Genomic DNA, 190,529 nt, shown 5'->3' with positions numbered 1-190,529 from the left:
TTTTCTCGGAGCCGTGCAGCTCATCGCTGCGGTCATTTCACTCAACTGACGACACGCCCTAGTCCGTCCTCCTCATAACGCAATCTAGTCGATGATATACATATGAGTGCACGGAGTTCCATTCCATTCTGCACCGCCCTCCATAATGCTGTGCCTCCAGCGCTGAAGCCGATTCCTATGTCTCCACGCGAGCTCAGATCCCGTAAGACTGTTGTTACATGTGTTATTGCGTTATCTCTAAAAAGGCGCTTATGCAGTTCTTCACCGGCAGCTTCTGGAACACCGCATAGGTGGCCCAGAGTCAGACTCAAATGAGCAGATTGGCCTAGTTGGGAGTTTACGAATGCTTCGCCAGGAAAACCGTATATATCGCTGACTACAAGTAGGCGTGTGCTGACTGACAATTTGTATAAGCTTCATTGCTCGAGTGAATTGTTCTACGAGAGCGTCGGCGTGGTTACCGTCCGTCGATCACTCCAGACTTTATACTCTCCGCGCTTCAAGCGGAAGCTGGAAGCTTCGATCGATCAATAGTGAAATGGCTTCCGAATGACCCGAGCACGATCTCCTACTCCCGCAAAGATTAGACGCAGTGTTGCGTCTATTACTGGGTCGTACATGAACGCATATCGATATCGTTGAACCTTTTTCGAATCCAACTCTTACAAGTAAAGAGTTTAGAGCTCTGATCTGAGCCAATCAAATCAGAGCTCTAAACTCATGCGGGGACACGAACCGTGGCCCGCAGTCCACCCATTGGACTATCGGACAAGCGCACATTGCCGCCATGGCTGTGGGCAATGTCGCGGGCGATGGCAAGGCCAAGCCCGGTGCCGGAGGCATCGAGATTGCGCGCATCATCCAGCCGGAAAAACGGTTTGAACACATCCTCCCGATAAGCTTCGGCAATACCCGGACCATCATCGTCAACAGTAATCGTCAGCCATTTCGCACTGTGGCGGGCATCCACATGCACCGTTTTGGCATATCGACAGGCATTGGACACGAGGTTGGAAACCAACCGCGTAAAGGCATTGGGGCGTACACGAATGAGGTCTTCACCTTCCATCTGGCTGGTCAGCGTATGCCCGCGCAGATCGGCCTCGGCTGTCAACCGATGCATCAGATCGGTCAGGCGCAGTTCGCCCACGTCTTCCTCACCCTCGCCACGGGCAAAGGCCATGTAGCCCTCCAGCATGCTCTGCATATCATCGACATCCTGATTGAGATTGTCGACATCCGGGCCATCGCCCACCAGAGCCAGTTGCAAACGAAAGCGCGTCAGAATGGTCCGCAAATCATGGCTGACCCCGGTCAGCATAGCCGTTCGTTGCTCCATCTGCCGCTCGATGCGCTCGCGCATCTGAATGAAGGCAAGGCCCGCACGCCGCACTTCATCGGCCCCACGCGGTGAAAAATCCTCCGGCAGTTTCTGGCCCTTGCCAAAGCTTTCGGCTGCTCGCGCCAGCGCCATGATGGGCCGGATCTGGCCGCGCAGAAACAGGATGGAAATGGTAATCAGCACCAGCGAGGTTCCCACCATCCACAACAGGAAGATGTGCGTGTTGGACGCATAGGCCTGATTGCGCTTGGCATAGACCCGCAGAATCTGGTTCTCCAGTTGAATGCGAATCTCAACGATCTTGGAATTGCCAACCGTATCGATCCAGAACGGCCTGCGGATCTGGCTGGTGATTTCATCGCTCAAAATCTCATCCAGGATTGAGAAGAACGGTTTTGGCCGGGGCGGGGGCAACTGCCCGGTCGGCTCAATCGCGATGTTGAGGTCCAGACGTTCGCGTGCGATGCGGGCAATCTGGTCATAGTCCCCATCCGGGTCGGGATAAGTCTGAATCATGTCGATGATGGCGGAGATATCAGCTGTTACCGCAGCCGAAAGCCGTTGCGTCACCGTTTGCCAGTGCCGCTCCATGAACACCAAAGTCACCACGGATTGCAGAATGACCATGGGCAGGACAATGATCAGCAACGTGCGACCGTATAATCCCATGGGTAGGTGACGGCGCAGCCAGCGGGTAAATTGACGCCACGGCGTGTTGATGTACCGCTCCAGATCGGGCCGCAGGAAATCGGTTACTGCCATGGCGATCTCGCTCTAACTTTTGTCTTTAGGCATAATCTTGTCGATCCTCGTTTCACTCCGGTCAGATTATGCTCTCAGTCGACACTCAGCCGGTAGCCAATGCCACGTACCGTTTGCAACCAGATGGGATTGGAGGGGTCGTCCTCGATCTTGCGGCGCAATCGGTTGATTTGCACATCGATGGTGCGTTCGCCCACATCCGCCTCGTCGCCGATCAGTTCATGACGGGGCACCGTTTCACCGGCGCGCTGGGAAAACAGCATCATCATTTCCTGCTCGCGGTCCGTCAGGCGAATGTGATCGGCACCGCGCCGCAATTCCTTGCGAACGACGGAAAAGGTAAACGGGCCGAAGATGACCTGTTCGATTTTTGGCGCCTGTGTTGGTGCATTGCGGCGGAGGATATTGTTGATGCGCAGGACAAGCTCCCGCGGATCGAAGGGTTTGGCCAGATAATCGTCCGCGCCCGCTTCCAGCCCGGCAATGCGGGCCGTGGATTCCGCCAGCGCCGTCAGCATGATGATTGGCACGGTCTTAATCGTGCGCAAGCTTGCGGTGAGCGAAATACCGGTTTCGCCCGGCATCATGACATCCACGATCAGCAGATCGAAATCCATGCCTGCCAACTTCCGCCGTGCTTCAGGCGCATCGGCGGCCACGGTCACGCGGAATCCCTGTTCCATCAGATACCGGTTCAGCAGATCGCGAATCCGCCGGTCGTCGTCCACGACCAACAGGTGGGGCGCGTCATCGGTCAGCACTGCTTTCATTCTTTCCTCCCGCCATTGGCCATGCCGGCCAGAAACTCTATCACATGGGCGCGAGCTTGGGGCGCGGTTTGTGCCAATGCACGGGCGATGCGGCGGGACTGTGGCTCGGCCAGCGCCAGCGCCAGCGCACGGCCCGCTTGCGTGGGGTATAGCCGCCGCTGGCGACGGTCCTGCTCGCCAGCCAATTGTTCGATATAGCCGGAGTCAATCAACTCTTTCAGCACACGGGCAAGGCTCTGCTTGGTGATTTGCAGCGTATCCAAGAGGGCCGCGACCGTCATGCCGGGATCGCGATTGATAAAGTACACAACACGGTGATGGGCCCGTCCAAAACCGCTTTCAGACAGGATCGCATCAGGGTCGGAGATGAAGTCACGATAGGCGAAAAACATAAGTTCAATAATCTCATGTTCGCTGACATCGCGGCCGGTCATCGCCTCGGTCATCAAGGGCGCGCTGACAGGGGTCTCTTTGTCTGCCTTCAAGCGTCTATTCCTTTCTTCTCCGGTCGCGAGACCTAAAAACAATGTCAGTCATGTTGACATGTTTTTTAGCCATTGCTAGCGTTTAACGCAAATATGGTGCGCGTTTCGCGCCGCTTCATACCGCAGATGCGCCTATGCGCAAGGAGGAGACAGCATGGCATCGGTCCCATTCGATCAAATGGACGGACAAATCTGGTTCAATGGCGAGTTCGTGGCGTGGGCAGACGCAAAAATCCATGTGCTGACGCATGGTCTCCACTATGCCAGTGCTGTGTTTGAAGGCGAACGCGCCTATGGTGGTCGCATTTTCAAGCTGCGCGATCACACCGAGCGCCTGCACCAGTCGGCCCAGATTTTGGGCTTTACCATCCCCTATTCAGTGGAAGAACTGGATGCTGCGTCAGTTGAACTGCTGAAGCGTCAGGGATTTTCCGAGGCTTATGTGCGCCCGATTGCGTGGCGGGGCAGCGAGATGATGGGTGTGTCCGCGCAGAACAACCGCATCAATGTCGCGATCGCCATCTGGCAGTGGGGCAGCTATTTCAATCCGGCTGAAAAGCTGAAGGGCATCCGTCTCGATCTGGCCGAATATCGCCGCCCCGACCCGCGTACGGCACCGTCGAAATCCAAGGCCGCGGGTTTGTATATGATCTGCACAATTTCCAAACACGCAGCGGAAGCAAAGGGCTATGCGGATGCGCTGATGCTGGACTATCGCGGGCTGGTGGCCGAGGCGACCGGTGCGAATGTGTTCTTCGTCAAGGACGGCGTGATCCATACGCCGACGCCTGATTGCTTCCTGGATGGGATCACGCGCCGCACCGTGATTGAGCTTGCCAAACGCCGGGGTTTTGAAGTGGTTGAACGCGCCATTCAGCCGGAAGAAATGGCTGATTTCTCCGAATGCTTCCTGACCGGATCGGCAGCGGAGGTCACGCCGGTGTCCGAGGTCGGGCCGTACACGTTCGTGCCCGGCACAATCAGCGAAACGCTGATGAACGATTATATGAAAGAAGTCTATCCTGTGGCGGAAGCTGCCGAGTAAGGTAAAGACCATGTTACAGGCGGGTATTATCCCGGTTACGCCGTTTCAACAGAACTGCACAGTGCTGTATGACGCGGATACCAAAGAGGGCGTGGTCGTTGATCCCGGTGGCGATGTGGATCTCATCCTCGAGACCATTCGCGAGCATGGGCTGACGATCACAGCCATTTGGCTTACCCATGGGCATCTGGACCACGCAGGTGGCGCTAAAGAGCTGAAGGAAAAGCTGAGCGTCGATATTATTGGCCCGCATGAGGATGACCTGCCGCTGTTGCAGCGCATCGAAACACAGGCTCAGGCCTATAATATGCCGGGCCTTATGCAAAATGTGATGCCGGACCGGTGGCTGAACGATGGTGATACTGTCTCGCTCGGCACCCATGTCTTCGAGGTCTACCATTGCCCGGGCCATGCGCCCGGCCATGTGATCTACTTTCATCGGGCGCAAAAGTTTGCGCATCTCGGCGACGTGTTGTTCAGAGGCTCCATCGGTCGAACGGACCTGCCGGGTGGCAATCATCAGCAACTGCTGGATTCAATCCGCGACAAGGTTCTGCCGCTGGGTGATGATGTGGGCTTTATATGCGGCCACGGACCCGGCAGCAAGATTGGTGATGAGCGCCGGACCAATCCGTATCTACGTGGACTTTAAACAAAAAACGCGGGCCTGAGACCCGCGTTTTCGTAATGATCAGCCTGCTGTGCAGAAGTAGGAACGTCCATCATAGCCAACGAATGTACCTGAGCCGGGATCGAACGACCGGTAACGCTGCGAGCAATAGCGGTACCACGGGCCCGTCCACGGCTCCAGCGAGCCCTGATAGACCCGGCGGATTGGCGGCGGTGGCGGGCGACGGTAAACGCGGCGCTCTTCGTAATATCCATCATCATAGGGTGGGTCGATATAGACGCGACCGCGCGGCTGGTTGTTGGCAATAGCACCGCCGACGATCAAGCCGGTGGCAAGACCGAGCGCACCCAATGCTGCGGCATCGCCGCCTCTGTGACGATCGTGGCGATAGTAGCCTCTACGGCCCCAGTCGTCCGCTTGGGCGGTGGAAAGTGTAGGCAGAACGCTGGCGGCTGCCGCGACCGTCAGAACAGCTGCTTTAATGAACTTGTTCATGGCTTATATCCTGTGCATGGTCCGGATCACATCCGTCCTTCATGATGACACCACCATAATGCGGCGAAACTGAATACAGCCTGAATAAAAAACCCCGTTATCCCAGATTTGGGGGGTAACGGGGTTTTTCAGATTCAAAACGTATCGAGCAGTTTCAGCTCTGGTTGTCGCGCATTGTGCCGGTCCACCCGCTGCACATTTGATGCGACGAGCTCAGTTCAACCGGCAATTTGCAGGTTTACAGCCTTCGGGCCCTTGCCGCGACGGTCTGGCTCTGTCTCGAAGCTGACTTTCTGGTTTTCGGCCAGTTCGTTCAGTCCGGATGCCTGCACGGCTGAAATATGAACAAAGATATCAGCCCCGCCATTGTCCGGCTTAATAAAGCCGAAGCCCTTGTCGGAGTTGAAGAATTTTACAATGCCAGTCTCGGCCATGCGTCAGGTCCTTTTAATTCCGTCCACCATCTCCTTGGACGGCAAGTTCAGTTTGCCCCCTCGCAGGAGCGTGTTGGGCGCAGGCATGTCTTTATTCGGTGGGACGCCCATCCCGCCGCTGCCAATCTGTTGCCTGACCCACCTCAGTCGCTTCACATTGGCTATCCAGAGCCTCGCGCCTCCGAATTGCAGAAAGTTCTAGGTTTCCCCGAGTTCGCACGTTGCCCGAGCAAGTTAAGATTGTAGGCTTTAGCCTGTCTTGGCAAGAAAAACTTTTCCTGCTGTTACGCTCTTACTGAACCTGTTTTTCATAAGGCTTGAAACCCGTCGCACGCTTCTACGTCTTTTGACGTAGGCATTGGGTTGCAGCCAGGCACCCCTTAGTTTTCAGGCATTCTATAAGTATAACTATTCCAGTACGGTCCTACGTTTTCCGCGCAGCAGTTCCGGCCCCAGCTCAACCAGCAGCATGGCGGCAAACAGGATGGCGCAGCCGAGATAGCCGATCGGCGATATCGTTTCGCCCAGCAGGATGATGCCGAAAAGTGCGGCAAACAAAGCTTCGCTGGAAAGGAAAATGGCTGCTTGCGGCGCGGTTGTATAGCGCTGACCGACCACCTGACAAATGAATGCGACACCGCTGGAAAACACGCCCGCGTAAAGAAGCTCCGGGATTGTCTCGCTGATGGCTTGCCAACTGATCGGTTCATAAAAGAGCGCCACCAGAAGACCGGCGAGCGAACAAACGGCAAACTGCACGGTAGACAGCATCATGGGCCGCCCGGTATCGCCCACAAACAGGCCGACCATCATGACCTGCAAAGCCCAGAAAACCGCACACACAATTGTCAACGCGTCACCCACGACCAGCGTGGAAACCTGCCCGCCGCTCAACAGAAAAATGCCGAGGGCAGACAGACAGGCTGCGGGCCAGATAATCCAGTGGGGCTTGCGGCGCAACAAAACCACGGTCAGCACAGGGACAAACACGACATACAAGCCGGTCAAAAAGCCGGAATTGGTGACTGTGGTCGTCAAAAGGCCGATTTGTTGCGTTACGGACCCCATGAACAAGGCGAGACCAATCAAAATAAAGTTTCGATAGTCCTTAGGTTGAATGATCGTCGTGGCACGTCTGGCTTCAAAAAGTGCCAGGGGAAGGGCAACAAGGGTGGCGATGCCAAACCGGATTGCGATAAACCAGAGCGGTCCCATCGATTCCATGGCGGTCGATTGTGCAACGAAGCCCGCACCCCAGATCGCTCCCGTCATCAGCAGAAAAAGATTGGCCTGAATGCGTGTCATAAACTTACCTTTGCCGGAGAAGCTTGAAATCGGGAACTGTTGGGATAAGGATATCGCAAGAGGATGAGTGATGACGGCCTTGTCTGTAAATGCGCCCGTGAGTTGCTAGCAATGAAATCTATTTTAGGCAAGGCTTCGGGATGCCCGACGGTCGCCGCTTGCGTGGCGGGTGTCGTGGCGGCCATGGGTGCAGCCCCGGCATCGGCCTCCGTTTATCAGCAGTTCCGCGATTGGGTGGTATCCTGCAGCAATGGATTAACCTGTGAAGCCTTTCATGCCGAATGGGAAAGTCCGAGCTTTCGCTCGGTGCTGCTGCGGCGGGGCATTGAACCCTTGGCTCCGGTCACGCTGGAGCTGGTCGCAACACCCAATCTGTTGGCTATGGCGGGCGCGGACGCGACTGTCGCATTCCTGATTGATGATGCCGAAGTGCTTTCCGTTCCGGTCAAGGATTTACGACTGGAGCCGGAACACCAGATGTTCGTCTATGGCGATGTGTCCGGCATGACGCGACTGTTGAGCAGCATGCAGGACGGCAAGACCATGAAAGTGCTGATGCGGGGCAAGGGCGGTTCAGCCGCCTATGAACTCCCGCTGTCGGGTTTCACGGCCAGCCTTTTGCGCGTGGACGATGTGCAGGGACGAACGGGGCGGGACGACGCGTTGCGCGCCAAGGGCAGCAACCCACCGCCTGCCTCTGCACCCGTTCGCGATATTACGTCGCTTGATCAACTCCCTCAATCCATCCGGGTGGATTTTGACGGTGCAAACGCAGTCTGCCGTACGGGCGAAGCGGGCCAACCAACGGTTTTGAGTGGATTTGACTTTCGCTTCGAGAACGATAACCGATTGATCGGCATGCCCTGCGGCACCGCCGGAGCGTATAACCAGCCGTTTGCGCTTTATGGCGGCAAGGGCGATACCCTGAAACGCTTGTCGATCCCCTCGATGCTTGCCGGGGGGCCGAGTGTCATTTCCACGGTCTATAATGTCGGGCTCGATATTCGCGGGCGTGAACTCACCGCCTTTTTTAAAGGCCGGGGCTTGGGCGACTGTGGCATCATGCAGGTGTGGACACTGAACGAAGGCAATACCGATACCCAGGGTCCTGGAACCGTATTGACGCTGAAAGAGCAGCGCGAAAAACCTGAATGCGATGGGCTGGGGGAGGACGGTACGCGCGATTGGCCGATGAAGTGGCCGATCAAACCATCCTAGAGAGCTTACGAATTTTCGGGGAAACGCTGCGCACGTTTACCGGAAATCTCTAGTCGCTCGCCGCACGAGAAACGCGCAACAGCTTCCCATCCTCGCCATCCGTCAACAGAAGCACCGAGCCGTCCGGCGCTACGGTCACATCGCGCAAACGTCCGAATTCGCCTTCCAACATGCGCTCTTCGCCAAGGATCTTTCCACTCTCATCCCGTTCAAGACGCGATAGCAGCTGAAATTTCAGCGCGGCAACAAGAATGTCACCATCCCACTCGGGAAACATCGCGCCGCGATAGACCGCGAGCGCCCCCGGCGCAATGGATGGATCCCAGTAATAGGCGGGCTGCTCATAGCCTTGGGCAGATGTACCGCGACCGATATCGGCACCGGAATAGTCCTTGCCATAGGTGATAACAGGCCAGCCGTAATTCTTGTCGGGCTGAGGCTGGTTGACTTCATCACCCCCGCGCGCGCCGTGTTCCACCGTCCACAAGGTCTGGTCAGCCGGATCGAAGGTGATACCCTGCGCGTTGCGGTGGCCGAAGGACCAGATTTCCGGCAGGGCGGTCTTGCTGTCGCGATGGGGGTTCGATTGTGGGATCGTTCCATCTGCGTTGATGTGCAGCACGGAGCCCGCATGGTCTTTCGGATCCTGCGCGCGGTCGCGCTCGCCGCGATCACCGATTGCAAAGAACAGGCTACCATCTTTTGCAACGGCTATGCGTGATCCGAAATGCTGTCCCTTCGTGGTGAACCGGTTCATGCGAAACAGTTCCTTCACATCTGCCAGGCTCTTTTCATCGGCGCTGAGTTCGCCGCGAACAACAGCGGTGCCATAGCCGCCTTCGCCAGCGACAGACATGGTAAGAAAAATGGTGCGGTTGGCCGCAAAATCCTGCGCGAGCGCCACGTCCAGAAGGCCGCCTTGACCTTGCACCGCGACGGTTGGAAGCCCTCTGACAGGTTCAGATGTTTTACCATCGCGGACGATACGCAACTGGCCGGTGCGCTCAGTCACAATCATGCCGCCGTCGGGCAGGGCCTCCACAGCCCATGGCGAGTCCAGACCGTCTGCGAGTGTTTCGACCTCGATCTGGACTTTTTTTGTTGGAAAAGTCTCTGCGGTGACGCCTGCCACTGGCATGAGGGAAAACAGGAAAAGACCGGTTGCCGCTGTCGTACTGTTCATTCCTGTTCTCCCTTAAAACTGCTTAACTATAGCCTGTGCCGATCAGGACAAGACCAGCGCTGCCGACCAGTACAAGTGCTGCCAGCACGATTTTCTCCATTGTATGAAGACGGGCCAGGAAATGAAGGGGGCGGGCTTTGTGACTATCGGTTCTCATGGACATGGTTCAGTTCTGCTGGGCTTTGGAGTGCAAGGTGAATGGAAGGCTGGGCGGGTGGTGCCGGTGCTTTCGAAAGGACAAGGCCGAAGACCATGCCAATGCAGGCCGTCAGCGCAACGAGCGTCCAGCGGGCGTTGTCGGTGTGGGAGCGGGCAGCACAGCCCGGGCGATCATCCTCAAACAGCATCTGGTCCCTCCTTGCTCGTTCAGTGGTGCTAATAGACCGGCGCAAGGCGGTGCCATCGGGGCGCAATTGCGGCAACGCGCGACAATTGTGATGGCAAAATTTGGGCGCGTTAACTGTTTTTCCTTGAAACCACGGGGTTCTTTAGACATACACCTAAACGCTACGGAGCCCGTTAACGGGCCGCCGCCGCGATATGCTGTTTCAAACCTGACAGGACAATCGTATTATGGCCTTCCTTGCCGACGCTCTCTCCCGTGTTAAGCCATCCGCAACCATCGCCGTTTCGCAGAAAGCGCGTGAGCTGAAAGCGAAAGGCCGTGACGTTATTGGCCTGGGTGCCGGTGAGCCGGATTTCGACACGCCTGACAACATCAAGCAGGCGGCAATCGAGGCGATCAATCGCGGCGAAACGAAATACACGCCTGTTGCAGGCATTCCCGAACTGCGCGAAGCGATTGTCAAGAAGTTCAAGCGCGAGAACAATCTCGACTACACGGCCGCGCAGACCATTGTCGGCACCGGCGGAAAGCAGATTCTTTTCAACGCGTTCATGGCGACCATGAATGCAGGTGATGAAGTCGTTATTCCGACCCCATACTGGGTATCCTACCCGGAAATGGTGTCATTGTGCGGCGGTACGCCCGTGTTCGTGGCAACCACGCAAGAGAACAATTTCAAGCTGACCCCGGACGATCTGGACAAGGCCATCACGCCGAAAACCAAATGGTTTATCTTCAACTCGCCATCCAACCCTTCGGGCGCAGCCTATAGCCATGACGAGTTGAAGGCGTTGACGGACGTGCTGATGAAGCACGACCATGTCTGGGTGTTGACCGATGACATGTATGAGCATCTGACCTATGGCGACTTCAAGTTTGCCACGCCTGTGGAGGTGGAGCCAGGCCTCTACAACCGTACGCTGACGATGAATGGTGTCTCCAAAGCCTACGCCATGACGGGCTGGCGCATTGGCTACGCAGCCGGACCGCTGGAACTGATCAAAGCGATGGACATGATTCAGGGGCAGCAGACCTCCGGCGCATGCTCCATTGCGCAATGGGCCGCGGTTGAGGCGCTGAACGGCACACAGGATTTCATCCCGGAAAACAAGCGTATTTTCGAAGGCCGCCGCGATCTCGTCGTATCCATGCTCAATCAGGCAACAGGTATCGAGTGCCCATCTCCGGAAGGTGCGTTCTACGTCTACCCGTCCTGCAAAGGCTTGATCGGCAAGACGGCGCCATCCGGCAAGGTTCTGGAATCGGACGAGGATTTCGTAACCGAGCTGTTGGAAACCGAAGGGGTGGCCGTGGTGCATGGTTCGGCATTCGGGCTGGGCCCGAATTTCCGCATCTCCTACGCAACGTCGGAAGCCCTGCTGGAAGAGGCCTGCAAGCGTATCCAGCGTTTTGCTGCTGCCTGCAAGTAATTGCACTTGTGAGACATGGAGCGACCGGTATCAGCCGGTCGATCCATCCGTAAACTTTAAATTAGAAATTCTTATGGTATAATTTTGGGGTGCGTGATGGTCGGTCAGCGCCCCGTTTGGATGTGCCCGTCAAGCGCTGGACCATGAGGAGAGCGTTTGTCTGATGAAGTTTAGCCTCGATCTCGCAACGGTCTTGCTGCTGTTCAATACATCCCTCGTGGTCGGTGCCATCAGTTGTCTGCATGCGCTGTTTTATTCCCCTGGCAATCGTGGGCTCGGTATCCTCGCCGCTTCTTTCCTAAGCCTGTCCTGCGGATCAGCAATCGCCGGGTTGGGGGAAACGGGACTGCTGCCGTTGCATTTGTGGGCCTACAGCAATGTTTTTTTGGGGTTTTTTGGCTATGCCTTCATGTGGCTTGGGATTCGCATTCTGAGCGGACGGACGTCGGATCGTGCGATTGTGTTCGCGCTTTTTATTCCCGCTATGTGGATCGTCGTTGCTCTGATCACGGACTTTCCGGTCGATAATATGATGCGGGCCACGGCATTTCACGTCACGGCCATCGGGTATCTTGCTTTCAGTGTTGCGGACGTTTTGCTAGACCACCGGCGCGAGCCGCTTCCGTCGCGTCTGTTGCTGGCTGCATTTTTGCTGGGCAGTTGCCTTGGATTCGTGTGGAGCCTTGCCGGAATTCTGGCGCCGGGGTCCTACGGTCCCAGCATTTCCACAGCGTTCTTTCTTCAGATACTCGTTAATTTCGGGATCGCCATGTCGTCAATCACCCTTGGCAAGGAGCGGGTGGAAACCCAACTGCGCCATGCAGCCTTGACGGACACCCTGACCAATGTCGGAAATCGTCGGTGGTTCTTTTCGCAGCTTCCCGCGCAGCCGATGCCGGGGAGCGCAATCATTGCCATGGATATCGATCTCTTCAAGTTGATTAACGACAATTACGGGCACGAATGCGGAGACGCCGTGCTGCATGGCTTTGGTCAGCGCATCAAAGGGGATTTGCGGGGGGATGACGTTTTTGCGCGCATGGGGGGAGAGGAGTTCTGCCTGTATCTGCCGGAAACCTCTGCCGATGCAGCGATGGTGCTTGCTGACCGTCTTCGTACAACGGTGTCCAGGACGCCCTTTCCGGCCTGCGATCGTGAACTGAGCGTGACCATCAGCCTTGGTATTGCTATCACCTGCTCCAGTGACCGGACGTGGTCCGATGTTCTTCGCCGTGCCGATAACGCGCTCTACAACGCCAAATATTGCGGCCGCAATTGCGTGCGGATGGAAACGCTTCCGGCCGCACGTGTGGAAATGGCCCAATCACAAGCCAGCCCATTCCCACGCCAGTTTGACGGGCTTGCAGAAACGCTATCCCCCCGAAACGCCTGATGTTACCTTATCGACACCGGCCTTCCCTTGCGTTATCAGCCGCGCGCTTCGCTGCCCCTTGGTGTGAATCCATAACCAGCTGATGGCAACGGCCAGCCGGTTTCGCATGCCGATCAGGAAGTAGATATGGGCAATGCCCCACAGCCACCAGGCCACCGCACCGCGAAGCTTGATCCAGCCGAAGTCGATCACCGCAAGACGCCTCCCGATTGTGGCCAGACTTCCGCCGTGCTTGTACCGGAAGGGCGAAACGCTTTCGCTCTTGCCAGCGTGTTCGGCCATAAGCAACTCGGCAACGTAGCGGCCTTGCTGCTTGGCAGCCGGCGCGATACCTGGAACCGGCTTGCCTTCGGTATCCATGACCGATGCCGTATCGCCAATGACATAGATATCCTTGCGACCGGGAAGCCGCAGCTGTGGGTCCACCACTACCCGGCCGGCCCGGTCCGCTTCTGCTTCCAGCCAGCGCGCGGCATTGGACGCCTTGACCCCGGCTGCCCACAGAATGGTACGTGCCGCAAGTCGCTCGCCGCCATAGACAACACCATCGGCATCACACACGGAAACGGCATTGCCCAAATGCACTTCCACACCCAGGTTCTCCAAAGCTTTTTTGGAGTACTCCGACAAATCTTCAGGGAATGCCGACAGTACCCGCTGTCCGGCCTCGATCAAGACGATGCGGGTACGGGTGGGGTCGTAGCGGCGAAACTCTCCTTTCAGGGTGTTATGAGCCAGTTCGGCGATCGTGCCAGCCAGTTCAACCCCGGTTGGCCCGCCACCGATGACGACGAAGGTCAACAAGGCCGCTTGTTCCGCCGGGTCCGTTTCGCGTTCTGCGTCCTCGAAAGCGGTTAGCATCCTGCGGCGGATTGTCGTTGCGTCCTCCAGCGTTTTCAGCCCAGGCGCAAACTCTTCCCACTCGTCATGGCCGAAATAGGCGTGGCTTGCGCCGGTCGCAATGATCAGCCGATCAAACCGCACCTTGCTGCCATCGTCCAGTAGAACCAGATTGTTGGCCCGGTCTACCGCTGTTACCGTTGCCAGAAGGGTGGTCACGTTCTTGTTATCGCGGAAGAAGTGCCGGACGGGCCACGCGATTTCCGATGTCGCCAGCGACGACGTTGCAACCTGATAGAGCAGCGGCTGGAAAAGATGGTGGTTGCGCTGGTCGATAATGGTGACATCAGCGTCCATATCGCGCAGACGATAGGCCGCCTCCAATCCACCAAAACCCGCACCGATGATAACGATGTGATGACGCTGCTCGACTGTCATGGAAGACTCCATCTGCGTGAATGAGATCCACGCCTTTTAGACATTGCTTGCGCTAAATCCTACCTAAAATTATCATGTTTTTGCTAAAAATCAAAAATGGAGTTCATGAAAACGCCGCCAGTTTAATCGGCGGCGTAGTCCATTCATATCTATGGTCTCGCTAAAAGCTTCAGCTTGCCTGATCCAGCGTGGGATAATCCGTGTAACCCTTGGCGCCACCGCCGTAGAAGGTCGCCTGATCCTGAGGATTGAGGGGCGCGTTTTCGCGGAAGCGACGAACGAGATCCGGGTTGGCGATGAAAGGCTTGCCATAGGCAACGAGATCGGCTTCACCCGACTCCACGGCCTTTTCCCCCATATCCCGGTCATAGGCGTTGTTAACCATCCACGCACCGGTGCCGCCATTGCTGGTATAGGCTAAGCGCAAAGCATCGTAATCAAAGCTTTCGTCGCCTTGCTTGTGATCACGCGGACCACCGGTGGCACCTTCGATCACGTGAATGTAAGCCAGCTTGTAGGGGCCGATGGCCTTGGCAACATAATCAAACAACGGCTGCGGCTCTGAATCAAACACGTCATTGGCCGGGGTGACCGGTGACAACCGAATGCCCGTGCGTCCACCGCCAATTTCCTTGGTCACGGCATCGACCACTTCCAGCAGAAGCCGCGCGCGGTTTTCTATCGAACCGCCATAGGAGTCGGTGCGGGTGTTGGCACTGGACCGCAGGAACTGATCCAGAAGATAACCATTGGCCGCGTGTATTTCCACGCCATCAAAACCGGCGTCGATAGCGGCGCGAGCAGCGCGACGATAATCTTCAACGATGCCCGGCAACTCATCGAGCTCCAGCGCCCTGGGTTCCGAGGTTTCCGCAAAATGGCCGGAGCCATCAGGATTGACCAGATAGGTCTTCGCCTTTGCTGCAATTGCGGATGGAGCGACCGGCTTGCCACCATTTGGCTGAAGATCGACATGTGAAATACGGCCCACATGCCACATCTGCACAACAATCTTGCCGCCGGCTGCGTGCACCGCATCGGTGACTTTTTTCCAACCGGCAAGCGCCTCCTGCGAATACAGGCCCGGCACATCGGCATAGCCCTGACCCTGATGCGTAATGGCGGTCGCTTCGGTGATGAGCAGGCCAGCCGTGGCGCGCTGCTCGTAATAAGTTACGTTCAGCGTGTTGGGGACTGCGCCGGGAGAGCGGTTGCGGGTCAACGGCGCCATGACGATGCGGTTTGCGAGATCGATGTCGCCAACGCGAATGGGGTCGAAAAGAGTAGCCATGAAGAGTCCTTTACAGGGGTTCGGCCGCAGACAACATCGTGTTGAGCTGCGTTAGAAAAGCTAAAATCGTGTCCTCGTTACGCCGGTAGAAAATCCACTGGCCAACACGCTGACCGATAATAAGATCGGCCTGCTGAAGGACGGAAAGATGGGAGGACACAGTGGATTGGGATAGTCCGCACCGTTCGAACTGTCCGGCACACACGCCCATGTCGAGAGGGAGATGTTGACCGCTGAAATGGACCGCCGGGTCCTTCAGCCAGTTCAAAATCTCCATCCTTGCAGGGTTGGCAAGTGCTTTCAAAATCCTGTCGATGTCCATGTCGTCTATGTGGAGATCGTATCGAGAATATTCAATATATGTATCGAAAATATTCGAAGCGCGACGCCGCGACATGTCAACCAACGGGATGTTTGGCCACCATGAAGACAAAAAAAGAGGGCCTCAAGACGAAGCTTGGGCCCTTATAGTTATGAAGGTCATAGAACCTCCAGAGGGGAACAGCTGCTGCGGTGGCACTGGGAGGAAAAAGAAAGCCACCAAAATGCATCAGCTATGTGCGATATGATCATTTCCTAGGCATTCTTCAAGGGGGTCGTGTGCATGTCTGCTATGCATTTGACGCAATGCCATGCAAGACGTGGACCTAAAAATTCCAGTTACGCGCTTTTGCGACCACGAAATCCCGGAAAACCTTGAGTTTTGCCGAGTTCTTCATTTCATCCGGATAGCAGAAATACGTATCGAAACTGGGAATGTCCGCATGGATGGACAGTTGCAACAGGCCCGGATCGCGCCCCACGATGTAATCCGGCAGCATGGCGATGCCGATTCCCAAAAGCGCAGCGCGTTTGATGGACGTCATACTGTTGATTTGCAGGTGCGCCAACCGGCGATTATCCGATTCCCGCCCAGCGACTTCCAGCCAGTTGAGATCGAGCAGGTAGTTGGGCGCAGGCTCGCCGAAACTGATGATCCGGTGATTGTCGAGGTCATCGATATTTTGCGGCTCGCCATGCTTGTTGATGTAGGAGGGGGCCGCATAGACATGCATATGAACGGTAAACAGCTTGCGCTGGATCAGATCCGATTGCAGCGGCTGGCGCAAACGAATGGCACAATCGGCGTGGCGCATGTTTACGTCCAGCTCTTCATTGTCCAGAATAAGCTGCACCTGCATGTCCGGATACATGGACATGAACTCCTGCACCTTGTCCGTCAGCCAGCCCTGACCCAGACCAACGGTGGTGGTGACGCGCAACTTGCCGCTGGGCTTGTCGTTGTTTTCCGTCAGCTGGACTTTAACGCTTTCCAGCTTCATCAGCACTTCGTGCGCCGTCCGATACAGAATTTCGCCCTGTTCCGTCAGAATCAGTCCGCGCGCATGGCGATGGAACAGTTTCAGCCCGACATCCTGTTCCAATGAACTGACCTGCCGGCTGATGGCCGATTGGGACAGATGTAATTTGTCCGCAGCGTGGGTAAACGAACCCGCCTCTGCTGCCGCATGAAAAATGCGCAGCTTGTCCCAGTCCAAAGGCATCATGTGTTCCCTCCTATCTGTCCGGCGGGCTTCGTATCGTCCCGCCAGCCAAGCCTTGTCGTTCCCGTATCACAACGTAAAGATTACGTTTTCTGACGTGCGGCTTCTTCTCGTCCGCAATTGCGACAGTCCTATGGCTGGACTGTGTCTGTTTCAGCTAATCTACATGAACCTAATGTGCAATGGTGCCTTTTCAGGATGCAACACGCAGATCAGCCTGTTCCTCGCGGTGCGCCTGTTCAACCGCAGGTGCTGTTTCAAGGGCTGTGATGTAGCGCTCCGCCTCCAGCGCTGCCATGCAGCCCATGCCCGCTGCCGTGATGGCCTGACGATAGATATCGTCGGTTACGTCGCCTGCGGCGTAAATGCCGGGCATGTTGGTTGCCGTGCTATCAGCCGCCGTCCAGAGATAGCCGTTCGGCTTCATCTGCAGCTTGTCCTTGAACAATTCAACCGCCGGGGCATGGCCAATAGCCACGAAGACACCGTCTGTCTGGCGCTGGCTGATCTCGCCGGTTTTGGTGTTGCGCAGTTTCACCCCGGTCAGCGAGGCTGGCATGGGCGGCTTTGCCGGATTGCCAAGATATTCGATAACCTCGTGATCCCACAGAACACTGACATTCTCCTTGGCGAACAGCCGTTCGCGCAGAATTTTTTCCGAGCGGAAGCTATCGCGCCTGTGCACCACCGTCACACTTTTGGCAATGTTGGAAAGATACAGCGCTTCCTCCACGGCTGAATTGCCGCCACCAACAACGATGACATCGCGGTTGCGATAGAAAAAGCCGTCGCAGGTTGCGCAGGCGGACACGCCGAAACCCATGAAGGTCGGTTCGCTTTCCAATCCCAGCCACTTGGCCTTGGCGCCGGTGGCGATAATCAGGGTATCGGCCGTCCATTCAGCACCCGAGTCGGTGGTAAGGCGGAAGGGTTTAACGTCCATGTCCACATGCGTCACCAGATCATTGACGATCTCTGCGCCAACATGCACGGCCTGCTTGAGCATCTGTTCCATCAGAAACGGGCCTTGAACCGGATCGGCATAACCCGGATAATTTTCCACATCTGTGGTGATCATCAACTGGCCACCCTGTTCCATACCGGCAATCAACACGGGTTCCAGCATGGCGCGGGCCGCATAGATGGCGGCGGTGTAACCAGCGGGGCCGGAACCGATAATCAAGACTTTGGTGTGGCTGGCTGACATGGTGTTATCCTGATACATGAGCGGTTTTTACCTGCCGCTCTGCATGCAGAGACGACTGCCTTCATTTACGGTTGGACACAGGCACTATTCAAGCCCGATTCATCCAAGCAGACGGCAGTACAGCGAAAGAACGCTTTGTTTTAAACAATTTTACGCGCGATGTTGAAATTTTCTTGCGCCGGTGTAGAGACAAGGCTCTGCGCATGCCTGCGCTGTTGCTGATTCAATGCCCGATGATCCGGCGGACCGTTTGCTTGGTGGATCTCAATCTGAAAAGGGAATTTTTGTGTTTCGAGCCGACCTCGATGCCATAGACATCAAGATCTTGCGTGAACTGCAACGCGATGGACGCATGACGAATGTGGACCTGTCCGCGCGCGTCGGTATTTCCGCGCCACCCTGTCTGCGCCGCGTTCGCCGGTTGGAAGAGGCAGGCATTATCGAGGGCTACACAGCCCTGTTAAACGGCGGTTCCTTGGGCATGGACATTGTTGCCTTCTGTCTCGTCGGACTGAAACATCAGTCCGAATCCGAGTTGCGGGCATTCGAGGCCTCGACCGGCGGCTGGCCGCTGGTGCGTCAGGCGTGGATGGTTTCCGGCGACAGTGACTTTCTGCTGCAATGTGTGGCGAAAAATCTGAGCGTGTTCCAGACATTCGTGATTGATGTGCTGGCCGCGCATGAGCAGGTCGATACCGTGCGCACCATGCTGACGATCCGGCAGGTCAAAAAGGTAGGGCTGATCGAGTTGTGATCACCCGAAGGGCACCTTCTGCAAGAGCTTGTTCTCACGCTTGAGCGCCACCGCTTGCATGCCCTTCATCAAAGGCCTCAACAGTTCGCGGGTCACCTTGTGCCAGCCTTGGAACTGCTTGATCTGAACACGCGGTTCCTGAATGTCGATAACACTGTCGATGTGCAGACGTCGGGGATCGCTGCGGTCGAGAATCTGGTCCTGAATACAGATTGCAGGCGTTAGCTGATACACGGTCAAAGACTGAAAAACGGGATACTGCGTATCGTACATGACGAGATCAACGGGTGCCTGCATCGAGTGGCTCGCGGCCAACAACCGTTCCGCACCTTTGCGGGTTACGATGTAGCCGCCGGTGCCGTTATGGCTGCTGTGCAGCCGGTGGGTGGCATAACCCGGAACGATGTCGACACGTTCCCGTCCCAGAATCAGGCGTGTGCTCACCGTTTCCAGCTTGATAAGATCAGCATCGCGCGCAAACCGGTCTGAATTGGATAACACTGATTTGGTGGCAGGACTGAGGTGGATATCATCCTCGAAGACAGCCACGGCTGCTTCGGACGAAGCAAGAAGGGTTTTCCACGCGCTGATATGGCTGAGGTAGCACGCGACTTCCGACTTGCTGAGGCGGGGTTTGCCGTTGGACTGTGGCGCATAGTGCTGATACTCCGCATCGCTCATGGCCTTTCCGTCTATGGCGCAAATGCGCTCATAGGTCAGGCCAACCTCGGCGAACACTCGGTCCATGCGCGTCAAGCGATCCGGGCAACGATCCAGATTGATCAGAAGATTTTTCATCGAATTCTCAGGCGTTGATGCTGGCAAACGGTCGTCAGCATTTCGTCGGCAACTGTAGCCCAGCGCCGTAAGCTTTTTTGCCCATCGGCAATCCGCTCTTTCCATTCGCCATAGACTGTTTCGTCGCTAAATGTCGCCAAGACTCTTGCCAGATTCTTCGGGTCATCGGGATCGACATACACAGCCAGATCGCCGCCGACTTCGGGCAGGGACGACAACCGTGTGGTGATAACGGGCGTTCCGTGCCACAGGGATTCACCCACCGGTAAGCCCCATCCCTCCAGACGGCTGGGCACAACCGTCGCCCGCGCGTTCCTATACAAATGAACGAGGTCGCTCTGGGAAGGACTGTCGATGAGAACCATATGCTCGGCGGCGGTTGGGTAATTGCCGGCTGAAAGCCCCTTCAACATGCTTTTGCGCACGGCACCGGCGACGATCAGCACAGGCGGCACTTGTCCCGCATCCACCATGAGCTTTTGTGCGTTCAGCACCAACTCCAGATTTTTGCGACCCAAAGTGAGGCCGACACCCAGAACGTAGGGCCGTTCGGGCAGCGCAATCGTGCAGGCATGTGTGGCGTCACGGCACTCATGCGCCAGCCGCGTGATAGAGCTTTGTGGCAGCGGTGGCAGTAAGCCTGTTTGTGCCATGCGCTGGAGGTCCAGCAATGTAAACCGGGAATTGGCAAAGATATGGAAGGACCGGTGCAACACCTTGGCCGTATCGTCCCGGAAATCGCGCTTCACCCGGCTGGGGTTTTCACCATAATCGTGCAGCGGGATCGCATCGTGCAGCAGGGTATACAGACGTGTGCCTTCGGGCAGGACCGGCAGCATTTCTGCGATCAGTTTCGGTCTGGCGGCACTGATGAAGACGCCATTGCGCAAATCGACCGGGCTCGTTCCACAAGGGCGAAAGAGCGCCTTGACCCGATTCAGTCCGCGCAGCGGCATATTCAAAAGTCTGGCACCGGCCCGAAGACCAAGGCTTTTATACGGGCTGACGCTTTGAAGCCGGTAGGGAACAGCGCTGCCTGGAAGGTTCAGGGAAACGAGGCCCAATTGGGCATCAAAAACCGGAGTTACGCGGAGAAAACACCGGCTGGTTTGATCGTGAATGACAAACACGACGTCCGGGTATCCTTGCGCGATTGCTGTGGCAAGCTCGGCCACCACATTGGCAATGCCGTAGAATTTCAACCGTCCGCGAGAGAGAAGATAAAGCTCTGAAAGGTCAAAAAATATCCGTGTGTTTGTCAGGGCTTGGTCGAGCAAAAGAGGACCTTTACGCGGGATTGAAAGCATGTGGAAATTGACTGAAACCGCGCACGCGCTGCCTCACCGAAAGCGCGCTTGCTTTGAACATTCATGTCGATGGCAAGCTGGATCTTGCGCTCCAGCACGTCCATATCCACATAGAAACTTGTGCCAAGCCGACGCGGCTCTGTTCTGTTATAGGGCACCAGCAATGCGCACTCATGGGTGAGATGCTCGTTCATCGGGGGAGCGTCGGTGGCGATGATCAGCGATGCCGTTGACATCGCCTCCACCAGATGGTGCCCCCAGCCTTCGGCCCGTGACGGGCACAAATGCATGCCGTGCCGGTTCTGAATAACCCTGAGCGTATCGTCGCTCATGTAGCCGGACAGGAGGTTGACGTTATCTGGCAGGATTTTAGCTACGTTTTTCTCTTTCTGTACCAGCGTCAATCGTGGCCATTCGGGATGCTTTCCCCATAGGGAAATCAGGTCCTCCGTGCCTTTGAGTGTACTGCCGCCGGCCAGATGGAAGAAACTGTCCCAGTGCTTTTCAATTGTGGGGTCATACCGATCTTCAGAGGTGTAGCCAAGATATTCCGCCCGCGCGCCGAGCTTGTGAAAAATCTCCACTGCGTGACGGCTTTTGCCGAGCACGAGGTCAACTTTTTTCAGGCGACGCAAATGTCGTTGCGGAAAACGCTCCTGATTGGGGATCAGCCAGTGCGTGTCCGCCGAGCCGCACCAATGGGGAAAGAACCGCTCCATATGGACGGCACGCTCTGCTTCCCTCTTTTGAAAGAAGCGATTGAACAGGTTTCTATCCCGTATATTGGCCGTGCGCACTTCCAGATTCGAGGCATTCGACATGGCCCGCATCAGCAAATTGTTGTCGCGGGTCAGCCCGTACTGATTGTCTTTGCTGATGATAAGCGTGTTGGTCACATCGAGCCCCCGAATACAGGCTCAATAATACCTTCTTTTCTACTTTAGCAAGTGATATATGACTGTTATTGCTGGAGCGAATGTGTGTAGCGGTCATTTTTATTGCCGCGTGCAGCCATCGATTCAATCAGCGAATTATCGGGATTTCCGATTTCGCCTTTGAGTAGAAATATAGAATTGACGTAGCGCAGGAATTGATCGCGCAAAGTCGCATCCGGCACCCAGCCCGGCAATTGCATTACACGCTGGTGGAGTTCCTCTTCGCTGTTGGCTTGCAGTGTGAGGCCCTCCAGAGCGTAATGCGCAAGCCCCAGCGTGATGACCTTCTTTTCCAGCAGCACCGCCTCCAATCCGACCGTTGAATTGATGGTAATCACCACATCCGCGTGTTGGGAGAGGTACTCGGTGTCGACGGTATTGGCGAACAGGATTTTTGGATTGGCTCTCACCCGGCCTTGGACCGATAGAGGAAAGCTGGGATGCTCCTTGATGACGAAGCGAAGTCCCGGGTGCCGGTTGGAGAGGCGATCCAGAACGCCATAAAAATCGACCATGTCCGCTATCCACGGCGACAGTTTCAAAATCTGCATGTCGCTCGGCACCTGAAACGGAACGAAGATATAATGCTCCGGCAGCGCAACCTGCGATGTGCCCCGGTGTTTTGGGGTGCGTTTCGGGGTGCGCTTTTGTAACGCCGTTGGCAGTTCTGCGCCGCTCAGGTCCACAGTCCGGTAGAATGCGGGGTCGCGTGGCAGGCCGGAATCATGATTGATGCCTTGCGGATCACACTGCACGGTGCCGGGAAAAAAGCCGCCTTCCAGATACAAAGCAGGGTGGCCAAGATTTTTCGCTGCGCGCTCCAGTATGGAGTTCGGTGTCAGGAAACCGTTGAACACGAGCGCAGTAAGGGCAGGGTTGTCCTGCAGGTAATCGTCAAAACTCTGGGCAAGAACCTTGGCCGGTATTGCGTTCAGCCGCACATAAAGTTTCTGAAACCACGATGTCTTGAAGAGACCACCAATCCGGATCTGCTTGCGTTTCAGGTTTCGGGCGACAAGGGCGGTGAGGTCTGGTGGACAGCGCGTGTCTGTGATCAGGCGCCAATAAGACGCGAAACCGTGGCGTGCGATGACATCACCACTTGCACCGAGGAATGTGGTGGGGATGACCAGACAGGCATCGCCTGCCTTGGCAATGAATGGCAGCATGTTGCCGCTAACGCAGGTGATGAAACGAAGTCGCCCCTTCGCTGCGTCGGGTTTGGTTGGCTTGATTTTGGCAGGTTCGGTCATCCACGGGTTCCCGTGTGATACTTCGTCAGCGCATCATCATAGTTGCGTGAGAATTCAAAGTCCGCAAGATTGACGTCGACCGCTTGCAGTGTGGCCCTGCGGCAGGTTGCTATGCGCCGTAGCAGGATGCGAATTTGGCCCCATATCCGCCGAGCCTTGTAGGTAACAGCCAGCGACCGGGCAATATTGTAGTCCGGCTTACCCCCATCTCCTATCGAGGACGCTGTTTCCAGCTGTGCGTGGAGACCGTAATACTCGCACATATCCAGTTGCATGGCATAGGCGGGGTCTGTCTGGTACGCATGCAGGTAATAGGCCGAAGACAGAAGAGCATCAGCCAACCCGGCGTGTTTTTCCGTAGCAGCCAGCAACTTTCTTGCGCCAGATGGCCACACTATATAGGCCGCCGATCCGCGACGACCGTGATACAGACGGCGCAGTTCCGGCATTTCAGGCAGGGTCGTGCGAGACATCAGCTTGCGTTTTCCGCGCACTTCCAGATTGACGAAATCCATGTCTGTCCGCCCCTCGAGAGACTGAAGCAGAGCGGGCACCTTGTTGGACAAAAGCGCATCATCCTCAATAATCAGCATGGGTTTACCCTGTGCCACGACCCGTATCCACGCGTTCACATGGCTCAACATGCAGGCTTTTTCGTTGTCGCGGAGAGGGCGTTCCCACGTATTCCAGTAGGCTGGGTCACGCATTGCAGAGGCTTGCGCTGACGAAACAGCGTCAAGCCGTTCAAAAGCCAGCCCCAGGCGTTGCATCTGGCCGATCTGATAGGCCATGCGGTCTTTCGCGGACGAAAGGTTGATGATCAAAATGCTTATCACGAAAATGACTTTCGGTGCAGTTTTTGCGGCAACTCAAGAATGCGCCAGTAGCATGTCATAGGTTTTTTGAAGCGCTTTGGCTTCACGTTCAAGTGCAAAATTTTGCTGGACATGGGAAAGGGCGCTGCGGCCCATCTGCTCTGCCGCATCGGGCGCCGCCAGAAGCGGGGCTATGGCGTCTCTCAATTGATCAAAATTTCCGGCTTCGACCACCTGGCCGGTTACATCGCGAACAATCATTTCCGCGTAGGCACCCGCCGTCGAGGCAATAACAGCGGTCTGTGACGCCATTGCCTCCAGCGGGGTCAATCCAAATCCTTCATTGCGCGAGGGCGCAACGTAGAGTGTCAGACGGCGATACCAGATTTTGATATCGGAAACCTCACCCAGAAACTGGATACGATCAGACAAACCGGCTTTGGCAATAGCCTGTTTCAGGCTGTCTGCGAACTCGGAATGTTCGGCAGTGACCCGCCCGGAAATCACGGCCGTCCACTCCGGGTAACGTGGAAGAAGCTCGATCATGGCGCGCACGAACAGATCCGTGCCCTTCTGAAGCCGCACACGGCCAAAACAGCCGATCAGGTAGCGGCCCGGCAGGCCCGTGGCTGCGATGGTATCATCCTGCGTCCGTGGCGGATGAAACAGGTCCAGATCGACGCCATGGCGGATGATCGTGTGGGGAACCTGCAGGAAGGCAGCGGAACCAGCGCTCGTTGCCACCACTGCATCCATGTGCCGGATCATCCAGCGCGTAAAGGGCTTGTGGTGGCGCTGTGCTGCCGATGTGAACAACAGTTTCAGCTTCATCCGGAACACGGACTTGAAGATGATGCCCGTTAGCATTTCGTTGTTGCGGCGTGCGTGCCATATGCGGTGTTTGTATCCCGATGGCGCCGACCACAGCGATAACAGGTCGCGCCAGCGCATCGAAGCGATGTGGCCGGGAAGGCCGGGGCCAAGTGTTACGATCCCCAAACCCAAGGCACGCTGTTTGGGAATCAACTGGATGACCGTCGATGTGACACCGGACAGGCGCCGCTTGAAGTGCGGCGCAATCACGGTGACGGTTTTCATGTCGGCCATGTCTTGCAGCTTAACCCCAGACGATGCCGAGAATCTCATAGGCCTTGGAGCCGCCCGGCGCGTTGACCTCGATGGAGTCGCCCACTTCCTTGCCAATCAGCGCACGCGCGATGGGCGAAGAGATTGAAATGCGGCCCTGCTTTACGTCCGCTTCCTGATCGCCGACGATCTGGTAGCGCTTTTCCTCTTCCGTGTCCTCGTCGATCAACTTGACCGTTGCGCCGAATTTAACGGTCGTGCCGGACATTTTCGAGAGGTCGATGACTTCCGCGCGCGCGATGAAATCCTCAACTTCGCCGATGCGGCCCTCATTGTGGCTTTGGGCTTCCTTGGCGGCGTGATACTCGGCGTTTTCAGACAAGTCGCCATGGGCGCGTGCTTCGGCAATCGCCTCGATAATGCGCGGCCGCTCTTCCTGCTGGCGCCAGCGCAGCTCCTCCTGAAGCTTGAGGAATCCGCCCGTTGTCATCGGAACTTTTTCTACCATTTTCATGTCCTCAACCGTGCAAGACGACCGTCAGCACAAAAGAAAACGGCTTCCGGAGCGTTTGATAGACCCGGAACCCGCCAATATTTGAACGAAGCTTATAGCAGATATGGAAATAAGAAAGCCAGATTTTTAAACCATCCGCCCCTTTGCCCAACTATTGGAGTCCGACAAAGGCGCGAACGCGCTTAGAAATAACTTTGCAGAGTCCGCACTTCGAGGTTTCCGGCTTTCAGCGCTTTGATGGCCTGTGCTGCTGCCAGCGCACCGGCCATGGTGGTGTAGTAGGGCACTTTCTGCATCAGCGTTGCACGACGAAGGGACTTGGAATCCGAGATTGCCTTGTTGCTGTCTGTCGTGTTGATGACAAGCTGAACCTGACGGTTGCGGATCGAGTCTTCGATATGCGGACGCCCCTCCAGCACCTTGTTGACCTTGGTGGCGGTGATGCCGTGCTCGGCCAGAAAGCGCGCCGTGCCGGTGGTTGCGATGACCTTGAAACCTATTTCCGTCAAGGTGCGGATGGCAGGCAGAACGCGTTCCTTATCACTGTCGCGCACGGATACGAACACCGAGCCTTCGCGTGGAAGATCGACACCGGCGCCCAGTTGCGACTTGGCGAAGGCGAGGGCGAAATCCGTATCGAGGCCGATGACTTCACCCGTGGAGCGCATTTCCGGTCCCAGCAGAATATCGACGCCGGGGAAGCGAGCAAACGGGAACACGGCTTCTTTCACCGCGATGTGCTTGAGGTTGCGTGGGTCCGGCTTCTCCCCGTAGGCAGCGATGGCCACGTCAAGGCTTTCCCCGGCCATGACGCGGGCGGCGATCTTGGCAATAGGCGCGCCGATGGTCTTGGCGACGAACGGCACGGTGCGTGATGCGCGCGGGTTGACTTCCAGCACATAGACCGTGCCGTCCTTGATGGCGAACTGTACGTTCATCAGGCCACCAACGTTCAGCGCCATCGCCATGGCTTTGGTCTGGCGCTCCAGTTCGTCCACCATGTCGCTGGACAGCGAATAGACCGGAAGCGAGCAGGCGCTGTCGCCGGAATGAATACCGGCTTCTTCGATATGCTCCATGATGCCTGCGACGAACACGTCTTTCCCGTCGCAGAGCGCATCCACGTCCACTTCGATGGCATTGGTCAAATAGCTGTCGAACAGAAGCGGGTTTTTGCCAAGCAGGGTGTTGATCTGGCCCGTCTTGTCATTGGGGTAGCGCTGCTTGATGTCTTCCGGCACGAGGCCGGGGACGGTGTCGAGCAGGTAGGTCTGCAACATGCTTTCCGAATGGATGATCTGCATTGCACGGCCACCCAGAACGTAGGATGGACGCACCACCAGCGGGAAGCCGATTTCGGAGGCCACCAGCCGCGACTGCTCGACGGAGTAGGCGATGCCGTTGTTCGGCTGGTTGAGGTCCAGCTTGGTCAGAAGCTTCTGGAAGCGGTCGCGGTCTTCGGCCAGATCGATCATGTCCGGGGCGGTGCCGAGGATCGGGATGCCGTTGCGTTCCAGCGCTTCGGCCAGTTTCAGCGGAGTCTGGCCGCCAAACTGGACGATAACCCCGTGAAGCTCGCCATTTTCCTGCTCGGCGCGCAGGATTTCGATCACGTCTTCCGCCGTCAGCGGCTCGAAATACAGCCGGTCCGAGGTATCGTAATCGGTCGATACCGTTTCCGGGTTGCAGTTGATCATGATCGCTTCATAGCCTGCGTCCTTCAAAGCGAAGGCAGCATGGCAGCAGCAATAATCGAACTCGATGCCCTGGCCGATCCGGTTCGGACCACCGCCCAGAATCACGACCTTCTTGCGGTCTGAAATCTGTGCTTCAGAGCGTGTCGAGCCAGCGAAAGGCGTCTCATAGGTCGAGTACATATAGGCGGTCGGGGATGCGAACTCGGCGGCGCAGGTGTCGATGCGCTTGAACACCGGACGCACATCCAGCCTGTTGCGCAACTCGGCAACCACCTTCGGGCGGCTGTTGGTCAGGGTTGCGAGGCGCGCGTCAGAAAAGCCCATGGCCTTCAACATACGCAGGTTTTCCGCGTCTTCGGGCAGCCCATGCTCGCGAATGCGGGCTTCCATGTCCACGATTTCTTTGAGCTGCGCGATGAACCAGGGGTCGATCTTGCAGCCGTCATGCACTTCCGTCTCGCTCATGCCAAGGCGAAGGGCCTGTGCGACCATGCGCAGGCGGTCCGGCGTCGGTGTGCCGATTGCGGCACGGATGGCATTGTGATCATCCCTGTGATCGCCACTGGCGCCCAAGCCGGGAATTTCAATTTCATCGAGACCCGTCAGGCCGGTTTCCAAGCCCCGTAGTGCCTTTTGCAGCGATTCGGCAAAGGTGCGGCCAATCGCCATGACTTCGCCGACGGACTTCATCGCGGTCGTCAGAACATTGTCGGCGCCCGGGAATTTCTCGAACGCGAAACGGGGAATTTTCGTGACGACGTAATCGATGGACGGTTCGAACGAAGCCGGTGTCGCGCCGCCGGTAATGTCGTTTTCCAGCTCATCCAACGTGTAGCCGATGGCAAGCTTTGCAGCAATTTTGGCAATCGGGAAACCGGTGGCCTTGGAGGCCAAGGCCGACGAGCGCGAGACGCGTGGGTTCATTTCAATGACGACCAGACGGCCATTTTCCGGGTTTACGGCGAACTGAACGTTCGAGCCGCCGGTCTCCACCCCGATCTCACGCAACACCGCAATCGATGCGTTGCGCATGATCTGGTATTCCTTGTCCGTCAGCGTCAGCGCGGGCGCAACGGTGATGCTGTCTCCGGTGTGCACGCCCATCGGATCAATGTTTTCGATGGAGCAGATAATGATGCAGTTATCCGCCGTGTCGCGGACCACTTCCATCTCATACTCTTTCCAGCCCAGAACCGATTCTTCGATCAGAACTTCTGTCGTGGGCGAGGCGTCGAGGCCGCGCTCGATAATATCGAAAAACTCGGAGCGGTTATAGGCGATGCCCCCGCCCGTGCCGCCCAGCGTGAAGGAGGGGCGGATGATGGCAGGCAGGCCGATTTCGTCAATCGCCTTGGCACCCAGCGCCAAAGCATGGCTCATATAGCGCTGCTTGCGGTCGGTTTCGCCGAGATTCCACTGATTTTCCAAAGCATCCAGCGCCTTGTCGAGGTCCGCGCCGGAGAGTTCGGCTTTCAGCCTGTCGCGGGCCGCTTCATGGGACTTGCGATCCTGATCCTTGATCTCGGTGGCGTTTGCCAGCAGCGAGCGCGGGGTTTCAAGGCCGATGCGGGCCATGGCTTCGCGAAACAAAGCGCGGTCTTCGGCCATGTCGATGGCAGCTGGCTTCGCGCCGATCATTTCCACATTGTAGCGGTCCAGCACACCCATGCGCTTGAGAGACAACGCTGTGTTCAGCGCAGTCTGGCCGCCCATGGTGGGCAGCAGCGCGTCAGGCCGTTCCTTGGCGATGATCTTGGCGACAACTTCCGGGGTGATCGGTTCTACGTAGGTGGCGTCTGCCAGACCCGGATCGGTCATGATCGTCGCGGGATTGGAATTGACGAGGATGACGCGGTAGCCTTCCTCCTTCAGCGCCTTGCAGGCCTGTGTTCCCGAATAATCGAACTCACATGCCTGCCCGATGACAATCGGCCCTGCGCCGATGATGAGGACCGATTTGATATCCTGGCGTTTTGGCATGGTTCTATCCATTTCTGCCGCGTACACAAAAACCAGCCAGGGGTTACTCACCGGCTGTTGCGCGCGTCATTCTCATTGAAAGGCTAGAAGGGGCTTATAGGGAAATCCGATCTCAAGTGGAACCCTCTAATTTGTGAAATCGACAGGAATCTACGGGTTGACATTAAGGCCCGCACAACTCCTAATAGACGCATTCACCAGGGGGGTCCCGACAAGGGGCTGAGATACTGCTGGCATTCATGCAAGCGCAGTGACCCGTTGAACCTGATCCAGCTCATACTGGCGTAGGGACGGTGCAAGCGCTTGTGGTATGGTCGTGTCCCTTTGCGGGCGGAGCTGTGCCTGCTTCCTGTCATGCTGCAGTTTGTGCTGGGTCCCCAATTGGAGGACGACATGAAGCCAGCGCTGCAAACGGCAACACCAGAGGTCACAACCGGGCCGCTGCCTGCCTCAATCAAGATTTTCAAGCATGGAACATTGCATCCGCACATTCGCGTGCCGATGCGGGAGATCTCGGTTCATCCAACAGCGGGCGAGCCGAATGTAACGGTCTATGATTCGTCAGGCGCGTATACCGATCCCGCTAAAGTGATAAATATCGAAGCGGGACTTGCCCGTACCCGCACAGCGTGGGCGTTGGCGCGCGGCGATGTGGAAGCCTATGATGGCCGCCACGTGCGCCCGGAAGATAATGGCTTTGCCAAGGGAGAAAAGCTGACGCCGGAGTTCGGCGTTCGTCACCAGCCGCTGCGGGCGACACGGGGACGGGCCGTCACGCAGCTGGCCTATGCCCGCGCAGGCATCATCACCCCGGAAATGGAATATATTGCGATTCGCGAAAATCTCGGACGAGAGGCAATTCGCGTTGCTGCCATTCGCGATGGTGAGAGTTTTGGCGCATCGGTGCCCGATTATGTCACGCCGGAATTCGTGCGTGACGAGGTGGCTCGGGGACGGGCGGTCATCCCCGCCAATATCAACCACCCCGAACTGGAACCGATGATCATCGGGCGGAATTTTCTGGTGAAGATCAACGCCAATATCGGCAACTCCGCCGTCACCTCATCCATGGCGGAAGAGGTGGAAAAGATGGTGTGGTCCATCCGCTGGGGTGCCGATACGGTCATGGACCTGTCCACCGGGCGCAACATCCACAATATCCGCGACTGGATCATCCGCAATGCGCCTATCCCCATCGGCACCGTGCCGCTGTATCAGGCGCTGGAGAAAGTGGAGGGTATTGCCGAGAATCTGACGTGGGAGGTCTATCGCGATACGTTGATCGAGCAGGCAGAGCAGGGGGTCGATTATTTCACCATCCATGCCGGGGTGCGGTTGCACTACATTCCGCTGACCGTGAACCGCGTTACGGGCATCGTGTCGCGCGGCGGCTCGATCATGGCGAAGTGGTGCCTTCACCACCACCGCGAGAGCTTTCTCTATGAGCACTTCGATGAGATATGCGATATCTGCCGTGCCTATGACATTACCTTTTCGCTGGGCGATGGGCTGCGCCCCGGCTCCATTGCCGATGCCAATGACGCTGCCCAGTTTGCCGAACTGGAAACACTGGGTGAGCTGACGAAAATTGCTTGGGCAAAGGATTGTCAGGTGATGATCGAAGGCCCCGGCCATGTGCCGATGCACAAGATCAAGGAAAATATGGACAAGCAGCTGGAGGTGTGCGGAGAGGCACCGTTCTACACGCTTGGCCCGCTAACGACCGATATTGCACCGGGCTATGACCACATCACATCCGGCATCGGTGCCGCGATGATCGGCTGGTTCGGCACGGCCATGCTTTGCTATGTCACGCCGAAGGAACATCTGGGCCTGCCGGACCGGGACGATGTGAAGGTGGGCGTTATCACCTACAAGATTGCGGCCCATGCGGCTGATCTTGCCAAGGGCCACCCGGCGGCGAAGATCCGGGACGATGCCCTGTCGCGTGCACGTTTCGAATTTCGCTGGGAAGACCAGTTCAACCTGTCGCTGGACCCGGAAACGGCGCGCTCGTACCATGATGAAACGCTACCGAAGGACGCCCATAAGGTGGCGCATTTCTGCTCCATGTGTGGGCCGAAATTCTGCTCCATGCGGATTTCCCACGACATTCGCGCCGAAGCCCAGAAGGAAGGGTTGGATGCGATGGCGACACGGTTCCGAGAGGGTGGGGAACTCTATATGCCGCTGACGACGACTGCTACACCACCGATACCACCGGGCGAATAGCCATGCGGGTGCTGATCAAAGGGGCCGGAGTATCCGGCCTCACGGCGGCGCGGGAGTTGCTTGCGCGGGGGGCGGCGGTCACGGTGCTTGAGCCTTGGCCGAACGCTGTCCATTCGGCCTCATGGTACGCAGGCGGCATGCTGGCCCCGTGGTGCGAGCGGGAAAGTGCGGATGAAACCGTGTTGCTCGAAGGGCGCACATCGGCGGACTGGTGGGATGCTGCCTGTCCGGGCGAAGTGTCGCGCAGCGGGACCTTGGTTGTCGCACCCCCGCGAGACTGGGCAGAGTTGCGGCGGTTTGCCTCCAGAACCTCCGGTTACGCATGGCTGGATGAGGGCGGCGTCAGCGACCTTGAGCCCGCCTTGGCGGGGCGGTTCCGTCAGGCACTGTTTTTCAAAAGCGAGGCGCATCTCGATCCACGCCGTGCACTCAGGCACCTGCAGGCGATGCTCGAGCGCGGCGGTGTTCAGTTTCGGTATGAGGTAGAAGAAGCGCAGTTTGATGTGGTCGTCGATTGTACTGGCGCATCAGTCATTGGCACCGTGCCGGACCTGCGCGGTGTGCGCGGCGAGATGCTGCTGCTCAGGACCCATGACGTGACCCTGTCGCGGCCTGTCCGGCTGCTGCATCCGCGCATTCCGCTTTACATCGTGCCCCGAGCCGAAGGCGTGTTCATGGTGGGGGCAACCATGATCGAAAGCGACCATCACGGGCCGGTAACAGTACGCTCGCTCATGGAGCTTTTGAACGCGGCTTACGCGGTGCACCCGGCATTCGCCGAGGCCGAAGTCATCGAGACCGGCACTGGCATACGCCCCGCATTTGACAACAACCTGCCGCGCATCACGCGAGACGGCGGGAATTTCAGCCTCAATGGGCTGTACCGGCATGGTTTTCTGTTGGCACCGGCGCAGGCGCAGAAGCTGGCGAATATGCTTTTCAATCAGGAGGGAGAGACATGAACATTATAGTCAATGGCGAAGCGCTGGAGACCAAGGGCAAAACCCTTCTGGACCTCATGGCAGAGCTTGGTTTCGAAGGCGAATGGCTGGCGACCGCCGTCAACAACCAGATCGTGCATAAGCCTGAGCGATCCCGTCAGGCACTCCGCAATGGCGACCGCATTGAAATACTCTCACCCATGGAAGGGGGCTGACCGGATGCTGAACCTTTATAATACCAGTGTTTCCAGCCGTATGCTGTTGGGAACGGCGCGTTATCCGTCTCCGTCTGTGCTGGATGAGGCGGTGCGGTTATCAGCTTGCGAAATCGTCACCGTTTCGCTTCGGCGGGAGACGGCAGGCGGGAAAACTGGTGGAGCGTTCTTCGAGCGTATCCGGGCTATGGGTGTGCATATTCTTCCCAACACAGCGGGGTGTCATTCGGTATCGGAAGCAGTGCTGACGGCGAACATGGCCCGCTCCGTGTTCGGCACGGACTGGATCAAGCTGGAGGTCATCGGCAATCACGATACATTGCAGCCGGAGGTGTTTGCGCTGGTTGAGGCCGCGCGTATTCTGAGTGGTGAGGGCTTCAAGGTCTTCCCCTATACGACGGATGATCTGGTGGTTGGCGAGCGTTTGCTGGAGGCGGGCTGTGGGGTGCTGATGCCCTGGTGTGCGCCGATTGGCAGCGCCATGGGTCCGCAAAACCTCAATGCGCTTCGCTCCATGCGCGCGCATTTCCCTGACACGCCGCTGATTGTCGATGCCGGCATCGGGCGTCCGTCTCACGCCATGGCGGTCATGGAACTGGGTTATGACGCTGTGTTGCTCAATACGGCGGTTGCCGGCGCGGCTGACCCCGCCCTTATGGCGCTGGCGTTCGCGACTGGAATTGAAGCGGGGCGCATGGGATTTGAGGCCGGTCTGCTGGAGCCACGGGATATGGCGGTGCCGTCCACGCCTGTGATTGGGCAGGCCGTTTTTACCTGACCGATTAAATCTGAGGGGAATGAGACAAAAGGCGCGTTCGCGCGTTATATCTCCTGATCTTGCGCTCCACTCTGCGTGGAGCAGTACATGCCGGGAGATGGTGTATGAAACTGGATGGCCGCCGTGAATCGGACAATGTTGAAGACGTACGCGGACAAAGCGGCGGTGGAGGTTTAGGTGGAAGCCCGTTCGGCCGTGGTGGCGGTTTTCGCATACCCATGGGTGGCGGTGGACGGCGGGCAGGCGGTGGCCTCGGTATCGGTGGCATCGTGGTGCTGTTGCTCATCTGTTGGGCGCTGGGGATCAACCCGCTGACACTCTTGAATGGTGGCGGTGGCTCCATGCCGAGCTTCGACGATACATCGACGCAAACCGGCCAATCCGCACCGGCCAATGACGAGATGAAGGTATTTATGTCCCAAGTGCTGGCGGAGACGGAAGACACCTGGAAGGGTATTTTCCAGTCGCAGGGTATGCAGTATCAGGACCCCAAATTGGTACTATTCACTCAAGGTGTGCGGTCCGCGTGCGGCCAGGCCTCGTCTGCAACTGGCCCATTCTATTGCCCCAACGATCAAAGAATTTATCTCGACACAAACTTCTTCACAGAGCTTTCGCAGAAGTTCGGCGCGTCTGGTGACTTTGCACAGGCCTACGTTTTGGCGCATGAAGTTGGCCATCATGTGCAGAACCAGCTTGGGATACTTCCCAAGGTCAACCAGATGCGTCAATCACTGAGTGAGCGCGAAAATAACGCCATGTCCGTGCGTGTCGAGTTGCAGGCCGATTGCTTTGCCGGAATATGGGGCAAGTTTACAGACCAGAAGGGCCTGCTGGATACCGGGGATGTGGATGAAGCGTTGAATGCAGCATCTCAAATTGGTGACGATACATTGCAGCGCCGCACACAGGGCTATGTCGTGCCAGACAGTTTCAACCACGGCACATCAGCCCAGCGTGCCACTTGGTTCAAACGTGGATTTGACAGCGGCAAGCTTGCCGACTGTGATACGTTCAACAAGCCGGTTTAACCTGAACCACCACATAATTTGATGTTTTGATGAAAAAAACGCTAGATGCTGCCCGGCATCTGGCGTTTTTACTTTGGTTTCTCTATGCAGAGAGGCCATTTGAGCCGAAAACTCTCACTTCCGCAGAATTTGGCTTAAGTCCTCATGACGTCGGATAGTCATATGTCAGTCACAGTGCACAATCGGCCGCAATTTGGTGCGGATAACTCCTGGGCTGCGCATTACCGCGCAAGCATTCTTCTGGGTATCCCGTTGATCGGCGCGCAGTTGGCGCAGCTTGCCATCAACACGACCGATGTGATTCTGGTGGGCAAACTCGGCACCACCCATCTGGCGGCGATTGTCTTGGCGACACAGGTCTATTTCACGGTTTTTATTTTCGGGTCAGGCTTTACCAATGCTGTTGTGCCGCTGGCCGCGCAGGCGCAAGGCAGGGGCGATACGGTCTCCGTCCGCCGCTCTGTTCGCATGGGCATGTGGGTGGCAATCCTGTATTCCATTCTGACAGCGCCCGTGCTGTGGTTGGTGGAGCCAATTCTGGTTGCCGCAGGCCAGCAACCGGCTGTTGCAGCTCTTGCCTCCGAGTACCTGCATATTGCGCAATGGGCGATGTTCCCAAGCTTGCTGTTCATGGTTCTTCGCGCATTCTTGAGTGGTCTGGAACGTGCAAGTGTCATTCTGTACGTGACGATCTTCACGCTGATCCTCAACGCTTTTCTCTGTTATCTGCTGATCTATGGGCGTTGGGGTTTGCCGGCGCTCGGCATAGAAGGCGCAGCCATTGCAGCCCTGATGGTCTCGGCTCTCAGCTTCATTATCACGGCCTGGTACATTCAGCGCGTGCCGGAGCTTCACAGCTACAATTTGTTTGTCCGCTTCTGGAAGCCGGACTGGCCGGTGTTTTTTGAAGTCGTGGCGCTTGGCGCCCCGATTGCGCTGACCATTCTGGCGGAAACCGGCTTGTTCATGGCAGCGTCGCTGCTCATGGGCCGGCTCGGTACCACGGAACTGGCGGCCCATGGCATCGCCATGCAATTTGCCTCTCTTGCTTTCATGATTCCGGTTGGCCTGTCGCAGGTGGCGGCGGTGCGGGTCGGCTTGTCGGCAGGCCGTCATGATCTGGAAGGCATCAAGCGGGCAGCCATCACGATTCTGACGCTGGGCGCGGGTTGCTCCGTGGTTGGCAGCCTTATTTTTGCGCTGTACCCGCGCGAGCTGGCGACGCTGTATCTGGATACGGGTCGTCCCGATGCGGCAGAGGTGCTGGCCTATGTTGGCCCGCTGATCATTCTGGCCGGCGTGTTTCAGCTGACGGACGGCATGCAGGCGATTGCCTCGGGCCTTCTGCGCGGCCTGAAAGATACGAAGATACCGATGCTTCTCGCGCTCATTTCCTATTGGCCCATTGGTTTTGTGTTTGCCTGGGTGTTCGCGTTTCCGCTTGGGTTTGGGGGTATCGGCGTGTGGATTGGTTTCGTCGTGGGCCTGTTGGCAGCGGCGATTTTTCTGAACTATCGCTTTTACCGAATTTATCGGGCCCTTAAGGCGCGCACGTTATCCATATAAAAAACCGCGCTGGCTGCGCGGTTTTAAATCTTCACTTCTTTTCAAGCCCGCTCGGCAAGAGCAGGTTCGCCCTTCTTCTCGCGCACCATGTTGATGAAGCGACGGAAGAGATAGTGGCTGTCCTGCGGGCCGGGGGAGGCTTCCGGATGGTGCTGAACCGAAAAGACCGGCTTGCCCACAAGGCGCAGGCCGCAATTGGTGCCGTCAAACAGCGAAACATGGGTTTCTTCCACGCCTTCAGGCAGCGACCCGGCGTTAACAGCGAAGCCATGGTTCATGGATACGATTTCCACTTTGCCGGTGGTGTGGTCCTTGACCGGGTGGTTTGCGCCGTGATGGCCCTGATGCATCTTTTCGGTGGTGCCGCCAACGGCCAGACCCAGCATCTGGTGACCCAAGCAAATGCCGAACATCGGAATGTCCGTCTCAATCAGGTTCTGAATAACTGGCACGGCATATTCACCGGTTGCGGCTGGATCGCCGGGGCCATTGGAGAGGAAAATACCATCGGGCTTCTGGGCCAGAACGTCTTGCGCTGTCGCCGTTGCGGGCATAACCGTAACCTTGCAATCCAGACCCGCAAACAGCCGCAGGATGTTGCGCTTGACACCGAAGTCCAGCGCCACGATGTGGTGCTTCTGCTCGTCTGTTGCCAGATCGCTCTCGTCCTCGTTCCAGACCCAGGGCTTCTGGCTCCACTGGGATGACTGGCCGGAGCTTGCAACCTTCGCAAGATCCAGTCCTTCCAGCCCGCCCCATGCGCGGGCTTCTTCCTTCAAGGATTCGATGTCGAATTCGCCGTTCGGATCATGCGCGATGACGGCATTCGGAGCGCCGTTCTCGCGAATCCATGCGGTCAGTGCGCGTGTGTCGATGCCCGACAGGCCGATGATGCCGCGTGATTTCAGCCACGTATCCAGATCTTTCCGGGAGCGGTAATTGGACGGTGCCGTAATATCGGCCTTGAAGATAACGCCAACAGCGCCGTGGCGGGCGGCGGGGGTCAGGTCTTCGATGTCGTCGTCATTGGTGCCGATATTGCCGATATGCGGGAAGGTGAAGGTGACGATCTGGCCGAGATAGGACGGATCGGTCAGAATTTCCTGATAGCCTGTGAGTGCTGTGTTGAAGCAGACTTCCGCCTGCACCTTGCCGGTTGCGCCAACGCCCTGGCCTTCAATAACGGTGCCATCCGCCAGCACCAGAACGGCGGTGGGTTTTTTTGAAGTCCATGCGGGTGTGTTGCTCATCGTTCAGCACCTTGGTCTCGCAAAACATGGCGCACGGAAGGGCATACGCCCGCGCGCCATCGTCCTGCCGATTTCGTGTAAGTGCCGAGATATAGAGATGATGGGCGTCCGGGTCAATCGCATGGGTATTAAACAGAAGAGTTTATTTGCTTTATTCATGGTATTGTTTGAGCGCGCGGCTTTTAATCGAAGGCTTCATTGATCTAAGAGAGCGCACTTCACATAGACAAGGCCGATACGGAGACCAGCCATGCGCCACCAATTTACCGAATCCTTGAAAGAAGCAATGAAGGCCAAGGACACGCGGCGTCTGGCAACCGTGCGCCTGATCAGCGCTGCGATCAAGGACCGGGATATCTTGAACCGTGGCCAGGGCAAGGACCCGGTCAGCGATGATGAAATCCTGCAAATTCTGGCCAAGATGATCAAGCAGCGCGAAGAGTCCGCCCGCATCTATGCCGAGGCCGGGCGTGATGAACTGGCGACACAGGAACGGGAAGAAATCGACATCATCAACGGCTTTCTGCCGGAGCAGATTTCTGAAGACAAGGTGCGCGACATTTGCGCTGCCGTGATTGCCGAAATCAACGCACAGGGGTTGCGCGACATGGGTAAATGCATGGCTGTGCTGAAAGAGCGCTATCCCGGCCAGATGGATTTTGCCAAGGCATCGGCTATTTTGAAAGAGCTTTTGAAGTAACATGCGGTTTTCGCCCACATTTCTCGATGATATCCGCGAGCGCGTTCCCATTTCGAACGTGGTGGCGCGGCGCGTTACGTGGGACCGCAAGAAAACCAACACGTCCAGGGGCGACTACTGGGCCTGCTGCCCCTTCCACGGGGAAAAGTCGCCGAGCTTCCACTGCGAGGACCGCAAGGGCCGCTACCACTGCTTTGGCTGCGGTGTTTCCGGCGACCATTTTCGGTTTCTGACCGAACTGGAGGGCATGAATTTCCCGGAAGCCGTGCAGACCATTGCCGATATGGCAGGCGTTCCCATGCCGCAGCCGGATCGTCAGGCCGAACAGCGTGAGAAAGAACGCACAACCCTGCTGGATGTCATGGAACTGGCGACGGCGTTCTTTCAGGATCAGTTGCAAACGGCAGGCGGTGCCAAGGCCCGCGCGTACCTGCGGGACCGTGGTCTTAATGGCCGTACCATCGAGACCTTCCGGCTGGGCTACGCGCCGGAAAGCCGCAATGCGCTGAAAGAATATCTGGCGGGCAAGGGTATCCCAAAAGATCAGATCGAAGCGTGCGGACTTGTCGTGCATGGGCCGGATATTCCTGTGTCCTATGATCGGTTTCGTGACCGCATCATGTTTCCTATCCTGTCCTCGCGCGAGAAAGTTATTGCCTTTGGTGGCCGTGCCATGTCCGCGGATGCGCCAGCGAAATATCTGAATTCCAACGAGACTGAGCTGTTTCACAAGGGCAATGTTCTCTACAATTTCACCCGCGCCCGACGAGCATCGCAAGGGGCCGAAGGGGCGGGCACCATCATCGCGGTTGAAGGTTATATGGATGTCATCGCGCTCCATCAGGCCGGTGTGGAAAACGCGGTTGCGCCCTTGGGAACGGCGCTGACGGAGAACCAGTTGGACCTGCTGTGGCGCATGACGCCAGAACCGGTGCTGTGCTTTGATGGGGATGGCGCAGGCATTCGTGCAGCCAACCGCGCCGTCGATCTTGCCTTGCCGCATCTGAAGCCCGGTCGTTCCGTGCGCTTTGCCATGTTGCCCGATGGCAAGGACCCGGATGATCTGGTGCGGCACGAAGGGCGTGCACCGTTTGACAAAGTTCTGTCCATGGCTCGGCCCCTGGCCGAGATGCTCTGGCTGCGGGAGGTGGGAAGCGGCGATCATTCCACCCCGGAAAAGCGCGCAGAACTGGAAGCCCGCCTGAAACAGCTAACAGCGGTGATTGCGGACGAAAGCGTGCGCCGCCATTATGGGCAAGATGTGCGTGACAGGCTTAACCGGTTTTTCCAGCCGCAGGCGGGGCAACGCAACTTTCAGAGCCGTGGCAATTTCGAACGCGGTGCCAAAGGTGGACAGGGTGGGGCAGGTCTGTCACGCGGGGGACCCGTGCGCTCTCCCGCAGTATCGGACAGGCTGACCCGCTCGGCGCTGGTGCAGGGCAATCAGGCGCTGCCGCCCTTGCGCGAAAGCGTGCTGGCGCTGACCATCGTCAACCATCCGCAGCTTCTGTTTGACGAATATGATGAGATTTCGGCCATTGAATACGAGAACCGGGATCTCCAGCGCTTCTGGTCTGCAGTTCTTAATGCCGCAACCGGCGGTGGCCCGAAGCTCACCCGAGACCGGTTGATCGAGCAACTGGAGGCGGAAGGGTTTGGCGACATGATGCAGTCGCTTGACCGGCAAATCCGCTATGCCCGGCTATGGACGGCGACAGCGGCTGCCGCGCAGGAGGATGCGCGGGAAGGCTATCTCCAGGCACTGGCGTTGCACAAGCGCACCAAAGCCCTCTTATGGCAGCGCCGCGAACTGGAAAGCGAACTGGCCTACGCCACCGAGCAGGGCGACGACATGGCTGTGCCGCATATTTTGCGCAGTCTTGAAGAGGTGCAGTTGGAAGTGACGCGACTGGAAAATCAGGAGGCGATCATCGATGGATTCGGGCTGCTGTCAGGCCGTATCAAGGGACCGGCTACCGGCTGAATGGTACCGGTGCCCTTTTTGGCGCTCGGATGATCTTGCCTTTTATAGTCTGGCTCCCTACATCAGGCAAGAATTGGGCATGGCGGAACAACCGTATAATTGGTCTGTGGGCCGATTTTTCGCCCGAAAAGCTTGACGGAATTGAAAAATCTGGGAATCACCATTGCTGATATCAAGGGTGACAAACATTGCGGTGGATCGGCGTAACAAGGACGCTGGAGATTTCCCAATCCAGTTTGCCATCCGATTGTGCGGCAGTGCTTCCTGTGGTTAATCAGGAATTAAATAGTATCCCGTTAGGTCACGGGAAATGATTCGCGGCGAATGTTTGGGAGCGTGTAGCTTCATCAAGCTTGTACTGCTCAAACATTGGACGCGTCAAGGAAAGCGACGAATAGATGGCAACCAAAGTCAAAGAAAACGAAGAAGCAGAAGCTGAACGCGAAGGCGCGACGGATGGCCCGCTTCTCGACCTTTCGGATGACGCGGTCAAGAAGATGATCAAGGCCGCCAAGAAGCGCGGCTATGTGACCATGGACGAGCTGAATGAAGTTTTGCCGTCTGATCAGGTGGACCCTGACCGGATTGAGGACATCATGGCCATGCTGTCTGAAATGGGCATCAACGTCGTTGAGGACGAGGAAGCGGAAGATACCGCTGAAAAGCCCGAGGAAGACGACAGCGATTCCGACGGTGAGAGCGAGGGCGGCGAGCTTGCAGCCACCGGCGGTACTGCGCTGGCGACCGCCAAGAAGAAAGAGCCGACCGACCGCACCGACGATCCCGTCCGCATGTATCTGCGCGAAATGGGCTCCGTGGAGCTGTTGTCGCGTGAGGGCGAAATTGCCATTGCCAAGCGCATCGAGGCTGGCCGCGAAACCATGATTGCAGGGCTCTGTGAGAGCCCGCTGACCTTCCAGGCCATCATCATCTGGCGTGATGAGCTGAATGAAGGCGCAACCTTGCTGCGCGAAATTATTGACCTTGAAACGACCTATTCCGGTCCGGAAGCCAAAGCTGCGCCGCAGTTCCAGAGCCCGGAAAAGATCGAGGCTGACCGTAAGGCTGCCGAGGAAAAGGAAAAGACCCGGCGCGCGCGCGTGAGCGAAGACGACATTACCAATGTCGGCGGCGAAAACATGCCTATGGAGGAAGAAGAAGAGGACGACGACGAGTCGAACCTGTCTTTGGCCGCCATGGAAGCCGAACTGCGCCCGCAGGTGATGACCACCCTCGACCTGATTGCGGAAACCTACAAGAAGCTGCGCAAATTGCAGGACCAGCAGGTGGAAGCCCGTCTGGCCGCCACTGGCACGCTTTCGCCTGCGCAGGAGCGCCGCTACAAGGAACTGAAGGACGAGCTGATTACGGCCGTCAAGTCCTTGTCGCTGAACCAGAACCGTATCGATAACCTTGTTGAGCAGCTTTACGATATCAGTAAGCGCCTGATGCAGAACGAAGGCCGTCTGTTGCGTCTTGCCGAATCTTACGGTGTGAAGCGTGACTCCTTCCTTGAGCATTACAGCGGCGCCGAGCTTGATCCCAACTGGATGAAGTCCATTGGAAATCTGGCTGCGCGCGGCTGGAAGGAATTTGCCCGGAGCGAAAACGGCACGATCCGGGATATCCGTCAGGAAATTCAGAATCTGGCAACGGAAACGGGCATTTCCATTTCCGAATTCCGCCGCATTGTCAGCATGGTTCAGAAGGGCGAGCGCGAAGCCCGTATTGCCAAGAAGGAAATGGTGGAAGCCAACCTTCGTCTGGTCATTTCCATCGCCAAAAAATACACAAACCGTGGTTTGCAGTTCCTTGATCTTATTCAAGAAGGCAATATCGGCTTGATGAAGGCCGTGGACAAGTTTGAGTATCGACGCGGTTACAAGTTCTCGACCTATGCGACATGGTGGATCCGTCAGGCGATCACGCGCTCGATCGCCGATCAGGCGCGCACGATCCGCATTCCGGTTCACATGATCGAAACGATCAACAAGATCGTTCGCACATCACGCCAGATGCTGCATGAAATTGGCCGCGAACCGACGCCTGAAGAACTGGCCGAAAAGCTCGCCATGCCACTGGAAAAAGTGCGCAAGGTGCTGAAAATCGCCAAGGAGCCGATTTCGCTGGAAACCCCGGTGGGTGACGAAGAAGATTCGCACCTTGGGGACTTCATTGAAGACAAGAATGCGCTGCTCCCCATCGATGCGGCCATTCAGGCGAACTTGCGTGAAACCACCACGCGTGTTCTGGCATCCCTAACCCCGCGTGAAGAGCGTGTTCTTCGCATGCGTTTCGGCATCGGTATGAATACGGACCATACGCTGGAAGAAGTGGGCCAACAGTTCTCGGTTACGCGTGAGCGTATCCGGCAGATCGAAGCCAAGGCTCTACGGAAGTTGAAGCATCCCAGCCGTTCACGCAAGCTGAGAAGCTTCCTCGACAGCTGATGTCTTGAATGTCCCGAAAAAAGCCCGCCACATCATCGATGCGGTGGGCTTTTTTGGTCGCTAATGAATACTTGCTGAACGCAGCATTCTGTTCACATTCAAGAAAGCGACGGTATATAAGCTTCAGGAAACGACGGGCCCGCTTTTGGACTTTGCCGCTATCCTTGTGGTTTGACGCATTCTATGGATACGAAAGCAATTGCGCTTTTCGCAGAATGCTATTGGAGACGGTCAATGAAACATAAGATCGTACATTTGGCTCTTGCTGCCTTGGTTGGCGTGAGTGCGGCTGTCACGTCGTCAGTTCCGGTGTTTGCACAGAGCGTATCTGTGGCCTCGAATCTTGTGATTGATGTACAGTACCGCGATGATGGTTTTGACGACGACTGGGGCCGGGGCCCGCCGCCACCGTTCTTCGAGGGCGGTCGCCCTGTTCGGCCTGACTATGACCGCCCACCACCGCCGCCGCCGCCGCCGTATTTTGAAGGTGGCCGTCCCATTCGTCCCGGTTATGGCGCACCGCCACCACGGTTTGCAGGGCGCGGACGCTGCGAAGGCTGGCTTGCAGAAGACAAGGCACGTGATTTCGGCCTGCGTCGTGCGCAGGTAATTGACGTTACGCCCCGGCGTGTCGTTGTGGAGGGCTTCCGCCGCGGTGGCCGGTTGGTAACCATGTCATTTGCCAATGTGAGAGGCTGCCCCCCGCTGTTCTGATAAAAGGCCCCCTTTCGGGGGCCTTTTTACATGACGATTATTTTGCTTCGAGTTTAAATGTCATGGAAACCGAAACGTCATAGGCGTTTTCGCCAGCGGCGATCGGCGCTGGTGCCTTGGCATCAGCCATCTGCGCGCGGGCTGAAAATGCCACGGGGATCGGGGGGGAACGGAAGCTGTTCTCCGAAATCGTCAATACCGGCCCGAGCTTGATACCTGCGGCTTCGGTCAGTTCTTTTGCCTTGGAAATGGCATCTTCGACCGCTTCCTTGCGCGCGTCACTGAGCGCCTTTTCAGGATTGTCATTGGTGAACTGAATGCTGCCGCCCTGGTTCACACCGAGCGTCACGGACTTGTCAAGCAATTCTCCGAGCTTCGTTACATCGCGCACACGGACGTTCAGCGTGTTGCTGACACTATACCCGATCAACTTTGGCGCTTCGTTCTGCCCGTTGTTGTTGTCGGGGTACTGATACTGCGGATTGATGGCGAAATCCGAGGTTTGCAGATCACGCTCCTGAATTCCGTCTGCTTTCAAAGCGGTAAGGATATCGCCAACGGCCTTGCTGGTCCCGTCCATGGCTTCACGCGCCGTTGCCGCGTTGCGCACAACACTGAGCGTAACAAGCGCCATATCCGGCGCCATTTCCGCCCTTCCTTCCCCGGTTACAGAAATAACCTGTGTCGAATTGTTCGGTGCATCCTGCGCGACGGCCGATGATGCGATGACGCAAAAGGCAACGGCACTGACAAGACGGTACATTTGTGAACTGGACTTCATGCGGTAACTCTCCTTTGATCTGCATAATTGTTATCGCGTTTGAATATGTGATGATTACGGCAGACTTGTTTCACACATGATTTTCGGCTAGAGCCTGAGCCGTCGCTATTTTACCATTGGATAGCGGCTGGAATTTTTCCAAGGGCCTGTAGCTCAATGGTTAGAGCCGGCGGCTCATAACCGCTTGGTTGGGGGTTCGAGTCCCTCCGGGCCCACCAGTTCCTACTTTTACCCTTGTTGTAGCCGGACGCGGAATTTGTCAATTTTGACACTTAAAATGTCAGTTGTAGCGTGACACGCAAAATCGGTGTAGCGTGACACGCAAAATCGGAATTTTGACACAAGAAATCGGAATTTTCAGAATTCTGGCGGACGTGTCAAAAGCTTTGTTGTAGCAGGACGCGAACTTTGTCAATTTTGACACTAAAAATGTCAGCTGTAGCCGGACGCGGAATTTTGCAGTTTTGACACCAAGATTTGCAGCAACATCTCCATAGCTAAAATAGTTTTTAACAGTTTTGCATTGTGCCATCGTAGCTACACGCCACTTCTTAAAATTGGCTCTGACCCTTTTCTACATGCAATGGTCATCTAGTTTGTGGACATGTTTGGAGTGAATAAGGAGGGAATTTATGCCGCTAAAAACACATGAAAATTTTAACAGCCCAGATGGCACTACTCGCCTATGGCGATGTAGCCGGACGCTAATTTTGTCAATTTTGACACCGAAAATGTCAGCAACACATTTTTGTCAATTGATGGTGTTCGGGCATCACGTTTATTACGCTCTAACTTGTAAGACCCTCTCAAAGGCATCTCCAGTAACCTTTGAAATCGCTGGCTTCGAAAAGTTTGCCATTGTCCTCAGCGGCCGTAGTAGCGACACCGTCCATTATCGTCTCTGACAATTACTGTTCCAACGTATATGAGTTATGTCATACATATCGCAGCCATTAGCAAATGGGCCGTGACTTAAAGGACAGACCATGACGATATATGAAGGCGGCACCGCTGTCGTAACTGCATCCTATCCAAAAGACTTCGAAAGATGCCAAATTCTGTGTGAAAGCATGGACCGTCGCTTGCAGGGTAATTGGACCCATTACCTGCTTGTTGCGAGCAGTGATGTGAAGATGTTCAAGCAGCTAGAAGGCGAACGTCGTGTTGTTGTAGACGAACGAGAGCTGCTTCCATGGTGGATTATCGCACTTCCAGAAGCACTAGCCTACCGGGGAAAACGCCGGTGGTTGACGCCGTATTCCCGCCCCAAGCGGGGCTGGCATATACAGCAGTTAAGACGCATGGCCTTTGCCCGCTACGCTACTGAAAGAACAATGCTGTTTATTGATTCAGACGTGATGATGGTTCGTGAGTTTGATCCGGCGTTTTTGTGGGTGAATGGCAGCTTACGGCTTTATCGCGAAGACACGAAGATAAGCATCGACCAGTATGGGTTTATAAAGTGGGTTAATCACGCCTCCCACCTGCTCGGGTTGGACGCGCCGCCGCTTCCCGCACACGATTATGTCGGTACGATTGTCGCATGGGATGTCGAGACCTGCCGGAAATTGTTGGACAGTATTGAAGCTCGTCATCAATGCCACTGGGTACGAGCGATGCTTGCTTCCAGAGAGTTTTCGGAATGCATGATCTACGGTCGTTTTGTAGACGACAGTTTGGGTACTCAAGGGCACTACCGAACAAACGAGGCCTTGTGCCATGTGCTATGGGATAATCAGACTGTTCCGATGAACGAGACGGGTATTCGGTCTTACTTCCGACAGATCGCACCCCATCAAGTAGGAATAGGGGTGCAATCGTTCTTAAATTATAGCGCTCGCGATATTCAACGGATAGCACTTGAAGAATTTGGGTAGAGCAAGACTACGCTCAGTACAAATTCAAACCATCCTCACAGTGGGCAGCTTTGAGAGTTCGCCACGCATACGCCGCAGCCAGAGAGACCACTCCGTTACCGGCTGCGTCGGATCGGTCCACCCGATCGGCCAGCCCATGATCCAATCCGAAAAGTTCGGGTTGAAGGTCAGGTCTGTGGTCGAGGATCGGGCTCCAGCGTTCAAACTCAAATGGAGCGGGCGCGAAGACTGGAAGCTGAAGGGCTTCGTCGGCCGGGCTCCGCAGGCTTTCATCAGCAGCCAGATGTGCGTCCACACGCGCGCAGCCTTGCCCAGGCCGAACTGCGATCCGCCCGCCGCCGCATCGTCGCGCATCCGGAAGCAGTCGTTCACCAGCTCCAGCTCGATCTTCGTGCAATAGAGGGACTTTGTCGGCGTGGGCCACAATGAAGAGCCGCCGACGCTGGTGGGATGCGCCGACTTCTGCCGCGCTGAACAAGCCCGCTTTGATGCTAAAGCCCAGGCGGGCAAGGTCTGCGAAGACTGCATCGGCGCCCAGGGACATATGGCCTTCGACGTTTTCGAAGAAACACCATTCGGGTTCAAGCTCTGTGATGATGCGGGCAATGTGAGGCCAGAGGTGGCGGGGATCGTCTTGTCCGAGCCGTCGACCGGCAAACGAGAAGGGCTGGCAGGGATAGCCGCCAGTGAGGATATGAACCTTTCCACGCCAAGGGCGGCCATCGAAGGTGGTAACATCATCCCAGACAGGCGCGTGATCCAGGGCCTTGTCTTCCATCCGCGCCACCAGCACGCTTGCAGGGAAGGCTTCCCGCTCGACGTAACACACAGTCTTGTATCCGGGTTCTGCGATGTGCAGGCCGAGTTCCAGTCCTCCCACGCCAGCGCAGAGCGCGATGCCGTGGAGAGGTTCGGAGTTGGCAGAGTAGTGGGCGGTAAAGCCGTCAACGGGATGTAGAGCCACACGAGTGTTTCCTTTGCGGCTGCTCGTGGCAGTCGGTCAGGGGCTCGGTGTCCTGTGCGGGCAGTGGCCTCAAATGATTGAACGTGCCGCAACGGCGGCACTTGATTTCGATATCGTTGGCAATGGCTCCATGTCCAGCCTTAAACAAAAGGGCTGAACATGAGCCGCACCTGATATTCTTCATTGTGTCATTCTCTCGACTCAGTCACTAAGAGCCCGCCTTGCAAGGCACGGGCGTGACAGTTGTCTTCTTGCGCTGTCGGACGGGAGCTGTCGCCAAAACTACCCCCGTCGCTTGGTGCGTTCCTCGCGCACCGGCCGCCCGGTTCGTCAGATATTATCAGCCGGCCATAATGCTGCGTTGCTTGCAAAGTCGTGAGGAATTGGATTCATTTCTTTGATGATCCACGACGCCTGATAGACTTGCGAAACCCAGGCCAAACCCTTTGAAACCAATTCCATCATTTGCGCAGGCGTCAACAAATGTACGACGTCATTGGCATCCCGAAACGTCATTACTGGCTTTTTAATGCCAGCAGCAACCAGATCACGGGCGTTATCCTTTAGCGCCAAAAGATTGGTCTGGTCCTTTTCCCGGCCCTGTACGGGAATAGCACCGATTGTGCCAATCATGACACGGACGCCAGCGGCTATGCGTTTGTCGCGCTCAAGTGTTACATCGGCTGCTTTGACGGGTACGCGGGACAGGCTACTCCCGTTCCATGCCAGACCGACCCCGATGGGTTCGGTCGAGGCGAGCACTTCCATGTCGTATGGGGCAAGCTTCGATGGATCGCTATCGGTGTAGAAAACGATACCCTGATGTACGGTGGCATAGTGCGGGTGTTTTGCAGCACCGATCATGGCACCGCCGTTGTCGTACTCGGCTAGTTCCTTGATAAGGTCGTTCCAGCATTTACCCTCTTCATTGCGGTAAAACAGACCCTGTGGGAAATCTGCCTGCCAGGTCGAGTTTTCCTTTGTTGGTTTGTACCGGCTGAATATTCCAAGCGATATTATGGTCATTCGTTTGATAGTCCTACCCAGTTGCCATTCACGAGGATTTGCAGTGCGCCAACGAGTTGCCGTCCGCGGCCGCCATTATCGACATCAACGGCCTGAACGACGAAACCACCAAAATCTGCCTCGTAGGTCGCATCCTGCCATGAGCGTGATGTGCAACGAATACGATCGGTTCGGGTTCGCCAGCTGATATCGTTGTTATGCTCGGCGCGCGTAATCAGCCATTCACCGATCCAACCTCGGTTTTTGAGCCAGAGATTGCCGTCATCGGCAAGCATATGTGAATCTTGGTGGTTGTCTTTGTTTCTGACACAAAAATATCCGCGATCGTTAACGAATATAATTTTGTTCATCACGCCAGCCCAAAACAATTGAAGTCCGGGATTGGTGCCAGCAACGTAAAGAGCTGTTTCGTAAGCTCGATTCAGAAAATTAGTCGGCCCGGTGATGTTTCCTCCCGTTTTATCGAACTTCTGCCCGATCTGGCCCGCTATCGTATTCGCAAAATTAGGGTCGTTACCGAGCGCCGCAGCCAGTTCATTCAGCGCATCGAGTGCGCCAGGCGCTCCATTGATAACGCGGTCGATAACGGCTTTGACACCGGCTGGCGTTACCGCCCGTGTTCCATCAATACCGGCCTTGGCCTCGTCAACCGTTGCAAGTTCCACCATGCCAGCCGCGTTGACGGAAGCGGCCAGTGTGCGAAGCTCTGCTTCCGACTGATACAGACGATGCCACTCGGTCCAGACGTTTTCATTCCGACTACGTCTAAAGGTGCGTGTGTTGTTTGCATCGTCGCGGTTAAAGCCATGAACGGTTTGTGTTACCCAATCATCTTGGTGAACCTCGACGTGACCCAGCCACCAGTCACTATCAGGCGCATTGGCCGCGTTGACACCTCGATACCAGCCATTGGTTTTGGCAAGGTTCCAGTCGGAGATAAACGTTGCATAGGGTCCAATCGAGCCCAGATCGGACAGATTGGCCTTCAGGGCCAGTTTTGCAGCCATGGTTGCGGCAAAGTTCGGGTCACGTCCCAAGGCTTCGGCAAGTTCATTGAGGGTATCCAACACCCCCGGAGCACTGTTGATCAACGCATCGATAGCCGCCTTCAGGCCGGGAGGCGTGACGGCCAACAAGGCATTTGACCCGGCCGTTGCTTCCTCGATCGTCGCCAGTTCCACCACCCCTAGGCGGGTTTCGGTTGCGGTATCGGGTGCCTTCTCCAAAATCAGTTTAGCGATAGCGTCAGCCAGTTGTGACCAGACATTGGCGTCCGGCGTGATCCTGGCGCGCGTAATCACGCTCAGGATTTCCTCCTGAATCATATTCAAAAACGCGGCATTGACCTCGGTTCCCTGCAACCCGGCTTCAAGGTTCTCGTCACGAAACCCGCGTCGTCCCTGACCGATGTCGATTGTTCCGCTGGAATTGATGCGATCCATTATGTGGCTCCGTAGCTGAAGACGAGTGTGGTGTGGGCGGGCTTGATGCGGCGCAGCTCGCATTCAATGCTCGATAGCGAGAATGTGCCGAGCCGATGGGCGCTGACACTGGCCCCCGCCCGAAACTTGGTTGTGACGGTCAGGCCCGGAATGTTGACGCGCCAAACGAACTGCGAGCCTTCAGGGCGCAGCCGCTGACCGGCGCGAAGTCCGCTTGCGCGCGATGGCCAGAACTCATCAATCGTTACGCTCACGCCGAGCTTGGCGGCAACCGAGATCATGTAAGGGATCGACTGCCCGCCCGTTGCTGTCCAGCGTTGATGTGCCAGACGCTGGCGCTCGATGATGGTCAGGCTGGCGGTATCGCGTCCGCAAGGGTCGGGTCCAAGTACACGCTCGAAGTCAGCCAGCAGTCCATAGGCGGTGCGCGGATCGGCCTCGTCCATCAAGGTTTGCGCGTGGCTTTCCGTTGTTGCCAGTTGTTCGGCCGTGGCGTTCAACAGTGTGTCGATCACGCCATCACGGCCGCCAAGCGCAAAGCCCGTTGGAAGCTTGTTAATGAGGCTTTGAAGGATGGTTACAACGGTGCGCGCCATCAGTCTGCCCGCTCAAAGGTGATGGCTCCGGCCACCGGAAACGCAGTGCGTTCCAGCCGGAACGGGGCAGATGGAGAAATCAGGTCGTGACCGTATTCGCCACCAGCGGCTGAAATCGCCTCGGAGATCCGCGAGGGTTCAATGAGCGCACCGATCGGGCCAATATTGCGCTCGTCGTCCTCGTCGCCGAGGGTAGCGATAAAGCGCGACCAGGCGTCGATGACGGCGCGCCGCGTTGTCGTGGTATCGGGTCGCAGCCGAACGGTGAGGTTCAACGTTTCCAGAACTCCGGGAACAACGACCACATGGGCCGTGACGGGGCGAACACCGCTGGCACTGCCAGGGCGGCCGAGATAGTCGGCAATGGCGTTCAGTTCTTCTGCTGTTGGAACACGGCCTGCACCATCCTCGTCGCGCATGACCACGACAATGCCGACAGAGCCGCGCCCGATCCATTCCGGCACGACCGCAATCGCCTTGATGGCAAACATGCGTTCAAGCCAGGCGAGATAATCAAAGCCAGCGCCGCCATGGGGCCGCTGACGGATACGGCGCAAGGTCGCCGCTTGCAGCTCGTCTGCGGTTTCCTCGTCAGTGCCACCGGCAAGCCCGGGTTTATCAACCGTTACCCGCGTGATGGACGGATAGGGAGCAAGCGGCGTCAGGCGAATGCCCGGTTCCAGATTGCCAACACTGCCCGAAAGCACGGCGCGCACCTCAACGGCAACCGAACCAGCGGGCGAGATAACGGCAGGCTTGGCCGTGACATAGATTGCGCCATCCGATGCGGTGAGTTCGATGCCCTGCGGCAGGGTCGTGTTTGCCACGCCTTCAATCAGGACGGTGCCACGCGCAAACGTCGCGGTGCGCTGGTCAATGCCCCAGATCGAAGCATGACGCAGAATGTATTCTTCCTCGGCCGTATCGACAAAATACTGCCGTGCCCACCATGCCTGGTGATCGTGGACCTCCCGCACCTCCAGTGCAATGGCCCGTCCGATCTGGGCAAAGACGCCGGTAACCGAGCGTACGGCGCGCGAGACAGCAACAGGATCGAGATCGGCACGAACGCGGGTTAGACCCGCTTCCAGCGAGCCCGCCAAACGTTCCGATATCTCTTTGGCGGTTGGGATCGTCCAGGCCATGGCGTCAGCCCTCCATCCGGCGCGACAACGTCAGCTCAGTATCAAGCACCTGAATGCGGTAACGCAGTTTGTCGCGGTCGATCCATTCAACCTTGACCTCGGCCGGGGCGCCGGTCTCGTCCTCGACCCAAGCGAGGCTTTCTTCCAGCCAGAACTGATAGAGAGCGCGGGTTGTTTCTGTCGCCTTTGCCCGATCAAGCAGCCATGTCTTTGTGCCGGTTAGCGCGCCGAACGGATCCAGCGCATCACCGATGCAGCCGCGCCGCTCGCAGAAGCTTGCCGGTGCTAAAAACTGCGACCGGCCTTCGGGCAACGGATCATCAGGCCCGGCGCGGCGGTCAAGGCCGATCGACAACAGCATGGCGGGAAGCGGTGTCTCGTCAATGACCAGATCGCAGTCAGCCCCAAGCGCCAGATCGCACCGGCGCGTTTGGGGGTCGTATGTCAGAGCGAGATCGAAGAACATGGGCGCGATTATATCGCGCGCGTAAGGAAAGCGTCATGCCCGCGTAAGCGGGTTGACTCAGCTTGAAAATATAATGCGAGAAGCTTAGCAGGCTGGAACTGCTAGGAGGTTTAATGGATGCATCGGAGCTGCTTTTTCGTACTTGGTTCATCCAGCCTTGTCGCAGCGACAGGCACCAGCAGCATTTGTAGTGGCTAACGTAAAACCACTTGTAGAACTCCTACAAATTGCGTCAAATAGATATTCTCTAGGGGGGCAAGCATACATGACAGAAATAGAATTCCCTGCACTCTTCGTTACAGCTGACGCAGCTTCAAACCAGCAGCAGTGCTATTACCTCAACTTAGTACGGGGAGAGTACGGGCTACTTTTTTTTGCTGCTTGCTTAACTTTAGTAGAATCTGAAAATCCGGTGTTCTTGGCGATTTACGCTTTCACCTTTGTTGCATCGTTAGTGATTTTGGCTTGGCGGGCACATCTTCGACCAGAGCAAGGGTGGTACAAGTCGAGAGCCCTCGCTGAATCGGTGAAAACCCTTAGCTGGCGCTACGCAATGCGCGCTCATCCATTTAATGACGCGGAAACTGCCGTTGCGACAAAGGATTTTCGCGATACACTGGCATCACTTTTAAGAAGCAACAAACAGGTTGGCGAACATTTAGCGAGACTAGATGCAACCCGCCCTCAAATCACTACTACAATGTCAGCAATGCGCAACAGCGCACTGTCCGACCGAAAAGCCTATTACCTTGCTAGTCGAATCACCGACCAGAAGGAATGGTATAGCCGTAAAGCGAAGGTCAATAGCTTAGCCGCGAAACGATGGCAGTGGATCGGCGCTGGCTGTTATATAGTTGGGGTTATGCTGGTACTGCTGCACGTCAAGTTTGTTAATGTGACCTTTCCAGTTGAGCCAATTATTGTAATGGCGTCGGCTGTATTAGGGTGGATGCAAATTAAAAAATTCAATGAACTGGCCTCTGCCTATGCGTTAACCGCACACGAAATCGGATTGGCGGAAACTGTAATCACAGATGCAGAGACTGAGCAGGACTTTAGCAAGGCAATAAACGAAGTTGAGCTAGTTTTTTCTCGGGAACATACCCAATGGATAGCTCGGCAAACGGCAGGGGAGTGAGAGCATGGCTATATACACTATTTTTGATGGCGATAAGGACAAGTGGGCCTACGCTCGAATGAAGGGATGGTCAGCTCTACCTAACGTGCCTTTTTTATTCGAGAACGCGCACGATCTAGATAGCATGACTGCAAGAGCGCAGGGTGAAGAATATGTGAAGCGGAACCTTAAACTAAGAATGCAGCAATCTACTGCTGCTGCTGTGATCATTGGGGAATCGACGAAGAATCTATATAAGTTCGTTAGATGGGAACTCGATCTAGCGTTATCGCTCGATCTCCCGATCATTGCGATAAACTTAAACGGAAGCAAAGTTCAAGACGATCTTTGTCCGGCGATAATCCGTGACACGTGTGTTTTACATGTGCCTTTTAAGCTTAAGCCGATCAAGCACGCACTAACCTGCTGGCCTGCGGAGTTTGAGGGACTGTCGTTGAGCTCTCGAAAGGGCGGTGCGCGGCATTATAGCGATGACCTATATCAAGTTTGGGAAGTTAGCGACTCATAATCGAAGATGACCCAACATACGGCTGTATGCCCAGATGCTTCTCGATTTGAGTGTGCCCAAGATTTACGTTCATCTAATTTTTAGTGGGAAGGCAGGATGAAGTCCAACAATCAATGGCCGATGATAGTTTGCACTCTATCCTGTATGGCCACAGTGAGTGCGGCCAAACCCTCGGAGTTGTTTAGGTATCGAATGTGACGCAAATATCGAAGATCGAATGGAACATCATGTTCAGTTTGAGCTATTATAATTACCTCACGGCCAAGTGTGTGGGCGATTCCAGCTTCATACAATACGTTTGGATTTCTGTTGCTAAGGTCGCAGACGACAACCCGTGCACGATCGATTAAACTAACTACGTCCTGAATAATTCCAGGAGCTTCCCAAATCTCGTCAGCTCGCCTTGCTACAAGGCCACAATTTGTACTGGCTTGATTTATTGCTGCATAAACCGGATCGAAGCCAGCATCAAAAGGTATCATCACGGCCAAAAGTTGCGCCTGAATCGTTTCATGTTCCGGAATTACAAACACCGTGGGTTTTTGACGGCGAGGATTTACATTCTGAAGAAGGAAACGATAGAGATCAATATCCTTAACCGCCCAGTGATTGCGGCTCCAGTCCCAATTGTACTTATGTCGATCCATATCCAGTCGAATTCTGTGTTCGAACAGAAATGAATTCTGCAAAGGCGGTAAATCAGGATCGATCAAATACTCGAACCGAATCTCGCCGTTTGCTATCCGCGCACTGGTGATTGTACCTACACGACACACCTCTTCGCGAATGCCCTCCGAAATAAACAAACACGGCAGACGCAAAAGTTTATTCAAGTCGGGAGAATTGCCGATCTGAAATTGTTCAGCCAGAGCAGTGTCGGTGAACTCGAACATTCGACCTAGGTCCATCGACGCGGTGCGGTTGGCCCAGTCATAATTACGCATTATTAGGTTAAACATTATTGATCTCATGAAAATACTTTGAGAGACTATATAGGGTATCAATGAAAAAGTTCATCCCACGCGCCGGATATCTTTGGCCTGAACGGCTTAGAAATATGGACAGATTTTTTGTTACTGGTAATCACGACAAGTCATTACAATAAGGCATTACTACTGCTTTAAGTAAGCAAAAAGTCCGTCGAATCTCCGCTTATATGTTTAGGGTTTGCAACTACGCAGGCGTCCCTGTGTTGCTTCCACCAGGCAAAATTCCGGAATGAACGTGCGTATCGCCAATGTCCTTGCCGTTGTGCGTAATTTTGCCACCAGTTATATCAATACCAGCAGCAGACACTGTCAGCGTGACCCCGCCCACGCGCAACGTTAGCGAAGTGCCGGAAACGGCGGTGATGTTGCCGCCTGCATCAATCACTAGCTTGTCGCCTGCGTTGTTGCATAAGCCAATCTCGCCCGCCTTCAAGCCGCCCATACGGGCCGATGGATTAGAGGGCGGCAGAACAACCATGTCGCCCTCATCGCCGCCGATCGCGAAGGCAAGTGTTACGGCTCCATCTTCTGGCGGATGACTGGCAACACCGAACGGCTGCATGATTTCCACATCCTCGCGCCAGATGCCATCGGCCACCTCGACGGATGCCGTCTGCGTCTGACCGTTATCTTTGATGTTCTTCAGCACGACCCGGCGCACCATGCCGCGCATCTTGTCAGCGGTTTCCTTGTCCATGGTCACAACCTTTCCGCAGTGCCATCAAGCGGGCCGCTTTGCTTCTTCGTCTTGGCTTTGCCCTTTGCCTTGGCGTTGGTGCGGCGCTTGCCGTCCGGCTCCTTGTCAAAGGCTTCGGGACTGGTCAGCGTCAACTGGGTGTGCCGTCCGCTCTCGTCCTCGCTGAAGGTCACGGCTGACACGAGAAGATCCCGCTCGATGTCAAGGAAGGCATCCGAGACGTAGACGAGCTCGTTGACGCGCCAGACCCGGCCGCCCGTTCCCGAACTCCCGTCTTGGCCAAAGCCTTTGACTGTGACCGACACTTCTTCACCGTCGGCGCGCGCGGTGCGTTGCCGCCAGTCTGCCTCGTCTTGCGCGCCGGTTGCGTCTGCCTTGGTGCGAGCGAGATGGACGATCGGGCGATGACGGGTGATCTTGTCATCCTTCACACGCCCGGTTGCCGCCGTTCCCTTGCGCTCGGCCGCTGTGGCAGAGCCATCGCCTGCCTTGCGGTCCGTTGGCATAAGAGGCTCGGCGGTGGCGTCAAGCGCGGATGGGCCGGTTCGTTCCTTTCCGGCCTTTTCCCCTTGGCCGCGCACAATCGTTTCAGAATGACGATTCTCGTGGCTGAAGGTGGCGCTCGATGACAGGATGTTGCCGGGCAGGCGTAGTGGCGTGGGTGCGCGTGTCTTGCCGGTGCGGGTGATGACGATGTTGCCGACACCATCTGACAGGATCAGCGCATGACGGGAGCGGGCACCTTTCTCGATGGCGCTGAAGGCAGTTTCCGACAGGTCGAGGGAGTAGCGCGTGAACGGCTCGCCGGTGTCGATCTCGTTGCGCACGCCGATTTTGAACGGCGCTGCGACGCGCTTAACGGCCTCTTCCAGCTTCACATTCTTGAACTCGGCCGGGCCATCGGTCAGCGCCGCGCTGTCGATCAGGTCGCCGGTGACATCGCGTCCGGACACGGTCACCTCGGCACGTCCATCGTCGATGCTTGGCGATACTTTTTCGATAAAACCTTTGAGCACAAGAGCGCCATCGATAAGGATATCGACGGCATGGCCCGGGCGTAGCTTGAAGGGCGCGCCGAGGCTGGCATAGTCGAAGGTCTGGGCAGAGCGCACACCGTCGCGGAAGGTAAAGGAAAAGCTGCCTGAGAAGTCTTTCATGTCTCGGGAGACTTCACCGCTTTCCCACTGGTCGAACGGCACACCGTCAATGCGTAGTGTGATACCTTTCATCTTCATCGTTCCAGTACCTCAATGCGGGTGTTGTCGAGGATGGACGGGTGACGCGGATTGTTGCGGGCGACGATATCGCGGTATGCCGCCTCGATCAGCTCAGGCCGATCGCCATAGACGTGGGCGGCCAGCGCAAACGCATCGAGCGGGCGTTCCGGCTGGAACGTCAAAACATTGGGCAGGCGGCCAATGGTTTCGTTGATATCGGCAATGACGGCTGCGGCAAAGGACCGGGTGGCGCGACGGAGCTCCTGGGCATTTGTCTCGAATGGCGATCCGGCTAGTCCGTCGAGCGCATCGGAAAGTTGATCTGCCATTGCCACCACGCGGGCACGAAATGCCAAAGCTTCGCGCCTTGAGGTGTAATGCGCATAGGGCGACAATGCAGCCGATTGTGCCAAAAGATGCGCGGTGGCCGACAACAGCAAAGCGCGATCGGCCTGCGCAGGCGCTGCAATTGCCTTGGCGGTCAAAGTCTCCGACAACGTCAACGCCATGGTCATCAGGTGTTGTGGTTTAGGACTTGGTGTGACCACTGCCTCGGCGGCGGGTGCGACGGCAGGGGTCGGCTCTGCCTGCGCAAACTGTTCGGCGACAGCCACCATCAACGCATCGAACTCGCCCGCTGTAACCGGCGATGCAGCCGCGATCATGGCGCGCAGGCGCGGCACAAACCGGCCCGTAGTGGAGGGCGCTGCGATCTCGCCTGCAACGGCGTTGATGATCCGCATCCCGCGCGTGACGGCTTTGCCGCGTGTTGCCGAAATCACCGAGCGGTCCAGCCCGCCCGCCAGCATGGACGCCAACGAGACCAGCGTCGAGATTGCGGCAAACAGACCGGCAAAGCCGCCAAGGTTCAAGCCACCGGACAAACTACCGGACAGGCCGCGCTGCACCCGCTTGAAGCTGGCGCTGATACGGGCAATGCGCAATTCGCGATCAGAGAAATGGATTTGCGCCGTGTCTTCCAGAATGACCGTCATCGGTCCAAGCCAAGGATGAATGAGCGTTCCCGGTCCCGGACGATTGAACGCGGCCTCCAAGGCCCGCGCTTTTGTGCGGTAGCTGTCGCCGACGATGAACCCTTCAATTGACACGATCCCAGGCGCGCGGCCGAAATCGTCATAGGCGGCTGCGTCTACACCGGGAAACAGGTATTCGACTACGCGGCGGCCGCTGTCGCTTGACGTGTCGTGCATGTGGAAGGTGATGCCGCGATAGACGGCTGGCAAAAGACCGGGAAGCAGGGAGCCGTTGCTATCAAAGATCATGTTACGCCTCCTGTCTCAAGCCCGGCCAATGGCGCGGCCGGTGTTGGCTTTGATCGGCACGGCTTTGTTGTCCGACGATGACCCGACCACCTTGCCGGGTCCGGTCACATCGACACGCACAACGCCGCCGACCGCGACCTGCTGCGTTGCAGGCCGTTGCAAGGCTGCAAACTTCGTCGGGCTTTCGATCGATGAATGTTTTTGTGGCGAGGGACCGGGTATTCTGGGCGGACCATTGAGGAAGTCATCAGCCGACGCATCGCGGTCACTGCCATCGTTGGATGATCCGGCCGGTGTCCCGTTGGGCAGCATATCTCCGGGCTTGGCAACGTTCCCCAAGCTGTTCCAGGCTGTTTTCACTGCGTTGATGGCGGTTGCTACGCTATTCAGCGCCTCGGCCACACCGTTGGGAATAATGGCCGACCAGTTGATGCCCTTCGATATCGCTTCGATCAGAGTTGCCAATGATTCAGCAAGCCAGACGATAACATCCCCGAGCTTGTTCAGGAGATCGAGTGCCAGTGTCAGCGAACCGCCAGCGAGGTCACCGATCGTCTTGAAGAACCCGGAGATTTTCGGTGTGTCCGCGCCGGACATTTTGGACAGCGCCGTACCAATGCGCCCGAACGCGTCGCCCAACTGTGCGAACGTTGTAATCGCTTCACCAACTTCACCGCCCATCTGCGGGAGCCAGGCCCCAAAGCCCGAGCCGAAAGATTTGAGGGCTTCCCAGGCAAGTTTGATCCGTCCGAGCGCGCCATCGATGCGTTCAAAGATAACCACCTTGGCGTTGTCGATCGTCCAGCCGGACGTGTCGATCTTAAAGTCTCTCATGCCGGTCTTGATGCCTTCGAAGAAGCTTTTAAGACCCTTCCAACCCTGTTTTATGTCCGTCCACGCTGTCATCATGCCGCGTTTGATCATTGGCCCGTAGCGGGAAACCATGTCACGTCCGGCACCAACGATCTGCCTGCCGTAACCCCACATCAAGGCGACAAACTGCCGGAACTTCAGGCGCACGGTATCCCAGGCCGTTGCCATGCCCTGTTTAACCGTCGGTCCATAGCGAGCCACCATCTCCCGGCCGACCTGCACGAACTCACGGGCGCGTTGTTTGGCGGCACTTGCCAAATCGGTTAAGCCCGCCTTGGCGGACGTCCAGACATTTGACAGATGCGGGCCGACCAAGTCCCAGTTCTTATAGATGGCATAGGCACCGGCAGCGATGGCGGCCAGCGCCAGACCGATGGGCGACACCAGCGCGCCAATCAGGGATAAGCCCGCGCCGATCACGGGCAGCACAATGGCAAGCGCTCCGAGTGCGACGGCCAAGAGAACGCCAGCACCTGCGAAGGCGAGGAACTGGCGAACCTTGCCACCGGTTTGGGCGTCAAGTTCGCGCAGCCACGCTATCAAGCTTGTCAGATGTTTGTTGATCACTGGCAGCCATGAGCCAAAAGCAAAACCAACCTCACGCGCCGCCTGCCTTCCAAGTTCTAAGAAAATGGTTGTCTGCTGGTTCAGCGCCTGCATCTGCGTGATGAAGTCTTCGTCGATAACGCCGCCCGTCGCCTGTGCCACTTCCTCCTTGATGCGCTTGTACTCGTCGATGTTTCCAAGCATCGGAATGAGGAAATCCATCACCTGCATGTCGGCAAACAGTTCTCCGAGTGCGCCAGCGCCATGGATTTTTTCCAACTGCTCGCGCACGTAGCCCAGAGCATCAGCGCCCTCCATTCCGCCTGCTTTTGCTCTTGCCATCAGTTTCTGGATTTCGGCTCCCGATACCCCGGTGAGCTTGGTAATTTTTTGGACAACGGCTTCAATCGGGTTGATGCCCTTGGTGGCGGCATCCTGCATCACCGCACCGATATCGACACCCATGTCCTTAAAATTCTTGATCGTTTCGGGCGAGGTTATCTTGGCCAGAAAGTTCTTCAGATTGTTGGCAGCCTCTGCCGGATCAGACGTGCCTTTCCTGGCGATCTGGAGTGCTGCGCCTAAGAAGTTGACGGCCTCACGTCCGGTCACGCCAAACTTCGCCATCTGGCCCGTCAATGTCGGGAAATACTTCGCCATGTCCTTCATCTCGAAAGCACCGAGCTTGCCCGCCGTGACTAGTCCGCCAAGTGCGTTGTTCAACTGATCGGCTGGAAGCTTGAGCGTAGTCAGAAGCGAGGTTGCAACACCGGCCATATCGCTGAACTGTGTGGTGGACGCGGTAGCAGCACGGCCGATATTCTTGATCGACGCATCGACAAGGGATTGATCGACACCGGCTGCAATCATTTGCGCGGCACCATCGGCGATGGTTTGCGAGAACTGACCGATTTCCAGCGCAAGCCCTTCGTACTGTTCCTTCTGTACGGCAACGAAAGCAAAGGCTTTTTTGCCGCTCAAATGCGACGTGGCGGCAATATTCAAAAGCTTCTGCTCGAACTCCGCCGCTTCCGCAATCGGCCCCATAAACGAGATTGTTGCGACGGCCGCGCCAACGACACCGATCTTTCGACCCATGCTCGACAGTTTTTGCAGACTGGCGGTCAACCGCTTCAGAGGCGCGCTTAGCCGGTCGCGCAGCCGTACCAGGACATCAAGGTTCAAGCCGCGCGCCATATCGTGTTTCCTGTTGTGCTCATGCATAATCCGACCGGAGCGAAGCGAGGACGATCAAGATTATGCGTTCAAGTAAACGAGTTAAGCGCCGATCCCATGCCGTGGGATCGTAAGCGCTCTACTCATCCGGGGTTGCCGCGCGCCGCCAGGCCATGATGCAGTTCCACCAGAACCGCGCTTGAGCGATATCGAAGCCGTCGAGATCGGCTGCGCTAAAGCTGCCTGCCTCAGCGAGGCAGCCAAAAATTATCGGCCAGTCGTTGGGCCATTCGTCAAAAAATGGTTGAGCACCTGACCGCCGCTGGCGATGTCGGCGACGTCCATTCGGTCAAACAGGGCGTTCATGATGGCCTGATTGAGCCGCGTTGATCGGGCAAAGGAAACAGGGGCCATATGTTCGTCGGCAACCGCCGCAATCGCGCGCTGGTCCGCACCCACCAGACGGTGAAACACCAGATGCTCAAACCGGCGCTCGGTAATCTTGCCGCCCTTCTGGCTTTTGATGGTGACAGGAAAGCGCAAGGGAAGCGTGACCGATCCGTCGAGATTGCGCACGGCATGGTCGGGAAGTTTGTCGAGCGCGTCGATATCCTCGTTGACGATATCGGTATCGGCCTTGGCAACGCCCGGCAAAGGGCCGTCTTCCACAACGATCGTGTCGGCCAAGACTGCGCTGGTATCCGGCTCCGCATCCAGATCGATATCAAGGCTGTAGGTGGTGGTACGACTTGCCATTAGAGAATTTCCTCCGCTTCGGGGCCTGCCCATTTGAGTTCGATCTTGCCGCCTTCACCGCCGGTGACCTCGGGTAGATCATCGACCAGAAAAGCACCGTTGATGACAAAGGTCTGGCCGGTGTCACAACGCACCTGCAATTCACCATCGCCCGGTGTCAGAAGGCTCGACAGGCGCATTCCTTTTTCCAGATGCGTGGTGGCCGTGACTTCCGAGCCTTGAAACTCCTGCGCCCGCGCGACAGTGCGGCCATAGGTGACGGCAGTGTTTTTGATGCCGCCCGTTCGGAACTTGGCACCCTTCTCGACAGGAATGGTTCGTCCCTGCCAGACGATATCGACAATGCCCAAGACTTGAGCCATGACCGTGGTCTCCTATGGTTAAACTTGGAACTCGAGCGAACCGGCCAGCACCATGAGGTTGCCGACAATGCGGACCTGCTGGCGGCTTTCCAGTCGGTTGCGGTCATCATTGGACCGGGCAAACACACTTTCCTTCAAGGTGCGCTGCACGTCCTCGATCCAGACCTTTTCCGCGTATAGCTTGCAGCGTGCCGCCCAGGAGGCCAGCATCCGGCCCGGCGTTACCACGGCGCTGCCTGCATCCTCGCCGCTATCGGAGCGCGAGACGAACGCGCCCAGATCGTCGTCGTCAACGAGTTTGGCACGGGGGTACAAGAGCGCCACATAGGACGACCAGTCATAGCGAATGCGGCTCATGGTGACGGGCACCATAATGTCGAGCCAGGCGCGATCGGGGATGTTAAGGTTTGACACGCGATAGGTGGTGATCAGGCGCGACACGATGGTTGCACCGTCGGCCAGATGATCGAACGTCGAGATGCCGGTGCGCAGCAACAGGTTCTGTTCTTCCTCGGTGAACTGGTCGGCTGCATCGGGTGCGTCCACGCCGGGAACGACGAGCGAGCGCAACTGGCGGGCCGGATCGTTGGTGAGGTGGAAGGCGGCAAGCCCGCAGACCGCAGCCGACAACACCCACGCGCTGGTAGGACTTGCCTTCAAACCCATGGCCGTCAGATAGGGGCAGTTGGTCAGTGCGCCGAACGTGGTCAGTTGTCCATAGGTGCCGCGCTTGGCGACAAATCCATGTACGTCGAGCTTGGCGGTTGCGGTGTATCGGTCCGTCAGGAAGCGCGCGAAGGCTGCCATATTGGTCACATCGGACCACGGATGCTGGATCATCGTGAACCACGAGTTCGTCACGAGATCGAGCGCACCTTGCAGGGTTGGGTTTCCAGCGCCGCCCGCCATCGGGGCCACCGCAATCGTCAATCCGTTCGGGATCGGCTGCGCGCTGACATCGACACGCAAATCGATATCATTGCCGACTTCCCCGCCGTTGCGGGCTGTGACAGTGACGACGGCGTCCTTGGCGATAGCGGTGACGACAAGCGACGGCTCCGCATTGATGCTTGCTGCGAGTTTGACAGCCATGGCCGCTACACTATCGGTCGGCAATGCGGTGAACCGGATGGCTTTGCCCGCCACCTTGAAGCGCAGAACGGACGCTTGTGGGGCCACGCCCGAGAACGTAAAGGTTCCGCTTGCTTTCACCGCTCCGGCTGCGTCTGGCAGTGCGGTAACGAACAGCGGAGACGACGCGTTCGCCTTGCGAAACGCGGCCACCTGTTCGGCTCCAATCGATCCAAGACCAAACAGCGCAATGGCCTGCTCGGCTCGGGTAATCTCCATGATCTGGCCGGGTGCCAACGTTCCGGGGCTAAGCTTTTGGCCGACGATCAGAACCTTTGTCGGATAGGGCAGGAGGCCCATATTGCGGTAATTGGCCCGCACTTCCATGAAAATGCCGGGTTCCAACCAGTCATAGGCGATTTCGTTGAAGTCCATTATTTGGCTCCTTCATGCGTTACAGGGGCAGGTGCCACATTGGCCACTTTGCGTGCGGGTTGTTCGGGTTGGGTTTCCACCAGATCGCCATCGGCAACGCGGCGGCGGAAGAAAAGCGTATCAGGGATGGCCCTGCCGTCCTGCGGCCACGCGCTGCCGTCTTCCTGTAGGACCGTGCGGCCTTCGGCCTGTTTGTAAACTGTCGTCATGATGTCCTCTCATCTCGAACATTTGTGGTGTCGTGAATGGCGTGGCTGTGCGGATCGATGTGCCCTGTCGCGCTGATCCCCGTCGCGCCGATCCAAGTCGCGCCGATCGCGCGGAACTCGTCAGGTGTCAGAAGGTTGAGAACGGCGGGTGTCACTGAGAAGCTGACTTCAAAATCAACCTGGGCAATGGCAATCTTGTCGTCGCTCCAGCCGTCTGCGATCAGGCTGTTGGCAAGCGTGACGCTGGCATAGCCAATGTCCTTAAAGACGGCGCCCTGCATCAGGACCACGGCGACTTCGACCATCGCGTCGAGGCCGATGGCGCGGGTGTCGCCCTTGAAGCGGGTTTCAAGGCTGTTAGACGCCCGGTTGATCAGGATAAGACGCCACAGCATTTTCCCGTTCAGAACGCGGCCACTGCTTGTGTCCGGACGCAGGCCTGTCCAGGCAAGCCCGATGAACGGCGTATGCTTGGCGCATCGGTCAAACTCGCTGAGCGTCATAACTTGCGGAACGCGTTCAATGGCAAACGTCTTTTCTGGAAAGGCCAGCCGCAGCCGGTCGATGATGGCAGGCTCCATGCGGCTGATGGGCGCGTTGGGAAATGTCATGTCAAAACCCTGCCCATCTCAAAACCCTGCCAGTGTGTCGTGGGTCACAATGCGCGGCCGGTCAGACCCACGCGGGCCCGACGAAGCCTGACCGGTCCCGTGCGTCGAAGCTATTGGAAGGTCGAGATGGATGATCTCGCGCGCGATCTGTTCCAGCCAGGTGATGACGTCCTTGCGCCCCTTTGCCATTTCCTCGCTCGGGTCTGTGTGCTCGCCCTGGGCCAGATCGTAGCGCGCCAGTATGCAGGCGGCGCGCACGATCTCGGCCGGAGGTGTTGCAATCGGAACGAGGTAGCGGCCACGCACATAGCCGTCGATCAGGCTTGATGCGTCGGCCAAGGCCAGATTGACCTTGTCGTCGTCCACGGCCTGCGCGGTGCGATCTTCCGGCCGGGAAAGCCGGATGATCTGCGTTTCGCCGAAACGGGCAATCATGTCTGAAACACTGGCGTACATGGTCGGTCCTGTGGCTCCCGAGCATGTCCAGTAAAAGCGTGATCGCTTTTACGTCTGGACAATGCGACAAATAATTGGGCGTGGGCTTGCGTTACTTCTTCTTGGGCGCGGGCTGCGGTTCGCTTTCACCATCCGGGGTTTCGGGCGTGAGGATGGCAGCCTTCGCTGCTCCCAGTTCTGCCTTCAGGCGGTCGATCTCGCGGCTGGCCTCGTCAATCCTGTCGTCGCAAGCCTCCCTCACAGCCGTGTTGAAGGCTGCTTGAAGCTCTGCGCTTTTGGCCTCAACCTGCCGTTTGACCTCGCGTGCGACGGCCGCATCGAAGTCACCAGAGGTGTTCACGTCATCGGCGACGCCGCTATAGGGCTGGACGATAAAGGCCGGATCGGCCTTGAAGGCTGCAATGTCCTCGTGCGACCAGTGATCGGCGTCATAGACCTTTGCGGCGGGATGCTCGACACCGGCACGGCGCAGGCCTGGCTTGGTGCAGATAATCTGGATTTTGCTCATGGCGGTTCCTTCTCGTTGTGCGGACTTGCCGGAACCGTCGCAAAGGCGGCTCGGGAAAGTCCGCCTGATCGTTCCAAGGTCAACGATCGGGCGGGGTCTTGCGTGAGGTTTCAGGATCAAGCGAGATAGGGGATTTCGACCACCTCGGCAGACTTTGCCCAGATGTTGGTGTTGCCGCCGCCAACGAGCTCCGCATTGACGATGGTGCGGGCAATGCCCGCCAGCGCGGGAGGAACGAGCAGTTTGGTTGGGCGGATGTTGATTGCCGCGCCGTCTCGCTTGCGGATCGTTGACATGGCCGTGCGCGCTGCTGCGTAGTTGTCCGGCGTTAAGGCCGCTTTCGACATATGGGCCAGTTGCCACATGCCAAAGCCAGCATTGCAGCGCCCGTCCACGCCCCATTCGAACTCCCCACGCCGCCACACACTTTCGTCCTTCTCGTCCTGGAAGGACACGAGCTTGAAGGGCTTGCGGGTCTGATAGACGATGGGTTTCAGCACCTGGGTATCATCGATCAGATACCAGGCCGGACCATTGCCGGGGGTAAAGTTCGAAACAGATACTGTTGAACCGGCCTCGTTGAAGCCCGGATGATCGGTGTCGAAGAAATACTGCCCGTCATAGCAGGCGGTCACGTTGCCCTTCTTCAGTAGCGGGAAGACGAGCCGGTCGGGAAACTCGGCCGCGTCCTGGCCGATCTGCGAGGCCACCGGCGAGAAAATACCGATCTGGTCATCCTCGATCTGGGCACGCTTGACTGCAATCGTCTTTTCAAACTCGCGGTTGCGGATCTCGTAGGTCTGTGCCGACAAGCGATGCACCAGACGTTCGCCGACCCATTCGCGAATACCAGGCAGATCGTCCAGACGTGGATATTCGTTCATAGCGGTGGTGGACGAAACGGTCATCGCCACGGTGTTGTAATAGGTCTGGGTCGAGGCAAGGCGCACATTGAACGCAGTCGATAGACCGGTGTAGATTCCGCGCAGCGTGGAAGAATTGATATCCATGATGGTTCCTCAGGTGATTTTTAGCCAGATGCCGTCGCTATCGATGGCGTGGAGAATGCCGATCGGCAGGACGCCGTTCGCGTTCGACAGGGTGAACGTGTCGTCGGCGCTGGCATAAATTGGACTGCCAATATTGGCGGCGGTAGCGCCAGTGAGCGGGATCGCAAACACGCTTTTCTTGGCATTCACCAACCGGTCGCCCGTTGCACCACCGCGATTGTCAACGCGCTCCTCGGCTAGACCAACGAGCTTGACGGCTTGAGGGTGACCGGCAGGAACTGCATCGCGATTGGCCGTAATGCCGACAGCGGCGCGGCCGTAAATCACCACACCGGCCAAAACCGGGTAGGCAAACACGTCACCCTTGCGCTCGACATAAGTCAGATCGTTGCTGGCAACCATCTCAGCTATCCTTTCCGTGCAGCGCCTTGGCTGTGTCTGCAAAGGCTTGAGGGTCGATGCCCATCATCGCGGCGATCTTGGCTTCGTCTTCGTCAACGCCGCCATTGGATTTGCCCCCATTCGTGCCCCCACGCGTGCCATTGTCGTTAACCGGTGGCTTGCGCCCACCGATCCCGCCAGCGTTCAGCGACGGCAACAGTTTGATTTCCGCCTCGACCTCTGTCGGGTTCTTCATGTGGCGGGCAATCATATGGTCACGCAGTGCCGGCACGATCTTGCAGGCGGCAACGGCGTCATCGATCACGCGCAGAGCGTTCTCCTTGGCGTGTTGCGTGGTGATCTGGGCAACGCTTGTTTGCAGCGCCATGATCTGCTCGACCAGTTCCTGTTTTTCAGGATCGGTCTTGTTGTCGCTTGCAGCGCGCGACTGAATGGCGGTGACCAGAGCGTCACTGTCTACGTCCGTTGCAACGCCTGCGGCGGTGGCAATACGGGCCATCAAGGCGTCGTGGCTGCTGACTGCAGCATGAGCAGACGTGGCCGCTGCAATCACGGTTGCCTCGTCTGCGGTCTCGTCAAGGCCGAGCGCCTTGCGAAGAGCTTCAAGCATCGTCTGTCCTTTCGTGTGGAGCGATGTGAGAAAAGGGAGGTTCGGGTCGTTGGTGAGCGCCACGCGCAAAAGCCGGATCACGCGGTAGGGCTTTGCCTGCGTGTGGTGGAAAACCGGGGACAGGTAGCCATAGCCCTTGTCTTCCACGAGTGCGCGGCCGGAAGCCGTCCATTCGACACGGCCCCAAAGGCCGGTGTCACGGGTTTGCAGCTCAACAATCCAGCCACGCGCCGGGGCGGAATGGCCCTGCTTGGCGGCAAGATCGGTTGAATGGTTTTCGTCCACGGCAAGCTTGCGGCCTTCGCGGTTAAACAGCTCGACCAGGGCCGCACCATCGGGCGCGGCATACGGACCACGGCCATCGACGCCGGAAAACTCGTGCGCAGGCAGAAGGTGCAGCCATTCCGGCGTGCCGCCAGTGGGGCCAGCCGTGGCAGTCTCAAGGGTTCGGATTGTGGCGTTCAGAGCGATGTTCATGGGGCATGTTTGCCACAGGCAACATCGCAATATCATGCCCGCGCTGGCGGGCAGGACTTCAGGCGATCTTTAAAACGGGAGGTCTCGAACTGGTATTTTGTGTCGACGCATTGTCCAGACGTAAAAGCGATGCCGCTTTTACTGGAAATGCTTTAGCGCGGTGTCGCGTGACGTTCGAGGAAATCGTAAACGGTCTCGGCGATCATCGTCGTGTCGTCGGTCGATATACCGAGGAAGGGGCGGGCGGGCAAGGTGACGCTCTTGACCATGACCGATTGGCCGCCAATGCGAAAATGCAGATGCGTTCCCGTCTTTGGCTTGATGGTGCCGCCGAACTGGTGAATGGCAGCATAGACCACATTGGTGCCGACCCGAACATAATCATTGCCAGCCTGTCGGTTGATACTATCACGCAACCGCCCGCTTTCGGTCAGGATGCGGCTGTTGCGCTTGGTCTGCGCATAGTCAGTATTGAGCGCCTGCCAGGCTTGACCGTCCGGGCCGCTCTGCGTGACAAACCGCATATGGGTCGATCCCGCCAGTCCGACACCGATCGCGTCCATGACGGGCGTCGTGTCGTCCATGGCCTGTTGCAGCTTTGTGAAAGCGCGGCGCACATCGCCGTCCAAAACCTCAGTCGTGACTGAAATCGATGCACCGCTCATAAGATTTGCCTTTCGGACGGATCGGAACTATATTTTCGGTTGTGACGCGCTGAGCAGGAAGCACACCCTTCAGGGTGATTGGGATTGGCATTTCCGGCCCCCCGGCGCGTCATTCTTCAAACTGATTTTTGATTTGGTTGATGTTCGTTCTGCGAAGGGACGTCAAATATATCTCATCATGCCCATTCGCACGGACGACCTTGATTGCAGCTCGATAAAGCTGCCCGTCAAATTCACCAATAAAAGACCATCGGCCCTGCTTATCGCGCATCAACCTGCCTTTCTCAACGAGCCATTTCGGCAACACGCCATAAGCCGCTGGCGTGGCAACCTCGTGCTTGACGTGGCTGCGGATCGTGTCGGCCGACAGACGGATTTCCGTTTCAGGCTTCACATTCAGGAGCGCGGCAATCTCGTCTTTCGCTGTCGCTACCGGCGTCCAGGTTCCATCGAGCCGCTTGCCTCGCAGCGCAGAGACGACAAAGGCCGCGATCTGGGCCTCGTCGGCACTGATAGCAATCGGCCCAGGCAACGTGCGCGCAAGCCAGGCTTTGCCCGGATTGTAGGCAAATGACGGATCGACACCGAGCGGTTGATCCGTGCCGAGCTGGTCGAGATCGGGTGCCACATCGGGGCGACTTTTGACAAGCCGTAACAGGCCGGAGCGCGATACCGGTGTGACAAAGCAACCGCAACCAAAGCCGTTCGGCGGATAGTTCGTGTCCCAGAACGGATCGTCAGCCGAATACACCTTGCCATCCCATGCCAGGTGATTGCGGCGGGGATGTTTTGCGCCAGAATGATTGTACTGCCAGTACGGAAACGCTTGCAGCGTGTCGGGCTTTGTCAGCTGCGCATAGCGTCCGGCTGCATGGGCGGTGCGAAGATTCGTTTCAAAAATGATGCGGGTGCGCCAGCCGCGTTCTCCCTTGTACGACCAGCCATGTTTTTTAACGAGACTATCAAAGCCCTTGTCAAAATCAGCTTGTGTGCTGCCGGTGATCAGCGCCTTCTCAATCTCGGCCTTGAACCCATCGACCAGCGCTTGTGTATTGGCCCCGGCGACCATGAACATCTTGGAATGCGCCGCATCCCAAACGTCGCGCCAGCTTGTTGTCGGGATTGCCGTTTTCGACTTCAGGAAGTCGATTGCTTCCAAAAACGGCAGGTCGAGCGCTTCAGCCGTGGTTGTCATGCCCGACTGCCTGAATAGATCGATTTCGAAGCCGCTTCAAAGTCCGTGGGCGCGTTTTTATGCGCAACAGTACCAACGCAAAGGGCCTGAATACAAAAACGCGCTGGCGGCCTTAAATTCATGACCGTCCCTGGAGATCATCGATCAAGGCTGCTTGTCCTGCCAAATGCGATAAAGCCATACCACGCGCCATAGCGTCGGCCAGTGCATCGGCATTCAGATCGAGTGCTGCCAGTCGCTCGGCCGCATCGCTCAAACTGGTGGCTGACATGATGGCGGCGCGCACCTCGTCGATCATGCCGTCGAGCGCATCCGCCGCATCGTCTTCCAGTCGTTCCGTCAGTGTCTCAATCAGAGCGTCAGGCGTTGTTCGGTTTTGGCGCGCTGTCTTAAACAGGTCATTGAAGAGGTGTTGAACGGCCTTTTCCGGTCTGGGCTTCTGGTCTGCCGCAACCGTGGCGCTGTTCGCACCGGCCGCACCGGTCGCAGTGGCCTGCTGTCCGCCGACAAGTTCCGCATCTGCCTTCGGTGTCGGTATTCCCAGCCGATCGCGCATGTAAGACATCTCGGCGGTCAAACCATACGGCGCGAGTTCGGCAAAGGATTTCGAGAAGATTTCCAGCGGCACCTCGTCGGGCCGACCGATCCGGATTTTCGGATAGACATCCTGTGGCCCGAAATTGAAAGCGACAATGTTGGGCACGAGCTGGCCGTTGAGTGTCGCCGTTGCCATCGTCGCGTCGGCCCGTTCGATATCTTCCTGCACCAGCCGATGTTCTTGCGCGACGGCATGGCCGCCTGACACTGCGTCCGTGGTCGTGGTCTGGCCGAGAATGAGTTTTGAGATCGTGCGATCGTGCCAGTCGGCGCGGCGCTCGTACATGTCAGTGGATGAACCCTTTGATCCGACCTCGTGAAATTCGATCAGCATATCAAGCGGGACAATCGCTGCGCAGTCGCCCGCGATATTGGATACCGCTCTCCAAAGGATGTCTTTCTCGGCTTCCGTTGCGCCCCGCCCATACTTGCCGATGCGGATCGGTTGCCCGAAATTCTGACAAAAGATTGCCCAGTCCTTGATGGTGAAGCTTTTGAACATCCACGACCAGGCAGCGATGCGGGCAACACCCGATCGGATCGTCAGGCCGGATTTTGCCTTGTGTCGATGGATGATGAACTTGTGTTCTGCCATGGGTTCGCGATGAACGCCGTCGCGCAGCATCAGGGTTTCCCCGTCGCTATCGTCCAGCACGAACCACCGCATCGGCCGCCACATGAGCGCTGCTGGAAGCAAGATATTTCCGCGTGCCTGCCAATCGACCTCAAGCACCGAAATGCCCTTGCCGATCGCGTCAAGCATATCAAACAGACTGGCTTGCAGGATTTGCCGATCGAGCCATTGCTGCACCAGATCGGCATGTTGTTTGTGGGCTGCGCTGTCACTGGCGGCCTTAACAGTAATAGGCAATTGAGCTACGGCGCGCTTGCGGGTGCCAAGGACCGCCGTGTAATGCGGATCGCGCTCCTCGATATCCTCGGCCAGTTCGAAATACGCAAGCGGATCACCATCCGCCGCAGCCTTCAAAATGCGAGTGAGCTTTACAGGCGTCATAAAGTCTGCGGCATGACCGGACTGCGGATCACGGCCGCGCGCTCGATCTGCGGTCGCAATGCTTTCCGACAAGAGTTTGCTCTTGATGATATTGCCGAGCCAGTCACGCAAGCTTGCCATTAGCAATATCCTCTCAACGTCACGTCGGCGGTGTTTTTACGGTCATCGTCAAGCCTGGCGCGTCGATCAACGTCAGCAGACGATCCGCTGCGGTCTGTCTCGTAGCCGTAGCAAACGACATTTTCACCCGCTGCGTGAATGCCGAGGAAAGCAGCCCATGTTCTGTCGGCATGGTCGTCGTCACGTTCGGCAACAAAACGCGGTGCGCCTGTCGGGGACGAGACTTTGCGAAGTTTGTGCAGGTCGGAGCGAAGCGGAACGTTGCCCTCAGGGATGCGGACTTTCCGATCTTCAAATGCTTCCTTGCCAGCCGTTGCCATGACAAGCTTGCTGGCGCTGGAAAACAAAACGCCTTCAATACGGCTTCCATACCGGCTTACCGCGTCTTCAACGACTTTCTCGCCCATACCGGTCTGGTCGATGCAGACCCTGCCCACATTGTATGTACGCATGACTTCGTCGAAAGCCATGTCCATGGATGCGAAGGTTTCGCGCTTCTGCTCGATGATTTCCCGGCACCACAGAACATCGCCGACTAACTCCCAAACCCAGATAACATGGAGGTCGTTGCGTCGACCGATATCACGACCGACAAAACAGATATTGCCCTGATAGCCATCGGGATCTCCGGCACCAGCGTTCTCGACCGATGAAATCAGATCGTAGGACAACCAGGCGCTCGCCTCGTCCAGCCACTTGAGTTCGAACTCCTGCGCCCACAAATCATCGTCGGCAAGACCCGCGCGTAGCTCGTCAATGTTGCGAGGCAGTCCGTCTTCTACCGCCTTGTGGATATCGACGATATGCCGTGACCATGTGTCATCGTCGGCGGTCATCAACTCGTAAAATTTGTTGCCCTTACCGTTGGGTGTCGAGGTGACGCGAATGTTCCAGCCCTTGGATATGACCGGAAACAACGCCCCCCATATGGCTTTGCTATCCTTGTGGAAAGCGAACTCGTCCAGAAAGACGTTGCGGGAAAAGCCACGTGCGGTGTCGGGATTTGCAGGTAAGGCCAGAATGCTGTTGCGATTAGGCAGGATGACTTCCAGAGCCTTATGGGTTCCGCTTTCGCCTTCCCAGTCGTATTCCAACTCCTCAAACATCATGCCGTAGGCTTTGGCGTGAGGTTTGATCGCCTCGTTGATTGCTTCGCGCGCCTGGCGTTCGCCTCGCGACAAGATAACCCATGGCGAACGGCGACCTTGGGCGGCGGCAACATAGCAATCGTCTACCAGTTCCAGGCCGGTCGTAAAGGTTTTGCCCGTCTGGCGGGCAAACTTGCCGATCTTAAAACGTGGCCGGTCGAGGAACCAACGTTTTTGATAGCCGTAGAGAGGGACTGCCGGTTTCATTCGTCAAAAATCCCGTAGATTTCTTCGCGGATTTTCTTGATGACGGCCATGCCATCCTTTTTGTCGCTCTGGCCCACAAGACCTTCAGCGGCATCCATGGCTTTATCGAGCTTGGTCTTCGCGCGCTCTTCCGCTTTCTTCTGATGCTCGGCGGAATGTCGCTGCGCAACAACGGTATCCTTATAGGCACGCGCGAGTTCCATGATCGACTTGCTGTCGATTTCGCCTGCAAGCGTCAGTCGATCGATTACGATTTTCAAGAATTCGCCGAGTACAAGATCGGATTTGCCAACCTCATCCGGCGTCAGCCGCTCTGCGATGCCAGCATAGACGTGACGGCGTTCTTCGAGCTGCATCGCTCGGGCGGCAAGCGACGTACTTTTGCGATTAAAGGCGGAGCGTGAAATGGCGTCCACGCCTTTCACTTCAAGCCGGTCATTTAGCTCAAACAGGATATCGGCCTGCGTCCGCTTGTTGGCGTTCAGTTCCGCCATCGCCCACAACAGATCGTCCTGCGCTTCTTCAGGCAACAGGTCCAGACTGGATAGGCGACCGCGCGTCTTGCGCTCTGCCATGTCAGGCTCCGCTCAAAGTGGCTGCTTGAACGCCGGGAATGATGATGTTCCCGCGCAGATGGCGCGCTCCGTGTTCGGTCAGCTTGGCGATCTTGACCGTACCAGCCGCGACAACCTCGATTGCGCCCATATCCTTCAGGTAGGAAAACTCCTGCTCGACCCATGCGCGCGGCTTGTCGATCAGGAAGTCCGTTAGCAGAAAGCGCCGGATAGCTTCGGACGTGACGGTGCGGCCGGGTTCGTCATTCAGGACCTTGAGAATGATCAGACGGGACTCTTCTTTGACAATGGTGTCGATGCTCATTTCGCTTGCTCTTCAAGTAGGCGTTGCAGGCGGGTGGTGGTGGCGGCGATCGGCTTGAGGCTTGCGTCCATGACATCAATGCGGCCGGACATCTTCTCAAGCAGCAGCTCGAAGCGATGCAAAACATCCTTGTTTGGCAGATGATCGAGTTCGCCCTCGACGGACTGGATACGCCGGTCGTGGGCAATCAGGGTGTTTTCCGCCTTTGCCAGGCGGTCCCCAAGGGCTTTCTCACCAGATGAAAACCAACTGAATACACGGTCGCCAAGGGCAAGCAGCGACAGGACTGCGGCCACCCATGGCATGATCGGGGCTAAATCCAGCGCCATTTAAAACCTCTTCTTGCGCTCGTGGCGCTCTTGGCAGTCTATGCAGCGCCGAGCCGATGGCAGGGCTGCACGTCTCTCAATGGAAATCTCAACGCCACAGTCACAGCACCAGCGGTAGCCTATGCTTGAGACCGCCCGGTGGGCTGCTTCGATCTTGAGGGCAGCGGCTCTGGCGATATGCGCCTCGGCCGCCGCGATCTGGTCATCACTAGACATTGGCCGGTTTGGTCGTCTGACTGGCTTGGGCAGCGACATGCGGGGCAAGCAGCTCTGAGATGCGATCATCATCGTCAATGTCGATATCGAAGAATGTCAGGGCCTGCGGAACCGAGCGCCGCACGTATTCGACCGCCGTTGACTTTGACGATGTGCCGGACAGGAGGATTCGCGCAGCGTTTGCCAAAGCAGACTGAAGTGCTTCGCGGCGCTGAGCTTCGATTTGCAGCCCGGTTAACTGTGAGAACTTGTTTGTCGCAAGCGTCAGGACGGTCGGCAGCACAATGGCAGCAATCGCGCCGATGATGGGCAGCAACGCTTCTAATATCAGTTGTTTCATGGTGGCTCTTTCAGGCTTCGTTACGGGAGATTTTGACGCCGGAGGCCGAGACCTTGACCGGGCCAGCGGGCGGGAGCGGCGCGGTTTTCGGCCAGCGTTTGGCAATGCAGCGATCTTTGGCGATCCGCGTCACGTTGACGGCGTTCTGCTGGTTGCCGCCCAGAATGTGATAGTGGGTGGCGTCTTCGCCCTGGTACAGGCCGACATGCCCGCCGCCCGGACGCACAAACACCATGATCGCGCCAAGCGACGGTTCATATATGAATTCACCGAACTTTACCCAAGCGAGCGCCGAGAGCACATTGGATGGCAGCGGCTCCTTGGGCAGCGTCACGCCGATCCAATGCGCCATGGCAAGGCCGCACCATGGAATGTCGTCATTGGTATAAAAGCCTGCCACCCATCCACCCAGGCGCTTGGCCCAGCCCATGATTGTCGGGTTTGATTTTTCTCCGGAGATCTCGGCCAGCCCGGCAAAGCGCATGGCTTCACGCATCCAGACGGGTTCGGCAGGAATGACGGGGGCTGGATCAATCACGGCGTCAAAGCGGGGAGATGTGGCGGGTTTGCGCAAAGCCTCAACCGTGACATCGTCGGCCAGGCCGTTCGTCTTTAGGCCAACGGCCTTTTGAAACCGCTTCAAGGCCGCGATGGCCTCGCGGCCATAGGCAGCATCCGCTTTTCCGGAATATGCCCCATGCGCCAGAAGGCGGTTTATCAGCCATTTTTCGAAAGACATTGAGGGCTCCAGATCGTGACCATTGCGACGAAATCTGGATGCAGGGTAGCGGTGGCGCGCCGTTTACATCATGCCCGCAAAGGCGGGCAGGCGGTCAAAACATCTCGAACTGACGGGGGTCTTTCTTTTGGCCTTTGCCGCCAAGCTTCTTTTCCGACCGGCGGAATAGCTTCTCAACGCCGGTTTCGGTCAAGCCAAGCTTACGCGCGATTTCGCCATTCTTGGCGCCAGCGTTGCGGTAGATGCGCGCGCGAAACTCACGCGCCAACGGGACTCTGATATAGCTACCGCCGTAGAGCTTGGCTAGACGGCGTGCATTATCCTCGCCGATCTGTTCGCCGAGGGCGGAGCGTAAATTATCGCTCGGCACGAATAGACGCAGGCCGCCATAAACTTCCGTGAGCACCAAAAAGCCGACGACGCCAAGTGCATCATGCAGTTCATCGGTCAGTGTTTCGTGCTCGTCGGTGTCGTTTAAAGACGGGCTCATGGTGGCCTCTATACCTTAGCAGTTGTTTTGCCTATTAAGTTGCCTTGCTGGCTCGAAGACGGACGCCAAACGCGTTCATCACAGTTATCCATTGGTCGCTTGGGAGGTCTGGTCCAGCCTCGTCCAGATCGAGCATGTCGGCGATCACATCCCAAAAATCGCGTTCACCGCCTGGGCACAGCATTGTCCATTGCGCGAATGCGATCCTGTAACCGGGAGCCTTCGACGGAGCAGGGCCGCTCCAGTCGACGCCGCCGTCGCGGGCTAGCCACCGTTTAAGCCCTTCGATTGCTTTGGCTGCGTCATCAGGGAAGTGCAGAAACCGAGTGTGATCGATGCCGGTCTGACGCTTGACGAACGCCAGCAATGCCGCGTCGTCGTTCTTCTCGATAAGCCCAAGGTTGTAGCCTGCGATCCACAGTGCCTGGAGCTTTTTGGCAAACGGACCAGTCAGCTTTTGCCGTCCGTTTGCGCGGCGTTCAATGGGTTTGAAACCTTCGCTGCGCAGAACCGTCAGAACCTGTTGCCGCTCGGTTTCGGTCATGGATTTAGTGGATGTCTTACCAGTGATCACTCGAAGTTTCGCGCGGTATGTATCGTCATCAAACCCGAGCTGCTTTTTGGCGACGTGGATGGCTGCAATGGAACTGCTCATAAATTACCTTTCGAAGGGGTCAGGCCTGATCGTCTTGATCATCGACCACAGGATCGTTGGCGTTGTCGGCTCTGAAATATTGCGGGACAAAGATGCGGGCGTAGACGAACAACACCGTCCAACCCTCGGCCTGGGCGCGGCTCCATCGAGCGTTTCCGCGCTTGGTGTCGGGGTAGACCGAATGGATGCTTTCCGGCCGTGTCTTCCGGTAGCTATGGCCAACGATTGCGCCTTCAGGCGAACAAAGCGCATAGCCCTCCGAGTAGGACGGGTTGAGGATGGAAATCGTCTTCACCAGTCTGCATCCCCAAAGTGATTAAGGCGCAAGGGAGGAGGCGGTAACGCGAGTTGCGCGGATTTGGCTTTCGGCTTTCGCGCGCTTGCTTTGTCCGCTTGCTGTTCTTCTCGCGTACGGTCCAGCTCCCGGAGAAGGCATCCAAGGCTGTAGTGATCGCGCACCTCAATTTCGATACGGACCATCGACTTGCCGTTTTTGCTTGAAGCAGAATAGCTTTTGACGGTGCAATGCTCGTCCAGAAAGATGGTGCTCACACTGCACCGCCGTCTAAGGCTTCGTCAGAAACGGCTTGCCCTTTCGCAATGGCTTTCAGGGCCATATCGAGTGGGACAGATGCCCCCAATTCAATTTCTGCCAAAGCCGCGAGCGCTATCAGCGCTTCCAGCATCTCTTCACGCACATTGAGGGCGTCTGCGATTTGCTGAGCCGTATTCTCAGTGTCCTCTATCCACTCGCTGACCCGTAGAACTGGAAACCTCATGGACAATGTAACAGTACCATCATCATTTATTCGTCCACCCGGAAGTCGGGTAAACAGAACGTGGTCACCTTGGGCTGACCAGTGCGCTGGGTTGCTCATATCACCGCACTCCCATCTCTGGCTGTAGCTTGCTCTAAATTGCTGATCCGGGCCTGCAACGAGTATGCGACGGCCTCATGGGCGTCAGGGGTCTCGCCCATATCCTCGCAAAACTGAAACCAATCGGCTGCCATACGATCGGCCCGCTCGTTAGCTTCCCGCAGTCGTTCCTCTAGTGCTGTGACTTTATCCAGTTTGACCAGGACCATATCGCACAGGGCAAATTCACGGGCTGCGTTCTTCTCAATGTCCCAGGCTGTCAAAAGCCATTGAGGCTCTTTGTGCCATTCGCTTGTGCCGAACCAAACCCGCATAGGGACGGCGGTACGAATACCGTACTCGCCCCGCCAGTTGGTATAACCAAACGTCAATGGCTGATCAGTCGGCTGCTGTGTCATGCGTTACTCCCGATTAGCTTTGTGGGTTGATTGTCTTCGTTGACGCCACGAGCGAGCGTGACCTTTCCACCCGCGTCCCATCCGGCCCATCTGGCGTTATCGAAACGACTTTTGGTCACCTTTGGTGTGAAGGGCGCGCTATAGGGGTTTGCACGGTCACGGGCATCGAGTGCCTTTCGGTGCTCGTCAGCGTCCATTGTATCTGCAAACACCTTGTAGAGACGGGGTATGAGCCGCGTGATCATGCCGCTGCCAAAGTCACGTGCGGCCTGGGCGCGTGTCGCAGGAGTGCGGCGGCGGCGATAGAAAGCGCCCTTACGAAACTTTGCCGTTTCGTGTTGGATTGCGTTTTCGCAAACCTCCAACAGGTACACCGCCACGGTTGTACCGACAGGTCTGCCGGTAAATGTCACAGTGCGGACCCGTGCGCTCGTAAATGTCAGAACGGCAGTGTTGGTCGCCCGTCCGATCGCGGACCATAGTTTCGGTCCATCGGACTTGATCGAAAGTCGTGTGACGACGTCCTCACTGCCCATGTCCAGATCGTCATCCGTCAAACCATGCTCGCGCATCAGTTCGGCGGCCTTCATGGCTGCCGCCATGGCCTCGTCTTCGGTGCAGCCCTGCGCCGTAGTCTTCTGGCGCAAGGCTGCGATCTTCTTTTTCAGATTGTCCGTGGTCATTTTGCAGGTCCTATAAGCCGGGGTCGTACGCAGCCCGCCTTAGGGCGGGCTGCGGGTGTCAGTGGCTATTTCGCGAGCCTTCCCGCCAGCCAGCCGAGGCCAAAAGCTGCGAGGCTAAACAGCAAATCGAACAGTGCCGGCACAATCAGTTGCGCGCCGATCAATGTGGCGGCGATAATGCCCAGTCCGAGCGCTGGCAGTTTCGTGGCTTGGCTATCAGACATCATAGCTCGCAAGGTTTAGGCCCAGGCTACGGGCGATCTTGTCGAGCACGTCCTTTTCCTTTGCATCGATCCCGCCCTGATCAGCGACATCGAGCGAGGATAGCAGCACAGTCTCAGCCATTTCGGGATCGCTGGCGATCTGCTCGATTTCCTTGTAAAGGCCGTTTCGTCCGACACGGCCACCTTGCGCCCGTTTCAGCATGGCGTCGGCGACGCGCTCGATTTCTGCAGGCTTGAAGGCGGCTGACAGGTTGACGTTTGAGGCAACGGCCTTGACCGTCTGATCGACTTCTGCGTCCGAGATGTCGCCGTCTGCGGCTGCAACCAATGCTGCAGCCGCGCATACAGCCTCTAGGAAGTCTTTCCGGCCGGAGTACTTGTTCACGCTACCGGAGAACTTTGCTTTCAATGAACCAAACATAACGATTTCCCTTTCTTGAAACGGTCCATCCGTTTCCAAATGCGCACGGCTTGCGGATGCAGAAGCGGATGATGGATGCGGAGCGGCGAGCCGCTCCGCCAGCTCGTTAGGCCGGGTTCTCGTGATTTGTTTTCAGCATGATTTCCAAGCTTGTCAGCTTGCGTTTCATCTGCCTGTTTTCCCGCACGAGCTCCGCCACGAGATCCGGCTTTTCGGAGCCTTGGACGAAGTCTGCGAAAAACCATTCAACTGTGACGTCAAGCGCAAGGGCAATGTCGATGAAGCGCGATCCAGAAACCCGATTGGTGCCGCGTTCGTACTTCTGGATTTGCTGGAACGTGACACCGCATGCCTCGCCAAGCTTCTCTTGCGACAGGCCGCGCAGCGTGCGCGCAGCCCTCACTCTGTCGCCGATCAAACGATCTCGGTCAGTGTTTATTTTGGTCATCATGCACCTGTCTTTGCGAGATCGATGGTGATGGCCTTGAATTCTGCGTCCACGCTCGAACGCTTGTAGAAGCGGACATACTCTTTGGAACCCGTGACGCGGATTGCATCGCGGATGGCGTCCATGGCTTTCGTCCAGCGCGCGTCGTTCATTTCAAGTTTAAGGAGCATGAACACATCAGATCGGCTAACTTGGCCTTCCTTGTCCGTGTTGAACGCGCGCGTTACCAATGACTGGATTTCCGGGCGGCTATCGGCGCTCCACTCTGTCAGGCATTCGTCAACCAGCACTTTGGCGACCTGCAATTCAGGGCCAAACGTAATCAAATCGGACACCTGAACTTGTACTTTCATCAGCCCGTCGTAAGTCTGGTAGGTGCGGTTTCCTTTCTTGCCGCCGATCTTCACATCGTACTTCTCGGCAAGCAGGGTATCGAGCGCCAACAGGTCAGAGGCCGTATGGTCACGGAACCGGGCGAGTTGGCCGTTCAACTCTTCGGCGAAGGCGATGCACTTGCGCACCGTTTGATCTTCCAGCTTGTACTGATCCTTGACGCTGGCGGCGGCATCGTAACCGCCCTTGGCGTTGATCATGAAATCCCTGCCGTTGATGACAATGATGCCTTCGGCGGGCTTTTCTTCCAGAATGACTGCGTCCATTTCGATAGTCCTCAAAGGGTGTTGGAAAGGTTATTGAAGAGGCTTCGCGGCATCACGCCGCGCCGCCTCCGTCTGGCGGTATGGGAGCGGTTTTCTCTTGGCGTTTCCGGTGGAGGGACACGACGCCGGGCGGCAGGGCTCCGGTGATGGCGCGCTCGATGTCTTCCAGTTCGCGCCGCCGTATCTCGTCAACGCAGTATCGCAACAGCAGCGCCATGGTCTGCATGACGCGAAGCTCAAGCCTGCGGCCTGCGGCTAACTCCACTTGAATTTCCTCGCGAAGATGTGAGAGCGCCTCTGAAAGGAAGAATGGCCCGTTTGATGTCATCGCCACGCTCACTTCTTGCCGAACTCGGGCCGGACGATTTTGTCGTCGTTGCCTTGAACCAATTGGCGAAGGGCACTCGTGCTTTCCTCGGCCATCATGACTCGGGCCTGCCTGCGCGGCTCGTCGCTGCGGAAAATGCACAGTTCCAGCTCTATTCCGATGGCGTAATCTCGGAGCACCCGTAGTTGCTGGTCGAGAATGATCTGGAACGGATGGCCGGGGAGGCATTCCGCAGCTTCGTTGCGAAGGTGCTGCAACGTCTCGCTGATTGTGGCGTCGTGGAAAGCCTGCATTACAGCAGCCCTCCAACATCGCGATTTTCCCAAGCTTTTTTGACGTGTTTTAAAGCGAGTTGTTCGCCCATGCCGTTAGACAGCATCAGGGCAAGCTTGATGGTCTTATCGATCTGGCGAAGGGCGCCGGCTTTCATGCCTATGCCGGTGAGGAACGTGATGCAGTCCTCGTCCTTGATGTTCCATGCCGCCAGAAAATCCGAAATATCGTCTGCGCGGGATCGTTCCTTCATGACGCGCTTGTCAAAGCGGCTGGAAACCTGTCCTTTGCTGGATGACGCCTTGCGGGTGTCCAGTTGAGTAGCGATTTCTTCATTGCCGACGAGGGCAACGCCGCACTCGTAAACATCGCTGAAATGACGAAGCTGGTTAACGGCTTCGGGCAGCAGGTTTTGTGCCTCATCCACAATCAGCAACGTCCCGTCACCGATCCGTTTCAGCTTCGCGCCAATGGCTCGCACAAGCTTGGCTGGGTTGTGTTCCTGAACACCGATTTCCTCGGCCAGCTCCACAAGCATCCCATGCGTGGTTTTGGTCGAAGGGCTGATCGTCGCGAGGTAAACGTGTGGCCGGGTATCGCGAAAGTTTCTGCAAGCGGTCGTTTTGCCCACACCGGCACCTAGCGTTACCATCACAAAGCCAGCGGTCACCTGTGTCCACGAAAGGGCGTCCACGATGTCAAAGGCAACCTTTGTCATGATGAACTTGGGCGACCGGGGAACGGATGCCGCCATCTGGGCGTTGACCTCAACAGCATCCAGCCACTGAGAAACGGTCAGGTTCTGATTTGGTAGAACGCCCTCATACTTGCCACTCGTCCATTGACTGAATGTCGAGTCAGCAATACCGGTACGGCGAGCGACTTCCGACTTAGTCCAGCCGTTCTGCTTGGCAACTTCAACAACACGCGAACGTAGCGTCTGCCATATGTGAATATCCTCTGGCATATGCTTCAATAGAAATTCAGCGGTAGGCTCGGGCGTATCCCACGCGGCACTTGTGGAGGTAGGCTTCTTCATCTAAGGTTCCTTTCAGGTACTTTTGTTGGGCGGGGTTTTCCCCCGCCCTCTTTTTTTGTCGGAACCGTACTCACTACTTACCGGCTCTTCTTTTCTTGGTGGGTTGCCCCACCGCATCCCCAGTGGGGAACTCGATCACGCCCGACATACGGGTGAGGGAACGTGAGAAACTGTTTGCCATTTCGTCATCACTGATTGCGTCCGGCTCGGGCGCATGGGCAAGGTTGCCGGTTATCAGTCGCGTGACTTTGGTTTTGATTGGCTGCTGCTTGGCCTGCGCGCGGCGTCCGTCATCGTAGAGCTTGCCAAGTTCCATCGGTGACAAGACCCTATGGGCGGCTGCTTGATCTTCGATTGCCTTTAGGTAGTTTTTGCGTGCTTTCGCATGCTCGCGACCAGCGGCGGTCGTATTGAAGCCAGTGTCATCAATGCAACGAGCCTCGCAAATCAGCTTGTTGTCGAGGTCGTAAACGCGAATAGGCTTGTACAGCGCGTCTGGATCGAACCGAATAATGAGTTTCTTTCCCACCAACTGATTGAGCTCGGGTGCGTGGTAGCGATTGCCCTGATAATGAATCGCCCCGTCCGGTTTTCGAGCGGTGATCCCCTCGGATGCAAGCAACCAAAGGTCCCGTTGTGCAGGTGAGGGCTGGCGGACGATTGTCGCGGGATGTGCCATGCTCTCAGCAAACACCGCATCAAAAGATCGTTTTTTGGCTGTGGCAGTATTACGGTCTGTGCGAGCGTTGTGCTCTTCAATGCGCAAAGCGACATGACTTTGCAGGTCCGCCAGAGGTATGATGCGAGAGCCGTGGTTCTCGGGCTTATCGTTGACGTTAGTGCCTGTGAACGCTCCAGCGACGCTCGGGTGGCGGCATATTTCCTCCGCCAAATCTCGCCACGCACGTTCAATAGGCTTGGACTGACCGGAGTAGGGCAGTGTAAAATGCGTTTCGATAGCGAGAGTTGTTAGGAGACCCATTGGGTCTTCCCGTTTCACCTTGAAGCGAAACCGCTGAACGTTCTTACCGCTGATCCACTTGGACGCAAACGCCTTACCGTTATCTAGGTATATACCGTCTGGAATGCCGTATGCTTCCACCATGTCCCCTATAACAAGACGAACGGCTTCCCATGTTTCACTTTCCGTCAAACGCCAAGCGACGATTTTGCCAGAGTAAAGATCTTGTATGCCGAGAAGAATAACGCGCGTCTTTCCCTCTTTCCAAGGAAGTTTGACGAATAGGTCGAGCTTGTGGCCGTCCATGTTGACGAGCTGCATTGCATGAAGATGCGAGCGTGTGCGCCTTTGAGCTGGATAAAGCTTTTTGGCTTCCTCTTTTCGCTCACGCATGACGATTTGTTCAGCGCGGGAAACTTCTGCTGCCAAGCGGCGACGCAGGGTGCGCTCCGATGGAATGGGAGCCCATCCGTGCTTCTTGGCTGCATTGACGACGCGACGGACAACAGCGGAGAAGCGCGGACGTTCAGGTCGAAGGTAGTCACTCTTGATGGCTTCCCATGCCATCGGATGGCATTCAGCGAACTCAGAGGTTGCTTGCAGGGACGGGGACAGCGCTGCTAAGCGATCATGCTTTCGAACACCTGCCAGCATTTGACGCCACCGGAAAAGATGTCTGTCACTGACACCAGCGACTTTCGCGGCTTCTGCAACGGCTACAACCACCTTTGCGCCAGCGCTAATGCGCTCCTCAACGTCGTCCACTGCCGCCAGTCGCTTTTTGCAGATGTCCTTATTCTTCTGAGAAAGAGCGTTGAACTTCGACCACAGCTCATGGCTTCGCTTTGCGTCTTCAACCGTTCTGTGAGGCAAGGTATTTGTTATCGTGTGACGCAACCTTGCACGGGCAACATCCGGCAACAGGCTAATATGATATTGCTTCCCGCCACCAGTTTGCCCGGACGGCCTGCACTTTTCGGCGAACGCATCCCATCCGGCGCGTTTCGCAAATTCACGAACTCGTCGTTCCGAATGCGGCAGGCCGGGCAGCTTTGCCTCTGCAAGGGCTTTGAATGAAAACCATTCTTTCACTGGCGCTCTCCCTGCTTTGCAGAGACGAAATCGCGAATGATCGTCTCATTGCGGGAAAGCCATTTCAGGGTTTCCAGCGCCGCCGCCATATGGGCAAGCATGAACTCGCGCTGCCCCTTGTTCAGGCGAACATGCTCACCCCGCACAAACATCGAAACCGCTGCGATCTGGCTTGCCAGTGAAACCTTGTTCGCCATCATCGCCCCCGCATGCTCTGGATAGGTGCCGCCGTCAGTTGCCGTAGCTTGGCTTTATTGCGCTCTTGTTCTTCACGCAGACGGGCAATCTCGGCCCACCTGGCCTCGTCGCCAATCAGCAACGTCGCGCCGTTGTCGGCCACAACTTCATCCCACAGCCATGTCGCGCCAGTGGCGTGAACAAAGGCAGAGAAGCGCACAAGGCTGATATCGTGTGTGGTTCGGCTTTCGGCGGTATAGGCGTCCAGCGTGGATTTGTTCAGGTTCGGTAGTCCGAGGTAGTGCGCCATACGGGCCGCAATGGTTGGCCGGTCATACTCACATTCGCGGATGGCCCGCGCCATGGCGCGCTTGATGCGAGCGCGAAAACGGTCGAGGTCAATGCGGTTGACGGGAACGCGAACCGGAAACACCGGACGCTCAAAAAAGTCCATCTGGAACGGATCGGGCTTCGTCATTCTGCAGCCTCCAGAATGGGGTCAACCATGCCGATGTGCTCCAGAAATTGCTGCTTGGTCTGCGAGTTTGCCCGCGCCCAGGCATCAATCAGCTTGGAGTAGATTTCCGATTGTGGATCGATTTTGACGGGCGTCGGCTTTGCAGCGCGAAGTACCAGATCGATATCGCGTTCAACTTTCAGCGTGGACGCAATTCGGCATTGTTCTTCTGGTGGAAGCTTTGCCAGCTTGAGCAGTCGGGTTTGATCGTTCTCGACAGCCGTTCCACGAACAGCCTCACGGAGTGACGGGTGCAGGTTCAAACCAATCTTTTGCACATTAAAATATGTGCGCCTGCCAATCCCTAGACGGTCTTGGACCCGCTCCGAAAGCTCTCTGCCGGGGGCGAAAATCAAAGTGCAATCGTTGCACTTTGATTTTCGGTCACCGCCTTGGGTTACTTTCCCATTTTTTTCTTCAAAGATTTCGCGGTACTTCATCACGAATAACCCACGATCAAGGGCTGAAAGCTCATTGCGAAACAGGTTTTCGCTGATTTCCATCAGTTGCGCTTCCGCCGCATCGGCGTTCACAACTATTGTGTCGATTTCCGTCCACTGATTGAGTTCCGCTGCCCGCAGACGGTGTCCGCCTGCTACCAGCGTGTAGGGTGTCGTTCCGCGCTTGGCGGCAGGTGTAGGACGAACCGTAATCGGATTGATCAGCCCACGCTCTGCCATGTTGGCAGCAATCGCCAAGGCATGGTCCTCATCGACAGGGCGGGCGCGATCTCCCACATTGATGGATGCCAATGGAATAAGTTTGAACTCGGCCATCACGCGGCCTCCTCGGAGGCATCCGCATACATCTCGCTCATGTAGATGTCTTTCGCGCGCGCCGCGATCCGCTGATATGCCTTTTCAAACATGGGCTCAGTCAGCCGTTCATCCACTTTGCGGATAGCCAGAATGATGTTGGCGCGAGCCATTCCGAGCACCGCCCAAATTCGGCGGCGTGGAATTTCAAATTCCGTATTCAGAATGTGAATGGCCACCTGCCGAGCGAGTTTCGCATCCAGCTGATCGACAGGAGGATTGATGATGTCACGTAAGGGAAGGTGGGAGAAATGGGAGCGTGTAGCGCGGAAGGCGCTGGCAACCATGTGCTGTGTACGATCTTCCGCCGAATATGGGTTAAGCATGACAAATTACCCCGACAACTTATGGTTTTTTAACTGGCAAAGTGTTTGCAGATGCGCAGACCGTGATCGTTCAGGATCGTTGCTAATGGTGTGTCTTGAAGCTTGATTTCAAGGTCGTTGTCTGGATCGAAAGGGTCATGGAGGACCGAAAGCGCAACCTCTTTGGCCGTGTAAAAGAGGCCTTCTGGCGGGAGTTGGTCTGCGCCAAACAGAGTGAGCAGTTCGACGAGAGCAGTTTGTGTTGAGATATCGTAGATTTCAGTCTCGACTGCGTTCTCTACAACTGAAAGAGCTGCTTCATAGCCAGCCGTTTTGGTAAGTGAGATCATGTCAATTCTCCTATGCTGATTTGTCATTGCGTCGGGATGCGAGCCCGTGTTGATTGTCTCCACCACAAACAATCGGGATGGTTGAAATGAACGAAGCTGACTTGAACTTGGACATGGCCCTTATTGAAATTCGCCTCACGAGCATGCTGTTGGTTGAACTCGTCGATAGCTTGCGAGCTCGCCAACTACTCACTCGGGCAGACGTCGCAGGCGCTCTTCTTAGAACCGAGTTTCGGGCAACCAATCCTGATGAGTGGAGCGAGGAGGCCAGCAAGTTCATCGACGTGAACCTTCAATTTGCTGAATCGAACACGAAGGAATGGAGTCACAGATTTGCGTTGGCTGCAGAGTTGTACACGCTGCAGGAGGCTCAAAAGGATTGGCTTCACGCAGGCAAACGGGGCAAAAGCCCGCTCTATCCTGGTGAAGTGATCTCACGGTATTCGACAGATGAAGACGGTCTGATTCTTCACATCGCTGATTTGGTTCCTTGGAACTCTGCGCGCAAATTCGAGCGCGAAAGGAGTTGATCAGGTCCCGTCGTGCACAGTTGTAGGCACGAGCTAGGGCCGGGTCATCAAAACCCGACATCACGCAGCCTCCTGCGTGCTCATGGACTCCGAATTGTACTCGTGCGAGAGTACCGTTGAGGTTTTCTTTGGATACCGATCAGGAAACAGTTCCTCGACTTTCTCCCCTAGAAAGGTCGCGATGATGGCTTCATTTTCGCGGTTGGGTCTGGTCCAGATCGTCCGAAAGCCGCCAGGGCTTCTGCCGTTCATTTGAGCAAGCTTAGTCAAAGTCATATGGCGGCGACGAAGCGCGCCAAGGATATCGTGCCGGTCCCAGCGCTTAGGCTTTGCCATGAGAACCTCCTGCATGAGCGGATGCGTTAACATCCGCTTTTTGTTGAACCATTGTGAGCAATCGCTGACCGCAAATGCGGCCTGCAAATGAGAAATGGACGCAAATGCGAACAAAGTCAAACGGTTTGTTCGCAAATAAGGCTATGGCAAAAAAACGATCTGATAGACTGACTGAACAACAGCTAGAAGACTTCCGATTAAGGCTGAGGGAGGTGCTTGGGGCCGAAAGCGAAACCCAGTTCGCCCGTCGCGCAAACTTGGCGAAATCTGGTCTAAATCGAATACTAAAGGACGGCACACCATCAATGGATGTGTTGATCGCAATTGCGGACGCCGGTGGGGTGAACGTTGGTTGGCTTGCGAACGGGAAAGGTGCAAAGTTTTTAAACAATGACACATACGCCGACGCAACACATCGACATCAAGGCCAACCAATTGCAGCTGTGACAACAGCCCAAGAGGATCGCTTTCACAAGGGGCTACCCCTAAAACGTGGTATTATGACGATTGTATCAGAGGTTCACAGCGATGCTGGTATCTTTCTCCCGCCAGACGAGGTGGCTTTGATTGGCATGGAAATTTATGCCGAATTGAAAAGCACCGTGGCTGACCTGGACGATGCCGAGGAGGTTGATCTTGCGCTGGCGCATATCCGGCACAAGCTGAAACGATCTGCCCTCAATGCGATACAAAATCCCGGGCTTGGCAAAGCCGAGGCCTCATGATCGTAAGACCAGATAATTGAACCATGCTCGTATTTCGATTGTTAGCAATATCTAACTTAGCGGAATAAGTGCGTATCCACAGGTCTTGAAGTTCCCACTATGTTCTATTAGGTGTGGAGCATGGTTGAGTCTCTGGGCGAGGCCCATGATCTGGGCTGGGAAATTTTCGTGAAGTGCGCCGCGCCCAACAGGGAAGGCCTAAAACTCGTGCGCCAGTGCCTATGGAGCTACCGCCTTGACATGCACACGATGATCGCGACACGCGGCCGAAATATGCCGTTGGTAAAGATCGGCGAACGTATCAAGTGCCCGAGGTGCGGCAGTATGAGGATCGAAGTGATGTTCAGCCCACCGCCAGAAAAATCCCGTAATTCGCAATTGATCAGAGCAGTGCAACGTCCGAGATAAACAACGCCAAATTTTTGATTATCTCTCTGTATTTATTAAATAAATTTCATCTCGGACGTTGCGTCCAAGATAAAATTAGAATTTACGTCGAAAATTGCCATTGTCTTGTGGCGAATTTTGATCTGCTAAAATTCTACGTGTGTAATGATTATAATGGTTTGAAGATGCTTGAAGCGCTTTCAAAGCGTTCTCAAAGACCTTTTGAGACAAACGCCAGTTTGGAGCGTGTATTAACCGACAGGCCATTTTTCGTAGGTAGAGCACTGTCAAAAGTGCGATTTACGATTTTATTGGCAACCGCATAGGTCCTTGAAATTTAACACTTTCCCGCCAAATCCCACCTATTCCCGGGCAATTCCATAATTCATCTTATCTGTGGCAGACAACACTTGTTGTAGCGTGACACGGCTCTTCGGAATTTTGACACTGTAGCGTGACACGGCTCTTCGGAATTTTGACACGAGAAATCGGAATTTGAAGATCTCTGGCTGCGGTGTCAAACAGTGTTATAAAACGCTTGAAAAGCAGTTAAAACCTTTTGGAACCATAAAACGAATAGCCCCGCGTTTAAGGCGGGGCTTGGTATGGTTGTGCCTAAGCACTGATGACTTCAGTGACGCCACTGCGACGTTACTGGTTGATCACGACGTCCACCACCTTCCGACTGACCAGATTGTATGCGCAAAAATAACTAACACGTTTCCAAGCACCGAACCCATTTTGAAGTTTAAGTGCCTGCCCCATTAGCAGCAGAGTTTTTTGGTCTTTCTTTGCCCACCCCGCTGGCAGGAATTTCGGTTCAGTCCAGCTATCTGTCCATTCAAAATCCCACTTAGGCAGCTTCTCGATTGCAAGTCTGCAATCTACTGATATTTGAATTGACAACTCGTCAAATGCGCATTGAGGATCAGCTAAGCAAGCCGCCTCTTTAGCTCGTACAGCCTCTTCTGCTAGGGCAGCTTCCGCCTTTGCAACTTCATCTTCCTTCAATTTCTGTTCTGCCGCCTTTTTTTCCCGTTCCTCTTCTTCAGCAGCCTCTGCTTTCGCAAGTTCTTCATCTTTCTGCTGCTGTCTCTTTGCAGCCTCGGACTCTTGTATACGTCGCGCCGTTTCGTTCTCTTCAGCTTGCTGTATCAATTCACGATCGCGTCTGAGCTGCTCGCTTCGCCAACTGAATGAATCTGTAAAGCCTGCATTTTTGGCCGCCATCCGGTCGCTAGTGCTTTTAAAGCCTTCAGCGACCGCATCAGCATTTTGAAAATGCGATATCGCTGCTATCGAAAGGACAAAAATTATAAACGAGCCCCAAGCACGAATTTTTGCCTTTCTGCGTCTCATTTTAGAAAAATATGCAACCAAGGCAAACCACACCATGGCAGACAATCCGGCTAAGGCGGTCAGCGCAAATAAAGTATCCAAGCAATCTCTCCATTACTCATCCGCATGTTGCAGCAAACTATTTGTCTATGAGGAATGAGTCATGTGAAAAAAACGAATCCTTGAGAGTTCGCCACGCATACGCTGCAGCCAGTGAGACCACTCCGTTACCGGCTGCATCGGATCGGTCCACCCGATCGGCCAGCCCATGATCCAGTCCGAAAAGTTCGGGTTGAAGGTCAGGTCGCCGATCAAGGATCGGGCTCCAGCGTTCAAACTCAGATGGAGCGGGCGCGAAGAGCGGAAGCTGAACGGCTTCGTCGGCCGGGCTCCGCAGGCTTTCATCAGTAGCCAGATGTGCGTCCACACGCGCGCAGCCTTGCCCAGGCCGAACTGCGATCCCGCTGCTGCTGCATCGTCGCGCATCCGGAAGCAATCGTTCACCAGCTCCAGCTCGATTTTCGTGCAATAGAGGGACTTTGTCGGCGTGGGCCACAATGAAGAGCCGCCGACGCTGGTGGGATGCGCCGACTTCTGCCGCGCTGAACAAGCCCGCTTTGATGCTAAAGCCCAGGCGGGCAAGGTCTGCGAAGACTGCATCGGCGCCCAGGGACATATGGCCTTCGACGTTTTCGAAGAAACACCATTCGGGTTCAAGCTCCGCGATGATGCGGGCAATGTGAGGCCAGAGGTGACGGGGATCATCTTGTCCGAGCCGTTTACCGGCAAACGAGAAGGGCTGGCAGGGATAGCCGCCAGTGAGGATATGAACCTTTCCACGCCAAGGGCGGCCATCGAAGGTGGTAACATCATCCCAGACAGGCGCGTGATCCAGGGCCTTGTCTTCCATCCGCGCCACCAGCACGCTTGCAGGGAAGGCTTCCCGCTCGACGTAACACACAGTCTTGTATCCGGGTTCTGCGATATGCAGGCCGAGTTCCAGTCCTCCCACGCCAGCGCAAAGCGCGATGCCGTGGAGAGGTTCTGAGTTGGCAGTAAGTTCGGCGGTAAAGCCGTTATCGGGACGTAGAGCCACACGAGTGTTTCCTTTGCGGCTGCTCGTGGCAGTCGGGCAGGGGCTCGGTGTCCTGTGCGGGCAGTGGCCTCAGATGATTGAACGTGCCGCAACGGCGGCACTTGATTTCAGCGGAATTACGGCTTCCGTTTTGCCATCGAGCTTTCGGCCTGTTTCACCTGCGACCCAATCGGGGATGGGGTCTTGTCCACCTTTTTGTCCTGCTTGGGTTTGCGGGTTTCTTTATTGCTCTTTTGTTGACCCTTGGCCATGTGTTCAGTCCTTTATCGATTGTGCAGAAGATTGTTTCTCAACGCTTTTTTGATAGCGGCAGTACTCGTGGTCCGAACTGGTCGGTGCATAAAGGCGGGTGCAATACGCGTTGTCGCGGATTGTTTTGGCCGAGGGTGGGCCGTCGGAGGCGCAGCCTGTCAGTATTATTCCCAAGATAGGTAGAACATACTTCATTCTTTCAGTCTCCAATAGCTTAGACAGGAATGAAGATCGATCCACAAGCAACAATATTCAAGATCGGCTTAGGGCTTATAGGGTTTAATATCGCTGATGTCGTAGACCCATTTTGGTGTGGTTGGCGCAACCAGCGCCGGGTTTGCAATCGTCAGAAAGCTCTCGAATGTCTGGCTGCTGCCTGCGGGCACCCGTGCAATGACCAGCGTGCTGTCGTCCCCGATGACGGTGCAGGTCTCGGAAGGGCAATCCTGCAAGGTCACCCGCAGTTGAAACGATGACAGGGCAACCGAGGGACTGTTGTTAAAAATCGTGCCCGTCACCTTGTAGCTGGTCGCCGGTTTTCCCTGTGTGAACTGTAGATTTGTAAGCTGCAGATCCGCGGAGGTTAGAACTGGGCCGCCGGCGGGGGCAGTTTGTGTGAATTGCTCGGCGCGCCGTTCGGCGCTTTGGGTCCAGATCACCACCGTTGCCATCATCGCAAAGGCTGCTGCAACAAACAGGGCTGGCGTTATCACACGCAGGAAGTTCGGAGAGCGGCTTGAAAGCGAAACAAGCGCAAGCGTGACAAGAACAACAACCAACCAGACCATGCAGTACCTCCGATGTCCTTATATAATCATAGACCTGCCGATCCGAAAGGGGCTGTGCCTTTGCAAGTGCCAAATTGCTCAAATGCAATCCTACCGCAAATGGGACTTGACAAACTCTCGCAGCTGAATGAAATTATTTTCAATGGTAGATAATATTATCACCTTGGAGGAGGCCGGTGTCGATGCGGGGAGGTGTTTTGCGTGACGATGAGTCCAGCATGGCGACCCGCGCCGCCTGGCTGCATTACGCCGGAGGATTGACGCAGGCGGAAGTTGCCAAGCGCTTGGGTTTGACATCGCTTAAGGCGCACCGCCTGATTACCAAAGCCAATCAGGAGGGATTGGTGAAAGTTTATATCGATGGTGATGTGGCCGAGTGCATGGAGATGGAGCACACGCTCTCCGCACGCTTTTCGCTGGATTACTGCGAAGTTGTACCCGATTTCGACACGGACGATCTGCCGCTGAAAGCGCTGGGCATTGCGGGCGCGCAGTTTTTGAAACGCGAGATTGAGCGGGAGGGAAACGGGCTAATCGGCGTCGGGCATGGCCGCACACTTGCGGCGTGCGTAGATAACCTGCCGCGCACCAGCAATGCCAAGGTGCGGTTCGTTTCGCTGCTGGGCGGGCTGACACGAAAGTTCTCGGCCAATCCGCACGATGTTATTCATCGACTGGCGGAGCGCACCGGAGCGGAGGCCTATGTGATGCCGGTGCCCTTTTTTGCCAACACGGTTGAAGATCGTGATGTGCTGCTCAGCCAGCGCGGCGTTTGCGATGTGGTCGATCTGGCAACCTCGGCGGATCTCTTGCTGGTCGGCATCGGCACGGTGGAGCGGGAGGCGTCTCTGGTCGCAACCGGCATGATCGAGCAGATCGAAATTGAGGATATCATTTCTGGCGGTGGGGCAGGTGAGGTGCTGGGGCATTTTTATGATGAGGCCGGAGCACCCATCGAGACAACCCTGTCGGACCGCACGTTTACTCTGAGCCGGGAGGATCTCGCCACACGGAGGATCGTAGCTGTGGCAGGGGGCAAGGGCAAAACCCGGTCTATCCTGTCTATTTTGAAAAGCGGGCTGTTGTCTGGCCTGATTACGGATGAGCGTACTGCACAAACGCTCTGTCTGGGGTGAGGCCGCCGGGGAGGCGGACCACCAATCTTTGCATACCGGTCGGGGTCGCCGGAGGGCTCGGGAGAGAGCGTGTACCCGCAACAGGAGGAGGAAGTTATCATGCATGAGAAGGAAAAAGATCTGATCAGCGCATTTATGCGCGGACAAGTCGACCGACGTGGTTTGCTGAAAGGCCTTAGCGCTCTGGGCGTTGGTCTGGGAGCAGGCGGTACACTGCTGAACATGATGTCCACAACCGCGCTGGCAGCGGATTTTGACTGGAAAAAACATTCCGGCAAAAAACTGAAGCTGCTGTTGAACAAACACCCCTATGCCGATGCGATGATTGCCAATCTCGACAGCTTCAAGCAGTTGACTGGCATTGAAATCGCCTATGACGTGTTCCCGGAGGATGTTTATTTCGATAAGGTCACGGCGGCGCTGTCATCCGGCTCCACCGAGTATGACGCCTTTATGACCGGCGCTTACATGACATGGACCTATGGTCCCGCTGGCTGGATCGCCGATCTGAATGAGTGGATCAAGGACCCGACCAAAACCAGCCCGCAATATGCCTGGGATGATTTTCTGCCCGGCGTGAAGGCATCCTGTGCTTGGAACGGCCAGCCGGGCGGCGCGCTCGGTTCGGACGATGCCAAGCAGTGGTGCATTCCGTGGGGTTATGAGCAGAACAGCATGACCTACAATCCGGCCCTGCTGGAAAAAGTCGGCGCGGAAGTACCAAAAAATCTCGATCAGTTGATCGAGACCGCTGGCAAGGCCTCCAAGGACCTCGGCGGTCCCTACGGCATCGGCGTTCGCGGTTCCCGTTCGTGGGCCACCATTCATGCGGGCTTCCTGTCGGCCTATTCCAACTACGGGCAGAAAGATCTGACCTTGTCGGATGATGGCAAGCTGGCTGCCGCCATGAACACAGCCGAATCCAAGGCATTCCATGGCAAATGGGTTCAGATGATTCAGGATGGCGGTCCGAAGGACTGGTCCACCTACACCTGGTATCAGGTGGCCTCCGATATGGGTGCTGGCAACTCGGTCATGATGTATGACGCCGATATTGCAGGCTACTTCATGAATGGCGGCGATAACAAAATGGCTGGCAAGCTGGCCTATGCGCCGTTTGCCGCCAACCCTGAAGCCAAGGCACCAACGCCGAATATCTGGATCTGGTCACTGGCCATGTCCAACTTCTCCAAAGATAAGGACGCAACCTGGTACTTTATCCAGTGGGCATCCGGTGCAGAACATGCCATTTTTGGCGCCACGAAAATGGACTTCGTCAACCCTGTTCGCCAGTCCGTCTGGAAGGACGAGATTTTCCGCGAGAAGCTCAACAAGGGGTATCCGGGCTACGTCAATGCGCATGATACATCGGCCCCAGGTGCGCGCATCTACTTCACACCACAGCCGCTGTTCTTCGATGTGACGACCGAGTGGGCCGCCACGTTGCAGCGCATGGTGAACAAGGAAGTGCCGGTAGACGAGGGGCTGGATATGCTGGCCGAAAGCATCAACCGGCAGTTCAAGGAAGCAGGCCTTGGCTAAACTTTAAGGCAACAGCCGGGCGGTTAAAGTTTGTCAGGCGGGAGCCGGTTTTCCCGAACAGACAAGCGATAACAAGAGATCCTGAAGTCTGTCTGTTTTAAACTGAAGCGGACAGACTCCAGCGCCCGGCTACCCTGACGATCAATCAATTATGGACCCGATCTGCACCGCGTCTTTCGCGGCAGCTTTCGGCTGTCTAAATTCAAGGAGCGGAGCTGTCATGGCTTCAGTGACAACACCACAGAAAACAGCTTCCGGCTTCAAGATCAGCCGACGCTGGCTTCCCTATGTCTTGAGCCTTCCAGCGCTTCTGGTGTGCATCGGCATCCTCGTCCCGTTTTTTACTGCTGTCGTCTATTCGTTTCAGCGCTATCGGCTGAGCCAGCCCTGGGCGCGCCAGTTTAACTGGGGGGAGAACTACCTTAATTTTCTCTATGATCCGGCCTTTTGGAATACGCTGAAAATCTCGCTGATCTATGCGGGCGTTACCGTGGTGCTGGAACTGGCTTTAGGGCTTGGCATCGCGCTCCTGTTGCAGAAGCGCACCCGCATCAACAACTTCGTGTCGATCATGCTGCTGATGCCGCTGATGACCGCACCGGCGCTGGCCGCACTGATGTGGAAGCTGATGACCAATCCGGGCTTCGGGATACTGAGTTATCTCGCCAGTCTGGTTGGCCTCCAGAATTTTCGCTGGGCTTCCTCGCCCGATACTGCTTTGCTGACGGTGGTTCTGGTCGATATCTGGGTGTACACGCCCTTTATCATGATCCTGCTTCTGGCGGGCTTACGCTCTCTGCCAACGCAACCGTTCGAGGCTGCAGCGCTCGATGGCGTGCCGCGCAGCTTCGTGTTTTTCCGCATCACGCTGCCCATGCTTACACCCTATATCCTGACGGCAACGCTGTTTCGTCTGCTGGATTCCATTCAGCAGTTCGACATTATCTACGCCATGACACAGGGCGGGCCGGGCAATACGCTGACGGTGTTTCAGGTGGAAGCCTATCTCAACTTCTTCCAGTCCACCAATGTCGGGCGCTCGGCGGCGCTGATGATCATCCTGTGGGCCATCACCTACATCCTGTCCAACATCTTCATCAAAAACTGGCTGCGGCTGCGCGAACGCGCCCGTGGCGAAGCGTGAGGGCAAACACAATGGAATCCACATCGCTTCTTGAACGTATCCTGCGCGGCGTAGCCCTTGTGCTGGTGGTCGTCTTCTTCATGTTTCCCATTCTCTGGATCGTGTTGATGTCGTTCCAGACCAATGAAACGATTTTGAGCGTGCCGCCTTCGGTCATCTTCAGCCCCACGCTGGAAAATTATCAGGCGCTGATTACCGGCAAGCTGACGACGGCGGCGGGAACGCTGGATATCGCCTTCATGCGCAACCTCGGCAATTCGGTGTTTCTATCGACGGCGTCCGTGCTGATTGCCCTGCTGCTGGGCGTGCCAGCGGCCTACGCCTTTGCGCGGCACAAGTTCAGAGGATCGGAAGATATTGCCTTTACGCTTCTGTCGTTCCGCTTTGCGCCGCCGCTGCTGGTGCTGTTGCCGCTCAGCCTGTATTTCCAAAAGCTTGGGCTTTCGGACACGTATTTTGGGCTGATCTGGGTATACCAGCTTATCTGCCTGCCGCTCATTCTCTGGATCGTGCGCGGGTATTTTGAGGATATCTCGGCGGATGTGGAATACGCCTACCGCATTGCCGGACATTCGTGGTTCGCGACGTTCCGCAAGATCGCACTTCCGCTGGCGGGCCCCGGCATTGCGGCTGCTGGCCTTCTCGCCTTCATCTTCGCCTGGAACAACTTCGTGTTTGCCCTGGTGCTGGCGTCCGCTGACAAGCAGCCGGTCACCGTAGGCGCGCTCGCCTTTGTGACTGCCTCAGGCATTCAGTACGGGCAGATTGCGGCGGCCATCGTGCTGTCCATCGCACCGGTGCTGGCGCTCGCCATCTACGCCCAGCGCTATCTCGTCGAAGGTCTGTCGCTCGGCGCGGTGAAAGGATAATCGCCATGAAAAGCCTTGAACTCAAGAATATCGTTAAGCGCTACAAGACGCATACCGTTCTGGACAATCTGTCGCTGACCGTTGCGGAAGGCGAGCGGCTGGTGCTGTTCGGCTCGTCCGGTGCAGGCAAAACTGTGCTGCTGCGCATGATTGCTGGCGTCATCGAGCCGGATGAGGGCGCGATTTTGATCGGCGGGCAGGATATGCGCGATGTGGAGGCCGAAGATCGCGGCATCGGCATGGCCTTCCAGAACTTCGCCCTGTTTCCGCATATGAGTGCTTACGACAATATCGCTAGTCCTTTGACGGTCGGAAAATCTTCGACCTCGTCCATTGCCGATGGTGTGGGCAAGGTCGCCAGGCTGTTGAAGATCGATCATGTGCTTTCGCACCATCCCAAGGCCTTGTCCAACGGGCAGAAGCAGCGCACAGCGCTGGCCCGCGCGCTGGCCGGGTCTCCGCCGCTGTTGCTGCTGGATGATCCGCTTCGCAATGTGGACGCCAAGCTGCGGTTTGAAATGCGGCTGGAACTGCCGCGCCTTCTGGCCGCGCAGGGTGCCACCGTTGTCTATGTCACGCAGGATTATAAGGAAGCCATGGCGCTGGGGGACCGGATCGCCGTGATGGCCAATGGCACGATCCGGCAGATCGGCACGCCGGAGGTGATCTACAACGCTCCCGCCGATATCGAAATCGCGCGGCTGTTCGGTGATCCGACGATCAATCTTCTCGACGTAACGCCGAAGTCCGGCCCGGATGGCATCTATGTGGAACTGTCCGATGTGCAGATACCTCTGCCCGGCATGCCGGTGAGTGTGGTGGGCAAGCCCTGTGTGCTGGGCTTGCGGCCGGAGGCTGTGACCTTCACAACCGTACCCGGCAGCATTCCCGTGACCGTGGAAGCCGAAACACCGCTGAACGAAAAAACGGTGACGCTGGTGCTGACGGCCCGTAAGCGCGAAATTCTGGTCTCGCGGCCAGCTGGTACGCCGGGTCCCGCATCAGGCGCTGCAACCATCGCTGTTGATGGCAGCGCCGCGTTCCTGTTCGACAAGACAACCGGTGCCCGCATTGAAAGCATGGCCGAGTATAGGACAAATGGAGAAGCAGCATGAGTGAGAGCGCGCTTCAGATCAAAGCCGTCGATAAGTTCTACGGGCCGGTTGATTACGGGGTTCATGCGGTTCGCAACCTCACCATGGATATCAAAAAAGGTGAGATCATCGCGCTGCTCGGCTCATCGGGTTGTGGCAAAACCTCAACGCTGCGCATGATTGCGGGCTTTGAGCCGGTGTCACGCGGCACGATTGCGCTGAAAGGCAGGCCGGTGCAGATGCTGGCACCGGTGCGGCGCAATGTGGCCATGGCGTTTGAGGGTTACTCGCTCTATCCGCCATTGACGGTGCGTGAAAATATGGCATTCGCGTTAAAGGCTGCCAAGCTGCCTCAGTCCGTTGTGGACGAAAAGGTTGCCTATATCGCCAAGCTTCTGGAGATCGAGGACATTCTAGGCCGCTATCCCAGTTCCATATCCGGTGGTCAGCAGCAGCGTGCAAGCCTTGGCCGCGCGTTGATCCGCGATGCCGACCTGCATCTGCTGGATGAGCCGATGGGACAACTGGAGCCGCAATTGCGGGCGGTCTTACGCGGTCGCATCAAGCATTACATCAAGGAGCGGGGACTGACCGCCATTCTGGTCACCCACGACCAGACCGAGGCGAACGCTCTGGCCGATCGCATCGCGGTTATGGAAGGCGGCGTGCTGCAACAGTTCGACACACCGCAGGAAATCAAGGAGCGCCCGGCCAACCTGTTTACCGGCACCTTTGTGGGCGAGCCGCCGATGAACATTTTCGAGGCGGCGCTGTCCGCCTCGGCTGAAACGATCCGGTTCCTGTTAAAGGATGGCGTGGCGCTGACCTATGGCGCCCATGAGTTTTCGCAGGAGGTTCGCGATACCCTTCGCAACCGCACACAGGTCGTGGTCGGCATCCGGCCCTATGCCGTGCGTCGCGACGACAACGGGGTCAAGGCGCGGGTATCCGTCAACCAGTGGCTGGGCGACCAGACCCATATCGCCGCAGACTTTGCGGGCGCAACCATAGTGCTGGTGGAGCACGACCGCACCCACCTGCAACCAGGCGAGACCATTGGTCTGAAACTGGACCCGTCCAGCCTGCATGTCTTCGACACCCAGACCGGCGCTGCCATTTCGCACGGGCGGGCGCTGGCATGAACCGCGACATCCTCATCGGTATCGACGCGGGAACTTCGGTCATCAAATCGGTGGCGTTCGACCGCAGTGGCAAGCAACTGGCCTGCTGCGCCGTGCCTAATACCTATGAAGCCATTGGCCGAACCGGCGTCGTACAGGATATGAGCCGAACCTGGGCGGATACGGCGAAAACGCTATTGGCCTTGGCAGATAAGGTCGAGAATCTGAAGTCCCGCGTCATCGCCATCTCGGTCACGGGGCAGGGCGACGGCACGTGGATGATAGACGCGAAAGGGGAGCCGGTAGGTAAGGGATGGCTGTGGCTGGATGCGCGCGCGGGCGATATCGTCTCGCGACTGCGTCAGGACGCGGGCGATGAAGAGCGGTTTGCGCACACGGCCAGCGGGCTGGCTGCCTGCCAGCAGGGGCCGCAACTGCGCTGGATGCAGGACACTGCGCCGGATATGCTGCGCGGCGTCGCTACCACGTTTCACTGCAAGGACTGGCTGTACTTCAAGCTGACCGGCACACGCGCTATCGATCCATCCGAGGCTGTGTTCACATTTGGTGATTATCGGACGCGCACCTACTCCGATACGGTCATTTCCTTCCTTGGATTGGATCGCTTGCGCCATGTTCTGCCCGATATTGTCGATGGTTCGACAACCCACCACGTTTTAAGCGATGACGCGGCACGGCTCTGCGGTCTGAAGGCCGGAACGCCGGTTATTCTGGGCTATGTGGATGTGGCCTGCACGGCCCTGGGCGCGGGAATATTCGAGCCCGGCACCGACACAGGCTGCTCAATCATCGGTTCCACAGGCATGCATATGCGCCTTGCCGCCACGCCCGACGATGTGCGCCTGAACCCGGAGCGCACCGGCTACACCATGTGTATGCCGATCCCCGGCGTCTACGCGCAGATGCAGTCCAACATGGCCGCAACCTTGAATATTGATTGGATTCTCTCCGTCGCTGCATCCCTGTTGAACGGAATGGGCATTGAGAAGAGCAGGCCCGAACTGCTTGATCATGCCGACCGATGGATGGAAAGCGCAACACCGCATCCGCCGATCTTCCACCCCTATATCTCCGAGGCTGGCGAGCGCGGCCCGTTTGTAGACGCTGCGGCGCGGGCATCTCTGCTCGGGCTTTCCATCGGCCATGGGTTTGGTGATCTGGTGCGGGCCGTGTTTGATGGGCTGGCCTTTGCAGCGCGGGATTGCTACGCGCAAATGGGGCCGTTGCCCACCCGCGTTCGTCTGACCGGCGGCGCAGCGCGCAGCCGTTCGCTGCGCCATATTCTGGGCGGTATGCTGGGTGCAGAAATTCAGACCAGCGAGCGCGAGGAAGCCGGTGCGGCCGGCACGGCCATGATTGCCGCCGTATCGCTCGGACTGTATGGCTCCATGGAGGACTGCGTGAAGGAGTGGGTAACACCCTACCAGCGCGTGGGCGAGCCTGCCGATCCCGACCTTATTGAGCATTACACGCGCGGCTTTGCGGTCTACCGCCAATCGCGGCTGGCGCTTCAGCCCGTATGGCCCGCTTTAGCACACCAACAGGAACAGACGCCATGACCAAGAAAATTGCCATTATCGGGGACCGGTTCATGCTGCCGGAGATTTTTCGCGATAAACTGGTGGAAGCCTGTGGGCAAGACCATGACATCCGCCTGATGGAGCAGCCATGGCCCGATGAACCGATGGAGCATGGCTATGCCGTGGAAGGCATGGACGGGCTCAAGGAATATATGGGCAAGGCCGATGAAATCGTTGATTTCATTGGCGATGCGGAAATTCTGATTACTCAGCTTGCGCCGGTATCGGCGGGTATGCTGGCGCAAATGCCGGACTTGAAATTCATTGCAGTGTCGCGCGGCGGTCCGGTCAATATTGATGGAAAGGCAGCCCGCGACGCTGGCGTTCTGGTGGTCAACACGCCCGGTCGCAATGCAAGCGCCGTGGCGGAGTTCACGATCGGGGCCATTCTGGCTGAAACACGGCTGATCCGGGTCGGCCATGAGGGCTTAAGAAAAGGCGAGTGGCGGGGCGATCTCTACCGCGCCGACCGCACGGGACGCGAACTTTCGGAAATGACGGTGGGTGTTGTCGGTTACGGCAATATCGGCACCAAGGTGGTGCGGCTTCTGCGGGCCTTTGGCTGCAAGGTTCTGGTGCACGACCCCTATGTGCAACTGTCTGCGGATGATCGCAATGCCGGGGTGGAGCATGTGGCTTTGGATGACCTGTTGGCGCGGGCCGATATCGTGACGCTGCACCCGCGCGTCACCGAGGAGACCAAGGGTATGATGAATGCGCAAAGCTTTGCGCGCATGAAGCCCGGAGCCATTTTCGTCAACACCGCCCGTGGCCCGCTGGTCGATTATGATGCGCTGTACGAGGCCCTGACCAATGGTAATTTGTCCAGTGCCATGCTGGAAACTTTTGCGGTTGAGCCCGTGCCGGCCGACTGGCCGCTGCTTCAGCTCGACAATGTGACGCTGACCCCGCATATCGCTGGTGCCTCCGTGCGCACCGTAACCTACGCAGCCGAGCTGGCAGCGGAGGAAGTGCGGCGTTACATCGCCGGTCTGCCACCCGTCAATCCGTGCTGAAGGAGAACGCGATGCGTGAGACCGAACTTCGCCAGTCGATCATCGACCATTGCCGGGGCATGAATGCCTCCGGCCTCAATCAAGGCACGTCCGGCAATATCAGCGTGCGGTTTGGCGAGCAGATGCTGCTGACCCCATCGGCTATTCCGTACGCCGATATGACGCCAGACATGATCGTGTCCATGCCGATCCATGGCGAATATGGCGCATGGGAAGGGCCGAAAAAACCCTCGACCGAGTGGCCGTTTCATCTGGATATTCTGCGCGCCCGGCCTGAGGTAAATGCGGTCGTGCACACCCATGCGATGTTTTCCACCATACTCTCCATAGCACGAAAGCCCATTCCCGCGGTCCATTACATGATTGCGGCGTTTGGCGGCCCGGATATTCGCGTGAGCGATTATGCGCGCTACGGAACAAAAGCTTTGTCCGATAACGTTATCGCAGGCTTGGAGGGGCGCTCTGCCTGCCTCTTGGCCAACCATGGAATGATTGCCACCGGCTCCAGTCTGGAAAAAGCGATGTGGGCGGCTGTGGAACTGGAAACGTTGGCAAAACAATACTATCACAGCCTGCTGATCGGTGGCCCGGTGCTTTTGAGCGACGCGGAAATCGAAGGCGTTCGATTGAGCTTTGCCAATTACGGGCTTCAGGAGACTTAAGAGATGAGCGCGGATGGAACGGTCTACGATCTCTTCGTCATTGGCGGTGGCGTCAATGGCGCGGGCATAGCGCGTGATGCCAGCGGGCGTGGCCTGTCCGTCGTGTTGTGCGAGAAGGACGATCTGGCGCAGGGAACGTCGTCGCGCTCCGGCAAGCTTGTCCATGGTGGTTTGCGCTATCTTGAATATTACGAGTTCCGGCTGGTGCGCGAAGCGCTGATCGAGCGTGAGGTGCTTTTAAATTCTGCCTCCCACATCATCTGGCCCATGCGCTTCGTGTTGCCGCACAATCCATCCGACCGGCCCGCCTGGCTGGTTCGTCTCGGCCTGTTTCTGTATGACCACCTGGGCGGGCGCAAACGCTTGCCCGGCACCCGCACTCTCAATCTGCGCACCGCGCCGGAGGGCGCGTTCATCAAGCCGCAATATACCAAGGGTTTTGAATATTCCGATTGCTGGGTGGACGATTCGAGGCTGGTGCTGCTGAACGCACTCGACGCGCAAAATCGTGGCGCGCAGGTCTATACCCGCACGGCTTGTACGTCTCTTCGGCGTGAAAACGGCCTTTGGGAAGTAGAGATGACATCCCGGAAAGGCTCAAATGGCGTCGTGACCTCTGAAAAAACCCGCATCCGCGCGAAGGCCATCGTCAACACAGCGGGACCATGGGTGAACGATATCATCGGGCGGGTGGCCGGTTTCAATTCGGCCCGCAATGTGCGACTGGTCAAGGGCAGCCACATCATCGTCCGCAAGTTCTGGGAGGGGCGGCAGGCCTATCTCATGCAGAATTCCGACAAACGCGTAATCTTCGTCAACCCCTATGAAAACGATCTGGCACTGATCGGCACCACCGATATTCCCTATGAGGGCAAGCCTGAGGACGTGAAGGTCGATGACACTGAAATCGCCTATTTGCTGAAGGCGGTGAACCGTTACTTCAAGCAGCAACTAACCGAGGCGGATATCGTTCATTCGTTTTCCGGCGTTCGCCCGCTGTACGATGACAATGCCGAAAACCCGTCTGCCGTGACCCGGGATTACATTTTTGAAGTGGATGACGTGAACGGGCAAGCGCCATTGTTGTCCGTGTTCGGGGGCAAAATTACCACGTTCCGCAAGCTATCGGAACATGCGCTGGACAAGTTGAAGCCGTTCTTTCCATCCATGCCCGGCGGGTGGACGGCAAACGGATTTCTTCCCGGCGGTGATATCGCCAACGCCGATTTCGAGCAGTTTCTGGCTGATATGAAGGCGCGCTATCCGTGGTTGCCGCAGGACTTGTGCAAGCATTACGCCCGACTTTACGGCACCCGTGCGCACGATTTGATTGGCGCTGCACAGTCGGTGCAGGATCTGGGCGCCGCGTTTGGCCCCCTGTTGCGGGAGCGTGAGGCGCTGTTCCTCAAGGAAACGGAGTGGGCTATGACGGCGGATGATATTTTGAACCGGCGCACCAAACATGCGCTGCACATGACAGACGGGGAACGCGACGCCTTTACCCGCTGGTTTGAGACACAGGAAAGCACGGACGTTATATGACCCAGACACTGGTGCTTGGCATCGACATCGGAACCTCCGGCGCACGCGCTGTCGCCATGGATGAGAGTGGAACCGTGGTTGCCGCCGGCGCGGCCAAGCTGGCCGAATTCAGCCGCGATCATCGTGACCCGTCGGTCTGGTGGCAGGCGGTGGAAACCGCCGTCAACGCCACGCTGGCGCAGATCGATGCAAAGTCGGTATGCGCCATTGCGATTGATGGCACTTCCGGCACGGTTCTGCCTGTCGATGCGCAGGGAAACCCCCTTGGCGTGCCCATGATGTACAATGACGCAGTGCTGGACAAAGACACGCTCGATGCGGTGGCTAGCCACGCGCCACAAAACAGCGCCGCGCATGGTGCTACGTCCGGGCTTGCCAAGGTACTGGTGTTTCAGGCGCTGGACGATGTGGCGCACATACTTCATCAAGCCGATTGGCTGGCTGGTCGCTTCACCGGTCGGTTCGATCTGTCTGACGAAAACAACGCGTTGAAGACCGGCTATGACCCCGTTTCGCGCGCATGGCCAGACTGGATCAGCGCCACCGGTGCCAATACCGATCTGCTGCCGAAGGTTCTGCCCGCAGGCACGCCCATGGCAACCATTTCGAGAGACGCTGCCGCACAATTCGGTTTCGCGCCCAGTGTGATCATCGTTGCCGGTACAACCGATGGCTGTGCATCGTTTCTGGCGACAGGTGCCGATCAGCCCGGCGATGGCGTCAGCGCCCTTGGCACGACGCTGACGGTCAAGATCCTGTCCGACAAACCGCTGTTTGCGCCAGAGTTCGGACTCTACAGCCATCGCATCGGCGATATGTGGCTGGCAGGTGGTGCATCCAACACTGGCGGCGTGGTGCTGGCCGCGCATTTCGATAGCGCCCGTATTGAAGAACTCTCCGCAGAGATCGACCCCATGACGGATACGGGGCTGCATTACTATCCGCTGGCCCGCCCCGGTGAGCGCTTTCCGATCAACGACCCGGAATTGCCGCCCGTGCTTACGCCGCGTCCGCCGGAGGATTCCGAGTTTTTGAAAGCCTTGTTTGAGGGTATTGCCGGTATTGAACAGCTTGCCTACCAGCGGCTGGCGGAGCTCGGAGCGCCAAAACTCAAGTCGGTGCGCAGTGTCGGTGGTGGGGCGAAAAATGCGGTCTGGTCGTCCATCCGCAGACGGCGGTTGAAGGTGGAGTTTCCAACGGTGTTGTCAGAAGAAGCTGCCGCCGGTGCCGCCCGCTTGGCACTTCAGGGTGCCAGAACAGCGGGTCTGCTGTGATGACCAGAACGCCTGAATCCATTCCCGGAATTGCGGCGCTGGTTGATCGTTTCGATTGTTTTCTCATCGACCAGTTCGGTGTGTTGCGGGACGGTCGCGGGCCTTATGACGGTGCGGCCCAGACATTGGATCTGCTGAAAGCCGCTGGAAAGCGCATCATCATCCTGTCCAATTCTGGCAAGCGCTCCAGCGAAAACGACCGCCGCCTGGCCAAGCTCGGTTTCAATGCCCAAAGCTGGGACTGGTTTTTGACCTCTGGTGAAGTGGCTTGGCGGCTTCTGTCTGCTGAGGCATCCGGCAGGGACCAAAGAAAATGTCTGCTTATTTCCCGTGACGGCGATGAATCGCCATTGGAAGGCGTTGGCCTGGCCCGAACCACACGTGGGGAGGATGCCGATGTGGTGCTGATTGCGGCCAGCGAGGGCGACGTCTACACCCTTGACCACTATGAGGCCCTGCTGGCTCCCGCCGCACGGCGCGGGGTGGAGTGCCTGTGCACCAATCCCGACAAGATCATGCTGACGGCTGACGGTACGAGTTTCGGGGCGGGGCGCATTGCCGAACTCTACGAAGAACTGGGTGGCACCGTGCGGTGGATCGGCAAGCCCTTCGCCGATATTTACGCGGCTGCCATGGAGTTTTTGGGACATCCTGACCCGGCCCGGACCGTGTGTATCGGCGATAGTATTGAGCACGATATTGCAGGCGCCGCCTCGGCTGGCCTGTCGTCGCTTCTCGTCAAGACCGGTATTCTCTCGACAGCCGATGACGCTGAACTGGAAGCGCTGTTTACCGAGCATGGTGCGGTGCCGGATTTCATCACACCGAAATTCATCTGGTAGGAGGCACGGTTGAGCTTTACGCTATCTCTCAATACAAACCCGCTGGTCAACCGCTTTGCCGAGCCGGATGATCTGATCGATACCATCGCCCAAAAAATCCGTATCGGTCACGTACAACTGACCCACGAGTTTATCAACCCATCCTGGCCTGCCGCAACCATCAGCAAATATATCCGGCAATTTCAGCGTGCGCTGACCCGCGAATGCGTTAAGGTCACATCAGGCATGACCGGCCCCTATGGCCGTCTCAATCACTTCGGCCATCCGGATGCCGATGTTCGGCGCTATTATACGGACTGGTTCAAAACCTTTGCCGATATTTCCGCTGAACTGGGTGCTGCTGGCATGGGCACCCAGTTTGCCATTTTCACCCACCGGGATTACGATGACCCCAAGCGTCGGGAAGCGCAGATGCAGATTGCCATTGCACATTGGCACGAGGTGGCAGAACACGCGCGAGACGCAGGCCTTTCCTACCTGTTCTGGGAGCCGATGTCTGTTGGCCGGGAGTTTGGCCATACAATTGCGGCATGTCGGGACCTGCATGAACGACTGAGCGGGCAAGACCTTGCGCTGCCGTTCCTCATGATGGTGGACATTGACCACGGCGATGTGACCTCGCCCAACCCTGACGATACCGACCCCTATGCTTGGGCGCGGGCCTTTCCGAAGGAATCACCGATCATCCACGTCAAGCAGTCGTCGATGAACAAGGGTGGGCACTGGCCTTTCACGGCGAAATACAATGAGGATGGCCGCATCACGCCTGAAAAGCTCTTGGCAGCAGTGCGGGAAGGTGGGGGTACGGACAACGAAATCTGCCTGGAACTATCCTTCCGGGAACGGGAGCCGACCGACCATCAGGTCGTCGAGATGATCCGGGAATCCGTTGAATTCTGGGAACCTGCGATTGATACCGGGTTCAACAAATAACAGTCGTTCGTAACATTATCTCGTTATCTTCTATGCACCATAACAAAATTGTGTTATGAAGACCTTGGAGTTGGCTTGCGCCAAGGGATGAGATGAAACCGGACAATCGGCGACAGGGCATTATGGATTTGCTCATGGAGGCGGGAAACGCCACCATTGAGGACCTGTCCGCGCGGTTCAATGTTAGCAAGATGACCATTCATCGCGATCTTGATGATCTGGAACAGGCTGGCCTGTTGCGCAAGGTGCATGGCGGCGCGTCCATCCAGTCCAGCGCGCAGTTTGAAAGTGATTTCCGCTATCGCGAAAAAATTGCAGCTGAAGAAAAGCAGAGCCTGAGTGCTGCAGCGGCAGCGTTGATCGAGCCGGGTCAGATCATCATCATCGACGACGGATCGACGGCGGGCGGCATCGCCGCGCATTTGAACAATATTCGCCCTCTGACCGTGATTACCAACAATCTCTCTGTTATCACGACCTTAAGCGGCGTCGCAGGCATTCAATTGATTGCTCTCGGGGGCGAATATTCGAAGAAATTCAATGGCTTTTTCGGCATCGTTGCGGAAGATGCGCTGAAGTCGCTGCGGGCCGATATCGCCTTTTTGTCTTCCTCTGCGGTGCAGGGTGATGCGGCTTTTCATCAGGATCAAGAGGTCGTTCAAAGCAAGCGGTTGATGATACGGGCGGCGCGCAAGCGCTATCTGCTGGTCGATCACTTGAAATTTGGCCGATCTGCCCTGCATTTTCTGACAGGGCTGGATGCTTTTGATGCCGTTTTGACCGGCGAGGGCGTTTCTCCTAACGCCGAACAGCACTTGGCGGAAGCCGGAATTTCTCTCAAAAAAATTGGACGGACGGTATGAGCAAGCAAAACCTTTGGGTTGGCACAAGCTGGAAGATGAACAAGACCCTGGCGCAAGCTTTGGACTTTGCCAAAGGGCTTGCCGATAACGATGCGGCACGTGATCCGCGCATTCAGCGCTTTGTTATTCCGCCCTTTACAGCTGTGCGTCAGGTCAAGGAGGCTTTGACGTCCACCAGTGTCAAGGTCGGTGCGCAAAACATGCATTGGGATGATGAGGGCGCGTGGACGGGCGAGGTTTCGCCGGTCATGCTGACCGATTGTAACCTCGATATCGTGGAACTCGGCCATAGCGAGCGGCGCGAGCATTTTGGCGAGACGGACCGCACGGTCGGTCTTAAAACCGCCGCTGCCGTGCGCCATGGTCTCATTCCCCTGATCTGCATTGGCGAAACGCTGGCGGAGCGCGAAGCGGGCGAGGCAGACGCGGTGTTGAAGCGACAGGTGGAAGGCGCGCTGATGCTGCTGAAAGATGCGGAAAAGACCAAGCCTGTTCTGCTGGCCTACGAGCCCGTCTGGGCGATTGGCGTCAACGGTATTCCAGCATCAGCCGATTACGCCAATGAGCGCCATGAATTGATTGCTGATTGGGCGGAAGCCGTGCTCGGCGTCCGTGTGCCGGTTCTCTATGGCGGTAGCGTCAACCCCGGCAACTGCGAAGAACTGATTTCCAAACCCGCCATTGACGGCCTGTTCATTGGCCGCTCTGCCTGGAATGTGGACGGCTATCTCGACATTTTGAACAAAGTTTCTGCTGTAACCCATTCATAACACGAAGGAAGAACCTATGAAAATCGCTATTGGAGCTGACAGTGCGGGCAAGCCGTTGCTGGACATTATCGAGGCCCATCTCGCTACCAAATCCGACCTGACCGTCAGCAATCTCAGCAAGTCCGGCTTTTATGCTGATCTGTCGCAGGGGCTGGCGCAATCCATTGTCGATGGTGAGCATGAGCGCGGTATTTTGATCTGCGGCACCGGAATCGGTGTCAGCATCGCTGCCAACAAGGTGCCGGGCATCCGCGCTGCGCTGACGCACGATACCTATTCTGCCGAGCGTGCTGCCAAGTCCAACAATGCGCAAATCATCACCATGGGTGCGCGTGTGATCGGGCCGGAACTGGCAAAAGCGGTCGTCGACAAGTGGCTGGAGTCGGAGTTCGATCCGAATGGCTCGTCTGCTGGCAATGTCGATGCCATCAACAAGCTAGACGCCTGCAAATAATGACAGGTTTCGCAGTCTGCGTTGATCCTCCCACGCGGACCTGCGATGTGCGCCCGGCAGCAATGCCGGGCGCGTTTCTTTGATCACGCAGATTTTTTAAAGCTGTGCGGCTGGGATATTGCCGCGCGCGCGTCAAGAATCGCTGCGCAGGCATTGGCCGCCTCGATCCCCTTGATCACGAAGTGATCGCGGAAGAAGGCCATATGGGCTTCGGATTCCTGAAAATGATGCGGTGTCAACACGGTGGACAGGATCGGCACGCCCGTGTCGAGTTGGACGCGCATCAGGCTTTCCAGCACGGTACCGGCGACAAAATCGTGACGGTAGATGCCGCCATCGACCACAAAAGCGGTGCCAACAATGGCGGAATAGCGCCCCGTCTTGGCCAGCGTCTGGGCGTGAAGCGGAATTTCCAGCGCGCCGGGAACATCGTAAATATCCACCGCATCGGCATTACCGCCAAGAGAGGCCCACTGGTCGCGGAAGGATGTGACGCATTGATCGACAATGTCTGCGTGCCAGCGCGCGCGGATAACGGCAATGCGGGTGGAGGGGTTGGTAACAACTGTCATGGTTTCAAGCCTTTCAGGTTCATTCGACATGATCCCGTGGGGCGAACACGCACAGACGCGAACCGCACATGCGGGTCGACCCTATGCTTGCTCTCTTTCATCCGGACTATACCGTCGGTTCCGGCATCGCACCGGATCTGCTGACCTTTCCATTTGCGGAAAGCGCTCGCGGACTCCAAGCATGCGCTTGATACCGCCGGTGGGGAGTTTCACCCCGCCCTGAGAACGTAACAGAGCCTACTATAAAGCGCGTGCGTCTTGCGTCAATTGTGTTCTTTTGCGTGAAACACGCGGATTGAGAACAATCTGTTCAGTTAATCTCTGACAATCAGGAGATCGCTTGCGGCAAAACGCAGATCGACGGTCGAACCGACGGCGGGTGGAACGAAGCCGGGATTGTTGAACATATCAAATGAGATGGTGCTGCCGTTCACAATCACCTTGGTGCGAATAACCGAGCCAAGGAAGCTGACGCTGACCACCTCTCCGGGGATGGTAACGTCACGCCCTTCCGTATCAAGCAGCGAAACCGATTCTGGACGCAAGGCCAGTGAGATTGCGTCGCCCGCATTGTAGCCGGTAAACGGTTCGCGTAGAGTAAACTGCTGCGGACCAATGGCAACCCGACCGGCGCTGCCATCCACCACAACCGCTTCCAGAAAGCTGAGCGTGCCGACGAAGGACGCGACGAACCGAGTGGCGGGATTGTTGTAGATCTCAAACGGCGTACCAATCTGGTCGGCATGGCCCGCATTCATCACGACGATCCGGTCCGACATGGACAGGGCTTCTTCCTGATCATGCGTGACGTAGATGGTGGTGATGCCGAGTTGCTGCTGAATGGCGCGGATTTCCTCACGCAGTGAAATACGGATTTTCGCGTCCAGCGCCGACAGCGGCTCATCCAGCAGCAGCACTTGCGGCTTGACGGCCAGCGCCCGCGCCAGCGCGACACGCTGCTGTTGACCGCCCGACATCTGGTATGGGTAACGGTCGGCCAGATGATCGAGCCGGATCAGTGCCAGCATTTCCCGAACGCGAGCGTCGATTTCGGTTTTTGGCTTGTTGGCGATTTTCAGGCCGAAGGCAACATTGTCAAACACGGTCATGTTGGGAAAGAGCGCGTAAGACTGAAACACCATGCCGATGTTGCGCTGGTTCGGCTTCAGGCTGGATTGATCGACCCCGTTGATGATGATGGTGCCGGAGGAAGGCGTTTCAAACCCTGCCACCATGCGCAGCGTCGTGGTTTTGCCGCAGCCGGATGGTCCCAGAAAAGAAATGAACTCTCCCTTTTCAATGGCCATGTTGAAGTCGCGCACCACATGGGTTGTGCCGTAGAACTTCTGCAAATTTGTCAGTTCGAGAAAGGCCATCTGAACCCTAAACCTTGGCTGTTGCTGCGCGATTGAAACGGGAAACCAACTGAATAAGGCCCATGCTGATCCATGTAATGGAAAACGCGATGACGGCCAAGGCAGAAGGTTCATAGGCTTTGTTGGCACCGACCAGTTGCAGGTAGGGGCCGAAAGCGGGGCGGTTGAGAAGGGCGGCCATGGTGAACTCTCCCATGACAATAGCGAAGGTGATGAAGGCACCCGATAACACACCGCTCATGACGTTGGGAAAGATGCAGCGAAACAGAATGGTCGGCCATTTCGCACCCAGACTTTCGGCCGCCTCGGTCAGCGTCGCTACGTCGATGGCCCGCATGGCTGTGTCCACGGCCCGGTACATATAAGGCAGCGACAAGGTCATATAGGCAAACATTAGCAGCGCATTGGTCGCTTCACGCGAGGCGGTGAACGGTATCCAGGACGAGGAATTGTAGAGCCGGAGATAGCCGAACACGATGACGATGGCGGGTATGACAAGCGGCAGGAGCGTGATGAACTCGATGATGGGCCGCACCTGCGGAAGGCGCAGGCGAACCCAATAGGCCGTCGGCACCACCAGCAGCATGCCGAAAATAATGGTAGCAACGGCCATCAGCATGGAATAGCCGAAGGTTTCGCGAAACTGAATATCCGCAAACACCGAACGATAGGCATCCAGCGAATATTCGCCGCGCCGCATGCGCAGGGAAAATTCCAGCGTGCCAATCAGCGGAACAACGAAATAAATGGCACCAATAGCAATGGCGATCCAAGCGCCCAATCGGTTCGCCTTCATTTCTGCCACCGTTCTGCGCGCATCCGCAGCCAGATATACAGCACGTTGGAAAGGCCTGTAATGACGATCATGCCCAGTGCCAGCGCGTAGCCAAGATTGGGATTGTGCAGCACATCACCACGGATTTGCGCGTAAAGAACAATCGGCACGATGTTCAGCGAGCTTCCCGTCAGCGCGTAGGCGGTAGCGATGGCTCCAAAGGCATTTGCAAACAGAAGAAGGGTTGTCCCTAGCAGGCTTGGCCACAAAATGGGCAGGGCAACCTTGCGCCAATACTGCCAGTTGCTGGCCCCCAAAATCTGTGCTGCCTCGCGCCATTCCTTTTTCAACCCGTCCAGAGCGGGGGTCAGGATCAGCACCATCAGTGGAATCTGGAAGAACATATAGGTGATGGTCAGTCCCAGAAAGCTGAGCAGATTGAATCCCGTAGCGTAGAGATTGAAACCAAACCATTCACGCAGGAAAACTGTAACCAGACCGGTGCGGCCCAAGGTTGCCAGAAACGCAAACGCCAGAGGCACACCGGCAAAGTTGGAGGCCACGCCGGAAAATGTCAGAAGGCCGGAGCGTATCCATGGCGGCACGCCCCCAAGCACGATTGCCCAAGCTAGAAAGAAGCCGATAAGCGCGCCGCCGAGCGATGAGGCGACCGAGACCTTGATGCTGATCCAGTAGGCGCCAAGAATGCTGGGCTGAAACAGATCGGCAATATTTTGGAGCGTAAACTCACCCGTTGGTGTCAAAAACGCGCCCGCGACCAGATAGACGGTCGGTACGATCAAAAACATCAGGGCAAACAGCATGAAGGGCGCAATGCCAAGCCAATCGACCACGTTTCGCCTGTTGATGCGGGACACGCGCCGCTTGGCAGCAATGCCAGGGGGTGCGCTTATGGTAGGCCCGCTGATAGGAGCGACAGGCGGCTGGCTCATGAAACTCGTGTCCCCGTTCGGGCGTTATGTTCACCCATTGTCCAGACGTAAAAGCCAAATCGCTTTGCCTGGAAATGCTTGAAGCCCCTCCGCCAGTGTGACGGAGGGGCAGACGCGCTTTAATTATTGAACGTTGGTGCCGACGACACTATCCCATTTGGTGGTGATTTCTGTCTTGCCAGCGTCCTGTTCTTCCAGCGTCGGGAATTTCGCAGCTTCGTAGGCGGCAGCAGGCGGAAGCTTGTCCAGCATCTCCTGCGGAACCTTGCCGTTCTTCACCAGATCGTTGAAGCGGATCGGATGGCAATAGCCCTTGAGGTAGCCAATCTGGCCTTCGTCGGAGTAAAGATATTCCATCCATAGCTTGGCGGCATTGGGGTGCGGTGCGTAGGCCGAAATGGCCTGCACATACACACCCGCAACCACGCCGGACTGGGGCACGACGACTTCCACCGGCGGATTGCCATTCAGGCTATCGCGCCAGGACAGACCGTTGTAATCCCACGCGATAATGATCGGCGTGGAGCCTTGCGCCATGGAAGCGGACTTTCCGATGACCGGCACGAAGTTGCCTGCCTTGTTGACCTCGGAAAAGAACTTGAGGCCCGCTTCGCCCGCTTTGACCGGATCGGTTTCGCCAGCAGCGAGACCGGCTGCGTAGACGGCCTGAACGGCCTGGCTGGACACACGGGGATCACCGGCCAGTGCTACGGAATTGGCGTAGTCAGATTTCTTCAGATCTGCCCAGTCCTTCGGCACGTCCTTGACGATATCGGTGTTCACGATGAAGGACAGAACGCCGTAATAATCGCCGTACCAGAAGCCTTCGGCATCCTTTGCGCTATCGGGGATGCTATCCCAGGTCGAGACCTTGTAAGGCTGGATCAGGCTGTCTTTCTTGGCCGATGGGCCGAAGGACAGACCGACATCGATGACATCGGGAGCCTGCGGGCCGGAATTACCCTTGTTGGCCTTGATGGCCTCAATCTCGTCGCCGGAGCCGGCATCCGGGTTCAACTCGTTTACCTCAATGCCGTACTTGGCTTTAAAACCGGCAATGATATCACCGTAACCACACCAGCTATGGGGCAGGGCGATGGTGGTGAGCTGGCCTTCCTTCTTGGCGGCTGCAATCAGCTCGTCCATGGATTGGGCTTGTGTCTGTGCCGTTGCGGCGGCGGACGTGGCAAGCACGAGAGCAGTGGTGAAAGAAAGCAGACGGCGTGTTTGGGTAAGCACTGTTCTTCTCCTTCGGGTTTGTAGATATAGCGGGTTTGTTCAAATGGCTGATACGCAAATCCTGTGTACGTTATATGACAGTCAATTTTTATTGTTTTGCAAGGGCTTATGAAACAGGCGGGTATCATCAAAGAGGTTTTCAAGTGTTTTCATACGCGCGCGCGTGCCCGCCCACATCCGGCTTTGAGCGGCCTCTATTAAAGCTTCCAATAAAAAAAGCGTCACGACGGATGAATCCCATGCCGAGGGTGCCTCGATCTGAACACGGAATACGATGCTTGCCGACTTGGCGGCAGGAGAAGCCCATTCGTCGGTCAACAGAATGACCTGCACACCACGCGCGCGGGCTAGGCTGGCAAGCCGCTCCATGTCGCGCTCGTAGCGGCGAATGTCGAACAGCATCAGAACATCGCCCGCCTTCATATCGAGCACCGAATGCTGCCATGCACTAGAGCCGGAGCCGATCAGCGTTACGTCCGGGCGAACAACCTGCAGATGAGTGAACGTGTAGGCGGCCAGCGCCTGCGTAATTCGCCCGCCGAGGAGATAAAGGCGACAGTCGGTATTGGCGATCAGGTCGCTGGCGCGGTCAAAATCCTGCGTGTCCAGTCCTGCCAACGTGTCGCGCAGATTGGTGTTCAGTGCATCGGCAAACCGGTTGAGCACATGGGCACCGGGGGCATTCGCCACCCAGCGGTCATGCTTTGCAATCGGGTTGCTGAGCGTTGCCTCCAGTTCCTGATGCAGGCGGGCCTGAAAATCGGGGAACCCTTTGAACCCCAGTTTCTGCACCATGCGCGCAACCGTGGGCGTTGAAACGCCTGCATTGTCAGCCACGGTGGTGATGGAACCAAGGCCGGAAACCGGATAGTTTTCCATGAGCATGGCCGCAAGCTTTTTCTCCGCACGGGTCAGCGTGTCGCGGTAGGCGACAATGACATCAGCAACGGTTTTTGCCGCTTTACCCAAGCTTTATCCCCACGCCGGTCTCTGCCGGCTTTCAGCGATTAAACATCGCGGCTGATAACAGTGTCAATCGCTATTTTGAAGAGATAATTTCAATTCACAGTTGACACTGGCGCCTGTGTGAAGAATTCTCTTCATTCCTGACAGCACAGGAGGGGACCTGAATTGCTGCGCCTTTTGACGGAACAGGACGGCGAGCCGGTGGGGCTGGAACGACTTGAGGGCAAGTCTCCTGTTGTGCTGGTCTGCGAACATGCCTCGCGGCAGATCCCGGTGCAACTCGGCACTCTGGGGCTGGATGCGGACGCGCTCCAAAGTCACATCGCGTGGGACCCGGGTGCGCTGGCGGTGTCGCGGCTGTTGAGCGAGGCACTGGATGCGACCCTTGTGTTTCAGCGGTTTTCCCGGCTGGTGTATGATTGTAACCGGCCGCCCGAAAGCCCTGCTGCCATGCCATCTGTCAGTGAAATCTACACCATTCCTGCGAATGCGGCCCTGTCGGATATCGAACGGCAGATGCGTGTGGACGAGATCTATACTCCGTTTCACCGTGCCATTCATGCTCTGATCGAAGAGCGGTTGAAGGGACAAATCCCGCCGGTTCTTATGACTATTCACAGCTTTACGCCCGTCTACCACGGTGTTCGCCGAACGGTTGAACTCGGTATTCTGCACGATGCGGACTCGCGCCTGGCCGATGCCATGCTGTCACAACACAGCCCGTTCCGGACCCTGCGCAACGCACCCTACGGTCCTCAAGATGGCGTAACCCATACGTTGAAGCTTCACGCAGCAGCAAATGGGCTGCTCAATGTCATGATAGAAATCCGAAACGACCTTCTCAGCAGTGAAAGCGGCCAAAGGGTCATGGCCGATACTCTGGCAGCGATGATGGGCAACGCCCTGTCCGAACTGACCAACCATAAGGCCCAAAAAGAAAAACACGGGAACAGCAGTTGACGGTGAAACACGAGGGAACAGGAGATTGAGCAGTGGAAACAAAGCATTCACAGGCCCCGGTTGTGGGTACGCAACAGGCGTCGGGGGTCAGCTACAAGACCGCTGATTCCAGCTATTTTGAAAATCGCGGTCTGCGGCGTTATGCGGGCGTATGGTCACTTTGGGCGCTTGGGGTGGGGGCCGTTATTTCCGGCCATTTCTCCGGCTGGAATCTTGGCCTTGCCAGCGGCGGCTGGGGCGGCATGGCGCTGGCTACCATCATTATCGCCATCATGTATCTGGGGCTGACCTTTTCCATCGCGGAGATGGGAGCAGCGCTTCCGCATACGGGTGCTGCCTATTCCTTCGCCCGCACGTCCATGGGCCCTTGGGGCGGCTTCATTACAGGCCTCTGTGAAAATGTGGAATATGTGCTGACGCCTGCTGTCATCGTGTTTTTCATCGGGGCCTATCTCAGCCAGATTTTCGGCACAGCGGAAACGTTTCAGCCGGTCTGGTGGATTCTGGGCTACATCATCTTTGTGGGTCTCAATATCATCGGTGTGGAACTTTCATTCCGGGTGACGCTGGTGGTGTGCCTGATGGCACTGGCCGTGCTGGTGGTCTTCTGGATTTCCGCCTTTCCCCATATCGATTTCAAGGCCTGGGCGCTGAATATCGGCCCGGATGGCACAGTGCTGGAGGGTGGCAATGGTCCGTGGCTGCCCATGGGCATTGGTGGTGCGCTTGCCTGCCTGCCGTTTGCGGTCTGGTTGTTTCTGGCCATCGAGCAATTACCGCTGGCGGCGGAAGAATCGATTGCGCCGCAGAAGGATATGCCCAAGGGCATTATTCTGGGCATGGTCACGCTGATCGTTTCGGCAGTGATGATCCTGTTTCTCAACCCCTCCATCGTCGGTGTCGGCTCGGCGGCGCTGGGTGCCTCGGGTGAGCCTTTGCTAGATGGATTCAAGGCAATTTATGGAGACACGGCAGCCAAGGCGCTGGCCCTGGTGGCCATCATCGGGCTGATCTCCTCTTTTCATACGATTATCTTTGCGCAGGGGCGGCAGATCTACTCGCTGTCGCGGGCGGGGTACTTTCCGACCTTCCTGTCGGTAACCCACAAAACCGGCAAGACTCCCCATTTTGCCATGGTGTTCGGCGCGTGCGTCGGTCTGCTGATCATGCTCTATCTGTTCTTTACACTGGATACGAGCACGTCCGGCGCGGTGATCGGCGGAACGCTGCTGAATATGGCGGTGTTCGGTGCCATGTGCTCCTACATTGCGCAGGGCATTTCCTTCATCATCCTTCGGCAAAAACATGCCCATATTGTCAGACCATTCGTCAGCCCATTCGGCATTGCCGGAGCGGTGGCCACCGTGGTTATTGCGCTGGTCACGGTCTACTTTCAGCTTCTGGACCCGGCCTACCGCGCGGGCGTCTATGGGGTTGCGGCATGGTTTGCCATCGGCATCGCCTATTTCGCGCTCGTCGGTCGTCATCGCCTTATCCTGTCTCCGGAGGAGGAGTTCGCGCTGGAGCAGCGGGAAAAGGCGTTTGGCTGAACGCCAGCATGTCGCGCAAAAGTGTGTAGCGGTTTTGCGATAACGACATGCTTTAATGGAATACCAGTGGCCCGTTTCGGGCTGCTGCTCAACGGATGGATGGAGGCGCGTGTGAGTGGAACCTATAGTTTCGAAGCCCTGAAGAAAGACGTGGCCGATGGCCGCATCGATACGGTTCTGGCCTGTCAGGTGGATATGCAGGGACGGTTGATGGGTAAGCGGTTTCAGGCCGAGTTTTTCGTGGAAAGCGCCTACGAGGAAACCCATAGCTGCAACTATCTGCTGGCCACCGACATGGAGATGGAGACCGTGCCGGGCTACAAATCCACCAGTTGGGCAGCGGGTTACGGCGACTACGTGATGAAACCGGACCTGTCCACACTGCGCCGCATTCCATGGCTGGAGGGCACGGCGCTGGTGCTGTGCGATATGCTGCACCATCACGACCACAGCGAAGTTGCGCACTCTCCCCGCGCCATTTTGAAGAAACAGGTCGCGCGTCTGGAAGCGCTAGGGCTGAAAGCGTTTATGGCGACGGAGCTAGAGTTTTTCCTGTTCGACCAGAGCTATGACGATGCCCGCTTGTCTGGCTACCGCGATCTGCAACTGATCAGTGGTTTCAACGAGGATTACCACATCTTCCAGACGACCAAGGAGGAGGATGTGATGCGGGCAATCCGCAATGGTCTGCAAGGCGCTGGAATCCCTGTGGAAAACTCCAAGGGCGAGGCATCCGCCGGTCAGGAGGAAATCAACGTGCGCTATGCGGAGGCTCTGACGATGGCGGACCGCCATGCCGTTATCAAGAACGGCTGCAAGGAAATCGCATGGTCACGCGGCAAGGCGATTACCTTTCTGGCGAAGTGGCATTATCAGTCGGCGGGCAGTTCATCGCATATCCACCAGTCGCTCTGGAGTCTGGACGGCAAAATCTCTGAGTTTCATGATGCGGATGGGCAATACGGCATGTCGCAGACCATGCGCCAGTATGTGGCCGGGCTGCTGGCACATGCCAGTGAAACCACGCTGTTTCTGGCGCCCTATATCAACTCCTACAAGCGGTTTGTGGCCGGAACATTCGCGCCGACAAAGGCCGTCTGGAGCCGTGACAATCGCACGGCGGGTTATCGCCTGTGCGGCGAGGGCACCAAGGCGATCCGTATCGAGTGCCGGGTTGGCGGATCGGACCTCAACCCCTATCTTGCCTTTGCCGCGCAGATTGCCGCAGGACTGGCCGGGATCGAGGGCAAGCTTGACCTTGAAGAGCCGTTCGTCGGAGATGCCTATGGGGACCGGACCGGGCCGGAGATACCGCGAACCCTTCGTGATGCCGCAAAAGCGACCGAAGGTTCCGCCATGTTGCGTGCGGCATTTGGCGATGATGTGATAGACCACTATGTTCGCGCCGCCGCGTGGGAGCAGGAAGAATACGATCGCCGCATTACCGACTGGGAAGTGCGGCGGGGATTTGAACAGGCCTGACTGACAAGTAAAAGCACAACGAGGATGATACCGTGACGATGATTCAGTGCATTTCGCCGATTGATGGCTCCGTATATGCAGAACGCCCGGCGCTGGATGGGCTGGCGGCTACGCGCGCTATCGATGCGGCCCGCGCCGCGCAGAAGGACTGGGCGCGTCGCCCTTTGGAAGAGCGTATTCAACTGGTTCTGTCCGGCGTGAAACGTTTGAACGAGATGACCGACGAGGTTGTGCCGGAGCTTGCCCATATGATGGGCCGCCCGGTCCGCTATGGTGGCGAGTTCCGTGGGGTTAACGAGCGGGCTGACTATATGGCAGGCATTGCTGCCGATACGCTGGCGCCCATCGTGGCGGAAGCCAGCGAGCTGTTCGAGCGTCGTATCGTGCGGGAACCGCATGGCGTTGTGCTGGTGATTGCGCCGTGGAATTATCCGTACCTGACAGCGGTCAATACCGTGGTTCCGGCGCTGATGGCCGGCAATGCGGTTGTTATCAAACATGCAAGCCAAACCCTGCTGGTAGGCGAGCGCATGGTGCGGGCTTTTGTGGAAGCGGGCATTCCCACTGATATTTTCCAGAACCTGTTTCTGGATCATGACACGACATCCGCACTGATTGCCGCGCGCAAGTTCAACTTCATCAACTTCACCGGCTCGGTCGAGGGCGGGCGGTCCATTGAGCGCGCTGCCGCTGGCACGTTCACGCCTATCGGTCTGGAACTGGGCGGCAAAGACCCCGGCTATGTCATGGACGATGCCGATCTCGATGCCGCCGTCGACACGTTGATGGACGGTGCCTTCTTTAACTCGGGCCAATGCTGCTGCGGTATCGAGCGCCTTTACGTGCACGATACGCTCTATGATGCCTTTGTCGAAAAGGCTGTCGATTTCGTATCGGCTTACAAGCTTGGCAACCCGCTGGACCCGGAGACGACGCTGGGCCCGATGGCAAACAAGCGGTTTGCAGCCGAAGTGCGGGCGCAGACATCCGAAGCTGTGGCCATGGGTGCCAAGGCGCTGATCGACAAATCCCGGTTTGCCACTGACGATAACGGTGCCTATCTCGCCCCGCAAATTCTGGTGGACGTCAACCACCAGATGCGGGTGATGCGCGACGAGAGCTTCGGCCCCGTTGTCGGCATCATGAAGGTATCGAGTGATCAGGAAGCCCTGTCCCTGATGAACGACAGCGAATTCGGCCTGACTGTCTCGCTCTGGACGAAGGACGCCGAACGGGCAGCCCGGTTGGGTGCCGATATCGAAACCGGCACCGTGTTCATGAACCGCGCTGATTATCTGGACCCGGCGCTGTGCTGGACCGGGGTCAAGAACACCGGGCGCGGCGGCGCGCTATCTGTCATTGGTTTTCACAATCTCACCCGTCCAAAGTCCTACCATCTGAAAAAGGTGACAGCATGAGCCTGACTGCCAATTGGAGCTATCCGACAGCCATCAAGTTCGGCGCGGGCCGGATCAAGGAATTGCCACAGGCCTGCGAAGCACTGGGCCTGAAAAAACCGTTGCTCGTCACGGATGCCGGTCTGGCAACCCTGCCAATCACGCAAAACGCTTTGGCGTTGCTGGAAAGCGCAGGGCTTGGCAACGCAATCTTCAGCGATGTGAAGCCCAATCCGGACGACACCAATCTGACAGCGGGTATCAAGGCCTATATCGAAGGCGGGCATGATGGCGTCATCGCCTTTGGCGGCGGGTCGGGTCTCGATCTCGGCAAGCTGATTGCGTTCATGGCAGAGCAAACGCGCCCCGTGTGGGATTTCGAGGATATCGGCGACTGGTGGACACGGGCCGACGCGTCCAAAATTGCGCCCATCGTGGCGGTGCCGACGACGGCTGGCACAGGGTCGGAGGTTGGGCGCGCTGGCGTGCTGACGAATTCGGCAACGCATGTCAAAAAGATCATCTTTCACCCGAAACTGCTGCCGGGCGTGGTGATTTGCGATCCGGAACTAACAGTCGGTATGCCCCGCATCATTACGGCTGGCACCGGCATGGATGCTTTCGCCCATTGCCTCGAAGCGTATTCCTCCAACTTTTTCCACCCGATGTCACATGGCATTGCGCTGGAAGGGATGCGGCTGGTGAAAGAGTATCTGCCGCGCGCCTATGCCAATGGTAGCGACATTGAGGCGCGGGGCCAGATGATGGCTGCCGCTGCCATGGGTGCGGTATCCTTCCAGAAAGGGTTGGGTGCGGTCCACGCGCTGTCTCATCCCATCGGCGCGGTTTACAACACCCATCACGGCATGACCAATGCCGTTGTAATTCCCGCCGTCTTGCGGTTCAACCGGTCCGCTATCGAGGACAAGATTGCGCGCGCAGCCGCCTATCTCGGTATTTCAGGCGGGTTTGATGGTTTTTATGATTACGTGCTTGACCTGCGCCGTGAACTTGGCGTGCCGGATACACTGACGGCGTTGGGTGTGGCCAGTGATCGCATCGACGATCTGTCGGCCATGGCGATCGAGGATCCGAGTGCTGGAGGAAACCCTGTTACAATGACGCTGGAGAATACGAAAGCGCTGTTTCGCGACTGCTTCTAACAAGAAGATGCCGGCTCTGTGAGCCGGCATCTTCTTTCTCTCGTCAGCCAGGTGCCCCATACTTGGATGTGATGGTGTCGCGCCAATCACCCACGATATAGTTTATGGTGCCGTTGTAGCGGTCGCCCGCTGTTGCGGGATCATACTTGGCCCATGCGTATTGTATGGATGCAAGCGCCTTGTACCACTCACCCGGTTCCCATTCCTTCTGATAGTCGTCTCTCGTCTTGTCATAGTCCGAGCCTGTGTTCGCAAACTCTTTGTGCGCAGGTTTGCGTCCTTCCACATAGTCCAGCAGAAAGTTTCCGACGCCGAGAATGGTCGCAGTCGGACCGTTGTCGATTGCTTTGTAGACGGTTGTCGGATTTGCGCCCGTAACCACGGAGCTTTCGTAGGCGCGATAGTCTTTGCTCATATAGTCTTCGCCCGTCATATATGACAGGGCATGACCAATGTGGATAAGCCCTGTCAAATCGAACACCACATAGGTTAAGGCGTCCCGTTTGTCGAAATCGTAGACGGCATTGTCAGCACGGAAGTGTCCGGACATATGCACGGCCACATCGCTGATCACATCCAGATTGAGTTCGCGCTCGTCAAGCGCTGCGGCAATCGTCGCCTGTATCGCCAGTGAATAGCCGGAAATGTTGCTGTAGTGCCGCTCGCGGGATTCGTTGCCGATATCGGCGCCCAGAAGCCACTGTTTCTGTTTCAGGTAGAAACTCCGCAGCCAGCTTGCCACCTGCTGACGCTCCTGCTGCGTGAACTGGTCCTTGACGTACCAATAGCCGATGGCAACCTCGATCAGTCCCTTTTCGTCCAAGGGGTTGCCGATCGGTTGGACAGCCTCGGACCCTTTCAGCAGCAATTGCTTTGCCGCACTCAGATCAGTGTCGTCGCCGGTCAAGCGCCACCGCAGGCCCATCAGATACACTTTCTCCAGATGCGTCTGAATATCCAGGCTAGTCGATTGGGTGGAATTGGCTTCCGTTTTGGCGTCTGCGGTCCAGTTTGCCATCGCACTGATAACTGCGTCGCGGGTACCGTTCGCCTCAAGCATGCCATTGAGTTCGACTGCACCCTCGACCGTTACAAATCTGCCGCTTCCATAATGTCTGAATAGTCTGCTCTGCGACATGACTCAATCCCTCCGTGCTGTGAGGCTGAATTGCTCTCACAGGTTTAGAGTAGCGGAGGCTTTGGCAGCGGGGATAAACATCGAGAGGATTTTCATGGCGGTGCATGTTTGCTTAGCCAGTCAAATGCTTGCGACTGTCGCTAAAAACGGCGATCAATCATATGCTTGGCGAGCGCACCGACGCTGTAAAAACTGGATTTGATACGTCTGAATGTATCGGGCGAGGGATCCGTTTTTGCGAGCGGAATGGCTGTCACATCCCCGGTTAGATACTGCGCGAGTGCGCGGCCGAAAACGGTGCCCGGCGCGATGCCCCGGCCATTGTATCCACTGATCGAGACGACATTCTCGTCCAAGTGGTGCAGTTTTGGCAGGTTGTTGTCTGTCATGCCAATACTACCATCCCACCAGTAGTCGAAGCTGATATCGCCAAGGAACGGGAAGATCTGGCGTACCGCGCGGCGGGCAAACGCCTGATGCGTTGCCTTTCCCAATCCGTCCAACGTACCGATTGATCCGTAAATCAGGCGGTTCTGCTGGTCCATTCGGAAGGATGTCATTACCATTCCCGTATCCCACGTACCCTGCCGTTCCGGCAGAATGCTGCGGGCGATGTTGTCAGACAGAGGTTTGGTTGCAAACTGGAAATAGGGCAGCAGGGTCAGCCCGTCCGTATGGGCGCGCCAGGGGGTATTCTTGACCATTCCACCATAGGCATTGGTTGCAACGATGACATTTCTGGCCGTGACGGACCCGTTTGGCGTCGTCAGAACCCAGAGGTCGCCTTTGCGGGTAGCGCCCATCAGCGGTGTATCGGTATAAATCCGTGCCCCCGCGTCCAAAGCGGCGCGGGCCAGACCACGGGCATAGGCAAGGGGTTGTATCGTACCGGCGCGTTTGTCCAACAAAGCGCCTGAAAAGCCCCGTGCCCCCGAAATGCTGGCAGCCTGCGCTTCGTCCAGCAACTCAACCGGCGCGCCGCGCTTTTTCCATTGATTATGCCGCGCCCGGATATCGGCAACACCGGCTTTGCCGAGCGCCATGTGAAGGGTGCCGTTTCGCACCGCTTCGCAGGGAATATCGTGTTTTTCCACCAGTTCGTAGACCAGAGCCGGGCCGCCACCAAGTTCATCCAGCAGGCGATTTCCGACCGTTTCACCCAAAGTGGCAATCAAGTCATCCGGTTTTGTCCACATGCCTGCATTGACCAGACCGACATTGCGACCGGACCCGCCAAAGCCAACCATGCGGGCTTCCAGCACCGCAACTGCAACACCCTTCTGTGCCAGATGGAGTGCTGCGGACAGACCGGTAAAGCCGCCGCCGATGATGGCGGTGTCGACGCTGATGGGACAATCCAGCGGGGCAGTGCGAGGCGCTTCCGGCGCGCTCGCATGCCAGAGATTGGGATAGTCGGAAGGTATTGCCATGGCCGGTCCTTGGGAAAAGGTTATGCCCTTCAGCCTAGCGGATCGCGAGTCAGATTTCTTATGCGTTTATAGCATGATGTTATGTGCTGACCCGTAACTGATGGTCTACTCGACGAACTCTACCGTCACACCTTTGCTGACCATTTTGGCCAGTTCCGTGGCGTCCCAGTTCGTGAGGCGTACACAGCCATGGCTCTGCGTCTTGCCGATCTTCGATGGCTCCGGCGTGCCGTGAATGCCGTAGGTCGGCTTGGACAGCGCAATCCAGACGGTGCCCACTGGACCGTTCGGGCCGGGTTGCAGGGTCAGGATCTTGTCGTTCTCACCCTGCTTGAAATTGATCTTTGGGTTATAGGTGTAGCCGGGATTCAACGCGATGCGCTCAACCTGCACCGTACCGGATGGGGACGGCGTATCGGATGAGCCGATGGACGCCGGGTAAGCCGAGATCAGCTTGCCCATATCATCATATGCCAGCACCTGCTTGCGCGCTTTGTCAGCCACAATTCGCGCAACCTTGCCCGTGCGTGTTTCGCCCGTGTTGACCACCTTGATAATGGTGCCGGGGATGGTGAAATCCACACCGGGGTTGAGTTCTTTCAAGAACGCTTCATCCATATGAAACTTTTCGGCCAGATTTTCCGAAACGGACGTATAGGAGAGATGCGGCAGAGCGGCCTTGTGGGCGTAGTCCTCTGGAATGGCCGCGACATAGGGGCCAGCAGCGTCCGAGGCACTGATGGTGTATGAAACGACAGGAAGTCCGCCGTTCAACCGAAGACGTTCCAGTATCTCGTCCGTATTGTTGGGATCGAGCGTCGCTCCGTTGGCCTGCTGCCAGGCTTCAATGGCCTTGGTCACATTGCTGCCCATGCGCCCGTCGATGACACCGGGTGAGAACCCTTCGCGATCCAGAAACACCTGCAGTGCTACCATTTCAGCGCTGGATTTCTTGGTGATCGACATGGCCGGTGGCAACTGCGTGCGGGCAGGCTGCGCGGGCTGGTCGTCAATCGATGCAAACTGCGAATCGCCCTGCATTGCGGGCAGGCTGTTTGGCAGTTCCTCGCGCACCACGGGCGGCGAAACAACATCATTGAACTGGGATACAGATCCTGTAACTTCACCGGTCGAAGAGCCGAAGGCATCGTCCTGAACCGGGCCAGGGGAGGCCGGGTAATATTCGTCAGCGGGCATCAGGGTCGCAATCAGGCGTCCACGCCGGTCCAGCAGAACCGTGCGGCCTTGTGCATCGCGGGCCTGTCGCGCCTCACCTTCCTCCGGCGTGTAGTCGAGGATATCGCCCTCCGGCGACACCAGCACCATGTCTACAGCGCGGTCATCATAGCGGCTCTGCGCCGCTGCAAGATTGGCCGTGAGTAAAACGGTCCCGAGTGCGGCAAAGTGGAAAAAGCGTTTTGTCGGTGTCACGGGATTGTACCTGTGTGTGGTTGTCTTCGCGGCTGTAAAGTCGAAAATAGACGTTTATATGATAAAGCTGAATTCATCGTTAAAAGTGCGTTAAAGTCAGCTTGTGAACCCTTATGGCATGCATATTTCGATGCGGCATACGCAACGACAACGCAAAAGCTCAGCAGTTGTTTCGTTGACGCAGGAGGCGCGATGGGCCTAAATGCCAGCGCTATACAGTTCAGGAGACGAGCATGGATATCCGCGAAATCGACGAGACCTATTCCGTTACCGGGCAGATCCAGCCCGAAGATCTGGATGCGATCAAGGCTATGGGCTTCAAATCCCTCGTCTGCCATCGGCCGGATTTTGAATCGCCCGACCAGCCCGTCTTCGATGCCGTGGCAGAGCGGGCAGAGGCGCTCGGTCTCGAAATCCGCCATGTGCCGGTGGGCCCGATGGGCGTAACAGCCGATGCTGTTGCCTTGATGGTGGATGCGCTGGATGAATTACCCCGCCCCATGCTGGGTTTCTGCCGCTCCGGTGCGCGCTCGACAGCCATCTATGAGAAAAGTCAGCATATGCGCGGCTGAAGTGCTTTAGTTCCTTGTGTTGTCGCATTGTCCGGACGTGAAAACGACTCCGTTTCCACTGGAATTGCTCTATATCACTGGTGACACTGGCGGTATGCTGGCTTGCTTGTTGGTGCGGCGTTCGCGCCATATGATGTAAAGCCCGGATGCAATGATAATGGCGATGCCGAGCCATTTAACGGCGTCCGGCAGGTGATCGAACACCAGCCAGCCAAAAATAGTCGCGGATACGATTTCCAGATATTGCAGCGGAGCGAGGGTTGAGGCGGGTGCTGCCCTGTAGGCATAGACCGACAAGACGCCTGCCACTGTTGCCGTAACGCCAACACCCAGCAGGTAGAGACTGTCGGTCATCTCCGGCATAACCGGATCAGCCGAGGGGATCGCCGCCACATGGCCGACCAGCAGGAGCAGTATCATGATGATGCCGCCCCATATGCTGGCGTAAAGCTGCATGGACCACGGGTCCTCATTTCGTGCAACCATCCGCGTCAGCAGCAGAAACGTCGCAAGGCTGAAAGCCGATACGACCGGCAGGAGGGCAATTGGGCCCACCTCCTGCATGCTCGGCTGGATGACCAGCATGGCGCCGAAGAAACCAACGGCGCAGGCAGTGTACCGGCGCCAGCCTATGGTTTCTTTCAGGAAAATGCTGCCCATGATTGTCAGGATGATCGGCTCTACGAAGAAAATGGCAATGGCATCGGCCACTTGCATGACCTTGAGGGTCGTGATGAATGACAGCATGGTAATGGCCATCAACGCACCGCGCAGCGCATGCAGGCCAGTCTTTTTCCAGGTAATATCGAAAAGAGTTCGACGACAGAGAACAATCGGCAGCAGAAATGCAATTTGCAGCAGAAATCGTGCAGCCGTTATCTGAGCCGCCGGAATGCTGGTGACAGCAAGCTTGGAAAATATGTCGATCAAGGGCGAGAGCAGAACGGATATGACCATGAGCCAAAGACCCAGATTTGCATCATTCTGCTTCACGCCATACCCTCTTATGGATCAACGACCGACCGACACCAGCGACCGATCGAATCATTGACGTCATTGCGTCCCAATTCCTGAAAAATCTCATGCCGCATGGAAGGCCATATCCGCAAGGTCACGTTGCGCATTCCGGCGGCGGCCAAGCGTTTTTCCAACCATCGAAGCGTCTTGCCGTTGTGTGTTACCGGATCTTGATCGCCGCCGACAAGATGAACCGGTAGGGTGAGACGAAGCTTTCGCAGTTCGCTCCTGGGCCGAGTCCGATAGCCAAGTGCCAGAACGTCCCGCCAAAGGGATACGCTGATAGCTTGCCCGCAAAGTGGGTCGGCAAGATAGGTCGCGACGTTCTCACGGTCGAACGACAGCCAGTCATAGGGCGTTTCGGCGTTGTCAACGCTGTCGGCCCACACGTCCAGAGCCAGTCGTGCCCCAACGCGGCTCGGTACGTCCGAGCCCTTCAGCATCTGTTCCACCAGCAACAAACCTTGCCCAAGGCGGGCCAGTAGCCCCATGTGGATATTGACGCCGGATAGGACCAATGCGTTCAGTTTGTCGGGGAACAGTTCAGCAAATCGCAGAGAAATGATACTGCCGAGGGAATGGCCGATGATGACAACCGGTAGATCTGGATGGCGCGCAACCGTAGCATCCCGCATGGACAGAAAATCCCGAACAACTGCGTCCTCGCCATGGCGCCACGCAAAGCGGCCCAGAGGCGCGTCGCACGCCCATGTATGCCCATGCCCGCGATGATCATGCGCGTAGACATGAAAACCAAATTGCGCCAAACACGCTGCCAGCTCGCCATATCGGTCCGAATGCTCCGTTATTCCGTGGCAGATCAACACGATCCCTCGCGGGCTGCCTATGGCCGCATGTCGGCGAAACGCGAGAACCGCTCCGGTTTCGGTTGTCAGGTACTCCAAATCCCCAAACACAAATTTCTCCCGCAAATCAAAGGAACGTCTTGTCAAATCTTTACATTCTAATATATGAATGAACTCTGTTTGTTCTGAAGGATGGAGGGTTCATGGCTGGGAAACTTGGCTTCGGCGTGCTGCTGTGGACAGTCATGCTTAGCACACTGGCCTGGGGGCAGGCCAGTCTGCCCGCGAGTGTGCCGGGCAGCGATAGATTTGTTTTTGCAGTCAGTTGGCAACCGGCATTCTGTGAAACAAAACGATCGCGGCCCGAGTGCAAAAATCAAGTTTCTACCGACCTTTCAGCAACTCATTTCACGCTTCACGGTCTGTGGGCAACTGGCCGAAAGTTTTGCGGTGTCGCGCAAGACGTCAAGGACAAAGCCAAAAAAAACTGGCTCGACCTGCCTGCTTTGACCGTGTCTCAAACCACACAGGCTGACTTGGATCGTACCATGCCCGGCCGCATGTCCGGTCTGGATCGGTATCAGTGGCTTGCCTACGGCACCTGCACGGGCCTGTCGCAACAGGCTTTTTTCGACAGGACGCTGGAGTTTCTGAAAGACGTCAATGCGTCTCCCGTTCGCGAAATCCTCGCCGAGAGTATTGGTAAGACCATCAGGCTCGATCAGATACAAACAGCTTTCAACACGGCATTCGGGGCGGGAGCCGGAGACAAAGTCCGTCTGCGATGCCGCAAGTTGAATGGTCAGGCCCTGATTACGGGTATCACCATCGGTCTACGAGGAGACATTGGGTCGTCTGATCTGCCCAAACTCATCGGTGCCGCTCAAGACAGCCGCGGCAAGTGCACCGAAGGGCTGGTTGATGCCGTTGGGTTTACCAAGCGAGAGAAGCCTGCGCCGAAAGCGCCAGTGCCCTGAACAGGAAGCAGACCTCGGTTTAGCGGATTGCTCCTTTGAGTGATTTCGCCTACATAGCGGTCCAAAGTTTAAGCATGTGGCGGTCTCTCAAACAACATGCGTGAAACCAGTGACAGAAGCGTGAAGCGTAACCTTCGGGCCATCGCACGCTTCGGTCGTTTTGCGGAGCAAGGAAAATGGCACGTCAATTCATCTATCACATGGCTGGGCTGAACAAGTCCTATGGCGCGAAGAAGGTTCTCGAGAACGTTCATCTGTCATTTTATCCCGACGCCAAAATCGGTATTCTCGGTCCAAACGGTGCGGGTAAATCCACGGTTCTGCGGGTCATGGCCGGACTGGACAAGGAATTCACGGGAGAAGCGTGGCTCGCCGATGGCGCAACGCTCGGTTACCTGGAGCAGGAGCCAAAACTGGACGACAGCAAGACAGTGCTGGAAAACGTCATGGAAGGCGTTGCGTCCAAGAAGGCCATACTGGACCGTTATAACGAAGTGATGATGAACTACTCCGACGAAACGGCGGATGAGGGCGCGAAGCTTCAGGACATTATCGACAGCCAGAATCTTTGGGATCTGGATAGTCAGGTCGAAATGGCTATGGACGCGTTGCGCTGCCCACCCGGCGACTCCAGTGTCACGAGTTTGTCCGGTGGTGAAAAGCGGCGCGTGGCATTGTGCAAGCTGTTGTTGTCGCAGCCGGACCTTCTGCTGCTCGATGAGCCTACAAACCATCTGGACGCCGAAACCATCGCGTGGCTGGAGAAGCATCTGCGCGAATACCCCGGCGCGGTGATGATGGTTACCCATGATCGTTACTTCCTTGACAATGTGACCGGCTGGATTCTGGAACTCGACCGAGGCCGTGGGATTCCTTACGAGGGTAATTACTCCGCCTACCTTCAGGCGAAAGCCAAGCGCATGCAGCAGGAAGGCCGGGAGGAAGCTTCCCGTCAAAAGGCGCTGTCGGCCGAGCAGGAGTGGATTTCTTCCAGCCCCAAGGCACGGCAGGCCAAGTCCAAGGCCCGTATCCGCGCCTATGACGAACTGGTCAAGGCGGCCGCTGACCGCCGCCCCGGCGATGCACAGATCATCATTCCGGTCGGCGAGCGACTGGGACAGGTGGTTATTGAAGCGGACAATCTTTCCAAGGGCTATGGCGATACGCTTCTGATCGATGGTTTGAGTTTCAAGCTTCCGCCAGGTGGCATTGTCGGTGTCATCGGTCCCAACGGCGCGGGTAAGACCACGCTCTTCCGCATGATCACAGGACAGGAAAAGCCTGATAGCGGAGATATCCGTATCGGCGATTCCGTATCTTTGGGCTATGTGGACCAGAGCCGCGATGCGCTGGATGGCAACAAGACCGTCTGGGAAGAGATTTCCGGTGGCAATGATATCATCAAGCTTGGCAAGCACGAAATGAACTCGCGGGCCTATTGCTCGACGTTCAACTTCAAGGGTGGCGATCAACAGCAAAAGGTTGGCAACCTGTCCGGTGGTCAGCGCAACCGCGTCCACCTCGCCAAGATGCTGAAGGCTGGCGGCAACGTGCTGCTGCTTGACGAACCGACCAACGATCTTGATACCGAAACGCTGGCAGCGCTCGAGGATGCGCTGGAAAACTTCGCCGGTTGCGCTGTTATCATCAGCCATGATCGTATGTTCCTCGACCGTTTGGCAACGCATATTCTGGCCTTTGAGGGAGACAGCCATATTGAATGGTTTGAAGGCAATTTCGAGGACTATGAGAAGGACAAAATTCGCCGTCTCGGCCCGGATTCGGTCAATCCCAAGCGTGTGACCTATAAACGCCTGACACGATAGTCAGGGCTACAAATGCACATGAAACAGGGCCGCGTCACTGCGGCCCTGTTTATGTCCGCCAGATGAAAGTTTCCACTTGTCTCGCCTGTCAAGATCACATAAAGATATCTTTATGTCTTGATTTTACTTGGTGGGAAGATGGATCAAAATCTTGGTCTGGATACGTTGGTGGATGTGCTGAAGGCTGCGGGCGAAACCACGCGGTTTCGGCTGCTGGCATTGCTATCTGCTGGTGATCTGACTGTTACGGATCTTACCGAAATCCTGGGCCAGTCCCAGCCGCGTATCTCCCGCCATCTTAAACTGTTGAGCGATGCCTCTCTGATCGACCGATATCAGGAGGGTGCGTGGGCATACTTCCGTTTGAAGCAGGAGGGGCTGGCTGTCGCTTTGATCGGCGAACTGTTGAAAGCCTCCAGTCCGTCAGATGCAATTCTTGCGCGTGATACGGAACGGCTTGCGGCGCTGAAGCAGGAGCGGGCTGAAAAGGCGCAATCCTATTTCAGCAGAAACGCCAAGGAGTGGGATGAACTCCGTCGCCTTCATGTCAGCGACACCGAGGTGGAAGCTGCCCTGTTGAAACTGGTTGGCGATGAGCCGGTTGATACGCTGCTGGATCTCGGCACTGGCACCGGTCGTATTCTGGAGCTGTTAAAGGATGTCTATCGACGCGGCGTTGGCGTTGATGCAAGCCGGGACATGCTTGCCGTTGCACGGGCCAATCTGGACCGTTCCGGTATCGTAAAAGCCTCCATTCGGCACGGAGATATTTTCAACTTGCCGCTGGATGGGCAGGATTTTGATCTGGTCGTTATTCATCAGGTTCTGCATTTTCTGGAGCAGCCGCAGCAGGCGATTACCGAGGCCGCGCGTATGCTTCGCCCCGGCGGACGGTTGGTGCTGATTGATCTTGCGCCCCACGGGCTAGAATATCTGCGCATCGATCACGCGCATATCAGACTTGGATTTGCCAAAACGACAATGGCCGAGTGGTTGGAGAAATCTGGCCTGCGCGTGGAAGAGGCGCAGGATCTTGAACCCGGTGCCTCCGACGGCAACCGTTTGACCGTGACAATCTGGGTCGCGCGTGACCTTCGCCTTCTTTCACTTGCATCGCAGGGCGATGCCGCACCACCAATGGTCGGGAGACATTGAGATGACGACACCCCTCTTAGACACGGATGCACGGAGCAAACTGCGCATCTCGTTCGAGTTTTTCCCTCCCAAATCTCCGGATGGCGAGACAGGGCTGATTGAAACTGCCCGGGAACTGGCGAGTTTCCAGCCGGATTTCGTCTCTGTAACCTATGGGGCGGGCGGGTCCACGAAGGAACCATCCCTTCGTACGGTGGACCGGCTGATCCATGAAGCCGGAATTGCAGACACCGCAGCGCATCTGACCTGCGTCGGTGCCAGCCGCGAGGACGTAGACCGTGTTGTTGACCAGTTCGTGGACTGTGGTGTGCAACGCTTCGTTGCGCTCCGCGGCGATGGCGATGGCGGGGTAGGCTCTCCCTATCAGCCCCATCCCGGTGGATACATCAATGCAGCTGACCTCGTATCCGGCCTCCGCAAGAAAGGTGATTTCGACATATCCGTATCGGCTTACCCGGAAAAACACCCGCAAAGCGCTGATGTCGATGCTGATATCGATATGCTCAAACGCAAGGTAGACAATGGAGCGGCTCGCGCCATTACCCAGTTCTTCTTTGATAATGATGACTTCGAGCGATATCTGAACAATGTGCGGGCGGCTGGAATCACCATTCCAATTCTGCCGGGCATCCTGCCCGTCCACAATCTATCCCAAGTCAGCAAGTTTGCCGGCATGTGCGGCGCCCGTATTCCCGACAGGCTTCGTGAAACGCTTGGTCCGCTTGACGACCGGCCGGATGAACGCACAAGGGTTGCGACAATGCTGGCGGCGCAGCAAGTGGCCGATCTGTTTGAGCGCGGTGTCCATGAGTTTCACTTCTACACCATGAACCGGTCGACAATGGTCGGCGCTGTGTGCGATCTCGTTGGCTTTCAGCGTCACAGCGTTCCCGTTCGTCAGACGGCTTAGCAATGCGCTAGAAACAGCGTGGTGACGACATGCAAAAGGCGCGACAGTAATACTGGCGCGCCTTTGTTATTGCCGGAAGGGTGTTGGTTCACGGCCTGCCGCAGCAGGCACTCTTGCCACTATACAAGCATTAGATAAAAAGCATTGTCGCAACAAACACGAACGCTGCACTGATCATGAGCACATTGAACGAATAGGTAAGTCCCATGGTCGATCCTCCTTGCGTTAAGGAGGGTAGAATACGGCTAAAAAAAGCCCTTTGGAAAGCAATAATTTTGCGCGGAAGTGCCCTAATGTGAGCAAACACACACTGTCAGGCGTCTCATCCTATTGATTTTACAACAGAATACCTGCCTTATTTTTTTCACAAACGTTGAAAAACGGTTAATGTTTCCGTCTGAAACAGCCTGTGATCATCAGCAAAGCGAGATTTCAGTGCGCGGAAACGCGACTCTGCAAGTCGCTGAGCATTGCGTTTGATTATTTGGAAACAGCCGCAACCCACTTCTGCCAGTTCTTGGCAGAGCCTGCAAAAACGTTGATATCGGTGTTGCCCTTGATTCCAGGAACGACGCCGGTGCTGGTATACTGCCAGAACGCCCAGCGGCGTGCCGTGTAGATTTCCTCTGGATGCTTGGCAACTGAACGGACCCAGAAATGGTAGTCCTGAAACATGCCGACGAGATTTTCCCGATGGAAGTCAACCGAGGTGTAAATAATCGGGCGCTTGCCGTAATAGGATTCGAGGCGGTCCATGAAGCGTTTCATTTCAGCCTGTACGGTAATGGCCGGCGGGCGATACGTGCAGGTTTTTGATTCGCCGTTCCATTCCACGTCCAGCACGGGGGGAAGGTGAACGGCCGATTTTGGAACATTTCGAATGAACCAGTCCGCCTGATCATCGGCTGAAGAACAGAAATAATAGAAGTGATAGGGTGCATATGGAATGCCTGCGGCGCGCGCGTTCTGCCAATGCTCTGCAAAACGGTCATCCACCCGATCCTTGCCTTCGGTCGCTTTGATGAAAGCGAAAGCAACACCGGAGTTGCGCACCTGACGCCAGTCTATGTCACCCTGCCATTTGGAAATATCGATGCCGTGGATGTCATGGCGTTGGGGATGTTTGCTGCCGAAATCCTGCGGATCCTTGTCATCGAAGCGCGGCGCAATCGATGCGGTAGACATCAAATCGTAATCAGTTGAGGTGCATGCGCTGAGCAGGGTGAGGATAGGCACTAGGGCCAGAAGTAGCCGACGCATGACGCTCCCGCAGTTTGGATAGGATCAGAATGCTCGGCCAGACTGGGCTGACAGAACACACATGATCTTTTCCACATCATCGTAAAAAATACGTTAGGATCAAGCGGTAAATGCGTTGTCCCTTAAAATACCGGGGAATAGCTTATCAACGCAGTCCCGCTTCTTCCAGCAGGCCCTTGCGCTTGGCGTGGTTGTAGTAACCGCTGGCATATAGCATCACGGCGCCATCGTTCTTGTCATCGGCAACAAGCCACGCACCGCGCAGATATTTCGTCGCATATTTCAGGTTGGTTTCAGCATCAAAGAGTCCAGCGGGCTCACCCTCATACCCCATGCTTTTCGCCGTATTGTACTTGATCTGCATCAGCCCATAATGGCCGCGATTGTAAGCCTTCGGATTGTAGCGGCTTTCGCGCTTGACGACACGGTGCAAAAGAGATTCCGGAATACCATTCAGCTGTGCATAACGGCTGATCATGCGGTCCATCTCTGGACGATTGGACGTATGCGTTTGTCCCAACAGAACGGACGACCGGACTGGGCCGTTGTTACCAAGAGCCGCCATACGGCTGCCGGGGCGCGGGACGGGAATGGCGCCGGTTGGCGGCACGATATTTTCCAAACCAACCGGCTCGCCGATGTCGAAATCCGATTCCATCGCAGTCATTGCGACGGTTGGCATGGGCGGCATTTTGGAGGGGGCTGGGGAGGCGGTAACTGTAGCAGCCTCAGGCGCAGGGATGGAACTGCTTGTCGGCGCGGTCGCGGCGAGTGCAGCGACAGCGCCGCTGGCTTTCTGATCATTGGCATAGGCAGATGCCGCCAATGTTGCGACCCCTTCTGCCGGGGGGAGAGCGTAGGCGGTGGTCTCGGTGCCAGGCTTGGCAATCGGAACGACGGTCTGCACCGCCATGACTTTATCCATCGGCGTATGCTCAACGCTGGAGCAGCCTGCGGTAACTGTAACTGCTACCAGAGATGCCGCGCTAAGGGTGTGCCGGGAAAACAAGTTTCCGAATCGTGCCATGCTGTCGCCTTTGTGCTTCGAGGTCGTTGGACCCTTGCAAATCAGCGGCGCGTTAACGCCGGACGGAGACCTCCATTAACCTAACCATCCCAATTCCGCAAGCGCATGAACGAATTTCGAGACATGTTGCCGATTTGCACGACTGAATAACGGTTTGTTCCGAAGAAATTTTTATCGGGAAAACAAAGATCTAGACCGTTCGGTTGCCTAAATGGCTTTCCAGCTTTGGCCCACCGCATCCATCACCTCACCAAACCATTTTGGCGATGTGTCAAAATGTTTTCCGCCCTTGATGCGCGGGAATTCAATGACGCGGAGTTTGCCATTCTGGCCCTCATCATGACCGGTGACACCAGACACCTTGTTCAAGGCACTTTCCACGGCGAGGTCAACCATGCTCTGGATCAGGCGCAGGTCATCGCGGTTGGCAGGGGCGGAGCGAGCGTAATAGCCGGATTTCTGCACCATCGAGCGTTCGGCACCGAGCAGATTGGCAAACTGCTTGGAGAACCAGCCACCGACATTGATCGTGTCGATCTTGACGTGGCCGAAGGCATCTCGCTTGACACTTTCCCCGGCGCTTTCGCGCTCAGCGACAATGGCGTCCAGGCACGCACCTTCGCTGACGAACAGGGTCACGAAGCCGGTTCGGTCCATAACCTTGCGCAGGCGGTCTGCCTCGCCATGTAAATCGAAGCTGATTTCTGGCAGATAAATGCCGTCGATGTTTTTCAGCTCGGTGTTCATCATGAAGCCCTCAACAAACTCGGTGTTGCCGGTCATCTGCATATAGGCACGCGCGGTTGCCGCGGTCAGCCATCCGCAGTGGCGGCCCATCACTTCGTGGATCACCAGGGTGCGGGGCGCGGCACTCTGCTCGTTGCTGACATGGTCGAAAAAGCGCGCGCCGAATTCTGCCGCGGTCCATGCGCCGAGCGACTGGCGGATTGGCACGACGTCATTATCCACCGTCTTGGGAAGGCCGACGACGGTGAGATCGTAACCATGCGCGCCGAGGTAAGCGGAAAGATCGGCTGCCGTGGTGTTGGTATCATCGCCGCCAATGGTGTGGAGAATCGTCACGCCGTCATTGGCAAGACGCTCTGCTGCAACCTGCAGCGGGTTCTGGCCCTCCTTGACCAGTCCGCGCTTCACGCAATCGGCGATATTGGTCAGTTTCACGCGGCTGTTGCCAATCGGTGAGCCGCCGTGCCGGTGCAGCACATGCGCTTTTTCGCGCATATCCGGGGTAATGTCGATGCGGTCTCCCAGAAGCAGTCCGTGATAGCCGGAGCGATAGGCAAACAGTTCCGCCTCGGGCGCGACGTCTGTATAGCGTTCGATCAGACCGCCAACGGCGGAAGACAGGCAAGGGGCGAGACCACCTGCCGTCAGCATTGCAACTTTTGGTGTGCGCATTCTACTCTCCTCACCGGATAAAATCGGATGCTTTCGCAATAGCCAGCCCGGTGCGCGGGCGCAAGAGGCGGTGCGCGGCGAGCGACCGGATCGCGCAATGATCCACGAAATTGATGAGGGAGCATTACAAATTTGTCATCCAGAGGCGTTTCGGACCCGTATCGGGAGTATCGCCCTTGCAAACGAGGCCAATATTTGGTCTTGCTGCCATAGAGATTCAAGGAAAGATGAAGCCGCCATGTCTGTGTGGGATGCCCTGCTGAAAATGGTCAGTTCTGCTGGCGATACCCTTGCGGGCTTCGTGGAAGCCATCCGGACGCTGTTTGAAGGCGATCCGCAAACGCGCCAAAGAGTGGCTTTTTCCATTGCCATGATTGCACTCTCGGCCAAGATGGCAAAAGCGGACGGGATCGTGACGGTCGCCGAGGTCGACGCCTTCAAGGATATCTTCAAATTTCCCGATGATCAGGCGAAAAATGTTGCGCGGCTTTACAATTTGGCGCGTCAGGATGTGGCCGGATATGAGGCCTATGCCGAAAAGCTGGCGGGACTGTGCGCGATGCGCGAACAGAACTGCCCGATCCTCGAAGATATCCTCGACGGGCTGTTCCACATCGCCAAGGCGGATGGTTTGATTCATGAAAGCGAGATGGCGTTTCTTGGGCGGGTTGGCCAAATCTTCCACCTGACAGACGATCATTTCCAGCAGATTTCAGCACGCCATGTGCATGCCGACGGGCGCGACCCCTACAAGGTGCTGGGGGTGTCCCGCAAGGATGACTTTTCAACCATTCGCAAGCAGTATCGTGTTCTGGTGTCCGAGCATCACCCGGACCGCCTGGTGGCGCGTGGCGTACCGCAGGAGTTTCACGCCATCGCCAATGATCGTATGGCAGCGCTGAACGCGGCCTATGAAGAGATCGAAAAAGAGCGCCGCGCCGCATGAAGCGCATCTGTGACTATAGCCGCGCCCGTCCCATGCCGTCGCCCAACCATGGGGAACGGGTGGGCGGCATCGCGCCCGATATGATCATTCTGCACTACACCGGCATGCCAAATGGGCAGAGCGCGCTCAACTGGTTGTGCAATCCGGAAAGTCAGGTCTCCTGCCATTACTTCGTGCATGAGAACGGCATGGTGGACCAACTTGTACCCGAAACGCGCCGTGCCTGGCACGCTGGGGCCAGTGCGTGGAAGGGGGTAACGGATATCAATTCGCGCTCCATCGGCATAGAGATCGTCAACACTGGCCATGAGGGCGGCCTGCCGGATTTTACGCCGAAACAGATTGCGGCAACAATTGAACTATGTCTCGATTGTGGCACCCGCTGGTCCATCCGGCCGGAGCGTATCCTCGCTCACAGCGATATTGCGCCCATTCGCAAGGTAGATCCCGGCGAAAAATTCCCTTGGAACACGTTGCATGAAAAAGGGGTCGGCCACTGGGTCGCACCGGCGCCCATCGGTGGTGGTCGGTTCTTCCAGCGTGGCGATAGCGGCCAGCCGGTCGAGGCTATTCAGTCCATGCTATCGCTTTACGGTTATGCCCTTGAAATCGATGGCCTATTCGGCGAGCGCACCGAGGGCGTGGTGGCCGCGTTCCAGCGTCATTTCCGCCCGGCGCAGGTGGATGGGATCGCGGATATTTCCACCCTCGACACGCTACATCGACTGCTGGCGGCTTTGCCCGATTTTGGTGGTTCGTGATGCCCTGACAGGGCTGTTTCCAGACCGCCGACCGCGTTTTTCCATGGAACTTTTGCCTTCGCCACATCAAAAACAGATTGCGTCGTTTATTTAGCGCTCACTGAACAGCGGCGCTGACGCCTTCAATGTCTGGGCCGCATAGGACACCAATTGACCATGCATTACGCGCTTTAAGCGCCGGGCTGGTTTCTTGAGCGGAGACATCACTTACAATGACGACACCTCGTGTTGCTGCAGTTGCGGCAGGCTTTTGCATGCTTTTTTCCAGCCTCGGTATTGCCCATGCGAAAGGGCCGGACAGAACGATCAAGACCTCAGCACTCCCAAGCGCTACCCGCACCATAGGGTTTCCCATGCCCAGTCCCACGCCCAGGATATCGATGATGCACCCGGTCTATTCTCCCATGATCGTCAAGCATGCGCAGGCCAACGGAATTCCGGCCGCGCTGGCACAGGCGGTGGTGCGGGTGGAAAGCAACTTCAACGTCCGTGCCCGTGGCAGTCAGGGTGAGATCGGCCTGATGCAGATCAAGCCAGCGACAGCACGGATGCTGGGCTATCGTGGAAGTATCAAGGGCCTGTACGACCCGGAAACCAACATTCGCTATGGCATGAAGTATCTGGCCTTGGCCCATGATCTGGGCGGCGGAACGACCTGCGGCACCATCTTGAAGTACAATGCGGGCCATGCGGCCAGCCGTATGAATCCGATCTCCAAACGCTATTGCAACAAGGTCCTGCAATTGCTTAATTAAACCTCGGGGTTAAGGGGAACACGTTTGACGGATTTCGATTTCATCATTGTTGGTAAGGGTATGATGGGGGCTTCCGCGGCCCGCCATCTCAGCGCATCGGGCGCGCGTATTGCGTTGATCGGGCCGGATGAGCCACTGAACAAGGCCCGTCACGACGGCGTGTTCGCCAGCCATTATGATGAAGGGCGCATCACACGCTCACTGGATGGAAATGCGGTGTGGGGCCGGTTGGCCCAACGCTCCATTGCGCGCTACCGGGATATTGAAGCCGAAAGCGGCATTTCGTTTTTCAACGAGTCAGGCTGCCTGATGGTCGGCGACCTGTCAGGCGAGGGCACGTCTTTTATTCAAAGCGTTATCGGGGTGCGGGATGCGCTCGGCGGAGCGGCTGAAGTGTTGTCGCAGCCGGACATGGCGACGAGTTTTCCATGCTTTTCGTTCTCTTCTCCTTCCGTTGGCGTGTTTGAGGCCAAAGGTGCTGGCACCATCAATCCACGAGCGCTGGTGAGCGCCCAAACCGTCTGCGCCCAAAACGCCAATGTGGATGTGATCCCGCAGCAGGTTGTCCATGTCGAGGACGAGGCTGGCCGGGTGCGTGTAACACTGCGGGATGGTCGCTGGTACACTGCTGGCCGTGTGCTGCTTGCAGCCGGTGGCTTTTCCCGAAACGCGAACCTCGGCACTAGTGATCTCGACCTGACCGTCAAGGCGCGCACGGTGTTGTTTCTGGAAGTGGACGAGGCGCAGCACGCCGAATTCGCGCACATGCCTTCGCTGATCGTTGAAAACGGTCGACAGGAAGACAGTATCTACCTGCTGCCGCCAATCCGCTACCCGGATGGCCGCATGTTCATCAAGATCGGCGGAGACCCGGTTGACCGGATTTTGAACGGCGACACAGAGATTTGCGACTGGTTTCGCACCGATGGCAGCGCATCGGTCGGTGATCATCTGCATGCGATCGTCAAACGTTTGATCCCGTCTTTACGCCCAGCCAGTCTGACGACGAATTCTTGCGTAACGGTTTTTACCGCCCATGGGTATCCCTATATCGGCTTCAGCGATTCCAGCCGTCTTGCAATTTTGACAGGCGGGAACGGGGCGGCGGCCAAGAGTTGCGATGAAATTGGCAGGTTGGGTGCGCGCTTGATTTTGAACGGCACTTTTGATGCGCCGGAATATGAGACGGATTTTGCCGTTCACAAACAATAACAGATCACGTCCGGTTGGACGTGCTCTATGATCGTTTTGACGCAATTCCGGACGGAAAACCGTTTCACACTTTTCCTGGAATTGCTTTGATTAACGCTGGCAATTCCACGCCGCCTCCTTTAAGGACGCCCCCGATGCCAGTTGGCCGGGCAGCCGCGCTTCGCTAGGGCCGAAAGGCTGCGAGGGGAGGAAAGTCCGGGCTCCACGGAAACACGGTGCCGGATAACGTCCGGCGAGGGCGACCTCAGGGACAGTGCCACAGAAAGCAAACCGCCGCTTGTTAGCGGTAAGGGTGAAAGGGTGGGGTAAGAGCCCACCGCGTCTATGGTAACATGGTCGGCACGGTAAACCCCACCGGGAGCAAAACCGAATAGGGACAACGTGGGATGCGTAAAGCATTCCGGCTGGTTTCCAGGCCAGTTGTCCGGGTGGGTTGCACGAGGCCGGGCGCAAGTCCGGTCCCAGATGAATGGCTGCCACGTTCCGGTTTAACCGCCGGGGCCATACAGAACCCGGCTTACAGGCCAACTGGCATCACTTTTTTTCCCGTGTTTTAGCGCCTGCAAAAGGGCCGCGCATCCCCTTGAAACGATAGCGGTTTCATCAGGCATGGCATTTGTCATGTCGCTGTTACGTTCACTAATATTCGTGAGCGATTCCAACGCCTTGAAATGTGGTTTGTAACCATTTGTTAAACTTAACAGCCTATGAATATTCAATGGTGCCGGATGGTTTGTGTCGGCATTTCCCATTGACGCCCATATGGTCCCATGTTATCCCAAGCCCACACTCACCTAGGGCATGTTAGAGCCCTTTCACCGTACAGTTCAGGGTGGCCCCGATCAGAGGGCGGGATAGCGCGCACGCGTTTGTCCCTGTTGGCGTATGCGTTTTTGTCAGAGGGTTTCCGGAGGTGTTTTTGCCCGTGCAAAACCCGGTACAGATCATTGGAAGCGGCGGTAGTTCGTCATGAACCGGTTCCTGTCGAATGCGACAAACAAGATCGATGCGAAGGGGCGCGTGTCCGTGCCTTCCGTATTTCGCACAGTCTTGTCCGCGCTCGATATCAAGGATCTGTACTGCTTTCAGGACTTCGTGTTTCCGGCGATCAGCATCGGCGGGCCGGAGCTTTTGGATCGCTTCGAGCGCCAGATTGCCAGCGAGGATCCGTTCTCGCCACAAGCAAACGAGATGTCGCTCCTGATCCATGGGGGCGGGGTCTTCACGAAGCTCGATCAAGAGGGTCGGTTGATGGTCACGGACTTTATCCGCGATTTCACCGGTATCACCAAAGAGGTGACCTTCGTTGGTCGGTCGGATCATTTTCAGCTCTGGGAGCCGCAGGCATTCGAAGCGATGCAGGCGGAAGCCAGGGAAAAGCGCAGGCTGCGAGGCTTGCCATTGCCATAAGCTATTTCCGGTGTGCAGCGGTTTTGCGCAACGGAATGCGCAAGAATGTTGACTGGGGATTTTAACATGGCGGCAGTTCAAGCAGCGGGATCATCTGACGCCGGAGCTGATGAAGACAGCTCCGTCCGTCACATTCCCGTTTTGATGCGTGAAGTGCTGACGGCTTTGGATGCCGGACCTGGAAAGGTCATTCTGGACGGCACTTTTGGCGCGGGCGGCTATACGGGCCAGATATTGAGCACGGGGGCCGACGTGATTGCGCTGGATCGTGACCCGAACGCCATTGCCGCTGGCCGTGCCATGGAAACCGCGCATACGGGCCACTTGTCGCTGATCCAGTCGCGTTTTTCCGATCTTGCCAATCACGCGCCCGAGGATGGGCTTGATGGTGTGGTGCTGGATATCGGCGTGTCCTCCATGCAGATCGATGAAGCTGAACGCGGTTTTTCCTTTCAGCGCAATGGTCCGCTGGACATGCGCATGGAAGGCCGTGGCATTTCGGCTGCCGATGTCGTCAACCGGGCGAAAGTGTCCGATCTCATCCGCATCTTCGGTTTTCTCGGTGAGGAAAAGCAGCCGGGGCGCATTGCCCGCGCGATTGAAAAGCGCAGGCTGACCGAGCCGTTTTCCACGACCCGCGATCTCGCAAATCTCATCGAACTGGTCACGCCACGCAAAGCCAAGGACAAAATCCACCCCGCGACGCGTGTGTTTCAGGCGCTGCGCGTGTTCGTCAATGATGAACTGGGCCAGTTGGCGCAGGCCCTGTTTGCTGCCGAGCGTGCTTTAAAGCCCGGCGGGCGTCTGGTGGTTGTGACCTTCCATTCGCTGGAAGATCGTATCGTCAAGAAATTCTTTGCCGACCGTTCGGGCAAGGCCTCCGGCTCTAGGCACATGCCGCTGGTGCATGAGCGCCAGGCAACGTTCACGCAAGTCGGCAAGCCTATGATCGCGGCCAGTGAAGAGGAAGCCGCGCTCAATCCGCGTGCGCGTTCCGCAAAGCTGAGAGCCGGCGCGCGTACACACGCCCCGGCAGAGACAGATGATCTGTCGATTTTCGATCTGCCAAACCTAGCCGATCTTGGAAGCATGGGCGCTGGAAAGTGGGAGCGAAGCGATGCTGCGCAGTTTTGATATTGTCCTGATCGTCGTCATGACGGCGGCTGCCACCGTGACCTACACCATCAAGCACCGCGCGGAGCTGAAGCTGGAAGACGTGCGGCGACTGGATGCAGCCATCAAGCTGGAAGAAGACACGATCGACCTCCTGAAGGCCGACTGGGCACTTCTGACCCAGCCAAGCCGTCTGGAGCGGCTGGCGAAGGTCTACAATGGCGAGTTGCAACTGGTGCCAACCGATTCGACCCAACTTGTGCGTCCGAACGAACTGCCCATGCGCAAGGATGAGGTTCCACCGCCGCCCGAGACTGCTGAGAACGGCAAGCCGGTGAAGACAGACAAGATGACAACCGGATCGGTGGTGGCCAACTGATGTCTTTTCTCTCGCGCATCATGCTCAAAAAAAGCAAGGCTCACTTTTCAGCGGGCGGCAACAACCGGCCACCGGAAAGCCTGAGCAACCGCCCGTTTGAAGGCACCCGCAAGAAAAATGGCAATCAGGCCCGCAGCCGCGTTGCCATTATCATCGGTACGTTCACTATGGTCTACGTGATCATTGGCGCGCGTCTGGTCCAGTATGCAACGACCGAGCCGGAAACGGTGTCCAGCATTGGCCGCGCCGATAATCTGATGGCCTCGCGCCCCGATATTCTTGACCGCAACGGGGAAGTGCTCGCAACCGACATTCGCACCGTGTCGCTCTACGCGGAGCCGCACAAGATTGTGGATGCCGATGAGGCCGTGGAAATGCTTTCCACCGTCCTGCCGAACCTGAATTTTGCCGAAATACACGGCAAGCTCAAATCCAAGACCCGCTTTCAGTGGCTGCGCCGCCAGTTGACGCCAAAGCAACAGAGCCAAATTCTGGCGCTCGGCATTCCCGGCATCGGTTTCCGGCCTGAGAAGCGACGCTTTTATCCTGGCGGGCCCACCTCGTCGCACCTTGTCGGCCATGTCAATGTGGACAACCGCGGCGTCGCAGGCATGGAGCGGTACATCGACAATCAGGGTCTGGCCGACCTTGCCGCCATTGGCATGACCAGCGATGCCAAGATGGAGCCGGTCAAGCTGTCCATCGATGTGCGCGTCCAGAATATTGTGCGTGATACCATTGTGGAAGGCATGATGAAGTATCAGGCGATTGCCGCCGGTGCTGTCATTCTCGATATTCATACGGGCGAAGTGATCGCCATGGCCTCAGCGCCGGATTACGATCCGAACAACCCGACGGCCATGACGGCCATGGGCGACCCCGCCAAGAATGATGGCTGGATGAACCGCATGTCGAACGGCGTGTTCGAAATGGGGTCCACCTTCAAGACCTTCACCACCGCCATGGCGCTTGATTCCGGCAAGGTGACACTCAACGACAGCTTTGATGCCAGCCAGCCTATCCGTATCGGCGGGTTCACGATCAAGGATTTCCATGGCAAGCGCCGCGTGCTGTCCGTGCCGGAAATCTTCCAGTATTCGTCCAACATCGGCACCGCTAAAATGGCGGACCTGATCGGTATTCAAGGCCATAAGGAATTCCTGACCCGCCTCGGCTTGCTGACACGCATGGAGACCGAACTGCCGGAGGTGAAAACGCCAAGCCAGCCCAAGGAATGGAAGAAGATCAACTCCATCACCATTTCCTTCGGTCACGGCGTGTCGACAACACCATTGCAGACGGCCGTTGCGGCGGCGGCGCTGATGAATGGCGGCAAGCTGATTCCGCCGACGTTCCTGCCGCGCACCGAAGAGCAGGCCAATGAAATCGCGACCACGGTCGTAAAAAAATCGACCAGCGACGATATGAAATTCCTGTTCGACTGGAACGGCAAAAAGGGTTCCGGCCGACGCGCGCAGGTGCAGGGTTTTGATGTGGGTGGAAAGACGGGTACAGCCGACAAGGTCAAGAACGGGCGCTATGACAGCAGCCTCAACTTCAATGCGTTCCTTGCTGCCTTCCCGATGACGGACCCGAAATATGTGGTGCTGACCGTCATCGACGAGCCGAAAACGGGCGAGGGCGGCGCGAACCAGGCTGGCTATACCGCAGCGCCCATGATCAGTGAAATCATCCGTCGCTCTGCACCGCTTCTCGGTGTAAAGCCGCAGTTTGGTGATGATGGCTCTGCCTTGCTTGTGTCGTATTGAGGCAGGAAGAACAGGCCGCTGATTTTCTGTAAGACGAGGTGAACCGTGCAGGCCAGAACGCTAAACGACATTGGAGCGGATTTTCCAGAGCTCATCTCCCAGTTGGAGACGAGACCGGTAAACGGCGACATTGCAGGACTGACCGCTGATAGCCGTCAGGTTCAGCCGGGTTTCGTTTTCGTCGCACTGTCCGGTTCCAAAGCCAGTGGAGCCGCCTTTATCGAGGATGCGGTGTCGCGTGGGGCGGTCGCTGTGATCGGTGCAGAAGCGAATGTCGAGAACACCGTTCCTTATTATTCTGTCAACGAACCAAGGCGCTTTCTGGCGATGGCTGCGGCGCGGTTCTATGGTTCACAGCCCGCAACCATGGTTGCGGTCACCGGCACAGCGGGCAAGACCTCAGTCGCATCCTTCACCCGGCAGATCTGGGCGCATGCGGGACATGTAAGCGCCATGATCGGCACCACCGGCGTGGTTGCACCGGGCCGCAATCATTATGGCTCCCTGACAACCCCGGACCCGGTCACCCTGCACCAGTTGCTGGCAGAACTTGCCGAAAGCGGCGTGACCCATGCGGCCATGGAGGCGTCCAGCCATGGTCTGGATCAAAGCCGTCTGGATGGCGTGACCCTGGCTGCGGCGGGCTTCACCAATCTCGGGCGTGATCATATGGATTACCACCCCACCGTTGAAGACTATATGGCCGCCAAGATGCGCCTGTTCCGCACGCTGTTGCCCAAGGGCGCACCGGCGGTGATTTTTGCCGATGATCCGTGGTCGCAGGCTGCAATCGATGCTGCGCGTGATGCAGGACAAGAGGTGCGCACCGTCGGGCGCAAGGGCACCTATCTGACCCTGAAGCGCGTCGAGCATTTCCGCCACAAGCAGATGGCGGAAATCCATATCGACGGGGAAATTTATGAGGTGCATATCCCCCTTGCCGGTGATTTCCAGATTGCCAATGCGCTGGTTGCCGCCGGTCTGGCAATGGCCACCGGCGTGGATGCACGCACCGCGATGGCGGCGCTGGAGAAGCTGGAGGGCGCATCCGGTCGGCTGGAGCTGGTAGGGCAGACAACAGATGGTGCGCTCGCCTATGTCGATTACGCCCATAAGCCCGACGCGCTGGAAAATGTGTTGTCGTCCGTGCGGCCTTTCACGACTGGCCGCGTCATCGTTGTGTTTGGCTGTGGTGGTGACCGTGACCGCGGCAAGCGGCCGCTGATGGGCGAGATCGCGTGCCGTTTGGCCGATGTGGTGATCGTCACCGATGACAATCCGCGCTCGGAAGTGCCTGCCGCCATCCGCGCCGACATCATGGCTGCGGCCAAGGGTGCCACGGAAATTGATGATCGTGCGAAAGCCATTCACACGGCGGTTTCTCTGCTGAAAAGCGGCGACACGCTGATCGTTGCGGGCAAGGGGCATGAAGAGGGGCAGACCATCGGCACGGTCACCATGCCCTTTTCAGACCATGCGGAACTTCGCAAGGCCTTGTCCAGCAAAGCATCGGCATCCGGGGGAGCATGAGCATGAATTGGCTTTGGACAACCAGCGATCTCATGGCGGCCATGCAGGGCCGCCCGGTCGGCGCGCTACCGGAGGGCATCACCGGCATTGCCATCGATAGCCGAGCGATTACGAAGGGGGATGCTTTCTTCGCCATCAAGGGTGATCGCGTCGATGGGCACAACTTCGCCAGCATGGCAATGGCCAACGGCGCAGCGCTGCTGGTGGTGAGCGAGGGCAAGCTGCCCGCACTCGGCAAGCTGACGGCACCGATGATCGTCGTGGACGATGTGTTGCACGCCATGGAGCGGCTGGGGTGTGCGGCGCGCGATCGCTCCGCCGCCAAAATCATTGCAGTGACGGGCTCTGTCGGCAAAACAACGACAAAGGAATTGTTGCGCACGGCGCTTAAGCCCCTCGGTCGGGTTCATGCGTCTGTCGCGTCCTTCAACAACCATTGGGGCGTGCCGCTGACGCTTGCCCGAATGCCTGAAAATACCGAGTTCGGCATTTTCGAAATCGGCATGAATCATCCCGGCGAAATCCGTCCACTGACGCGTATGGTGCGTCCGCATGTGGCGATTGTGACCAATATTGCGCCAGCGCATATCGGGAATTTCAGCGGCATCGAGGAGATTGCAGCCGCCAAGGCCGAAATTTTTGAAGGTCTGGTCGACGGGGGTCACGCCATCATCAACCGCGACAATGAGATGTATGAGACCCTCGACAAGGCCGCACAGGAGGAGGGCGTCACGCATATCCATACGTTCGGCACCAATCCGAAGGCGGATTTCCGGATGGCTGAGTTTGCCGGCTCTGCCGAATCCTCGGTGCTCTGGGCGGCACTTGGCAACCGAACGCTGGAGGTGACGCTGGGAGCGCCCGGCCGTCATGTGGCGGAAAACGCGCTGGCCGTGCTCGGCGCGGTTTCGGTATTGCACGGCAATATCGATCAGGCGGTCCATGCGCTTGCTGATTTCAGCGCCGGTAGCGGACGAGGCAAGCGCCGTCGTCTCTTGATTGGGGCGGGTAGCTTCACGCTGATTGATGAGAGTTATAACGCCAACCCATCATCCATGCGTGCAGCTCTGTCCCTGCTTGGCGGTGCGGTGCCGACTGGCGACGGGCGTCGCGTGGCGGTGCTGGGTGATATGCGCGAGCTGGGGCATCAATCAGCAGCCCTCCATACCGATCTCGTGCAGCCAATTGCCGACTCACAGGCCGACGTTCTCTTTCTGGGCGGTATCGATATTGGCGGTCTGCCGGATCATCTGCCCGAAACGCTTGACGTTCACTATCGCGAAACTGCGCAGGAACTGGCGCCGCTGGTGGTGGAAACGGTCCGCGCAGGCGATGTGGTCATGATCAAAGCTTCCTTGAGTGTCGGTTTCGGGCAGATTGTCGCTGCCCTTCTTGACAAGTATCCGCCATTTGCCGACACGAAGCCGGTTCTCGAATAACTACGCGTATCCGGCGCGGCCCGCACGGTCAAAACCGGAGAAAAGGTTTCTTTATGCTGATCTGGCTCGTTGAACTGGCCGACCACTTTCAATTTTTCAATCTGTTTCGCTACATCACGTTTCGGACAGGTGCGGCCCTGTTTACCTCGGCGCTGATTGTCTTTCTGTTCGGTCCCCGGATGATTGCATCGCTGCGGGTGCGCCAAGGGCGCGGCCAGCCCATCCGGGCCGATGGACCGCAGACGCATTTCAAGAAAGCCGGAACGCCGACGATGGGCGGGCTGATGATTCTTGCCGGTATTGTTGGCGGGTCGCTGCTATGGGCTGATCTGTCGAATGTCTACGTGGTTGCGGTGCTTCTGGTCACGCTCGGCTTCGGTGCCATCGGCTTTTACGATGACTATCTGAAGGTCACGAAACAGACGGACAAAGGATTTTCCGGCAAAGCCCGGCTTGGGCTGGAATTCCTGATTGCAGGTATCGCCGTCTTTTTCATGATGCGCGCGGCGTTGTCGGCGGGCACGGCGGGTTCCACATTCGGCACCTCGGTTACGTTCCCGTTCTTCAAGGCGCTGACATTCAACCTCGGCTATTTCTTTATCATCTTCGGCGGCTTCGTTATCGTTTCGGCGGGCAATGCGGTCAACCTGACAGACGGACTTGATGGTCTTGCCATTGTGCCGGTCATGATTGCCGCGGCGTCTTTTGGTGTGATTGCCTATCTCGCGGGCAATGCGGTGTTTGCCAACTATCTGCAGATTCACTTCGTGCCGGGTACGGGCGAGCTGGCGGTGATACTGGGCGCGGTGATTGGCGCAGGGCTCGGCTTCCTTTGGTTCAATGCGCCTCCTGCCGCTATCTTCATGGGCGACACGGGTTCGTTGGCTCTGGGCGGTTTGATCGGCACTGTGGCTGTTGCCACCAAGCACGAAATCGTCATGGCCATTATCGGCGGTCTGTTCGTCATGGAAACCTTGTCGGTGATTATTCAGGTCGGGTTCTTCAAGCTGACCGGACGCCGTGTGTTTCTGATGGCGCCAATCCACCACCATTTCGAAAAACTCGGCTGGACGGAAAGTCAGGTTGTTGTCCGGTTCTGGATTATCGCGGTTATTCTGGCGATGATCGGCCTTTCCACCCTCAAGCTGCGGTAGAACCATGATCGCGGTCTCCACCTTTTCCGGCAAAACGGTTGCGCTTTTTGGGCTTGGCGGCTCCGGCATCGCCACGGCGCAGGCGCTTGTGGCCGGTGGTGCGCGCGTGGTGGCATGGGACGATACGCAAGCGAGCGTGGAAAAAGCTGCCAGCGAGGGCATTCCCACGGGGGATTTGCGGGATATTGACTGGGCCAGCGTTTCAGCTTTTGTCCTGTCTCCCGGCGTGCCGCTCACGCACCCCGTGCCGCACTGGAGTGTCGATCTCGCGCGCGCGGCTGGCGTGGAGATCATTGGAGATGTGGAACTGTTCGCCCGAGAGCGGGCAGCGCATGCGCCCGATTGCCCGCTGATTGCCATTACCGGCACCAACGGCAAATCCACCACAACGGCGTTGATAGCCCATATCCTGCGCTCAAGCGGACGCGACACGCAAATGGGCGGCAATATTGGTCGTGCGGTGCTGACGCTCGACCCACCGAAAGGTGAGCGCTTTTACGTCATCGAATGCTCGTCCTATCAGATTGATCTTGCGCCATCGTTGAACCCAACCGTTGGAATTTTGCTGAATTTGACGCCGGACCATCTCGACCGGCACGGTGATATGGCAGGCTACGCAGCGATCAAGGAGCGTCTGGTGCTCCAAAGCGATGTTGCCGTCGTGGGCGTCGATGACAGCTTTTCCAGTGCTATTGCAGACCGGCTGTCGATGAACGGTCATTCCGTGCAGCGCATTTCACGCAGATTGCCTGTTACTGATGGCCTTTTTGCGGATGGACCAATCCTTTTCCGTGCGGAGGCAGGAGCGGTCACGAACCTTGCCGATTTGTCCGGCATCTCTACGCTGCGCGGCAGCCACAACGCACAAAATGCGTGTGCGGCGATTGCGGCCTGCCTTGCGGTGGGCGTGTCACTGGACGACATCATCAAAGCCGTGGCAGATTTCCCCGGTCTTGCCCACCGTATGCAGCCAGTTGCCAAGCGTGGCAGGGTGGTCTTCGTCAATGACAGCAAGGCAACCAACGCGGATGCAACGGCTCCGGCCTTGTCGAGCTACGAGCGGATCTACTGGATTGCCGGTGGTGTTTCCAAAGAGGGTGGGATTGCAAGTCTCATCCCATTGTTTGCAAATATCGCGAGAGCTTATCTGATTGGCCGGGATGCCGATGCGTTCGCTGAGACGCTTGAGGGTGCCGTTCCCGTCACCATGTCGGGGACACTGGAACAGGCAGTTGCGCAGGCAGCCGGGGACGCAGCGTCCGATCCTGCAGCTTTGGTTGCGGTGATGCTGTCGCCAGCCTGCGCCAGTTTTGATCAATACAAGAATTTCGAGCAGCGCGGCGAGGCTTTTGTCAGCCATGTCCGCGCTTTGCCCAATGTGGACATGCTCGTTCGAACGTAAAGGGGACAGCTATGGTAAGCCGTGCAGAGCGTGGACCAGTCGCCGATTGGTTCTGGACAATCGATCGTTTTTTTCTGGCAACGTTCATCCTGTTGATGGGCATCGGGTTCATGCTGTCTTTTGCGGCAAGCCCGGCTGTGGCCGAGCGGCTCAATCTGGATAGCTTCCATTTTGTCAAACGCCATGCCATGTTCCTCATCCCGTCGATTGCGGTTATGATCGGCATTTCGTTTCTATCGCCGCGTCAAGTGCGCCGAACCGCGATCATATTGCTTCTCGTCTCCCTGGGGATGATGGTGATTGCGCTGTTTTTCGGTGTCGAGGTCAAGGGGTCGCGGCGCTGGGTCAATTTCGGTAGCCTGTCGATTCAGCCTTCCGAGTTTATGAAACCTGCTTTCGTGGTGGTCTGCGCCTGGCTGTTTTCAGAGCATGTGCGTCAGCCGGAAATTCCTGGAAATCTGTTTGCCATCCTTCTCTTTGGCGTCGTTGGCGCACTGTTGGTGGCGCAGCCCGATCTGGGGCAGACGATTTTGACAACGGCGGTTTGGGGCGGCATGTTTTTCATGGCGGGAATGCCATGGCTGTGGATCATTGTTCTGGGCGGTCTCGCCGTCGGCGGGCTGGCGGGAGCCTACACGCTGCTCCCGCACGTGGCAGGCCGTATCGACCGGTTCATGACCGGCGAGGGCGACACGTTTCAGGTGGATACCGCCCGCGAAGCCATCATCCGGGGCGACTGGTTTGGGCAGGGACCGGGTGAGGGCATCGTCAAGCGTATCATTCCCGATAGCCATACCGACTTTATTTTCTCCGTTGCGGCGGAAGAGTTCGGGATCGTCTTTTGCATGATTATCGTGCTGATTTTTGCCTTTCTCATCATGCGGGGGCTGAGCTTTGCTTTCCGGGAGCGCAACGATTTCGTGCGGTTTGCCGTAGCCGGTCTGGTGCTGCAACTGGGCATTCAGTCGATCATCAACATCGGCGTTAATCTGGAACTGATGCCCGCCAAAGGCATGACCCTGCCGCTGATTTCCTACGGGGGATCGTCCATGGTGGCCGTGTGCATCACAGCGGGCTTCATCCTAGCGCTCACGCGCCATCGGCCGGAAAAGCGGGCGGTGGAGCGCAGCCTGTTTCGCGCCGGTATCGCGGTTCCGGCGGAGTAAGCAGCATGACACAAGGGATTATACTTCTTGCCGCTGGCGGCACGGGCGGGCATTTGTTTCCAGCGGAGGCTCTGGCGCATGAGTTGAAGACCATGGGCTACGCCGTCCATCTGGTCACGGACAGCCGAGCCGAGCGTTTTGCCGGAAAATTTCCGGCTGATGATATCCACATCGTGCCATCGGCTACCATCAGCTCGAAAAACCCGATCAAGGCCGCGCGTTCGCTCTGGACTTTGTGGACCGGCATCCGTTCCGCACGGCGCTTGATGGCGAAGTTGAAACCGCGCGTGGTCATCGGTTTTGGCGGCTACCCCACCATTCCACCGTTGCTGGCGTCCACGGGCATGGGTATTCCATCCATTATTCACGAGCAGAACGCCGTCATGGGTCGTGCCAACAAGGCGCTGGCTGGGCGCGTGCAGGCCATTGCTGGCGGATTTTTGCCCGAAGGGCAGGGTAACACTGCGGGCAAGACGCTCGCCACCGGCAACCCGGTGCGGCCTGCGGTGCTGGAAGCCGCGAGCCAACCCTATTTGCCCTCTTCGGATGGTGAGGAGTTTCGTCTGGTCGTCTTTGGCGGCAGTCAAGGCGCGCAGTATTTTTCGAATGCCGTGCCACAAGCCGTGTGCCGTCTGGACGACGAGGCGCGCCAGCGCCTGCGGATAACCCAGCAGGCCCGCAAGGAAGATCAGGACAAGGTTGCAGCGCAATATACCAAGCTGGATATTCCGGCGGATGTATCGCCATTCTTTACCGATATGGCAGACCGGCTGGCAAAAGCGCATCTGGTCGTTTGCCGTTCTGGCGCGTCCACCGTTTCCGAAATCTCCGTGATTGGACGCCCGGCCATACTGGTCCCCTATCCCTATGCGCTGGATCATGACCAGGCGGCCAATGCCGCAGCACTTGCCGCCACCGGAGGCGCGCGTGTGATTGCGCAAAGCGAACTGACGCCTGAGCGCCTGAGCGGCATTATCGCTGAGGCCATGAACGATCCCACCGGTCTTGCCACCATGGCCCGCAACGCCCGCACCTCCGGCAAGCCCGATGCCACGCACTTGCTTGGCGAACTGGTAGACGCTATTGCCAACGGCCAAACGATTGCACAGTTTAAGGAAACGCGCTCATGAAGATGCCGCAAACCATCGGTCTCGTCCATTTCATCGGCATCGGTGGTATCGGAATGAGCGGCATCGCTGAAGTGCTGCACAATCTCGGCTACCGCGTTCAGGGCTCCGATCAGTCTGAAAATGCCAACGTCGTGCGGCTGCGTGAAAAGGGCATCGACGTCTTTGTCGGGCATAAGCCGGAAAACCTCGGCGATGCCGAAGTCATCGTTGTCTCGACTGCCATCAAAAAGACCAATCCGGAACTCGCCGCCGCCCGTGAAAAGCTTTTGCCGGTGGTGCGCCGTGCGGAAATGCTGGCGGAGCTGATGCGCTTCCGCAATGCTATCGCAATTGGCGGAACGCACGGCAAAACGACAACCACGTCCATGGTCGCCGCCCTTCTGGATGCAGGCAAGCTGGACCCCACTGTCATCAATGGCGGCATCATCAACGCTTACGGCACGAACGCCCGCATGGGTGCGGGCGACTGGATGGTGGTGGAAGCGGACGAGTCGGACGGTACATTCCTGAAACTGCCCGCCGATGTGGCCGTGGTGACCAATATCGACCCGGAACATCTGGACCATTACGGCACGTTTGATGCCGTGCGTGACGCGTTCCGCCAGTTCGTGGAAAATGTCCCGTTCTACGGCTTTGGCGTCCTGTGTCTGGATCACCCGGAAGTGCAGGCTTTGGTCAGCCGGATCGAGGACCGCAAGGTCATTACCTATGGTGAAAACCCGCAGGCCGATGTGCGCTTCTTCAACGTCCGCATGGATGGTGCGACCTCCGTGTTCGATGTGGAAATTCGCCGCCGCCGCCGTGGGACTGTTACGCTTCTGGAAGGGCTGAGGCTGCCAATGCCCGGCCGTCACAATGTTTCCAATGCGACAGCGGCCATTGCGGTCGCCAATCGCCTCGGTATTTCGCCTGAAAACATTGCCAGGGGGATTTCAAGCTTTGGTGGGGTCAAGCGCCGCTTCACCTTTACCGGTGAATGGAACGGTGTTCGCGTTTATGATGATTACGGCCACCATCCGGTGGAAATCCGCGCGGTGCTGAGAGCGGCGCGTGAGGCCTGTGCCGGTCGCATCGTCGCGGTTCACCAGCCGCACCGGTTTTCCCGTCTGGAAAGCCTGTTCGATGATTTTTCCACCTGCTTCAACGATGCCGATACGGTGATGATCGCGCCGGTCTACGCGGCGGGCGAGGAGCCGATTACAGGCGTGGACTCCTCAACGCTGGTGGAAAAGATCAACGCCAGCGGCCACCGCGATGCGCGCCTTTTGGAAACGCCGGACAAACTGGCTACGCTCGTTGCCGGCGTTGCCAAACCCGGCGATTTCGTCGTGCTGTTAGGGGCTGGGAACATCACGCAATGGGCAGCGGTTCTGCCAGAGCAGCTTTCAACTTTATGATTCCAGTATCGTTTCCGTATTTGAAGTTCCTGATCCGTCTCGATAGACTTGAAAATTGGAATATACAGATTCGGGCATATCGGGATTAGACAATGCGACAGGTCGACGGGCAAAAGCTTCTGGACTCTTTGGGCGAAGGCGTCAGCGCCATTCGCGGGCGTTTGACCCCCAATGCGCCGATGGATCGCGTGACCTGGTTTCGCGCTGGCGGACTGGCGGAACTGATGTTCCAGCCGCATGATGCAGACGATCTGGCCACGTTTTTGAAGCTGGTGCCGGAGTCCGTGCCTGTTCTGGTGGTGGGCGTGGGCTCCAACCTGCTGGTGCGCGATGGCGGTATTCCCGGTGTGGTTATCCGCCTGTCAGCCAAAGGTTTTGGCTTCGTCAATCTGGCCGGTGAGAACCGCATCGAGGTTGGTGCGATCTGCCCGGACAAGAACGTGGCGGCCATGGCGCTCGATCACGGGATCGGCGGATTTGCTTTCTATTACGGCATACCCGGCTCCATCGGTGGTGCACTGCGCATGAATGCCGGAGCCAATGGTTGGGAAACCCGCGAGCGTGTGGTGGAAGTCCATGCGCTGGACCGACAGGGCAACGCGCACGTGCTCTCCAACGCAGATATGGGCTATTCCTATCGCCATTCATCCGCCCCGGAGGGGTTGATCTTCACCCATGCCATCATGGAAGGCTATGGGGAAGACAAAGCCAAGATCCGTGCTGATATGGATGCTGTCCGCCTGCACCGAGAAACTGTGCAGCCTATTCGCGAGAAGACCGGCGGCTCGACATTCAAGAACCCCGAGGGACATTCGGCCTGGAAGCTGATCGATGAAGCCGGATGCCGGGGCATGATAATCGGCGGGGCGCAGATGTCACCCATGCACTGCAACTTTATGATCAACACAGGTCAAGCCAGTGGATACGAGCTGGAATATCTTGGCGAAACCGTGCGTCAGCGCGTGTTGGAGGCCTCTGGTGTGCGGCTGGAATGGGAAATCAAACGCTTGGGATTGTTCAAGCCAGGGCGTGAGGTAAAATCTTTCAATGGAAAAGCTTAGACTTTTTTGCTTTTGAAGTATTTTCCTAATAATTGATATAATAGGTTTGGGCGCGCATAAAGGTGGCCAAGCATGTTTTCTATTCTCGAATCGATTGTGGCGTTACGGGTTCAATCAGAGACGTATCGCTCTCAATTTACCCCAATGCAATTTGCGACGCGGCTCAGCATTTTCACAACGGTTCTTGCTTTGTTGATCGGTGCGATTGGACAAATCATTTTGGAATTGTTGGGCCTTATGCCCTACGATTTATACAAGTCGATGATCGTTGCCGCCTTTATGACGGTCATTATTTGTCTGCCAATAACTTTCTGGCTCGTCTACATCAATACCAGGTTGGTCGAATCGCTCATGATTTCTCATGATGAATTCGCCCGTCTAAGCCGTACAGATAGTATGTCGAACCTGTTGAACCGGGGCGGTTTTCTCAAGCAGGTCAATGCCATTGAAGGGCCATACGCGCTGCTCATCTGCGACGTCGATAACTTCAAGCGGATCAACGATACGCATGGCCATTCAGCGGGTGATTTCGTTATCATCGAACTGTCGCGGCGCTTGGCTGCCATGTCCAGCGAAACAGATGCAGTTGGTCGGCTGGGTGGGGAGGAGTTTGCGATTTGTATTCAGGATGATCGGAAAAACTGTGCCCAGGAATTTGGTGAGCGCATCCGAATGGCAATTGCGAAAGAGCCTTTCCAAATCACCGAACATACAGCCTTAATCGTAACAGTTAGCGTTGGAATTGCATTAAGACTTGCCGATGAGGCGAGCGGTGATCTCTTACGGCGCGCCGATAAAGCGCTCTATCAGGCGAAGGAAAACGGACGAAACCGCGTCGAGATTGCCCCGGTTTCAATGGTTGTTATCAACAAGGCTGGTTAGCGCACGGTTCAGCGGCAGAAGCAGTTTTCGCGTTCACGGCCAATTTCAAGATGAGAAAAGGCGGCCAATGGCCGCCTTTACAGTGTCTTAAAGTTCAGCGTCTCTCGACAGCAGAATGCATAGAAGCGTTATCGCTGCCGCAATCAACATATAATAGCCGACGTATGCAAGACCGTAATCCCGCGCTAACGAGGTTGCGATATACGGTGCTAACGATGCGCCGAAAATACCTGCAAAGTTGAAGGTCATGGAAGCGCCGGTGTAGCGAACCGCTGTTGGAAAGGGTGCAGCCAGCGTCGTGCCGATGGGGGCATAGGTCATACCCATCAAAACCATTCCCAAGGCGCAGAAGGCGTAGATGCCCGGAAGTCCAGCCGTCAACAGCGACGGCAGCGTGAAGGAGAACACACCGATCAGCACGGTTGTGATGACAAGAATGGTTTTGCGACCATACTTGTCGCACATCAAAGCGGACAGCGGGATGGCGATGCCGAAGAAGATTGCGCCGACCATCTGCACCAGAAGGGCATCGACAAACGGAATTTGCAGGGTTTTGACATTGTACGACAGCAGGTACGCGGTCACGATGTAAAACAGCACGAACGTTACCAGAGCGACAAAGGTGCCGAGGAACAGGCTGCGTTTGTATGTCCGGAAAATTTCAACGACCGGAACCTTCACACGCTCCTGTTTGTCAATAGCCTGCTGAAATTCAGGGGTTTCGGTAATGGATAGTCGAACCCAAAGGCCAACCCCGATCAGGACAATGGACGCAATGAACGGCACGCGCCAGCCCCAGGACAGGAAGTCTTCTTGCGAAATGAGGTGAAGCAGCAGCCAGAACACACCCGAAGAAAGGAAGAGACCGATGGGTGCGCCAAGCTGCGGGAACATGCCATACCAGGACCGCTTGTGCGCTGGCGCATTTTCCGTCGCCAGCAGAACCGCGCCGCCCCATTCTCCGCCCAGACCTAAACCCTGACCGAAACGGCAAAGGGCCAGGAGCAAGGGTGCCAGAACACCGATCGACTCGTAGCCTGGTAGAAGGCCGATAGCGACCGTGGAAAGGCCCATGGTGAGAAGCGCTGCAACCAACGTGGCCTTGCGCCCGATGCGGTCACCATAATGGCCGAACAGGATGGCGCCGAGCGGGCGGGCGAAGAACGCAATCGAGAACGTGGCAAACGACTGGAGCGTTGCCGATGTCGGATCGCTGGCCGGGAAAAACAGATGCGGAAACACCAGCACGGCCGCTGTTGCGTAAACATAGAAGTCAAAGAATTCGATGGTGGTGCCGACGAGGCTCGCGAACAGAACACGGGCAGGAGAATTCTTGCCTTTCGTTCCGACGGATGCCGCAGGCGACCGCGTGGGTATCGCATTTGTCATTGTTATTGTCCGGTAACGTTATGATCGGTTCGCGGAATACGAACATTTGCGTTGCTTTAACGCAATTTTCCGCAAGGTGAAACACATAAAAATGACATTTTCTTAAAGCGCAGGCGGCGTATGGTTCGCCGCCGCGCGTTCCAGCCCGGATAGGAAGCCGATAATTTCGCAAGTTTGATAAGGCCGTGCCATTTTCCTTGCGCTGGCGACAACTCTCTGATTCTAAGAGTGGAAGTAAGACGGGGGTTTGATTCCAGACGGGCGCAATCTCGCGACGTCACCAATAAAGTTAACAAAAGTAAACGGTTCGTTAACCATAAAGGTGCTCTATTGAGCATTGAGAATCGTTTGCCCAATCTGTGACATCAGGTGGGCGCAAGCCGGTTTTGAGAAGAGGCCAGCCTCGACAAATGGGCGTCAATTGCAGGCGCCGGAGGCACGGTGTGCCGGGGTAGTGGAGTTGTGAATGAGCAAGCATGTAGCGGTCCTGATGGGCGGATTTTCCTCGGAGCGGCCCGTAAGCCTGTCTTCGGGTACTGCCTGTGCGGATGCGCTGGAGGCTCAGGGCTACCGCGTCACCCGTCTTGATGTTGCCCGTGATATCGCAACCGTTCTGTCGGAGTTGAAGCCGGATGTCGTCTTCAACGCGCTGCACGGCCCATTTGGCGAGGATGGCACCATTCAGGGCCTGCTTGAGTACTTGCAAATCCCCTATACGCATTCCGGTGTTCTGGCGTCTGCCTTGGCAATGGATAAGGCGCAGGCCAAGCTTGTTGCAAAGGCTGCGGGCGTGCCGGTGGCAGAAGCGCAGGTCATGGACCGACATGACTTTCCATCAGAGCATCCCATGAAACCGCCATATGTGGTCAAGCCGGTGTCTGAAGGCTCAAGCTTCGGTGTCGTGATCGTGCGTCCCGAGCAGAGCCATCCGCCGCAGGTGATCACGTCGAGCGAATGGCGCTATGGCAACCGCATTATGGTGGAGCGCTACATCGCCGGGCGTGAACTCACCTGTGGAGTCATGGGCGGTGTCGCACTTGGTGTAACCGAAGTCATCCCACAGGGGCACGGCTTCTACGATTACGATTCCAAATACGCAAAAGGTGGTTCGCAACACGTAATTCCGGCGCAACTTTCACCAAATATTTACCAAACAATACAAGAATTGGCGGTTAAGGCGCATCAAGCGATTGGGTGTCGGGGAGTGAGTCGGTCCGACTTCCGCTTCGATGACCAGACCACCGAAGATGGCGAACTTGTCTGGTTGGAAATCAACACCCAGCCCGGCATGACGCCGACCTCCCTGGTGCCCGAAATGGCCGCTCATGCTGGCCACTCTTTTGGTGACTTTCTACAGTGGATGGTGGAGGACGCGTCGTGTTTGCGTTAAGGGGCAAAAAGGCAAAAAGAGCGCGCGCGCTCGGCGGACAGGACGCCGAAGGCTTCGTGCTGCCGCGTCCATTGCGCCGCTCCGTGCGGTTTTTGTTCAGTCTTGGCGCAGGGCGCATTCACATTGCGCGGCATACGGGCACCATGTCGGCTCTGGCTTTCTTCGCTGCCACCGGCTTTTACGGCATGTCGCTCGGCGGCCACACCCAGAATTTCACCCAGACCACCACAACGGCGGCGGGTTTTGCCATTGAGGACGTGAAGGTCTCCGGCAATGTCGAAACGTCCGAAATCGATATTTTGCAGCAGTTGGGGCTGGATGGCACCACGTCGCTGGTCGCGCTGGACGTTGCACAGGCCCGCAAGCTTCTGGCTGACCTGCCGTGGGTACGGGACGTAGTTGTGCGCAAGGTTTACCCCGGCACGATCCAGGTTGAGCTGAAGGAGCGCGAAGCATTCGCGATCTGGCAGCACGGATCGGACCTGTCGTTGATTGAAAAGAACGGCAGCGTGATCGCACCGTTGCGCGACAACAAGTTTTCCGAACTGCCGCTGTTTGTCGGGCGGGATGCGGAAGTCGCAGCTGCCAATTTTGAAGAGCAGTTCAAGAACTGGCCGGACCTCAAAAAGCGCGTCAAAGCTTTCATCCGCGTGGCTGGACGGCGATGGGACTTGCACATGGACAATGGTGTTGTGGTCAAGCTGCCCGAGCATGATCTCGACCGCGCCATGCAGACACTCGCCAAGCTGGAGCAGGAGCAGGATATTCTGGCGCGTGATATTGCGGCGGTAGACCTGCGTCTGGAAGATCGCACCACAGTGCAACTCACTGCGCAAGCCTTTGTACGCCGCGATGCGGCCGTCAAGCAGCGTGAAAAAGACCTCAAGAAACTGGCGAGCCAAATATGAGTATGTTCGGTTCGTCCCAACTTGGTCTGCCCCGGTTGAAACCGCTGTCGTCCAAGCGCACACACATCGTGTCTGTGCTGGATATCGGCTCCACAAAGATCGTCTGCATGATCGGTCGCCTGACGCCGCGCGGGGAAAGTCAGATCCTCCATGGGCGTACGCACCACATCGAAATCATCGGTCTTGGGCACCAGAAGTCGCGTGGCATTAAGAACGGTGTCATCGCCGATCTCGATGCAGCCGAAAGCGTCGTTCGTCTGGCTGTGGATGCGGCAGAGCGCATGGCCGGACTGACCATCGATAGCCTGATCGTCAACGTGTCGGCTGGTCGTCTGCAAAGCGATATCTACACCGCCAGCATCGATCTCGGCGGGCAGGAGGTTGACGCGGTCGATCTTCGCAAGGTGATTTCCGCGGCCTGCTATCAGTCGCTCAGGCAGGACCGGGCCATTCTGCACTCGCTGCCCACAGGCTTTTCGCTCGACGGCGAGCGCGGCATTCGCGATCCGCTGTCGATGTTCGGCGATCTTTTGGGTGTCGACATGCACGTGCTGACGGCCGAACGCGCAGCGCTGAAAAATCTCGAACTGTGCGTCAATCGCGCGCATCTGTCGGTCGAAGGTGTCGTGGCAACGCCTTATGCCAGCGGCCTTGCGGCACTGGTGGATGATGAAGTCGAGCTCGGCTGCGCGGCCATTGATATGGGTGGCGGCACCACAACGATTTCTGTTTTCGCCGAAGGCAAATTGGTTCATGCTGACGCAGTGAGTCTCGGTGGCCATCATGTCACGACCGATCTGGCGCGCGGTCTTTCGACCCGCATCGAGGATGCGGAACGGCTGAAGGTTGTGCACGGCTCGGCGCTTCCCAACAGTGCGGACGAGCGTGATATCGTGACCATTCCCGCCATCAGCGATGATGATCACGATCAGCCAACCCATGTTCCCCGGGCGCTGGTTTCACGGATCGTGCGCGCGCGCATCGAGGAAACACTGGAGCTGATCCGCGATCGGATTCAGCGCTCGGGTTTCAGCCCGATTGTCGGCAAGCGTATCGTGCTGACCGGCGGGGCCAGCCAGTTGACTGGCCTGCCGGAAGCGGCGCGGCGTATTCTGGCGCGCAATGTGCGCATCGGGCGTCCGCTCGGCGTGTCTGGCTTGCCGGTCGCGGCCAAGGGCCCGGCGTTTTCCACGGCGGTGGGTCTGATGATCTACCCGCAAGTGGCCGACATCGAGACCCATGTGACACAGGGCGGTCTGCTGTCGTCACTGGCAGGAAACAACAGCCGGATTGCCCGGATGGGGCAGTGGATAAAAGAGAGTTTTTGATCCGCTCACGGGTGGATCACCGGGAAAATGAATTGGTCTAGCGGCAAGGCGACCAGGAACCGAAAGGAACGAGTACAATGACTATCAATCTGCAGAAGCCCGATATCACGGAGCTTAAGCCCCGCATCACCGTATTCGGTGTTGGCGGGGGTGGTGGCAACGCGGTCAACAACATGATCACGGCTGGTCTTCAGGGCGTTGATTTCGTCGTTGCCAATACCGACGCGCAGGCGTTGACCATGACCAAGGCCGAACGCATCATCCAGATGGGTGTTGCGGTCACCGAGGGTCTGGGTGCTGGCTCGCAGCCCGAAGTGGGTCGCGCCGCTGCCGAAGAGTGCATTGATGAAATCATCGATCACCTGAACGGCACACATATGTGCTTTGTAACTGCCGGCATGGGCGGTGGCACGGGTACAGGTGCTGCACCCGTTGTCGCTCAGGCTGCGCGCAACAAGGGCATTCTGACCGTTGGCGTTGTGACCAAGCCTTTCCATTTCGAGGGACAGCGCCGTATGCGTCTGGCCGACATGGGCATTGCCGAACTTCAGAAGTCCGTTGATACTCTGATTGTCATTCCGAACCAGAATCTGTTCCGTATCGCCAACGACAAGACCACCTTTGCCGATGCTTTCGCGATGGCCGATCAGGTGCTGTACTCCGGTGTAGCCTGCATCACCGACCTGATGGTCAAGGAAGGCCTTATCAACCTCGATTTCGCCGACGTTCGTTCCGTCATGCGCGAAATGGGCCGTGCCATGATGGGCACAGGCGAGGCTTCGGGCGAGGGCCGTGCAATGGCTGCCGCAGAGGCTGCAATTGCCAACCCGCTGCTGGACGAAACCTCCATGAAGGGCGCACAGGGCCTGTTGATCTCCATCACCGGTGGTCGCGACCTGACGCTGTTTGAAGTCGATGAAGCTGCAACGCGTATTCGCGAAGAAGTCGATCCGGACGCCAACATCATCCTCGGCGCAACATTCGACGAAGAGCTTGAAGGCATTATCCGCGTGTCGGTCGTCGCCACCGGTATTGACCGTACAGCCGCGGAGGTAGATGCCAGGAATGCCGGATTTCGCGGGGTAAGCCAGCCCGCTGCCCGCGTGACGCAACAGGCGGCACCTGCGGCATCGGTTCAGCACCACGCTCCTGTACAACATGCGCCGGTTCAGCCTGCGCCGGTACAGCAGGCACCCGTTCAAGTGCAGCAGCCCGTTGCTCGCCAGCCGGTCGTGGACAGCGTTGCCCAGCAGATCCGCGCAGCAGAAGCGGAAATGGAACGCGAACTGGACATGTCCCGCGCAGCCGCCAGCACTTTGGCGCAAGCACCTGCTGAAACATTCCGTCCGCAGAGCAAGCTGTTTGCAGGCAGCGAGCCAGCACCTGTCATGGCCCGCCCTGTTCAAAGCCAGCAGCCCATGCAGGCCCCGGTTCAGCCAGCCATGCAGCCAGTCCAGCAGGCCGCACCGATCATCCGGGATATTCCGGAGCCGGTTCGTATGCCACGCGTTGAAGACTTCCCGCCGGTCGTCAAGGCCGAAATGGATCACCGCGCACAGGCGTCCGCACCTTCGGCTCACCATGAAGAGCGCGGCCCAATGGGCCTTCTAAAGCGAATCACCAACTCGCTCGGTCGCCATCAGGAAGAAGAACAACCAGTGCCCGCCGATGTTTCGGCGAGCCAGCAGGCCGCAGGCCAGCAGCGTCGTCCGCTGTCAGCCGAAGCCAGCCTCTACGCGCCACGGCGCGGACAGCTTGACGATCGGGGCCGCGTAAGCGCGCAGCCTCGCGTCACCACGGAGGACGATCAGCTCGAGATACCGGCGTTTCTACGCCGCCAGTCGAACTGATCCCCTGACGCCTTGCCGCGTCAAAGCGCTCGGAGAACCCTCCGGGCGCTTTTTTCGTTTCTACCGTTTAACCAATTGTTAAACTTTATGTTTCGCCCGTCGCATTTGCGTAACAATTGGAAAGAAACAGTGATTTGGCTTGGGGGAAGGTTGGGCGTATCAGTACGCTCCAAGAACCCGTGGAACGGCTCGAGTCGCATTGCGGCACGCCATGTTCCCGGGGTGTTGTCCGGCACAGTGGCCGGATCAGTTTTAAGGCAGGTATCACATGAGTATCGGTTTGCTCGGGTTTCAGACAACGATTTCCAACGCAGTATCCCTATCGGGTACGGGCGTCCATTCGGGCAAGCAGGTGTCCATTACATTCACGCCCGCCGAGGCAGACGCCGGAATCGTCTTCCAGCGTGTTGATGGTCGTAACGTCGTCAGCGAGTTCAAGGCGGTCTCATCGCAGGTTGGCAACACCGATCTCTGCACGGTTCTGGGTTTCTCTCCGCTCAAGTCTATTGCCACGATCGAACATGTGATGGCTGCGATTTACGCGCTCGGCGTCGACAATCTGGTGGTGGAAGTTCATGGCGCGGAAATGCCGATCATGGATGGCAGCTCTGCACCGTTCATCGATGCCATTGAGCAGGTTGGTCTCAAGGTGCTGGCGGTCAAGCGCCGCTACATTCGCGTATTGAAGCCGGTACGTGTCGAGTCTGGCTCGTCCTGGTCGGAGTTTCTGCCTTACGATGGCACACGGTTTGAAGTGGAAATCGATTTCGATTGCCCGCTGATCGGTCGCCAGTCCTGGAAGGGTGATCTGACGGCGGCGACGTTCAAGAAAGAATTGTCCCGTGCGCGCACCTTTGGCTTCATGCGGGATGTTGAGCGTCTCTGGGCATCCGGCCATGCGCTTGGTTCATCGCTGGAAAACTCTGTTGTCATTTCCGATGACGATACGGTCATCAATGTCGAAGGACTGCGTTACACAGACGAGTTCGTGCGCCACAAGACACTCGATGCCGTTGGCGATCTGTCGCTGGCTGGTGCTCCGTTCCTTGGACGTTACCGTTCCTATCGCGGTGGTCACAAGATGAACGCACTGGCGCTGAAGGCGCTGTTGGACGATACCTCCGCTTACGAAGTGGTTGAAACCTCTTCCGTGCGCCAGCGCACGGCGGTGCGTGAGTTGATTGCAGTCAGCGGGGGTGAGTTCGCGCCCTGGTCCGCGTAATCGCCCTTTAAGAATCATAGAATCGAGCGCTGCGGGAGACTTGGTCACTCGCAGCGTTTTTGTGTTGAAAAAGCGACTGCATTGATGCCGCAAGATACCGTTTTAAAATGGGTAAATGCCATAAAATTGCGTTAATACGTCATCATGACATTGCGGACAGGCTGCATTTGTGGCTAGAAACGCGTTTGAAAAGCGGTGGTTGTCCTGCTGCTGAAGTGAGTTGGGATTGTCTCTCATGGTATTTGCAGGTTCTGTTGGACTTCAAAAGACGGCTCGTATTCTGATGGTGGCGCTTGTTGCCTCTGCCGCCGGGGGCCTCACAGCCTGCACAACCGATCCTGATATCGACATCACCAAGCTGTCTGCGGAGACCGATCCGCCGGAAGTTCTGTACAATCAGGGCTTGGCCAACCTTAAGGCAGGCAAGCTGACCGAGGCAGGCCGCAAGTTTGATGCGATCGATCGCCAGCATCCCTTCTCCGAATATTCACGCAAGGGCCTCGTGATGAGCGCGTTCGTGCGTTATCGTCAGGGTCAGTACGATGAGGCAATTACGGCGGCGCGTCGTTACCTCACACTCTACCCGCAGTCCGAAGATGCGGCATATGCGCAGTACATTATCGGTATTTCCTACGCCAAGCAGATCCCGGCGGTTACCCAGGACCAGAAGCCGTCCGCGCAGACGCTGGAAGCGATGACGACGCTGATCGAGAAATATCCGAATTCCGAATATGTCGAGGACGCCCAGTCCAAGATTCGCTTCGCCAAGGATCAGTTGGCCGGCAAGGAAATGCAAGTCGGTCGTTATTATCTTGAGCGCAAGGAATATCTGGCTGCTATTACACGTTTCCGTACCGTAGTCGAAACCTACCCGACGACCAATCAGGTGGAAGAGGCGCTCGCACGTCTAGTCGAGACCTATTACGCCATGGGTCTGGTGAGTGAAGCACAGACGGCTGCCGCTGTGCTGGGTCACAATTACCCGGACAGCCAGTGGTATGCGGACTCCTACAAGCTGTTGCAGAGCGGCGGCCTTGAGCCGCGCGAAAACAGCGGCTCGTGGATTTCGCGTGCTGGCAAGCTGATTGGTGTATAGAATACCTTCTGCGCTGCGTCGGCTTTGTCCGGTGTGGCGGATACGTCCAGTCTTGTCCGAAACCGAGAATTGATCCCGAATGCTGGCACAGCTCTCGATCCGCGATATCGTCCTGATCGAACGGCTTGATCTGTCCTTTGATGCTGGCCTGTCCGTGTTGACAGGCGAGACAGGTGCGGGCAAATCGATTTTGCTCGATAGCCTGTCTCTGGCTTTGGGCGGGCGCGGGGATGGCTCGCTGGTCCGCCATGGACTGGATAAGGGGCAGGTGACCGCAGCATTTGATGTGGGCGGCGACCACGCAGCGCGCAAACTGCTTCGCGACAACGGAATCGATGATGATGGCGACCTGATTTTCCGTCGCATCCAATCGTCTGATGGACGCACGCGCGCCAGTATCAACGACCAGCCCGTGAGCGTGCAACTGATGCGCCAAGCAGGGCAGATGCTGGTGGAAATTCATGGCCAGCACGATGACCGCGCGCTGGTCGATACCAACGCCCACCGTATTCTGCTGGATGCCTTTGCGGGCCTGTCCGAAGAAGCGCTGCATGTTGCCGGGCTCTACCGCATTTGGAAAGAGGCCGAACGGACACTGAAGAAGCATCGTGAAAAGGTGGAAGCGGCCGCGCGAGAGGCCGATTATATCCGATCGTCCGTGGACGAACTCGAAGCCCTGTCCCCACAGGATGGCGAAGAGGACGAACTGGCTGAAAACCGCTCGCGTATGCAGAAATCCGAGCGCATCGCTGTCGATATCAGCGAGGCCAGTGACTTTTTGAATGGCAACGGCTCGCCTGTTCCGCTGATTGCGTCGCTGGTGCGCCGATTGGAGCGCAAGAGCCACGAGGCACCGGGACTGCTGGAAGAAACAGTCAATCTGCTTGACACCGCCCTGAACTATCTGTCGGATGCGCAGATGGAGGTCGAAGCGGCTTTGCGTAAGACCGAGTATGACCCAAAAGAATTGGAGCGTGTTGAAGAGCGCCTGTTTGCACTCCGCGCTGCCGCCCGCAAATACTCCGTGCCGGTGACCGAGCTCCCGGCCCTTGCCGTGCGCATGATTTCCGACCTTGCGGATCTCGATGCCGGGGAAGAAAAGTTGAAACAGTTGCAGGCAAGACTAAGCCAAGAGCGCGCCGCGTTCGACGCCGCCGCTGCTGCCCTTTCCGCCAAACGCCATGCGGCATCCTCTGGCTTGTCCGATGCGGTCATGGCGGAATTACCTGCGCTGAAACTGGAGCGGGCGCGGTTTATGGCGACTGTCACAACCGACGCCAGCGAACCGACCGCCGATGGGATCGATCTGGTAGAATTCCACGTGCAGACAAACCCCGGCACACGGCCCGGGCCAATCATGAAAGTCGCGTCAGGCGGCGAATTGTCTCGTTTTCTGCTCGCGTTAAAGGTGGCGCTGGCTGATCGTGGTTCTGCACCCACGCTGGTGTTTGATGAAATCGACACGGGTGTCGGTGGTGCAGTGGCGGATGCGATTGGCCAACGTTTAAAGCGTTTGTCCAAACAGGTTCAGGTTCTCTCCGTCACCCATGCACCGCAGGTTGCGGCACGAGCCGCGACGCATTTGCTGATATCAAAGGGCCCGGTAGGCGATGGCTCCGATATGATCGCGACGCGTGTCGCCCGCATGGACGATGCTGCCCGTCAGGAAGAGATTGCCCGTATGCTGGCTGGAGCGTCCGTGACGGCGGAAGCGCGGGCTGCGGCGGCCAGCCTGTTGGCAGATAACAGCTAAAGCGCAGCCGCATTTTCTTCGGCCATTGCGCAGTGGTGTGAGTTTGCAAATTTTTCACCATATCTGCGTAGCCTTGGCGGTCTGAATCCCGGAGCGTGCCATGACTGTCGAACAAACCCCTATCGATTCCCTGACAGAGTTGGAGGCCGCCGAAGAGCTTGGGCTTCTCACGCGCGAACTGGCGCGCCACGACGAACTGTACCATGGGCAGGATAAGCCTGAGATTTCCGATGCCGATTATGACGCATTGAAGCGTCGCGCCGAGGAAATTGAAAACCGGTTTCCAGCCTTGGTGGGCGAGAATAGCCCGTCGAAAAAGGTGGGTGCTGCGCCTTCCGGTGCGTTTCAGCAAATCACCCATGCAAAACCCATGCTGTCGCTGGACAATACATTCTCCGACGACGACGTGCGGGATTTTGTCCACAGCGTGTACCGCTTCCTCGGGCAACTGCCGGACAATCAGATCGCGTTTACGGCGGAGCCGAAGATTGACGGCCTTTCCATGTCGCTGCGCTATGAAAAGGGCAAGCTGGTGACAGCGGCCACACGCGGCGATGGCACCACCGGCGAAAATGTCACCGCCAACATCCGCACCATCAGTGAGATTCCGCAGGCGTTGTCCGGCGATGTGCCTGATGTCGTGGAGGTTCGCGGTGAGGTGTACATGGCCCGCAGCGACTTTCAGGCTTTAAATGCCGAGATGGCCGCACAGGGCAAACAGCTTTACGTCAACCCTCGAAACACCGCTTCGGGCTCCCTACGACAACTCGATGCCAAAATTACTGCCAGCCGCAAGCTGCGGTTTTTCGCCTATGCCTGGGGCGATATGAGTGCGATGCCCAGCGATACGCAGCTTGGTATGGTCGAGGCCTTCCGGGAATGGGGTTTCCCCGTCAACCCGCTGATGAAACGGTTGGACTCCATCGAAGCGTTGATCGAGCACTATCACGCGATTGAACATGCCCGCGCCGATCTCGATTATGATATCGATGGCGTCGTCTATAAGGTTGATAGGCTGGACTTGCAGGGTCGGCTCGGGTTTCGGTCTCGTTCGCCGCGCTGGGCAACGGCGCATAAATTCCCGGCGGAACAAGCCTTTACCCGGCTCACCGGCATCGATATTCAGGTTGGCCGCACAGGTGCGTTGACACCAGTGGCGCGTCTGGTGCCGATTACGGTCGGTGGCGTTGTCGTGACCAACGCAACGCTTCACAATGAGGATTACATCCGGGGAATCGGCCAGAGCGGGCAACCGCTGCGCGAGGGCCGGGATATTCGCGTCGGCGATCAGGTCATTGTGCAGCGGGCGGGGGATGTGATTCCACAAATCATTGATGTGGTTCTGGACGCGCGTCCTGAAACATCGGTTCCGTACAGTTTCCCAACGACGTGCCCGGTCTGCGGAAGCCATGCCGTTCGCGATGTGAACGAGAAGACCGGGAAGGTTGATTCGGTCCGCCGCTGCACTGGTGGCTTTGTTTGTCGCGCGCAGGCGGTGGAGCACCTCAAACATTTCGTGTCTCGCAATGCCTATGATATCGAGGGGCTTGGCACCAAGCAGGTGGATTTCTTTTTTGAAAGCGACGACCCGTCGCTGATGATCCGCACTGCCGCGGATATTTTTACACTGGAGGCGCGCCAATCAGCGTCCATGACGAAGCTGGAGAATATCGATGGGTTCGGGCGGGTGAGTGTTCGCAAGCTCTATGACGCCATCAACAGCCGCCGGTCTATAGCGCTGCACCGCTTCATTTTTGCGCTGGGTATTCGCCATGTGGGTGAAACAACGGCCAAGCTTTTGGCGCGCAGCTACGGTTCCTATGAAAATTTCGCTGCTTCCATGACGGCGGCAGGCAGCTTCCACGGCGATGCCTGGAACGAACTGAACGCCATTGATGGCATTGGCGAGGTCGTCGCCCGCGCTATTGTGGAGTTCTATACCGAGCCGCGCAATCTCGGCGTGCTCGGCGAGCTGCTCAAGGAGGTCACGCCCGAACCTGCCGAGGCTCCGGTGGTGAGCGACAGCCCCGTGGCAGGCAAAACCGTCGTGTTTACCGGCACGCTGGTGCGCATGACCCGTGATGAGGCCAAAGCCATGGCCGAGAGACTCGGCGCGAAAGTGGCTGGCTCGGTTTCCAAGAAAACCGATTTGCTGGTGGCGGGGCCGGGGGCTGGGTCGAAACTTGTGAAAGCAGCTGAACTGGGTGTGGAAACCACCGATGAGGACGGGTGGTTCACCCTGATCGGGGCGTAATATCCACATAGATTGTAATTTGTGCTTAAGCGCGATAGCAGTTGCCCCTATTCTTGTCGGGGGCTTTAAGATTGCAGACGATTACGACCATCGCTGACATGCGTTCCGCGCTTGATGCAGCAAGACGTGCAGGCAAATCCATCGGACTGGTGCCAACTATGGGCTATTTGCACGCCGGGCATATGCAGCTTGCAAGCCGCGCTCGCGCGGAAAACGATATTGTCGTTGCCAGCATCTTCGTCAATCCGCTTCAGTTTGGTGCACATGAAGACCTGACGAAATATCCGCGTGATCTCGTGCGCGACGAGGCCATGCTGGTCGAAGCCGGTGTCGATTTCCTGTTTGCTCCCGGTGTCGTGGATATGTATCCGCGCCCCATGGAAGCCGTTGTCGATGTGCCGACCCTCGGCCAACAGTTGGAGGGCGAGGTGCGGCCCGGGCATTTTGCCGGTGTTTGCACTGTTGTTACCAAATTGTTCAATATCGTGCAGCCCAACCGGGCCTATTTTGGCGAGAAGGATTTTCAGCAACTGCAAATCGTTCGCCGGATGGTGGAGGACCTTGCCCAGCCGGTGACGGTGGTGGGCGTGCCGACCGTGCGCGAAGAGGATGGTTTGGCCATGTCGTCCCGCAATGTCTACCTTTCGCCTGAGCAACGCCAAGCGGCTGTTATCGTACCCAAAGCACTGGACGAAGCGCAGAGACTTTTGTCGCAAGGCTTGGCAGATCGTAAAAAGCTGGAACAGGCAATCGCGGATTTCATCAGGACAGAAGGGCTGGCAGAGCCACAGGTTGTGGCCATAAGAGACCCGCAAACGTTGACGCCGATGGATGAGATCGGCGAAAAACCGGTCCTGCTGTTGCTTTTTGTTGCCTTCGGGAGCACGAGACTGCTGGATAATCGAATTTTGCGCGCATAACGCCGACTGAATCGAAGGGTAGTGCCATGAGTGTCCAGAGTTCCAAGCGCCGGTTGAGCCCAGCCAATATCGAAGCGCTGAAGGGTCAGCGTCCGATTGTCAGCCTAACCGCGTACACGACTCCGATTGCCAAGCTTCTCGATCCCCATGTCGATTTTCTGCTGGTCGGCGATTCCTTGGGAATGGTGCTCTATGGGCTGGATTCCACCGTTGGCGTGACCATGGATATGATGATCGCCCATGGACAGGCGGTCATGCGCGGTGCGCAGAATGCCTGTGTTGTGGTGGACCTGCCGTTCGGCTCCTATCAGGAATCAAAGGAACTGGCGTTCCGCAACGCGGCCCGCATCCTGAAAGAGACCGGCTGTAGCGCGGTCAAACTGGAGGGCGGGGCGGAAATGGCCGAAACGGTCGATTTCCTCACACAACGCGGCATTCCGGTTCTGGGCCATGTGGGCTTGATGCCGCAGCTGATCAACACCACAGGTGGGTATCGCTCGCTGGGGCGGACAGACCGTGAGGTGGCGAAGATTCGTCGCGATGCCAAGGCGATAGACGATGCAGGGGCGTTTGCGATTGTCGTTGAGGGAACCGTGGAGCCGGTTGCTCGGGAAATTACGTCCAAGCTGCGCGCACCCACCATTGGCATCGGCGCGTCTCCCGCCTGTGATGGCCAGATACTCGTGTCCGACGATATGCTTGGTATTTTCACCGACTTCAAACCAAGATTCGTCAAGCATTTTGCGGAGTTGGCGCCGTTGATTGGCAAGGCTGCAGAAGAGTATGCGGCTGAAGTCAAGGCACGCACGTTTCCCGGCGATGAGCATACATTCAGAATTAAATAGGCAAGGTTAAATAGAATGCTGCGTCAGCGTCAATCTTTCTGATTTGCAGATGGGGCGGCACTCCGCTACCTCCAGCATTTCCGGTGAACACGGGTTCACTGGAAATGTTCTAGCTCCTTTATTTGTCGCATTGTCCAGACGTCAAAACGACTCCGTTTTCACTGGAAATGCTTTAGTCGCTCAGTCACTTCAATCAGGCCCTTCGTCATGAACACAGATTTTTTGCAGGGCATGCGCAGCAGCGTGCCGGTCGTCGTTGGCTCTGCGCCATTCGGTGCATTGTTCGGCGCACTTGCCGTGGATAACGGATTCTCGGTCAGCGATGCGGTTCTGATGAGCGCGTCTGTCTATGCGGGTGCCAGCCAGTTGGTGGGACTGGACCTGTTCGGCAAGAACATTCAGCCTTGGCTGGTGGTGCTGTCGATCTTCGCCGTTAACTTCCGGCATATTCTGTATTCGGCGTCCATGGCTCCGTACATCAAGCATTTTTCCGGCGTCCAGAAAGCCTTCGCATTTTTCCTACTTGTCGATCCGCAATATGCGGAAACCGAAAAGCGACACGAAAAGGGGCTTCCGGTCAGCTTTTCCTGGTATCTCGGGCTAGGACTGAGCGTTTATGTGCCGTGGGTTGCGGTCAGTGCGCTCGGGGCGTTCTTCGGCAAGATGATTGGCGATCCGCATGCACTGGGTTTGGACATCCTTTTGCCCGCCTATTTCATGGGACTGGTATTGGGCTTTCGCCAGCGCAGCCATTGGCTGCCAGTTGTTGTAGCCAGCTCGCTGGTGTCTATCGTCGCCATGCATTTTGTGGGCTCGCCTTGGCATATCAGTATCGGCGCTCTGGCGGGACTGGTTCTGGCAGCGTGTATGCCGGTAACGTCCGACACTTTGGAAGGCGAGGGGGCAAAGCCATGACGGATCATAGCGTCCTGATTTACACCATCCTTGCTGCTGCCGTTGCAACCTATATCACCCGCATTGCAGGTTATGTGCTGATCACACGCCTGTCCCACATTCCGCCACGGTTGGAGGCAGCGCTCAGCGCCGTTCCGGCTGCCGTTTTGTCAGCGCTTGTGGCACCGCACTTCATCTATGCCGGCGTTGATGTCACTATTGCATTGCTGGTGGCTTTGGCCATCGGCTTTCGTCTGCCCACGCTCTGGCTTCTCTTGATCGCGTGGGCAGGGGTTATGGGCCTGCGGTACTTCGGGGTTTAGATCGAGGCCGTTGCCTGACGTAACCACTCCCGGGTAGAATCATCGGCCAGCAGAGGTGCGATGTTGTCGAACGTGTGTGCGTGATAGGCATTCAGCCACTGGCGTTCTTCGTCGTCAAGCAGCTCCGGCAGGATTGCGCGCCGGTCGATCGGGCACCAGGTCAGCGTTTCAAATCCACGCATCGGCCGGTCGCCGTTCGCGATCATCGCCTCCTCGGTCACGTGCAACAGGTTTTCAATCCGAATGCCAAAGCTTCCCGGCCGGTAATAACCGGGTTCGTTGGAAAGGATCATTCCCGGCAAAATCTCCTGCATGGACTGGCGTGAGATGCGCTGCGGCCCCTCATGTACGGAAAGGTAGGAGCCGACCCCGTGCCCGGTGCCGTGGCCATAATCCGCCCCGGCCTTCCACAGGGCAATGCGAGCCAGCGGATCAAGGTCAACGCCACGCGTTCCCGCCGGAAAGCGCGCGGTACTGATAGCGATCATACCTTTCAGGACCAATGTAAAAAAGCGCTTCTGATCCTCCGGTACGGTGCCGATGGCGACGGTGCGGGTGATATCGGTTGTTCCGTTGATATATTGTGCGCCTGAATCGACCAGAAAAAGCGTTCCGGGCTCCAGTGTCCGATCAGTGGCCGTTGATACCCGATAATGAATGATGGCGGCATTGGACCCGGCACCCGAGATCGTATCGAAGGAGATATCCTTCAGCGGATTTTGCATGCGCGCGCCAACTGCGGCACGACACGCTTCCAGCTTTTGGGCAGCGCCAATTTCGGTTACATCCGAGCTGCTATCCAGCCAGGCCAGAAACTCCACCATGGCGGCACCATCCTGCAGATGCGCCTGTCTGGAACCCTCAATCTCAGTAGAGTTTTTGATCGCCCGCGGCAGTCTGGCCGGATCGGCAGTTTCGACCACGGTTCCCCCGGCTTCGGTCATGGCACGGACTAAGGCGTAGGGCACGATGTCGGGATCGACGATCATTGTCTTGTTTTCGGAGCCAAGCCTGCGCACCACATCGAGAATGTGTTCGGGCGGTTGAAGCTCGGCAAGCTGCGTCAGATATGCTTTTTGTTCAATGCCCGTCTTGCCTGCATCCAGAAACAACTGGCCGCTTCGATCGGCAAAAATCAGAGCACGTGCCAACGGGTGCGGGGTGTGCGGTACATCATTTCCGCGGATGTTGAAGCTCCAGGCGACGGAAGACGGATCGGCCAAAAGCACCGCATCGGCTTTCCATTTCGCAAGCCCCTCGGCAATCGTCGCGATCTTGTCCTTGGCCAGCGTACCGGCCTGTTCCAGCGGCTGTATAGCAACCCGGCCTAGAGGTTCAGCGGGGCGATCTTTCCAGAGCCGATCAACCGGGTTGTGGTCCAGCAATACAAGCTGTCCGCCATTGGCCTCCAACGCCTTTTCCAGACGTCGCACCTCTCCAATCGTGTGCAGCCATGGATCGATGCCGAGTTTCAGCGCCCGATGCTTGTATGATTCCAGATAGAGGTGAGGCGGTGCGCCGACCAAGTCGCCGGGAGTGAACACACCACCATCCACCTGCTCGGCCAACTGCGTGGTGTAACGACCATCCACAAAAATGATGGCTTGATCGTCAAGAACCAGGGCCACGCCCGCAGACCCGGTAAAGCCAGTCAGCCACGCAAGGCGTTCGGCATTTGCAGGCACATATTCACCCTGAAACTCGTCAGCCCGCGGCACCAGAAAGCCGTCGATGTCCAACGCGTCCATCGCGACGCGAAGCTGCGCAACACGCTCACGGCCATACTGCGGGCTGGAAGCAACATTGTAGGTTTGAAACATGAAAGTGCCTTTGCAGAAATCAGAGGTCATCTGGCGCAGATGCGTATCCAGTATGATGTTCCTTATCCCGAATACGGCAGAGGGGCAAATTGTCGCACTTTGGAATCGTTATAAACTATGCACGGCGTGCATGGCACATATTCGTGAAATTCGCTTTTGTCAGATTTTAAATCGGTTATAAATACTCTCAACAACGGCAGACGATATGCCGATGACTTCAAGCTCTGGGGTTTTGGTCAACTGCCCGATCTCCTCCTCCCTAAGGGTGGTTGATCTTCAGAGTTTGCAGCGTTCGCTTGAGCATCCTCCTCCTCGGCTCGCGAACATCTGGCGGTGCCTCTGGCACCGCCGAAGTTTAAAAAAGCCGCGCTCCTGAAAGGGAGGGCGGCTTTTTATTGGCCGACGGTTTATACTCTATCAAAATGGATGGTGACCCATCCATTGCGCCAGATCGTCTGGATATGGCGCAGGTGTTGTCCGGTATAGGCGGCAATCACTTTCCAGCGTTGCTCTGCCAGAATACCCGACAGGATCACTGATCCACCGGGTGCAAGATGGGTGGCGAGTTGTGGTGCCATCTTGATGAGCGGACGGGCCAGGATATTTGCTATGATCAGGTCGAAAGGACCATGCTGTGCAAATACGGTGGACTGAAATCCCGTTGCGGTCTTAACCGTCAGGCCGGAAACGATCCCGTTGCGCCGTATATTTTCTGCCGCAACACGGGTAGCGACGGGGTCGATATCCGTTGCCAGAACAGGTACTGGCCTGCTCTTGCGCACGGCTATAGCCAGCACACCACTGCCGGTGCCAAGATCCAGTGCATTGGTGATCTTGCGTTGGCGAAGAACAGTTTCAATCATCTCCAGGCAGCCTGCGGTGGTGCCGTGGTGGCCGGTCCCAAAGGCTTGTCCTGCTTCAATCTCAATGTCGATATCGTTGAGCCGTACTTTGTCTCGATCATGTGCGCCATGGACGATGAACCGTCCGGCCCGCACAGGCTGCAAGCCCTCAAGCGATTTGGCAATCCAGTCGATATCGGGAATCACTTCCCGTTCAATAGCCAATCCGGGGAACCGTGCGCTTATCAGATCGGCAAAACGCGCACGCATATGCTCCTCTTCATCAGCCATCAGATACAAGGAGGCTTCCCAGATATTTTTCTTTTCATCGATTTCCATCGTGGCGATGGCGTAACCTTCGTCCTCGAAGGCGTCTGTCATCACATCCAGAAGCGCGTTGGACTGTGTCTCGGTGGTGGTGATGAAAAGGCGAATTTCGCTCAACGGTGACAGTCTCTCTGTTTTGTTTCAACCTGCAACCAGGTTTTCCAGTTTCTTTACGGCGGTATCGGCGTTTTCACCATAGGCAATCGTGCTTTTGAAGCGCCCTTGCGCATCAAGAAGAAACACAGAGGCTGTGTGATCCATGGAGTAATCGCCATTTGGCTTGCTTTCGTCGACCGGTACCTTCTTGGCGTAGACCCTGTAGCCTTTTACCATATCCATCACCTTATCCGGCGCACCGGAAAGGCCCACGATGCGCTTGGAGACATTGTCGACATACTGCCCAACGATCTCAGGCGTGTCGCGCTCCGGGTCTACGGTCACGAAATAGGCTTGCAGGGATTTGCCTTGCGGATCAACCTTTTCCATCCAGCCATTTAGTTCATAAAGCGTGGTCGGGCACACTTCCGGGCAGTGGGTAAAGCCGAAGAACAGCGCAGTGGGTTTGCCGGTAAAATCGGCTTGCGTGACGGTGCGGCCTGCGCCGTCCGTCAGCTCGAACGGCACGCCGAAGGCAGCCCCTGCAATTTTTTGCTTTTCCGCTGTTGCAGTATAAACCAGCGCGCCAAGAAGGGCCGCGAAAAAAGCAACGGCAATCCAGAGGGCAATGCGTATCTTTTTCATCGTTCAATCCTGTTGGCCTGGGTTCCGTCCATCAAATACGCGTTTGGGCCGCCGCCTGCAAATGCCGTAATGTCGCAACTTTAGGGAAGACTTAACATGTTTCTGGCATGATTTTCAGGCGCAGAAATGATTTTTCTTTGTCCGGCATGATGGCGGCGCAAAACCTGTGGCATGGGCCACAGGGTTATCCGTTGTCACAGTGCGACAGCCTTTCCTGAAGAAAGTGGCGATCATGTCGAATCTACTCCAACAATCCGGCGGCTCTCTGGAAATCGTATCGTTCCATCTTGGCGGGCAGGAATTCTGCATCGACATCATGGTTATTCGCGAAATTCGCGGATGGGCACCGGTCACGCCAATGCCCCACACGCCTCCCTACGTGCTGGGTCTCATCAATCTGCGTGGCGCCGTTATTCCGGTCATCGATATGGCCTGCCGGCTGGGAATGGCCATGACTGAACCTTCCGAACGTGCGGCCATCATCGTCACCGATATTGGGGGCAAACTGGTGGGACTGCTTGTGGAGCAGGTCTCGGATATGATGACGATCGATAGCCAGAATCTGCAGGCCGCACCCGATATTATTCCGGAAGCGCAGCGTGATTTTTGCCGTGGCATCGTAGCGCTCGAAAAATCAATGGTGTGTTTCCTGAATCTGGACCGCGTTATCGCAGAACAACTGTCTCACGCAGCTTAAAGTATAATCCGACCGGAGCGAGGATCGAGAAGATTATGCGTTTTGAATATAGACTTAGAGCGCCGGTTTGATACAATCAGATCGAACAGCGCTTTAAGCGTTTTCAATATTGTAGGAACAAACTGAAAAAGAGGGCGTTCTTTGTTCACTGATCACCTAGAACAAGGAATATTCACTATGAACGCCTCTTTGAAATCCGTTATTTCCGCCGCCGTTTTGACACTCGCCATTGGGGGTTCTGCCTTCGCACAGAACAACGTACCCAATGACACGAACCAGCAGAAGAAGCAGCCTGATGCCGCCGCGACCGAAAATACAGGCACGATGGCGCCTGCCGATACAGCAACACCTGCGACAACTGCGATGGATAACGAAGAAGTCGTTGTCTATGGCGTGAAGGAATGGTCCGGCGTTGATGCATCGAAGATCGCTGTCAAGCGTGTCAACGAACTGCCGCTGGAAACACAGCGTAACAAGTACAGAACACTTGCCGACGTGAACAAGCAGGAAGTTGAGCGTTTGCAGGCAGACGTGAAGGCCAATGCAGCGCTGGTCAAGGTGCTTGAGTCGCGCAACGTGCAGATCAACAACATCGTATCTGCCCACCCTAATGCCGATGGTACAGTGACCTTCATCGTCCTGTAAGGTTTTACATTCGGAAAAGCCCTCTGCACCGCAGGGGGCTTTTTTTATGACTTACTTTGGCTGTCCGTTCGTCCATGTGACCGGTTGATTGTAGAGCGGAACGGTGGAAATGGCCATCTTGGCGGAGCCTTCCGTGACTTCCCGCCCATGCGCCAGGTAGATCAGCGTATTGTTGGTCTTGTCATAAACACGGGTCACGACCAGACTTTTCCAGATCAGCGACAAACCGGCCCTGAACACTTCTTCGCCTTTCGGAGACAGGTTGATGTCACCGATTGTGATTGGTCCCGTCTGCTGGCAAGCGATTGCGTTGTTTGAGGGATCCTCAAACCAGTTTCCCTTGCGCAGCCGGTCGATGACGCCCCGGTCAAAATACGAGACATGGCAAGTGACGCCGGTTACTTCGGGGTCCGTTACAGCATCGATCTTGATGTCATTGCCAACCCAGTCCACCCCGACTTTTCCAACAGTATCGGCGTGAGCACCGTAGCCAGAGCCCGCCAAGGCAATCAGACCGGCAGCAATGCGTTTAAGGGTAGGGGACATGGGCTTTCTCCAGCAAGGTTTCATCTGTCAGATGTGGATATATTGCCGTCAGGTCAAGCGGAATGCGAATTACAAAAAGGGCAGCTTGCGCCGCCCTTTTGCAAATGTCTGTTGATTAGGTCTAGAATTCGTCCCACGAGCCTTCCGTATTCGAAGCGCCGCCAAATGCGCTGGCGACCTTGCGGCTCAGCGTGCGCGCGGGCGAGGTTGCTGGCCTTGGGCTCGACGCAGCCATGCTGCGGGCTTCCGTTTCAAGGCCCATTCTGAACTGCGACAGCAACTGGTTGAGCGACGATGCCTCCTTTGCCAGACTGTAGCTGGCAGCGGTGGTTTCTTCGACCATGGCTGCGTTCTGCTGGGTGCCCTGATCCATGCTGTTGACCGCGGTGTTGATCTCCTGCAGGCCGATAGCCTGCTCACGTGCGCCCTTGACGATGGCAGCAACGTGAGAGTTGATCTGCCGAACTTCCTCAACGATCTTCTCCAGCGCCTTGCCGGTTTCTCCCACAAGCGACACGCCGGAGCGGACCTGATCGCCGGAGGTGGTGATCAGCGACTTGATCTCCTTGGCTGCATTGGCGGAACGCTGTGCAAGCTCCCGGACTTCCTGCGCGACAACGGCAAAGCCCTTTCCGGCATCACCGGCGCGTGCAGCTTCCACGCCGGCATTCAGCGCCAGCAGGTTCGTTTGAAACGCGATATCGTCGATGACGCCGATGATATTGGAGATTTCCTGAGAGGATTTCTCGATCTGGTGCATGGCGCTGACAGCGTTGCGAACCACATCGCCGGAGCGCTCGGCACCGGCGCGCGTGCGTTCAACCAGTGCACCTGCTTCTTCCGCGCGGCTGGTTGCGTCCTTGACGGTGGTCGTAATTTGTTCGAGCGCTGCGGCTGTTTCCTCGACCGAAGCAGCCTGCTGTTCCGTACGCTTCGACAAGTCGTCGGACGCCTGACGGATTTCCGCAGCACCCGCATCGATCGTCCGGGCATTTTCACCGACTGTGCGCAGGGTCTGATGCAGTTTCTCCATCGACTCGTTGAAGTCCACGCGCAGGCTTTCCAGCGCCGGAGTAAACCGCGTGTTGACACGGTAGGCTACATTTCCGTTGGCCAGGTTTGAAAGGCCCGTGCCGATTTCCTCAACAGCCTGTTGGACTTCAGCGGCTTCACGGGCCTTTTGAGCGTCACGGTCCAGACGCTCTTTTTCGGCCTGAATGCGATTGCTCTCGGCTTCCTGCTCAAGGCGTGCCCGCTCAATTGCGTTGTCCCGGAACACGGATACGGCATTGGCCATATTGCCGATTTCATCACGCCGGTCGGTGCCAGCAATGGCTTCGTCCGTATCTCCGGCTGCCAGCGTGCTCATACGGCGATTGAGTGTGGAAATCGGGGTCGTAATGCCCGCCGTTGCCACGTAGACAGTACAGCTCGTGCCGATAATGATGGCGAGTGCAAGAATAACGAGCGTAATGGTTATGGTCTTGTTGGTAACCGCTGTCAGGTCATTGCTGCCCTTCATGACGCTGTGGACCATCTCGTCGCGCTTCTCGCGAAATTTCGGAGTCCATTCCGCAATCGTCCGCTCAAGTCCATCCAGAAGAGTGGATGCTTCTGCTGTGCTGTTGGATGCGTGAAGTGCAATAGCCTTTTCGCCAAGCTCCCGCAGTTTTGCAATGTCGTTGAGCGCGTCGGTGACGAATGGAGCTTGCGCGGGGACAAGCGTTTGGGTCTCTGTCAGCGTCGCAGTAGCGGCGTTGATTTCATCCCGAAAATTTTGTTCTGCCTGAAGAGAATCTTCGGAGCCAACGGGATTCAACAGAACTCGATTGAGTTCGTAGCCAATCCGTCCAATGTTGCCGTTGACGCGTGACACGTTAACGGCACCAACACTGTCGTTGGTGATGAAGGCAGAATAGACTGTATCGGTTTCCTTGTATTTATAAGCGAGGAATCCCATTCCGGAAATGGAGATGACACTCAGTCCCACGATTGTTGACAGTATTTTGGTGCGTATCTTCGCATTTTTCAGAAAAGACATGATTGCTCACAGTTGCAATGGCAAATGCCGTGGAAGACAAGGCGCTGCAATCGAGATCAATATCTGGTTGCACGGTAACCGTGCTGAAGATAAGCGCTGAGCGCCAGAGTATAATCCGGATTGGACAATCGCCAATCATCGACAGACCGTGAATGCCCTCATGGCGGGTTTTTCTGTCAGCATTTGTTATCGCGGCAAAAAATTAACACCGGCTAAAGATGAGAACGTGAATATATACGGATATTCGCCCATAAATTGTAAAATGAGCAGTTCACGTTCAATCTATAAGAAATAATGGGTTCGATATTCTACGTATTTCGTCCGAGTACTCTGCTTCGCTCAGCGTCATACTGGATGTAAAGTTGCTAAACCTTGTCAACAAAACTATCCAGAACCCGCTTTTGCCCGGCGCGATCAAAGTCGATAGTCAGCTTATTGCCTTCAATGCTTGAAATATTCCCATTACCGAATTTCAAGTGAAAGACCCGTTCACCGACAGCAAATTTCGAGGGCGTGTCAACCGTGGATTTGGCGACCAGTTCACCGTCGATGGTGCGTGCTTTCGGCCCGCTTTCGCCATAACCGACGCGCTCCACCGCATGTCCGGAGCGTGAGCCCCAGTTATCGCGCGTTGCATCCGTGCGGTTGGCCTGCGCGCGCTTCCAGCCCGGCGTAGCGTAGGAATTGGAGAACGGCTCTGCCTTGTCGAACCGCGATTGACCATAGCCACCACGGCCGTAACCACCGTAGGATTGTTCTGCCTCCGACACCTCGACATGATCGGGTGGCAGTTCATCCAGAAAACGTGAGGGCAGGGTGGATTGCCAAAGCCCGTGGATGCGCCGGTTGGACACGAACCAGACATGGCAGCGCCGTTTGGCGCGGGTGAGGCCGACATAGGCCAGTCGCCGCTCCTCCTCCAGTCCGGCGCGCCCACCCTCATCCAGCGAACGCTGGTGCGGAAACAAGCCTTCCTCCCAGCCGGGCAGGAAAACCGTATCAAATTCCAGACCCTTGGCAGAATGAAGGGTCATGATGTTGACGGCATCCAGATTTTCGTTCTGCTCGGCATCCATTACGAGCGAAACATGCTCCAGAAAACCGCGCATGGACTCAAACGCTTCCATGGAGCGGATCAGTTCTTTAAGGTTTTCCAGTCGGCCCGGCGCTTCGGCCGATTTGTCGTTCTGCCACATGGCAGTATAGCCGGACTCGTCCAGTATCATCTCCGCCAACTGGGTGTGCGGCGTGTTTTCGAGCAAGCCCTGCCAACGGGTAAAGTTGACGACGACATCAAACAGAGATTTGCGGGCCTTGGCCTTCAGTTCCTCGGTTTCAATAAGATCAGCAGCGGCGGCGAACATCGGAATGTCGCGTCCGCGTGCATAGTCATGCAACGTGCGCACCGTCGTATCGCCCAGGCCGCGCTTCGGCGTGTTGATAATACGTTCAAACGCCAGATCATCGGCAGGCTGGCAGACCAGGCGGAAATACGCCATGGCATCGCGAATTTCCATCCGCTCGTAAAAGCGCGGGCCGCCAATCACACGGTAGTTCAGCCCCAGCGTGACGAAACGATCTTCAAACTCGCGCATCTGAAAGGATGCGCGCACAAGAATGGCCATGTCATTGAGGTTGTGACGCTTGCCATCGGCATCGGGCCTTTGCAACTGCTCGATGGTCTCGCCAACGGCGCGGGCCTCCTCTTCGGAATCCCACGCGGCATGAACCTGAACCTTGGCGTCGTCGGGGTCGCTTCGGTCCGTAAACAGGGTCTTGCCAAGACGGCCTTCATTATGCGCGATCAAATGCGCGGCAGCCCCAAGAATATGCGCCGTCGAGCGGTAATTGCGTTCAAGCTTGACGACTTTTGCGCCCGGAAAGTCCTTTTCAAACCGCAGGATGTTATCGACCTCAGCGCCGCGCCAGCCATAAATGGACTGGTCATCATCGCCGACGCAACACACGTTTTGCACTTCGCCCTTTGGGCGCTGCGCCAGCAACCGCAACCACATATATTGCGCCGTGTTGGTGTCCTGATACTCATCCACCAGAATGTAACGAAATTTGCTGTGATACTCTTTCAACACATCCGGATGGGCTTGAAACATGCGGATGGGATGGCACAACAGGTCGCCGAAATCACAGGCGTTCAGTGTCTTCAGGCGTGCCTGATAGGCGGCATAGAGTTCACGTCCCTTGCCATTGCCAAAGGCGCGCGCGTCCCCTTCGGCAATGTCCGAGGGACCGAGGCCCTTGTTTTTCCAGCCGTCGATCATCTGGGCAAACTGGCGCGCAGGCCAACGCTTGTCATCCAGCCCTTCGGCCTGAATAAGCTGCTTGATGAGGCGCACGACATCGTCTGTATCCAGAATGGAAAAATCCGAGCGCAGCCCGACAAGTTCGGCGTGACGACGCAGCAGCTTGACCCCGATGGAGTGAAACGTGCCGAGCCACGGCATGCCTTCCACCGCGCCACCGACAAGAACACCGATGCGCTCCTTCATCTCACGCGCGGCCTTGTTGGTGAATGTTACAGCCAGGATCTGACTTGGATAGGCGCGTGCGGAGGCGAGAATATGCGCTATGCGCGTGGTCAAAACCCGGGTTTTGCCCGTGCCGGCACCGGCGAGAACCAGAACCGGACCGTCGATGCTTTCGACAGCGTCCTTCTGCTCCGGGTTCAGGCCATTCAGATAGACAGAAGGTGAGCGTGCGCCATCGCGCGCGGCAAGCGCACGCGCGGCGATGCCGCCCGACGGCTTTTGGTTGCCTGCTGCCGGGTTGCCGCGCTTTTGGTCTGCCACAGGCTCTTCGTCGAAGAAGGGTATATCGTCAAATCCGTTACTCATGCGTCTCAATGTAGTGATTCGGGATCAAAACGCCAGTTCTGCTTTCATTCACGTTTCCGGGTTTTTCAGGTTACCCCATGGATTTATTACAAATGCGTCATAATTTCCGATCACGGTTGCCCACCGGGTGCGCAAACCCGTACAGGGTAATGGTGATACGGAGAGTGTGATGAAGCTTTGGAAACAGATCCTGCTGTGTGCCGTGATACTGGTCGCGGGATTGGCCGCATGGGTACGGTTTGCGCCGGGTGCCGGGGCAATGCTGGCATCTCTTGGCGTCCCTGGGTCTGTTGTCACTGCCATCACCCCGGAGCAGCCGAAGACCGCCGCAGCCACCAACGCACCCCGAAATGCACGGCTGGTGGCAACCCAACCGGTGGCAACCGCACTGATAAACGACCGGCTGAGCGCCATTGGCACCGGTGAGGCGATCCGCACAGTCACCGTAACCCCCTACGTGACCGGCAATCTGGCAGAGGTTCTGGTCAAGTCTGGCGATACGGTCCAGCAGGGGCAGGTTATTGCGCAGCTCGATAATGACGAGCAGCGCATCGCGGTCGATCAGGCACATCTGACGCGCAAGAGCGCACAGGAAAAGGTCGAGCGGTATCGCAATCTGAAAACGGTCATCAGCTCTGTGGAATTTACCGATACAGCCAACGCGCTGGAGGCTGCCGAGCTTCAGGTGCAGGCGGCGGAACTCGCCTTGAAGCGGCGTGAGATCACGGCACCGTGGTCCGGTGTCGTGGGCATTATCACCGTTAACCCCGGCGATTACGTCACCACGTCATCGGCTATCGCAACCATTGATGACCGCAGCGAAATCCTGGTAGATTTCTGGGTGCCGGAGCGCTTTGCTCCGCGTTTGAAGGTGGGGCAGAATATTTCAGCTACCGCAATTGCACGGCCTGAACGACAACTGGCGGGCCGTATCGACGCGCTGGACAACCGCATCGATCAGGCAAGCCGGACCCTGCGGGTGCGCGCTCGAATAGCCAATGAAAACGACAGTTTGCGTGCAGGCATGTCCTTTTCCGTTGCGGTCGAGTTTGCGGGCGATACGTACCCGACGGTCGATCCGCTGGCCATTCAGTGGAGCTCGCAGGGGGCCTATGTGTGGCGGGTTGCCGACGATAAATCAGCCAAGGTTCCCGTTCGTATCGTTCAACGCAATTCCGATCGGGTTCTGGTAGAAGGGGACCTGCGCGAAGGCGAGATGGTAGCGACCGAAGGTGTTCAGCAACTGCGCGATGGCAGTGCCGTTCGCGTCGCCCAGACGGACGCACCCGCCACACCGGCGAGCGGTTCCTGACATGAGCGATCAGCAGATCCCAAACAACCCGGCCGCGACTGGCGCCGATGGTTCGCCGGAAATTTCGGCCGACGCCGGTAAGGGTTTCACGGCCCTGTTCGTGCGGCGGCCGATCTTTGCGCTTGTGGTCAATCTGCTGATTATCGTTGCTGGTCTCGCTGCGTTCTATGGCATTGAGGTGCGCGAGTTGCCGGAGGTGGATCAACCGGTTGTGACCGTGACGACCACCTATACCGGGGCCGCACCGGAAACGATGGACAGGCAGGTCACGTCCATTATCGAGGGAGCGGTTTCCCGCGTTTCCGGGATTACCCGCATTTCCTCCACGTCGTCACAGGCGCGCAGTCAGGTTACGCTGGAATTTTCCAGTGAAACCGACATCGGCCAAGCCTCTAACGATGTGCGCGATGCGCTGGGTCGTGTAACAAATCAGTTGCCCGAGGATGCGGACGAACCTCGCATCATCAAGGCGGATGCCGATAGCCAGCCGATCCTGCGTCTGGCCCTGACATCCTCCACCATGTCGATGGAAGACATGACGCTGCTGGCGGAAAACGATATTTCCGACCGGCTCTCTGCCGTGCTGGGTGTTGCGGACGTGGTGCTTTACGGCGATCAGGAGAAGATTTTCCGCGTCGATATCGATCAGATCAAGCTTGCCAGCCGTGGGCTGACAGTTGCGGATCTGCGCACCTCGTTGGCGACCGTCGCGCTGGATGTGCCTGCCGGGTCCATTACCAGCAACAGTCAGGATATCACCGTGCGGGCGCTGGCGGATGTGACGACGCCACAGCAGTTTGAGGATATCATTCTGCAAAACCATGTCCGTCTGGGTGACGTGGCATCGGTCACGCTGGGGCCGAACACGGGAACAACTGCGTTGCGGTCCAACGGCCAGCAAGGCGTGGGTTTTGGCATTGTCCGTCAGGCACAATCCAACACCATCAATATTGCCGAGGGTGTGCAGACGGCGGTTGCCGCCATCAATCAGACTTTGCCAGAGGGGACACAACTTCGCATCACCAGCAACGATGCCGTGTTTATTCAGGGTGCCATTCATGAGGTGGAAATCGCCCTGGTGGTGGCTATTCTCATCGTGATTGCGGTCATCTATCTGTTTCTGCTCGACTGGCGCGCAACGCTGATACCGGCATTGACGATGCCGATTGCCTTGATCGGCACGATGGCAGCCATCTATCTGGCCGGGTTCTCCATTAATATCCTCACACTTCTGGCCATCGTGCTGGCTACCGGCATGGTGGTGGATGATGCCATTGTGGTGCTGGAAAACATCGTGCGTCGTCGTGCCGAAGGACTGGGTCCACGCGCTGCGGCGGTGCTGGGAACACTTGAGGTGTTTTTTGCGGTGATCGCAACGACGGCCACTCTTGTGGCCGTGTTCGTGCCGCTGTCCTTTCTGCCAGGGCAGACGGGCGGGTTGTTCCGGGAATTCGGCTTCGTGCTGGCGTTCTCTATTCTTCTGTCGGCCTTTGTGGCTCTGTCGCTCTGTCCCATGCTGGCATCACGGCTGTTGAAGGCCGAGGGGCATGGCGAGCGTCACGGCGTGATGCAGCGTATCGGCGCGCGTGCCGCTGGTTTTTATGCCGCCACGCTCCGGGCCTGTCTCAACACGCCGGTGGCGGTTTTTCTGGTCGCTATCATGGTCACCGCCGCTGGTGCCGTCGCGTTCACCACGCTGACATCAGAACTGACGCCGAGTGAAGACCGCGCCATGGTCATGATGCGCATCAACGCGCCCCAAGGGGTCTCTCTTGATTATGCGCAGGCCCAGATGCAGCGCATTGAGGACGGCTTGCAGCCGCTGGTCAAATCCGGCGAAATCTACAACATCTATTCGATATCCGGGCAGGGTGGCTCCACCAATAGCGGCTTCATGGTGATTACGCTCAGCCCGTGGGCAGAGCGTGCGCGTTCGCAGCAGCAGATTGTGCGCGATATCAATGCGGTGACGGATAAAGTCCCGTCCGTCCGGGCCTTTGCGTCGCAGTCCAACAGTCTGGGCATTCGCGGTGCTGGCAATGGTTTGCAGGTCGCGCTTGTGGGGCAGGATTACGCCAAACTGTCCGCCGCCGCCGATGAGTTGCTGCGGAAGATGGAGGACACCGGTCGCTTTCAGAATGTGCGCCTGAACTACGAAACCAATCAGGCCCAACTGTCGGTCACTATTGATCGCGAACGTGCTTCCGATCTCGGCGTGGATATCAACGGCCTTTCGGTTGCCTTGCAGGCCATGCTCGACGGCAACGAGGTTCTGGACGTTTTTGTTGGGGGCGATTCGTTCCCGGTTATCATCTCCTCGGAAAACAACCCGATCAATGATCCGACCGATCTGGAAAACATCTTCCTGAAAACCGGGGATGGCAAGATCGTTCCCATGTCCAGCATTGCCTCACTGGAGGAAAAAGCCGTTGCGCCACAGCTTGCGCGCGAATCGCAACTGCGCGCCGTTTCGCTGACGGCGGGTCTGCCAACCGGCTTTTCGCTCGGTGAGGCCCTGACGCTGACAGAGGAGCTTGCTCAGCCGTTGCTTCCCGAAGGTTACCGCATGATACCGCTGGCGGAAGCCGCAACGCTCACGGAAAATTCCTACGGCATGTTGCTCACCTTCGGGTTTGCCTTGGTCATCATCTTTCTGGTTCTGGCGGCTCAGTTCGAAAGCTTCATCAGCGGCGTTATCATCATGGCGACGGTGCCGCTGGGCCTCGCCTGCGCGATCTTCGCCATGGTCGTCACGGGCAACACGCTCAATATCTACAGCCAGATCGGGCTTGTCATGCTGGTGGGCATCATGGCGAAGAATGGTATTCTGATCGTGGAATTTGCAAACCAGTTGCGCGACCGTGGGCAGAATGTGCGAGATGCCATCGAAAACGCCTCCAACATCCGTCTGCGGCCTGTGATGATGACTATGATTGCAACGGTTGTCGGCGCTCTGCCCTTGGTCTTGGCCCGGGGAGCCGGTGCGGAAGCCCGCATCGCGCTTGGCTGGGTGCTGGTAGGTGGGTTGGGCTTGGCAACCATCGTCACGCTGTATCTAACGCCTGTTGCCTATCTGGCACTGGCCCGTTTCTCCAAGCCCCGCGTCGAAGAGGAACATCGCCTGCGCGACGAACTTGCGCTGGCAGCGCAGGCGCAGCAAAGCGCCCAAGCCTCCTGAAATCCCGCTCTGCTGTTATTTTTTGGCGCATGAACAAAGTAAGGCTTTATTCTTGCGCCTGAAAGCGGCAATAGGTCTAACGATTGCTTTTTCAGGGAAAATGGCGTGCTGGCTCGCTTTCTGGTGTTTCTCGGCGGTTTGTTGGTCGTTGTACTGTTTGCAGCGCTCATAGCGCCCATGTTTGTCGATTGGACGGATTTCCGTAGGGATTTCGAACGCCAGGCGACCAGCATTATGGGCCGCCCGGTCGTGGTTCACGGTCGAGTCGATGCCCGCTTGCTACCGTTTCCCTCTGTCACCATGAACGACGTGCGCGTGGGTGAGGAGGGCGACGATGCGATGGTCCGTATCGCCCGGTTCTCTATGGATGCGGAACTGGCGCCATTTCTGAGCGGCGAAGCCCTGATCTTCGATATGCGTATCGATGAGCCGAAAGCACGTATCAAGCTGCTGGCTGATGGTACGCTGGACTGGGCAAAAGGCCGTAAGTCCAGCATTCCCACCCGCAACGTGGTGCTTGAAAATGTGGCGATCAGCAAGGGCGAAATCGAATTCGTCGACGAGCAGACGGGTCGCACCCGCTTCATTGGCAATCTGAATGCGGCACTCTCGGCCCGCTCGCTGACAGGTCCGTGGCGTATCGAGGGGCAGGGCGCACTGGATGGTGAGAAAGGTCGCTTCTCGTTTAACAGCAGTCCAGTGGATGAGAGGGGCGTTTTGCGTGTCCGCACTCGGCTAATGCCGGAGACCCGCCCGTTCGGCGTCGATCTGGAAGGCGATTTGCAGGTTGTGGATTTCAAGCCGCAATACACTGGCAATTTCACCCTGATTGAAAACAGGGAAGCGGCACCAGCCCGCGACGAGTCCGATCCTCCAGCGCCGCGCGTCAACGGTCTGTTTGAGCTGACCAACGAGCGCATCCGCGTACCGGAATATCGTGCGCAGTTCGGCGCTGCCGAGGATCCTTATGTCGTCACAGGCGAAGCAACGCTCGACACCGGCAAGACGCCGGAATTTCTTCTGTTGGCGGATGGTCAGCAGATCGATGTGAGCCGCATCGGCAACGATGGTGCCAGCGCCAAGACAGGTCGCAACAGCGGTCTGTCGGTTCGCCAGCGTCTCAATGCTCTTCTCAACATCGCCAGCGAAATCCCTATTCCACAAGTGCCCGGACGGGCAAGCCTGCTTTTGCCTGCAATCGTGGTCGGTGATACAACTGTGCGGGACGTTAGGCTGGATGTGAGGCCGGATCGGGCGGGCTGGGTTGTTGATAAGGCTGTCGCGCAACTCCCAGGACGCACGCAGATTGAAGCAAACGGTCGCCTGACGCTCACGGGAAGCCGGGCATTTTCTGGCGATCTGCTGCTGGCATCCAACCAGCCCTCCGGGCTTGCCAGTTGGGTATCCGGCACAGTGGACCCGACGATCCGCTCTTTGAAAAGTGCCGGATTTTCCGCGCGGGTGGACCTGACGGACGCCTTGCAGAGGTTCGAGGATCTGGAGATTGCTGCCGGGTCTGCTTCTCTGAAAGGCCGCTTGGAACGACAGGCTCCGGCCGACGCACCGCCGAGCCTGAACGTTGCCCTGAAAGGGAACCTGATTGACGTTGACGCACTGCGCGCCTTAACCACGCTGCTGGCGGGTGATACGTCCAGTGATGCGATCTTTGCCCATGCCATCAATGCCGAGCTTTCGGCTGAACGTGTAACCGCCTTCGGCGAAACGGCTGAAGGTGTTGATGCTGTTTTGACCTTGCGCGATGGCGTGTTGAAGGCAGACCGTTTGTCCATCAACGCGTTGGAGGGAGCGACTATCAGCGCGCTGTTTACGGCCAGCGGTACGCTTGATGCGCCCAGCTTGAATGCAAAAATGAAACTGGCGGCAGACGATCTTGCGCCCCTGTTGAAACTGGTCGAGCGCCATACCCCAACCCATCCCGCGCTGACGCGACTGGCGCAAAACGGCAGTTACTATCAAAACGCCGATCTGGATTTCACCCTGGCCACCGGTAGCGATAATGGCAGCGGGCCATTGATTTTCGGCGTGATCGGCAGTGCCAATGGCAGCCGCATCACCGCGCACTATCAGGCACCGAGCCTTGCGCAGGCGCTTGCCGGCTCAGGGTTGCAACTGGAAGCAACCTTGGAGAACCCGTCCACCTTGACGCTATTGGGGCAGGTCGGCTTTGATCCGCTGCCGTTTGACGGTGATGAAAATGGTGTGCTGACTGCGAAAATGGAAAGTGGTGATGCGGGTGAGGCCAAGGGCTCGCTGACCTTTACCACCAACCGCACGTCGCTGACGGCGCGGGGCCGGGTGGGACTGCTGCCGTCCACCTTCCTGAACGGTGAATTTCAGATGTCGTTAGACAGTGCCGATCTGGAACCGTATCTGCTGATGGGCGGCGTCGGATTGCCTCAGATGGGCGCTGGCCTACCATTCACGCTGGCGGCAAAAGTCGCCGTGACGCCGGATGCGGTGGCTTTGACGGACATGAGCGGCAAGGTGGATCGCAACGGGTTCGCTGGTACCCTCACCTTGGACCGCAACAGCAGTACGATCAAAGGCAATGGTGCCCTCACGCTGGACCATTTCGATATCCCGTTGGCGGCTGAGACGGTTATCGGCCCGGTACGCAATGCAACATCCGGTGGGTTATCGACAGAGGCGATCCCTGCACGGGGTCTGGAGATGCTGGATGTGGTGCTGGACCTGTCCGCCAAACAAGCGGATATCGGGCTCTATGGCTCTGTCGCCGACTTCAAAGCCAAGACCCATTGGAGCGGCGGCGAACTCGCGTTGCGCGAGGTATCCGGTGCCTGGCTTGGTGGTGCGTTGGCGGGAGACCTCGTTATGACGAACGCCAGCGGTTCAGCGTCCTTCAACGCCAAAGTGGGCCTAACACGCGCCGATCTGGCGGCCATCGGGTGGACGGGAGACGGTGACCAGCCCATCGCAACCGGCAAACTGGACCTCAATCTGTCTTTGGAGGGTGCGGGACAGACAATCGCAGCTTTGGCTGAAGGTGCCACGGGGTCGGGCGAAGCCGTTGTCCAAGGCGTCACTCTTCACGGTTTGAATGACAAGGCTTTAGCGGAGATACTGCCCGCCGTGGACGCTCTTGAAGGCGAACTGACGGCACAACGGCTGGAGCCGGTGATTGCAGATGCTGTTCTCAAGAGTCAAACGGTTATTGAGAAGGCAATCATTCCACTGGCCATCGCAGGCGGCACGTTGCGGGCGCAGAACGTCATGGCTGCAAATGGAGCTGTTTCGCTGTCAGGCAACGCCGCGCTAGGGCTCGCATCGTCGCGTATCGATGCGGACCTCACTGTTCGTTTTCCACCACCGGAAGGGCAACCAGCTGACAGCACGGCGGCAGTGCGGCTGAACTTTGCCGGACTGACCGAACAGCCGGGACGAACGCTCGATAGTGCCGAACTGGCAAACTATCTGACGCTGCGCGCATTCGAGCGAGAGCGTCGGCGGGTAGAAACCTTGCAGGCGAATGTTCTGGAAAAGCAGCGTTTGCGACGCGAGGCCGCCTTGTATAAAGCGCGGGCCGAGGCACGGGAAGCAGCGCGCCAGGCCGCCGCAGAGGAAGACGCGCGCCGCAAGGCACAGGCAGAAGCTGAGGCCAGCCGCCGCGCAGCTGAAGAGGCGGAGCGCAAAGCGCAGGCGGAAAGGGATCGTTTGGTTCTGCCGCAGACGCTGGTTGATCCGTCACAGGGCGTTACGCGTGGTGAGGACCTGCAACCACTTGCGCCCACGACCCCGCCGAGCCTTAACGGCCTACCGGGCGTTGACTCCCCTTAAGCGCAGTCATCGGATCTTGAAATTATCCGCTGCTCGTCCCACTGACTTGGCCCTTGATCCATTGCAGCACATAGACACGCAAAGCGGAGGACAGGTTGCTGTTCTCGGCGCGGTCATCATCGATTTCGCATATGAGTTGCGCGAGTGGAATGCTGCGCGTCATCGCAATGGCCTTCAACTCACTCCAGAACGCGTCTTCCAGCGTGAAGCTGGTTCGGTGCCCGTGTAGTGTCGCCGAATGTTTGCGGTTCATACGAGCCCGCTTCAGTCGGCTTTGTCGGTGGGAGACAATTTGCCCTGATCCAGGAAAGATTTCGCCTTCTCGTTCAGCGCTTTTGTCAGCGACTTCTCAGCCTTGGTACGGCCGAAAGTCAAACGGTTTTGGTCGGCTGTCTTTTCCTTTTCGCTCCGCGCCTGTTTCTTTCGAAATTGGCGCAGATTGACAACATCACCCGCCATGGCCGGTCAGTTTTTCTTGCGGAACGCATCGAGCGACACCACCGAGCCGCCGGGCTTTGTGCCGTCGCCATCGCCATCGCTGTCATTGCCAGCCGTATCGGATGGTTGACGGTCGGTCAGCGGCAACACCGACGTATCGGTCTCGGTTTCGTCTTCCACCTCCACGATCGGAACGTCAAACTCCAGCTCGAAGTTGACGGATGGATCGTAGAAGCCGCGTATGGCGTTGAACGGGATGACCAGCTTTTCCGGCGTATCAGAGAAGGACAGGCCAATCTCGAACTGCGATTCGGTGATTTTTAAATCCCAAAACTGATGCTGGACGACAATGGTCATCTGCTCGGCATATTTGGACTTCAGATGCTGCGAAATCCGCACGCCCGGTGCGCCGGTCAGGAAGGTGATGAAGAAATGGTGGTCGCCCGGCAAGCTGCCTGTGGCCGCAACTTCCGTCAAAACCTTGCGGATCACGCCGCGAAGCGCATCCTGAGCCAGTATATCGTAGCGGATATGGTCTTGCGCCATTCTTTTCCTGTCTTTCCTTCTCAGCGTTCCCTTAAGTCTTGCCTCGGGGTTCACCAAATCAAATCTATCAGGCGCTTTTATGCCATGCTCACAGCGCAAGGAAAAGTGCTTGAAGGTCCGTCACAAAAATTAGCACAATTCGGACAAAAGCTGAAAGTGCGCACCTGCACAAACGCAACGGATACGGAAAGGCGTAGCATATTGGGAAAAGTGGAGGTTTCTGTTGCCAGGTACCTCCGAACCCCGCCTTACGGTGCGAACCGGAAGGGCTTGATTTGAAGTGTCACACTGCGATTAAGCAGCGAGACGAGCTTCCGCATAGTTGTCGTTTGCAACTACAAGTTTAGCCCGATAACGGTGGTACAATGCCGAGCAAAAAGT

The 190,529-nt window shown here is 57.0% G+C and carries 185 protein-coding genes, 1 tRNA gene, 2 other RNA genes, 3 pseudogenes and 2 riboswitches (1 of these 193 cut by a window edge); of the genes and pseudogenes, 83 read left to right on the top strand and 108 right to left on the bottom strand.

Annotation, left to right across the window (positions count from 1 at the left end; translation table 11 throughout):
• Positions 1-718: 718 nt before the first annotated feature.
• The 3 genes from IFT84_RS10610 to IFT84_RS10600 form a co-directional block, all read right to left on the bottom strand.
• Positions 719-2,104, bottom strand: a complete 1,386-nt coding sequence (locus tag IFT84_RS10610; protein WP_192119107.1) for an ATP-binding protein — start codon at positions 2,102-2,104, stop codon at positions 719-721.
• A gap of 74 nt (positions 2,105-2,178) precedes the next feature.
• Positions 2,179-2,874, bottom strand: a complete 696-nt coding sequence (locus tag IFT84_RS10605; RefSeq protein WP_192119105.1) for a response regulator — start codon at positions 2,872-2,874, stop codon at positions 2,179-2,181.
• Positions 2,871-3,320: a MarR family winged helix-turn-helix transcriptional regulator gene (locus IFT84_RS10600; RefSeq protein ID WP_446737587.1), complete on the bottom strand. Its 450-nt coding sequence runs from the start codon at positions 3,318-3,320 to the stop codon at positions 2,871-2,873. Before IFT84_RS10600 ends, IFT84_RS10605 begins: the two co-directional genes overlap by 4 nt.
• A 193-nt stretch (positions 3,321-3,513) precedes the next feature.
• Between IFT84_RS10600 and IFT84_RS10595 the strand changes: the two genes are divergently transcribed.
• On the top strand, positions 3,514-4,404 hold the full coding sequence (locus IFT84_RS10595) for a branched-chain amino acid aminotransferase (RefSeq protein ID WP_192119103.1): 891 nt from the start codon (positions 3,514-3,516) through the stop codon (positions 4,402-4,404).
• Positions 4,405-4,414: 10 nt separating this feature from the next.
• Entirely contained in the window at positions 4,415-5,056 is a 642-nt protein-coding gene (locus tag IFT84_RS10590; RefSeq protein WP_192119101.1) for an MBL fold metallo-hydrolase, read from the top strand.
• 39 nt (positions 5,057-5,095) lie between these two features.
• On the opposite strand, the gene IFT84_RS10585 is transcribed toward IFT84_RS10590, so the two are convergent.
• The 3 genes from IFT84_RS10585 to IFT84_RS10575 all read right to left on the bottom strand — a co-directional run bounded on the left by IFT84_RS10585 (position 5,096) and on the right by IFT84_RS10575 (position 7,269).
• Positions 5,096-5,530, bottom strand: a complete 435-nt coding sequence (locus IFT84_RS10585; protein ID WP_192119099.1) for a BA14K family protein — start codon at positions 5,528-5,530, stop codon at positions 5,096-5,098.
• A 218-nt stretch (positions 5,531-5,748) separates the two neighbouring features.
• Positions 5,749-5,964: a cold-shock protein gene (locus IFT84_RS10580; protein ID WP_192119097.1), complete on the bottom strand. Its 216-nt coding sequence runs from the start codon at positions 5,962-5,964 to the stop codon at positions 5,749-5,751.
• 408 nt (positions 5,965-6,372) lie between these two features.
• Positions 6,373-7,269, bottom strand: a complete 897-nt coding sequence (locus IFT84_RS10575) for a DMT family transporter (RefSeq protein ID WP_192119095.1) — start codon at positions 7,267-7,269, stop codon at positions 6,373-6,375.
• 111 nt (positions 7,270-7,380) lie between these two features.
• On the opposite strand from IFT84_RS10575, the gene IFT84_RS10570 reads away from it, so the two are divergent.
• Complete coding sequence (locus tag IFT84_RS10570; RefSeq protein ID WP_192119093.1) at positions 7,381-8,487, top strand: DUF1176 domain-containing protein; 1,107 nt, start codon at positions 7,381-7,383, stop codon at positions 8,485-8,487.
• 49 nt (positions 8,488-8,536) lie between these two features.
• On the opposite strand, the gene IFT84_RS10565 is transcribed toward IFT84_RS10570, so the two are convergent.
• From IFT84_RS10565 to IFT84_RS10555, 3 genes are read right to left on the bottom strand one after another with little or no spacing between them, the layout of a single operon-like run.
• Positions 8,537-9,670: a PQQ-dependent sugar dehydrogenase gene (locus tag IFT84_RS10565; protein ID WP_446737583.1), complete on the bottom strand. Its 1,134-nt coding sequence runs from the start codon at positions 9,668-9,670 to the stop codon at positions 8,537-8,539.
• 22 nt (positions 9,671-9,692) lie between these two features.
• Complete coding sequence (locus IFT84_RS10560) at positions 9,693-9,833, bottom strand: hypothetical protein (RefSeq protein WP_192119091.1); 141 nt, start codon at positions 9,831-9,833, stop codon at positions 9,693-9,695.
• The gene (locus tag IFT84_RS10555) at positions 9,814-10,017 is read right to left on the bottom strand and encodes a hypothetical protein (RefSeq protein ID WP_192119089.1); all 204 of its coding nucleotides are present in this window, start codon (positions 10,015-10,017) and stop codon (positions 9,814-9,816) included. The genes IFT84_RS10560 and IFT84_RS10555 overlap by 20 nt, the downstream gene beginning before the upstream one ends.
• Before the next feature lie 226 nt (positions 10,018-10,243).
• Here IFT84_RS10555 and IFT84_RS10550 point away from each other — a divergent pair, with 226 nt between their 5' ends.
• Both IFT84_RS10550 and IFT84_RS10545 read left to right on the top strand, forming a co-directional pair.
• Positions 10,244-11,446, top strand: coding sequence for a pyridoxal phosphate-dependent aminotransferase (locus tag IFT84_RS10550; RefSeq protein ID WP_192119087.1), 1,203 nt, complete (start codon positions 10,244-10,246; stop codon positions 11,444-11,446).
• A gap of 163 nt (positions 11,447-11,609) precedes the next feature.
• Positions 11,610-12,839: a GGDEF domain-containing protein gene (locus tag IFT84_RS10545; RefSeq protein ID WP_192119085.1), complete on the top strand. Its 1,230-nt coding sequence runs from the start codon at positions 11,610-11,612 to the stop codon at positions 12,837-12,839.
• Here the strand turns inward: IFT84_RS10545 and IFT84_RS10540 are convergent.
• From IFT84_RS10540 to trxB, 5 genes are all read right to left on the bottom strand, one after another.
• Positions 12,819-14,117 carry an NAD(P)/FAD-dependent oxidoreductase gene (locus IFT84_RS10540; RefSeq protein WP_192119083.1) on the bottom strand — a complete coding sequence of 433 codons (1,299 nt, stop codon included), beginning with the start codon at positions 14,115-14,117 and terminating at the stop codon, positions 12,819-12,821. The genes IFT84_RS10545 and IFT84_RS10540 overlap by 21 nt on opposite strands.
• A 169-nt stretch (positions 14,118-14,286) precedes the next feature.
• Entirely contained in the window at positions 14,287-15,408 is a 1,122-nt protein-coding gene (locus IFT84_RS10535) for an alkene reductase (protein ID WP_192119081.1), read from the bottom strand.
• Positions 15,409-15,418: 10 nt separating this feature from the next.
• Positions 15,419-15,730, bottom strand: a complete 312-nt coding sequence (locus IFT84_RS10530) for an ArsR/SmtB family transcription factor (protein WP_192119079.1) — start codon at positions 15,728-15,730, stop codon at positions 15,419-15,421.
• 325 nt (positions 15,731-16,055) lie between these two features.
• Positions 16,056-16,952: a LysR family transcriptional regulator VtlR gene (locus IFT84_RS10525; RefSeq protein WP_192119158.1), complete on the bottom strand. Its 897-nt coding sequence runs from the start codon at positions 16,950-16,952 to the stop codon at positions 16,056-16,058.
• A gap of 193 nt (positions 16,953-17,145) precedes the next feature.
• Complete coding sequence (gene trxB / locus IFT84_RS10520; RefSeq protein ID WP_192119077.1) at positions 17,146-18,159, bottom strand: thioredoxin-disulfide reductase; 1,014 nt, start codon at positions 18,157-18,159, stop codon at positions 17,146-17,148.
• A 286-nt stretch (positions 18,160-18,445) separates the two neighbouring features.
• Between trxB and IFT84_RS10515 the strand changes: the two genes are divergently transcribed.
• On the top strand, positions 18,446-18,913 hold the full coding sequence (locus tag IFT84_RS10515; RefSeq protein WP_192119075.1) for a winged helix-turn-helix transcriptional regulator: 468 nt from the start codon (positions 18,446-18,448) through the stop codon (positions 18,911-18,913).
• Here IFT84_RS10515 and IFT84_RS10510 read toward each other — a convergent pair whose 3' ends face one another.
• The 8 genes from IFT84_RS10510 to carB all read right to left on the bottom strand — a co-directional run bounded on the left by IFT84_RS10510 (position 18,914) and on the right by carB (position 29,298).
• Complete coding sequence (locus tag IFT84_RS10510) at positions 18,914-19,711, bottom strand: glycosyltransferase family 25 protein (RefSeq protein WP_192119073.1); 798 nt, start codon at positions 19,709-19,711, stop codon at positions 18,914-18,916.
• The gene (locus tag IFT84_RS10505; protein ID WP_206757404.1) at positions 19,708-20,988 is read right to left on the bottom strand and encodes a glycosyltransferase; all 1,281 of its coding nucleotides are present in this window, start codon (positions 20,986-20,988) and stop codon (positions 19,708-19,710) included. Before IFT84_RS10505 ends, IFT84_RS10510 begins: the two co-directional genes overlap by 4 nt.
• Positions 20,970-21,914: a glycosyltransferase gene (locus IFT84_RS10500; RefSeq protein ID WP_342212858.1), complete on the bottom strand. Its 945-nt coding sequence runs from the start codon at positions 21,912-21,914 to the stop codon at positions 20,970-20,972. The genes IFT84_RS10505 and IFT84_RS10500 overlap by 19 nt, the downstream gene beginning before the upstream one ends.
• A gap of 65 nt (positions 21,915-21,979) precedes the next feature.
• Positions 21,980-23,206 (bottom strand): capsular polysaccharide export protein, LipB/KpsS family, encoded by a 1,227-nt coding sequence (locus IFT84_RS10495; RefSeq protein WP_192119069.1) that lies wholly within the window; start codon positions 23,204-23,206, stop codon positions 21,980-21,982.
• Complete coding sequence (locus tag IFT84_RS10490; protein ID WP_192119068.1) at positions 23,203-24,042, bottom strand: glycosyltransferase family 25 protein; 840 nt, start codon at positions 24,040-24,042, stop codon at positions 23,203-23,205. The genes IFT84_RS10495 and IFT84_RS10490 overlap by 4 nt, the downstream gene beginning before the upstream one ends.
• A 33-nt stretch (positions 24,043-24,075) precedes the next feature.
• Positions 24,076-25,128: a glycosyltransferase family 4 protein gene (locus tag IFT84_RS10485; protein ID WP_192119065.1), complete on the bottom strand. Its 1,053-nt coding sequence runs from the start codon at positions 25,126-25,128 to the stop codon at positions 24,076-24,078.
• Between the two features lie 10 nt (positions 25,129-25,138).
• Positions 25,139-25,615 carry a transcription elongation factor GreA gene (gene greA / locus IFT84_RS10480; protein WP_192119064.1) on the bottom strand — a complete coding sequence of 159 codons (477 nt, stop codon included), beginning with the start codon at positions 25,613-25,615 and terminating at the stop codon, positions 25,139-25,141.
• Positions 25,616-25,803: 188 nt separating this feature from the next.
• A complete protein-coding gene (gene carB / locus IFT84_RS10475) occupies positions 25,804-29,298 on the bottom strand; it encodes a carbamoyl-phosphate synthase large subunit (RefSeq protein ID WP_192119062.1) in 3,495 nt (1,164 codons plus the stop codon).
• A 189-nt stretch (positions 29,299-29,487) separates the two neighbouring features.
• Positions 29,488-29,607: riboswitch (TPP riboswitch) on the top strand.
• Between the two features lie 84 nt (positions 29,608-29,691).
• Between carB and thiC the strand changes: the two genes are divergently transcribed.
• From thiC to IFT84_RS10445, 6 genes are all read left to right on the top strand, one after another.
• Positions 29,692-31,530, top strand: a complete 1,839-nt coding sequence (gene thiC / locus IFT84_RS10470; protein WP_192119060.1) for a phosphomethylpyrimidine synthase ThiC — start codon at positions 29,692-29,694, stop codon at positions 31,528-31,530.
• Positions 31,531-31,532: 2 nt separating this feature from the next.
• Positions 31,533-32,492, top strand: coding sequence for a glycine oxidase ThiO (gene thiO / locus IFT84_RS10465; protein ID WP_192119058.1), 960 nt, complete (start codon positions 31,533-31,535; stop codon positions 32,490-32,492).
• Positions 32,489-32,686: a sulfur carrier protein ThiS gene (gene thiS / locus IFT84_RS10460; protein WP_192119056.1), complete on the top strand. Its 198-nt coding sequence runs from the start codon at positions 32,489-32,491 to the stop codon at positions 32,684-32,686. Before thiO ends, thiS begins: the two co-directional genes overlap by 4 nt.
• Before the next feature lie 4 nt (positions 32,687-32,690).
• Entirely contained in the window at positions 32,691-33,464 is a 774-nt protein-coding gene (locus IFT84_RS10455; protein ID WP_192119053.1) for a thiazole synthase, read from the top strand.
• 104 nt (positions 33,465-33,568) lie between these two features.
• Entirely contained in the window at positions 33,569-34,495 is a 927-nt protein-coding gene (ypfJ, locus tag IFT84_RS10450; protein WP_192119051.1) for a KPN_02809 family neutral zinc metallopeptidase, read from the top strand.
• A 162-nt stretch (positions 34,496-34,657) separates the two neighbouring features.
• Positions 34,658-36,061 (top strand): MATE family efflux transporter, encoded by a 1,404-nt coding sequence (locus IFT84_RS10445; RefSeq protein ID WP_192119049.1) that lies wholly within the window; start codon positions 34,658-34,660, stop codon positions 36,059-36,061.
• Between the two features lie 41 nt (positions 36,062-36,102).
• On the opposite strand, the gene carA is transcribed toward IFT84_RS10445, so the two are convergent.
• Positions 36,103-37,311: a glutamine-hydrolyzing carbamoyl-phosphate synthase small subunit gene (gene carA / locus IFT84_RS10440; RefSeq protein WP_192119047.1), complete on the bottom strand. Its 1,209-nt coding sequence runs from the start codon at positions 37,309-37,311 to the stop codon at positions 36,103-36,105.
• Positions 37,312-37,561: 250 nt separating this feature from the next.
• Here carA and IFT84_RS10435 point away from each other — a divergent pair, with 250 nt between their 5' ends.
• The 4 genes from IFT84_RS10435 to IFT84_RS10420 all read left to right on the top strand — a co-directional run bounded on the left by IFT84_RS10435 (position 37,562) and on the right by IFT84_RS10420 (position 43,159).
• Positions 37,562-38,011 (top strand): GatB/YqeY domain-containing protein, encoded by a 450-nt coding sequence (locus IFT84_RS10435; protein WP_192119044.1) that lies wholly within the window; start codon positions 37,562-37,564, stop codon positions 38,009-38,011.
• Between the two features lies 1 nt (position 38,012).
• A complete protein-coding gene (gene dnaG / locus IFT84_RS10430; protein WP_192119042.1) occupies positions 38,013-39,995 on the top strand; it encodes a DNA primase in 1,983 nt (660 codons plus the stop codon).
• Positions 39,996-40,393: 398 nt separating this feature from the next.
• Entirely contained in the window at positions 40,394-42,445 is a 2,052-nt protein-coding gene (gene rpoD, locus IFT84_RS10425) for an RNA polymerase sigma factor RpoD (protein WP_192119041.1), read from the top strand.
• Between the two features lie 345 nt (positions 42,446-42,790).
• On the top strand, positions 42,791-43,159 hold the full coding sequence (locus IFT84_RS10420) for a hypothetical protein (RefSeq protein ID WP_342212860.1): 369 nt from the start codon (positions 42,791-42,793) through the stop codon (positions 43,157-43,159).
• Positions 43,160-43,196: 37 nt separating this feature from the next.
• Here the strand turns inward: IFT84_RS10420 and IFT84_RS10415 are convergent, their stop codons facing one another.
• Positions 43,197-43,940 (bottom strand): SIMPL domain-containing protein, encoded by a 744-nt coding sequence (locus IFT84_RS10415; RefSeq protein ID WP_192119037.1) that lies wholly within the window; start codon positions 43,938-43,940, stop codon positions 43,197-43,199.
• 142 nt (positions 43,941-44,082) lie between these two features.
• On the opposite strand from IFT84_RS10415, the gene IFT84_RS10410 reads away from it, so the two are divergent.
• Positions 44,083-44,158, top strand: a tRNA-Ile gene (locus tag IFT84_RS10410).
• 768 nt (positions 44,159-44,926) lie between these two features.
• Entirely contained in the window at positions 44,927-45,817 is an 891-nt protein-coding gene (locus tag IFT84_RS10405) for a DUF6492 family protein (protein WP_192119035.1), read from the top strand.
• A gap of 24 nt (positions 45,818-45,841) precedes the next feature.
• Here the strand turns inward: IFT84_RS10405 and IFT84_RS21700 are convergent, their stop codons facing one another.
• The 8 genes and pseudogenes from IFT84_RS21700 to IFT84_RS10370 all read right to left on the bottom strand — a co-directional run bounded on the left by IFT84_RS21700 (position 45,842) and on the right by IFT84_RS10370 (position 51,456).
• Entirely contained in the window at positions 45,842-46,189 is a 348-nt protein-coding gene (locus tag IFT84_RS21700) for a hypothetical protein (protein ID WP_342212861.1), read from the bottom strand.
• A gap of 94 nt (positions 46,190-46,283) precedes the next feature.
• Positions 46,284-46,697: pseudogene (locus tag IFT84_RS21695) on the bottom strand (DNA cytosine methyltransferase); the annotation flags it as partial.
• Positions 46,698-46,761: 64 nt separating this feature from the next.
• Positions 46,762-46,965: a Com family DNA-binding transcriptional regulator gene (locus IFT84_RS21765; protein ID WP_192119031.1), complete on the bottom strand. Its 204-nt coding sequence runs from the start codon at positions 46,963-46,965 to the stop codon at positions 46,762-46,764.
• A gap of 146 nt (positions 46,966-47,111) precedes the next feature.
• Positions 47,112-47,807, bottom strand: coding sequence for a DUF4376 domain-containing protein (locus IFT84_RS10390; RefSeq protein ID WP_192119029.1), 696 nt, complete (start codon positions 47,805-47,807; stop codon positions 47,112-47,114).
• Positions 47,804-49,249: a pyocin knob domain-containing protein gene (locus IFT84_RS10385; RefSeq protein ID WP_192119164.1), complete on the bottom strand. Its 1,446-nt coding sequence runs from the start codon at positions 49,247-49,249 to the stop codon at positions 47,804-47,806. Before IFT84_RS10385 ends, IFT84_RS10390 begins: the two co-directional genes overlap by 4 nt.
• Positions 49,249-49,845, bottom strand: coding sequence for a YmfQ family protein (locus tag IFT84_RS10380; protein ID WP_192119027.1), 597 nt, complete (start codon positions 49,843-49,845; stop codon positions 49,249-49,251). The genes IFT84_RS10385 and IFT84_RS10380 overlap by 1 nt, the downstream gene beginning before the upstream one ends.
• Positions 49,845-50,990, bottom strand: coding sequence for a baseplate J/gp47 family protein (locus IFT84_RS10375; protein ID WP_192119025.1), 1,146 nt, complete (start codon positions 50,988-50,990; stop codon positions 49,845-49,847). Before IFT84_RS10375 ends, IFT84_RS10380 begins: the two co-directional genes overlap by 1 nt.
• 4 nt (positions 50,991-50,994) lie before the next feature.
• The gene (locus IFT84_RS10370) at positions 50,995-51,456 is read right to left on the bottom strand and encodes a phage GP46 family protein (protein WP_192119023.1); all 462 of its coding nucleotides are present in this window, start codon (positions 51,454-51,456) and stop codon (positions 50,995-50,997) included.
• Positions 51,457-51,721: 265 nt separating this feature from the next.
• Here IFT84_RS10370 and IFT84_RS10365 point away from each other — a divergent pair, with 265 nt between their 5' ends.
• Together IFT84_RS10365 and IFT84_RS10360 are read left to right on the top strand one after the other, a co-directional pair.
• Entirely contained in the window at positions 51,722-52,594 is an 873-nt protein-coding gene (locus tag IFT84_RS10365; RefSeq protein ID WP_192119021.1) for a DUF4231 domain-containing protein, read from the top strand.
• Positions 52,595-52,598: 4 nt separating this feature from the next.
• The gene (locus IFT84_RS10360; protein WP_192119019.1) at positions 52,599-53,102 is read left to right on the top strand and encodes a TIR domain-containing protein; all 504 of its coding nucleotides are present in this window, start codon (positions 52,599-52,601) and stop codon (positions 53,100-53,102) included.
• Positions 53,103-53,212: 110 nt separating this feature from the next.
• On the opposite strand, the gene IFT84_RS21425 is transcribed toward IFT84_RS10360, so the two are convergent.
• The 45 genes from IFT84_RS21425 to IFT84_RS10135 form a co-directional block, all read right to left on the bottom strand.
• A complete protein-coding gene (locus IFT84_RS21425; RefSeq protein WP_244651166.1) occupies positions 53,213-53,995 on the bottom strand; it encodes a hypothetical protein in 783 nt (260 codons plus the stop codon).
• A 280-nt stretch (positions 53,996-54,275) separates the two neighbouring features.
• The gene (locus IFT84_RS10350; protein ID WP_192119015.1) at positions 54,276-54,788 is read right to left on the bottom strand and encodes a phage baseplate assembly protein domain-containing protein; all 513 of its coding nucleotides are present in this window, start codon (positions 54,786-54,788) and stop codon (positions 54,276-54,278) included.
• A 2-nt stretch (positions 54,789-54,790) separates the two neighbouring features.
• Entirely contained in the window at positions 54,791-56,017 is a 1,227-nt protein-coding gene (locus IFT84_RS10345) for a phage baseplate assembly protein (protein WP_192119013.1), read from the bottom strand.
• A 2-nt stretch (positions 56,018-56,019) separates the two neighbouring features.
• Positions 56,020-57,288, bottom strand: coding sequence for a DNA circularization N-terminal domain-containing protein (locus IFT84_RS10340; RefSeq protein WP_192119011.1), 1,269 nt, complete (start codon positions 57,286-57,288; stop codon positions 56,020-56,022).
• Between the two features lie 15 nt (positions 57,289-57,303).
• A complete protein-coding gene (locus tag IFT84_RS10335) occupies positions 57,304-59,904 on the bottom strand; it encodes a phage tail tape measure protein (RefSeq protein ID WP_192119009.1) in 2,601 nt (866 codons plus the stop codon).
• 246 nt (positions 59,905-60,150) lie between these two features.
• Positions 60,151-60,639 carry a hypothetical protein gene (locus tag IFT84_RS10330; protein ID WP_192119006.1) on the bottom strand — a complete coding sequence of 163 codons (489 nt, stop codon included), beginning with the start codon at positions 60,637-60,639 and terminating at the stop codon, positions 60,151-60,153.
• Complete coding sequence (locus tag IFT84_RS10325) at positions 60,639-61,001, bottom strand: phage tail tube protein (RefSeq protein WP_192119004.1); 363 nt, start codon at positions 60,999-61,001, stop codon at positions 60,639-60,641. The genes IFT84_RS10330 and IFT84_RS10325 overlap by 1 nt, the downstream gene beginning before the upstream one ends.
• 18 nt (positions 61,002-61,019) lie before the next feature.
• A complete protein-coding gene (locus IFT84_RS10320; protein WP_192119002.1) occupies positions 61,020-62,507 on the bottom strand; it encodes a phage tail sheath subtilisin-like domain-containing protein in 1,488 nt (495 codons plus the stop codon).
• Complete coding sequence (locus IFT84_RS10315; RefSeq protein WP_192119000.1) at positions 62,507-62,716, bottom strand: DUF2635 domain-containing protein; 210 nt, start codon at positions 62,714-62,716, stop codon at positions 62,507-62,509. The genes IFT84_RS10320 and IFT84_RS10315 overlap by 1 nt, the downstream gene beginning before the upstream one ends.
• The gene (locus IFT84_RS10310) at positions 62,713-63,327 is read right to left on the bottom strand and encodes a hypothetical protein (RefSeq protein WP_192118998.1); all 615 of its coding nucleotides are present in this window, start codon (positions 63,325-63,327) and stop codon (positions 62,713-62,715) included. Before IFT84_RS10310 ends, IFT84_RS10315 begins: the two co-directional genes overlap by 4 nt.
• Before the next feature lie 18 nt (positions 63,328-63,345).
• Positions 63,346-63,783, bottom strand: a complete 438-nt coding sequence (locus IFT84_RS10305; RefSeq protein ID WP_192118996.1) for a gp436 family protein — start codon at positions 63,781-63,783, stop codon at positions 63,346-63,348.
• A 91-nt stretch (positions 63,784-63,874) separates the two neighbouring features.
• Complete coding sequence (locus tag IFT84_RS10300) at positions 63,875-64,291, bottom strand: hypothetical protein (RefSeq protein ID WP_192118994.1); 417 nt, start codon at positions 64,289-64,291, stop codon at positions 63,875-63,877.
• 116 nt (positions 64,292-64,407) lie between these two features.
• Entirely contained in the window at positions 64,408-65,301 is an 894-nt protein-coding gene (locus IFT84_RS10295) for a Mu-like prophage major head subunit gpT family protein (RefSeq protein WP_192118992.1), read from the bottom strand.
• A 9-nt stretch (positions 65,302-65,310) separates the two neighbouring features.
• Positions 65,311-65,703: a hypothetical protein gene (locus IFT84_RS10290; protein ID WP_192118990.1), complete on the bottom strand. Its 393-nt coding sequence runs from the start codon at positions 65,701-65,703 to the stop codon at positions 65,311-65,313.
• Position 65,704: 1 nt separating this feature from the next.
• The gene (locus IFT84_RS10285; RefSeq protein WP_192118988.1) at positions 65,705-66,790 is read right to left on the bottom strand and encodes a phage protease; all 1,086 of its coding nucleotides are present in this window, start codon (positions 66,788-66,790) and stop codon (positions 65,705-65,707) included.
• Between the two features lie 152 nt (positions 66,791-66,942).
• Positions 66,943-67,455, bottom strand: a complete 513-nt coding sequence (locus IFT84_RS10280) for a phage virion morphogenesis protein (protein WP_192118986.1) — start codon at positions 67,453-67,455, stop codon at positions 66,943-66,945.
• Between the two features lie 109 nt (positions 67,456-67,564).
• Entirely contained in the window at positions 67,565-68,650 is a 1,086-nt protein-coding gene (locus IFT84_RS10275; protein WP_192118984.1) for a phage head morphogenesis protein, read from the bottom strand.
• Between the two features lie 118 nt (positions 68,651-68,768).
• Positions 68,769-70,382: a DUF935 domain-containing protein gene (locus tag IFT84_RS10270; protein ID WP_192118982.1), complete on the bottom strand. Its 1,614-nt coding sequence runs from the start codon at positions 70,380-70,382 to the stop codon at positions 68,769-68,771.
• The gene (locus IFT84_RS10265) at positions 70,382-71,737 is read right to left on the bottom strand and encodes a terminase large subunit domain-containing protein (RefSeq protein WP_192118980.1); all 1,356 of its coding nucleotides are present in this window, start codon (positions 71,735-71,737) and stop codon (positions 70,382-70,384) included. Before IFT84_RS10265 ends, IFT84_RS10270 begins: the two co-directional genes overlap by 1 nt.
• Positions 71,734-72,312: a phage protein Gp27 family protein gene (locus tag IFT84_RS10260; protein WP_192118978.1), complete on the bottom strand. Its 579-nt coding sequence runs from the start codon at positions 72,310-72,312 to the stop codon at positions 71,734-71,736. Before IFT84_RS10260 ends, IFT84_RS10265 begins: the two co-directional genes overlap by 4 nt.
• Before the next feature lies 1 nt (position 72,313).
• Positions 72,314-72,616, bottom strand: coding sequence for a VpaChn25_0724 family phage protein (locus IFT84_RS10255; protein WP_192118976.1), 303 nt, complete (start codon positions 72,614-72,616; stop codon positions 72,314-72,316).
• Positions 72,613-72,945 (bottom strand): DUF2730 family protein, encoded by a 333-nt coding sequence (locus IFT84_RS10250; protein ID WP_192118974.1) that lies wholly within the window; start codon positions 72,943-72,945, stop codon positions 72,613-72,615. The genes IFT84_RS10255 and IFT84_RS10250 overlap by 4 nt, the downstream gene beginning before the upstream one ends.
• Positions 72,946-73,161 carry a TraR/DksA family transcriptional regulator gene (locus tag IFT84_RS10245; RefSeq protein WP_192118973.1) on the bottom strand — a complete coding sequence of 72 codons (216 nt, stop codon included), beginning with the start codon at positions 73,159-73,161 and terminating at the stop codon, positions 72,946-72,948. It lies immediately after the preceding gene.
• Positions 73,154-73,501, bottom strand: coding sequence for a hypothetical protein (locus IFT84_RS10240; RefSeq protein ID WP_192118971.1), 348 nt, complete (start codon positions 73,499-73,501; stop codon positions 73,154-73,156). The genes IFT84_RS10245 and IFT84_RS10240 overlap by 8 nt, the downstream gene beginning before the upstream one ends.
• Positions 73,502-73,511: 10 nt before the next feature.
• A complete protein-coding gene (locus IFT84_RS10235; RefSeq protein WP_192118969.1) occupies positions 73,512-74,240 on the bottom strand; it encodes an NlpC/P60 family protein in 729 nt (242 codons plus the stop codon).
• A 94-nt stretch (positions 74,241-74,334) separates the two neighbouring features.
• Positions 74,335-74,730 (bottom strand): hypothetical protein, encoded by a 396-nt coding sequence (locus tag IFT84_RS10230; protein ID WP_192118967.1) that lies wholly within the window; start codon positions 74,728-74,730, stop codon positions 74,335-74,337.
• A 34-nt stretch (positions 74,731-74,764) separates the two neighbouring features.
• Positions 74,765-75,385, bottom strand: coding sequence for a regulatory protein GemA (locus IFT84_RS10225; protein ID WP_192118965.1), 621 nt, complete (start codon positions 75,383-75,385; stop codon positions 74,765-74,767).
• Between the two features lie 19 nt (positions 75,386-75,404).
• Positions 75,405-75,680 carry a hypothetical protein gene (locus IFT84_RS10220; RefSeq protein ID WP_192118963.1) on the bottom strand — a complete coding sequence of 92 codons (276 nt, stop codon included), beginning with the start codon at positions 75,678-75,680 and terminating at the stop codon, positions 75,405-75,407.
• Positions 75,677-75,937, bottom strand: coding sequence for a hypothetical protein (locus IFT84_RS10215; protein ID WP_192118961.1), 261 nt, complete (start codon positions 75,935-75,937; stop codon positions 75,677-75,679). Before IFT84_RS10215 ends, IFT84_RS10220 begins: the two co-directional genes overlap by 4 nt.
• Positions 75,934-76,263 carry a hypothetical protein gene (locus tag IFT84_RS10210; protein ID WP_192118959.1) on the bottom strand — a complete coding sequence of 110 codons (330 nt, stop codon included), beginning with the start codon at positions 76,261-76,263 and terminating at the stop codon, positions 75,934-75,936. The genes IFT84_RS10215 and IFT84_RS10210 overlap by 4 nt, the downstream gene beginning before the upstream one ends.
• Positions 76,260-76,661: a hypothetical protein gene (locus tag IFT84_RS10205; RefSeq protein ID WP_192118957.1), complete on the bottom strand. Its 402-nt coding sequence runs from the start codon at positions 76,659-76,661 to the stop codon at positions 76,260-76,262. The genes IFT84_RS10210 and IFT84_RS10205 overlap by 4 nt, the downstream gene beginning before the upstream one ends.
• A complete protein-coding gene (locus IFT84_RS10200; protein ID WP_192118955.1) occupies positions 76,658-77,344 on the bottom strand; it encodes a DUF7168 domain-containing protein in 687 nt (228 codons plus the stop codon). Before IFT84_RS10200 ends, IFT84_RS10205 begins: the two co-directional genes overlap by 4 nt.
• Positions 77,345-77,409: 65 nt before the next feature.
• Positions 77,410-77,568, bottom strand: coding sequence for a hypothetical protein (locus tag IFT84_RS10195; RefSeq protein ID WP_192118953.1), 159 nt, complete (start codon positions 77,566-77,568; stop codon positions 77,410-77,412).
• The gene (locus tag IFT84_RS10190) at positions 77,561-77,989 is read right to left on the bottom strand and encodes a tellurite resistance TerB family protein (RefSeq protein ID WP_192118951.1); all 429 of its coding nucleotides are present in this window, start codon (positions 77,987-77,989) and stop codon (positions 77,561-77,563) included. Before IFT84_RS10190 ends, IFT84_RS10195 begins: the two co-directional genes overlap by 8 nt.
• A 106-nt stretch (positions 77,990-78,095) precedes the next feature.
• Positions 78,096-78,440, bottom strand: a complete 345-nt coding sequence (locus IFT84_RS10185) for a helix-turn-helix domain-containing protein (protein ID WP_192118949.1) — start codon at positions 78,438-78,440, stop codon at positions 78,096-78,098.
• On the bottom strand, positions 78,437-79,096 hold the full coding sequence (locus tag IFT84_RS10180; protein WP_192118947.1) for a DUF3164 family protein: 660 nt from the start codon (positions 79,094-79,096) through the stop codon (positions 78,437-78,439). Before IFT84_RS10180 ends, IFT84_RS10185 begins: the two co-directional genes overlap by 4 nt.
• Positions 79,097-79,148: 52 nt before the next feature.
• Positions 79,149-79,430, bottom strand: coding sequence for a hypothetical protein (locus IFT84_RS10175; RefSeq protein WP_192118945.1), 282 nt, complete (start codon positions 79,428-79,430; stop codon positions 79,149-79,151).
• Positions 79,431-79,432: 2 nt separating this feature from the next.
• Positions 79,433-79,717 carry a hypothetical protein gene (locus IFT84_RS10170; protein WP_192118943.1) on the bottom strand — a complete coding sequence of 95 codons (285 nt, stop codon included), beginning with the start codon at positions 79,715-79,717 and terminating at the stop codon, positions 79,433-79,435.
• Positions 79,717-80,736 carry an AAA family ATPase gene (locus IFT84_RS10165; RefSeq protein WP_192118941.1) on the bottom strand — a complete coding sequence of 340 codons (1,020 nt, stop codon included), beginning with the start codon at positions 80,734-80,736 and terminating at the stop codon, positions 79,717-79,719. Before IFT84_RS10165 ends, IFT84_RS10170 begins: the two co-directional genes overlap by 1 nt.
• 73 nt (positions 80,737-80,809) lie before the next feature.
• Positions 80,810-82,789, bottom strand: coding sequence for a transposase domain-containing protein (locus IFT84_RS10160; RefSeq protein ID WP_342212857.1), 1,980 nt, complete (start codon positions 82,787-82,789; stop codon positions 80,810-80,812).
• Positions 82,786-82,986: a hypothetical protein gene (locus IFT84_RS10155; RefSeq protein ID WP_192118938.1), complete on the bottom strand. Its 201-nt coding sequence runs from the start codon at positions 82,984-82,986 to the stop codon at positions 82,786-82,788. The genes IFT84_RS10160 and IFT84_RS10155 overlap by 4 nt, the downstream gene beginning before the upstream one ends.
• Positions 82,986-83,444, bottom strand: coding sequence for a hypothetical protein (locus IFT84_RS10150; RefSeq protein WP_192118936.1), 459 nt, complete (start codon positions 83,442-83,444; stop codon positions 82,986-82,988). Before IFT84_RS10150 ends, IFT84_RS10155 begins: the two co-directional genes overlap by 1 nt.
• Complete coding sequence (locus IFT84_RS10145; RefSeq protein ID WP_192118934.1) at positions 83,441-84,259, bottom strand: ParB N-terminal domain-containing protein; 819 nt, start codon at positions 84,257-84,259, stop codon at positions 83,441-83,443. Before IFT84_RS10145 ends, IFT84_RS10150 begins: the two co-directional genes overlap by 4 nt.
• Complete coding sequence (locus IFT84_RS10140) at positions 84,259-84,624, bottom strand: hypothetical protein (protein ID WP_192118932.1); 366 nt, start codon at positions 84,622-84,624, stop codon at positions 84,259-84,261. Before IFT84_RS10140 ends, IFT84_RS10145 begins: the two co-directional genes overlap by 1 nt.
• A gap of 29 nt (positions 84,625-84,653) precedes the next feature.
• Positions 84,654-84,953 carry a hypothetical protein gene (locus IFT84_RS10135; RefSeq protein ID WP_192118930.1) on the bottom strand — a complete coding sequence of 100 codons (300 nt, stop codon included), beginning with the start codon at positions 84,951-84,953 and terminating at the stop codon, positions 84,654-84,656.
• An 86-nt stretch (positions 84,954-85,039) separates the two neighbouring features.
• On the opposite strand from IFT84_RS10135, the gene IFT84_RS10130 reads away from it, so the two are divergent.
• Positions 85,040-85,483: a hypothetical protein gene (locus tag IFT84_RS10130; protein ID WP_192118928.1), complete on the top strand. Its 444-nt coding sequence runs from the start codon at positions 85,040-85,042 to the stop codon at positions 85,481-85,483.
• 60 nt (positions 85,484-85,543) lie between these two features.
• Here IFT84_RS10130 and IFT84_RS10125 read toward each other — a convergent pair whose 3' ends face one another.
• Positions 85,544-85,819, bottom strand: a complete 276-nt coding sequence (locus IFT84_RS10125) for a helix-turn-helix domain-containing protein (protein ID WP_192118926.1) — start codon at positions 85,817-85,819, stop codon at positions 85,544-85,546.
• Positions 85,820-85,962: 143 nt separating this feature from the next.
• On the opposite strand from IFT84_RS10125, the gene IFT84_RS10120 reads away from it, so the two are divergent.
• Entirely contained in the window at positions 85,963-86,544 is a 582-nt protein-coding gene (locus IFT84_RS10120) for a helix-turn-helix domain-containing protein (RefSeq protein ID WP_192118924.1), read from the top strand.
• 1,038 nt (positions 86,545-87,582) lie between these two features.
• On the opposite strand, the gene IFT84_RS10115 is transcribed toward IFT84_RS10120, so the two are convergent.
• The 5 genes and pseudogenes from IFT84_RS10115 to IFT84_RS10100 all read right to left on the bottom strand — a co-directional run bounded on the left by IFT84_RS10115 (position 87,583) and on the right by IFT84_RS10100 (position 90,405).
• Complete coding sequence (locus IFT84_RS10115) at positions 87,583-88,371, bottom strand: hypothetical protein (protein WP_192118922.1); 789 nt, start codon at positions 88,369-88,371, stop codon at positions 87,583-87,585.
• Positions 88,372-88,416: 45 nt separating this feature from the next.
• The gene (locus tag IFT84_RS21420; protein ID WP_244651182.1) at positions 88,417-88,755 is read right to left on the bottom strand and encodes a hypothetical protein; all 339 of its coding nucleotides are present in this window, start codon (positions 88,753-88,755) and stop codon (positions 88,417-88,419) included.
• A 109-nt stretch (positions 88,756-88,864) separates the two neighbouring features.
• Positions 88,865-89,281: pseudogene (locus tag IFT84_RS21415) on the bottom strand (DNA cytosine methyltransferase); the annotation flags it as partial.
• A gap of 64 nt (positions 89,282-89,345) precedes the next feature.
• Positions 89,346-89,474: pseudogene (locus IFT84_RS21760) on the bottom strand (Com family DNA-binding transcriptional regulator); the annotation flags it as partial.
• A gap of 406 nt (positions 89,475-89,880) precedes the next feature.
• Positions 89,881-90,405, bottom strand: coding sequence for a hypothetical protein (locus IFT84_RS10100; protein WP_192118918.1), 525 nt, complete (start codon positions 90,403-90,405; stop codon positions 89,881-89,883).
• Positions 90,406-90,587: 182 nt separating this feature from the next.
• On the opposite strand from IFT84_RS10100, the gene IFT84_RS10095 reads away from it, so the two are divergent.
• The 16 genes from IFT84_RS10095 to derI all read left to right on the top strand — a co-directional run bounded on the left by IFT84_RS10095 (position 90,588) and on the right by derI (position 107,268).
• Positions 90,588-91,541, top strand: a complete 954-nt coding sequence (locus IFT84_RS10095; protein ID WP_192118916.1) for a sugar-binding transcriptional regulator — start codon at positions 90,588-90,590, stop codon at positions 91,539-91,541.
• Positions 91,542-91,640: 99 nt separating this feature from the next.
• Positions 91,641-93,083: an ABC transporter substrate-binding protein gene (locus tag IFT84_RS10090; RefSeq protein ID WP_192118914.1), complete on the top strand. Its 1,443-nt coding sequence runs from the start codon at positions 91,641-91,643 to the stop codon at positions 93,081-93,083.
• A 220-nt stretch (positions 93,084-93,303) separates the two neighbouring features.
• Positions 93,304-94,227, top strand: coding sequence for a carbohydrate ABC transporter permease (locus IFT84_RS10085; protein WP_192118912.1), 924 nt, complete (start codon positions 93,304-93,306; stop codon positions 94,225-94,227).
• Positions 94,228-94,238: 11 nt separating this feature from the next.
• Positions 94,239-95,096: a carbohydrate ABC transporter permease gene (locus IFT84_RS10080; RefSeq protein WP_192118910.1), complete on the top strand. Its 858-nt coding sequence runs from the start codon at positions 94,239-94,241 to the stop codon at positions 95,094-95,096.
• A gap of 5 nt (positions 95,097-95,101) precedes the next feature.
• Positions 95,102-96,211, top strand: coding sequence for an ABC transporter ATP-binding protein (locus IFT84_RS10075; protein WP_192118908.1), 1,110 nt, complete (start codon positions 95,102-95,104; stop codon positions 96,209-96,211).
• Complete coding sequence (locus IFT84_RS10070) at positions 96,208-97,332, top strand: ABC transporter ATP-binding protein (protein WP_192118906.1); 1,125 nt, start codon at positions 96,208-96,210, stop codon at positions 97,330-97,332. Before IFT84_RS10075 ends, IFT84_RS10070 begins: the two co-directional genes overlap by 4 nt.
• Positions 97,329-98,891 carry an FGGY-family carbohydrate kinase gene (locus IFT84_RS10065; RefSeq protein WP_192118904.1) on the top strand — a complete coding sequence of 521 codons (1,563 nt, stop codon included), beginning with the start codon at positions 97,329-97,331 and terminating at the stop codon, positions 98,889-98,891. The genes IFT84_RS10070 and IFT84_RS10065 overlap by 4 nt, the downstream gene beginning before the upstream one ends.
• A complete protein-coding gene (locus tag IFT84_RS10060) occupies positions 98,888-99,928 on the top strand; it encodes a 2-hydroxyacid dehydrogenase (protein WP_192118902.1) in 1,041 nt (346 codons plus the stop codon). The genes IFT84_RS10065 and IFT84_RS10060 overlap by 4 nt, the downstream gene beginning before the upstream one ends.
• 11 nt (positions 99,929-99,939) lie before the next feature.
• Positions 99,940-100,590, top strand: coding sequence for a class II aldolase/adducin family protein (locus tag IFT84_RS10055; protein ID WP_192118900.1), 651 nt, complete (start codon positions 99,940-99,942; stop codon positions 100,588-100,590).
• A gap of 3 nt (positions 100,591-100,593) precedes the next feature.
• Entirely contained in the window at positions 100,594-102,132 is a 1,539-nt protein-coding gene (locus tag IFT84_RS10050) for a glycerol-3-phosphate dehydrogenase (RefSeq protein ID WP_192118898.1), read from the top strand.
• Positions 102,129-103,406, top strand: a complete 1,278-nt coding sequence (locus tag IFT84_RS10045) for an FGGY-family carbohydrate kinase (RefSeq protein WP_192118896.1) — start codon at positions 102,129-102,131, stop codon at positions 103,404-103,406. Before IFT84_RS10050 ends, IFT84_RS10045 begins: the two co-directional genes overlap by 4 nt.
• Positions 103,406-104,248 carry a TIGR01459 family HAD-type hydrolase gene (locus IFT84_RS10040; RefSeq protein WP_192118894.1) on the top strand — a complete coding sequence of 281 codons (843 nt, stop codon included), beginning with the start codon at positions 103,406-103,408 and terminating at the stop codon, positions 104,246-104,248. Before IFT84_RS10045 ends, IFT84_RS10040 begins: the two co-directional genes overlap by 1 nt.
• A 9-nt stretch (positions 104,249-104,257) precedes the next feature.
• Complete coding sequence (locus IFT84_RS10035; RefSeq protein ID WP_192118891.1) at positions 104,258-105,181, top strand: sugar phosphate isomerase/epimerase family protein; 924 nt, start codon at positions 104,258-104,260, stop codon at positions 105,179-105,181.
• A 92-nt stretch (positions 105,182-105,273) separates the two neighbouring features.
• Entirely contained in the window at positions 105,274-106,044 is a 771-nt protein-coding gene (locus tag IFT84_RS10030; protein ID WP_192118889.1) for a DeoR/GlpR family DNA-binding transcription regulator, read from the top strand.
• Positions 106,041-106,814: a triose-phosphate isomerase gene (locus tag IFT84_RS10025; protein WP_192118887.1), complete on the top strand. Its 774-nt coding sequence runs from the start codon at positions 106,041-106,043 to the stop codon at positions 106,812-106,814. Before IFT84_RS10030 ends, IFT84_RS10025 begins: the two co-directional genes overlap by 4 nt.
• Before the next feature lie 16 nt (positions 106,815-106,830).
• On the top strand, positions 106,831-107,268 hold the full coding sequence (derI, locus tag IFT84_RS10020; RefSeq protein WP_192118884.1) for a D-erythrulose-4-phosphate isomerase: 438 nt from the start codon (positions 106,831-106,833) through the stop codon (positions 107,266-107,268).
• Between the two features lie 83 nt (positions 107,269-107,351).
• Here derI and IFT84_RS10015 read toward each other — a convergent pair whose 3' ends face one another.
• The 6 genes from IFT84_RS10015 to IFT84_RS09990 all read right to left on the bottom strand — a co-directional run bounded on the left by IFT84_RS10015 (position 107,352) and on the right by IFT84_RS09990 (position 113,152).
• Positions 107,352-107,840, bottom strand: coding sequence for a 6,7-dimethyl-8-ribityllumazine synthase (locus tag IFT84_RS10015; RefSeq protein ID WP_192118882.1), 489 nt, complete (start codon positions 107,838-107,840; stop codon positions 107,352-107,354).
• 85 nt (positions 107,841-107,925) lie between these two features.
• Positions 107,926-108,071, bottom strand: a riboswitch (FMN riboswitch).
• 83 nt (positions 108,072-108,154) lie between these two features.
• On the bottom strand, positions 108,155-109,216 hold the full coding sequence (locus tag IFT84_RS10010) for an ABC transporter ATP-binding protein (RefSeq protein WP_192118880.1): 1,062 nt from the start codon (positions 109,214-109,216) through the stop codon (positions 108,155-108,157).
• A 7-nt stretch (positions 109,217-109,223) separates the two neighbouring features.
• Positions 109,224-110,012, bottom strand: coding sequence for an ABC transporter permease (locus tag IFT84_RS10005; RefSeq protein WP_192118878.1), 789 nt, complete (start codon positions 110,010-110,012; stop codon positions 109,224-109,226).
• Positions 110,009-110,944, bottom strand: a complete 936-nt coding sequence (locus IFT84_RS10000; RefSeq protein WP_446737582.1) for an ABC transporter permease — start codon at positions 110,942-110,944, stop codon at positions 110,009-110,011. The genes IFT84_RS10005 and IFT84_RS10000 overlap by 4 nt, the downstream gene beginning before the upstream one ends.
• A gap of 123 nt (positions 110,945-111,067) precedes the next feature.
• A complete protein-coding gene (locus IFT84_RS09995) occupies positions 111,068-112,162 on the bottom strand; it encodes an ABC transporter substrate-binding protein (RefSeq protein ID WP_197975522.1) in 1,095 nt (364 codons plus the stop codon).
• A 102-nt stretch (positions 112,163-112,264) separates the two neighbouring features.
• On the bottom strand, positions 112,265-113,152 hold the full coding sequence (locus tag IFT84_RS09990) for a MurR/RpiR family transcriptional regulator (protein ID WP_192118874.1): 888 nt from the start codon (positions 113,150-113,152) through the stop codon (positions 112,265-112,267).
• A gap of 162 nt (positions 113,153-113,314) precedes the next feature.
• On the opposite strand from IFT84_RS09990, the gene IFT84_RS09985 reads away from it, so the two are divergent.
• The 5 genes from IFT84_RS09985 to IFT84_RS09965 all read left to right on the top strand — a co-directional run bounded on the left by IFT84_RS09985 (position 113,315) and on the right by IFT84_RS09965 (position 119,701).
• Complete coding sequence (locus IFT84_RS09985) at positions 113,315-114,109, top strand: N-formylglutamate amidohydrolase (protein WP_192118872.1); 795 nt, start codon at positions 113,315-113,317, stop codon at positions 114,107-114,109.
• Positions 114,110-114,141: 32 nt separating this feature from the next.
• Positions 114,142-115,659 carry an amino acid permease gene (locus IFT84_RS09980; protein ID WP_342212855.1) on the top strand — a complete coding sequence of 506 codons (1,518 nt, stop codon included), beginning with the start codon at positions 114,142-114,144 and terminating at the stop codon, positions 115,657-115,659.
• Positions 115,660-115,758: 99 nt separating this feature from the next.
• Positions 115,759-117,141 carry a glutamine synthetase family protein gene (locus IFT84_RS09975; RefSeq protein WP_192119149.1) on the top strand — a complete coding sequence of 461 codons (1,383 nt, stop codon included), beginning with the start codon at positions 115,759-115,761 and terminating at the stop codon, positions 117,139-117,141.
• A gap of 32 nt (positions 117,142-117,173) precedes the next feature.
• A complete protein-coding gene (locus IFT84_RS09970) occupies positions 117,174-118,559 on the top strand; it encodes an aldehyde dehydrogenase family protein (RefSeq protein WP_192118869.1) in 1,386 nt (461 codons plus the stop codon).
• Positions 118,556-119,701, top strand: coding sequence for an iron-containing alcohol dehydrogenase (locus tag IFT84_RS09965; RefSeq protein WP_192118867.1), 1,146 nt, complete (start codon positions 118,556-118,558; stop codon positions 119,699-119,701). The genes IFT84_RS09970 and IFT84_RS09965 overlap by 4 nt, the downstream gene beginning before the upstream one ends.
• Before the next feature lie 43 nt (positions 119,702-119,744).
• On the opposite strand, the gene IFT84_RS09960 is transcribed toward IFT84_RS09965, so the two are convergent.
• From IFT84_RS09960 to IFT84_RS09950, 3 genes are all read right to left on the bottom strand, one after another.
• Positions 119,745-120,839 carry a hypothetical protein gene (locus tag IFT84_RS09960; protein ID WP_192118865.1) on the bottom strand — a complete coding sequence of 365 codons (1,095 nt, stop codon included), beginning with the start codon at positions 120,837-120,839 and terminating at the stop codon, positions 119,745-119,747.
• A 140-nt stretch (positions 120,840-120,979) separates the two neighbouring features.
• Positions 120,980-122,269, bottom strand: coding sequence for an NAD(P)/FAD-dependent oxidoreductase (locus tag IFT84_RS09955; RefSeq protein ID WP_192118863.1), 1,290 nt, complete (start codon positions 122,267-122,269; stop codon positions 120,980-120,982).
• A gap of 105 nt (positions 122,270-122,374) precedes the next feature.
• Entirely contained in the window at positions 122,375-123,700 is a 1,326-nt protein-coding gene (locus IFT84_RS09950) for a L,D-transpeptidase family protein (RefSeq protein WP_342212854.1), read from the bottom strand.
• Positions 123,701-123,933: 233 nt separating this feature from the next.
• On the opposite strand from IFT84_RS09950, the gene IFT84_RS09945 reads away from it, so the two are divergent.
• A complete protein-coding gene (locus tag IFT84_RS09945) occupies positions 123,934-124,272 on the top strand; it encodes a TIGR01244 family sulfur transferase (protein WP_192118861.1) in 339 nt (112 codons plus the stop codon).
• Positions 124,273-124,341: 69 nt separating this feature from the next.
• Here IFT84_RS09945 and IFT84_RS09940 read toward each other — a convergent pair whose 3' ends face one another.
• Together IFT84_RS09940 and IFT84_RS09935 are read right to left on the bottom strand one after the other, a co-directional pair.
• Positions 124,342-125,265: a DMT family transporter gene (locus IFT84_RS09940; protein ID WP_342212853.1), complete on the bottom strand. Its 924-nt coding sequence runs from the start codon at positions 125,263-125,265 to the stop codon at positions 124,342-124,344.
• 11 nt (positions 125,266-125,276) lie between these two features.
• Positions 125,277-126,206, bottom strand: a complete 930-nt coding sequence (locus IFT84_RS09935) for an alpha/beta fold hydrolase (RefSeq protein ID WP_192118859.1) — start codon at positions 126,204-126,206, stop codon at positions 125,277-125,279.
• A gap of 92 nt (positions 126,207-126,298) precedes the next feature.
• Between IFT84_RS09935 and IFT84_RS09930 the strand changes: the two genes are divergently transcribed.
• From IFT84_RS09930 to metF, 4 genes are all read left to right on the top strand, one after another.
• Positions 126,299-127,072 (top strand): ribonuclease T2 family protein, encoded by a 774-nt coding sequence (locus IFT84_RS09930; RefSeq protein ID WP_192118857.1) that lies wholly within the window; start codon positions 126,299-126,301, stop codon positions 127,070-127,072.
• A 176-nt stretch (positions 127,073-127,248) separates the two neighbouring features.
• Positions 127,249-128,898 (top strand): energy-dependent translational throttle protein EttA, encoded by a 1,650-nt coding sequence (gene ettA / locus IFT84_RS09925; RefSeq protein WP_192118855.1) that lies wholly within the window; start codon positions 127,249-127,251, stop codon positions 128,896-128,898.
• Positions 128,899-129,036: 138 nt separating this feature from the next.
• Complete coding sequence (locus tag IFT84_RS09920; protein ID WP_192118853.1) at positions 129,037-130,053, top strand: ArsR/SmtB family transcription factor; 1,017 nt, start codon at positions 129,037-129,039, stop codon at positions 130,051-130,053.
• A 1-nt stretch (position 130,054) separates the two neighbouring features.
• On the top strand, positions 130,055-130,963 hold the full coding sequence (gene metF / locus IFT84_RS09915) for a methylenetetrahydrofolate reductase [NAD(P)H] (protein ID WP_192118851.1): 909 nt from the start codon (positions 130,055-130,057) through the stop codon (positions 130,961-130,963).
• 480 nt (positions 130,964-131,443) lie between these two features.
• On the opposite strand, the gene IFT84_RS09910 is transcribed toward metF, so the two are convergent.
• The 3 genes from IFT84_RS09910 to IFT84_RS09900 form a co-directional block, all read right to left on the bottom strand.
• On the bottom strand, positions 131,444-132,223 hold the full coding sequence (locus IFT84_RS09910) for a glycoside hydrolase family 25 protein (protein WP_192118849.1): 780 nt from the start codon (positions 132,221-132,223) through the stop codon (positions 131,444-131,446).
• Between the two features lie 145 nt (positions 132,224-132,368).
• Positions 132,369-133,250: a transglycosylase SLT domain-containing protein gene (locus IFT84_RS09905; protein WP_192118847.1), complete on the bottom strand. Its 882-nt coding sequence runs from the start codon at positions 133,248-133,250 to the stop codon at positions 132,369-132,371.
• 207 nt (positions 133,251-133,457) lie between these two features.
• Complete coding sequence (locus IFT84_RS09900) at positions 133,458-134,669, bottom strand: pyrophosphate--fructose-6-phosphate 1-phosphotransferase (protein WP_192118845.1); 1,212 nt, start codon at positions 134,667-134,669, stop codon at positions 133,458-133,460.
• 238 nt (positions 134,670-134,907) lie between these two features.
• Between IFT84_RS09900 and IFT84_RS09895 the strand changes: the two genes are divergently transcribed.
• The 18 genes from IFT84_RS09895 to IFT84_RS09805 all read left to right on the top strand — a co-directional run bounded on the left by IFT84_RS09895 (position 134,908) and on the right by IFT84_RS09805 (position 154,175).
• A complete protein-coding gene (locus IFT84_RS09895; RefSeq protein ID WP_192118843.1) occupies positions 134,908-135,615 on the top strand; it encodes a J domain-containing protein in 708 nt (235 codons plus the stop codon).
• Complete coding sequence (locus tag IFT84_RS09890) at positions 135,612-136,376, top strand: N-acetylmuramoyl-L-alanine amidase (protein WP_192118841.1); 765 nt, start codon at positions 135,612-135,614, stop codon at positions 136,374-136,376. Before IFT84_RS09895 ends, IFT84_RS09890 begins: the two co-directional genes overlap by 4 nt.
• Before the next feature lie 212 nt (positions 136,377-136,588).
• A complete protein-coding gene (locus IFT84_RS09880; RefSeq protein ID WP_446737581.1) occupies positions 136,589-137,131 on the top strand; it encodes a lytic transglycosylase domain-containing protein in 543 nt (180 codons plus the stop codon).
• 24 nt (positions 137,132-137,155) lie between these two features.
• Entirely contained in the window at positions 137,156-138,343 is a 1,188-nt protein-coding gene (locus IFT84_RS09875) for an NAD(P)/FAD-dependent oxidoreductase (protein WP_274603598.1), read from the top strand.
• A 137-nt stretch (positions 138,344-138,480) separates the two neighbouring features.
• Positions 138,481-138,879, top strand: an RNA gene (gene rnpB, locus IFT84_RS09870) — RNase P RNA component class A.
• Positions 138,880-139,312: 433 nt separating this feature from the next.
• Complete coding sequence (mraZ, locus tag IFT84_RS09865) at positions 139,313-139,753, top strand: division/cell wall cluster transcriptional repressor MraZ (protein WP_192118835.1); 441 nt, start codon at positions 139,313-139,315, stop codon at positions 139,751-139,753.
• A 66-nt stretch (positions 139,754-139,819) separates the two neighbouring features.
• Complete coding sequence (gene rsmH, locus IFT84_RS09860) at positions 139,820-140,887, top strand: 16S rRNA (cytosine(1402)-N(4))-methyltransferase RsmH (RefSeq protein ID WP_192118833.1); 1,068 nt, start codon at positions 139,820-139,822, stop codon at positions 140,885-140,887.
• The gene (gene ftsL / locus IFT84_RS09855) at positions 140,871-141,245 is read left to right on the top strand and encodes a cell division protein FtsL (protein ID WP_192118831.1); all 375 of its coding nucleotides are present in this window, start codon (positions 140,871-140,873) and stop codon (positions 141,243-141,245) included. Before rsmH ends, ftsL begins: the two co-directional genes overlap by 17 nt.
• A complete protein-coding gene (locus tag IFT84_RS09850) occupies positions 141,245-143,014 on the top strand; it encodes a peptidoglycan D,D-transpeptidase FtsI family protein (RefSeq protein ID WP_192118829.1) in 1,770 nt (589 codons plus the stop codon). The genes ftsL and IFT84_RS09850 overlap by 1 nt, the downstream gene beginning before the upstream one ends.
• Before the next feature lie 45 nt (positions 143,015-143,059).
• On the top strand, positions 143,060-144,544 hold the full coding sequence (locus IFT84_RS09845) for a UDP-N-acetylmuramoyl-L-alanyl-D-glutamate--2,6-diaminopimelate ligase (protein ID WP_192118827.1): 1,485 nt from the start codon (positions 143,060-143,062) through the stop codon (positions 144,542-144,544).
• Positions 144,545-144,546: 2 nt separating this feature from the next.
• The gene (locus tag IFT84_RS09840) at positions 144,547-145,983 is read left to right on the top strand and encodes a UDP-N-acetylmuramoylalanyl-D-glutamyl-2,6-diaminopimelate--D-alanyl-D-alanine ligase (protein WP_192118826.1); all 1,437 of its coding nucleotides are present in this window, start codon (positions 144,547-144,549) and stop codon (positions 145,981-145,983) included.
• Between the two features lie 53 nt (positions 145,984-146,036).
• A complete protein-coding gene (mraY, locus tag IFT84_RS09835) occupies positions 146,037-147,137 on the top strand; it encodes a phospho-N-acetylmuramoyl-pentapeptide-transferase (protein ID WP_192118825.1) in 1,101 nt (366 codons plus the stop codon).
• Positions 147,138-147,141: 4 nt separating this feature from the next.
• Positions 147,142-148,539, top strand: coding sequence for a UDP-N-acetylmuramoyl-L-alanine--D-glutamate ligase (gene murD / locus IFT84_RS09830; protein WP_192118824.1), 1,398 nt, complete (start codon positions 147,142-147,144; stop codon positions 148,537-148,539).
• A gap of 11 nt (positions 148,540-148,550) precedes the next feature.
• The gene (ftsW, locus tag IFT84_RS09825) at positions 148,551-149,705 is read left to right on the top strand and encodes a putative lipid II flippase FtsW (RefSeq protein ID WP_192118823.1); all 1,155 of its coding nucleotides are present in this window, start codon (positions 148,551-148,553) and stop codon (positions 149,703-149,705) included.
• A 5-nt stretch (positions 149,706-149,710) separates the two neighbouring features.
• The gene (murG, locus tag IFT84_RS09820; RefSeq protein WP_192118822.1) at positions 149,711-150,835 is read left to right on the top strand and encodes an undecaprenyldiphospho-muramoylpentapeptide beta-N-acetylglucosaminyltransferase; all 1,125 of its coding nucleotides are present in this window, start codon (positions 149,711-149,713) and stop codon (positions 150,833-150,835) included.
• A complete protein-coding gene (murC, locus tag IFT84_RS09815) occupies positions 150,832-152,232 on the top strand; it encodes a UDP-N-acetylmuramate--L-alanine ligase (RefSeq protein ID WP_192118821.1) in 1,401 nt (466 codons plus the stop codon). The genes murG and murC overlap by 4 nt, the downstream gene beginning before the upstream one ends.
• 92 nt (positions 152,233-152,324) lie before the next feature.
• Complete coding sequence (gene murB, locus IFT84_RS09810; protein ID WP_192118819.1) at positions 152,325-153,293, top strand: UDP-N-acetylmuramate dehydrogenase; 969 nt, start codon at positions 152,325-152,327, stop codon at positions 153,291-153,293.
• 72 nt (positions 153,294-153,365) lie between these two features.
• Positions 153,366-154,175 carry a GGDEF domain-containing protein gene (locus tag IFT84_RS09805; protein ID WP_192118817.1) on the top strand — a complete coding sequence of 270 codons (810 nt, stop codon included), beginning with the start codon at positions 153,366-153,368 and terminating at the stop codon, positions 154,173-154,175.
• 87 nt (positions 154,176-154,262) lie between these two features.
• Here the strand turns inward: IFT84_RS09805 and IFT84_RS09800 are convergent, their stop codons facing one another.
• Complete coding sequence (locus IFT84_RS09800) at positions 154,263-155,564, bottom strand: MFS transporter (RefSeq protein WP_192118815.1); 1,302 nt, start codon at positions 155,562-155,564, stop codon at positions 154,263-154,265.
• Between the two features lie 466 nt (positions 155,565-156,030).
• Here IFT84_RS09800 and IFT84_RS09795 point away from each other — a divergent pair, with 466 nt between their 5' ends.
• The 12 genes from IFT84_RS09795 (at position 156,031) to IFT84_RS09740 (ending at position 170,347) form a co-directional block, all read left to right on the top strand.
• On the top strand, positions 156,031-156,954 hold the full coding sequence (locus IFT84_RS09795; RefSeq protein WP_192118813.1) for a D-alanine--D-alanine ligase: 924 nt from the start codon (positions 156,031-156,033) through the stop codon (positions 156,952-156,954).
• On the top strand, positions 156,942-157,862 hold the full coding sequence (locus IFT84_RS09790) for a cell division protein FtsQ/DivIB (protein ID WP_192118811.1): 921 nt from the start codon (positions 156,942-156,944) through the stop codon (positions 157,860-157,862). Before IFT84_RS09795 ends, IFT84_RS09790 begins: the two co-directional genes overlap by 13 nt.
• Positions 157,859-159,190 carry a cell division protein FtsA gene (gene ftsA, locus IFT84_RS09785; RefSeq protein WP_192118809.1) on the top strand — a complete coding sequence of 444 codons (1,332 nt, stop codon included), beginning with the start codon at positions 157,859-157,861 and terminating at the stop codon, positions 159,188-159,190. Before IFT84_RS09790 ends, ftsA begins: the two co-directional genes overlap by 4 nt.
• Before the next feature lie 77 nt (positions 159,191-159,267).
• Positions 159,268-161,040: a cell division protein FtsZ gene (gene ftsZ, locus IFT84_RS09780; protein ID WP_192118807.1), complete on the top strand. Its 1,773-nt coding sequence runs from the start codon at positions 159,268-159,270 to the stop codon at positions 161,038-161,040.
• Positions 161,041-161,308: 268 nt separating this feature from the next.
• A complete protein-coding gene (lpxC, locus tag IFT84_RS09775; protein ID WP_192118805.1) occupies positions 161,309-162,262 on the top strand; it encodes a UDP-3-O-acyl-N-acetylglucosamine deacetylase in 954 nt (317 codons plus the stop codon).
• Positions 162,263-162,497: 235 nt separating this feature from the next.
• A complete protein-coding gene (locus tag IFT84_RS09770) occupies positions 162,498-163,358 on the top strand; it encodes an outer membrane protein assembly factor BamD (RefSeq protein WP_192118803.1) in 861 nt (286 codons plus the stop codon).
• A 79-nt stretch (positions 163,359-163,437) separates the two neighbouring features.
• Complete coding sequence (gene recN, locus IFT84_RS09765) at positions 163,438-165,111, top strand: DNA repair protein RecN (RefSeq protein WP_192118801.1); 1,674 nt, start codon at positions 163,438-163,440, stop codon at positions 165,109-165,111.
• Positions 165,112-165,211: 100 nt separating this feature from the next.
• Positions 165,212-167,365 carry an NAD-dependent DNA ligase LigA gene (gene ligA, locus IFT84_RS09760; protein ID WP_192118799.1) on the top strand — a complete coding sequence of 718 codons (2,154 nt, stop codon included), beginning with the start codon at positions 165,212-165,214 and terminating at the stop codon, positions 167,363-167,365.
• 71 nt (positions 167,366-167,436) lie between these two features.
• The gene (gene panC / locus IFT84_RS09755; protein WP_192118797.1) at positions 167,437-168,285 is read left to right on the top strand and encodes a pantoate--beta-alanine ligase; all 849 of its coding nucleotides are present in this window, start codon (positions 167,437-167,439) and stop codon (positions 168,283-168,285) included.
• Positions 168,286-168,311: 26 nt separating this feature from the next.
• On the top strand, positions 168,312-169,130 hold the full coding sequence (panB, locus tag IFT84_RS09750; RefSeq protein ID WP_192118794.1) for a 3-methyl-2-oxobutanoate hydroxymethyltransferase: 819 nt from the start codon (positions 168,312-168,314) through the stop codon (positions 169,128-169,130).
• Positions 169,131-169,337: 207 nt separating this feature from the next.
• The gene (locus tag IFT84_RS09745; RefSeq protein WP_192118792.1) at positions 169,338-170,045 is read left to right on the top strand and encodes an AzlC family ABC transporter permease; all 708 of its coding nucleotides are present in this window, start codon (positions 169,338-169,340) and stop codon (positions 170,043-170,045) included.
• Positions 170,042-170,347 (top strand): AzlD family protein, encoded by a 306-nt coding sequence (locus IFT84_RS09740; protein WP_192118790.1) that lies wholly within the window; start codon positions 170,042-170,044, stop codon positions 170,345-170,347. The genes IFT84_RS09745 and IFT84_RS09740 overlap by 4 nt, the downstream gene beginning before the upstream one ends.
• On the opposite strand, the gene IFT84_RS09735 is transcribed toward IFT84_RS09740, so the two are convergent.
• The 3 genes from IFT84_RS09735 to IFT84_RS09725 all read right to left on the bottom strand — a co-directional run bounded on the left by IFT84_RS09735 (position 170,344) and on the right by IFT84_RS09725 (position 174,077).
• Complete coding sequence (locus IFT84_RS09735) at positions 170,344-172,167, bottom strand: aminopeptidase P family protein (protein ID WP_192118788.1); 1,824 nt, start codon at positions 172,165-172,167, stop codon at positions 170,344-170,346. The two genes, IFT84_RS09740 and IFT84_RS09735, sit on opposite strands and share 4 nt — an antisense overlap.
• A gap of 407 nt (positions 172,168-172,574) precedes the next feature.
• Positions 172,575-173,453 (bottom strand): 50S ribosomal protein L11 methyltransferase, encoded by an 879-nt coding sequence (locus IFT84_RS09730; protein WP_192118786.1) that lies wholly within the window; start codon positions 173,451-173,453, stop codon positions 172,575-172,577.
• Between the two features lie 24 nt (positions 173,454-173,477).
• Positions 173,478-174,077, bottom strand: a complete 600-nt coding sequence (locus IFT84_RS09725; RefSeq protein WP_192118784.1) for an SCO family protein — start codon at positions 174,075-174,077, stop codon at positions 173,478-173,480.
• Between the two features lie 232 nt (positions 174,078-174,309).
• Here IFT84_RS09725 and IFT84_RS09720 point away from each other — a divergent pair, with 232 nt between their 5' ends.
• Entirely contained in the window at positions 174,310-174,774 is a 465-nt protein-coding gene (locus IFT84_RS09720; protein ID WP_192118782.1) for a chemotaxis protein CheW, read from the top strand.
• 177 nt (positions 174,775-174,951) lie between these two features.
• A complete protein-coding gene (locus tag IFT84_RS09715; RefSeq protein ID WP_192118780.1) occupies positions 174,952-175,419 on the top strand; it encodes a hypothetical protein in 468 nt (155 codons plus the stop codon).
• Positions 175,420-175,470: 51 nt separating this feature from the next.
• Here IFT84_RS09715 and IFT84_RS09710 read toward each other — a convergent pair whose 3' ends face one another.
• The 3 genes from IFT84_RS09710 to IFT84_RS09700 all read right to left on the bottom strand — a co-directional run bounded on the left by IFT84_RS09710 (position 175,471) and on the right by IFT84_RS09700 (position 180,858).
• The gene (locus tag IFT84_RS09710) at positions 175,471-175,965 is read right to left on the bottom strand and encodes a CreA family protein (RefSeq protein WP_192118778.1); all 495 of its coding nucleotides are present in this window, start codon (positions 175,963-175,965) and stop codon (positions 175,471-175,473) included.
• A 121-nt stretch (positions 175,966-176,086) separates the two neighbouring features.
• Entirely contained in the window at positions 176,087-178,006 is a 1,920-nt protein-coding gene (locus tag IFT84_RS09705) for a methyl-accepting chemotaxis protein (RefSeq protein ID WP_192118776.1), read from the bottom strand.
• Positions 178,007-178,371: 365 nt separating this feature from the next.
• Positions 178,372-180,858, bottom strand: coding sequence for an ATP-dependent helicase (locus tag IFT84_RS09700; RefSeq protein WP_192118774.1), 2,487 nt, complete (start codon positions 180,856-180,858; stop codon positions 178,372-178,374).
• A gap of 169 nt (positions 180,859-181,027) precedes the next feature.
• Here IFT84_RS09700 and IFT84_RS09695 point away from each other — a divergent pair, with 169 nt between their 5' ends.
• The 3 genes from IFT84_RS09695 to IFT84_RS09685 all read left to right on the top strand — a co-directional run bounded on the left by IFT84_RS09695 (position 181,028) and on the right by IFT84_RS09685 (position 189,164).
• Complete coding sequence (locus IFT84_RS09695; protein ID WP_192118772.1) at positions 181,028-182,170, top strand: efflux RND transporter periplasmic adaptor subunit; 1,143 nt, start codon at positions 181,028-181,030, stop codon at positions 182,168-182,170.
• 1 nt (position 182,171) lies between these two features.
• Positions 182,172-185,348, top strand: a complete 3,177-nt coding sequence (locus tag IFT84_RS09690; protein ID WP_192118770.1) for an efflux RND transporter permease subunit — start codon at positions 182,172-182,174, stop codon at positions 185,346-185,348.
• A gap of 105 nt (positions 185,349-185,453) precedes the next feature.
• Entirely contained in the window at positions 185,454-189,164 is a 3,711-nt protein-coding gene (locus IFT84_RS09685) for an AsmA family protein (protein ID WP_192118768.1), read from the top strand.
• Between the two features lie 22 nt (positions 189,165-189,186).
• Here IFT84_RS09685 and IFT84_RS09680 read toward each other — a convergent pair whose 3' ends face one another.
• The 4 genes from IFT84_RS09680 to ssrA all read right to left on the bottom strand — a co-directional run.
• The gene (locus tag IFT84_RS09680; RefSeq protein ID WP_192118766.1) at positions 189,187-189,417 is read right to left on the bottom strand and encodes a ribbon-helix-helix domain-containing protein; all 231 of its coding nucleotides are present in this window, start codon (positions 189,415-189,417) and stop codon (positions 189,187-189,189) included.
• Between the two features lie 11 nt (positions 189,418-189,428).
• Positions 189,429-189,623 carry a DUF4169 family protein gene (locus tag IFT84_RS09675; protein WP_192118764.1) on the bottom strand — a complete coding sequence of 65 codons (195 nt, stop codon included), beginning with the start codon at positions 189,621-189,623 and terminating at the stop codon, positions 189,429-189,431.
• A 6-nt stretch (positions 189,624-189,629) separates the two neighbouring features.
• Positions 189,630-190,148: an SspB family protein gene (locus tag IFT84_RS09670; protein ID WP_192118762.1), complete on the bottom strand. Its 519-nt coding sequence runs from the start codon at positions 190,146-190,148 to the stop codon at positions 189,630-189,632.
• A 209-nt stretch (positions 190,149-190,357) separates the two neighbouring features.
• Positions 190,358-190,529: a transfer-messenger RNA gene (ssrA, locus tag IFT84_RS09665) on the bottom strand; it runs 185 nt beyond the window's last position.

The sequence above is a fragment of the Rhizobium sp. CFBP 8762 genome, from assembly GCF_014841565.1.
In the GTDB taxonomy this organism is placed as follows: Bacteria; Pseudomonadota; Alphaproteobacteria; order Rhizobiales; family Rhizobiaceae; genus CFBP-8762.
Note: the sequence above shows the minus strand (reverse complement) of the source record. Positions and strands in the feature narration are given on the sequence as shown.

Excerpts from the sequence above, each read along its gene's own strand:
- IFT84_RS10610 (WP_192119107.1), bottom strand. The coding sequence starts at position 2,104 with ATGGCAGTAACCGATTTCCTGCGGCCCGATCTGGAGCGGTACATCAAC.
- IFT84_RS10605 (WP_192119105.1), bottom strand. The coding sequence starts at position 2,874 with ATGAAAGCAGTGCTGACCGATGACGCGCCCCACCTGTTGGTCGTGGAC.
- IFT84_RS10600 (WP_446737587.1), bottom strand. The coding sequence starts at position 3,320 with ATGACCGAGGCGATGACCGGCCGCGATGTCAGCGAACATGAGATTATT.
- IFT84_RS10595 (WP_192119103.1), top strand. The coding sequence starts at position 3,514 with ATGGCATCGGTCCCATTCGATCAAATGGACGGACAAATCTGGTTCAAT.
- IFT84_RS10590 (WP_192119101.1), top strand. The coding sequence starts at position 4,415 with ATGTTACAGGCGGGTATTATCCCGGTTACGCCGTTTCAACAGAACTGC.
- IFT84_RS10585 (WP_192119099.1), bottom strand. The coding sequence starts at position 5,530 with ATGAACAAGTTCATTAAAGCAGCTGTTCTGACGGTCGCGGCAGCCGCC.
- IFT84_RS10580 (WP_192119097.1), bottom strand. The coding sequence starts at position 5,964 with ATGGCCGAGACTGGCATTGTAAAATTCTTCAACTCCGACAAGGGCTTC.
- IFT84_RS10575 (WP_192119095.1), bottom strand. The coding sequence starts at position 7,269 with ATGACACGCATTCAGGCCAATCTTTTTCTGCTGATGACGGGAGCGATC.
- IFT84_RS10570 (WP_192119093.1), top strand. The coding sequence starts at position 7,381 with ATGAAATCTATTTTAGGCAAGGCTTCGGGATGCCCGACGGTCGCCGCT.
- IFT84_RS10565 (WP_446737583.1), bottom strand. The coding sequence starts at position 9,670 with ATGAACAGTACGACAGCGGCAACCGGTCTTTTCCTGTTTTCCCTCATG.
- IFT84_RS10560 (WP_192119091.1), bottom strand. The coding sequence starts at position 9,833 with ATGTCCATGAGAACCGATAGTCACAAAGCCCGCCCCCTTCATTTCCTG.
- IFT84_RS10555 (WP_192119089.1), bottom strand. The coding sequence starts at position 10,017 with ATGCTGTTTGAGGATGATCGCCCGGGCTGTGCTGCCCGCTCCCACACC.
- IFT84_RS10550 (WP_192119087.1), top strand. The coding sequence starts at position 10,244 with ATGGCCTTCCTTGCCGACGCTCTCTCCCGTGTTAAGCCATCCGCAACC.
- IFT84_RS10545 (WP_192119085.1), top strand. The coding sequence starts at position 11,610 with ATGAAGTTTAGCCTCGATCTCGCAACGGTCTTGCTGCTGTTCAATACA.
- IFT84_RS10540 (WP_192119083.1), bottom strand. The coding sequence starts at position 14,117 with ATGACAGTCGAGCAGCGTCATCACATCGTTATCATCGGTGCGGGTTTT.
- IFT84_RS10535 (WP_192119081.1), bottom strand. The coding sequence starts at position 15,408 with ATGGCTACTCTTTTCGACCCCATTCGCGTTGGCGACATCGATCTCGCA.
- IFT84_RS10530 (WP_192119079.1), bottom strand. The coding sequence starts at position 15,730 with ATGGACATCGACAGGATTTTGAAAGCACTTGCCAACCCTGCAAGGATG.
- IFT84_RS10525 (WP_192119158.1), bottom strand. The coding sequence starts at position 16,952 with ATGCCTTTGGACTGGGACAAGCTGCGCATTTTTCATGCGGCAGCAGAG.
- trxB (WP_192119077.1), bottom strand. The coding sequence starts at position 18,159 with ATGTCAGCCAGCCACACCAAAGTCTTGATTATCGGTTCCGGCCCCGCT.
- IFT84_RS10510 (WP_192119073.1), bottom strand. The coding sequence starts at position 19,711 with ATGAAAAATCTTCTGATCAATCTGGATCGTTGCCCGGATCGCTTGACG.
- IFT84_RS10495 (WP_192119069.1), bottom strand. The coding sequence starts at position 23,206 with ATGACCGAACCTGCCAAAATCAAGCCAACCAAACCCGACGCAGCGAAG.
- IFT84_RS10485 (WP_192119065.1), bottom strand. The coding sequence starts at position 25,128 with ATGGCCGACATGAAAACCGTCACCGTGATTGCGCCGCACTTCAAGCGG.
- greA (WP_192119064.1), bottom strand. The coding sequence starts at position 25,615 with ATGGTAGAAAAAGTTCCGATGACAACGGGCGGATTCCTCAAGCTTCAG.
- carB (WP_192119062.1), bottom strand. The coding sequence starts at position 29,298 with ATGCCAAAACGCCAGGATATCAAATCGGTCCTCATCATCGGCGCAGGG.
- thiC (WP_192119060.1), top strand. The coding sequence starts at position 29,692 with ATGAAGCCAGCGCTGCAAACGGCAACACCAGAGGTCACAACCGGGCCG.
- thiO (WP_192119058.1), top strand. The coding sequence starts at position 31,533 with ATGCGGGTGCTGATCAAAGGGGCCGGAGTATCCGGCCTCACGGCGGCG.
- thiS (WP_192119056.1), top strand. The coding sequence starts at position 32,489 with ATGAACATTATAGTCAATGGCGAAGCGCTGGAGACCAAGGGCAAAACC.
- IFT84_RS10455 (WP_192119053.1), top strand. The coding sequence starts at position 32,691 with ATGCTGAACCTTTATAATACCAGTGTTTCCAGCCGTATGCTGTTGGGA.
- ypfJ (WP_192119051.1), top strand. The coding sequence starts at position 33,569 with ATGAAACTGGATGGCCGCCGTGAATCGGACAATGTTGAAGACGTACGC.
- IFT84_RS10445 (WP_192119049.1), top strand. The coding sequence starts at position 34,658 with ATGTCAGTCACAGTGCACAATCGGCCGCAATTTGGTGCGGATAACTCC.
- carA (WP_192119047.1), bottom strand. The coding sequence starts at position 37,311 with ATGAGCAACACACCCGCATGGACTTCAAAAAAACCCACCGCCGTTCTG.
- IFT84_RS10435 (WP_192119044.1), top strand. The coding sequence starts at position 37,562 with ATGCGCCACCAATTTACCGAATCCTTGAAAGAAGCAATGAAGGCCAAG.
- dnaG (WP_192119042.1), top strand. The coding sequence starts at position 38,013 with ATGCGGTTTTCGCCCACATTTCTCGATGATATCCGCGAGCGCGTTCCC.
- rpoD (WP_192119041.1), top strand. The coding sequence starts at position 40,394 with ATGGCAACCAAAGTCAAAGAAAACGAAGAAGCAGAAGCTGAACGCGAA.
- IFT84_RS10415 (WP_192119037.1), bottom strand. The coding sequence starts at position 43,940 with ATGAAGTCCAGTTCACAAATGTACCGTCTTGTCAGTGCCGTTGCCTTT.
- IFT84_RS10405 (WP_192119035.1), top strand. The coding sequence starts at position 44,927 with ATGACGATATATGAAGGCGGCACCGCTGTCGTAACTGCATCCTATCCA.
- IFT84_RS21765 (WP_192119031.1), bottom strand. The coding sequence starts at position 46,965 with ATGAAGAATATCAGGTGCGGCTCATGTTCAGCCCTTTTGTTTAAGGCT.
- IFT84_RS10390 (WP_192119029.1), bottom strand. The coding sequence starts at position 47,807 with ATGACCATAATATCGCTTGGAATATTCAGCCGGTACAAACCAACAAAG.
- IFT84_RS10385 (WP_192119164.1), bottom strand. The coding sequence starts at position 49,249 with ATGGATCGCATCAATTCCAGCGGAACAATCGACATCGGTCAGGGACGA.
- IFT84_RS10380 (WP_192119027.1), bottom strand. The coding sequence starts at position 49,845 with ATGGCGCGCACCGTTGTAACCATCCTTCAAAGCCTCATTAACAAGCTT.
- IFT84_RS10375 (WP_192119025.1), bottom strand. The coding sequence starts at position 50,990 with ATGGCCTGGACGATCCCAACCGCCAAAGAGATATCGGAACGTTTGGCG.
- IFT84_RS10370 (WP_192119023.1), bottom strand. The coding sequence starts at position 51,456 with ATGTTCTTCGATCTCGCTCTGACATACGACCCCCAAACGCGCCGGTGC.
- IFT84_RS10365 (WP_192119021.1), top strand. The coding sequence starts at position 51,722 with ATGACAGAAATAGAATTCCCTGCACTCTTCGTTACAGCTGACGCAGCT.
- IFT84_RS10360 (WP_192119019.1), top strand. The coding sequence starts at position 52,599 with ATGGCTATATACACTATTTTTGATGGCGATAAGGACAAGTGGGCCTAC.
- IFT84_RS21425 (WP_244651166.1), bottom strand. The coding sequence starts at position 53,995 with ATGTTCGAGTTCACCGACACTGCTCTGGCTGAACAATTTCAGATCGGC.
- IFT84_RS10350 (WP_192119015.1), bottom strand. The coding sequence starts at position 54,788 with ATGGACAAGGAAACCGCTGACAAGATGCGCGGCATGGTGCGCCGGGTC.
- IFT84_RS10345 (WP_192119013.1), bottom strand. The coding sequence starts at position 56,017 with ATGAAAGGTATCACACTACGCATTGACGGTGTGCCGTTCGACCAGTGG.
- IFT84_RS10340 (WP_192119011.1), bottom strand. The coding sequence starts at position 57,288 with ATGATCTTTGATAGCAACGGCTCCCTGCTTCCCGGTCTTTTGCCAGCC.
- IFT84_RS10335 (WP_192119009.1), bottom strand. The coding sequence starts at position 59,904 with ATGGCGCGCGGCTTGAACCTTGATGTCCTGGTACGGCTGCGCGACCGG.
- IFT84_RS10330 (WP_192119006.1), bottom strand. The coding sequence starts at position 60,639 with ATGGCAAGTCGTACCACCACCTACAGCCTTGATATCGATCTGGATGCG.
- IFT84_RS10325 (WP_192119004.1), bottom strand. The coding sequence starts at position 61,001 with ATGGCTCAAGTCTTGGGCATTGTCGATATCGTCTGGCAGGGACGAACC.
- IFT84_RS10320 (WP_192119002.1), bottom strand. The coding sequence starts at position 62,507 with ATGGACTTCAACGAAATCGCCTATGACTGGTTGGAACCCGGCATTTTC.
- IFT84_RS10315 (WP_192119000.1), bottom strand. The coding sequence starts at position 62,716 with ATGACGACAGTTTACAAACAGGCCGAAGGCCGCACGGTCCTACAGGAA.
- IFT84_RS10310 (WP_192118998.1), bottom strand. The coding sequence starts at position 63,327 with ATGACATTTCCCAACGCGCCCATCAGCCGCATGGAGCCTGCCATCATC.
- IFT84_RS10305 (WP_192118996.1), bottom strand. The coding sequence starts at position 63,783 with ATGTACGCCAGTGTTTCAGACATGATTGCCCGTTTCGGCGAAACGCAG.
- IFT84_RS10300 (WP_192118994.1), bottom strand. The coding sequence starts at position 64,291 with ATGAGCAAAATCCAGATTATCTGCACCAAGCCAGGCCTGCGCCGTGCC.
- IFT84_RS10295 (WP_192118992.1), bottom strand. The coding sequence starts at position 65,301 with ATGGATATCAATTCTTCCACGCTGCGCGGAATCTACACCGGTCTATCG.
- IFT84_RS10290 (WP_192118990.1), bottom strand. The coding sequence starts at position 65,703 with ATGGTTGCCAGCAACGATCTGACTTATGTCGAGCGCAAGGGTGACGTG.
- IFT84_RS10285 (WP_192118988.1), bottom strand. The coding sequence starts at position 66,790 with ATGAACATCGCTCTGAACGCCACAATCCGAACCCTTGAGACTGCCACG.
- IFT84_RS10280 (WP_192118986.1), bottom strand. The coding sequence starts at position 67,455 with ATGAGCGGTGCATCGATTTCAGTCACGACTGAGGTTTTGGACGGCGAT.
- IFT84_RS10275 (WP_192118984.1), bottom strand. The coding sequence starts at position 68,650 with ATGACAACCACGGCTGAAGCGCTCGACCTGCCGTTTTTGGAAGCAATC.
- IFT84_RS10270 (WP_192118982.1), bottom strand. The coding sequence starts at position 70,382 with ATGGCAAGCTTGCGTGACTGGCTCGGCAATATCATCAAGAGCAAACTC.
- IFT84_RS10265 (WP_192118980.1), bottom strand. The coding sequence starts at position 71,737 with ATGAAACCGGCAGTCCCTCTCTACGGCTATCAAAAACGTTGGTTCCTC.
- IFT84_RS10260 (WP_192118978.1), bottom strand. The coding sequence starts at position 72,312 with ATGGCAGAGCGCAAGACGCGCGGTCGCCTATCCAGTCTGGACCTGTTG.
- IFT84_RS10255 (WP_192118976.1), bottom strand. The coding sequence starts at position 72,616 with ATGAGCATCGACACCATTGTCAAAGAAGAGTCCCGTCTGATCATTCTC.
- IFT84_RS10250 (WP_192118974.1), bottom strand. The coding sequence starts at position 72,945 with ATGGCGCTGGATTTAGCCCCGATCATGCCATGGGTGGCCGCAGTCCTG.
- IFT84_RS10245 (WP_192118973.1), bottom strand. The coding sequence starts at position 73,161 with ATGTCTAGTGATGACCAGATCGCGGCGGCCGAGGCGCATATCGCCAGA.
- IFT84_RS10240 (WP_192118971.1), bottom strand. The coding sequence starts at position 73,501 with ATGAAACAACTGATATTAGAAGCGTTGCTGCCCATCATCGGCGCGATT.
- IFT84_RS10235 (WP_192118969.1), bottom strand. The coding sequence starts at position 74,240 with ATGTCTTTCGAAAAATGGCTGATAAACCGCCTTCTGGCGCATGGGGCA.
- IFT84_RS10230 (WP_192118967.1), bottom strand. The coding sequence starts at position 74,730 with ATGAGCCCGTCTTTAAACGACACCGACGAGCACGAAACACTGACCGAT.
- IFT84_RS10225 (WP_192118965.1), bottom strand. The coding sequence starts at position 75,385 with ATGAGCAGTTCCATTGCAGCCATCCACGTCGCCAAAAAGCAGCTCGGG.
- IFT84_RS10210 (WP_192118959.1), bottom strand. The coding sequence starts at position 76,263 with ATGAGCAACCCAGCGCACTGGTCAGCCCAAGGTGACCACGTTCTGTTT.
- IFT84_RS10205 (WP_192118957.1), bottom strand. The coding sequence starts at position 76,661 with ATGACACAGCAGCCGACTGATCAGCCATTGACGTTTGGTTATACCAAC.
- IFT84_RS10200 (WP_192118955.1), bottom strand. The coding sequence starts at position 77,344 with ATGACCACGGACAATCTGAAAAAGAAGATCGCAGCCTTGCGCCAGAAG.
- IFT84_RS10195 (WP_192118953.1), bottom strand. The coding sequence starts at position 77,568 with ATGTCTGATAGCCAAGCCACGAAACTGCCAGCGCTCGGACTGGGCATT.
- IFT84_RS10190 (WP_192118951.1), bottom strand. The coding sequence starts at position 77,989 with ATGTTTGGTTCATTGAAAGCAAAGTTCTCCGGTAGCGTGAACAAGTAC.
- IFT84_RS10185 (WP_192118949.1), bottom strand. The coding sequence starts at position 78,440 with ATGATGACCAAAATAAACACTGACCGAGATCGTTTGATCGGCGACAGA.
- IFT84_RS10180 (WP_192118947.1), bottom strand. The coding sequence starts at position 79,096 with ATGGACGCAGTCATTCTGGAAGAAAAGCCCGCCGAAGGCATCATTGTC.
- IFT84_RS10170 (WP_192118943.1), bottom strand. The coding sequence starts at position 79,717 with ATGCAGGCTTTCCACGACGCCACAATCAGCGAGACGTTGCAGCACCTT.
- IFT84_RS10165 (WP_192118941.1), bottom strand. The coding sequence starts at position 80,736 with ATGAAGAAGCCTACCTCCACAAGTGCCGCGTGGGATACGCCCGAGCCT.
- IFT84_RS10155 (WP_192118938.1), bottom strand. The coding sequence starts at position 82,986 with ATGGCGAACAAGGTTTCACTGGCAAGCCAGATCGCAGCGGTTTCGATG.
- IFT84_RS10150 (WP_192118936.1), bottom strand. The coding sequence starts at position 83,444 with ATGACGAAGCCCGATCCGTTCCAGATGGACTTTTTTGAGCGTCCGGTG.
- IFT84_RS10145 (WP_192118934.1), bottom strand. The coding sequence starts at position 84,259 with ATGGCCGAGTTCAAACTTATTCCATTGGCATCCATCAATGTGGGAGAT.
- IFT84_RS10140 (WP_192118932.1), bottom strand. The coding sequence starts at position 84,624 with ATGCTTAACCCATATTCGGCGGAAGATCGTACACAGCACATGGTTGCC.
- IFT84_RS10135 (WP_192118930.1), bottom strand. The coding sequence starts at position 84,953 with ATGATCTCACTTACCAAAACGGCTGGCTATGAAGCAGCTCTTTCAGTT.
- IFT84_RS10130 (WP_192118928.1), top strand. The coding sequence starts at position 85,040 with ATGAACGAAGCTGACTTGAACTTGGACATGGCCCTTATTGAAATTCGC.
- IFT84_RS10125 (WP_192118926.1), bottom strand. The coding sequence starts at position 85,819 with ATGGCAAAGCCTAAGCGCTGGGACCGGCACGATATCCTTGGCGCGCTT.
- IFT84_RS10120 (WP_192118924.1), top strand. The coding sequence starts at position 85,963 with ATGGCAAAAAAACGATCTGATAGACTGACTGAACAACAGCTAGAAGAC.
- IFT84_RS21420 (WP_244651182.1), bottom strand. The coding sequence starts at position 88,755 with ATGCGCGACGATGCAGCAGCAGCGGGATCGCAGTTCGGCCTGGGCAAG.
- IFT84_RS10100 (WP_192118918.1), bottom strand. The coding sequence starts at position 90,405 with ATGGTCTGGTTGGTTGTTGTTCTTGTCACGCTTGCGCTTGTTTCGCTT.
- IFT84_RS10095 (WP_192118916.1), top strand. The coding sequence starts at position 90,588 with ATGCGGGGAGGTGTTTTGCGTGACGATGAGTCCAGCATGGCGACCCGC.
- IFT84_RS10090 (WP_192118914.1), top strand. The coding sequence starts at position 91,641 with ATGCATGAGAAGGAAAAAGATCTGATCAGCGCATTTATGCGCGGACAA.
- IFT84_RS10085 (WP_192118912.1), top strand. The coding sequence starts at position 93,304 with ATGGCTTCAGTGACAACACCACAGAAAACAGCTTCCGGCTTCAAGATC.
- IFT84_RS10080 (WP_192118910.1), top strand. The coding sequence starts at position 94,239 with ATGGAATCCACATCGCTTCTTGAACGTATCCTGCGCGGCGTAGCCCTT.
- IFT84_RS10075 (WP_192118908.1), top strand. The coding sequence starts at position 95,102 with ATGAAAAGCCTTGAACTCAAGAATATCGTTAAGCGCTACAAGACGCAT.
- IFT84_RS10070 (WP_192118906.1), top strand. The coding sequence starts at position 96,208 with ATGAGTGAGAGCGCGCTTCAGATCAAAGCCGTCGATAAGTTCTACGGG.
- IFT84_RS10065 (WP_192118904.1), top strand. The coding sequence starts at position 97,329 with ATGAACCGCGACATCCTCATCGGTATCGACGCGGGAACTTCGGTCATC.
- IFT84_RS10060 (WP_192118902.1), top strand. The coding sequence starts at position 98,888 with ATGACCAAGAAAATTGCCATTATCGGGGACCGGTTCATGCTGCCGGAG.
- IFT84_RS10055 (WP_192118900.1), top strand. The coding sequence starts at position 99,940 with ATGCGTGAGACCGAACTTCGCCAGTCGATCATCGACCATTGCCGGGGC.
- IFT84_RS10050 (WP_192118898.1), top strand. The coding sequence starts at position 100,594 with ATGAGCGCGGATGGAACGGTCTACGATCTCTTCGTCATTGGCGGTGGC.
- IFT84_RS10045 (WP_192118896.1), top strand. The coding sequence starts at position 102,129 with ATGACCCAGACACTGGTGCTTGGCATCGACATCGGAACCTCCGGCGCA.
- IFT84_RS10040 (WP_192118894.1), top strand. The coding sequence starts at position 103,406 with ATGACCAGAACGCCTGAATCCATTCCCGGAATTGCGGCGCTGGTTGAT.
- IFT84_RS10030 (WP_192118889.1), top strand. The coding sequence starts at position 105,274 with ATGAAACCGGACAATCGGCGACAGGGCATTATGGATTTGCTCATGGAG.
- IFT84_RS10025 (WP_192118887.1), top strand. The coding sequence starts at position 106,041 with ATGAGCAAGCAAAACCTTTGGGTTGGCACAAGCTGGAAGATGAACAAG.
- derI (WP_192118884.1), top strand. The coding sequence starts at position 106,831 with ATGAAAATCGCTATTGGAGCTGACAGTGCGGGCAAGCCGTTGCTGGAC.
- IFT84_RS10015 (WP_192118882.1), bottom strand. The coding sequence starts at position 107,840 with ATGACAGTTGTTACCAACCCCTCCACCCGCATTGCCGTTATCCGCGCG.
- IFT84_RS10010 (WP_192118880.1), bottom strand. The coding sequence starts at position 109,216 with ATGGCCTTTCTCGAACTGACAAATTTGCAGAAGTTCTACGGCACAACC.
- IFT84_RS10005 (WP_192118878.1), bottom strand. The coding sequence starts at position 110,012 with ATGAAGGCGAACCGATTGGGCGCTTGGATCGCCATTGCTATTGGTGCC.
- IFT84_RS10000 (WP_446737582.1), bottom strand. The coding sequence starts at position 110,944 with ATGAGCCAGCCGCCTGTCGCTCCTATCAGCGGGCCTACCATAAGCGCA.
- IFT84_RS09975 (WP_192119149.1), top strand. The coding sequence starts at position 115,759 with ATGGAGGCGCGTGTGAGTGGAACCTATAGTTTCGAAGCCCTGAAGAAA.
- IFT84_RS09965 (WP_192118867.1), top strand. The coding sequence starts at position 118,556 with ATGAGCCTGACTGCCAATTGGAGCTATCCGACAGCCATCAAGTTCGGC.
- IFT84_RS09960 (WP_192118865.1), bottom strand. The coding sequence starts at position 120,839 with ATGTCGCAGAGCAGACTATTCAGACATTATGGAAGCGGCAGATTTGTA.
- IFT84_RS09955 (WP_192118863.1), bottom strand. The coding sequence starts at position 122,269 with ATGGCAATACCTTCCGACTATCCCAATCTCTGGCATGCGAGCGCGCCG.
- IFT84_RS09945 (WP_192118861.1), top strand. The coding sequence starts at position 123,934 with ATGGATATCCGCGAAATCGACGAGACCTATTCCGTTACCGGGCAGATC.
- IFT84_RS09930 (WP_192118857.1), top strand. The coding sequence starts at position 126,299 with ATGGCTGGGAAACTTGGCTTCGGCGTGCTGCTGTGGACAGTCATGCTT.
- ettA (WP_192118855.1), top strand. The coding sequence starts at position 127,249 with ATGGCACGTCAATTCATCTATCACATGGCTGGGCTGAACAAGTCCTAT.
- IFT84_RS09920 (WP_192118853.1), top strand. The coding sequence starts at position 129,037 with ATGGATCAAAATCTTGGTCTGGATACGTTGGTGGATGTGCTGAAGGCT.
- metF (WP_192118851.1), top strand. The coding sequence starts at position 130,055 with ATGACGACACCCCTCTTAGACACGGATGCACGGAGCAAACTGCGCATC.
- IFT84_RS09910 (WP_192118849.1), bottom strand. The coding sequence starts at position 132,223 with ATGCGTCGGCTACTTCTGGCCCTAGTGCCTATCCTCACCCTGCTCAGC.
- IFT84_RS09905 (WP_192118847.1), bottom strand. The coding sequence starts at position 133,250 with ATGGCACGATTCGGAAACTTGTTTTCCCGGCACACCCTTAGCGCGGCA.
- IFT84_RS09900 (WP_192118845.1), bottom strand. The coding sequence starts at position 134,669 with ATGCGCACACCAAAAGTTGCAATGCTGACGGCAGGTGGTCTCGCCCCT.
- IFT84_RS09895 (WP_192118843.1), top strand. The coding sequence starts at position 134,908 with ATGTCTGTGTGGGATGCCCTGCTGAAAATGGTCAGTTCTGCTGGCGAT.
- IFT84_RS09890 (WP_192118841.1), top strand. The coding sequence starts at position 135,612 with ATGAAGCGCATCTGTGACTATAGCCGCGCCCGTCCCATGCCGTCGCCC.
- IFT84_RS09880 (WP_446737581.1), top strand. The coding sequence starts at position 136,589 with ATGACGACACCTCGTGTTGCTGCAGTTGCGGCAGGCTTTTGCATGCTT.
- mraZ (WP_192118835.1), top strand. The coding sequence starts at position 139,313 with ATGAACCGGTTCCTGTCGAATGCGACAAACAAGATCGATGCGAAGGGG.
- rsmH (WP_192118833.1), top strand. The coding sequence starts at position 139,820 with ATGGCGGCAGTTCAAGCAGCGGGATCATCTGACGCCGGAGCTGATGAA.
- ftsL (WP_192118831.1), top strand. The coding sequence starts at position 140,871 with ATGCTGCGCAGTTTTGATATTGTCCTGATCGTCGTCATGACGGCGGCT.
- IFT84_RS09850 (WP_192118829.1), top strand. The coding sequence starts at position 141,245 with ATGTCTTTTCTCTCGCGCATCATGCTCAAAAAAAGCAAGGCTCACTTT.
- IFT84_RS09840 (WP_192118826.1), top strand. The coding sequence starts at position 144,547 with ATGAATTGGCTTTGGACAACCAGCGATCTCATGGCGGCCATGCAGGGC.
- mraY (WP_192118825.1), top strand. The coding sequence starts at position 146,037 with ATGCTGATCTGGCTCGTTGAACTGGCCGACCACTTTCAATTTTTCAAT.
- murD (WP_192118824.1), top strand. The coding sequence starts at position 147,142 with ATGATCGCGGTCTCCACCTTTTCCGGCAAAACGGTTGCGCTTTTTGGG.
- ftsW (WP_192118823.1), top strand. The coding sequence starts at position 148,551 with ATGGTAAGCCGTGCAGAGCGTGGACCAGTCGCCGATTGGTTCTGGACA.
- murG (WP_192118822.1), top strand. The coding sequence starts at position 149,711 with ATGACACAAGGGATTATACTTCTTGCCGCTGGCGGCACGGGCGGGCAT.
- murC (WP_192118821.1), top strand. The coding sequence starts at position 150,832 with ATGAAGATGCCGCAAACCATCGGTCTCGTCCATTTCATCGGCATCGGT.
- murB (WP_192118819.1), top strand. The coding sequence starts at position 152,325 with ATGCGACAGGTCGACGGGCAAAAGCTTCTGGACTCTTTGGGCGAAGGC.
- IFT84_RS09805 (WP_192118817.1), top strand. The coding sequence starts at position 153,366 with ATGTTTTCTATTCTCGAATCGATTGTGGCGTTACGGGTTCAATCAGAG.
- IFT84_RS09800 (WP_192118815.1), bottom strand. The coding sequence starts at position 155,564 with ATGACAAATGCGATACCCACGCGGTCGCCTGCGGCATCCGTCGGAACG.
- IFT84_RS09795 (WP_192118813.1), top strand. The coding sequence starts at position 156,031 with ATGAGCAAGCATGTAGCGGTCCTGATGGGCGGATTTTCCTCGGAGCGG.
- ftsA (WP_192118809.1), top strand. The coding sequence starts at position 157,859 with ATGAGTATGTTCGGTTCGTCCCAACTTGGTCTGCCCCGGTTGAAACCG.
- ftsZ (WP_192118807.1), top strand. The coding sequence starts at position 159,268 with ATGACTATCAATCTGCAGAAGCCCGATATCACGGAGCTTAAGCCCCGC.
- lpxC (WP_192118805.1), top strand. The coding sequence starts at position 161,309 with ATGAGTATCGGTTTGCTCGGGTTTCAGACAACGATTTCCAACGCAGTA.
- IFT84_RS09770 (WP_192118803.1), top strand. The coding sequence starts at position 162,498 with ATGGTATTTGCAGGTTCTGTTGGACTTCAAAAGACGGCTCGTATTCTG.
- recN (WP_192118801.1), top strand. The coding sequence starts at position 163,438 with ATGCTGGCACAGCTCTCGATCCGCGATATCGTCCTGATCGAACGGCTT.
- ligA (WP_192118799.1), top strand. The coding sequence starts at position 165,212 with ATGACTGTCGAACAAACCCCTATCGATTCCCTGACAGAGTTGGAGGCC.
- panB (WP_192118794.1), top strand. The coding sequence starts at position 168,312 with ATGAGTGTCCAGAGTTCCAAGCGCCGGTTGAGCCCAGCCAATATCGAA.
- IFT84_RS09745 (WP_192118792.1), top strand. The coding sequence starts at position 169,338 with ATGAACACAGATTTTTTGCAGGGCATGCGCAGCAGCGTGCCGGTCGTC.
- IFT84_RS09740 (WP_192118790.1), top strand. The coding sequence starts at position 170,042 with ATGACGGATCATAGCGTCCTGATTTACACCATCCTTGCTGCTGCCGTT.
- IFT84_RS09735 (WP_192118788.1), bottom strand. The coding sequence starts at position 172,167 with ATGTTTCAAACCTACAATGTTGCTTCCAGCCCGCAGTATGGCCGTGAG.
- IFT84_RS09725 (WP_192118784.1), bottom strand. The coding sequence starts at position 174,077 with ATGAAAAAGATACGCATTGCCCTCTGGATTGCCGTTGCTTTTTTCGCG.
- IFT84_RS09720 (WP_192118782.1), top strand. The coding sequence starts at position 174,310 with ATGTCGAATCTACTCCAACAATCCGGCGGCTCTCTGGAAATCGTATCG.
- IFT84_RS09715 (WP_192118780.1), top strand. The coding sequence starts at position 174,952 with ATGAACGCCTCTTTGAAATCCGTTATTTCCGCCGCCGTTTTGACACTC.
- IFT84_RS09710 (WP_192118778.1), bottom strand. The coding sequence starts at position 175,965 with ATGTCCCCTACCCTTAAACGCATTGCTGCCGGTCTGATTGCCTTGGCG.
- IFT84_RS09705 (WP_192118776.1), bottom strand. The coding sequence starts at position 178,006 with ATGTCTTTTCTGAAAAATGCGAAGATACGCACCAAAATACTGTCAACA.
- IFT84_RS09700 (WP_192118774.1), bottom strand. The coding sequence starts at position 180,858 with ATGAGTAACGGATTTGACGATATACCCTTCTTCGACGAAGAGCCTGTG.
- IFT84_RS09695 (WP_192118772.1), top strand. The coding sequence starts at position 181,028 with ATGAAGCTTTGGAAACAGATCCTGCTGTGTGCCGTGATACTGGTCGCG.
- IFT84_RS09690 (WP_192118770.1), top strand. The coding sequence starts at position 182,172 with ATGAGCGATCAGCAGATCCCAAACAACCCGGCCGCGACTGGCGCCGAT.
- IFT84_RS09680 (WP_192118766.1), bottom strand. The coding sequence starts at position 189,417 with ATGAACCGCAAACATTCGGCGACACTACACGGGCACCGAACCAGCTTC.
- IFT84_RS09675 (WP_192118764.1), bottom strand. The coding sequence starts at position 189,623 with ATGGCGGGTGATGTTGTCAATCTGCGCCAATTTCGAAAGAAACAGGCG.
- IFT84_RS09670 (WP_192118762.1), bottom strand. The coding sequence starts at position 190,148 with ATGGCGCAAGACCATATCCGCTACGATATACTGGCTCAGGATGCGCTT.